A 226,894-nucleotide genomic window follows, 5' to 3' on the forward strand; every position below is an offset into this window, starting at 1 on the left:
GGTCCGAACCGGAGCAGACATCAGTGTCATCGGGGTGGACGACAGCCCGATGTCGGCGATGGCGTATCCGACGTTGACCTCCGTCCACGTTCCTGGCGACGCCGCCGGCTCCGAGGCGGTCGATGCGCTGCTCGCGATCATCGAGGACCGGCAGGTCGAGGACGACGAGCACGTCGTCCTCGACTCCCGGCTGATCGTGCGTAGTTCCACCGGCCCTGCGCGCACCGCCTGACACTGCCCGGCAGGGCCGGAGTTCAGCGACGCTCGGTCGCTACCGTCGAGTCGGTGCGATCCAGCAGCGACGCCGAGGCAGGCTCGAGCAGCAGGACGGCGTTGGGCGATCGGCGCAAAATCGTCGCCGGGCAGTGCGGACCGATCTCCTCGACCAGCGTTGCGCGCACCGCGCCTGCCTTGCGGCTCTCCGGCACGCACACCTGGACCTGATCCGCCGACAGCAGCGCCGGAATCGTCAGCGAGATCGCCTGCTCGGGTACGTCGTCCAGAGACGCGAAATGACCTTCATCGACCTGCTGACGCCTCGACTCCGGCGTCAGTGTGACCACCCGGGCCCACCGCGGGTCGTCGAAGTCGGCGTCGAAGGGCTCGTTGAAGGCCAGGTGACCGTTCTCTCCGATGCCCATGCAGACAAGGTCGAGCGGCGCTGAACGCAGCTCGCGCTCGTAGCGTTCCGCCTCTGCCTGCGGATCGCCGGCGCCACTGAGGTAGTGCACCCGCGCCGGAGAGAACCGCTGCTCGATACGGTTCCGGATCCACAGCTGGAAGCTGGCGGGATGCTGGTCGTCGATCCCGACGTACTCGTCCATGTGAAAGACCTCGACCTCGCCCCAGGGGATCTCCTCATCGGCCAGGGCGTCGGTGAACGCGTACTGCGAGTTCCCGGTCGCGATCACGACGCGAGCCCGCCCGCGTGCCTCCACCGCGGCCCTGAGGACCTGGGCGGCCCGGCCGGCGGCGGCCGCCCCCATCGCGCCTTCGCCGGCATGGATCTCGACCGCCAGGTCCTCGGCCGTGAAGCGGGTGTCGATCGTCATGGGTGCCTCTCCGATTTCTACGAGTAGTCGCAGCAAGCTATTGCAAGCGCATGCAGCATATGCACTAGTGTTGCAGCAATCACTATCACAGGTCGGCAGGATCGATCACCCACTCGAGGAGCAGTTGATGGCTCGCATTGTGTTCATCGGGGCAGGCAGCGTCGTCTTCACCCGCCAGCTCGTCGCAGATCTGCTGAGCTTTCCGGATCTGCCGGAACTGGACCTCGTCCTCCATGACATCAACCCGGCGCGCCTGGACGTGGCCCGCGGTACTGCGGAACAGCTCGCGGCCCGCACCGGTCGCCCGCTCCGGATCACTGCCGCGGCGGACCGCCGTACCGCCCTGGACGGTGCCGACTTCGTGGTGAACATGATCCAGGTGGGCGGCGTCGACGCGAGCCGCGTCGATCTCGAGCTCCCGAACGAGTTCGGGCTGCGCCAGACGATCGGCGACACCACCGGCATCGGTGGCGTGTTCCGCGCCCTGCGAACGTTCCCCGTCCTGTCGGGGATCGCCAGAGACATGCGCGCAGTCTGTCCGGAGGCGTTGTTCCTCAACTACACCAACCCGATGGCGATGAACATCTGGTGGCTGGCGACCGTCTCGCCGGACCTGCGAGCCGCGGGCCTGTGCCATAGCGTGTTCTGGACCGTCCACGATCTCTGCGCGCTGATCGGCGTACCGCTCGAAGGCACTCGGTTCCGGGCGGCAGGCGTCAACCATCAGTCGTGGCTCTACGAGTGGAGCCGGGACGGCGCCGACCTCTACCCGCAACTGCGGGAGAAGATCGCGGCGGACCCGGAGCTCGAGCGCCGGGTGCGGGTGGAGATCTTCCGCCGGATCGGCTACTACCCGACCGAGACGAGCGAGCACAGCGCCGAGTACCTGTCCTGGTTCCTGCGCTCCGACGAGCAGATCGAGCGCTTCCGGCTGCGGCCGATGCAGCATCTCGACACCGACCGGCGCAACCTGGCCGAGTTCCACGCGGCCCAGCAGGCGCTCGCCGAGGGCCGGGACCTGGAGCTCGAGGACGGCGGTGCCGCGGAGTACGCACCGCAGATCATCCACTCCGTTGTCACCGGCAACGAGCGCGAGATCCACGTGAACGTGCCCAACCGCGGCCTCATCTCGAACCTGCCCCAGGGCGCGGTCGTCGAGGTCCCGGCCACGGTGGACGGGTCGGGGATCGCGCCGATCGCTGTCGGTGCGATCCCGGTCCAGGGGGCAGTACACAACCGGACGTACCTGTCCGTGGCGGAGCTGGCCGTGGAAGCGGCCCTGACCGGGTCGCGGGAGCTGGTTCTGCAGGCGATGCTCGTCGATCCGAACGCCAGCTCCACGCTCACACCTGACCGGCTCGCCGCGCTCGTCGACGAGCTGTTCAAGGTCCATCAGGACCTGCTGCCGTCAACGCTGGGCGGCGGCGTGGAGCTCGACCTGTCCGACGTACCGAACCGCAGCTGGGTCACGACGACCCGACCTCGAAGGAGCTTGTTATGAAGCGTCGCATCACCTTTTCCGTCGTCACGGCACTCGTGACGCTTGGTCTGGCCGGGCTGACCGCCTGCGGATCAAGCGGCCAGGGTGCGAGCAGCCTGGATAAGGACGCGAAGGTCTCACTCACCATGTGGACAGGGCAGACCGAGAACTCGGAGAAGATCCTCGAAGGACTGGCCGCCGAGTTCCAGAAGGCCCATCCGAACGTCTCGATCGACGTGTCCTCCGGAGCCTCCAGCACCGACGACCTGCTGCAGAAACTGTCCGCCGGTTTCGTCGGCAACAGCTACCCGGACATCTCCTACGCCTACGGAAGCTGGGCGAGTGAGCTGGAGGCGTCCGGCCGCACCCTCGACATCACCGACCGCGTTGCCGAGCCCGACGTCAAGTGGAACGAGTTCCCCGAAGGCGCCCGTCTCACCGCCCGTCCCACCGGCAAGAAGACGATCGGTTTCCCGGCGATCGTCGACAACCTCACGTTGCTCTACAACAAGACGGTCTTCGACGCGGCCGGCGTGCCCTACCCCACCGACCAATGGACCTGGGACGATCTCCGGGCCGCCGCGAAGAAGCTCACCAACCCCGCGACGAGCACCTACGGCTACGCCTACTCGGTGTCCGGTGCCGAGAACACCGTCTGGAAGATGTGGCCGCAGCTCTGGCAGAACGGCGGTGAGATCCTCAGCCCGGACCAGAAGACCGCCGCGTTCGACTCCGATGCCGGCGTCAAGGCGCTGACCTTCCTGCGGGACATGGCCGTCACCGACAAGTCCGTGTATCTCGATCAGACCGACACCAAGTACGAGCAGCTGTTCCGGAACAACCGGATCGGCATGATGGCCTCCGGACCATGGGTGCTCTACGACCTCAAGACAGCGCGCACGAAGTACGGCGTGACGCTGCTCCCGGGGACGAACGGCGATCACCAGACCGCGTCCGGCCCCGACCTCTGGGCGCTGTTCGACCACCACGACAAGAACCGCGAGTACTGGGCCTACGAGTTCGCCAACTGGCTGACCTCGGCGGCGCAGGACGAGCGCTGGAATGTGGCCGTCGGCAACTTGCCGCTGCGCTCCTCCGAGGTCGGCTCGGCAGCCTTCAAGACCCAGGTCAAGACGTACCCCGGCCTGGACATCATGGCGGCGAACGGCGCCAATGCGAAGAAGGTCCGGCCGACCGTCTCCGGCTATGTGGGGCTGTCGCAGGCAATAGGCGCGGCCATCTCCGAGGTGCTGCAGGGACGGGCCGAGCCGAAGCCGGCGCTGGAGAAGGCCGCCACCAAGGCGAACACCGCGCTCGAGGCCGCGCGATGACCACCACGGAACTGTCGCCCGCCGCCACTGCGCCGTCAGGAGCAGATCAGCCGGATCGCTCCGGACGTCGCCATGACCGGTGGCGGGCTGCTCTCACGGGTTGGCTCTTCGCCGGCCCGGCAACGCTGATCGTGCTCGGGCTCTCGATCTTTCCGGCCGGCTGGGCGTTCGTGCTCTCGCTGGAGAAGTGGAACGGTTTCAGCCCACCCGAGTTCGTGGGCGGCAAGAACTACAGCCGGCTCATCACGGACGCGGAGTTCGCCGACGCCGTACTGCACACGATCATCTACACGGCGATGTTCGTCCCGATGTCGGTCCTCGCCGGGCTGTTCCTGGCGGTAGCGCTCAACCGGAGGATCCGCTTCATCGGGATCTACCGCACCGCGATCTTCGTACCCTTCGTCGCCTCGGCGGCCGCCACCGGCATCCTGTCGACGTACCTGTTCAGTCCGCAGTACGGCCTGGTCAACAACGTGCTGCAGAGGCTCGGGCTGCCCGCTCAGGGCTGGCTCGAGGATCCGGCCCAGGCGATGGTCGTGATCGCGATCATGTCGCTGTGGGGTCAGGCCGCGTTCACCACGGTCATTTACCTGGCTGCACTGCAGGACGTACCGGGCGAGCTCATCGAGGCCGCGCGGGTCGACGGCGCCGGCAGTTGGCAGACGTTCTGGCGGGTGATCTGGCCGCAGCTCCGGCCGGTGACCGTCTTCGTCACCATCTGGCAGACGATCGGCGCTATCCAGCTGTTCGACCTCGTCTACACGACGACGCGTGGCGGTCCGTTGAACGCCACCAGGACGATCGTCTACTTCCTGTGGGACAAGGCCTTCAGGTCTCTCGACTTCGGCTACGGCTCGGCGGCGGCGTACGTGCTGTTCGCGATCACCCTGCTGACCACGATCGGGGTCGTCGTCTACTCCCGGCGGAAGAACATGGAGGCGTTCTAGGTGACCGTCGACACAACCTCAAAGGCCCCGAAGTCACGTCCGTCCGGCTGGCACCTGTTGCTGGCGCCGGTGGCTCTGCTCTTCCTGCTGCCGTTCCTGCAGATGTTCCTCGCGTCGGTGTCGCCGGCGGACGAGCTGCTCAAGTTCCCGCCGCCGATCATCCCGTCACGGATCGACTTCAGCGGGTTCGTGACCTTGTTCACCGAGTCGGATGCGCTGCTGTGGCTGGGCAACACCGTGCTGGTGGCAACGTCGGCGATCGTGTCTCATCTGCTCCTGTGCTCGCTGGCCGGGTACGGATTCGCGCGGCTGGCGTTTCGGGGGCGTACGGTCGGTATCTTCATGATCCTCGCAACGATCATGATTCCCACCCAGCTGCTGATGATCCCGACGTACCTCCTCTTCTCGCGGCTGCGGCTGATCGACAGCCTCGGCGCCGCCATCGTGCCCTGGCTCTCGTCAGCGTTCGGGATCTTCCTGATGCGGCAGTTCTTCCTGTCGCTGCCGAAGGAACTCGAGGAGTCCGGTCTGATCGACGGTGCGAATCGCTGGCAGGTCTTCTCCCGGATCGTGCTCCCGCTGGCGAAGCCCGCGCTCGCGACCCTGGCGATCTTCACGCTGCTCGGCTCGTGGAACGACCTGGTCTGGCCGCTGATCGCGATCAACAACGACCACGCCTTCACCCTGCAGCTCGGCCTGGCGAACTTCCAGGGCACCCGCCGGACCGAGTGGTCCTTGCTCATGGCCGGCAACGTCGTAGCCACGTTGCCCCTCATCCTCTTCTTCCTGATCGCCCAGAAACAGTTCGTCGCCACCATGACCCTCTCCGGCCTCAAGGGCTGACCCGAGCAAGACCGCCGTCGATCACTCGCCGTACGGCGACATGAACTGAGCACTAGGCGCATGCTGCAGTCATGGCTGAACTCGTCTGGGCCACAGTGAGTTGAGCGAATCTTCGAGGGGGAAGCGATGAGCGTCCGGAGTCTGACCCAAGGTGAGGCTGAGGGGCGCTCGAGCCTGCTGACGGTCGAGCGGTACGACGTTGGCGTCGACCTGACCGACCTGCCGACCGGCTCGCGGGTTCGGTGTGAGTCGACGATCACCTTCGGCTGTAGCCGCCCCGGAGCCGAGACCTTCGTCGACTGTGTGGCGGAGGTCGATAGAGCGGTGCTCAACGGGGTCGCGCTGCCGGCGGCCGTCGAGGGCCGGATCGCACTGGCCGGTCTCGGCGAGCGGAACGTCCTCACTGTGGTCACTGTCCCGGACTGCTCGACCGATGAGCAGGGCGTTCACAAGGCCGTCGATCCCGCCGACGGCGAGGTGTATGTGTACACGGACTTCGAGCCCGACTACGCCCGGTATGTATGGGCGTGTTTCGATCAGCCCGACCTGAAGGCGCCGTACGCATTCACGGTGACAGCTCCGCCCGGCTGGCTGGTGTTGACCAACAGCGGCGATCCGCGGATCGAAGATCTCGGCTCCGCGCGGCGCTGGACCTTCCCGCCGACGCCACCGCTGGCGACGTACAACACCGTGATCAACGCCGGCCCGTACTACGAACTGCGCCGGAGCGGCGCGGGTCACGACCTCGGTCTCTTCGCTCGCCGGTCACTGGCTCCGATCCTTGACCGGGACGCCGACGAGCTCTTCACCCTGACCACCCAAGGGCTCGAGTTCTTCGCCGGCAAGTTCGGCATGCCGTTTCCCCAGCACAAGTACGACCAGGTCTTCACGCCCGAGTTCCCTGGCGCGATGGAGAACTTCGGCTGCGTCACCTGGATGGACTGGTTCCTGCGCCGGACCACCCCGACGCGTGCGGAGTGGGACCACTTCTCACGGTACCTGTTGCATGAACTCGCGCACATGTGGTTCGGCAACATCGTCACCATGCGCTGGTGGGACGACCTGTGGCTCAACGAGGCGTTCGCGGAATTCGCGAGCAACTGGGCCGCGGTGTGCGCGACGTCCTACACCGACGCCTGGGTGGCGCATCTGGCCGGCGAGAAGCTCAAGGCCTATTACGTCGATCAGGGACCGACGACGCACCCGATCCGCCAGCTTGTCCGGGACGTCTCCGAGGCCGAAGCAACTTTCGACGCCATCACCTACCCCAAGGGCGCGTCGGTGCTGCAACAGCTGATGACGTACGTCGGTGAGGCAGAGTTCTCCGCGGGGATGACCAGCTACTTCGCCAAGCATGCCTGGGGCAACACCACGCTGCAGGACCTGATCGATGCGGTCGCCGAGTCGAGCGGACGTGACCTGGACCAGTGGCGTGCGGGGTGGCTGGAAACCGCAGGTACCGATCGGCTGACCCTAGATCACGACGGGGATGGTTTCGTCCTTGTCGCGAAGGGCCCCGGTGGGCAGCCGCGGCCGCAGGTGCTTGCCGTCGGCGCCTACCGGGGACAAGGCGACCGCCTCGAGCGGGCGGCACTCGTCGAGGTAGAGGTCGCGGGCGAACGAACTCGGATCGACCTGCCGGCCGGCGCGGACCTCTACCTGGTCAACGACGAAGACCTGACCTTCGCCTCGACAAGACCCGATGCCGCGACCAGAAACGCGTTCTTCGGCAACGCCGCACGCCTGCCCACACCCATCTCGCGGAGCGTCGCGGTCGCCACGGTCGGGGACATGCTGATCAACGGCGAAGCGTCGGCTGCCCAGGCCGTGCAGTGCCTGACCGGGGTGCTCGCGGTCGAGACATCCGCGTCGGTGATCGAGCCGTATGTCGAACTGGCTGTCGAGGCCGCGGGCCTATGGAGCCCGGAGTCGGAGCGGGATGTGCTGATGCGGGCAGTAGCGGCGGCGTGCCGCAGCCTCTCCAGCGTCGGGGCCTACCGCAAGGCGGCACTGCGTGGCTTCGCCAGTACCGCAACCGACCTGGAGCAGGTTGGGTGGCTCCAGGTCGAGGCCGGTGAGGACGTCGATCTCCAGTGGCGAGCGCTGGCCCGCAAGGCTCAGCTCGGCAGCCCTACTGCTACCGAGGCACAGGCCCTGCTCGACCGGGACCCGGATCCCGAGGCGTGGGTCAGCAGGCTTCAGGTCCGTGCGGCGACCCCGGACCCGGCTGAGAAGAAGGCGGTGTGGCGGACGCTGGTGACGGAGCGCGCAGTGCCGCTGGCTTCGGTCTACTCGGTTGCGGCGCTGTTCTGGACCGCCGGCCAGGACGACCTACTGAGGCCCTATGCGGAGGCCTATCTCGAGCTCGTGCCGACCATCCACCGTGGCGGAGGCGTGCCAGCGAGGACCTTCACCAGACACCTCTTCCCGCAGTTCGGTATCGACCTGACCTTCGTGGGACGGGCGGAGGCCCTTGCCGCACAAGCTGTCCCGGTCGTCCGCGCGAACTTGCTGGAGCGTGCCGATCGGGTACGCCGCATGCTGCGCTCCCGCGGCTGAGGTTCTTCCGGAATGGACCCCGCGGTCGGTGTCACGACCCAAGCGGCGCATTGACCCCACCGAGGTACGGATCCCGGCCGACCTGCCCGGCCCTTGGCGGCTGAGCTGCCCGGCTGTCAAGGTGGCGGTGTGTCAGAGCAGCAGCTCGATGGCGGGATCGCGAACGCGGGCCAGGTCGTCCGCGTCGGTCCGCATGTTCTTCGTCCTTCGAGTCCGCACTCGGGTTCGATTCACGCCTTCCTGCGGGCGGTGAAAGACGCCGGATTCGACGGTGCCCCGACACCAGTCGGAATCGACAAGGACGGCCGCGAGCGCCTTGTGTTCATCGACGGCGACGTGCCAGTGGCGCCCTATCCGGACTGGAGCCAGTCCGACACCGCGCTGGCGTCCATCGCCAGGCTGCTGCGCGGGCTGCACGACGCCGCCCGCGAGTTCGACCCTCAGAGTCTCACCTGGAACGACAGTCTGGCTGACCCTGCGGGCGGGACGATCGTGTGCCACAACGACGTGGAGCTCTCGAACGTGGTCTTCCGTGACGGCATTGCCGTTGCTCTCCTCGACTTCGAGTTCGCCGCCCCTGGCCGCCCCGTCTACGACGTGGCCCAGCTCGCCCGCCTCTGTGTACCAATCGAGGACGACTTCGACCAGGACCGGATCGGCTGGCTGCCCGCCGACCGACCAGCGCGGTTACGACTCGTCGCCGACGCCTACGGACTGGACCGGGACGGCCGGGCAGAACTGCTCACCGCCATCAACGATGCCGTCGCCCGCATCGAAGCAGCCGCGAGGCGCACCATCGATGCGGGCGGCCCGAACACCGTCGCGATGCTGAACCGGACGGGAGGCATCGAGAAGTACGACCGCCGGCGCCGCTGGTGGACCGCCCACCATGACCAGTTCGCCAAAGCCCTCCTCTAACGCACCCCTTCGCCCACCCGAGAGGCCACACGGTCGGCGTGTACGGAGGTCCGCCGACTGCGTGCGATACCGGCCGCGGGTCAGGCTGCCTGGGGCCGGGTGCCGCCGTTGCATCGATACCGCAGATGTCACGGCAGGTGCACGTAGCCGAGGTAGGCCGCCCCGGCAGGCCCAGCACGCGACGTTCCGTCCCGGGTCCAGCCATGCCGCTCGTAGAACCGGATCGCGCGAGGGTTCCGCTCCCACACCTCGACCTCGCCAACGGCATCAGCCTGGCGTGCAAGGGAAACGAAGCGAGCCATCAGAGCGCCACCGACACCGATGGACCATCGGTCCGGCTCGACAAAAATACCGACGAGCCGCACACGCTTCTCGTGAGATGCTCTCGTCGGAAACACCTCACCGGCGTCCACAGTGATAACACCGACGATGTCATCATCGATAGCCGCCACCAGGACGGCAATCCGAGGGTCGTCCACCATCTTTCGCCAGGTCTCCCGGTACTCCTCGTCAGGATGCACCGCCACCTCATGGCCGCCGGCACGGTAATACACAGCTCGCGACCGGGCGTGCATCTCCGCCAGCGCATCACCGTCTCCTGGCACGGCGTCACGAATGTGCACCAGCTGACTTGGCTCTGACATGAGACACAAAGGTATGGCTCCTCAGGTCGAGCTGCCACTGCCTTGGCGCCTCTCCGTCTGCCTGTAGCAGGCTCGTGGATGCCGATGGGCCCCTCGTCTCGGATCGGGCAGAAACAGAGGTGCTAGCCCGCTAGGACTGGTCTCGCCGCTGTTCGTTGATGCGCAGGGCTTCGGCGAGTTGGTCTTCCAAGATGATGATCCGACACGCGGCCTCGAGCGCGGTGCCTTGGTCGACGAGTTCACGAGCGCGGGTGGCCAGGCGTAGCTGGTAGCGGGAGTAGCGGCGGTGGCCGCCCTCGGAGCGTTGCGGGGTGATCAGCTTCGCCTCGTCCAGGCTCCGCAGGAACCCTGGCGTGGTGCCCAGCATCTCCGCGGCCCGGCCCATCGTGAACGCCGGGTAGTCGTCATCGTCGAAATTGGCCGTCCCGGCCGGGGTTGAACTCATCAGGGTCTCCGCGTGTGTATCTGGGGTCATCGAGCCTCCATGCCGAAGAGCCCCGGTGCGGAAGCACCGGGGCCCAAGGGGTTGTTGGATTGTCACCATCTACCGGCTGTGAGGCCGGCCTTGCATGTCCGCAGCGCGCCACGTGAAGGCCATCGCTGCGGGGATCGCTGAATGCGTAACCGAAGACCACCTTCCAATCCGATGGAACTACGGCACCCGCCCGGCAAAGTACTGGCACTGGCGGGCGATCCGACGGTGTAATCCCTTCCCTTCTCTCTCGAACCACAACTACCTACTGCTACCTCAACTACAAACAGCAACTACAACTGCGCATTGCTACTGCAACTACGGAACTGCTCACTGCCACTTCGACTTGCAAAACTGCTACTTCGATCCATCAAGTCTGGAACCCCGATCGACCACTGGCTCCACAGACTCTGACCCTGGCGTGAAACCCGAGCCCCTTCACTGATCGGCCCGGCGGAGTCCGCCGTCGTACCTACTTCACAACCTTGGACAGATCGGTAGCTGTCCACGTCAGCTTCGCTGTTCTTCTCTGTCAACAAGAGCAACGCTACACAGTCCAGGCCCCAATGTCTAATCCCGCCACGATAGGTTTTACGCGGATCTCACAACAGCTTCCGCGGCGGCCGGCCCGATCATCAGCTTGCGTTCCAGACGGCTTCTGCCCCGGCGTGACCAGTGGCGATGACGAGCAGCAGGACGGCGACTCCCGCAATCGGTAGCAAGACCATCACCACGGGAACCAGCACAGGCATCCGCGCCTTCTTGTCAGAGCCGCCCGCCAGCGCACTGATATGGGGCAGCACCCACCAAGCGACCGCGGCAACTGCAGCGAGAGCCAAAGCTCCGAGCTCGAGGCGTCCGGCCCACATGTCATGTGTCTCGACCTGAGCGCTGCGCAGGTTTCGATCCCGCCGCAGGTCTTGCCCGGTCAGGCTCGCGACCTGGGTCATCACAACGGCAGCCAGAGCGAACGCCAACGCGGGGTTCCGCAACAGGTATCGCCACTTCGGCACCAGCGCATAGACGATGGCCAGCAGAGCAGCAACTGGAACAAGGAGGACCACCCCGTGGACGAGCAAGGGGTGCAGTGGCAGTCCATCGATCTCCATCGGATTCTCCTTGGCAGGCGGAGCTCGGCGGGCCGGCGACCGAACGGTTGAGGTCTCGAACATGTCTTGATCCGACAGAGATCTCAATCATCACAAGGGATGACGTTGTCGAGGTCGTCTCACCCTCAAGTCCCGGGCCACTACTGGGCAGCGCGTGCCGCGGTGGGAACCGCGAGAACCTTTCCCAGCAGGCGATGTAGCTGTTGCTGTTCGCGGTCACCGAGGGACGTGAACGGAGAACGGACGTAGGCCCCGGCGATCAGGCGCTTCCTGCGGCATTGGCTGGGGCCGAGAGGGTCTCCCCCTCGTCGGCAGCCAGGACGACCTGGGCCGAGGCTCCACTGGCACCGGCCTGAGGGAACTCCCGCTGCAGGACGTCGATGGCTTGCTGGGCTTCGGTGCCGCGGACATCGAGGCCGTTGGTGGGCGTCCCCGACGTCAGCATCGACCCACCGAGGGTGATGCCGAGGGCAAGCAGCCAGCCGACGAGGACAACCCAGCGTTTGCGGAATGCGAAAGTACCGAGTCGATACAGGTACTGAGCCATGGGAAGCGTCTCCTGATCCGAGTCTTGGTCAGCGTGTGGCGGGCAGGAGACGACGGCGGAGCGTGCGCAACGTGTCGAGCGATCGATCTTTGCGCAGCCACGCGGCCGTCAGGGTCAGCACCAGCAAGACGATCGGGATCACCGGGGATCCGTCTTCCACGAATACGAGCTGGGTGACGATCGCCCCGACCATCTGCGCCGCCAGGGCAGCGGCGGCCAGACCGGCCAGCGGGAGCACGAGCAACGCGACACCGCCGAGGATCTCGGTCGTCCCCGTGAAGTAGCGCAGCCATTGACCGGCACCGATCTCCTCGTACGACGCCCGAACTGACTCACCCCCGGCGAGCTTCGAGATACCGAAGTACAGGAACGCCGCGGACAAGAGCCCTTGCAACGACCAGGCGACAGCAGATCGCGACCGGGTCGGCGATGCGGTGAGTGTGGACACGGAGACCTCCGGAGTAGTTGAGTTCCTAAACCATCTACTCCAGCAGTCCAGCAGCAACGGCCACCCGCCTCAATCATCAATGGGGATGACGTAAGCGCCTCCCAGTCCGCCGAGCGAACTACCCCCTTCCCGTGCATCACCCGACAGACTGCTTGAACAACTCAAGGAAATGAACGACGTTCTGAACGGCCCGCTATTGCCCCGGTGAGGTTGTTTGCCATCCCGCAACGATGGCCGGACACCGCTCAGCATGTTTCATTCAATCCGGTGAGTAAAACGGTGAGTTGCGGCGGGCACGAAGCGGCTTGGAAGCGGAGGTGATCGGGCAGACCGGTGGCGCGGAGACGCTGCTCGATCCCATCGGGCTGATCAGGTCCGCCGTCCCTCCCCACAGGTCCACCGGTTCGAGACAACGACGGCGGCTACCTGCAAGGTTCACCTTCGGGGGCATCCTCAAGCGGGTGCCCGGCCGGCCCCTACAGTGGGTCTCCTTGGCCGGTGGCCCGGACCAGACCGGATTCGTAGGCGGCGATCACCAGTTGGGCCCGGTCGCGGGCGTCCAGCTCGGTCAGCAACCGGCTCACGTAGGTCTTCGCGGTCAGCGGACTGATCACCAGTTGTTCGGCGAGTTCGCCGTTGCTCAGCCCGCGGCCGATCAGCGTCAGCACCTCGCGTTCCCGCCTGGTCAGCGCGGCCAGTGCGCCGGGTGCCGGACCGGCCGGATCGGGTTGCCTCAGCACTCTTTCGATCAGTGCCTGGGTCGCGCCGGGCGACAACAGTGCCTCGCCGGCGGCCACGGTGCGGATGGCGGCCAGCAGGTGCGCGGGTTTGGTGTCCTTGACAAGGAATCCGCTCGCTCCCGCACGCAACGCGGTCACCACGTTGTGGTCGCTCTCGAACGTGGTCAGGATCAGCACCCGTACGCCGCTCAGATCCTCGTCGGCCGCTATGGTGGCGGTGGCAGTGATCCCGTCCGTCCCCGGCATCCGGATGTCCATCACGACGACGTCGGCCCGGGTCGACCGGACCAGCTCGACCGCCTCGTCGCCGTCGGCGGCTTCACCGACGACGTCCATGTCCGGTGCGGAGCGGACGAGCATCGCGAAGGCGCTCCGGACCAGCTCCTGGTCGTCGGCCAGCACCACCCTGATCATCGCGCTCCCGGAACAGGTACGGTCGCCGCGACCCGGAATCCGCCGTACCGGGCGTCGCCAGTGACCAGCTGACCACCGACGGATTGCGCCCGCTCGTTCATCCCCGCGATGCCATAGCCGGCTGTGCTGCCGCTGTCGGATCTGCCCCGGCCATCATCAGTGACCTCGAGCCGAACCTCCTCGACGTCGTACTCGAGCTGCACCAGTGCCTGTCGAGCGTGCGCGTGCTTCACCACGTTGGTCAGGGCCTCCTGCGCGATCCGGTAGAGGGTGATCTCGACGGCTGCCGGCAGCGGCCGGCTGCTGCCACTTATTCGCAGCTCGACCTGTACTCCGACTGCTGTGGTGACCGCTACGAGCCGGGCCAGGCCGGCGAGGTCCGGCGTCGGGTGCCGATCCACGTCGACCTCGTTGCCGCGGAGGACGTCGAGGGTGGTTCTCAGCTCGGCCAGTACTGCGCTGCTCGCGTCCGCCACCGTGTGCAGCGACTGCGAGATCGGCGCGAGGGTCGGATCGTCGGTGCGGTCGTCGAGCAGATGAGCGGCCACACCGGCATGCGAGTTGATCACGACGATGTGATGGGCCAGGACGTCGTGCAGGTCGCGCGCGATCCGCAGCCGCTCCTCGGCGACCCGGCGTTCGCTCGTCTCCGTGAGCAAGGCGCGGTGCAGGCGCATCGCCTGGCCACCGACCGCGGCGACTGCGAACCAGCCAAGGGGGCTGATCACTTCCGCGCCGATCGATTCGTCTTGAGGGACGCTCGCGCTCACCAGGACTCCGGCGACGCTGATTCCGACCATCGCCAGCGTTGAGGCGCGGGAGGTGGTCAGGGAGACCGTGTAGATGAGGACTACCGCTACCGGGAGCATGATGTCGTGCGTGTAGTTCAAGGCGTGGTAGGCCATCTGGACGGCTACGCAGAAGAGCAGCGCCTGGATCGGGTAGCGGCGTCTGACGAGAACAGGCATGGTCGCCAAGACGAGCAGGGTGATCCCGAGAGCGTCGGGTTGCCTGTCGTCGAGCCAGTGCCGCGGCAGGGCGAGGACGGCGGCCACCGGCAGGACCAGCAGCGCCGCGGTCAGCAGCAGGTCGACCCTGCCGATCCCCCACCGCCTCGCTCCCACCAGGACCACCGTCCCCATCCCTCAGCTCCGTTCCTGGCCGACCAGCACCGACTCGTCCGGGGCTGCCGCCGGTTGTGGGTTGTCCGCAGGTCGGCTCGGCCACCAGATCCATCGGCGCAGGCCCACCATCATCGGCGCCAGCAACGCAGGCGCTACCAGGAGAGTCTGAAGCAGAACCCCGACGGCGACCACAACACCCATCTCCACCATCGGCACGAACGGCAACGATGCCAGCACCGCGAAGGTTGCCGCCAGCACCAATCCGGCCGACGCGATCACCGGCGCGGTGGCCCGCACCGCCCGCCGGGTGGCGACCGTGGTACCGAGTTCCTTGCGGTCCTCGGCGATCCGAGCGACCAGGAAGATCGCATAGTCGACGCCGAACGCCACCAGGAACACGAACACCAGCACCGGCAGCGTCGGCTCCACGCCGCCGAACCCGAGCACGTGCTCGAACACCAGAGAGCCAAGTCCAAGTGCCGCGAGATACGAGAGCACGACCGCGGCCACGACGAGCAGCGAGGCGACCAAGGATCGGAGCAGCAGGAACAGAACCAGCAACACCACGGTGAGTACGAGGGGAATCACCAGTTTGGTGTCGGCGGCGCTCGCCTCCTGGACGTCGACCCGCTCCGCCCCTTCGCCACCGACCAACGCCGCGGGCGGCAGATCGGCCCGCAGTCGCTTGATCACGGCTGCTTCGCCATCGCTGTCCGGCTGAGCCGCCGGTACGACGTCGACCAGCGACCAGCCGTTGCCCTCCCGCTCGGTTTCCGCTGACACCACCTTGTCCGTCGCACGCGCCACAGCGAGCACCTGTGCCACCTGATCGGTCGGAGTCGCAACGGTGAAGGGCCGGCCGCCCTCGCCCGGGTAGGCCCGATCAAGCGTCGCGAACCCCGTCACCGACTCCGGCGTGTTGGTGAACGAGTCGGCCTCCCGCAGGTCCGTCGAGAGCCCGAGCACCCCGAGTCCCAGCAAGCCGAGCGCCAGCGCCGAAACTCCGGCCGACCGCAACGGCCTGGCGAAGACCCACCGCCACCAGTCGCGGCCGGCGGGCGCAGTACTGGCCAGGGCAGGGACACGCGGCCAGAAGACCTTGCGGCCCAGCGCCGTCAGTACTGCGGGGAACAGCGTCAGCATGGTGACCAGAGTCGCCAGGATGCCCAGCGCACCGATCACCCCGATCCCGGAGATGTCGTTCATGTCGGCCACGAACAGACAGCCCAGGCCGAGGGCGACCGTCGATCCCGACGCGAGGATCGCCGGCCCCACACTCTTCAGCGCGGCGCGCATGGCGGCATGGACGTCGCGGTGGTGGCGCAGTTGCTCGCGGTACCGCGCGACGATCAGCAGCGCGTAGTCGGTCCCGGCGCCGAACACCATCACGATCATGATCGAGGAACTCTGCGTACTCACCGTCAGGTCCAGCGCACCGGCGACGACCCGGACCAGCGCCATCGACAGGTAGGCGGCGGCCCCGACGGTCAGCAGCGGCACCAGCCAGAGGAACGGGCTGCGGTAGGTGATGATCAGCAAGAACGCGACGACGATGACGGTGACGAGCATCAGGGTCGTATCGATCCCCTCGAACACCGCGTCGACGTCCGCGTCGATCGCGGCCGGGCCGGTCACCTCGGCCCGCAGACCACTCGGCCGGTCGGCGGTGACCGCCCGAACCCGCTCGACGAACCTGGCGACACCCGCGTCGTTCCCGCTCGCCGGCTGGCCGACGGCGTACATGAGAGCCGTGCCGTCCTCGGAGGGGACCGGCGGCATGTCGACCTCGAACTCCCGTGCCAGGGTGGCGTGCTGCCGCGCCACCGCCTGCTGGTCCCCGTCGGCGAGACCGCCGTCCCGGTGATAGACAACGATCAGTTCGTCGTCCTCGGAGCCCGGGACGCGATCCTCGGCCTGATGCACGAGCGTCGATTCCGCACCGCCCGGCAGCTGATCGGTGGCGTCGTCGCTCTGCACGTCACCCAGCCCCGCGGCCAACGGAAACACCGCCACCAGCAACAGGACCCAGACCGCGACCGCACCCCACTTACCCCGCCGCCCAGCCTGCAACGTGAACATGAAAACCTCCCCTGTCTATGGACCTCAAACACTGGCCCAGCAGGGTGAGGTGAATCGTCCGCCCACAGTGGACAATCCGCACTACTCCCGTGGTCGACAGCTACTGCGCCCTGCGGCTCTATGTTGCTGTCGGGCCAGGTCGAGCTGATCTACAAGCAGGAGCGGGTCGCATCGGCTCGCGAGTCCGGAAGACAGCACACCGGCCCCGCAGCTCACTCTCCAGCTCGAGGAGGGCCTGGCCGACGAGTTTTGCTCCGGGACGCCGCCGCGAGAACTTGCCATCAAGTACGGCATCTCGCGGGCAACGGTGTACCGGATCGCCTGCGAGCACAAGGTAAAGACCAACTCGCGCCGCGGGTTCGCCCCGACCGGCCACGGCAAATCCCGGACCCCTGGCCAGATCGGCACCGCCCGGCAACTACAGGCCGACGGCATGTCGATCCGACAGATCGCCGACGCTGTTGGGTCAAGCCGGGCGACCGTACACCGCGCTCTCTCCACCGACCTGATCATCTCGGTCGCAGCACAAGGCCAAGTCGGCCAGCGCCGCCTCATTTGCTGTGGCGGTGCCCCGGCAGCCAAACTTGGGCCGCGCGGCCGCGCGAGGAACTCCAGACCTCCTCGTGGTCGACTACCGACCACCAGGACCCGGCCCGGATCGTGAGGACGCGGCACTGCGGCCGGTGCCAGCCGCACACCGCCTACGCCATGGCGTTGCCTGTCCTGCGGCGACGTCGTACGGCGCCGGCTGAATCTGCTGCCGGACCGCCAGCCAGCTGAGCCCGGTCCGGAGCGGGGTGTCGAGGTGACCGCCCCGATGGGGTACGGCGGATCCACGTGTCACCGTCTGCAAACCGGTCGGATGTCAGCGCATACCGCTGGTTTCGATACCCGGCCCGTGGCCTGGCGCTCGGCATGTGGCGGCTGTGCAGAGGCATACCGTCCGCACATGCCGCCAGCCTGCCAGATACTAACCCGGTCATGGCGTCGCTAGGCCTCGCACGCCTCCACGCTAGCCACGCCGTCAGGTTTGCCGCAGCAATCCGATTGCGCCCACCGCGGCGGCCCACACGCCGATCATCGAGCTGACGGGGAACAGCGGGTCGAACAGGTCGGTGAACGCAATGGTCGCCGTTGCCATGGCGAAGGTGAGCCCTCCGACGAGACCGAGGACGAGGGTGATCCGGTTGCCGACCGTGCGGGTGATTCCGCCGGCTGTGGCTAGTGCGGCGATCGCCAGGCCCCAGAGCGGGTTCACGATCGTCTCGTTCCAGGTGTGGAACAGGATCAGTGCAGTCGAGTCACCGTCCTCGATCGCCTTTGCCTCGGTCGCGGCGAAGAGGTGGATCAGCATGGCCAGAGTGGCGACCACCGAGATCGCGGCCACCACACTCACGAGCCGGGCCATGCCGCCGTACAGGTCGCCGCGTCGACGGATCACGACGACCCCGCCCGTGATGAGCGCGATCGCTGCCAGGAACACTGCATGGGAGGGGTACCACAGCGGGTCGACGAGCATGTCGTGGAGCTGCTCGAGCTTGGTGCCGTCCGAGCTGTGGTCCTTGGGATGGAGGGCGCCGCCGGCGAAGAACGCGATGCCGCCGAAGAGGAGGAAGAAGGCTCCGGTGCGGTCGATGCGGCGGGAGCGGATCGGGTTGGTGCCGAGTGCGGTGGTATTGGACATCGGAAGCTCCTGAGTCGGGCCGGTTGGATGACCCCACGCTCCCGCTGTGGAAGGTTGTACGCAGGAGGGCAGCCCCTGCCCTCGTACCAGGGTTAACCCTGGTACGCCGCCGCTGCGGATCTGCCACTATGTCTGCATGTCTGGGCTGCGCTCGGCCGGTGCGGCCGAGCAGTACGACGAGGGTCCGGCGCCCGCGCGTGAGGCGCTGGTAGGAGTCGTTGGGCTCGGCACGGCTCTGCTCGTCGGGTACGGGTTGATGCTGGGTTTCCACCTCGACAACCTGCACAACGGCCTTCTCGGTGCGGCGTTCACGGCCGTCGGCCTCTACGTCCTCCGGGTGCGCCCCGGCCATCGCGAGGCCCGGTTGTTCGTGGCCACCGGCATCGCGTCGGCGATCATGTTCTTCGGCCGGCAGTACGGCCTCCATGATGAACCGCTTCCCGGCGCAGCGTGGCTCGGCTGGATCGGTGTCTGGCCGCTGCCGTTGGTGATTGCATTGGCCGGGGTGACAGTGATGGCGTTCCCCGACGGCCGGTTTCTCTCCCGATGGTGGCGTATTGCGGCGCTCGCGATGGTCGTGGTCGCGGCGGTGCTCGCGGTGCCCTCAGCTCTGTGGCCGGTGGAGTACGACCGAGTGGGCGTGATCGCGCCTCACCCATTCGACGTCCCTGGTGCGGACGTCGCAGAGAGCCTCCTGACGCCGGCCCGCACGGTTTGCTATGGGCTGTTCCAGTTGTTGTTCACGATCGCTGTGGTGGCACGGATGCTGCGTGCCGAGGGCGACGAGGCCCGGCAGTTGCGATGGTTCGTCTTCGCCGTCGGAATGGATCTCGTGGTCCTGCTGGTCGGCGTGCTGGTGCTCAGCACTCCTCTTCCCGGCCTGCTCGGCACGCCGGTGGTCGCCATCGCCGCGGGCGTGGCGATCCTCAAGTACCGCCTCTATGACATCGACCCCGTCATCAACAAAACCCTCGTCGTCGGTGTGATGGCCGCGGTCATCACAACCGGCTACCTCGTGGTTGTGGTTGGTGTCGGTGCACTCGTTCCCTTCCCGGAGGGTGTGATGTCACTGGTTGCGACCGCCCTGGTGGCGCTGGCGTTCGAACCGGCACGGCGACGCGCCCAGCGGCTCGCGGACCGGCTGGTCTACGGTCACCGGGCGACGCCGTACGAAGCGTTGTCCAGCCTCTCGGCACAGCTGATCACTCCCCGCGGCGAGCTGCTGGACGGCCTCGCGGCGGCAGTCGCGAACGCGGTCGGCGCGACCGAGGTCGTCGTGTGGGTCGGTGATGACCGAGCGCTCCAGGCGGTCGCCGCCTGGCCGGATCGGTGCGATCGGCCGCCGGCCTCGCTGGCTCAGCTGGGTGAGGAGCGCCAGATTGTTCGCCAGGTCGTGCACGACCGCGTGATTCGAGGCGCGGTGACTGTCCGCAAGCGTGTGGGGGAGCCCCTGACCGAGCCGGAGGATCGGCTGCTCATCGACCTGGTCGCCCAGGCCGGTCTGGTGATCGACCATCATGCGAAGGTGCAGCAGGTTGCCGACCAGGCCGCCGAACTGCAGGCCGCGGCTCGCCGGATTGTAACCGCCCAGGACGCGGCTCGGCGTCGGATCGAGCGCAATCTGCACGACGGCGCCCAGCAGCGGCTCGTGACTCTCGGCCTCGAGCTCGGCGCGCTCGCGGAACGGGCCGCCGAGTCCGGCGACCCGGACCTCGCGGAGCGTGCGGAGTCCGCACGCCGCCAGCTTCTCGACGCCACTGCGGCACTGCGCGAGATGGCCCGCGGGCTGCACCCGTCGGTGCTCACCCAGGACGGGCTGGGGCCGGCACTGGCCGATCTCGCCGACAGCTCTCCGGTCCCGGTGCAGCTCCGCGTCGACGTCGCTCAGCGGCAGCCGGCCGAGGTGGAAGCGACGGCATACTTCTTCGTGAGCGAGGCGATCACCAACGCTGCCCGGCATTCCGGCGCCGCGGTCGTCGAGGTGGTCGCCCAGGACGACGGAGAGGGGCTGCGGGTTCAGGTGTCCGACGACGGCGCCGGTGGCGCCGATCCCGCGGCCGGCAGTGGACTGCAAGGCCTCGTGGACCGGCTCGCCGCGCTCGGCGCGCGGCTGGAGATCGAGAGCCCACCACGGGCCGGCACCCGCCTTCGCACTCACATCCCAGTCGACTGGCCAACGCCGTCCCGGGAGGGACCGTGAGAGTGGTGCTCGCCGACGACGCGGTGCTTTTCCGCGAGGGAATGGCGCGGATCCTCGCCGAGGCCGGCTTCGATGTCGTAGGTCAGGTGGGTGACGGCGCCGAGCTCGTCGATTTGGTCCGGCGCGACCCGCCCGATGTGGCGGTGATCGACCTGCGGATGCCACCCGGCTACAGCGCAGAGGGGATCGACGCAGCCGCGAAGATCCGTATGGCTGTGCCCGCCGTCGGATTGATGCTGCTGTCGCAATACGTCGAAGTCCACCACGCGATGCGGCTGATGACCGACTTCGACGGAGGAGTTGGTTACCTGCTCAAGGACCGAGTCTCGGACCTTACGACGTTCAGCGTCGACGTACGGCGAGTCGCCCGGGGCGAGGTGGTGATCGACCCCGAGCTGGTCACCAGACTGGTCGGGCGGCGCCGGCAACGTGATCCACTGGCTGAACTTACGGACCGCGAGCGTCAGGTGCTGGGCCTGATGGCGCAGGGCCTCTCCAACACCGCGCTGGCGGACGAAATGCACCTGAGCTTGAAGACCATCGAGGGGCACGTCAACAGCATCTTCACCAAGCTCGACCTCGCTCCCGGCGAACGTGACCACCACAGGCGGGTACTCGCGGTCCTGCGCTTCCTCCGGCAGGAGTGAGCGACGACCCTTGTCGGAGCCGGCCGAACCGGGGCCGAGACGGCGCACATGGTCCCGCACACCACCTCGGCTCGGTGCCGTGCCACCTCTGCGGAGGCGTGGAGGCGGATCGTGGCCCCTATCGGCCGACCTCGGACACTCCTCGTGCGACGAACTTCGCGGCGTCACCGCCGGGCAGTTTCGCGCGGGGTGAACCGCGGGCAGGTGGGGGTCCGGGGAGAGATCCGGTCGACGCGGAAGTGCCGTCCTTCGTTGCGGTCTGGTACCTGCGGCGCACCGAGACCGACCTGCGGCCGTACGGCACCCTTGGGTCGTGGTCCTCGTTCAGAGGGCACGTCCCGGGTTGAGGAGGTTCATTGGATCGAAAGCATGCTTAACTCGTTTCGTCAGGTTGCGTGTGCCAGGGTCGAGTTGCTTGGGGAGGTGTTGTTGCTTCAGTACACCTATCCCGTGCTCGCCGCTGAGGACTCCTCCGAGGCTGAGACCCAGGTCCATGACCTCCTCGAAGGCCGTCTTGGCACGGTGGCGCGCGTGACTGTCCGCCGCGTCGAACACAATGGTCGGATGCATGTTGCCGTCCGCGGCGTGACCGAACGTCGCGATGGTGAGTTCATGTCGTTCAGCGATCTGGCCTACGCCAGCGACAAGGGCGGGCAGTTGGTGCACTGGGACGGCGACGTCGTGTAGAAGAATCGCGCCCTTGCTCTCGAGGGCGGTCAGCGCCACGGCCCGAGCAGCCATGAGCTCGTTGCCTTCGGCAGGGTCGTTGGTTCGGAACACCTCCGACGCTCCGTGGTTGCCTAGCAGGTCGCCTGCTAGTTCAGCGTCAGTGGAGTTTGCTGTCTCTGAGCCGTCGAACCGCAGAAGTAGCACCGCGGCAGCTGTGGTGTTGATACCCATCCTGGTGAACTCGTTCACTGCAGCGATGGTTTGTGAATCCATGATCTCGACCGCTGAAGGAGCCAGTGTCCGGGTGAGAATGTCCACCGCGATGACCGCCTGGCGAAGCGAGCCAAACAGGGCTACGACGGTCGACGTCCCGACAGGCCTTGGATGCAGCCAGACCGTTGCCTCCGTGATCACCGCCAGGGTGCCCTCGGATCCGACGACGAGACTGGTCAGATCCAACCCCGTGACGTTCTTGCGGGTCCGTGAGCCGGTGCGCAGAACCTGACCATCGGAAAGTACGACGGTCAGGGCGGCGACGTGTTCTCTGGTGACGCCGTACTTGACGCAGCACATTCCTCCGGCGTTGGTGGCGATGTTGCCTCCGATGGTCGAGATGTCTCGGCTGCCGGGGTCCGGCAAGTATCCAAGGCCGTGCCCTGACGCGGCCCGATCGAGGTCGCCGTTGATGACGCCGGGCTCGACCCGAGCCAGACGCCCGACGGGGTCGATCTCGACGATTCGATTCATGTCGGCCAAACTGAGCATGATGCATCCGTCAATCGCATTCGCTGCCCCGGTGAGCCCTGTACCTGCACCCCGGGTCACGACGGGTATTTGGAAGCGATGTGCGACCTTGAGCGTCTCCACCACATCCTCCTGCGCCGTTGCGCGGACGAGGTGGGCTGGTACCCCGGCTGTCGTGAGTAGGCACTGGTCGGCAAGATAGGCCGACATCTTCTCCGGATCACCGCTGGTCACCTTGCGGCCGAGGGCCGCTCGGAGGGCGGCGTGAACGGTGTCCGAGGAGATGCGCGGCGGGGTCTGACGAACGATGTGCGTTTCAGTCATGAGCCTGCCTCGCCAGTCGCGGCCGACTTGGTGACCCGCTGAGAGTTCTTGCGGGTCGTCAGGGCGAGCAAGCCGCTGAGCACCAGACAGCCGGCCATTGCCGTGAACGGTTGCTGGTAGCTTCCGCTGAGGTCGCGCAGCCATCCGGTGAAGTAGCCTGCGGCGAAACCCCCGAGACTTCCGATGGTGTTGATCAAGGCCAGGCCGGCGGCCGCCGCGGGGCCCGAGAGTGACCCGCTCGCGATGGTCCAGAAGACCGGGATGGCTGAGTAGATCCCGATCGCGGCGATCGAGACGCCGAGCATGAGAAGTGCGAACGAGTTCCCGGCATGGGCACACAGCAGCACGGCAGCGCCGGCAAGCATGGCCGGAGCCGAGTATCGCCACGGATGCAGGCCGCGAGTCCTGCAGCGCCGACTCCACGTCCACGAGGCGATCGCACCGAGGCTGAACGGGATGAAGGTCACGAGGTTGATCGCGCCTGTCCCAGCACCGGCGATTGCGGTGGTCGCCAGTGGCAGGAAGAAGCTGATGGCGAACATCGGGAAGGTGAGCAGTACGAACGTGACTGCCAGCCTCATCGTTGCGGCGCTGCGCAGTGCGGCGACGAACGAACGGCTCTCCTCAGCCTTCACTGACTCGCGGGCAGCGGCTTGCTCGAGCGCGCCCTGTTCGTCAGCGCTGAGCCACCGCGCCTCGTTGGGTGTCGAGGGTAGAGCTCGGAGGACGACGAGTCCCAGGACCACTGCGGCAAGGCCTTCGACAGCGAACATGAATCGCCAGCCATCGACACCGAACGTGGAGGTTCCGTGGTGGATGAGCCAGTTGGAGACCGGACCGCCGAGTGCGGTCGAGAGTGGTACGGCGACGTAGTAGGTGCCGAGGACCGTGATGCGATGGGGCCCGCTGAACCATCGTGAGATGTAGAACAGAATTCCGGGCAGGAGTCCCGCCTCCGCGATGCCGAGCAGGATGCGCATCGTCGCGAATGAATCTGGGCCGACGATGAGGGCGTGGGCCGCCGCGGCGAGGCCCCAGGTGACGGCGATGCGTGCGAGCCACGTCCGCGCACCGACGCGATAAAGTATGTAGTTGCTGGGCACCTCGAGGAGTACGTAGCCGACGAAGAACAACGCTACGCCGAGTCCGTAGGCAGCCGTCGTCATCCCGAGATCGGCGTTCATGTGAGGTGCCGCGAAGCCAACGTTGACTCGGTCGAGGTAGTTGACGAACAAGAGGGCGATGAGGATAGGAAGCAGGCGCCTCATCGCTTTGCGATTGGCCGACTCCAAGGTCGCGTTCTGCTGTGCTGGGGTGGTGTTCATCGTCCACTCTCAATCAAGGCGCGCGCGCCGGGGTCGGTGGTGAGGTTGATGGTTCTGTCGCGTCCGACGTAAACGAAGTCCTCGATGTGGAAGCCCTGCGTAGGGTTGACCCACCCGAGCTCGATCTCGAGCGTCATCCCCTCGACGAGCGGTTCGTCGTACTCGACGGTGAGCTGCGGTTCCTCATGGAGGACTAGCCCGATGCCGTGGCCGACGATGCTCCAGCGGAACTCTTCGCCACGCTGCTCGTACTCGCGTCGCGCGAGATCCACAAGCTCTCGCGCTACGACGCCTGGACGGGCGGCGTCGACGATGACGTCATGTACGGCGCTGATCCGGTCGAATCGTGTTCGCTGCTCGCGGCTGGCGGTGCCGACGACAGCGGTGCGTGCGATGTCGGAGCAGTAGCCATTTATGCGGACGCCCCAATCGGTGCGGATGAGCATCCCGGTCTCGAGGGCCTTCTGACTGGGCCAGGGGTGCCATTGGCCGGCGCGGCAGCCACCTCCGAATATCGAGTGGGTGAGTTCCTGTGCACCGGCGCGCATGAGTGCGTCCGTGATGCGTGCTGCGACCGCGAGCTCGGTGTCGCCTGCCCGGAGCGTGCTGAGTGCGTCCTCGAGGTGCCGGGCGGTCAGCTGGTTAACCTCGGTCAGGAGCTGCACCTCGGCTGGCGTTTTCACCTGTCGCATCTGGTTGAACAAGGGCCACGCGTCCCCGAATCGTAGACCGGGCATTCGGTGCCGGAGCCCGTCGGAGATCTTGACGGGACAGGCGCGGTATTCCACGCCGATCAGGCCATTTGTCAGGCCGAGATCAGCCAGTGCATCGGCGACCACGTCAACCATGTGTTCGTGCTCGCCGCGGTACCCACGAATGTCGCTGATGTACGGGCGGTCTTCCTCGGGTGCCCAGGTCCCCGAGTCGGTTCCGTTCCAGTTGTCAGCGCGGGCCTTGGGAACGACATAGATCGGCTCCCCGCCGGCGGGCCACACGACGATGTGCAGGCGCTCCCAGGTGAGTCGCATGTCTGGGTGGTAGAAACCTGAAAGATAGTGAGTGTTTTCAGGCCAGGTCGAGACGATCGCGTCGAACTGACTTTCCGCGAGAAGCCTTCGGACCCGTTCCATGTCGGCGTAAGTGTGAGTCGGGATAGTCATAGTGCTGCCTCAGTGCGAGGGGGAGTCGGCTTGCAGGAGAGCTTGGGTGACTGCGGTCTGCATGAGCGTTGCCGCCGCCCGTTGGGCCACCAGGGGCACGCCGTCGTCGCTCAGGGTGGGGCGCGCGTACCAACCGCACACGGCCCCGGACCGGACGGCTGCCCGCAGGAGGTTCTCGACGTAGTCCGGGTCGGCGATCAGGTCAGGCCGCCTGATGAGATAGGCGATCAACGCCGTGACCGCGTACCCGCCCCAGTCGGAGATCGCGGCGCTAAGGACGAGGTCGGTCGCTACAGCGGACGCCATGCCTGCGCCACAGGGGCACCGGCAGACGGAGCCCTGCGGCTGGATGGTTCCAACTTCGGGCACGGAGCCGAATCCGGCCTCGTTTCCTGCGTCGCCGATTCCGCAGGTCAGGATTCCGCGCGACTGCGCGAGCTTGAAGAGAACCGCGCTATCGAAGTGAACGTCGTGCCAGGGGAGCCCGGTAGCGCCGTGGATGATTCCGGCTCGATTTGGTGACAAGAGTTCGATGGCGAGAACCAGCGCTGGCTGGAGCTCATCCAGGATCCGGCCGCTGAATTCGCGGCCGAGATCATCGTCCTCCGGTGAGATGTGCAAGGTGATTGATCCCGGGCGGTGGTCCTCGGGACCGAGCCGGACATTGAGCTCTCCAGCGCGCACCACCTGGGTCAGAGGTTCCATGAAGCGCTCAACCGACGCCAGATGTACCTCAGCCCGCAGGCCGAGCGCGAGAACACGCGCGAGCGCGACTGCACCCAGGAGGCCGTCGATCTCACCAGTAGGAAGAGTGGGAGGACCGCCCGCTCCGCAGAGGATGAGGACCGTGTCGCCGGCCGTGACCCTGTTGACTATCCCTTCCGCCATCGCGGTGCTTAAAGGCGTGCCGGTACGGCGGCGTACGGCGTCGTACAGCTTGTGGGCAACACCCCTTGGCATGTTGCCGAGGGGACGAAGTTCGGTGGTCATGATCTGGTCGACGTACTGTCCGATGATGGCAGGCATAAAGGAGCCCCTTGGTCGTTGGTCAGGCGGCAGGTTCGGCGTAGGTCAGCGCCGCGTGGGAGCGCCGGGCTGGGCAGAGCTGGCGAACTCTGGGCGTCGCCGAAGCATGAGAGCGACACAAGCTCCCATCGCCATGAATGCCGCGACAACGAACATCGCCGGCTTGTAGCTCCCGGTAGCTGTCTCGAGGCCACCAGTCATGTATGGCGCGACGAACCCAGCCACGTTCGCGAGGCCGCCCGCGACTCCGATTCCTGCGGCCGCCGCGGCGCCAGTGAGGAAGCGAGGCGGGAGCTGCCAGAAGACGGGCAGTACCGAGTAGCTCCCGGCCGCGGCAATGGAGATGGCGATCATGACGAGAGTGGTGTTGGGCAAGTACAAGGCGATTGAGACGGCGATGGCGCCGACGAGCAATGGGATGGCCGCGTGGAAGTGCCGTTCCTGGTGGCGGTCTGAGCTGCGACCGACAAGCCACACCGCGGCCGCCGCGGCGACAAAGGGAATAGCGGTGAGGAGTGCGGTATCCCAGATCGAGAAGTCCTGGTCGAACTGTACGGCCAGGTTTGCGACGACCTGCGGCAGAAAGAAGGACAGGGCGTAGCCGCCCATGTTGACCGAGAACCCTATGAACGAGACGGCGTAGATGCGCCAGTCCTTGAGGGTCGAATAGACATCAGACGGACCGTGCTCGGCTGCGCTATCAGCCTCCGATTCAAGAGTTGAGCAGAGCGCGGTGCGCTCATCGTCGGTGAGCCATAAGACGTTCTTTGGGGAGCTCGGCAGTACGAAGAACACGACGATGCCGACAACGACGGCGGGTATCGCCTCGGCGAGGAACATGAAACGCCAGCCTTCGAGCCCGAACAGGCCATGCCCGTGCTCGATGAGCACGGCTGAGAGCGGCGCACCCAGGACGACCGCAAAAGGGATCGCGATGATGAAGAGGGCGACCATCCTGGCCCGAACCTGACTGGGAAACCAGAGTGTCAACAAGTAGATGACTCCTGGCACGAAGCCCGCCTCTGCGATTCCGAGCAGAACCCGGGCCATGTAGAAGCCCAGCTCCGACTGAACGAAGCCCATCACCCCCGAAATCAGGCCCCAGGTAACCATGATTCGGGCAAGCCAGAGTCGTGCGCCCAGCCGGTGAAGGATGACGTTCGAGGGCACCTCGAACAGCACGTACCCGATGAAGAACAGACCGGCGCCGAGGCCGTAGGCGGCGGTCGAGAGTCCGAGGTCGGCGTTCATCTTCGCTGCCGCGAAGCCGATGTTGACCCGGTCCAGGTAACTGATGACATACATCAGCATGACGAGCGGAATGAGCCGCGCCGCCGCCTTGCGCGTCGCCGTCTGCAGGGCCACCGAGACACCGGTTGGACTAGTGGTCATGACGCCTCCTCGTACAGTGTATAGACAATGAATACACCGTAAATGAACTTGAGGGAAGAGCTTAGATTCGCGTACGCCGTAGGTGTCTGGTGTACGGTCGAAACGTGACCTCACAGCCGGACCCCAGTCCCACCCGTGCGCCAGAGACCACGGATCGTTCACCGTTACGGCGAGATGGTTCCTCACGGTCGCACGTCGCCGCAGTGACATCGGATGACGTGGTGTCCACGGCCCTGCGGCAAGCAGGCGAGCGTGGACTGGAGGCACTGTCGATCCGGAGCGTCGCCACCGAACTGGGTATCTCGCCGATGACGATCTACAAGTTCGTGGCGTCGAAGGACGAACTGATCGACGCCATGCTGGTCCTGGCGCTGAACAGGATGGAGATCCCGTACAGCAACGCGCCTGACTGGCAGCAGCGCGTCATCGATGTCATGGTCGCGTGGCGAGAGCTCCTGCTGGATCATCCGAGCGTCGTCCAGTTGCTTGTCGAGCGGCGAGTACCTGCACACTCGGAGGGTCTCGGCCGACTGGCTGAGCACGTCCTGGCCAACCTCGAGGATGGTGGGCTCACCGGACGGGCCGCGGCCCAGACGTTCTGGCAGCTGTTTTCACTGACATTCGGTCACATCGTCTTCGAGCGCCCGCGTCGCAACATCGACGAGGAGGCGCAGCGCGAGGCCGCGCAAGCCATGGCCGCGACGGCTCAGGCACGAGGCTTCGCCCGCGTCGCGAATTTGGCCGAGGATCTGACCAACCTCGCGGTCCGGGGGACACTGGAGACTTCGTTGCGGGTGCTGCTCGACGGACTTCCCTCACGAGGCGAGTCCCAATCTGTCAGCCAGAATGCCGCGGCGAGGGTTCAATTCGGTGAGTAAAACGGTGAGTTGCCGTAGGCCCGAACGAGTCGTCACCCGGCGGCTGAGTTGTCCGGATGTCGCACGCGGCCTTGGCATTGCCACTGGCATCGGCCGTCCGCAGGCCGCCGTACTCGAGGTTAGAGCTCGGCTCTATTGAGTGCGCTGCTGGTCCTGATCCAGGACTTCGCGGGCAAGCCCTCCAGCGCGCCAAGACGTCCGCCGGCGCTCGACTACTTCAGCGAGGCCGGCATCTGGACAGGTGGTTCGTGTCCGGTGAGCGAACGACTTGGTCATGGTCGGTTGCGCAAATGGTTTGGGCCGGGCAGACACTGTCTGTATGGGGGTGGTTCGCGTTAAGGCGGATCTCCGGCTTGCCGGCCGGGCAGGTGAGCTGCAGTTGCTCGCGGACGCATTGGCAGCCGCCGCAGGCGGTGTGCCGTGCGCGGTGGTGGTTCACGGGGAGGCCGGAGTTGGCAAGACTCAGCTGGTCCGGGCGGCATCCGACACGCTGCCACCTGATGTGCAGGTCCTCTGGGGGGCCTGTGTGCATTTTTGTCATGCGTCGGTGCCGTTCGCGCCGGTGACCGGCGCTCTGCAAGGCTGGCTGACGCAGGCTGACGGTGCGGCGCGCGCTGACCTGCTGTTCGGCGCGGACGATCTAGCTGCGCTCCTGCCGAGCTTGGGTCAGTCCCAGGCGAACGAACCGGGACGGCTGCTGCCGTTGATCGATCTAGTGTTCAGCCGGCTCGCCGACAGGGCGTCGACCGTCGTGGTGATTGACGACCTGCACTGGGCGGACCGCTCGTCGCTGGATGTCCTCGCCTACCTGATCACCGGGTTCCGTGATCGCCGCCTTGCCGTACTGGCAACATGCCGTGACGAGCATCTCGGCGAGGGCCATCCCCTGCACACCTGGCTCGCCGATATGCGCCGCATGCCCGGATTCCAGGAAGTCCACCTCGATCGGCTAGACCTAGCGGCGACTGAGACACAAATCGCCGGCTTGCTGGGGCGGCAGGTAGACATCGGGCTCGCAGTACAGGTGCACGAGCGCTCTTGCGGAAACCCGTACCTGACCGAGCTCCTGGTCCGCGGCCTCTCCGGGACTGAACCAAGCCTGCCGTCGGCAGCACCAACAGCGCTGAGGGACGCGTTGCTGGCCAGCTGGCACGGCCTGACCGAGCCGGCCAGGCAGGTCACACGCATCCTCGCCGCCGGAGGCCGACCGATCGATCTCGCAGTCCTGGCCGGAGTGTCGTCAACACATCGTGTCGCCAAATCGCAGCTGTCCGCCTGTCTGACCGAGGCTCGTGATCACGGCGTCCTACGACCCGATGATCGACACCGCCCATGGTTCCGCCATCCACTTCTCGCCGACATCCTGTACAACGAGACGCCGCCCGACGACGCAGCTCGCCTGCATGCAGCTTACGTACGCGTACTCTGTTCCCGGCCCGAGGTCGCTCCTGCCCGCGCAGCAGCAGAGCTGGCAGTACACAGCCACCGAGCCGGAATGACCGACGACGCCTACCGATGGTCCTTGATCGCGGCCGAGAACGCGGCCGAGTTGCACGCCACGGCCGAAGAGGCAATCCACCTAGAACGCGCCTGCTCGTTGTGGGCCCACGTCTCGCCGAACGTCCGAGGAGCACCGGCGGCCCGTGTGGATCTGCTGAGCCGTGCGAGCAGCGCCTGCGGCCGAGGAGGGCTGCTCGACTCTGCGGTTCGCCTTGCGGCGGAAGCGTTGATATTGGTCGACCGCAACGTTGAGCCGTTGCGTGCGAGCACCCTATTGCTCGCCCATTGGAGAGCAATGTATCGGCGCTGGGCGCCCGAGACGACCGTGACCGACGACCTCATCCAGGCGGTCCGGCTCACGGATGCAGCTCCGGACAGCGCTGAGCGCGCCCTAGCTCTGGGAGCGTTGGCTTTTGCCGAGCGCGTGGACAGGCTGCACGACGAAGCAGCGACCCATGCTGAAGACGCCGTGGAGACCGCGCGAAGATCCCGTTCCCAGCTGGCCCTGGCAGCAGCTCTCAGCACCCGCGCTTTCGTTAATTTCGCTGACTTTGCATCGAACCCGTTGTCGGACGCTGAAGAGGCGGAGCGACTTGCCCGATCGTGCGGCTCGACGGAGTGGCTCGAGGCGGCAGCGATCCAGCGGGTCAGGTGTTTGCGGAAACTCGGAAGGGATGGCGAGGCCACAGCTGTAGCCAAAGCAGTGTTCGAAGAAGCACTCGCAGCGGGCTCGGAGTGGTCCTATCACCTCGCCTCATACGCGGCCGACGGGCTGCTGGACGACGGTCGCTGGGACGACTGTCGTGAGCTGCTTCGGCAAGCCTTGGCGGCGCGTTGCGGCGGCATCGCGGGAGCCTCTGTTCGGCTGATCGCGGCTCAACTTGCCACCCGGTGCGGGCGCACCACGGAAGCCGAACAACACCTGGCCCGTGCTCTTGAGCTTATCTCTGCGGACACCGCGAATCATCATGTCGCTTTGACCATCGCCGCCGCAGAAGTCTTCATGGCATCGACTGGACCGCAGAAGTCGCTGCAGTGGCTGCAATCCCGGATCGACGTGGCAGATGCCGCATACATCGAGGGCCTACTCGTCGATTTCGCTCACGCGGCCGCAGAGACCGCGCAGGCCGCCCGCGATGCGGGAGACACACGCGGGGCAGCACAGGCCGCGGCCATGCTGCAAGATCTGCTCGGCAAGTGGCCTCACGAGCCGTTCACGACCTGGAGGCCCGAGGACGCAGACACGACCATGGGTAAGGCCCTGCTCGACGCCGAGATAGCACGCTGCCGAGGCGATTCCGGCCAAGCTGAACTTTGGCGTCAAGCGGCCGACAGATGTCATGCCGCGGGAATGCCATGGCAGGAAGCAGTGTCACGACTTCAGTGCGCCGAAGCCATCCTCGCCACCGGACCACCGACTTCAACGGTCAGCAATCTGCTGAGGCAAGCCCACAAGACTGCCGTCAAACTCGGCGCCAAGCCGCTGCAAACACAGGTCGAGTCGCTCGCACGGATTGCACGCGTCAATCTCAGGCATCCCGTTCCGATCGGAGGCGCAGCTCAAATGCCAAAGCCGCTGGCGGGGCTGACCGAGCGGGAACGGCAGATCCTGGCCTTCTTGGTCGCGGGGCGATCCAACGGCGAGATCGCCCAGGAACTGGTCATTAGCGACAAGACCGTCAGCGTCCATGTCTCCAACATCCTGCGAAAGACTGGCACCTCAAGCCGCGTCGAAGCGGCTGCGCTCGCGGAGCGGCTGGCCGGCCATCACCGCTCTTGACCAGGATGTGCCAGCCGCTCCCTACAGGTGCGCGGGTGGCAGATTCAGCCTACCCGGCCAGGGTATGGCGCCGCCGATACAGCCATACACCACCCAGCATGATGGCCGCGCCACCCAGCGCGGACGCGCCGGCCTGGATGGCCTCCGATATGCGGTCGTCAACCGGGACCTCAATGGTCACCTGAGGCCGCGGGGACTGGGACACGACCCGAACCGGTCCGCTGGGGTCTGGATCAGGAACCCTTGCTGCCGCGTTGCCTGCGGTGAGCCCAAGGGCGCTGAATGCGAGCGCCGATACTGCAATGGCAGAACACCTGTGGTTCACGATTCCTCCCCTCGCGGCGGGGTTGCCGCTTCACCTCCACGGTCGTCCAGAACCCCCGTCACCGGATCCTGCGGACCCCCTCAGATCGAAGGAACGACCTCTTAGATTTCGTGCTCTGGTCGACCAGGCGGATGAGCGCTCGTGTTGAGTGTTCTGACCGAGCTCCTACTCGCTGAATGCGACGACCACGGCCCGCGCCCCCTCAACGCGGCATCAAGGTCGCCAGTTCCGCAGGAGAAATCGCTGCGTCCGTTCGACGCCGACGCCAACGTGAAGCCCGACGCGGCGATCCTCCACCACCTGGCGGCCTGTAACTGGGTCAAGAACGGCCGGCAAGGAGAACGCGGTGTTCCTCGGACCACCCGGTACCGGCAAGACTCACTGTGAGACTTGCATCTGGTGGCTCAAGCCATGAGCGCCACCGGTGCAGGACGGATGATCGTTCGGGCTGACCTCAACCCGACATCGCGAATGGCGCGGTGCGAGAACGCCTCGGGATTGTCGCTGCAGAGGTTGTCGCGTCCGGCCGGTTCGTACGTCCGGCCTCGGCCTGTCTGCCCGCGGTCGCTGGGTGATCGCTGCCAGGTTGGTGCCTGTGATCGCGACTGACCCGAAAGACTCATTGGCCGCCGGTTGCTCGGTGCGCCCTTGCTTTGGATTTGTCGTCGTGATCGCCGGCACCGGCCTGGCCCACCGAATCGCTGGCCTGATCAGAAGCCTGGCCGACCAGATGGTCGTGCCTCATCACAGTCCTGCTGCGCGGTGACCGCATCCAGGCCGGTGCCGACATCTATCGGGCTCCACCGAGGGAGGAACCGCATGTCCATGCTGGCAGGCCAAGTCGACTACGTCATCGGTGTCGATACTCACCGCGACACCAACACCGCAGCCGTGGTCACCGATGCGGGTGCCATTATCGCGCAGCAACAGTGCACAACCGACGCCATGGGCTACCGACGCGTCGTCGCGTTCGCCGACGAGCATGCACCCGGCCGCCGCGTCTGGGCCATCGAGGGCACCGGCAGCTTCGGCTCCGGGCTCACCACCCACCTGTTGGAGCGTGGTGAGTGGGTCGTCGAGATCGACCGGCCGGCCCGACCAGCGCGCCGCGACGGCGCCAAGACCGGCGCGGACCGCGACGAGCGCCTTGTCGAGTCCCGGCCGGGCGCGGGTGGTGCCGGAGTAGGCGCGGTCGAGGTGAATGTGTTCGGGGTCGACGCCGAGGTCGAGCAGGATCTGCCGGTTGGCTTGGAGGTCCTGCTTGTCGGTCGAGCAGCGGGCGTAGCCGATCAGCATTGAGACCATGGACGGGAACTGAAACGGATAGCCCCCGTTCACCGGACAGATCACCGGACACCTTATGTGAGACACCGCGTCAGGCGGCGAACCGGTAGCCGCTGATGGTGCTGATGGGTGTCCGGTGGGGGTTCCCCTAACGGACAACAACCCATCAAGGGGCCTCCTCGACACCCCGCCTAACCTGGCTAATCGTTGTTTCGCGCTGGAAGCTACGGCGAGGCCTACCTTGCGGCTCGGCGCACCCTCGGGAGTTCTGGAGCTCCGCGAACCCCGAACTCTCGTGGGCCTCCGCCACACGTCCGACGCCTGCATCGTGCACGTCATCCACTGGGGTCACGGCGTACCCGACGCGACTCTTCACCTCCGCGACCAACCCGACGGACACCTCACATGCTTCTCGACAGGCGAACCGATCCCCTTCCGCTCCGGGACCGCGGCCCTGCCCGTCGTCCCCGGCCATCGCGTCTACCCGCTCGAATTTCGACGGTCCGGTGCCGATTGAGAACTGCCAGAGCGGCGGCGGTAGGCGCCCGGTGACATGCCGCACAAGCGGTTGAAGGTGGCGTAGAAGCCGCTCTGTGAGCCGAACCCGGCCTCGACGGCGATGGCCGCGGTGGTGGCATTCGTGGTGAGGAGCAGACGTTGCGCCTCGGCGACGCGACACTGCGTCAAGTACGCGCCGAGTGTGGTGCCGGTGACCCGGCGGAACAGGGTCATCGCGTAGTTCGGGTGCAGGTGCGCGGCCGTGGCGACCTCGGCGGCGGTGATCGGATCACGGAACTGGGCCATCGCGTATCTCGCCATGAGAGCGGCGTGGCGAACGCCGTCGTCGGTACCGTCCCACTCCACAGACGGCAGGTCCGTGCCGCGAACGCTGTGCAGCAGCCGCCGGATGTGCGCCTGGATCTCCAGCATCGCGATTCGGCGCCGCTCGACGGATCCAGTGGCGAGATCTTCGGTCCATCGGTCGAAGGCGGACAGGTCCAGCACCCCGGCTGCTTCCATCGGGGCAACCACCGGACGCCCGCCGAGCAGTCGGGCGAGGCCCGCGTCGGGCAGACTCCAGCCGAGCACCGTCCGCACGGGGACGTGAACCCAACCGACGTGGGCACGCAACCTGTCCGCCGCCCCGTCCAGTAGCCGATGCGGCATCGCAGCCCAGAACAGGCCGACCTCGCCGGGACGGATCTCGGCGACCGTTCCGCCGAACAGGTAGCGCAGCGGCGCGTCGGTCACCACGTTGAGCTCGATGTCGTCGTGGAGGTGCGCCTGCCGCATCGTCGGTGCCGGCCCGGTGAGACACCAGAGCTCGGGCGTGTGCAGCACGACCGCGGCCGGATAAGACATCGAGGACCTTAGTTTTCAGGAACTTCGGCGGAATCGTCCGGAGGAACTCTATTCCACTCAGCTCTTAATGTGAAGGCGTTCACCGACGAAGGGACCACGATGGCGAAAATTGCAATCATCGGCGCGGGCGGGTACGTCTTTCCCTTCCGCCTGATCGGCGATCTGCTCAGCTTTCCTGCCCTGCAGAACAGCACGCTCGCCCTGATGGACATCGATGCCGAGCGGCTCGAGCGAACTGCGACAGCGGCCCGTGAGCTGATCGAGCACCACGGGCTACCGGCCGCGGTACTCGAAACCACCGACCGCAAGGAGGCCCTGGATGCCGCTGACTACGTGATCATCACGTTCCAGGTCGGTGGCGTCGATGCGTACCGGCACGACGTCGAGATTCCCCGCAGGTACGGGATCGACCAGACGGTCGGCGACACCGTCGGGCCCGGTGGGGTGTTCCGCTTCCTGCGGTCTGTTCCGGCATACCGGGAACTGGCCTCCGATATCCACGCTCTCTGTCCAGGAGCGCAGGTGATCAACTACGCCAACCCGATGGCGATGGCGACCTGGTACCTGACCAGCCTGGGACTGCGGCCGGTCGGTCTGTGCCACAGCGTCCAGGGCACGACCCGCATGCTCGCCCGGGAGCTCGACATTCCCTACGGCGAGGTGCGCTATCTGTCCGCCGGGATCAACCACCAGGCCTGGATCCTCGAATTCCGCCGCGGCAACCAGGACCTCTACCCCGATCTGCGACGGCGGATGCAACGCCACCTCAACTGGCAGGACACCACCGGGCTCGCCGACGACGACGGTGACCACAGTGGCGTCGACCGGGGCGTGTCCACGTACGAGGGCGGCATCGAACGCGTCCGTACCTCGATCATGGACGCGTTCGGCTACTTCCACACCGAGTCCAGCCACCACGCGTCGGAATATCTGCCGTACTTCCGCAAGAACCCTGAGCTGGTGCGTGACTTCGTGCCGGTGCGCTGGGACTACTACGAGATCTGCCGCGACCACGACGAGGACGAGAAGATCATCACGGCCCTGGCCGAGCTCAAGGACGAACTCGCACCTTCGGTCGAGTACGGCGCCGTCATCGTCAACAGCATGGAGACGAACCGGCCCGGCGTGATCTACGGCAATGTCGAGAACCGCGAAATCATCCCCAATCTTCCCGAGGGATCCTGCGTAGAGGTTCCCTGCCTGGTGGACGGCAACGGCATCCAGCCGATCGCCGTGGGGCCGCTCCCGCCCCAGTGCGCGGCGGTGAACCGCACCAACGTGAACGTGCAGGAACTCGCCGTTCAGGCCGCCCTGACCGGCAACCGCGAACACGTCTACCAAGCCGTCATGTTGGACCCCCTCACCGGCGCCCAGCTCACCCTCCAGCAGATCCGCACCATGGTCGACGAACTGTTCGAGGCTCACGCACCCCTCCTTCCCAGCGAATTGCTGTAACGGACGGAGTCAGCCTGCGCAGTCGCAAACAGTCAGGGGTTAAGCCGACCTGCCGCGCAGCTCAGAGGCAAGCGCCGAACGCGCCGGCCTTGCCTCTGAGTCAGCCTTTCCTGCTGTCCACGCAGCGGGTGCGGTCGGGATCAGGTGGGTTCCGTAGGCGAGGTAGGAGCGGATCGCCAGGATTGCGCCGGCACGGGCCCGCTCGGTGAACTCGAACGGTTCGACGTCGATGGTGACCGGACCGTTGGCCGGGTTGCGGTACTGGCTGATCGCGGCGACGCATCCGGTGCTGCCCAGTTCGGTTACGGCGATGCCGTCGCCGGTGATTACGACCTTGTCGGGGTCGAAGGTGTCGTCGAGTGTCGCGAACAGGATGCCGAGGGATCTTGCCGACAGCAACGACCCGCTCGGGCGCATCGAGTCCAAATGACCCTCGTCCGTCAGAGACCCAATGGCGCGGTGTGCCAGGCTGTCCTTGGATCCCAGGACTTCAGGACCGCGAGGATGCGATCGTCGGTCTCCGCGGAGATCGCCTCCGCCTGGGCCTCTTCGAGGACGTCAGCGATCTGAACTGGCGATCCGGTGGCCGCTGAACGCACCGCGGCCTCGACCATTGCGACGCTCATGAGATTCGATCGCGCCTCTGACTGTGGCGCTTCGCCCGTACGCACGGCTCGGACGAACTCGACCAACGAGCCGGCGATCTGCTCGGGGTCGTCAGCCGCCACCGCCGGCAGCGCCTCACCCGAGGCGAGTTCGGCGACGGGCGAGATGTCCCCGTCCCAGACCGCCGTACCGCCGGATGCGCTGGCCCGCCACCGGCTGTTCCACGACGTTTCCAGGCCCGGGGCGCACCAGCTGCCGGTGAACGTGAAGCGGGTGCCGTCACCGAACCGAAAGATCGCGGACGCGGCCGCGTTGCCGTCGAACCAGCTCCACGACGGGTTGTACGAGTCGCAGTACACCGACACCGGCTCGGACCCGATCAGCTTGCGGGACAGGTCGAACTGGTGGATCGCCATGTCGACCAGCAACGGCTCGGCCATCCGCTCCCGGAAGCCGCCGAAATGCGGCGCCTTGAAGAACTCGCACGACAGCGACCCGATCGGGCCGAGCTCCGCGAGCTGCCGGCCGAAGGCCGCCCCCAGGCGAAGGTATCGGCGCGATTGCGAAACCATGAGCAACCTGCCGGCGGCTTCGGCGGCCGCGATCATCCTCAGGCACTCCCGAACTGTCTCGGCCTGCGGCTTCTCGCAGAGCACTGGCAGGCCGTACGACAGGGCAGAGACGCTGACCTGGGGATGCGCGGCGGGCACGGTGACGTCGATGACCGCATCAGCCTCCGAGCGGTCGACGAGCTCCTCCAAAGACGCGGCGACCGGTACGTCGGCGTACCCGTGCTCGTCGGCCGCGGTCCGGGCCACGTCGACGTCGAGGTCGACGAGCCCCGCGAGGACGACGTCCGGGTTGGCGGCGATGGTGCGCAGCCAGGCGCGCCCCATCCCGCCGGCTCCGACCTGCAGCAGTCGCAAGGGTTCAGGCATCCGCAGGCTCCTCGATGGGTCCGGTGTACCCATGTCCGTTGAAGAAGTCGCCGGTCTCGTAGCGCAACAGCGTCGGCACCGCACGCTCCGGCCGGTCGGAACGGGCCCAGGCGACGCCGTTCGCAATGACCTTACGCACGTCCTTGTGGTGATAAACCGGGTAGTCCTGATCGCCCGGCGAGAAGTAGAAGATCTTCCCGTGCCCGCGACGGAACGTGCAGCCCGAGCGGAACACCTCGCCGCCGGAGAACGACGACACGAAGACCAGTTCGTCCGGGACCGGGATGTCGAAGTACTCGCCGTACATCTCCTGCTGCTCGATCACGATCGGATGCGGCACGCCCTGCGCGATCGGATGCGTCGGAGCGACCGTCCACACCAACTCACGGTCCCGCTCACTGCGCCAACGCAGCGTGCACGTCGTACCCATCAGCTTGCCGAAGATCTTCGACCAGTGCCCCGAATGCAGCACGATCAGGCCCATCCCAGCCAGCACGTGCTGGTACACGCGGTCGACAACCTTGTCCTCGACCTCGCCGTGCGCGGCATGGCCCCACCAGACCAGTACGTCGGTTTCCGCCAGCACCTCCTCGGTCAGACCGTGCTCGGGCTCGTCGAGGGTCGTGGTGGAGACCTTGACGTCGGGCAGGTTCTCCGCGATCCCAGCCGCGATCGTCGAGTGCATGCCGTCGGGATAGATCTCCCGAACGTGCGGCTCCACCTGCTCGTGCCGGTTCTCGCCCCAGACAAGTACACGAATCGTCATAGTGTTCTTCCGTCAGATCGATGTCCGGGCTATGCCCAGAACCAGGTTTCGGGGTCGTAGGCGGCCGGTGTGGGGTGGTGCCAGTCGTTCACCAGCCCGCCATTGCCGGTCTGTTCCTTCGTAGGGACGTTCCGCAGGCCCTCCTTGATGAGCACCACCTGCGGATAGTTCGCGACCGAGCCGATAAAGAACGGACCGTGCTCGAGATGGATCTTCACCATCTGCCAGAGATGGCTGTCCCGCTTCACTGCGTCCGTCTCGACCCGTACCTTCCCGGCGAGATCCCACAGCCGAGCGATCGGCCCACCAGGCTCCGGCTCCGCCCGAGGCGGCTTGCGCTTGTACGGGTCCACATCGAGTTGCTGCTTCTCTGCCGCGGTGCCCCGCAGGGCGTAGAACGCCCCTTGCAGCGGCGCCCAGCGAGTCGGCTCCATCGGCATCAGCCACACCATGTCGGCTGCCATAGTGACCGTGCTCGCTTCCCACGCCGTCTTACAGATCCCCTGGCCCTGCGCCCATCGGTCCTCATAGCTGGCGGCCGGCACCGGGTTCAGCCGGCTAGCGATGCCGATCGCATCCCAGTGCTTCTTCAGCAGGTGATTCTTCTGCAGCGTCTCGCCACCTGGGGCGGTGTCGGCGGGGTAGTCGAGATCGATCACCAGTTTTCCGCCGTCGGGCATCTCGCGCTTGCCGTCGCCGTCCTTGTCGACGATGCCCAACTGGTCGAGCATCTTCTTGGCCAGCTCCGGGTCGTAGCGGACGAAGGAGTCCCGCCACTTCTGGTACGTCGACGGACCCTCCCCGCGGGTGAGCTCCAGCGTCTTCGGGCCGTACCCACCGGTGGTCAGCTCGCCCGAGTCGAAGTAGACAGACTTCCGTACATCAGCACGGTTGAACGCATAGGACAACGCCTGCCGAAACTTCGGCTCACGGATGAGAGCCCGCATCTTCGGCTCGTAGTAATCCTGGTTGAAGAAGAACATCGACCCTGTGCCGGAGCCGCTGTCCCACAGATGCAACTGGTACTTGGTCTTGGCGACGTTGCGTTTCAGCGGCGCCACGTCGGCCAGGGTCATACCGACGAACGGACCGTGCACGTAGTCGTACGAGCCGTTGTGAATCTTCAGCCGACGGGTCTCCGACTGGGCGACCACCTCGAAGGACAAGGTATCGAGGTACGGCAACTGATTGCCCTGCTGGTCGACCACCCAGTAGTAGGGATTGCGCTTCCACGTCGATGAACGACCTTGGTGGTACTCCGCGAGTTGCCACCCGTTCATCGTCGGCGACTTCGGATTGGTCGTGAAGTCGCGCATCTGGTCGAACTTGGTCGTCCAGTCCTTCGCGACATTGCGGTTGTAGCGGGGGTGATAGGCCTTCAGGTAGTGCTTGGGTTCCATCCAGCCGGCACCGAGTCCACGCTTGACCCAGTTGGCCAGCAGCTCTGGCAGCATCGGGCTGGGCGCGTCGAACGTCATCACGATCGTGTAGTCGTCGGGCGCGGTGACCTTCGCGACAGTCCCGGTGCCCGACCGTGCCTCGTCAGGTATGCCTTCGGCGAACTCCTCGTTGAGGACCATGTCCTCCCACCAGAACATGACGTCCTCGGTCGTCCAGGGCTGCCCGTCGGACCACTTCAGCCCCTTGCGGAAATGCAAGGTCCAAACCGTATGGTCCGGGTTCGACTCCCAGCTTTCCACCAGACCGGGCGCGATGTCCTTGCCGTCGTTGATCCAACGTAGCGGCGAATGGCCGTAGAAGTACTCCTTGGTCGCGTACGTCACGTCGTCGGTGCTCGGCAGGTTGAGTTTGCCGCCGTACTTGCCGGACTCCAGCCAGCGGTGCGGAACCACGTAAGGCCGCTCGGGCAGTCGCTGCTTCACCGGTGGCAGCGAGCCGGCCTGCACCAGCTTGGCCAGCTCGGGGGACTCCCCCAGCCCTGCGGGGACGGCGAACGGCTTCGCTTCAGAGCCTTTGCGGGCCAGATCCACCTTCGATCCGTTGCCGCTACCGCTCGAGGTGTTCGGACCAGGCGTGCAGGCCTGTACTGCGAGTACTCCCGCCGCGACGGCGGCACCGCGCAGCAACGTACGGCGGGAGGTTCCTGCCGTACCTACTGCGCTCTCGATCTTGTCCATCAGGTCTCCAAAATGGCTTCACGAATCGTCGATTCGATGGGACTGCAATGACGAGAATGCGCGAGGAGCGCGCTACGAACAGGCCCTCTCGGTCGAGAACCACAGATCCTGCGCCAGGTCGAACGTCGCGAAGGAGTAGTTGCCCATCGGGCTCCAGTAGTCGTATTCCTGGCGTGACTCCCCTTGATAGACGAGCACGATCTGCCAGGTATCGACGTACAACACCCACACCCGTCGCTGACGGACCACGTCGTCGTCCGAGAAGGTGTACAGCCGCTCCAAACGCACCAAGTTGCCCACCGCATCGTCATGCGACTCGAGCACCTCGCAAGAGTTCAGTCGAGCAAGCCCTTCGGCCATGCCAGAACTCAGGAGGTCGAGATCCTCGGCTACGACGGACTCGGGCAATCGGTTCGCCCATGCCGCGAGGTAGGTCTGCGGCGCCGAGGCCTCCGGAGAGAACAGCGCGCCCTCGTGGCCGTCGGGCAACTCGAACGTGTTCCATGTCGACGGGTGGCGGAATGCGAACCGCCCGAGCGGATCCTGGTAGATCGACACTCCCCGGAACCGCGGCGGGCTCTCCCGCCTCTGTTCGATCACGACATCGCCTCCTGAGTACTGTGTGGGGCGACATCGGCAGGCGGCCTCGAATTCCTGCTCGCCGCCGCTCGCACCGCCTCCTCCGCCGAAATCACGGGAACGTCCGGCAGCGGTTCGGCGCCTTTCAGCTCGAGCGAGTCGGCGAGGTGGCAGGCCGCCAACTGACCGCCACCAAGATCTCGCAGCTGCGGCACCTCCGTCCTGCATCGATCCTGCGCGTACTTGCACCGCGGATGGAAGTGACATCCGTGCGGCGGGTTGGCCGGCGAGGGCACGTCGCCGGTGAGCAGCGTCGGCTTGGTCCTCTTGCGCGGGTCCGGTTTTGGCAGCGCCGACAGGAGTGCTTCGGTGTACGGCATCTTCGGGCTGTAGAACAGCTGGTCCGTGGTACCGACCTCGACGACCTTGCCCAGGTACATCACCGCTACTCGATCGGCGATGTGTTCGACCACCGACAGGTCATGCGAAACGAACAGGTATGTCAGATCGAACTGCGCCTGGAGACTCTCCAGCAGATTCAGCACCTGTGCCTGCACGGATACGTCCAGCGCCGACACCGGTTCATCGCAGACGATCAGTTTGGGGTTCAGCGCCAACGCCCGCGCGATGCCGATCCGCTGCCGCTGACCACCTGAGAACGCGTGGGGGTAACGGCTGGCATGCTCGGGCCGCAACCCGACAACGCTCAGCAGTTCGGCAACCCGGTCGCGCAGTTCGCGTCCATGATGAGTCCGGTTGATCACCATCGGCTCGGCGATGATCCGGCCGACCGTCATCCGCGCGTCGAGCGAGGAGAACGGGTCCTGGAAGATGATCTGCATCTCCGGACGCAGCCGCTTCAGCTGCCGGCGGTCCGCAGTCCCGATGTCGACCGGGCCCAGCTCTTCGTGATGATAGACAACCTCGCCACCGGTCGGCTCCTCCAGGCGCAGGACGGTCCGGCCCGTCGTACTCTTGCCGCAGCCACTCTCACCTACGAGTCCGAACGTCTCACCGCGATTGATGGTGAAGTCGACGCCATCGACGGCCTTGACCTGACCGACGACCCGGCGAAGCAGGCCGTTCTTGACCGGGAAGTGCTTCGTCAAGCCGGTGACCTCGAGCAGCGGATCAGACATCGTCATTCCTCCTCTTCACGCTCGGACACCGTGTCGACTGCGACGTCGAGAGGGGTGCACCCTGGATAGAGATGGCAGCGCACACCGTGTCCGTCGACCCCGCCTTCGACCGGCGCCTCGATCGGCACCACCGTGTCGCACAGGCCCTTCATCGCGCTCGGACACCGCGGGTGGAACGGGCAGCCCGGCACGGTCGAATACGGATCCGGGACGCCGCCCTTCATCGTCTCCAGCGGCTGTCCGCGCCCGACACCTATCCGTGGTATCGAACGGAGCAAGGAGATCGTGTACGGGTGCTTCGGGTTGTAGAACAGGTCGTCGACAGGCGCCCGCTCGACGACCCGGCCGAGATACATGACGACCACGTCGTCGCACAGCTGGGCCACGACGCCCATCGAGTGAGTGATGAACATGATCGACATGCCGGACTCGGCCTGCAGGTCACGCATCAGCTGCAGGATCTGCGCTTCGGTCGTCACGTCCAGCGCCGTCGTCGGTTCATCGGCGATCAGCAGTGTCGGCGTACATGACAAGGCCATCGCGATCATCGCGCGCTGACGCATGCCGCCGGACAGCTGGTGCGGGTAGGTTCGCGCCACCTGTTCCGGGTTGGGCATTCCGACTCGGCGCAGCACCTCGACGGCCCGCCGCCGCGCTTCGTCCTTGTCTCGCGTCTGGTGCAGCCGGACTGCTTCCTCGATCTGGTCTCCGATGGGGTAGACCGGGTTGAGCGAGGTCATCGGCTCCTGGAAGATCATCGAGATCTCCTTGCCCCGAATGGACCGCATCTCCCGGCCCTGCGGATCCAGCGAGGTCAGGTCGACAGCCTCCGGCCGCGACCGGAACAGGATTCGACCCTTGCTGATCGTGCCGGCCTTCTCGACGATCTGGAGGATCGCGCGAGCCGTCACGCTCTTGCCGCAACCGCTCTCCCCGACGATGCCGAGGACCTTGCCTTGCGGCACGTCGAAGTTCACGCCGTTGAGTGCGTTCACCTTGCCCAGCGGTGTTTTGAACTCGACGTGCAGGTTCTGCACGCTGACGACAGCGTCGGCCGGTGTCCGCGCGCCGGGGGCGGTCGCGGTGGGTGTCGAGGTCGGCGTCATCCTGTGTACTCCTTGCCTCAGGCTGCTGGTCTGCGTCGTACGAGAGCGGTCGGTTGCCGCTGCGGCTTATCCGTAGGGATCCACGGCGTCCCGGATGCCGTCACCGAGCAGCTGGAAACAGGTGACGGCGACGATGACCGCGAACGCCGGAATCAAGAGCCACGGGTACGACGTCACGACGTTGACGTCCTGTGCGTCCTGCAGCAGCACGCCCCAACTGATCGCCGGATCCTGCATGCCGATGCCGAGGAACGAGAGCGACGTCTCGGCGACGATGCCCATCGGGATCGCCAGCATCGTGACCGCGACGATGTGGCTCAGCGAGTTCGGGATCATGTGGGTGCGAATGATGCGCGCATGGCCACTGCCGGCCGCCCGCGCCGCCTTCACGTAGTCGGCTCCGGCGTACGACATCACCTTCGCGCGCAGCGCCCGGGCCAAGCCGGCCCATCCGACCAGCGACAGGATGACCGACATGAAGAAGTAGCGCTCGGGTACCGACATGTCGCGGGGCAGGATCGCCGCCAGCGTCGCCCAGAGCGGTAGTGTCGGAACCGATGAGACGATCTCGATGACGCGCTGGATCACCGTGTCGGTGATCCCGGCGAAGTAGCCCGAGATCGTGCCGATGATCACCGCCAGGACGGTCGCGATCGCAGTCCCGAGCAGACCGATGCTCAGTGAGACCTGTGCGCCTTTCACCGTACGGGCGAAGACGTCGCGCCCGGAGGAATCGCCGCCCCAGATCAGCACCTTGCCGCTGCCCGGTGTGAACAGGTGGCGGTCGGTCTCGATCAGGCCGAACAGCTTGTAGTTCCAGCCCTTGCCGAACAGGTGCAGCCGATCCGGGTGCTCGCAGTCGGAGGTGTAGACGTACTCGAAGTCCTTGATCTCCTGCCGCAGCGCACACATCGCCGGTCCGCCGCTCCACACGATCCGCGACGGCACCGCGAACTTGGCGCTGGTGTCGACCGCCGCCGGATCGTTCGGCGCCACGAAGGGGGCGAACAATGCGACCAGGTACAGGAACAGCAGGACGATCCCACCGCCGACCGCGAGCTTGCTCTGCCGGAAGCGGCGAATCATCAAGCGGGTTTGAGAGATTTCGGCGACGTCAGCGCCCTTCTCGGCCGGCGCGGTCACGTCCGGATCGGTCGAGATTACTCCGAGGCTTGCCATCACACGCCTTTCAGTCCACCGCGCGAACGCGTGGGTCGAGCCAGCCCAGTGCGAGGTCCGCCAGCAGGTTGCCGACAATCAGCAACCCGGACAGCACCACCAGCAACGACGCCGAGAGATAGAGATCCTGCTCGGTCAGTGATGTGAGGAACAGCGGCCCGATCGTCGGCAGGTTCAATACCACGCTGACGATCGCCTCGCCCCCGATCAGTGCCGGCAGCACGCCCCCGAGGGCCATCACCAACGGATGGAAAGCGTTGCGCACGGCATGCTTCCAGATCACCCGGCGTTCGATCACACCTTTGGCGCGAGCCGTCTGGATGTACTGCTGGTTGAGTACGTCGAGCAGGTTGGCCCGCATCACCCTGGTCAGTCCCGCGGTGCCGCCGGCGGCGATGATCACCATCGGCACCCAGGCATGGCTGAGCAGATCGGTGAACTTGCCGAAACTCCACGGTGCATTCGCGTAGTCGCGCGAGAACAGGCCGCCGACGTCGAGGTTCAGCCATCGTGACGCGATCACCAGGATGATCAAGGCCAGCAAGAACTCGGGGATCGCGACGCCGATGAACTGCACCGAGGTGACGAGATTGTCCGGCAGGCTGTAGCGATGGGTCGCTGAGTAGACCCCCACGGGTATCGCGATCAGCCAGGCGATCATGAGGGCTCCGAAGCTCAGCATGATCGAGTAGCCCAGACGTCCCGAAATCAGGTCGGCGACCTCCTCCTTCTGGCTGAACGAGTAGCCGAGATCGCCCCGGGCAAAGCCGCCGGCCCACTTCCAGTACTGCGTGACGAAGGAATCGTTGAGGCCGTAGCGAGCCTCGAGGGCCGTGATCTGCTCCTGAGGAACAGTGCCTCCGCGCGACTGCAGCTGCTGGATCTCAGCTGTCAACGCATTCCCCGGCGGCGCCTGCACCATGAGGAAGCTGGCGACCGAGATGATGAACAGGGTGATCACCCCGTAGAGCAACCTGCGGATGATGAAACCGATCATGGCGGGTCTCCCGGCAGCAGCTTGAGTCCGTCAGATTTCGAGCGAATCACGTGTCATCGAAGCGCTTCGACGCGTTAACCGTGTCGAGAGATTAGGACTCCCGACTTGCGCGGTCAAGAGTTAGTTCCTCCGGACGATTACGCCGAAGTTCCTGAAAAATAAGGTCCTCGATGTCTTATCCGGCCGCGGTCGTGCTGCACTCGCCCGAGACGACATCGAGCTCAACGTGGTGACCGACGCACCGAGCACTGTCTCTTATGTCCTGACAGGCGCGGACGCTGCGCGCATCCCGAACGAACGTCCTGGCGCTGTCCGAGCCCGCATTGACGAGCGCGACGTACCACGCTGAAGTAGGTCAGTTCATCTATCACCTCAGCCGCGCGGCGCGTAAGCACGTCGAATACTCCGGCGGCATCGGTGAGTTCGGCGATCACGGTCGCCCCGACCAGGAACACCAGCACCGGCGCGACCCGCACCAAACATCCACTCGTCGACCACGGCAACGCGCCGCTGACCAGCGCGACCAGCCCGCCGAGCAGGCTCACCCACTACCGCGGCGGTGATCACGGCTCAGCTACTCGACCGCATTGTCAGGCCGGGCTCACTGTCGGCTCGAGGCGGACCAGTCCCTCGGGCAGTGCGTCGGCCCATTCAGCCATCTCAGCGGTGACCCGGAACATCATCGCCGCGATGAACGGTTGAGCCTGCTCATCCGAGCCGGTGCCGAAGGATTCCAGGCGCCAGTCTCGCCAATTGGCGTGCAGGACGTCGTACACCTCGTCGATCTGAGCGCGGGTGAACCGGCTGGGCACCACGCATAACTGTCGTGGCAGTTTCGGCGACAACTGCCGGATCACCGCGTCCACATCGGTGGCAGCGACGACCAACACTTCCTGCTCCGGGGAGGGACGGAAGATCGCCAGGTGGACGATCGGTCCGGACGACTCGCGGTCGCGGAGGTCAACGTCCAGCTCGACCACGCCGTGCCGCCAGCCACCGGGCGGCGGCGGGCACGGCGGGTCCCTCCGAACTGCACGCGCCTCCCGAGCAGGGATCTCCGCCGACAACACCTCGACCTCGATGCTCTCGTCACGCCAGATCCCAACCACCGAGACGTAGCCCAGACCTCGGTCCGCTGCGATGCCGGCAGCGACCGCCTCGCCATCTGCCCCGATCAACCGAACCGACCGATCCGACTTCCAACCCGGCGCTTTCCACGTCAAATCATGCACACGGGCCAAGTCCAACCAATCACCGTCCGCCCCGGCCACGAACCGCCCCCAAGTCCGAACCCTGTCCCCCACCCCGAACACCAAATCCCTCGCCGCCATAACTACATGCTGCTCCGCCCGAACACTTTCGGCATGCCCTCACAGCCCGCCGTACCGCGGGACCAAGCCTCCAGGCGCTACGAGTTCGGCGTAAGTCCGCGCCGACCGAGATAGTTCCTCGGCGGGCCTGGGCGAGGGCTACACCCACACGACCTCGACAACGGCACCCGCACGACGTACGAACGCGAAGGCCTGATGCCTCGCTATCGACTGCTGCCGTCGCCGACGGCTGAGTGCATCAACCGCCGTTCGAGATCCCGGCCGTTGGCAGTGTGCTGTCCGTTGGCCCAGCCCACGATGCGGGGGTGGACCGAATGCGCGACGGCCGGCTCTCACCGCCAGAGCGGCGAGAGCAGCTTGGCGCCCGCCACCAATCACAACGTCGATGCCGAACGGCGCCACTCGGCCGAGAACGATGATCCCTGTTTGGTCCCGTACTTCGTGACGAAGTGCTTCCCCAACACCTTGCTACCATCAATCTAGCAGTTTCGCCCAATTCTACTCGGCCGGTAGTTGAGGTGAGTATATTGCGGACATGGAGAATGCGTATAGCTGTTCTCGTCGCGATCGGAGTACTCTGCTCGGCCTGCGGTAACCAGGTCCCAACGAGTCATTCGGCCGCGAAGGCGACGGACTGCGTGGTACTGGAACGTTTGAACGCTCCGGCCTACTCCCTCGCGTTCGACAAGGTGAAGGACGCGTTATGGTTCCCGGTCATGGAAATCGGAGGCAAATCGAGCCTCCATCGCTATGATCTCGCGACCGGACAACAGTTTCAGTATCCGCTGCCGGACTCCGGCTACAACGGTCCTGTCACGACCACCGTTATCACCAGCGATGGCGCGGTATGGGTCAATCTGCCGTACGCTGTCGCGCGCTGGGATCCAATCCGAGAAACGATAACCACAACGTCGATCCCTGCGAACGCCGAAGGTCAGCTCCCTGGAGCAGTTGACACGACCCAGCCCCTGGCTGGCACATGGATTTCAACCCTCATTGCGGACGGCGACGGGGTGCTGATCGGCCGCCTCAACGTTCCCTATCTCCAACGGGTGTCCAGCGACGGCACAACGTCGAGAGCCTTTGACTTGCCCAACGGGTACGAGGGCACCAAGAAAATCGCTCGAGCGGGTAGTACGCTGATCGTGGCGCCGGGTTGGTTATCTAACGAGTCGGTGACAGACGCCCTAGCAATTGCGTCGAGCACAACGAAGCACACGGACATTATCCCATTGAACGGTCTCTATGATCTTGGCGGGACCATCGCCGCGCTGACTCAGAACGGTTTGGTAAAGGCCGACACTGGCGAACCCCTGTCGTCGACGCTCGTACCGGATCCCTCCGCGGATGCCTTGTTGGCACAGAACGGTGAAGCCGAGGTCGCGTACAGCCCATCCAGGCACACTCTGGAACGTGCCGTGGGAACCGAGGTCGCGACCCTTCAGTTGAACAGTCGCGAGGCACCTGCCGCTGGAGGAAATGGGACTTCAGTGAAAGCTTGGGAAGGCGTTACGGCGTTGGCACAAGGTCCCGAGGCCACCGTGTTCGCCCTTCGCGCCAATGGGACCGAGCTGTGCGAATGGGCATCCGGGTAACGGCATTCCCGGCCGGTCTACCGACCCGCGAGAGTCCGGCCGAGGAGCACCCTGCGGGACCCGTGCCACTAAACCTCGCTTTGCAGTAGACGATGTGATCGCGGTGGTCGACACGCGGCCTGGATGTAGAGAAAAGCCTTACCTGCGAAGGGATTCTGGACTTGCCTCGAGCTCAGAATGACCCGAGAGGGAAGGCACTTCGCAGGTGAAAGTACAACGAGGCGTCCCGCGGTCATGGTGGCGGCTCATGGGCGGGGTGTCGCCTCGCATGCCGGGTCGCGGCTGCTGGCCGATCTGGCCGAGGTCACCGGTTTGTCCCATGCCTTCAGGGAGGCGTTGAGCGGGCTTCGTCAGCGCGCGGTTCGAGGCATGATCCGCGCCGGGTGGTGGTCGACCTCGCGGCGATGCTGTCCGATGGTGGCGAGGCGATCTCGGATCTGGCGGTGTTGCGTGACCAGCCCGATCTGTTCGGCCCGGTCGCCTCGACCGCCAAACCCTGTCGAGGGCTTGGCCAGTATCGACGAGACCGTCTTGGGTCGGTTGCGCCAAGCGTGTGCGGCGGGGTGCGATACACAGCGTCGCGCCCTGGCCGTCTACCTCGCCCGCATTTGGTCCTGCATACGGCCTAAGCGCCTCGCTAAATGGGTGCTGGCCCCGATGGTCACTGCGGCCGGTGTCGCGCATGGTGGAGGCAGGACGCAACTGGGGCGAACGGTGCATTTCATGTGGTGCCGTTGGCGGCAGCGGCGTCTACTTTCGTTCCCCAGTGTTCGTGAGAGGACGTACCTTCAGTGACCACCGTGGCCCGCTCCGTGAAAATGACCGTGCATGAGGCCCGCCAGCGCCTGCAACACGAACGCAACTCTCGTCTCACCCAACTCAGCGCCATCGAAGACGGTGCCGCCCTTGCGGACGGGGACCTTGCAACGGCGCAGACAGCCGCCATCCGGCGCGTGCTGACCGAGATCACGGCAGCTGAAGACCGCCTGACCGACGGCACCTATGGCACGTGCCAGGGCTGCAGCACCCGCATTCCGGTTGAACGACTGGAGATCCTGCCCTACGTGAGCTACTGCGTCAGCTGTCAGCAGCGCGCCACCTGATCGGCGCCTACCAAAATCGGGCCACGGACCGAGGTGGTGCTGCGCTGCTCCCCCGTGGATGGCCTGTCCAATCTGTTGTCTTCTGACGCCTTGTAAAGGGTGTGAAGTCTTGAGCTACACATTCGCCACTGTTCGCCGGACCGAACTCGGTCCCGAGGACCTGGACGCGCTGCGCGCATGCCTTCATGATGAGCGTCGGTTCCGGCTGGAGCAGTTGGACGGCCTCGGCGAGACCTGGCCGAGGCCCGACGATCTGCCGGCCTGCCAGCACGCGCAAGCGCATGAAGAGGTGCTGACCGCTCTTGCCGCGGCCGCCCAGCTGGTGCTCACCGATGTCGATGCCGCGCTGAGCCGGATGGACGCCGGCCTGTACGGCGGCTGTCACCTCTGCGACCGGCCCATTCCGCTGGCGAGCCTGCGCATCCTGCCGCACGCCCGGTACTGCGGCCCGTGCCACCAACTCAAGGAGTCAGTCTCGTGGCGCCTCAAGAACGCAGTCTCGTGACTCCGGGCTCGCGTACACCGTTTCCGCGTACGGCGGGGCTACGGCGCCGTGGTACGTGGTCGGCCAGCCAGCGGTCGTCCGGCGTGGCGATCGACCTGGGCAGTGCCCGCACCAGGGCCTGGATGCCGGACCCTGGTCTGATCGTCGACGAGCCCACGATCATCTCGCCTGGCGCGGACTGCGGCAGTCGTCCCGTGCACCGCGGCGTCGTCGTCGACGAGGCGGGGGCCGCTTGCATACTCGAGCGCCTCCTCGGCAATCGAGCCGGCCTCGGTCACTACTCGATGGTTGTCTTGACCACTCCGGTCCTGTGCGCTGGTCAGCACCAGAGCGTGGGCCGGGCCGCACTGGAGGTTCTCGATACGCGGGTCGTGCTGACCATTGACAGTGTGAAAGCCGCCGCGCTCGGAGCAGGAGCTGACTTGGCCCGGCCACTGCTGGTGCTGGACATCGGAGCAGGCCTGACCGAAGTGGGTTTGCTAGTGGATGGTGGCGTGACACAGGCCCATCGGTTGGACGTGGGAACCTCCGATCTTGGCGCGACCACGACCGTTGCCGAGCTCGTGCGGTCGATCGTCGCAGTGGTGACCGATCTCCTGAGCCATGACTGCGGTGGACTGGTTGTCGATGCCTTGGACCGTGGGCCGCTACTCACCGGAGGCGGCGCGCTGCGTCCGGAGATCACCTACCGGCTGGCCAAACAGCTGGCGGCGCCGGTGCGGCCTGCTCCCGCCCCCCAGACTGCCGCCGTCCGCGGCGCCGGTCTGGCCATGGTCGCCGCCGACCGCCACCCCACCCTGACCGGCCAGCCTCTGTGATTCCACGGCGCCTATCCGTTTGGCCGCCGGCACCGCCCCACCCGACTGCGTCGCGAAAAGGGCGGATAGTGGGCATAGCAGTCATCGAGAAAGGCCGGCTGGGAATGGCGTTGTTCTGGCGAATCTTCGGACTCAATGCGGTGGTGCTCGGGGCGGCCACGGCGTTGCTGTTGTGGGCGCCGGTGACAGTGTCGGTCCCGGTGGCCCTGGCTGAGGCTGTTGTCCTGATCGGCGGCCTGGGCGTCATGCTCGTAGCCAACGCCGTCCTGCTACACGTCGGCCTGGCACCGCTGGAGCGCGTCACTCGCCGAATGGCCACGGTGGATCTCCTCCGCCCCGGCCAGCGCGTGTCAGTGACCGGCGACGGCGGTGTGCCGGACCTCGTTCGCGCGTTCAACGACATGTTGGACCGGCTCGAGAACGAGCGGGCCACGAGCAGCGCGCGGGCGCTGTCGGCCCAAGAGGGCGAGAGGCGCCGCATCGCGCAGGAACTCCACGACGAGGTCGGGCAGAGCATGACCGCGGTGCTGCTCGAGCTGAAGCGCGCCGCCGACCGCACCCAGGATCCCCTTCTGCGAACCGACCTTCAGCACGCCCAGGAGACCACTCGCGCCAGCCTGGACGACGTACGTCGACTCGCGGGGAGGCTGCGCCCCGGCGTGCTGGAGGATCTCGGTCTCATCAGCGCCTTGACCACCCTGACGACCGATCTGTCCACCCACACAGGGCTGACGGTGCACCGACAGTTCGACGCCGACCTGCCCCAGTTGGACCAGCAAACAGAACTGGTGCTCTACCGAGTCGCCCAGGAAAGTCTCACCAATGTCGCCCGGCACGCTGAGGCCACAGAGGTCACAGTCCGCTTGTACCGCGCTGGTGACGTCGTGCGACTGCTGATCTGTGACGATGGCCGTGGGATCGGCCTCGCGCATGAGGGCGCCGGGATCCGCGGAATGCGCGAGCGTTCCCTGCTGATCGGAGCGACCCTGGACCTCGAAGGCGCTCCTCAGGGCGGCGTTCAAGTGAACCTTTCCGTACCGCTTTCGCACAGAGGCGGATGACGATGCCGGCACAGGCGCCTATTCGCATCCTGCTCGCCGACGACCACGCGCTGGTTCGTCGCGGAGTGCGGCTCATCCTGGACAGCGAACCTGACCTGATGGTCGTCGCTGAGGCCGGCGACGGCGCAGAAGCTGTCGCCGCAGCCCGGCGCCAGCCCGTCGACCTGGCGATTCTCGACGTCGCGATGCCACGGATGACCGGACTGCAGGCAGCTCGGGAGTTGTCCATTCTCCTTCCTGATCTGCGTATCTTGATGCTGTCGATGTACGACGATGTGCAGTACTTCTTCAAAGCACTCAGATCCGGAGCGTCCGGTTACGTCCTGAAATCGGTCGCCGACCGCGACCTGGTGGAGGCCTGCCGGGCCGCGATCCGGGGTGAGCCCTTCCTCTACCCGGGTGCGGTCACCGCCCTGATTCGCGACTACCTGGACCGCGCTCGGCGTGGTGAGGGTGTGCCTGAGCGGGTTCTCACCGTCCGCGAGGAAGAGGTCCTCAAGCTCGTCGCGGAGGGTCACTCCTCCAAGGAGATCGCGGAAGAGCTGTTCATCAGCGTCAAAACGGTCGAACGGCACCGGGCGAACATGCTGCACAAGCTCGGCCTACGCGACCGTCTCGACCTCACCCGCTACGCCATCCGCGCCGGCCTGATCGAACCGTGATGGTGTGACCGGGTGATCGAGTTCGAGGCCCGGTTGCCGATGTTCGGCAAGGAAGAGCGGTCGCCTTGGCCGGACTCGGGCATATCTACCGCGGGCGTGGGGCGGCATTGTGGGCCTGAGCCGGGACAGCAATCCGACAGGTCTCGAGGTTGCTGTGTGTCCAAGTGACCAGCCCGGTTGCCCCGTTGCGATGCAAGGAGGTCCCGTGACCAAGCCCAGATATGCGGTCCCGACTCGCAAGTGCCGCGGCCGGGCGGACGTGGACGTGAATGGTCTCCGCGCGGATCTTGAGCAACTCCGGCGGTTCCGGGTCGAACAGCTCAACGAGCTCACCGCCGACATCGCGATCGGATCCGATGATGCGGAGGACGAGGTCGCGTCCGCGTTGATGACAGCCGCGGCAACGGCCCTGGCCGACATCGATGCCGCGTTGCACCGCATCGATGAGGACCGTTTCGGAATGTGCCAGGGGTGCGGCGACGACATCGCCGTGGACCGCCTGACGGCGCTGCCGATGGCCAGCCTGTGCATGTCCTGCCAGTACGCAACGGAGGCAAGCGGTTCCGGCCGCGAACAGTCTCCACGGCGGCGCAGCGGTCTGCGACCCATCCCCGCACGGTCGGCCCGGAGTGTTCCGCGCCGACAGGCAAACGGCGAACCAGGTCCTCGAGACATTGTCGATGCGTGGGGCTATGACTCGTTTCCAGCCAGCGATCCGCCCGCGAACTGGTGAAGGGCAACAGCAGAAGCGCACTACGAGGACTTGATGGAGGAGCGGCCGTGGTGGTGAATCTGACCCGTATGACCCTGCGTGGCGTCGGAGCAGTTCGATGACCGGCGTCGCGGAACGGGCGACGATGACAAGAGTTGTCACAGCGGCAGGAGGGCGCCGCCCGCTGGGCCGTGCGGTGGTGCGTGTCCTCACCACCACAGATCACAAGTTGATCGGGCAGCTGTACCTGATCACGTCGTTCGCGTTCTTCCTGATCGGCGGTCTGATGGCGCTGCTGATGCGTGCCGAGCTGGCCAAGCCGGGCCTGCAGATCGTGAACGAAGAGGTGTACAACCAGCTGTTCACGATGCACGGCACGATCATGCTGCTGCTGTTCGCGACCCCGCTGTTCGTCGGCTTCGCCAACGTCATCATGCCGATCCAGATCGGTGCCCCCGACGTCGCGTTCCCACGGCTGAACATGTTCAGCTATTGGCTGTTCCTGTTCGGCGGGCTCATCGCCTTCAGTGGATTCTTCACTCCCGGCGGCGCAGCGAGCTTCGGCTGGACCGGCTACGCACCGCTGTCCAACGCGGTCCGCTCCCCGGGCATCGGCGGCGACCTGTGGATCATGGGTCTGTGGATGGCCGGCCTGGGCACCATCCTCGGCGCCGTCAACTTCATCACCACGATCATCACCCTCCGAGCGCCCGGGATGACCATGTTCCGGATGCCGATCTTCACCTGGAACACTCTCATCACGTCGATCATGGTGCTAGTGGCGTTCCCGATCCTGGCGGCGGCGCTGCTGGTGCTGGAGGCGGATCGAACACTCGGGGCCCATGTCTTCGACGCGGCCAACGGCGGGCCGATACTGTGGCAGCACCTGTTCTGGTTCTTCGGCCATCCCGAGGTGTACATCATCGCGTTGCCGTTCTTCGGCATCGTGACCGAGGTCCTGCCGGTGTTCAGCCGTAAACCCGTCTTCGGCTACATGGGGCTTGTCGGCGCGACGCTGGCGATCGCCGCGTTGTCGTTGACGGTGTGGGCACATCACATGTTCGCCACTGGCGCGGTGAGTTTGCCGTTCTTCTCGTTCATGTCGTTCTTGATCGCGGTGCCGACCGGGGTGAAGTTCTTCAACTGGATAGGAACGATCTGGGGCGGCTCAGTGTCGTTCGAGACCCCGATGTTGTGGTCACTCGGGTTCATGACGACGTTTTTGTTCGGCGGTCTGACGGGCGTCATCCTGGCCTCGCCGACCCTGGACTATCAGGTCACGGACACCTATTTCGTGGTGGCGCATTTCCACTACGTGGTCTTCGGCACCGTGGTGTTCGCGATGTTCGCCGGGTTCTACTTCTGGTGGCCGAAGATGACCGGCCGCATGCTCGACGAGCGGCTGGGCAAGCTGCACTTCTGGATGCTGTTCATCGGGTTCCACACCACGTTCCTGGTGCAGCACTGGCTCGGTGTCGAGGGCATGCCGCGGCGCTACGCCGACTACAGCCCGACCGAGGGCTTCACCACGCTGAACCAGATCTCCAGCGTCGGCGCCTTCATCCTCGGCGCCTCGACTTTGCCGTTCCTCTACAACGTCTACAAGACCTACCGCCGAGCACCTTTGGTGGGAGTGGACGACCCGTGGGGCTGGGGCCGTTCCCTGGAGTGGGCGACCAACTGCCCTCCACCGCGGCACAACTTCGAGAAGCTGCCCCGGATCCGATCCGAAAGCCCCGCCTTCGACCGACACCACCCAGAGGTAGCGCTCGCGGAGTACCCGGGCAACCGCGCGCCGGCGGACAATCTGCTGGATGCCAGCGACGACGAGGGACGCGTGGAGAACCTGGAAGAGAACATGCAACAACAACACCCCGACGGGTCAGGCCGAGACGTTGACTCGCCAGAGTGACCCCGGATCCTGCCGTCTTCGACGTACCCCGTTCCGCGCCGCTGCGCGCAACGGGCTCGGCAGCCGTCACCACCTATAGACTCGTTGCATGACCTGATGCCGCGGCGCTTCCTGCGGCCCAGGGTAGGCGCGGAGGTCAGGCTCAAACGCGCTGGCTGTTCAGTCTCGGCCGGGGCCGGGCACGCCCGCCTGGCGTGCGAGATAGGTTCAGCTGCGGCGGGCGTCGCTGCGTCGTCGAGAGACAGGCGGGGAGTCTTTCTCGCGGGTATGGCCGGGTGTCGGCGAGACTGCCGCCAGGTTTGTCAGATTGGCCAGCACGTCTTGGTAGGCCTTGTTGAAGCTGGCGATGCCGTTGTCCTCCAGGGTGCGACCGACGGCGGTCATGTCGATGCCGACGGCTGCCAAGCGCTCCATCAGTTCGGCTGCCTTCGGCACGCCGTTGTCGACGGTGCGAGCCATCGTGCCGTGATCCTCGAAGGCGGCGATGGTTGCTTCGGGCAAGGTCGTGACCGTTTCGCGGCCGATGAGTTCCTCGACATAGCGGGTGTCGCGGTCCTTGGGGTTCTTGGTGGACGTCGAGGCCCACAGTGGACGCTGGACATCTGCGCCCAGGCCGGCGAGCCGGTGCCAACGTTTGGTAGAGAACTGTTCGGTGAACAGCCTGTACGCCAGCTTGGCCTGCGCGACCGCGGCCTGGCCGCGCAAAGCGAGCGCCTCGTCAGTGCCGAGCGCCTCGAGTCGCTGGTCGACCTCGGTGTCGACCCGGCTGACGAAGAACGAGGCGACGCTGCTGACAGTCGAAGGATCGCCGCCGTTCGCGGTGAACGTCTCCAGCCCGGACAAGTAGGCCTCGACGATCTCGGCGTACCGGGACAGCGAGAACAGCAGCGTCACGTTGATGCTGGCCCCCTCGCCGATCAGTGTTTCGACGGCGGTGACACCTTCCGCAGTTGCGGGAATCTTCACGAGCAGATTGGGTTGGGCGATACGACGGCGTAGCCAGCGCGCGGCGGCGATGGTGCCGGACGCGTCGTGAGCCAGCTGGGGAGACACCTCCACCGACACGAAACCATCGACGCAGTCACCCCTGTCGAAGACCGGTCGCAGTACGGTGAGCGCCTGATAGGCGTCAGAGATGACCAGTTCCCAGTACGCCTCGTCCACCGACTTGCCGGCGGCCATCAGTTCCGAGAACTGTTCGTCGTAGTCGTGGGAGCCGATGATGCTCCGGGCGAAGATCGTCGGGTTCGCGGTAACGCCGCGGATCCCGTCGGCGACCATCCGAGCCAGAGTGCCGTCACGCAGATAGGCGCGCGTGAGGTTGTCGAGCCATGGGCTCTGTCCGAAGTGGCCGTAGAGGTGTTCCAGCTTGGTCATGGTGTTCTCGGTTTCCCTGGCATCGGCCAGCTCCGGCTATCGAGGACGGGTTGTTCATTTGTCCGTGTCGTGGAGCAGGTCGTCCCAGTCAATGGAGGCGCGACCTACCGCGCCGTCTCCCAGCACGAACCTGCTGGGGTCTCCGGCTGCTCTGGGTCCGGACGCCAGCCACGCGGCCATGCCGTGCGCGGTGCGGCGCTCGATCTCGTCGAGATACGCCCGGCGCTCGTCCACGATCCGCAACCGCTGCAGCGGCGAGCCGGCTCTTTGCAGAGCCGAGAAGCTGGCCCGCCACGCCACGCAGAGAGCTTCGTCGCTCAGGGCATCCGGCGCGATGTGAGGCTTCGGCGCCTGATCTGGTTCGGTCCCCAAGATGGCTGCCATCGCCGACTTTGACGAGCGGTCGGCACGATCTAAGTGGAGAGGCGGAGGTGCCGAGCCGGCCAGATGGCCGTGTTCGCGGAGCCAGCGAACGCAGTAGCGAATCGCATACGGGGATGCCCCGACGAGGATGGCCAGCAGTAGCACCGCTGTCGGCGCGCCTACCAAGGTGCTCATGCCGATGAACGAAATCGTGCCACCCGCGGTGAGGGCCGTGCTGCGGGCCACAATCCGTCGTCGCTCCCGCGGAGGCCGGCTCGGACCGTCGGGGTCCGCCAAGGCGACCATGGCCACGACTGCACCCGTGAGAGCCGCCAGGACAAGCAGCATGATGACGTTCGTGAGCGACCAGGTGAAGGCCATGGCTGCTCCCGCGGCCCCGAGCACACCACAGAAGAACAACCAGAAGACTCGATAGGCCTTCATGGTGTGTTCTCCTGCGCCGTAGCGGGCGCGGGGAGGCGGGCTGCGACTGATTGGTCCACGACAAACCTCCTGACGCCGGCGGGCGGATCCCGAAGGAGACGGCCCCTGACTCGTCCATGCACACGAGCGACAGCCCGCCGGGGATCCGTGCCTGGGAGCTCCGCGGCCGTGCTCGTGCAGCTACGACTGTGCCTCGGCGGGGCGATGACAGGTATGACCACGATCGGCGAACCTGTGACGGCCTTGATGGCCGACGCCCGGCAACGACGGCCCCTTGGGCAGGGTCGGGTTGGCTAGGCGTGGGCTTCCGCGCCCGATGGAAGGTCTCGGGCGGGCCAGTCGAGGAGTCGTGCGCCGAGGACGGCGATGTGCAGCGTGAACCGTTGTGCCGGGTCGCCCGGGTCGTGTCCGGTCATGGTCTTGACCTTGTCCAGCCGGTAGGTGACGGTGCGGACCGACATGTTCAGGCGCCGGGCTGCCTCGGTTGCGACCTCACCGGTCGCGAAGTATGCCTCGAGAGTCTGCAGCAGCGGCTCTGCGCCGCCGCGGGCCTGGGTCAGCGGGCCGAGCACGGCCTGGATGAGATCGACGATGGCGGCCTGGTCGCGGACCAGTACCCGGTAGACGAGCATGTCGCGGGCATCGACGACGGGCATGTCGAGTTGCAGCCGCTCGGCCAGGGTCAGCGCTTCTCGCGCCTCTTCGTAGGAGCGGGCGATGCCGTACGAGCCGGGGTAGGGCCGGCCCGTTGTGACGCGCCATTCGCGGCCCGACCGGTGACGGATCAACGCGTCGTGGATCAGGGTCCCCACGCCCTGGGTGATGGTGCGGGGTGCCGTGCTGGGGGCGGTCGCCGGGATCAGCACCACGAGAAGGCCTTCTTTGGTGGCGACGAGCACTTCACGGTCCCCGAAACGGTCAAGGATGAAGAGTTCCAGCATGTTCACGCTGGTGTCGCCTTCGGGGAGTCCGTCGGCGGGGCGGGCCAGTACGACCTGGTGCGGCCGGCCGAGGTCGAGTCCGAACGGTTCGGCGCGTTCCACAATTCCGGCGACGTCGGGGTCGCCGCGTAGGAGGTCGTCGACCAGTTCGCGGCGCAGGGATTCCTCCTGCCGGATCAGGTGCTGAGTCGCGATCTGGTAGCTGTCGACGAGGACGGCGATCGCTTCGCCGACAGCGCGAAGGACCGCTTGTGCAGAAGCGCGGACGGTGTCGCGGTCGCGGTACGGCACGACGTCGGGCAGGTCCCGCCACATCCGCCAGGCGGCTGACAGGTAGAGGTCGACGACGCGTCCGGCGGGGATGCCCTGTTCGGCGGCGCGGCGCCCGAGTTCGCGGACGATCGCCAATTCATGTTCACGGGGCCGTCGCCCGGAGATCGCGGCGTCCGCGAGCAGGGTGAGGTATTCGACCAGCAGCTCGAGCGGCGCCTGGGAGTCTCCGGCGGCAGCTTGCGCGATCGCCGTCAGCCATGCTTCATCGGCGCTGTTCGTGTCGGAACCGGGCCACCTCAGCCCCCTGGACTCGCTCATGCCGCTCCCGTCGCAATGGATCTACGCAGGTCTCGGGCCATGTCCCAGTAGAGCATCGTTGCCGGACGTCGGCCATAAGCCTGGTCACAGGTTCGCCGATCGGCGCCCTACCTGCCTGACCGCTGGAGCGGCACAGTCGAAGCCGCTGGGGTACCAAGAGCTGGAGCGGAGCGGCGACATGACCAAGACAACTGCTGTAATGAACCGCGGCCGTCGGCCGGTCCTGGTGGGTGTCGACGGCTCGGTATCCGCGCAGGCCGCGCTCGCCTGGGCGGCCGCCGAGGCGGCGTACCGACGCTGCCCGCTGCACATCGTTCACACCTTCACCTGGCCGATGATCGGCGACCCCTTCGGCCTGGACCTGACCGAACCGATGAACGACAGCCTCCGGGCCGCGGCCGGTTGGATCCTCGCCGAGGCGAAGGACCAGGCCCGCCAGGCTGCGCCCGACATTACGGTCACCGCCGAGTTGTTTGCTGCGGCCGCGGCACCGACGCTGCTGAGCCAGGCACAGGACGCGCAGTTGGTGGTCGTCGGCAGTCGAGGCCTCGGTGGCTTCCGCGGCCTGCTGGTGGGGTCGGTCAGCTCGACCGTGGCCGCGCACGCCCCGTGCCCGGTGATCGTCGTTCACCCGCATCGAGACGGTACGGCGTTCCCCGCGTCGCCGACCGGCCGGGTCGTGATAGGCGTCGACGGGTCGGAGGTCTCGGCCGCGGCGATCCGTTTCGCCTTCCAGGAGGCGGCACGCCGCCGCGTCGGAATCACCGCCGTACATGCCGCGATGCCGACCCGTCAGCACCCGTCACTGCGTGTCCCCGCGGACATCGTCGAGCAGGTCGACCGGCAACTGTTCGCCGAGGCGATGGAAAGCAAGCGGGTACTCATCCCCGGCATCGACGTGAAGACCAAACTCGTCCACAGCCACCCGGTCCAGGCGCTGCTCGACGAGGCTGACGGCGCCGAGCTGATCGTGGTCGGGTCGCGTGGGCGCGGCGGCTTCACCGGCATGCTGCTGGGCTCGATCAGCCTGGCCGTGCTGCACCACGCCGCCTGTCCGGTCGCGGTCGTCCACCCCCACCGAAGCAAGTCCGACAAGCCAATGCCTGCGCAGCAGCCGATCCTCCAGATCGCCGCACCGCATCGTTTCGCGGATCTGAAGGAGCTGTCATGACACCGACACCGCAAGGCCTGCCAGAAAGCCTTGGTTTGCACAGCCAACTGCTCGACCTGGACCCGTCGGAGACTCAGGAGTGGCTGGAGTCGATCGATCAGGTCGTCGACCACGCGGGGCAGAACAGGGCGCGGTACCTGCTGCTCAGCATCCTGCAGCGAGCCCGCGACCGGCGCGTCGGTGTCGCGAATCTCCGCAGTACCGACTACCTGAACACGATCGCTCCTGATGCTGAGCCGGAGTTCCCTGGCGATGAGCACATCGAGCGGCGGATCCGGGCCTACAACCGCTGGAACGCCGCGGTCATGGTCCATCGCGCGCAACGGCCCGGCATCGGCGTCGGCGGGCACATCTCCACCTACGCCTCCGCAGCGGCGCTGTTCGAGGTCGGCTTCAACCACTTCTTCCGCGGCCACGACGCCCCCGGCGGCGGCGACCAGATCTATTTTCAAGGACACGCCTCCCCCGGCGTCTACGCCCGCGCGTTCCTGGAAGGACGACTCACCAGCGACCAACTCGACGGCTTCCGGCAGGAGATCTCCCACGCCGGCGCAGGCGGCGGGTTACCGTCCTACCCGCACCCGCGGCTGATGCCGGACTTCTGGGAGTTTCCAACGGTCTCCATGGGGCTGGGCCCGCTCAACGCGATCTACCAGGCCCGCTTCAACCGGTACCTGCACAACCGCGGTCTCAAGGACACCCGCCAGCAGCGTGTGTGGGCCTTCCTCGGCGACGGTGAGATGGACGAGCCGGAATCCCTCGGCGCGATCGGCGTCGCCGCCCGTGAAGAGCTCGACAACCTGACCTTCGTCGTCAACTGCAACCTGCAGCGCCTCGATGGCCCGGTCCGCGGCAACGGCAAAATCATCCAGGAACTCGAGTCGTACTTCCGCGGCGCCGGCTGGAACGTCATCAAGGTGATCTGGGGCCGCGAATGGGATCCGCTGCTGGCCGCCGACACCGACGGCGCGCTGCTCAACCTGATGAACACCACACCCGACGGCGACTTCCAGACGTACAAGGCCGAGTCCGGCGCGTTCGTGCGCGAACACTTCTTCGGCCGCGACCCGCGCACGGCGGCCATGGTCGAGCATCTGTCCGACAACGAGATCTGGAACCTCAAACGCGGTGGTCACGACTATCGCAAGCTGTACGCCGCGTACCGGGCGGCCACCGAGCACACCGGACAGCCCACGGTGATCCTGGCCAAGACCATCAAGGGATGGACCCTCGGCTCCCACTTCGAGGGCCGCAACTCCACCCACCAGATGAAGAAACTCACCCTCGACGATCTCAAGGGGTTCCGCGACCGGCTGTTCCTCGATATCCCCGACTCGGCGCTCGACGCGGTCAAACCGCCGTACTACCGGCCACCGGAGGACGCGCCAGAACTGCAATACCTGCACGAGCGGCGCCGCGCTCTCGGCGGGTACCTGCCCGCCCGCAGAGTCACCAGCAAACCGCTCACGCTGCCGGGCGAGGCCGCGTACGCAGTCGCACGGCGCGGCTCAGGCCGGCAAGAGGTCGCCACCACGATGGCGTTCGTCCGACTACTCAAGGACCTCATGAAAGACCCGCAGATCGGCCACCGATTTGTGCCGATCATCCCCGACGAGGCCCGCACCTTCGGCCTGGATTCCCTCTTCCCGTCCAAGAAGATCTACTCCCCGCACGGACAGCACTACCTTTCGGTCGATCGCGGGCAGATGCTGAGCTATCAGGAAGACGCCCGAGGTGTCCTTCTGCATGAAGGCATCACCGAGGCCGGCTCCGCCGCGTCCTGGACAGCCGCGGGTACGTCGTACGCCACCCACGGTGAGCCGATGATCCCGCTGTACATTTTCTACTCGATGTTCGGGTTCCAGCGCACCGGCGACCAACTCTGGGCAGCTGCGGACCAGATGACCAGAGGGTTCCTGCTCGGGGCCACCGCAGGTCGAACCACCCTGAACGGTGAAGGCCTCCAGCACCAGGACGGCCATTCGTTGCTACTGGCATCCACCAATCCCGCGTGCATCGCGTACGACGCGGCCTACGCCTTCGAACTCGGCCACATCACCGCCGACGCACTCCGGCGCATGTACGGCGAACCGCGACCAGGCGAAGGCCAGAACGTCTTCTACTACCTCACCCTCTACAACGAACCGATCAGCCAGCCTGCCGAGCCCGACCACGTCGACATCGACGGCATTCTCGCCGGGATGCATTGCTACTCCCTCGCTCCCGATGGCGACGGCCCGAAGGCACAAATCCTTGCCTCCGGCATCGCGATGCCCTGGGCGCTGGAGGCGCAACGCCTACTGCACACCGACTGGGGAGTCCACGCCGCCGTGTGGTCGGTGACGTCCTGGACCCAACTACGCCGTGACGCACTCGCCGCAGAGGAGTGGAATCAGTCCCACCCCGACCAGCGTCCCCGCCTTCCCTACGTCACGAGGCGGCTGGCCGACACCGTCGGTCCAGTCCTCGCGGTCTCGGACTGGATGCGCGCGGTGCCCGACCAGATCGCTCCGTTCGTCCGCAGGCCTTGGACGTCACTGGGCGCCGACGGATTCGGCCACTCCGACACCCGCGCCGCGCTGCGCCGCCACTTCGGGATCGACGCGCAATCAATCGTCGTGCGAACGCTGCAGCAGTTGGCCGAGTGCGGCGAGCTGGACGACTCGGTCCAGCGGTTGGCCAGGTCGACCTACCTGACTGGGCAGGAGCAGGCGGACACGGCGTCCAGGGGCGATGGCACCCCACAGTAGCCCCGCGGCCCCCCACAGGACTGCGTTCCAGGAGGAATCATGCGCGTGTTCGTAGCCGGTGCAACCGGAGTCATCGGCCGCCGGCTGCTGCCCGTACTCACCTCCCAGGGCCATGAGGTGATCGGGTTAGCGCGCTCGTACGGCGCCGCCGTCGAGGTCGAGATGCTGGGAGCTGTGGTCGCCGAAGCCGATGCGCTGGACTCCGACGCGCTGACCCGGGTCGTCACGGACGCTGCACCCGACGCGGTCATCCACCTGCTCACCGCGATCCCGGCCAAGATCAACCCGCGGCGGATGAGCCGCGACTTCGCGCAGACCAACCGGCTCCGCACCGAAGGCACCCGCAACCTGCTGTACGCCGCACAACAGGCCGGCGCCAAACGCATCATCACCCAAGGCCTGGCCTGCATCTACGAACCGAACACGTGGGTCCCGGCCACCGAGGTCACGCCGTTATGGCGGGATCCACCCCGGCAGTTCGCCCCGGTGCTCGCCGCCCTGCGGACGCTTGAACAGCGCACCAGGCAGGCAGATGGGCTGGTACTACGGCTAGGGCAGCTCTACGGCCACGGCACGATCTATGGCAGACACGGATCATTCGTCCGTCAGGTACAGGCCGGGAAGATACCGCTCATCGGCTCCGGCGACGGCACCTTCTCCTTCACCCACGTCGACGACGCCGCCTCAGCCATCGCCGCGGCGCTGCACAGCCACGTCCGCGGCGCGCTCAACATCGTCGACGACGAGCCGGCGCCAGTCCGAGAGTGGCTGCCCATCCTGGCCGAACTGCTAGAGGCTCCCCCACCGAAGCACATACCCCTGGCCCTTGCCAGATTGACCGCCGGAGCCTGGGGAGTCGCCTTCATGACCCAGCTGCGCGGCGCCGACAACACCCTCGCCCGGCGCACCCTCGACTGGGCCCCGCACTACAGCTCATGGCGACAGGGACTCGCAGCGGAACTGACCCACGCCGCGCATCCCTGATCCGAGAGGCGACAACCAGGAGAGACCCGGTGACAACCCACCGCGGCCGGGGAACGTTGGCTCCACCAACCTTCCGATGGGTTCGCGTATTGCCGATCATCGGCAACCACAAAGGGTCCAACTCAGCCGACGAATGGCGGTGCTAGTCCGTGGCCGCCGGACAAGCATGGAAGTACATCGACGCTCTAGAAGGAGCAGATTATGAGTACTGAGGGGCGCACCGCCCGCACACCAAGCCGGGAGACACTGTCCGACCCGGCCTACCAGGCATTCCTGGTCCTGCGAACCGTCTTCACGGTGGCCCCGATCGTGTTCGGCCTGGACAAGTTCGCCAACCTGCTCACCGACTGGCCCGGCTACCTGGCCCCCTGGATCAACGACATCGTTCCCGGCTCCGGCCAAGACGCCATGTACCTCATCGGCGTCATCGAAATCGTCGCCGGCATCGCCGTCGCCCTGATCCCCCGCTACGGCGCACTCCTCGTCGCCGCCTGGCTCGCAGGCATCATCATCAACCTGCTCACCCTCTCAGGCTTCTACGACGTCGCCCTACGCGACTTCGGCCTCCTCGTCGCCGCCCTCGCCCTGGCCCGCCTCGCCACCAAATACGCCCCGGCTCGCCACAGCTCCTAACGAGAACAACGAACAGTTCATGGCCCCGTAGACAAAGGCTCCGCCCACCCGCTGATCTGGTCCTTCGGCGGTGTGATCCGCCGATTCCGGCCGGAACGGGGCAACTAGTTCTTGGCACATGTCCGTCAGTCGTCGAGTGTCTATCGACGAGACCGCGGGCGACGTCCTAACGGAGAAGAAATGATCGTCCTTTATCTACTACTCGCAGCGATGGCAGTGGGCCTCATCGGGTCGGCGGCGTGCGTCCGCGTGGTCAAGCAGTTCGAGCGAGGCGTCGTGTTCCGGTTTGGCCGGGTGCGCCCGACGATCCGGCCGCCTGGTCTTGCCTTGCTGGTGCCGATCGCCGACCGGCTGCAGAAGGTCAACATGCAGATCATCACGATGCCAGTTCCCGCACAGGACGGCATTACCCGCGACAACGTGACGGTCCGCGTCGATGCGGTCGTCTATTTCAACGTAGTCGATCCGGTGCGGGCGGCCGTCGACGTCGAGGACTACATCTCGGCCATCGGCCAGGTCGCGCAGACGTCTCTGCGCTCGATCATCGGCAAGAGTGACCTGGACGACTTGCTGTCCAACCGGGAACGTCTCAACCAGGGGATGGAGCTGATGATCGACAGCCCGGCGTTGGACTGGGGTGTCCATATTGAGCGGGTGGAGATCAAGGACGTAGCGCTGCCGGAGACGATGAAGCGGTCGATGTCGCGCCAGGCCGAGGCGGAGCGGGAGCGGCGGGCCCGCATCATCACCGCGGACGGCGAACTGCAGGCCTCGGAGAAGCTCGGGCAGGCCGCCGAGGTGATGACAGAGCACCCAGCCGCGCTGCAATTGCGTCTGCTGCAGACTGTCGTCGAGGTCGCTGCCGAGAAGAACTCCACGCTGGTGCTGCCCTTCCCGGTCGAGCTGCTCCGGTTTCTAGAGCGATCGACACCGCCGGAGCCCGTCAAGGCAACCGGCGCCGAGCAAGCGACGCCGACTACAGCACCGGTCGCGAGGAACGGCTCGTCGGCGGCTGACATCGCACCGGTCCGCGAGATCGAGCAGGCCCAGCGCACCAGTGGGCCGATCTCATTCGATTCGTTGACGGCATCCCCAGCGGTCATGGCCAAACCGCCGGCCCTGCCTGTCCCCGAAACGGCCGGGTTGGCACAACGTCAGTGGGGTGGACTCCACGCCGGTTGTGCCGACCCGGCGTGGCAACCGTGAGGACGCGCGATCGGCGTGCAGTTGGTGGTCGTCCGGCACGTATCTGCCGGTGAAGGAAAGGAATCGTGACATGGCAACCGTCTCGTTCAAGGGAGCCACCCGGGTGTATCCGGGCTCCGACGCCCCGGCCGTCGACGGGCTGGACCTGGACATCGCCGACGGCGAGTTCATGGTCCTCGTCGGCCCGTCGGGGTGCGGGAAGTCCACCTCGTTGCGGATGCTTGCCGGGCTCGAAGAGGTCAACGAGGGCAAGATCTACATCGGCGACCGCGACGTCACAGACTTTCCGCCCAAAGAGCGTGACATCGCGATGGTGTTCCAGAACTACGCGCTCTACCCACACATGACGGTCGCCGACAACATGGGCTTTGCCCTCAAGATGCAGAGCCTGCCCAAGGACGAGCGGACCAAGCGCGTCACCGAGGCGGCCAAGCTGCTCGGCATCGAGGAATACCTCGACCGCAAGCCGAAGGCGTTGTCCGGCGGTCAGCGTCAACGCGTCGCGATGGGCCGCGCGATCGTGCGGAACCCACAGGTCTTCCTGATGGACGAGCCGCTGTCGAACCTCGACGCCAAGCTGCGGGTCCAGACCCGCACCCAGATCGCCGAACTCCAGCACCGCCTGGACGTCACCACCGTCTATGTAACCCATGACCAGATCGAGGCGATGACGATGGGCGACCGGGTCGCCGTCCTGAAGGACGGCCGGCTGCAGCAGGTCGACACGCCACTGGGCCTCTACGACCGGCCGAAGAACGTGTTCGTCGCGGGCTTCATGGGCTCGCCGGCGATGAACCTGATCGAGGCGGAGATCACCGACGGCGGGGCGAAGATCGGCGACTATGTGGTGCCGATCGAGCGTGCCCTGCTGGCGAAGTCCGGTAACGACAAGACGCTGGTGCTGGGCATCCGGCCGGAGGCGTTCCATCTCGCGGACGAAGGGCTGGCGGTGAAGGTCGGGGTGATCGAGGAGCTCGGCTCGGACGCATTCCTCTACGGCATCGCGGAGCACTCCAGCCTGAACCAGCACATCATCGCCCGGATCAGCACCCGGATGCACAGCGAGACGGGCGCCATCGTGCACCTCGCCCCGCAGCCCGAGAAGCTGCACCTCTTCTCGACCTCTACCGGGCTGCGTCTCAGCGCCTGACCGCTTCGTACTCTGCCGGCGGACCCGGGTCAGCCGTGGACTGTATGTCCGGCCACACCCGCCCAGTGAGCTACGGCCAGGTTCGCCAACAGCACGCTGACCGAAAGCGGAGCGCCGTATCAGAAGCGGGCCCCCGGGCAACGCGGTCCTCGCAACACCTCGATGTGAGGAGTTGCGAGGACCGTGTCGTATTCGAAGGAGTGCGCTGGTCTGCTGCGGTTGGGGATGCTGGGGTATCGGTGCCTGGTGCGGGGCTCTCGGGGGCGGCACGGCAACCAGCTCGAGGCTTCGACGCAGCCTGCTGCGCTGGTTCGGGTGCCTGCTGGTGCGGCTCTCCGTTGAAGGTCGTCCGCCGCGGTCTTGCTGGGTGTCAGTCGCCGGCGGCGTCGGTCTTCGACCCGTTGTCGCGAGACCCCCCGGCATCGCGCTCGGCCCGCGCGGCGAGGAGCCTTACGCTCGCCAGCGAAGCGATCACGGTGACGGTCAGGACCCCGGCGATGACGCTCAACGAGACGCCTGTGCTGATTTCGGGGACATCGACGGGCTGCGCGTCGTTGATGAACGGGAGGTTGTTCTCGTGCAGCGCGTGCAGGATCAGTTTGCCCCCGATGAAAGCCAGGATCGCGGCGAGGCCGTAGGACAGGTAGATGAGACGGTCCAGGAGACCGTCGATGAGGAAATACAGCTGCCGTAGCCCCAGCAGGGAGAACGCGGTGGCGGTGAAAACGATGAAGACACTCTGGGTGAGGCCGAAGATCGCCGGGATGGAGTCCAGCGCGAACAGGACGTCGGTGCCGCCGATGGCCACCATGACCAGCAGCATCGGAGTCATCACCCGACGGCCCTGGTCGATGGTGAACAGTCGGTCGCGGTCGTAGGTTTCAGAGGTCCTCAGGAACCTCTTGGCGACGCGGACGATGACGTTGTTCGCCGATCGGCCGGTCGTGGTCCCGGGTTTGAGCATTTGGCCGGCGGTGACGAGCAAAGTCAGCCCGAAGATGTAGAACACGAAGGCATAGGAGTTGACGAGCGCAGCGCCGAGGAAGATGAAGACGGTGCGCGCGAGGAGAGAGAACACGATGCCGAACAGCAACGCCTTCTGCTGGTCGGCGCGAGGCACTTTGAAGCTGGCCATGATGATGAGGAACACGAAGAGGTTGTCGACCGACAACGCCTTCTCCGTCAGGTAGCTGGCGAAGTATTCGCTGCCCAGCGTCCCGTCGCCCAGGAGCCAGACGCCGACGCCGAACAAGACGGCGATGCCCACGTAGATGGCTGACCAGATTCCAGCCTCGCGGAGCGTCGGAGTATGTGCGGTGCGCACATGGAAGAAGAAGTCGAACAGCAGCAGGGCAAGGATCCCGAGGATCGTCAGGGCCCAGACGAGTGAGGGAACATGCATCAAGCATCGGTCGCTGTCACGGACGCCTCGTGGTGGTAATGCGCAAGGTGTTCAGCGCTGACGCGTTTCAGCTCGGCTGCCGGGAAGGGTGCCAGGAGTTGCCAGCCCACCTCGAGGGTGTCGGTCAGAGTACGGCGGGCTGGTCCTTGGCCGAGATAGGTGCGTTCGAAGGCTGCGGCGAAGGCCAGATAGCGCCGGTCCTCTGTGGGTAGTCCGCTCTCGCCGACGATCGACATCAGCCGTCGGACCTCACGGCCGCGGGCGTAGCAGGCGTACAGCTGGTCGGCGAGGCCGCGGTGATCGTCTCGGGTCTTGCCGACGCCGATGCCTGCGTTCATCAGGCGCGACAGTGACGGCAGTACGTCGATCGGTGGCTGGATGCCTTGCCGGTCGAGGTCACGCGACAGCACGATCTGGCCTTCGGTGATGTAGCCGGTGAGGTCCGGGATCGGATGGGTGATGTCGTCGTCGGGCATGGTGAGGATCATCAGTTGGGTCAGTGATCCGGTGCCGCCGCGGACTCGGCCGGCCCGTTCGTACAGGGAGGCCAGGTCGGTGTACATGTAGCCCGGGTACCCCCGGCGCCCCGGCATCTCCTCCCGCGCGGCGGAGATCTCGCGCAGCGCTTCGCAGTAAGCGGTCATGTCGGTCATCACGACCAGGACGTGCCGGTGCTGTTCGAACGCCAGGTATTCGGCCATGGTGAGCGCGACCCGCGGTGTCAGCAGCCGTTCGATCGTGGGATCGTCGGCCAGGTTCAACAGGAGGACGCTGCGCGCGGCAGCCCCACCGGTGAGGAACTCCGTGCGGAAGAACTCCGCCTCCCGACGAGTAACGCCCATGGCAGCGAAGATGACCACGACCTCGGCATCGTCGCCGGGCACCCGGGCCTGCGCGGCAATCCGGGCGGCAAGGCTGTTCGCAGGAAGCCCGGCGCCGGAGAAGATCGGCAACTTCTGGCCCCGGACCAAGGTGATGAGTCCGTCGATCGCCGACACACCGGTTTCGATGAACTGGTCGGGGTGTGCGCGGGTGATCGGGTTGAGCGGCAGTCCGTTGACGTGGCGGTAGTCGTCCGGGACGGGTTGCGGGCCGCCGTCGCGTGGCCTGCCGGCTCCGTCGAGGACGCGGCCGAAATAGTCGTTGCCGACACCGGTCCTGGCGGCGCGGCCGCGGGTGAGTACGGAGGTTTGACGGCGTCCGATTCCGACGGTTCCACCGAAGACCTGGACGATCGCCGTTGACCCGTCGAGCTCGAGCACCTGGCCTTCCCGGACCGGGCCGTCGCCGGTTTCGACCTCGACCAGTTCGCCGTACCCGACGCCGTCCATCCCGTCCACGACGATGAGGGGCCCGGCCACCCGGGTCACCGTGCGATGCCCGACCGTGAAGGGGGATTGGGCGTCGGTGGTGGTCACAGCGAGCTCATTTCTTCGGCGATCCGCTGGATGAGGCGGCTCGCGGATTCGTGGATGTTGTCGGCGGGCCAGCGACGCATCCGGCCGAGGTCGGCCAGCACACTCGCTGCCGTGATGTCGGTAATGGCGACGCCCTGCTGGAGCGCTGACCTCATCGCGGCGCCGGCCTCGTGGACAACGCGCAGCATCGCCAGCAGTCGCTGCGGTGGACAGGACGCGTCGAGGTCGTCGAACGAGGACTGTTGAAGCAGGTCTTCTCGCAAGGCTTGCCCGATGCGCAGGGTGATCCGTTGTTCGGCAGCCAGCGCTTCGACGCCGAGCAGCGACACCACCTCCTGTAAGACGCCCTCGTCTTGCAACGAGGCGGCCGCCCAGCGACGCAGTGGCGACCAGTCGGCGCTGATCTCCCTGTCGAACCATGCGTCGAGGCCGTACTGCGAGAAGCTGCGCAGCCAGTTCACCGCAGGGAAATGACGTTGCCGGGACAGTGCGGTGTCGAGCGCCCAGAAGCAGCCCGCGAGCCGCAGGCTGTTCTGGGTGATGGGCTCGGAGAAGTCACCGCCGGCCGGTGAAACCGCGCCGACGACCGTCACCGAGCCGGTGCGTTCCGGCGTGCCGAGGCACTGGACCGCGCCGGCCCGTTCGTAGAAGCCGGCCAGCCGGGTCGCCAGGTAGGCGGGGTAGCCGTCCTCGGCGGGCATCTCCTCGAGCCGGCTCGACACCTCACGCAGCGCCTCCCCCCAGCGGCTGGTCGAGTCGGCCATCATGGCGACGTCGTAGCCCTGGTCCCGGTAGTACTCCGCGATCGTGATCCCGCTGTAGATACTGGCTTCCCGGGCCGCGACCGGCATGTTGGAGGTGTTGGCGATCAACACGGTGCGCTCCATCAGGGGCGCGCCCGTGCGCGGATCGGTCAGCTGAGGGAACTCCTCGAGCACCTCGGTCAGTTCGTTGCCGCGTTCGCCGCAGCCGACGTAGATAACGATGTCTGCGGTCGAGAACTTGGCCAGTGCCTGTTCCAGCACGGTTTTGCCGGTCCCGAAGCCGCCCGGGATGATGGCGCTGCCGCCGCGGGCGACCGGGAAGAGCAGGTCGAGGACCCGTTGGCCGGTGATCAGCGGTACGGTCAGCGGCAGCCGGTCCGCGACCGGGCGGGCGCGGCGCAACGGCCAGCGGCGCAGCATCGCGATCGGATGCCCGTCGATGTCGACGACGGGGTCGAGGACGGTGGCTGGGCCGGGATGGATCGCGCTGATGATGCCGGCCGCACCGGCGGGCACCAGGATCCGGTGTTCGATGGCGTGTCCCTCGGGAACCGATCCGAGCAGGTCACCGGGCCCGACGCGGTCACCGACCTCCACGGCGGGCCGGAAATCCCAGTGGCGGTTGCGGTCGAGCCGGTGGGGGTCCGCGCCTCTAGCGATGTACAGGTTGCCGTCCGTGCTCAGATTCTCCAGCGGTCGCTGGGTGCCGTCGAGGATGCCGCCGAGGAGTCCGGGGCCGAGTTCGGCGTACAGCGGTTCACCGGTCGCCTCGACCGGTTCGCCGACCTGGAGTCCCGTGGTGTCTTCGAAGACCTGCATCACCACCAGGTCGCCGTCGAGCTTGATGACCTCGCCCAGCAGTCTCTCGGTCCCGACCCGCACCACGTCGAACAGGCGGGTATGGGGCAGATCGGTCGCGCTGATCACCGGGCCGGAGATCCTGACGACTCGGCCGGTATCGCTGGTCACCGTCCGGGCCAGTCCGGAGCGGCCCAGTGGTGCTGGCTCGGTGTGTGGTCTGGTCGTGGTCATTGCCGGCCTCCGCTGGGGGTGAAGGTGATCTGGTAGCCGATCGCGCGGGCGAGCAGGTCGCGCAGCGCCGCGTCCTTGGCGGCGGAGACCTCGCCATCCTCGTCGGGGAGGCTCAGGATGAGCGGGGAGGCCTGTTTGGTCCAGGTCGCGCGGACCGACGGTCCGACGAGCGACCACAGTGCCCCGTGTACGGCGATCACCGCGGCTCGGCCGTCGGCGATCTCCTGGGCGACCGCGGCGATGGTCTGGTCGGCGCCGGAGGCGGTGATGGTTCGGGCGCCGCCGAGACGGAACCCCGTGGCGGTCGCGGGGGTGGCGATGACCAGCGCGTCGGTCATGGGCTTGTCCCTTCCGGGCGGCGCCGTCGTGTTCATCAGACGAGCAGGTCTCGGACGTCATGAGCGTGAGCCGTGCCGGCGAGAAGGAGCCGGATGGTGCGCGCCTCGCATTCGACGGCCAGCACGTAGCCCACGGGCACGTCGGCTCCGAGGGGGTCGCCGCGTCGCAGGCCGCGCACGGCTTGGCGCCACAGGTCCACATCCAGGTCCCACTCGAGCGCGATGAGGTCCCCGTCGTGGAGGTGTCGTTCAAGGGGTTCTCGCCAGCCAGGGCGAGTGGCCGCTGCGGGTTGCGGATCCCCGCGCCGGGCGGCCAGCAGCGCAGGCACGGGGATCAGGCCTGCGGGCAGGACACGTGGTGTCTGGAGTGCCGGATCGCCCAGTACGGCGAGCAGGTTGGCCCGATCGCATTCGGCCTGGATCAGCTCCAGGATCGGGCGAGCCGCCCGGCCGACCCATTCCAGCCGGTCGGTCCATCCGTCGATCGCGGCTGCCGCGATGGTGGTCTCAAGCTCATCGGGGTCGCCGGTCAGTTCGTAGCGTTCCCAGGCCGGCGGAAGAGCCCGGGCGGTCAGCGGGTCAGGCAGCCGGTGTGCCGCCAGCCGGATGACTGCCGTGGTGCCGTCGGGTGCTGCGGCGATGTCGGCGGCGGAGCGCTGGTCGAGCGCACCGACACCCATCACCGCGGCAAGCCGGTCAGCGGCGGGCTGCCCGGTGCACGCCCCCCGCAGCAGCGCAAGGGTGTCGTGCAGGTCGTGCCGGGCCAGCAGCACCCCGACCGCAGTGCCGGCAATACCGCCGTACAGTCCCCGGACTCCGCGCAGTTGGTCGCGCAGCCGGCGCGCGACAGCGTCGAGGAGCGGGTTACCTGCCTGGTCGCGGCTCAGGTAGGGGCGGTAGATCGACGTGGCCAGCCGTTCGGCGGCTGCGTCGCGGGACAGGCCGGCGAGCTGGTCGTAGTCGAACCGGGCGAGCAGGCCGGGTAGCCGTGCCCGCAGCCGGGTGTTGCCGGCGATGAAGTCGGCTCGGGCTGTCATGAGTCTTGCTCCCAGGAGCGGCTCAGCCCGACGCGGACCTCCGGCCACAGGTTCGCAAGCCTGGTGGGAAAGGTGTTGTCGATGTAGCGGCCCCGGTCGTCCTCGGCGATGGCGCCGCCGGTGCCGAGGTCGGCGACCAGCCTCACCGACGGGTCTGGGCGTAGCGTCGCGGCGTCGGCCGGGTGGACGCGGAGCGTGGTGGCGTGAGGCAGCGCGGCGAGTATTTCGTCCACGCAGGCGACCGCGGCCTTCACGCCGACCTGGCTTCCCGGGAGTGTGAGCAACTGCGCCCGGACCTTGTCGAGGACCTCCTCCAGCGCGTCGTCCCGGGCGGTCCGGACCGCCCGGCGCGCACCCGAGCGCGCTGCGGTCAAAAGGCTCTGTGCCTCCTGCCGGGCTGCGGCCTCGGCTGCCGTCACGGCGTCCGTCTGGAGCCTGGCTCCGCGTTCGCGGGCATCGGCGACAATCTGGGCTGCCTGCCGGCGTCGGTTCTGTTGGGCCTTCTCGTGCTCTGCTGCTCCTTCTTCCTCCAGTGCGGTGAGCAGATCGCGCAGCGCCATCATTTGCCGCCGAGCAGCAAGATGATCATCGCCGAGACCGCGAACCCGAGGATGACCAGCGTTTCCGGGATGGCGACGAGCAGGATCGCGCGGCCGGTCAGTTCAGGTTTCTCCGCCACAGCGCCCATGGCTGCGGCTCCGATGCGGGCCTGGGCGTAGCCGGTGGCCAGTGCGGACAGTCCGACGGCGAGGCCGGCTGCTAGGGCGATCAGTCCGAGTTCCATGATGTTTGTCCTTTCAGACCGGTGACCCGGCCGGGACCGGCTCGGGTGTGGCGCGGACGTGGGATGGGAGGCCAGTGGCGCTGTCCGGCTCGGAGCCGGTGGCAACAGCACCGCCGAGCGGCGCGAAGAGTCGGCCACCGCCCTCGTAGAACTGTCCGAAGAACTCCACATAGTGAAGGCGAAGCGCCTGGATCGTCGGGCTGAACGCCGCGAGGGCGAGATTCAGCGCGTGAAACAAGGTGGCCACCAGGAGTCCGAGCAGCAGCGGTCCCCGGGCGCCGAGCTGGTTGGCGACCTCAGCCAGGTAGGTCGAGGCGAGGCCGACCGCCGCCAGCCGCAGGTAGGACAAGACGTTGCCGAGGGCACCGAGCAGATCGAGCGGGCCCAGCAGCAGCCCGAGCGCGCCCTGGGACACACAGGCCACCACGACACCGACAACGAGAGCGGCGACCGCAGGGGTCAGCACCCCCGCGGGGAATCCCGCGGCGACGACACCGGCCAGGCCGAAAAGCCCGGCCAGCACCAGCAGGGTTCCCGCCTTCGAGGCAATCTGTCGGCGGTGGTTTCCGCGGGCCGCCGTCCATACGCCCAGCAGCAATCCCAAGACGACATGGACCATGCCGATGGCCAGGGCGAACAGCAGCAATGGTTGGAGCGCTGTCGGGCCACCCCGGTAGAACCACAGCGCCGGCATGCCGATGCTGTGGCCCAGGCTGCCGAGCGCTTCGCCGTACAGGAAGCCGAAGAGAATCGTCCAGGCTCCGCCCAAAGCCATCACCCGGCCGACCTGGCCGACTGTGCTGTTCTTGGGCCAGTGCGATCTGAACCACCACGCGCCAGCCAGCAGGAGGCCGCCGTAGACGACGTCGCCGACCATCACGCCGAAGAAGATCGGCAGCACCAGTGCCGTCAGACCCGTGGGGTCCAGGTCGCCGCGCGCCGGCCAGGACAACAGCCCAACCAACTGCTGGAACGGCTGCCAGCCGGGCCGGTTGCGCAGCAGGACCGGCTTGTCCTCGACCGATTCGCTGGTGTCGAGGCGCTCGACGGCGACGGCCGGGCCGAGGCGGTCGGCCAGTGCGCGCTCGACCTGTTCGGTCTGCTTGGTCGGGACCCAGAGCCTCAGGATGAACGTACGCGAGGACAGGTCCGCCTGTGCGGCAGCGACAGCTCGTTCGGCTCGGGCCTGCAGCACGGCGATGGTGGCGTGCAGCGACCCCGCGACGGGGATGACCGTCGCGGCCAGTTCGGCCTGGACGCGGTTGCGTTCGCCGGGCAGCTTGGCGAGCCGTTCGCGCATCGCCTCGACGGTCGCACGCAGCGACTTGCCGGCGTAGGCCGCGGGGACCCCGACCTCGACGATGCGTTCGGTGCCGAGCAGGGCATTGACGTCGGGCAGGTCGGCGCGGCGAAGAACGAGCAGGCAGCCGACCGGTCCGCCGGGCGTCGCCGTCGAGGTGACCATCAGGTGCCCGCGGCCGAGCAGTTCGGCGAGTTGCCGGTTCAGCTCGGGGACGATTCGCAGGTCCGGGTCGTCGAGGACCAGCGCGATGCTGGCCAGGCCCAGGTTCGCCAGTTGCCGATCGTTGAGCCGGCCCAGTTCGGGCACGAGCGGCTGTAGCGCGTCGAGGGCGTCGATGGACCGGGGCAGTGCCTCGGCCTCGCCGCGTAGTTCCTCGTCTTCGGCCAGCAGCTTTGCTACCTGGGGTTCGAGGTGGTCGAGGGTGGTCCGCAGGGCGGTGTCGCTCAGCACGGTGCCGGTCGCGGGCTGGCCGGCGAGCGGCATCATGGCGTCGGTGCGGGCGATGAGGTCCGCCAGGTCGGGCGGGGTCTCGCCGGGATCGACGACGGTCACGACTTCGGCCAGCCGCAGTTCCTGCAGGGCTGTCAGGGCGTCGTCCAGGCGCGGTCTGAGTCCGGCGACCTCGAGTTGGGTGAGTGGGACCATCATGGTCGGCTTACCTCGTCCTGTGATGACCGTGTCTGTTGCGGCAGCACCGCGGCGACGACAGTTGCGATGTCGTGGTCGCGGCGCCGGGCGGCGATCGCAGTCAGATCGGCGGCGTGGCGGTTGCCGGCCTGGGTCAACCGGGCGGCCTCGGCGCGGGCGGCGGACAGGATCGCGGTTGTCCGTTGCCGCGCCACCTCCGCCGCCTGCGCTTCGGCCTCGGCGATGAGGTGATCCGCCTGCACTTGAGCTAGTGCCACCTCATCGCCGGCTTGGTTCGCCGCCGCCAGTCGGGCGGCGATCGAGGTCTCGAGCTCGCGTACCAACTCGTGCGGTGTCGCCTGTGCGACCGTATCGCTGTCGTCGTGCGCGCGGCTCATGCTGCGCTCCGACTGCGGTCACGCCCGTCGCTGGTCGCATCGCGGGAGGCCCGGCGGGCCCGGGCGCGTCTGAGCCGGGCGTGCTCCTCGCGTTCGCGCTCGTCCAGCGTGAGCGCGATCCGGCGCGCCTCGTCGTGCAACTGAGGGAGCACGATGTTGTCCAAGGCATTGACCTGCGTGGTGGTCCGGGCGATCTCCGTGGCCAGCCGTCGTACGCTGAGCTCGACCGCGCACAGGTCCAGGAGCCACTCGAGTTGCTCCTCGTAGGCCAGCGCGACGGTGTCGAGGTGGGCCGAGGCTAGGGCGGGTGCCCAGCCGCGGGTGGCTGTGTTGCGGCGGACGGGGTCATGGCTCAGATCGAAGACGTGGACCCCTGCCACGGTCCGAGACCGCAGCTCCGCGCCGATCCCTGTGGCGGCGGTCAGCGCGCCCGATGCGAGTGCCTCGGGGCCGCACACGGCGGTGGCCTCGTCAAGGCGTTGCCGGGCTTGAACGGCGAGGGTCCGCAGCCGTTCCAATCCGTCCAGCAGTTCGGTCTGGTGGTGCCGGAACTCCCGCACCAGCGCGGTTCGTTTGTCTTTGAGCAGATCGCGGCCTTGAGCGACGAAGACCGCCCGCCGCCGGCGGTCCAGCAGTTCACTTCGGGTAGCAACAAGGGATTGCATGGCACACTCCCGGATGCGTGATCGGGTACCTCTGAGACTGCCGTTGCGGCGCTTCGCCGGGTATTGGCACCTTCGGCGAAGGTCGCATCTCGTTGATTGCCGGGAACCGGCAATGGTGCAGCTGGCCCGAAGGTCGTTCTCAACCGAACGTTTGTGGTGCGGCGCAACGCCTTGGGATGCGGGTTCGACGACCGGGGCGCCCTGCTCACGGCAGGTGGGCGGATGCGAGGCACCGGATCTTGCTGCCGGGCAGGTACGTCACGAGACGGGCGGGAGGTCCCGGAGGGCGAGAGCGGCCTGGATGAGGGCGGCGTGGGTCAGGGCCTGGGGGTAGTTGCCGAGATGTTCGCCGGTCGTGGGGTCCAGTTCCTCGGCGTACAGGCCGAGCGGGCTGGCTCGGTCCAGCAGTTCGGTGAACAGGTCGAGGGCCTCGCGGCGGCGGTCGTCAAGCGCCAGCGCTTCAACCAGCCAGAAGGAACAGGGCAGGAACGCGCCCTCGGTGCCCGGCAGCCCGTCACGCCCCGGTGGGTATCGATACAGCAAGGGACCCTCGGCACTCAGTTGGCTGCGGATGGCGTCCAGTGTCCCGCGGACGCGCAGTGATCCGCGCTCCTCGAGTCCGATCCGGGGCAGGATGAGGAGAGCGGCGTCGAGCTCCTGTGAGCCGTAGCTTCTGGTGTAGCTACCGATGCCGGTGTCGAAACCCAGCTTCTTGACCTCGATGCGGATCGCCTCGCGGGCGGCCTGCCAGCGTTGTCGCCGACGTTCGGAGAGCCGGTGCGTCTCGGCGATCCGCAGGGCTCGGTCGAGCGCCAGCCAGGCCATCAGCTTGGAATGCACGTGATGGACCTGGTCCCCGCGGACCTCCCAGATGCCTGCGTCCGGCTCACTCCACCGTCGCGTCACAAGGTCGGCGAAACCTCGCATCGCGCGCCACGTTTCGGAGTACAACGGATGACCCGCCTGCACGAGAGTCCAGGCGGCGTCGAGCACCCATCCGTAGCCGTCAAGTTGATGTTGCTGGGCCGCACCATTGCCCACCCGGACCGGGACACTGCCGCCGTAGCCCGGCCAGTTTCGCAGGCCACGTTCTGGGGGTGCTTGTCGACCGTCCAAGGTGAGCAGGACCGGTAGCCGGGGACGTTGCACGCGACTGGCGTGCAGCAACCACCACAGGAACCCTCGGGCTTCCTCGACCATGCCGACACCGAGGAACGCCGCGATCCCGATGCTTGCGTCACGGGGCCAGGCAAAGCGGTAGTCCCAGTTCCGCACCCCGCCGAGCTGCTCGGGAAGTGAGGTAGTCGGCGCGGCCACCGACGCACCGGACGGCGAGTACGTCAACAGGCGCAGCGTCAGCAGGCTGCGAAGCACTTCCTCACGAAAGGGCAACCCCTGGTCGACCCGAGCCGTCCAGGCACGCCACCGGCTCTCGTCCTCGGTGAGCAGCGCCCAGGCGGTGGCAGCCTGAACCTGGATCAGCGGTTCCCGATGCGCGATTGTGAGGACGAACGTGACTGGCCGATCAGGGGTAACCGTGAAGGGCGTCGGCATGCCGGGCTCGATGGCCGGCCCGGCATCGCAGCTCAGCGACATCGCCAGCGCGCCCCACTCGCACACGAGATCCTGACCGCGGCGTCGGTTGCGCGGCTGTGTGTGCTCCTCACCGCGGCGCGGGTCGAACTCGACCAGAGCCTCAACGGCGCCGCCCTCTGCGGACAATCGCCGCACGAGGACCGTCGCAGGCAACAGGCGTCCGGCTACCTCGGCCACCATCGCCTCGGTCAGTGTCAGCTTGCCGCGGGGGGTGATCCAGGTGGTCTCCAGGGTCGCGGTGTGGAGGCGGTACTTGCGCTCGACAACAGTGGAGATGGCGGCTGGTCCCAACCGGAATCTGCCTGCGTCAGAACCGCCAACAAGTGCTCCGAAGACCGGGGCGCCGTCGAAGCGCGGCGCGCACAGCCAGTCGAGGGAGCCGTCGCTGGAGACGAGTGCCGCGGTGCGGGTGTCACCCAGCAGCCCATAGTCGGCGATCGGCTTCATCTCAACGGGCCTGGAGCAGCAGGCCGAGCACGGCACCGTAGACAAGGTGGGCGGCGATGGTTACGGCTGGAGTCTGCACGCCATAGTTGAGGGCGAGCAGACCCGGTGGCTCGAGCACGGCCCGGCTCGCGGGTCCGGCGCGGTGTGACGCCATCCGGGGATGCAAACCGGGGAGCACTGGAAGCAGCACCATCAGCGCAACTGCGACATGCAGAAGGCCGAGCAGCCCGCCCAGCCACCAGGTGGCTCGATGCAGCAGGGCGAACACGGTCGCGTAGCCAAGCGCGAACACCTGGCCGACAACGAGGTGGATGAGGAACCCTGCGGCCCGGGCACGGTCGGGGTCCTCTGTTACCAGGGTGCCGAGTACGAGCGGAAGGTCCAGCCGGGTGAGGCCGGCCAGCTGCGCGGTGATCATCACGGCAGTCAGCGCGGAGGTGGCCACCAACCCGAATATCGCCCACCCGAACCAGTCCACGACGTCGCCTCTCAGGCTCGTCGGCTACGGATGAACCGAAGGCGCCGACAGTCGTCCGTAGAGCGGCGGCCGGCCAGGCGAGAAGAAGAGCACAACGGCGATCGCTGGTATGGGCCGCGCACTCCCCCGGTTTCACGAACCAAGGCGCACCTCCTCGCGCATCAGGCGCCTAGAGAGCGACCGCGCAGTTGTATCGTAACACGATATAGTTGGTTTTTGTGGCCGGGTCTCCCGGTGAAACCACTGAGGACGTGATCACATGCAGCCCGACACGATGCACGACGAGCAGGCGGCAGAGCCGTTGACGAAGGCGGATTTCGAGGCGTTGGCTCGTTTCCGCTTCGGCATCCGCCGGTACCTGCGCTTCAGCGAGCAGGCCGTCCGCGGTCATGGCCTGACGCCGCAGCAGTACCAGTTGATGCTGGCGTTGAAGGGGTTTCCCAGCCGTGAGTGGGCGACCTTGACCGAGTTGGCCGACCGTCTCCAGTTGCGTCACCACAGCGTCGTGGAACTCGTGAACCGTGCGCAGGCGCAAGATCTCGTGACCAGGGCGTCAGATCCGACGGACGCCAGAGTTGTCCGGGTGGAGTTGACGCGGCACGGCGAGCGGGCGTTGGCACGGCTGAGTGCACTGCACCGCGATGAGCTTCAACGCTTGGGTACCGCCCTTGCAGTGCCCGACTGGAGCGACACTGCCGACGGTGCAGCATGACACGCCACACTGTCCGGGTCCGCAGGATCTACGATCACCCCGCAGCCGACGACGGCATCAGGGTCTTGGTCGATCGGGTGTGGCCGCGAGGGATCCGCAAGGACGCCGCCGCCATCGACGAATGGGCCAAGGAGGTCGCACCGTCGACGGAGCTCCGCAAGTGGTACGGCCATGTACCGGAGAAGTTCGCGCAGTTCGAGGCACGCTACCGCGACGAGCTGGCAACAGAGGCCGGACGGACCGCGCTGGACCACCTGCGCACGCTGGCGAAACGCGATGCCCTGACCTTGGTGACCGCAACCAGGGACGTGGACCACAGCCAGGCAACGGTCCTGGCACGGCTGCTGAGCGAACCCCGCTGATTCCCTTTGCCAGCCGGACCAATAGACCGCGCTCCGCTGGTGGCACACCTCACTCGCGTGTCGGACAGCTCCGGCCATGCTACTGACCGGGGCGGTTCCTGATTTGCAGGCCAGGACGGCGACGATGAATGGTCAGGTAGGACAGGCCGGTGGTACCGGCGGTGATGTTGCGGGTCGAACCGCGGGGCAACCAGACAACGTTGCCGTCAGCAAGAGTCTGTTCTTCGTCGGGTGTACCGACTCTGCCGTCACCCGCGACGACGACGAGTAGCACGTCGAGATCCGGCTCGCTATGGGTGTCCACGCGCTGCCTGGCAGGCAGATGGATGAGGTTCGCGTCGAGCTGGCGCCCTGGCTCGGTGAGGGTCCACCGGGCACCCGACGGTACGGGCGAGTCATCGACGAGTTCGTGCACGTCGAGCAGGACCCGCACCGTCGGCTGCTCAGGCAGTAGGGCAGCTGGAACAGCCGGCGACTCCTCAGGCATCACTGGGCGACCCGGCCGATCCGTACGCGCCATTCGTCGGGCCCGGCCTGCAGGTAGTCCCAGCTGAAGGCGCCGGCGTGAATGGCTTCGAACTCCCGGCGTAACGGCTTGGGGTCGTGGCTATTGACCAGGATGAACGCCTCTCCCGGAGCCAGCCGGGCGTACCGGGCGAACACGCGTGGATGACGGCCGCCACGAGCGATCCGCCGTACGTCGATGACCGTCGGTCGTTCGACCTGTTCCCCCGCGAGGTAAGCCCGCAGGTCGGCGGCCAGCAACGACGGATCCACGCCAGGCAAGCCGGCCAGCGCGGGGAGCAACACCGACTCCTCGATCTGAAGCTGGGCATCCAAGGCCGCCGTGATCATCATGCCGAGCCTCGCCACATCAACCGGGCCCGCAGCCGCGATTTCGTCGATCTGAGCATTGAGCGCTGCGGCTCCCACTCGGAGAGCCTCGACCAGAAGCCGTGTCTCATCATCCTCGGACGCGGGCGCATAGAGATCCCGATCCGCGGTGACCAGATATCGGCGCACTTCATGGAGGCAGAAGTCCACCAACTCCGCAGACCATGGCCCGGCGCCCTGGGTAACTGGTTGCGCCGTGGTCAGCTCCGCCAGTCCGGACATTAGTCGCTCGTGGGCCTCGTGGACGGCACCGCGAGCGATGACGTCCGGGTCGGTCTCGGTCGCCTGGATGAAGATCTCCGCAGCCGGCATCGTGCACTCTCCTTACATCGCTGTTTTCAATGATTATTACATGTGATATTTGTAGTAATTACAAGCGCTGATGAGGGAGTCGGTTGTGACCTACGTGATTGCGTTGCCGTGTGTCGATCTGAAGGATCGCGCATGCGTCGAGGAGTGCCCGGTCGACTGCATCTACGAGGGCGGGCGCTCCCTGTACATCCATCCCGAGGAGTGCATCGACTGCGGCGCCTGTGAACCCGTCTGCCCGGTCGAGGCGATCTTCTACGAGGACGATCTGCCCGAGCAGTGGAAGGACTACCAGGCCGCAAACGCGGGATTCTTCGACGAGCTCGGTTCTCCAGGCGGGGCCTTCAAGGTGGGCGCTATGCCCCACGACCATCCCCTCATCGCGGCACTACCGCCGCAGGAGCAGGCAAGCTGACCACCATGACCAGGACTGACCAGACGGCCGGCGATCAGCCCCGCCGACAAGCACTGCTCGAAGCCCTGCGCGCCGCCGACGCACCGCAGGGGGTCACCGAACTCGCCGACCAACTCGGCATCCACCCGAACACGGTCCGCTTCCACCTCGACGCCCTCGTGACGCAAGGAGTGGTCGACCGCCAACTCCAGAAACCGGCAGGGCGAGGACGGCCGCGGACTGCGTACACACCACATCCCGGGATGGACCGAGGCGGCCGGCGTCAGTACCACCTACTGGCCAAGATCCTGCTCGGTCAGCTGTCCACCAATCCCGATGCCGGCGCCGCGGCCGAGGCCGCGGGCCGCAACTGGGGCGGCTACCTGGTCGAGCACATCCCCCCGTCCCATCAGATCGGCGTCGCCGAGGCCACCCAGCGGCTGAGCGCGATGATGACCGACCTCGGTTTCGCCCCGGAACCCGACGGCGACGCAGCCGCTCGCATCAGGCTGCGGCACTGCCCGTTCCTGGAACTCGCGGAGGAGTACTCGTCCACCTTGTGCCCGCTGCATCTCGGCCTGATGCGAGGTGCCCTCACCGAGATCCGCGCACCGATCACCGCGACAAGCCTCGAGCCGTTCGCCGAGCCCGATGCCTGCATCGTCCACCTCTCCCCCGCCCGCAGCACCGGCGCCCAGGCGCACAATCGTCGCAACAGGAGCACATGATGTACCTCACCAGGATCGGCACCACGCCCCGGCGCCGCGCGCCAATCCCCGGAGGTCCGACGATGGAAGTACTCGTCGCGGCCGAGACTTCCGACAACATCGCGATGGTCCAGGTATGGATCCCGCCCGGCGGCGGCCTGCCCGAACACGACCACGGACCCTCGGAAATCGTCCTGGTCCACGTCTCGGGCTCGATCGAGCTTCAGCAAGGCGACCAACAGCACAGACTCGGCCCCGGCACCGTCGCACACATCGCCACAGGGGAACGCGTCAGCCTGACCAACCCAGGAACCGAACCCGCCGTCATGATGATCGTCGCCTCACCGCCCGACTTCGTCGCGCGAATCACGCGTTGGCCGGCCGCATAGGGGCCATCGGCAACCACGCCGGGAATCCGCCACGATCCCCCGAGCCCGGATGCAACGACGGATCCAGAAGGAGCAATAGTGAACGCCGCACCAGCCGCCGTAGCCACTGCCGCCGTCTTCATCTGGCTCGGCATGGTGCTCGCCATCTCCTTCCTGGAGACGCCACTCAAGTTCCGCGCCCCAGGCGTTGACATCCCCATCGGGCTCGGCATCGGCCGCATCGTCTTCAGGACGCTCAACCGTATCGAGATCGCATTGGCGCTGGTTGCGCTGGCGACGATCGCCGTGGGACGGCCGACCGGTTCCGTAGCGGCTCTCACAGCGGCGATCCTGGTCATCCTGGCCGGACAACTCATCGCCATCCGGCCCCAACTCAACCGGCGCACCGACCGCGTCCTCACCGGTCAGCACCCGCCTCGGTCGAGCATGCACCTGTACTACGTCGGTCTCGAGGCAGCCAAGGTGCTCACCTTGGCAGCGCTCGGAATCTGCCTCCTCGTGGCGGACTGATTCGCACTTGAGGCGACACCGCCTCCGTGACCTCAGCCCTCGGGCCAATGCGGATCTCACAGCAATACGGTTCTGGGGTTGGGCATCGGTAGCAGCCAACATCGGCATCTTGACCACAGGCGGTCTGGTGCGTCTGACAGGTTCGGGACTCGGCTGCCCAACCTGGCCGCAATGCACCGACGCGTCGTACGTCCCGCACAGCGCGATGGGAATCCACGCAGCGATCGAATTCGGGAACCGGATGGTGACCATCGCGGTGGCCGCGGTCGCGGTCGTGACGTGGCTGGTCGTGATGCTCCATCGGCCGCCGCGGACAGACCTGCGCCGGTTGGCCACGTTCGTCGCGCTCGGTGTGCCTTTGCAGGCTGCAATCGGCGGACCGTGACACTGGCGCGCCGCGCCGGCGCCTCAGCTGATCCGAACATGCCACAGGCGGTGAGGGCACTGGCTGCAACATGCCTGATCACGACCTGGCTGGTGCTTGCACTGGGCGCTGTGGCCACTGGCGCTGGCCCGCACGCCGGCGACCCCGATTCAGGACGCAACGGCTTCGACGAAACGGCGATCAGTCAACTGCACACCGCCGCGGTCTGCGTGTTGTTCGGCGCGACGGTGGCGCTGGTAGTCGTTGCCCGGACGACGCAGACCACCCCACCCGTCCGACGGTTGTCCACCGCGGTGCTGGTGACCGAACTCGCCCAGGGCGCAATCGGTTTCACTCAGTACTTCACCGGCCTCCCGTGGGGGCTGGTGCTGGTACACATGACCCCGGCTGCGGTGCTCACAGCGCTGGTCACTGTCTTGTTCGACCACAGCTCCGCCCGTGACCAGGCCCGAGATGTAGCGGCAGATCTCAACCGTCCGCCGAGGCAAAAGTGTGAGTAAAGGGTGAGTTGGGGCCCGGAAGTTGATCACTTCCGGGTTATATGACCAGGTCGGAGAGCCGGTGAGGGGACTCGAACCCCTAACCCCCGCTTTACAAGAGCGGTGCGCTGCCAGTTGCGCCACACCGGCCGGTGTGCGGATACATACTAGAGGATTGTGTGGGGGGTGCTGCGGGGGTCGGGGGCGTTTCGGAGCCTTTGGGGGGCTCGGGCGGTGTCCTTCTTGGGGGACTCGCTGGGATTGGTGGCGTTGCTGCTTTATGTGCAGGCGTCGACCGGGGCCGCGTTCGCGGTGGCCCTGCTCCTGTTGGCGGGGGACTTTGTGCCGGGGTTGTTCGGGGCGTTCGCGGGGGTGGTGGGCGATCGGTTCGATCTCAAGCGGGTGATGGTGGCGTGCGACCTGGTCCAGGGCGTCCTGACCGTCGCCATGGCCCTCATCCTTCCGCCACTCACACTGCTCTTGGTCATGGTGGCGGTCAGGAGTGTCACGGCGCAGGTGTTTCAGGCGGCTTCGCGGAGTGCGATGCCGGCGTTGGTGCGGGACGACCAACTCGAGGCGGCCAACTCGGCGCTCGGGGCGGGGACGAACGGGCTGGAGGCGGTCGGCCCGATCATCGCGGCGGGGTTGTTCCTGGTCACCGACGTACGTGGGATCCTGCTGATCGACGCCGCGACGTTCTTCATCTCCACGGGCCTGCTCACCAGGCTGCCGAAGATCTCACCGTCCGAACTGAATCAAAACAGTGTGTTCAAAGACGCACGTGACGGGCTGGGATACATCCTCAGAACGGCCCAGATCCGCGTCATCGGGATCGGGTTCTTCGCGACGGTCGTGTTCAACGGGGTGGACGACGTCGCGATGGTGTTCCTCGCGAAGGACGAGTTGCACGGGAGCGATTCGGCGTCGGCGACGTTGTACGCCGGGGTTGGCATCGGGCTGATCGTCGGCTTCGCGATCCTAGCGCGGTACGCGGGCCGCCTGAAGATGCCGGTTCTCATCCTCCTCGGGTTCGCCGTGAGCAGCGTCGGCAATCTGGTCACCGGTCTCGCGTGGGCGATCTGGGCTGCGCTCGCGCTGCAGGTGATCCGCGGGCTCGGGATCGCGGGCGTCGACGTCGGCGTCAACACGCACCTGCAACGCGTCGTACCGCCGCACCTGCGTAGCCGCGTCTTCGGCAATCTGTACGGCGCGATCGGTCTCGCGGCCGGGATCTCGTACGTGTGCGGCGGGCTGCTCCTGCAGCACACAGACGCCCGTACGACGTTTGTCGTCGCCGGCGCCGGTGGGTTGATCGCTACGGTTGCGACTGCGCTCGGAGTTCGGCAATCGGGCGACGAAGAGCGCGAGCCCCCGGTACGGCGATGAGCGCGATCACGGCCATCACGAGGAACGCCGCCAACGGGTGATCGACGAGCAGGCCGACGACGACCGCGACGACCAGGCCGCCGAGGTTGCCGGCCATCCAGATCAGGCCGGCCGCGGTGCCTTCGGCTTCTCCGGTACGGCGCTCGACGAGCTCGAGCACGATCGGCAGCGCCGGGAGGAGGAGCAGGCCGATCACGGTGATCGCGACGAAGCCGGTGACCGCGCCCGGAGCGAGCGCGAGTAGTACGCAGGCGGCTGCCGTGACGGTCAGGCTGACGACGAGGAGGCGAGATTCGGCGCGGCGGCGTACCACGAGGATCGGGATGGTGGCGCTGCCGACGACGCCGGCGATGACCTGCAGCAGGAGGATCGTGCTTGCGGTGCCGCCGCTGACGCCGGCCGGTTCGAGGAGCGCTTGGGCGAAGGTGCTCATGGCAACGAAAACGCCGAACGGGAAGATCGCGAGGACACACAGGCGGCGGATCAAGGGGTCGCCCCAGGCGGCCGCCAACGCACCACGGTCGGAGCGTGGAGCGGAAGAAGTGTGGGATTCGACGGGGCCGCGGATGGCGATGGCGAGGACGATTGCCGCCAGGACGCAGAAGATGGCGCTGACGGTGAGCATGGCGGGGATGGACGAGGACGTCGTGAAGACGGCGGAGAGCAGGAAGGCGATCACCATTCCGGCGAAGATGCTGGCGGTGCCGATGGCGATGCCGGTGGGGCGGTCCTTCTCCTCCAGGTACCGGCCGGTGATGCCGGTGATGGCGTTCAGGACCAGCGGCTGCGCGATCGACGCGAGGATCTGACCCGCGAGCAGCCAGCCGAAGTCGTCGCCGATCAAACGCACCACGGCACCCAGGGCAGTCAGTACGGCGCCCGCGAGCAGCCCGCCCCGGAACCAGCGGTCCAGCGCGAGGCCGCAAGGGATCGCGAGTACGACGTACAGCAGCGGGAAGACCTGGGCGAGCCAGCCGATCGCGCTCTCGGACACGCCGTACCGGGAGGCGGCGACGGTGGTGACGCCCGCGAAGTTCAGCCAGACCAGCTGGGTCGCCGCGCCGACCAGGGAATAGCCGACGATCGCCGACCACCGGCTCCGGATTTGCATGGGCGCACTTTACGGCCTAGGCGTAGAAATGAGGCATGGTTGATTGGGAGGGGCCGCTCACGGAGGCGTACGAGCGGGCGACGGCGTACCTGGACGGGCTTCCGGAACGGCGGGTGGGGCCGCGGGCGAGCGCCAAAGAGCTTCACGAGACGCTCGGTGGACCGCTGCCGAGTGGGCCGACGGATCCGCGGGAAGTGATCGCGCGGCTCGCGGAGGGGGTCGAGGACGGGCTCCTGCCTAGCGGGAGCGGCCGGTTCTTCGGGTTCGTGTTCGGCGGCGCCACGCCGGCGTCGCTCGCGGCGGACTGGCTCACGACGACGTGGGACCAGAATGCCGGCCTGTACGCCGCTTCGCCGGCGGCCGCTGTGGTCGAGGACATCACCGCGGGCTGGCTGGTCGACCTCTTCGGGCTCCCACGCGGTACGTCGGTGGGTTTCGTGACCGGCGCGCAGATGGCGAACTTCACCGGGTTGGCCGCCGCGCGGCACGAGGTACTGCGGCGAGCCGGGTGGGACGTCGAACGGGACGGCCTGATCGGCGCGCCCCCGATCCGCGTGCTTGCCGGGGCGGAGCGGCACGACACGATCGACCGGGCGCTGCGGTTCCTGGGGCTGGGGACGAGCTGCATCGTGCCGATCGCCGTCGACGGCCAAGGCCGGATGCGCCCCGACGCGCTCACCGAGGCGCTGAACGACGACGGTCCACAGATTGTCTGTGCACAGGTCGGAAACGTGAACACCGGAGCGTCCGACCCGGTTCGGGAGATCTGCGACGTCGCGCACGCGCACCAGGCCTGGGTGCACGTCGACGGTGCCTTCGGTCTCTGGGCAACGGTCAGCTCACAGCTGAGCGCGCTCGTCGACGGGATCGAGCTGGCCGACTCGTGGGCGACCGACGCGCACAAGTGGCTCAACGTGCCGTACGACTCCGGCCTCGTCCTGTGCGCTCATCCCGAGGCCCATCGCGCCGCGATGTCGATCCGCGCCGCCTACCTGATCCAGGACGAGAACGGCGAACGCGACTCGCTCGACTTCAACCCGGAGTTCTCGCGACGAGCCCGCGGCATCCCCGTGTACGCCGCGATTCGCGCACTCGGCCACACCGGCATCGCCGAGATCGTCGACCGCTGCCACGCGATGGCGCTGCGGTTCGCCGACATTCTGGCGGCCAACGACGTGCAGGTGCTGAACGACGTGGTCCTCAACCAGGTCCTGGTCCGGTTCGGGGACGACGACACTGTCACCCGGCGCGTGGTCACTGAGGTTCAGGACGAGGGCACCTGCTGGATGTCGGGCACCACCTGGCAGGGCCGGGCCGCGATGCGCATCTCGGTCTCCAACTGGACCACCGGACCGGCCGACATCGACCGCTCGGCGGAAACTGTGCTCGCGGTGTTGCGGAAAGTTTCCTGACGGTCGGTGTCGATTTCCGCGGTGGTCGCCCGACGCAGGGGTGTACGACGACCACCCAGGAGGAAACGATGTCGTTCCAGGCGTACTTGGACAAGATCGAGGAAAAGACCGGAAAGACCCCGCGGGAGCTGGTCGACGAGGCTCATCAGCGGGGGTACGGCGCCGCGGACGTGAAGTCCGGCACGATCCTGGACTGGCTGAAGGCGGACTACGAGCTCGGCCGCGGCCACGGGATGGCGCTGGTGCACGTGATCAAGAACGGCGCGCAGATCAGCGACAAGCACGTCGGCACCACGGGCACGCACTCGGACCCGAGCAACATGCTCTGGCTGGACGGTAAGGCAACGAACCCGGCGCTACGGTAGGCGGGTGGATTCGAAGAAATCGCCCCGCGACAAGTGGATCACCGTCTACGGGCGCAAACCCGTGCTGGAGGCGCTGCACGATCCGAGCCTGTCGGTGGCGAAGGTCGTGCTCGCCGACAACGCGACCGGCAACTCGATGCAGGAGATCCTGCGGGCCGCAGAACGGTACGGAACGCCGGTCGAGCGGGCGACCGCCAGCCGGGTGAAGTGGCTGGCCGGAAACGGCAAGCACGACCAGGGCGTGGTCGCGGACGTGGACGCGCCCCGGATGACGCCGCTGGAGGAGTTCGTGCGGGCCCGCGGAAAACGGCCGACCAACGTTTTCCTGCTCGACGGCGTGACCAATCCCGGAAACGTCGGAATGATTCTGCGGACCGCGACCGGCGCCGGGTTCGACGGCGTGATCCTCCCCCGGGCCGGTACGCCGCACGTCGGGCCGCTCGTCATCAAGGCGTCGGCCGGCGTCGCGTTCCAGGCACCGATCGTGAACACGTCGACGGCGAAGGCGGCGGTCGATGTACTGCGGAACGCCGGGTACCACGTGTACGGGTTGTCGGCGCGTTCGCAGGACTCGCTGTTCAAGACCGAGCTCGCCCCGCGCGCGGTCTACGTGCTCGGCGGTGAGACCAACGGGATCACGGTCGCCACCGACTCCGACCTGCAGATCCCCCTGCACTCCGGCGTCGAGTCGCTGAACGTCGCCGTCGCCGCGGCAGTGGTCGCCTTCGAGGTCACCAACCGCCGAGGCTAGCCTGTGATCTTCTTGGCGAGTGCCTCCGCGGTCTCGCGTGTGTAGCCGCCGGAGATCTGGACCTCGCCGCCGGTGATCGCGGACTGCACGGCTGGTGCCGCAGCCACCTCGCCGTGGACGACGATCGCCAGCAGATTCGCCGGCGGCTCCTGCTTGGCGATGCTGGCAGTCAGCTGGCCGAAGAGCTTGGTGCCCTCCGGGTCGAGGTTGAGGTTCACGTACCACGAGGTGCCCCTGGCCGGGTCGAACCCGGACTTCACCTCGGACACGTTGCTGCCGTCGAGCTCGACCTTGCCCAGCGTGTAGACGTTGCCCTTGTCGTCACACGCCGTACCGGCCAGCGAGGGAGTCGCGCAGTGACCGGGCTTCGAGGTGAGCACGCGGCGGAACTCGACCGCCTTGGGATCGGACGGTTTGGTGCGGGCCGGCGGGGTGGACTCGTGCGCAACCGGTTTGCCGTCGCCGCGGTTCACGAACAGGACGAGGCCGGTGACGATCAGTACGACGAGGAACAGGATGAGCCCGCCGACGATGAGCAGCGGACCTTTCGAACGCTTGGGAGGAACCTGCGCGTACGGCGGTGGTCCGGGTGGATAAGGACCAGGCGGCTGCGTCATGGGACACCATGCTAGGTAATCAGGAAGTCACCTTGAGCAGCCGTGCGGCGAGTTCGGCGTTGCGCCGGGCAAACGGCTGCCACAACGCAGGCGTCGCTGCCACTCGCTCCCGCGCCGTCGCCTCGCCCACCGCGCGCTGCGTCCACGTGCACATCCGCCCGCTCCTCAGCTCGAACCGCACGAGTACGCCGTCCGCCCACCCGTACACGTCCGCGTCCCGCGGCTCCATCCACGCAACCTTCTGCTCAGCACAGATCCACTCGAGCGCTTCGATCTCCCCCTGCACCTTCGCCGCGAACTCGTACCGCAACTCACCCGCCGCCCGGTCACGTCGTCGTACCAGCTCGCTCCGCAACGTCTCGACCGAGGCCGGTTCCTTCAAAAGTACGGCGATCGCCGTCCGCGCCAACGCGTCCCGATCCGCCGGTCCGATCCCGAACAGCCGACCGAACTCCTCCGCCGAACCGTCGCCCGCCACGGTGTATTGCAGCGGCAGCACCCGATGCAGACCCGAGATCGCCCGCCGGATCCGTAACCCACCGAGATACGGCCCGAAGTGTGGCCCGCCACCGCTGATCGTGTGTTCGAAACGCAAACCGGGCTTGGATCCGTCCGCGAGCCGGATGTAGCCGACCACCTCCGCGCCGCCCTCGGTACGGTTCCAGCGCGGCTTGGAATGTTCGAGCAGATTGCGTTCGAGCCAGGCCGCTTCGTGTTCGGAATCGCACCAAACACCTTCCACCCGGGCGATCCGCCGTACCATCCGCTGCAGATGCGGCCGGTCGCCGAGATTCACCCAGTACGACTGCACGCGCCGCCGCAGATTGCGAGCCCGGCCGATATACAGAACCTTCCCGGCGTCGTCACGGAAGCGATAGACACCCGGCCCGGCCGGCAACTCCCGAACGCTGCGGATCATCTGGGTCCTCGCTGGATTACCGGACAGGGCCTTGCCCAGTGTGCACGATCCGACCGGCGGAGTGACCGGCCGGTGGAGTGTTTGAAACGAATGCGGGCCGGGGGTTGCGCCGGTGCTGTGGTGGAGGTCATCCTGGCGCGGTCCGAGTGCCCGCAGGGGGTTGTGAGGGGACGGGTACCGGGCTTCTGACCTGGGGGCTTTGTGAGGATTTCTGCCCGGTGGATGCGCTGTGCGCTGTCCACGTTGTCCGTCGTACTGCTGCTGCCGCTTGTCGTGATCACGCCGGCACGCGCTGCTGTCACACCCACCGGTTTCAGTGAGCAGGTGGCGTTCACCGGACTGAGCAGTCCGACGAACGTCGCGTTCTCGCCGGACGGCCGGGTGTTCGTCGCCGAGAAGAGCGGCCTGATCAAGGTGTTCGACTCGCTCGACGATCCGACGCCCAGCGTTTACGCCGACTTGCGGACGGAGGTCTACAACTACTGGGACCGCGGCCTTCTCGGGCTGGCGCTGCATCCCGATTTCCCTGCAGATCCACGGATCTACGTGCTGTACACGCACGACGGACTGATCGGTGGGCCGACGCCGAAGTGGGGTACGCCGGACACCGACGCCGACCCGTGTCCGTCGCCGCCCGGTCCGACCGGTGACGGATGCCAGGCCAGTGCGCGACTCTCCGTGCTCAACGCGAACGGCGCCGAGCAGGTGCTCGTCGAGGACTGGTGCCAGGTGTTCCCGAGCCACTCGATCGGCTCGATCGAGTTCGGCCCGGACGGGTTCCTGTACGCCGGCGGCGGTGACGGCGGCAGCTTCAACTACATCGACTACGGGCAGGACAGCCTCCCCGCCTCCGATCTGACACCCGACAACCCATGCGGCGACGGGACGGCTCCGGTCGGTGCGACGCTCACTCCGCCGACTGCCGAAGGTGGCGCGCTGCGTGCGCAGGATCTACGGACCGCAGGCGATCCGACCACTCTGGACGGGTCGATCATCCGCATCAACCCCGACACCGGACAGGCCGCGCCGAACAACCCGTTGATCAGCAGCCCCGACCTGAACGCGCGCCGGATCGTCGCGGAAGGTCTGCGCAACCCGATGCGGTTCACGTTCCGGCCGGGGACGAGCGAGCTGTGGATCGGTGACGTCGGGTACGCGAACTGGGAAGAGATCGACCGCGTCGTCGTACCGACCGCGGGTGTCACCAACTTCGGCTGGCCGTGCTACGAAGGTTCGGCCCGCCATCCCGGGTACGACGGCGCGAACGTCAACATCTGCGAGAACCTCTACGCAGCAGGCACGTCCGCGGTCACATCGCCGTACTACGCCTACAAGCACAGCGATCAGGTCGCCGGGACGTGCTCCACCGGCAGTTCGTCCATCTCCGGGCTCACGTTCTACAAGGGCGGCAACTACCCGTCGACGTACGACGGCTCGCTGTTCTTCACGGACTACAGCCGCAAATGCGTGTGGGCGATGATGAAGGGGAGCAACGGCCTGCCGGACCCGGCGAACATCCAGCTTTTCGCCTCCGGGTACGGCGCCACTCGCCTGCAAACAGGTCCCGGTGGCGACCTCTTCACGGTCGACTACGACAACGGCCGGATCCTCCGCTACGTCTTCAACGGCACGAACAATCCGCCGACCGCCGTGATCCAGGCCGACCCGTCGAGTGGGCCGACGCCGTTGACGGTGACGTTCGACGGGACCGCATCCGACGACGCCGACGGCGATCCGCTCACGTACGCGTGGGACCTCGACGGCGACGGGGCGTACGACGACTCGACGGCCTCGGTGGCGCAGCACACGTACACGACCACGGGCACCGTCACCGCGCGATTGCGGGTGTCCGACGGGACGGCGAGCAGTACGACGACCACGCAGATCAACGTTGCGAACACTGCGCCGACCGCGACGATCACGTCCCCCGGTCCGGCGACGACGTGGAAAGTTGGGGACACCATCAACTTCTCGGGTTCGGCGACGGACCCCGAGCAGGGGACGTTGCCGGGGTCCGCGTTGACATGGTCGCTGATCATGCATCACTGCCCGAGTGATTGCCACACGCATACGATCACGACAGTGACCGGGGCGAGCGGCTCGTTCACAGCGCCGGATCACGAATATCCGTCGTACCTCGAGCTGAAGCTGACGGCGCGGGATGCTCAAGGGCTGACGGACTCGAAGAGCGTGCGGCTCGATCCGAAGACGGTCGGTACGACGTTCGCGACCACGCCGACCGGGTTGCCGGTGACGGTTCTCGACAAGAGCGGGGCGAGTCCGCTCAAGGTCACGACGATCGTCGGGTCGAGCGTTTCGGTGGCGGCGGATCCTGTGCCGAATGTGGCGAACCAGCTCTACCGGTTCGGGTTGTGGTCGGACGGTGGTGCGCGTGACCACAACCTGGTTGCGCCTGCGACGGCGACGACGTACACGGCCGCCTTCGCCACGAAGCGGAACCTTGCCCGCGGTCGGCCCGCCGTTGCCTCCAGCACCTACATTGCCGGGCGCGAGGCGTCGAAGGCGGTTGACGGTTCGATGAGCACAGCGTGGTCGAGTGCGCGCACGGATCCGCAGTGGTTCCAGGTCGATCTCGGGTCGGTCCAGGTGGTCAACCGGGTGATGATGAACTGGTTGTCGACGGCGTACGCGAAGTCGTACCAGCTCCAGGTGTCGGGGAGCGGGCGTACGTGGAAGACCGTGTCGTCGACGGTGAGCGGGAACGGCGGGACGGACCTCGTCACGTTCACACCGAACTACGCGCGGTACGTCCGGATGGTCGCGACGCAGCGGGCCGTTGCCGGGAGCTACTACTCGTTCTGGGAGTTCGGGGTGTACCAGGACACCGGGCCGGCCGTCGGGATCGCGGGCCAGTGCATCGACGTCTACCAGGCCTCGACTGTGGACGGTACGCCGACGACGCTCTACACCTGCAAGGGCGCGGTGAACCAGCAGTGGACACCGTCGATGGAGGACGGCACGGTGCGCACGATGGGCAAGTGCCTGTCCGCGCGCGGCACCGCGCTCAAGACACCCGCGGTGCTGTGGACCTGCGACAACTCCCCCGGGCAACGCTGGATCCCCCAACCGAACGGGTCCCTCGTCAACGCCGCCGTACCCCTCTGCCTCGACGCCGCCGGCGCCTCCTCCGCCAACGGCACCAAACTCATCCTCTACACCTGCAACAACGGCCTGAACCAGAAGTGGGTCCTTCCGTAATTCGATCGTCTGCGTGACCGCCTCGGATCTATCGTCTTGCTCATGAATCAGGGTTGGGTGGACGAGGGGTTCGGGGCGGTTGCGGATGCCTTTGCGGAGAACTTCTCGTTGTTCCCGGAGTTGGGAGCAGCGGTCAGCGTGTACGCCGGTGGGCGGCAGGTGGTCTCGCTCTGGGACGGGGATGCGGCGCCTGGGCGTCCGTGGGACCGGGAGACCGTCGTACCGGTGTTCTCGTGTGCCAAAGGGTTGGTGAGTGTCGTCGTACACCTGCTGGCGCAGGAAGGGCGGCTCGATCTGGATGCGCCGATCGGTGCGTACTGGCCGGAGTTCGTTGCTGCGGGCAAGGACACGATCACGTGCCGGATGGTGCTCGGGCACCGGGCCGGGATCCCGGTGCTGGACAAGACGTTGACGTTCGACGAGATCGCGGCGTGGACGCCGGTGATCGCTGCTGTTGAAGAGCAGAAACCTCTGTGGGAGCCGGGGACGGCGTACGAGTATCACGGGCACGTGTTCGGGTTCGTACTCGGTGAAGTGGTACGGCGGATTACGGGGCAACTGCCCGGGGCGTACTTCCGTACTGTCATCGGCGATCCGCTCGGACTGCGGGCGTGGATCGGACTGCCAGCCGCGGAGTTGCCGACGCTCGCGCGGTTGGAGGAGGCGGAGGGGCGGCCGCCGGGGTTGGATCCTGAGCACCTGCTGATGCGTATCGTGACGATGAACGGGGCGCTCGAGTTCCCGGGCCTCGACGTACCGCACGGTTGGAACGACCCTGATCTGCTCGCGATGGAACTGCCTGGGGCGGGCGCGGTCGCGTCTGCGAGCGGTCTGGCCGGGGTGTACGCCGCCGCCATCACCGGGATCGACGGCTCGCCGCGGTTGCTGACATCGGACACGATCGGCGATGCGGTGCGCGAGGTGTCTTCCGGGGCTGGGTTCCTGGGGTTTGATGCTGGCGCTCGCTGGGGGTCCGGGTTTCTGCTGGACTCACCTTTCCGGCCGACGCTCGGCCCACGCAGCTTCGGCAACGACGGCGCCGGCGGCCAGTTCGCCTTCGGCGACGACGAGTACGGCATCGCCTTCGCCTACACCGCCAACCGAATGCTCGGCCACGGCGACCCCCGAGCCGCCCACCTAATCACCGCCCTCCGCACCTGCCTCAACTAACCCCCACCACTAGCGGCTTGTTTCACCCCTAACCCCCTACAACCCGCTACCAGCCAAACAACCCGCCACGAGGGGCGGGGCGCGCTAGGTGGATGGAAGCGGGGTGCCCGGTGGGTGGAAGCGTGGCGTTCGACTCGCGCTGCTCGACTCGGACACGGCCGACCCACCCCGGTCAACTCGGGCGGATATCCCCTGGTGTGGTGGGTTCTCCCCTCGCATACCAGTAGAGAACCCACCACGGCAGGGGATATGCCGTCGCGTGCCGACGGGGTCGCGGTGTGCTGGGGCCGGGTGTGGTGGGCGCGGCCGTCATGCGCGGGACGCGGACGTGTGCGTCGGCGTACGGCGTGGGCGTTGGCGTCAGATGTACGCGTTGGGCGTCATGTGGTTGGGGTGGAAGCAGGACCACTACCCGTTGTTCGGTACGTCGTGAGGGTGCCAGGTGTAGGTGGGGCCGTTGCGTTGGACGTGGCCTAGGCCTGGGAACGGGAGGTGGTAGGCGTGGATCAGGAGGTGTTCGTCGGCGGCGCGGGACAGGAGTTGGCGGCGGGTGGTGATGGAGGCCGGCGTGTCCAGATCCCACGGGGTCGCCCAATCCGGGTTGGTGAGTTGGAGCGGGTCGTAGAAGGTGTCGCCCACACAGAGCAGCCGTTCGCCTTGGGACTGCAGGAGGATGGCGGAGTGGCCGGGTGTGTGACCGGGGGCTGAGAGGGTGTGTACGCCGGGCAGGATCTCCGTGTCGTACTCGAACGGCTGCAGCTTCTCGCCGAACAGCCGGATGGTTTCTCGAGCAGCCTCGAGGTGCGGCTGCGCCGACGGGAGGTCGACAGAGCCTGACCAGAACGCGACCTCCGACGCATGCGCGAACGCGGTCGCCGCAGGGAAGGTCAGCTCACCCGACCAGATCGCGCCGCGCGAATGATCCTGGTGGAGATGCGTGAACACGACCGCAGCCAGCTCCGACCGTGACAGTCCGGCGCTGCTCATTCCGCCGTCCAACTGTCCAACGAGCGGCTCGATGTACTCGCCGTACCCGAGGAAGCTCGCCCCCAGCCCCGTGTCGATCACCGCCGTCCCGTCCGGCGTATTCACGAACAGACAGTTGTACCCACAGGTCAGCGTCGAACGCCCCTGACACGAGTCCCGCAGTACGTCGTCCGGCACACCCGACTCAGGAGTGAAGAAATCCTCCAGCCGCGGCTCGAACGGCGGCCCCGGCTGACCGTCGCTCACCACCACACACTCCAACCGCCCTACCGAGAACCGATAAATCACCTCCCCACCCTCTCACCAGCGGGGAGGTTTGCCGGGGGTTCATGGGGTGGGGTGGTGGTGTTCATTTGGGCGGGTGAGGGTCGCGGGGACTGGTTTGAGGGGAGTTGGAATGGTTCGGCGTGCGTGGGTGGTGGCGGCCTCTGTGGTGGGGGTTGCTGCGTTGGTGGGGAGTTCGGTGCAGGCAGCGTCCGCGGATGAGCGGGAGCCGAGGGTGGTCGGTACGGCGTCGTTGCCGGACGTGTCGCTCGGGAAGTTCTCCAACGGGCTGATCCCCGGGTCGGTGGACGACGATCGGGAGGTCGATCTCGGTGGGATCGGGAGCGACATCTTTCCGGCCGGGAAGAGCGGCGAGTTCTGGACCGTCACGGACCGCGGGCCGAACGGGCAGATCAAGGTCGACGGCAGCAACCGACGGACATTCCCGGTGCCGGGGTTCGACCCGGCGATCGTGAAGGTGAAGGTGGCCGGCAAGAAGCTGAAGGTGATCGATGCGATCCCGATCACGACCCGGCACGGCAAGCCGGTGACCGGACTTCCGAACCAGGAAAGCCGCGACGAACTCCCCTACACGTACGACGCCTCGACGCGTCTCCCCCTCGACCCGAACGGTCTCGACACCGAGGGCATCGTCCGGGCGTACGACGGAACGTTCTGGCTCGTCGACGAGTACAGCCCCTCGCTGGTGCACGTCTCGAGCCGCGGCCAGGTGATCGCGCGGTACGTGCCGAAAGGCCTGAACCTGCAGGGCGCCGACTACCCGGTGATCGAGTCGCTGCCGGCGATGTTCCTGACCCGCAAGATCAACCGCGGCTTCGAGGGCCTCGCGCAACTGCCCGGCGGTGATCTGGTGCTCGCACTGCAGAGCCCGCTGTCGAACCCGAGCAAGAAGGTCGGCGAGGCCTCGCTCAATACGCGACTCCTGAGGTTCTCGCCGCGGGCCGGGAAGGTGACGGCGGAGTACGCGTACCGGTTCGACCCGGTGGGCGTGGTCGATCCGGGCGAGGACGACACGAGTGAGCTGAAGATCTCGTCGATCGTTGCCGCAGGCCCTGAAACGCTGCTGGTCGAGGAGCGGACCGACAACGCCGCGCGGCTGCAGCGCGTCGTACTGCGGCCGTCCGCCAACATCCTCGGCTCCAAGTGGGACGATGCCGCGACCACACCGTCGCACGAGGCATCGACTGACGTACCGGCGCTCCCCAAGACGCTGTTCCTCGACCTGAACACGGTCAAGGGTGCGCCCAAGAAGATCGAGGGTGTTGCGCTGCTGCCGCACAACACCCTCGTCGTGATCAACGACAACGATTTCGGAATGACCGACGGACCGGACGCGTTCGATGCCGACGGCAACCTGGTCGACAGCGGCATCGAGACCACCCTGGTGACGATCCGCCTCCACTAGGCGACGATGGGCGTATGACGATCGAAGAGCAGGTACGCGCGGCTGCGGCCGAGTGGGACCGGATCGTCGTCGGCAACGACGCCGGCGAGGTCGGATCCTTCATGACGGACGACTGGGTGTACGTCGACTCGACTGGCCCGGTCGCCAGGGCCGACATCCTCGGCTGGATCGCGACCGGGCGGCTCGCCCATCACAGCATGAAACTGGAGAGCGAACAGCGGATCGCGCGCACCGGGGACGCCGTCGTACTCACGGCACGCAAGACCAGTACAGGCTCCTGGGAAGGTACGTCGTACTTCGCGGACGAGTGGATCAGCCAGGTCTGGGTCCGGACGCCGGCGGGCTGGCGGTGCGCGTACAGCCACAAGACCGACGCACAGACGAAATAGCCCCGCGTTTTGTGATGTGGCGTTCTTCACGTCACACGGGTCGCTCGGCACGCGTCAGGTGTTTGTTCGATGAGGACAAACGCAAAGGAACGTCATGAGCGCAGTAGTCGAAGGATTCGCTGGAGAAATCGTCGGCCCGGAGGACCCGGAGTACGACGCCGCGAGCCGGACCGTGCTGGTCGGGGGCAGCCCGGCGTACGTCCTCAGGCCCGCAACCGTCGAGGACGTCCAGAAAGCCGTCCGGTACGCCGCCGGCAGCGGGCTGCCGCTCGCCGTGCGCGGCGGTGGACACGCATTCCCAGGATTCGGGACGAACGACGGCGGGGTGGTGATCGATCTGGGCAACCTGGCGGGCATCGAACTCGTCGACAAGGACAAGCACGTCGTCCGGATCGGCGGCGGCGCCACCTGGGGGCAGGTCGCGGTCACGCTGGCGCCGCACGGGCTGGCGATCTCGTCGGGTGACACCAAGAGCGTCGGGGTCGGCGGGTTGACGCTGTCCGGCGGCATCGGGTGGAAGGTCCGCAAGTACGGTCTCGCGCTGGACAGCCTGGTCGCCGCGGAGGTCGTGACCGCCGCAGGTGACGTCGTACGGGCGTCCGCCGACGAGAACCAGGAGCTGTTCTGGGCGATCCGTGGTGGCGGCGGGAACTTCGGGATCGTGACCGCGTTCGACTTCGCGGCGCACCCGACGACCGACATCCACTTCGGCAAGGTGGTGTTCCCGGCGAACGAGATCGCCGAGGTGCTGCCGCGCTGGGCGGAGTACCTGCGCACCGCGCCCGCGGAGCTGAGCTCGATCGCGTCGTTCGCGAACCCGTTCCTCGGCGGTCCCGAGGCGCCGCTGGAGATCCAGGTCGCGTTCGACGGTGACGACGCGGAACTCGCCGCGCAGGCGATCGATCCGATCCGCGCACTCGGCACCGTGATCGCCGACGATGTCACGCTGACGCCGTACGCCGAGGTGCTCGTGGACGGCCTCGTACCGCCGCCCGGCATCCAGTTCGCCACCCGGAGTGCCTTTGTCGACAAGGAATCCGTGCCCGAGGTACTGCGGATCCTCGCCGAGGCCGGCACCTCGCAGGGCTCTCCGGTGATCGCCGTCCGCAGCGTCGGCGGAGCCGTGGCACAGGTCGCCGACGACGCGACGGCGTACGCGCATCGCCAGGCGGAGCTGATGTTCGTCACCATGACGGTCGGTCCGCCGCCGGTGATCGAGGCGACGCGTCCGGCGCGGCAGCAACTGTGGGATCGCCTGAGCCCGCAGGTCAGCGGCGCGTACGCGAACTTCCTTTCCGAGGCCGAGGACGCCGACGTCGCCGCGGTCTACCCGACCACGACGTACGAACGGCTCGCGGCGGTCAAGCGCGAGTACGATCCGGAAAACGTGTTCGCCGGCAACCACAACGTGCGGCCGGCATGAGCAAGGTCTGGTTCGTCACCGGCTCGTCCCGCGGCCTCGGCCGTAGCTTCGTCGAGGCCGCCCTGTCCCGCGGGGACCGGGTGGCCGCGACGGCGCGCACGACCCTCTCCGAGTTGACCGCGACGTACGGCGACGCAGTACTTCCACTCACCCTCGACGTCACCAACAAGGCAGCGGTCTTCGAGGCCGTCGAACAAGCGCACGCGTACTTCGGCCGCCTGGACGTGATCGTCAACAACGCCGGGTACGGCCTGACCGGAGCGGTCGAGGAACTCGACGAGACGCAGTTGCGCGATCAGTTCGAGACGAACTTCTTCGGTCCGCTGTGGGTCGCCCAGGCCGCCGTCCCGTACCTGCGCAAACAGGGCGACGGTCGCATCATCCAGATCTCCTCGGTAGCCGGCCTGACGGGGCTCCCGATGGGCGGCGCCTACTGCGCATCGAAGTGGGCCCTCGAAGGACTGAGCGAAGTGCTCGCCCAAGAGGTCGCCGGCTTCGGGATCAAGGTCACGGTGGTCGCACCCGGCGGCTACGCGACCGAAGGCGTCACCGGCGGAGTCCGCTCCGATCCGAACCCGCTGTACGACGACCTGCGCGACGCACTGTCGGCATACGTGGCGTCGGCCGACTTCGGCGACCCCGCCGCAGCCGGCCGCGCGATCCTCGAGCTCGCCGACACCCCCAACCCACCACTCCGCATCTTCTTCGGAACCCAGGGCTACCCGATGCTGCAACAGGTCTACGCCGACCGCCTGAAGACCTGGGAAGCCTGGCAGGACCTCGCAACCGAAGCTATGTGACCTCGTCGGTCAGCTGGGCCTCGTAGGCCTCGGGGGACCAGCCGGCTGCGGTCTTGGTGACCAGCTTGGCGCCGAGGCGTTCGTAGAAGCGGTAGCCGGCTGTGTTCTCCAGACGCAGACCCCAGCCGATCGCGAGCCGGTCCGGCAGCGCGTGCCGGGCCAGCTCCAGCATGAGTTTCCGTCCGACGCCGGCGTCGCGGAAATGCTCCCGCACATAGAGATCGTCCAACGCCAGTTGATCCCCGCCGACCCACAAGTACGGTCGCCGCAGCGCGGAAACGTACCCCGCCGCGTCGCCGCCGACCTCCGCGATCAGCACGATCACTTCCTCGCGCGCGAGGAACCCTTGCCAGTCCTCGACGCTCGCCGTCATATAAGCGCCCTGGTCCTGGTAGTCGGCCAGCTCACGCAGCATGGTCAGCACGATCTCCGCATCCGCGACCACCGCGCGGCGAATCTCAATGGGCATGCACTTCTCCAGTCGAAGGCTTGAACGCCGGTACGACGACCAGCGCGAGGGCGGCCGCCACCGCAGCAGTGACCGCGGCGAACGTGAACCCACGAGTGAATCCGGTCGACACGGTCCCCGCAAGACTCGCCGCCGCGATGCTCGACACCACTGCGACCCCGAGCGAGGCGCCGAACTCGTGGAACGTGCTGAGAAGCCCGGACGCCAGACCAGCTTCCCGGTAGTCGATCTGCGCGAACGTCGTGGTCGACGACGCCACGAAGGCGGCGCCCAGCCCGATCGTCCCGACGGTCATCCCGATCACGACCAAGGCAGCACCTTCCCAGATCGCAGGGACAGCCACGCCGGCCGCGGTGATCAGGAACCCTGCCATCGCGATCGGCCGCGCGCCGGTCCGGCCGACGAGATGCCCCGCGATCTGGGCGCCGACGATCGCCGCGATCGCTACCGGCAGGAACAACAGTCCGGTGCGCAGAGCGCCGTACTGCTTGAAGTGCTGCAGGTAGAACGAGCCCAGGAAGAACATGGCGATCATCAGCGCGGTCGCGACCAGGATCATGAAGATGCCGGCGGTGACGGGGCGGCGGGTGAAGATCCGCAGGTCCATCAGCGGTGACCGTACGGTGCGCTGGACCCAGGCGAAGACGCCGTACAGAACAAGGGCTCCGGCCAGCGTGCCGAGGGTCGCGAGCGAGAGCCAGCCGCGATCGCCGGCGTTGATCAGCGCGTAGATCGCCGTCCCCGTGCCGGCCGTGACCAGCAGTGCACCCGGTACGTCGAGACGTCCCGGCTGCTCGCTCGGCGTGTCGGCCGGAAGCATCCGGATCAGCAACGCGAACACGACCAGGCCGATCGGCAGGTTGATGTAGAACACCCACTGCCAGCCGGGGCCTGCGGTGAGCAGACCACCGAGCAGTACGCCGATCGCGGAGCCGCCACCGCCCATCGCGGACCAGATGCCCAGCGCCTTGTTGCGCTCGTCCCCGTCGAACGTCTTTGTGACGACGGACAGCGCCGCCGGCGAGAGCATCGCGGCCCCGATGCCTTGCGCGACGCGACCGCCCAGCAAGACCTCAGGCCCGTTGGCGAGGCCGGTGACGAGCGACGCCAGCGTGAACACGAGCAGGCCGGTCAGTACGACGCGGCGGGAGCCGAACAGGTCGGCGGCGCGGCCGCCGAGCAGCATCAGACCGCCGAACATCAGCGTGTACGCACTGACCACCCAGGTCAGCGTCTCGCGCTGGAGGTGCAGGTCGGTCTCGATGTTCGGCAGCGCGATCGCCACCACGGTGACGTCGAGGATCAGCATGAACTGCGCGACGGCGAGCAGCCCCAGCAGCCGCCACCGCCGGGGGTCGGTTTGAGTCATGGTCTCGTCCTTAAGTTGAACAGCTGTGTACGGGTTATATTCGGTACGGTAACTCGTACACTGGTGTTCGACAAGAGGAATTCGTACAGTGGTGTTCGAGATCAGGGAGGTCCGATGGCTGTCACCACCCGGCGCGCGGACGCGCAACGGAACATCGCGGCGATCCTGACCGCGGCGGCCGAGTGCCTGAGCCGTGATCCGGCGGCGAGTACGTCGGAGATCGCGAAGGCGGCCGGGGTCGGGCGAGTCACCCTGTACGGCCACTTCCCGTCCCGGGCCGAGCTGGTCGACGCCGTCTTCGTCCAGGCGATCGCGACCGGTGACGAGACGCTGGGGCAGGTCGATCTGACTGGCGACCCGCGCGACGCGCTGACCCGGCTGATCGAGTCGAGCTGGCACCTGGTCGACCAGTATCGGGCGCTGCTGCTCGCAGCTCAGGACGCGCTGCCGCCCGGACGGATGCGCGAACTGCACGCCGATCCGATGGCGCGCGTGGAGCGGCTGCTCGAACGCGGCCGTTCCGAAAACGTTTTCCGTACGGACCTGCCGACGACGTGGCTGGTCAGCGTCATGCACAACGTGATGCATGGCGCCGCGAGCGAGATCCAGGCCGGCCGCATCACGTCCGCCCAGGCAGCGCCGTACATCACCGCGACCCTGCTGGCCGCGTTCGCTCCCCCGAAGCCGGAGTAGGGCCTAACTACTCCAGCCAGGTGGTTTCGAAGGTTGCGTTGGCGTGGATGTGCACTGCTTCGTAGCCACCCGGGCCGGTGCGGAACTTGTGCGGCGTCTCGGCCGGAACGACCAGGATCTGGCCGGCCTTGCCGACGATCTCCTCGGTGTCCACGGTGAACGTCGCCGAACCGCGCCGGATGATGAATGTCTCGGCGTACGGATGCAGGTGCAACCGCGGCCCGACGCCCTCTTGGGTGGTCGACTCGAGAATCAGCGAGACACCGGCGCCACCCGGCAGCTCGGTGTAGTTCTCGGTCCATTCCTCGCCGTCGTCCCGCCCGTCCGCCCGGCTGATCACCGCGGCCCCGGATTTCGCGATCTCCGTCATGCCACCCTCCTCGATCGATCCAGTCACCGTAACCGTTGCACCTGGTCCTTTCACATCCCTTTCGACGTACGTCGACGGGCCTCGCTCAGCCCGGTTGGCGGCTCGCCTGGGGCTTGGCGGCACGGCCGGCGGCCGGTGCGAGGCCGGCGACGACGACCGCGATGACGGCGACAGCACCCAGGGCGACCGGCAGCGACAACGCGGACGAGACCGCGCCGACCGCCGCTGGGCCGATCAGGAAACCGACGTAGGCGATCGTGGTCACCGTGGAGATCGCTCCCGCGCGCCGCTCGGGCCCCGCCCAGGCGCCCGCCATTCCGATGATGGTCGGCGCGCAGACCGACGTACCGAGGCCGGCGACGCCGATCCCGATCAGTGCCGTCCAGGGATTGTTCGCGGTGGCCGCGACGAGTGAGCCGACGGCGGCGACGGCGCCGCCGACGACCAGGAGCCGCACCGGGCGGACCCGCGCAAGGAGGGCGTTGCCCGCGAAGCGGCCGGTGGCGGCCGCAGCGGCGAAGACCGCGGGAGCACTGGAGGCGAGGCCGGCCGCGGCGTTCAGCGAGGTGTCGAGATGTACTGCGCCCCAGCTCTGCCACGCGTTCTCGACCAGGTAGGCCAGCGCACACAGCACGCCGAACACGAGGAGCACCGGTTCGAGCCTGGCCCTCGGCTTTTCGGTATGCGTCCTCGGCGTCCCGGTGACCTTGGTCGCTCCCGGCGCGAGGGCGGCAGCCGCCGTGATCACGATCAGCGCCGCCGCACCGGCCAGCACCGGCAGTGCTCCCACACCGGCCGCCCGGAGTCCCGCCGTACCGAGGCTCGCCACCACGACCGCGACCGAGAACATGCCGTGGGCAAAGTTCATCACCGGCCGTCCGGTGTCGTGTTCGGCCTGGGATCCGGTCGCGTTGATCGCCACGTCCGTCGCACCGGAAGTTGCTCCGAGCAACAACAGCGCCGCGCTCAGCGTGACGACCGAGCCGGCCAGGGCAGGCAGTACGCCGCAGAGCGCGAACAGCACCGTCACCACGGGAAGCACGACGCCGCCGTACCGGTCGATCAGGTAACCGGTGAACCGCATCGACACCAGCGCTCCGAGCCCGATCATCAGCAACGCCACACCGAGCTCACCGTCGTTCACACCGGCGTCGACCCGGATCGCGGGCAGGACCGCTCCCCAGGCGCCCCAGAACAGACCGAACGCTGCGAACCCGGCGACTGGTTTGAGCATCCGTTCACCCTAGTTGGACTCGGGACATGGCCCCCGCTCGCGCCTAGGCTCACGGCATGGAGCTGACCCGGTCGTTCTCCGACGAGCAGTACGCGCGTGCGCTCGAGTCCTGGACCTTCCTCGAACTCGACGGGTTGGTGCCGGTGTTCACGTCGCCGTTCGGGGACGTGTTCTTCCAGGCGGCGGACGGGTTCTGGTGGCTGGACACGCTCGAGGGGACGCTGGAGCTCACCTGGGCGAGCGCGGACGAGTTGCGGGACGAGCTGAACACGGAGGACGGCCAGGACCAGTACCTGCTGGCCGGCCTGGCCTTCGGGGCCGCGAACCAGGGCGTCGTACCAGGTCCTGATCAGGTCTACTCGTTCACCCATCCGCCGCAGCTCGGCGGCGAGCTCACGCTCGACAACGTCGAGGTCCTGGACTTCGTGGTGTCGCTCAACTTCCTCGGGCAGATCCACAGCCAGATCCGCGACCTGCCGCCCGGTACGCCGATCTCCGGGATCACGATCAGCTGAGCATTAGGGTGTGGCGCATGCCGCTGTACTCGTTCGAAGGTAAGCGTCCGACCGTCCACCCCGACGCGTGGATCGCGCCGACCGCCACGCTGGTCGGCGACGTGGTCGTCGAGGCCGGGGTGTCGATCTGGTACGGCGCGGTGATCCGGGCCGACCTGGGCACGATCACGATCCGCGCCGGGGCGAACATCCAGGACAACACGGTCATCCACGTCGGCCACAACGGCTGCGAGATCGGCCCGAACGCCACCGTCGGTCACCAGTGCCTGGTCCACGACTGCACGATCGGCGAGCAGGCGCTGGTCGGAAACGGAGCGATCGTGCTGGACGGCGCGGTCGTCGGCAAACGCTCGTTGGTCGCCGCGGGCTCCACGGTCACGCCGGGCGCGGTCATCCCGCCGGAGTCGGTCGCGATGGGCAGCCCCGCGAAGAAGATCATCCCGCTCGACGGCACCGCGAAGCTCTTCGTCGACCACAACGCCGCCGTCTACCACGCCCTGGCAGAACGCCACGCCGCAACCGTCGAACTCGTCGAGGACTGACTTTATGATCGACGAATTCGCCAAGGGGTACCTGCACGACAGCCTGCGTTGGGTCCGCGAATCGCTCCTGTCGAAGGTCAAGGGCCTGTCGGAGTACGACGTACGCCGCCCCCTCACCCACACCGGCACCAACCTCCTCGGGCTGCTCAAACACCTCACCATCACCGAGGCCCGCTACCTCGGGGAGATCTTCGACCGCCCGTACGCCGACCCGCTGCCGAACTTCACCGACCCCGGCTACGCGAACCGCGACCATCTGTGGGTCACTGAACACGAGTCGCGCGCGCAGATCCTCACCAACTATCGCCGCGCCTGCGAACACGCCGACGCGACCATCGACGCGCTCCCGATCGACGCCCGCGCCACCGTCCCGTGGTGGCCACGACCCGACGTGATGCTGTTCAACGTGATGGTCCACGTCCTCACCGAATCCAACCGTCACGCCGGCCACGCCGACATCCTCCGCGAACAACTGGACGGCACCACCAACAACGATCCCGACACCGACTGGACCACCCACCGCGCCCAGATAGAACAAGCAGCCCGAGCCGCCGACACATCCCGCTGACCCCACCCCACCCCACCCGCTCCGCACCCCTCAACCCGACGACCCCCCACCATCATTTGATGGGTTAGCCAGCCAAGTGCGGGGTTCGCCACCCTGGTTAAGGGTGTGGAACCCCGCATTTGACTGGCTAACCCATCAAATTCGGTGGCTGACCCAGCAAATGCGGTCGGCCGCGGGCGGCGCCGGGTGGCGTGGGCTGGGTGGCGTGGGGTGGCGTGGGGTGGGGCTAGGTGCGCCAGGTGTAGCGGCGTTCGGGGCGGCCGGTGGTGCCGTAGCGGAGGGACACTTCGGCTTGGCCTTGGGCGGCGAAGAACTCGAGGTAGCGGCGGGCGCTGACGCGGGAGATACCGACTTTTTCGGCGCACTCGGCGGCGGAGATGTTGTCGGTGGTGGCGCGGAGGGCGGCGGTGACGAGGTCGGCGGTTTCCTGGCTGAGGCCTTTGGGGAGCCGGTTGACCAGCTGGCGGGCGGGCGCGAGGACCCGGTCGACGTCGGCTTGGGAGGTGACCTGATCGGGCACGCTGGCGCGGCGGCGGGCGTACTCGCGGAGCCGCGCCCGCAGATCCTCGAAACCGAAGGGTTTCAGCAGGTAGTTCACGACCCCCTGCCGCACAGCCCCGCGGACCGCGTCCGCCTCGCGGGCAGCTGTGATGACCAGGATGTCGACGTCGGGCTGCACGGCGCGCAGGCGGGCGATCAAGTCCAGGCCGAACACGTCGGGGAGGTAGAGGTCCAGAAGAACCAGGTCAGGAGAAAGGTCACCGAGCGCCGCCACGGCCTGGTCGCCGGAGTTCGCCGTACCGACGACCTCGAAGCCGTCCACGCGATCGACGAACCCGCGGTGGATGCGGGCGACCATGAAGTCGTCGTCGACGACCAGGACCGTGATCATCGGGCACCTTCCGGCGTGCGTTGGGTGGACATTCGCGCGACGAAGGCCGCACCGCCCTCGGTGAGGTTGGTGACCGCCACCTCGCCGCCGCGGCGCCGGCAGATCAGGCGGGTCATCGCGAGACCGATCCCGCGTTCGCCCTCGGCCGCAGCCTTGGTGGTGAAGCCGTGCGCGAACACCTCCTGCGCCAGCTCGGGTGCGACGCCCGGTCCGGAATCGCGGACCACGATCTCCACGCTCGTCGCGTCCTGCCGGAGCTCGACCTCGACCCACGCGGGCGACAGCGGCGTACCGGACTGGGCCGCCGCGTCGACGGCGTTGTCGACCAGGTTGCCGAGGACGGTCGCGATGTCGGCGGACAGCTCCGGATCGAGGCGCAGCAGCGTGGTCCGCTCGGACACCCGGAGCTCGACGCGGCGTTCGGCCGCGAGCGACGACTTCGCCATCAGCAGGGCGGCGACCGTGGTGTCGTGGACCCGCCGGGTCACGGTCAGGTCGAGCGATTCACGGTAGCGGTTGAGTGCCCCGACGTACGTGACCACTTCGTCGTACTCACCGATCTGGATCAGCCCCGAGATCGTGTGCAGCTGGTTCGCGAATTCGTGCGTCTGCGCCCGCAGCAGCTCTGCAGACGAACGGAACGACCCGAGTTCGCGCTCCAGCTGCGCGAGCTCGGTCCGGTCCCGCAGCGTGGTGACGGATCCGAGCGACCGCCCGTCCTTGGTCACGCTCATCCGGTTCATCACGAGCACCCGCCCACGCCGTACGACGACCGCGTCGCGCGCCTCGTCCTCGCCGGCCAGCACTTCTCGCAGCCGTCCTTCGACACCCAGCTCCCGCAAGGACTTTCCCACCGCGTCGGAAGGGAGATCGAGGAGTCGCCGGCCGACGTCGTTCACCAGCGTCACGCGCAGATGCGGGTCCAAGGCAACAACTCCCTCGGCAAGCCCGTACAGCATGGCTTCCCGGTGCTCCGCCAGTCCCGCGATCTCCCGTGGTTCGAGCCCGAGCGTCTGCCGTTTGATCCGGCGGGCCAACAACCACGACCCGAGCAGCCCCAGTACACAAGCGATTCCGAGATAGATCGCCAGGTACGACGATGCGCCGCGCAACCGCTGCAGTACGGACGGAGCGCGCTCACCGACCATCACGGTCCCGATGTGGTCGCCGAGGCTCCCGTCCGGGTTGCCGTCCGCGTTCCGGCCCTCGCTCAGCACCGGTACCTGGGCGACCAGCTCCATCCCGCCGTCGCCCCGCAGCTGACCGGACCAGCCGCGACGCTTGTCGCCCGCCTGATCACCGTACGTGAGATCGCTTCCGATCAGCGTCGGATTGGTTGCCGCGATCACCTTTCCTTCGGAGTTGGCGACGGTGATCGAGGTGACGCCCGACTGCGCGAGGCTGGTCTGCAGCGCAGGCGCAAGCATCTCCGCCGGTGCCGGGTTCCGGATCCCGAACCGCAGCGCAGGGCTCGACGACAACTGCTCGGCCAGCAAGGTGACCCGGCGGCCTTCGACCCGGTTGAACGTGGCGGCCGACTGGGCCAGCGAAACCGCGGCGACGGCGACGAGCACGATCACCACGATCGCCAGCTGCAGCACCAGCAGCTGGCCGGCCAGGGTCGGCCTTCGTCCCAGTCGTACCGCCATGTTCACCTCCTCGCACGTCCTGCCGCATGATCACCGCTCCAGCGGCCAAGTGCCACACTTCATCCAGGTTCCGCCCGTGACCACAATGAACTCAACCACCGCTGCGGCCACAACGCAGACGGCCCGACCACAGGAGGTCCACGATCGTCGGCACGTGAACCACTCCCGAAAGGACTCCGCCGATGAGGTCTAGGCCGATGCTCTGGGTCACCACGGCGCTGGTGGCGCTGGTGACCGCGACCGCCTGTGGTGCGACCGCGGAAAAATCCGACACATCGAACGCCGACAGCGGAAAGCCTGCCACCGGACTGCGGCTGATGGTGCCGAACACTGCGGGCGGCGGGTACGACACCACCGCCCGGACCGCCGCGAAGGTGATGGACGACGCGAAGATCGCCACCGGCGTGCAGGTGTTCAACCTGCCCGGCGCCGGCGGCACGGTCGGCCTGCAGCGGATCGTGAACGAGAAGGGCAACGGCAAGCTCGCCATGCAGATGGGGCTCGGCGTGGTCGGCGCGACGTACACGTCGAAGTCGAAGGCGACGCTCACCCAGACCACCCCGATCGCCAAGATGATCGAGGAGGCCGGCGCGATCGTGGTGCCGAAGAACTCGCCGTACAAGACGATCCAGGACCTCGTCACCGCCTGGAAGGCGAACCCGAAGGGGCTGGCCGTCGGCGGCGGCTCGTCACCGGGCGGACCGGACCACCTGCTGCCGATGCAGCTCGCGCAAGCAGTCGGCATCAACCCGAAGGACGTCAACTTCGTCTCGTACGACGGTGGCGGCGAGCTCCTGCCCGCGCTGCTCGGGAGCAAGATCGCGTTCGGGGCCAGCGGATTCGGCGAGTTCCTGGACCAGGTGGACAGCGGTCAGGTCCGCGTCCTCGCGGTGACCAGCGAGAAGCCGATCGACGCGCTCAAGGACGTGCCGACACTGAAGGGCTCCGGGATCGACCTGGTGTTCACGAACTGGCGTGGCATCGTGGCGCCGCCGGAGATCGGCGACGCGGACAAGAAGGTCTGGATCGACGCGCTGACCAAGATGCACGACTCGCCGCAGTGGAAGGCCGAACTGCAGAAGCACGGCTGGACCGACGCGTTCGTGACCGGTGACGAGTTCGGGAAGTTCCTCACCGAACAGGACAAGGCGGTCGCCGACATCCTGACGAAACTGGGCCTGGCGGCATGAGCACCGCCGAGACTCCACGAGAGGCTCGGCGGGACACAGCGCAGTACGGAGTGTGTGGGTTCCTGGCGGTGGTCGGCGCCCTGGTGATCGTCGACGCCGCCCGGATCCAGCACATTGCCAACAGCAACGATCCGATCGGCCCGAAGCCGGTCCCGATCGTGCTCGGCGTACTGCTGCTCGTGGTCGCCGTGCTGTACGCCGTCGATGTCGCCCGCGGCGGCACCGGTGAGGCCGAGGAAGGCGAGGACGTCGACGTCACGTCGGCCATCGACTGGCGCACCGTACTGCTGCTGATCGCCGCATTCGTGGTGAACCTGGTGCTCATCGACCCGCTGGGCTGGGTGATCAGCGGGACCCTGCTGTTCTGGGGTTCGGCGTTCGCGCTCGGCAGCCGGCACCACATCCGGAACGTGTTCATCGCGGTCGCGCTGTCGCTGATCACGTTCTACGCGTTCGCGATCGGGCTCGGGGTCAACCTGCCGGCCGGCGTACTGCAAGGGATTCTCTGATGGACAATCTGACGAACCTGCTGAACGGGTTCGGCGACGTACTGACGCCGATCAACCTGTTGCTAGCACTGCTAGGAGTCACGGTCGGTACGGCGGTCGGCGTACTGCCGGGGATCGGTCCGGCGATGACCGTCGCACTGCTGCTGCCGATCACGTACGGGCTCGAGCCGGTGCAGGCGTTCATCATGTTCGCCGGCATCTTCTACGGAGGCATGTACGGCGGCTCGACCACCTCGATCCTGCTGAACACGCCCGGGGAGTCGTCATCGGTGGTGACGGCGATCGAGGGCAACAAGATGGCACGGGCCGGACGGGCCGCGCAGGCGCTGGCGACGGCCGCGATCGGGTCGTTCGTGGCCGGGACGATCGGGACGCTGTTGCTGGTGCTGGTCGCGCCGCAGGTGGTGAAGTTCGCGATCAGCCTGGGCGCGCCGGACTACCTGGCGATCATGCTGCTCGCGTTCGCCGGTGCCACGTCGGTGCTCGGGTCGTCGCGGATCCGCGGGTTCGCGGCGCTGCTGCTCGGGCTGGTGATCGGGCTGGTCGGGATCGACAAGGTGACCGGCCAGCAGCGGCTGACGCTCGGCATCCCGCAGCTTGCCGACGGCATCGATGTCGTGGTGGTTGCCGTCGGCATCTTCGCGGTCGGCGAGGCGCTCTGGGTCGCGGCGCATCTGCGGCGCAACCCGGGCACGGTGATCCCGGTCGGGCGGCCGTGGATGGGCAAGTCGGACTGGCGTCGCTCGTGGAAGCCGTGGCTGCGCGGTACGGCGTACGGCTTCCCGATCGGTGCGCTGCCCGCCGGAGGCGCGGAAATCCCGACTTTCCTCTCGTACGCGACCGAGAAGAAGCTGTCCAAGCACCCGGAGGAGTTCGGGCACGGCGCGATCGAGGGTGTGGCCGGACCGGAGGCCGCGAACAACGCGTCGGCCGCCGGCACGCTGGTCCCGATGCTCGCGCTCGGTCTGCCCACGAATGCGACCGCAGCGGTGATGCTGGCCGCGTTCACGTCGTACGGCATCCAGCCCGGACCGCTGCTGTTCCAGCGCGAGCCGAAGCTGGTGTGGGCGCTGATCGCGAGCCTGTTCATCGGCAACCTGTTCCTGTTGCTGCTCAACCTGCCGCTCGCGCCGGCCTGGGCGAAGCTGCTGCAGATCCCCCGCCCGTACCTGTACGCCGGGATCATCTTCTTCGCTTCGATGGGCGCGTACGCCGTGAACGCGCAGCCGCTCGACCTACTGCTGCTCCTGGTGCTCGGTCTGCTCGGGTTCGCGATGCGCCGCTTCGGGCTGCCCGTGCTCCCGCTGATCATCGGCGTGATCCTCGGACCGATCGCCGAGCGGCAGGCCCGGATGGCACTGCAACTGTCCAACGGCGACGTCTCGGGCCTGATCGGCGGGCCGGTCGCGTACGTGATCTACGCCGTGATCCTGGTGATGATCGCCTGGCCGCTGATTGCCAAACTCCGCCGGAAAATTATGACGAAAGATGTCGTATATACCGGCTGACACTAGGTACATGAACGATCTGCACAGGGCCTGGCTGGGTGTGGTCTCCGCGGACCACACCCAGCGGGCCGTCGAGGGCGGTTTCATCCAGCTCAACCACGGCAAGCGGTACGGCGTCGCACGGCTCCGCGAAGGTGACGGGTTCGCGATCTACTCCCCTACCGAGCGGTACAGGTCCAAGGAACCGCTCCGGGCGTTCACAGCACTCGGAGTAGTCGCCGACACCGCGCCGTACCAGGCCGAACCGATGGCGATGGGTGACCGCGGCACGATCCAGCCGTGGCGGCGGCGGATCGAGTTCCTGCCCGTCCACCGCGCGACGCTCCGCGAGGTCGACCTGAAGCTGACCCAGGCGCCGAACTGGGGCTACCAGCTCCGCCGCGGCCTGGTCCCGCTCGAACCGGACGATTTCGAGGTCCTTCGGGAGGTCATGTCAATTTCCTGAGGTCGCGTCCGACGTAGGGGTATGACGACGACATTCAGGCGGTTGCTGATCAACACGTTGGTGGCGAACGTGACGACCACGTTCCTGAGCTTCGGCTTCGCCTTCTGGGTGTACCTGGTGACGCACTCGGTGCTCGCGGCGTCGCTCGTCTCCGGCGTCTCGATGCTGATCGGCGCCGCCTCCGGGACCATCTTCGGGGCGGTCGTGGACTCGCACCGCAAGAAGACCGCGATGGCGCTGTCCACCTCGATCACCGGCGTCGCCTTCGCGCTCGCCGGCATCCTGTACGTCGCCGTCGGCCGGCAGCTCACCAACTGGCACGGGCCGTGGTTCTGGGGGTTCACGCTGCTGGTCCTGATCGGCAGCACGGCCGGTCAGCTCCGCAGCATCGCGCTCTCGACCGCGGTGACCCTGCTCGTCCCGGCCGACCGCCGTGACAAGGCGAACGGTCTCGTCGGCACGGTGAACGGTGTCGCGCACCTGATCACCAGCGTCCTCAGCGGCCTGTCGATCGGCTTCGTCGGCATGGGCGGTACGGTCGCGATCGCGGTCGTGTTCACGGCCGCCGTACTCGTGCACCTGCTGCTCGCGATCCACCTCGACGAGCCGCGGCCGGACCACCACGAGCGGACCCGGATCGACATCCGGAGCGCCTGGCAGACGATGCGCGGCGTACCCGGGCTGCTTCCGCTGGTCCTGTTCAGCACGTTCAACAACCTGATCATGGGCGTCTTCATGGCGCTGATGGACCCGTACGGACTGAACCTGTTCTCGGTCCAGTCCTGGGGCATCGTCCTCGGCATCACCAGCATCGGGTTCATCGCCGGCGGCGCCCTGGTCGCCCGCTTCGGGCTCGGCCGTTCGCCGCTGCGGCTGCTGATGCTGGCGAACGTCGGGATCGCGATCGTCGGCATGGGTACGGCGGCGCGCGAATGGCAGTCGCTGCTGGTGCTGGGCATGTTCGGCTTCATGCTGGTGATCCCGATCGCCGAGGCGGCCGAGCAGACGATCCTGCAGCGGATGGTCCCGTTCGAGAAGCAGGGCCGGGTGTTCGGATTCGCGCAGAGCATCGAGACTGCGTCCACCCCGATCGCCGCCTTCGCCATCGGCCCGGCGGCCCAGTTCCTGCTGATCCCCTACATGGACTCGACGGCCGGCCGCACCACGTTCGGCTGGCTCGTCGGCGACGGCCACGCCCGCGGCATCGCTCTCGCCTTCGTCGCCGCCAGTCTCCTGATGCTGATCGTCGTACTGCTGGCCTTCCTAAGCGCCGCCTACCGCCGCCTAACCATCAGCTACGAGTCCCAACTGGTGCCCGCCTAGTCGGTGAGTCGATGCAGATCCCGAGCGATGGCGTCGAGTTCTTCGGGCGAGAGCACCAGCGTCGTCTCGACCGTCCAGGGCCGGTGCCGGAAACCACCACCGTCCTGCAGTTTGATCCAGAGGACGAAGTGGTCCGGGCCCAGCGCCGGTCGGGGGCCACGGACGAGTTCGAGCCGCATCCCGCTGGACAACCCCCAGACTGCGGAGGAGTTGTTCCAGTCACGCCAGGTCGCGACAGCCTGGTCGAAGAACTGAACCAAGCCGGCGTAGTCCTGGTGGAGGTCGAGCCTGCTGGTTGCGGTGAGTTTCCGGATCCGAAGCTCGGCCTGCAGGTACCGGCGCTTCTCTCGAGGCACGTGCTCCGGGGCTCCGTCCGACGGCCACCGAACGGCGGTCAGCCGGAGGTACTCGTCTGGCTTTCCGATCGTGATGGACTGCATGAGCCCAGTGTCCCGCTATGTTCGAAGTATGGCGGCCGTTGGAGATGAGGTCTCGGGGGCTGAGGCGCGGCGGATTGCGTTGGGTGCGCAGGGGTTTGGGGAGCCGCGGGCGCGCGGTGATGTACGGCGCGTGCGGAAGGCGATCCAGCGGGCGGGCGTACTGCAGCTGGACTCGGTGAACGTGTTGTGCCGGTCGCATTATCTGCCGGTGTTCTCGCGGGTGGGGAAGTACTCGCGGGCAGGTCTGGACAAGATGAGTTGGGGCGCGGACCGGGAGTTGTTCGAGTACTTCTGGGGCCACAAGGCCGCGCTGCTCCCGTCCTCGACGTACCCGTTGATGCGGTGGCGAATGCGGGCGGCCGAGCGGCAGGTGTGGGACGAGGAGCTGAGCCCGGACGTGACCGCGCCGTGGTCGGTCGTCGCGGGAATGCGCCGGCTGACGGCGGAGCGGCCCGGGTACGTCGACGAAGTCCTGCAGCTCGTGACGGACCAGGGGCCACTGACCGCGGGCGAGGCGAGTCCGGACGGCGTACGGCGGAAGCGCTCCGACCCGGATCCGGATCCGACGACCGGCAAGATGTGGAACTGGCAGGACGCGAAGATCGCGATCGAGTACCTGTTCTGCACGGGCCAGGTGACGATCGCGAGCCGGCGGCACTTCGAACGGGTCTACGACCTGACCGAGCGCGTGCTGCCCGCCGACGTACTCAACGCCCCGGAGCCGACCGCCGACGAGGCCCGTCGTGAGTTGGTCCGGATCGCGGCGCGCGGTCTGGGGGTCGCGACGCTGAAGGAGCTCTGCGGCGGCAGTGGCCAGGCGCACTTTCCGTTGCCCGCAGCAACTGGTCGCGAGGTGATCGGTGAGCTGGTCGAGGCGGGCGACCTGGTCCCGGTCCGCGTCGAGGGTGTGAAGCAGCAGGCGTACCGCTGGCACGAGGCGAAGGACCGCCCGATCGACGCGCAGGCGCTGCTCTCCCCCTTCGACCCACTGATCTGGAACCGCGACCGCACCCATCACCTGTTCGACTTCTTCTACCGGATCAGCATCTACACCCCCGCCCCACAACGCATCCACGGCTACTACGTCCTGCCGTTCCTCCTGGGCGACCAACTGGTAGCCCGAGTAGACCTCAAAGCCGACCGCCAAACCTCAACCCTCGTCATCCCCACCCTCACCCCCGAACCAGACGCCCCCGATTTCGTCACGCAGTTGGCGGCCGAGCTCCACCTGATGGCGGACTGGCTGGACCTCGAGCACATCGCCGTACCCGCCAGTGGACGTACCGCCCGCACCTTGACCCAGGCCCTCGGCCCGGAGGCGACCTGAAGCCGATCACGCCCGCGGGCCGAGTAGGAGCCAGGCGGGCGTCGGGCCCTTCCCCTTCAGGTCGATCAGGCCGCGCTGTTCGAAGCGGTACCGATCAGACAGGCGGTCGTAGACCCGTGACGAGACCTGGATCGAGCCGGGCACACCATGGCTCTCCAGCCGGCTCGCGGTGTTGACTGTGTCGCCCCACAGGTCGTAGCTGAACTTGCGCTGCCCGATGACGCCGGCCACGACCGGACCGGTGTCCATGCCGATCCGCAACCTCACGGTGTTGAGGCCGGTCAGCCTTCCGCACTCCTGCAACATGGCGAGCGCCATCTCGGCGACAGCCTCGCAATGATCGTCCCGCGGCGTCGGAACGCCACCCGCGACCATGTAGGCGTCACCGATGGTCTTGATCTTCTCCAGACGGTGGTCGTCGGCGAGCCGATCGAAAGCGGTGAAGACCTCGTCGAGCAGCTTGACCACGTCCTCCGGCGGCAACCCGACCGCAAGCGGCGTGAAGTCGACGATGTCGGCGAAGAGCACGGTCGCCTCGGAGAAGCGGTCGGCGATGACCCCTTCATGCTGCTTGAGACGGGCCGCGACCGCGGCCGGCAGGACGTTCAGGAGCAGACGTTCCGACCGCTGATGCTCCCGATCTCGCTCGCGAACGAAGTACTGCAGCAGCAAGTAGGCGACCAGCGACGGCCCTGTCAGGTTCGCGACGAAGAATGCGGTCTGCACGGCATCGGGAATCGCGGCCGGTTCGAGGACGGGCTCGATCGCAGCAGAGATGGCCAACAGGGCAAGGTATCCGGCGAACCAGGCCACCGCCCCGCGGGCTCCCACGAACAAGACCGCGCCGAGCGCCGGCCAGAGACCCCAGAGCGACACGGCGCTCGAGGCGACGAACCCGCCGAGCGACCACTGGAGGGCGAAGGGGAGCAGGAGCATGAGCGTCAACTGGAACGTCCGGAACGGGACGTATCGCCGCGTCCGCGCGAACCAGACTAGCGAAGGGATCGTGACGACGAGGTAGCCCAGAGGGATCGACATCGGGATCGGCAGACCGAGGGCGAGGTAGGTGACGACCCAGAGTGGCGTGAGGACGCAGATCAGGGAGGTCGACAGCACGAGCGTCGACCGTCGGAGGCGCTCGTCCTCCGCATCGCCGTCGACGGCGCCGACCGCTGCGAGCCGCTGGATCAGCGGCGATCGCTCCCGGTGGATCCTCATGGTCCGGTCACGCCTCATCGTGACAGGAGCGAGCGGCTACCGCCTAGCTGACTGAACGGATTCGGGTGACCAGTACGCCGGCTAGGAGGGTTACTGCGGAGGCCAGGAGGTAGAGGACCGGGTAGCCGCCTAGGTGTTTGACGATGGGGGCGGCGATGGCTGGGGCCAGGACCTGGGGGAGGGAGTTTGCGATGTTGATGACGCCGAGGTCTTTGCCGCGGCTGCGGGCGCTTGGCAGGACCTGGGTGAGCAGCGCGAAGTCGACGGACAGGTAGATACCGAAGCCGGCGCCGAGGATGATTGCGCCGAGGATTGCGCCTGGCCAGGTCGGCCATAGTGCGAGTACGACGCCGGCTGCCGCCATGACCCACCCGGACGCGGTGACGAACACCTTGCGCCGTGCGGATCGATCCGACCACCGGCCGAAGCTGATCGCCGTCACCAGGACGCACACGCTGTAGATCGCCGTCAGGACCAGTACGCCGGTATCCGGGTCAGCGACACCGACCTCGTCCTGCAGGTAGTAGAAGAGGTACAACGTCCCCAACGCATTGCCCACGTTGAACAGGAACCGCGTCAGCCACGCCCACCCGAAGTCCGGGTAGCGCCGCGGGCTGATCCAGAAGCTCTTCACGAATTCGCCGAACACGAAGGCCGGCCGCTCCGTCAACGTCGCATCGCCGCTCCGGAGCAGGTACGGCACAACCGACAACAGCAGGAAGACGGCGCAGGCGACGTACCCGAGGGTCAAACTGTTGAACGCCGCCGCGAGCGCCGTCCCGACCAATGCGCCCAGGACCTGGGAGATAGCGACCCACCCGCCGACGGTGCCGCGCTGCGCGACAGGCACACGATCGGGTACGACGGCGGTGGCCGCGGCGAGCAATGCGTTGCCGAACAGCTGCATCAAGCACCAGCCGATCAGCATCAACGCGATCACATGCGCACCCGACAAGATGCCGAGCCCGATCGCACCACCCACCGCACCGGCAACCACCCACGGGACCCGGCGCCCGTAGCGGGACGTGGTCCGGTCGGAGATCGCGCCGAAGGCCGGGTTCGCGACCACCGAAACCGCCGCACCGACGCCGGTCACCAACCCGAAAACAAATTCCTTGTTGCCTGGAGCAACAGCCTCGGACTGCTTCGCCAGCAAGACCTGGATCGGCCCGAGCCAGGCCGCGAACACTCCGACGTTGGCCAGTACGACGGCAGCGGTCCAGCCACCTCGCACCCGGACAGTCGGTTCCGCCAACGCGGACGGCACGACGCCCGGCTCGGGAATCATCGGCGGCTCTGGGCTATCAGGTCACGCAACCAGTGGTACGACGCTTTCGGCGTCCGCTCCAACGTCTCGAAGTCCACGTGTACGAGTCCGAACCGCTGCGAGTACCCGGCCGCCCACTCGAAGTTGTCCATCAGCGACCACTGGAAGTACCCGCGAACGTCGATCCCGTCGTTCATCGCGGCCTTCAACGACCGCAGATACCCGTCCAGGTAGTCGATCCGCCGCTGATCGGACACCACCCCGTCGACGGGCTCGTCGTTGATCGCGCACCCGTTCTCGGTGATGTAGATCGGCGGCAGCTTGTCGCCGTACCGCGCCTTGAAGATCCGCAGGATCTCGCCGAACGCGTCCGGCACGATCGGCCAGCCGAAGTCCGTGGTCGGGTACCCGGGCAGCGTTCGCGGCTCGAAGGGCAGGCCCGGCGGAAGCAGCACGCCGTCGGTGGCCGCGGTGTCGGCCTGCCCCGTGGCGACGCCGACCGAGACCGGCGCGTAGTGGTTGATGCCGAAGAAGTCGAGCGGCGTCGAGATGACCGCGAGGTCGTCGGCGACCGGGCCGGGCATCGCGTCACCCATGCCGGACGGGTACTCCCCGAGCAGGATCGGATCGGCGAACAACCAGTTGATCAGGTTGTCGTACAGCGCGGCGGCTTCCTTGTCCTCCGCGCTGTCGCTCGCGGGCCAGGTCGGCGCGTGGTTGGACGCGATTCCGATGCTCGAGGCGCCGGCCGCCCGCAGCGCCTGCACCGCGCGGCCGTGGGCGAGCAGCTGATGATGCGCGACCGGGAGCGCGTCGAACAGCAGCTCCTTGCCGGGGGCATGCGCGCCGAGCGAGTAGCCCATCAGCGTCAGCACCATCGGCTCGTTGATGGTGATCCACATCGGCACCCGGTCCGCGAAGTGCGCGGCCAGAATTCCGGCGTAATCCGCGAACCGGTCGGTGATGTCGCGGGACAGCCAGCCGCCCGCATCCTCGAGCGGCTGCGGGGTGTCCCAGTGGTACAGCGTCGGCGCCGGGTGGATTCCGGCGCCGAGCAGCGTGTCGATCAGCCGGTCGTAGAAGTCCAGGCCGGCCGCGTTCCCCGGCCCGCTCCCCGACGGCTGGATCCGCGGCCAGGAGAACGAGAACCGGTAGGTGTCCACCCCCAGCTCACGCATCAGCGCGACGTCCTCGGCGTACCGGTGATAGTGGTCGCATGCGACCGCGCCGGTGTCGCCGTTGAGGATCCGGCCAGGCTCGGCGCAGAACGTGTCCCAGGTCGAGGGACCGCGGCCGTCCTCGGCCACGGCACCCTCGATCTGGTACGCCGACGTCGAGACCCCCCACCGGAAATCCGCTGGAAACGTCAGGTCAGCTGTCATTCGCATCGTCCTCGTCGGGAGTCGTGTCGGTCGGCCGCGGCGGCTCGATCCTCCGGACGACCACCGCCGTACCGTAGGCGGCCACCTCGCTCATGGTCTGCGCGATCTCGTTGCAGTCGAACCGCATCGCGAGGATCGCGTTGGCGCCCATCTGCTGCGCCATCTGGCACATCCGCATCACGGCGACGTGCCGCGACTCGGCCAGCATCTGGGTGTACTCCGGCACCTCGCCACCGCCCAGCGACCGGAAGCTCGCGGTGAAGTTCGACCCGATGTTGCGGCTCCGCACGGTCAGCCCGAAGACCTCGCCGAACACGTTTTCCGCGATGTACCCGGGCAGGTCGTTCATGGTCGAGACCAGCACCGGGTACGGCGACCCCTGCGGAGCGACATGCGGGACGTTGGACGAACCCTGCTGATAGCCGCCCTGCTGGCCGTAGCCCTGCTGGTCGTAGCCCTGCTGCTGCGGAGGACCCTGCTGGTACCCCTGCGGCGACCCCTGCTGATACCCGGGCGGCGGCCCCTGCTGGTAACCAGGCTGCTGCGGCGGATACGGCTGGTTCGGGGGAAAGTTCTGGTTCATCTGAGGTGTTGCTGGGAATCCCGTCCTCAAAGGCGGGAGGACCCGCAACTAACTCCCTTCACGTGAAAACCGTCGGTGCCGTCTGATGGGGTATATATCGTGTCCCGCTACCGTCTCGCGCCGACCCTAGCCCAGGTGTCTGGGTTGGTGGAGCACTGCCGGCATGCGCGGTATATGTGGAATCTGGGGCTGGAGCAACGGCTGATGTGGCGGCCGGGCCGCCCCGCGGCCCCTGGGTACGCGGCGCAGTGTGAGCAACTCACCGACGCTCGCGCGGCCGAGCCGTGGCTGAAAGCCGGGTCGCAGACCGTGCAGCAGCAGGCGCTGCGGAACCTCGACCAGGCGTGGCGGAACTTCTACGCAGGACCTCACGGCCGCCCAACCTGGCGCCGCGAAGGTGTGCATGAGGGTTTCCGGATCGTCGGGGCTGCGGCGCAGCGGGTCGAGAAGCTCAACCGGAAGTGGGGCCGAGTGCTGGTCCCGAAGGTCGGCTGGGTGAAACTCCGGCTGTCGCGGAAGCTGCCGGACGCGAAGTCGTACCGCGTCACGCGGGACCGGGCCGGGCGTTGGCACCTCGCGTTCGCGGTCATCCCCGAACCCATCCAGGCACCCGGAAACGGCGACGTGGTGGGTGTGGATCGTGGAGTCACCGTGTCCGCCGCGCTGTCGACCGGGGAACTGCTGTCCTGCCCCAGCCCGTCGGGTCGGGAGCAGCAGCGTTTCAAGCATCTGCAACGCAAGCTCGCCAGAGCCAAGCGGGGCAGTAACCGGCGCGGAAAGATCAGGGCCGCGATCGCGCGGTTCAAGGCACGCGAGAGCGACCGGCGGAAGAACTGGGTCGAGCACACGACCACCGACCTGGCCCGGCGGTTCGACATCATTGCGCTTGAGGACCTGCGTATCCGCAACATGACGAAGTCGGCGCGAGGCACCATCGAAGCGCCGGGCCGCAACGTCCGGCGGAAGGCAGGACTCAACCGGGGCATTCTCGCCCAGGGTTGGGGCCTGCTCGTTCAGCGTTTGGAGCAGAAGGCACCGGGCCGGGTCGAGAAGGTCAATCCTGCGTACACGTCGCAGACCTGCAGTGCCTGTGGGCACGTCGCATCGGAGAACCGCGAGAACCAAGCGGTGTTCCGATGCGTCGCCTGCCGGCACAAGGCCAACGCGGACGTGAACGCGGCCATCAACATCGAACGCATCTCCGCGGCCGGACGGGCCGTGGACGCACGCCGAGAGACCGCAGTACTGGTCTCTGAGAAGCGTGAACCTCAACACGCACCCCCAGCGGTCGCGTAGCTGGAATCCCCCGCCTTCAGGTGGGGGAGGACGTCAACATCTGAAGACTTGCAGCTCGTACAGTGAATACCCGTACGACGTCGCACGCTGCGTCCCCGTCACCCGCACATACCGGGCCGGTACGGCGCCGAACCGCACCACATCCACCCCGCCGTCACCGGCCGTCGTCGCGTACACCTGCTGCCAGGTCGACCCGTCCCGCGACACCTCCACGCGGTAGCTCTTCGCGTACGCCGCCTCCCATCGCAGCACCACCCGGCTGACCGTCTGCTCGTTGCCGAGGTCAACCTTCAACCACTGCGGATCGGACCAGTCACTCGCCCACCGGGTGTCCAACTTCCCGTCGACCGCCTGTGCCGGTGGGGAGTTGTACCAGCCCTTCTCGTAGCTGCTAGCGGTCGCCGTCTTCCCGGCCGCCAGGTTGCTGACGTCGTCACCCCGCTTCGCCGGGAACTCGACCACCTGCTGGTACGTCGGCCGGTTCACCCACGCGATCCGGTCCTGGGTGATGCCGCCCATCGGGTTGTGCGCGATCTGGTCGGCGCAGAACTGGTCGCCCGCCGCGCAGTCCGCGCTCGCCGGGTACGTCGTCGACGCCGGCACCTTGGTTGCCGCGAGCAAAGTCTCGGTGAGGACCGACCGGCACGCGGCCAGCGCGCCGCCACCGCAGTACGTCACCGGCTGGGACGCCTGCACCGGGTCGCCGAGCACCTTCCGGAGATCCCGCTGGACGAAGCCCCACCAGCCGCTCTGGAACGCGGATCCCTGCGCGCTCGGCCGCTCGTCGATCTTCAGGTTCGCGACCAGGGCGCCGTACAGGTCGGGGCCGAGGTCCTTGAACTCGGCCGGGACGAGCAGCGGCCACCAGGCGTCGAGGATTCTGATCGCGTCGGCGTTGTCGTACGTCTTCGAGGACGCGTTCGGCGACTTCCGATGGGCGCCGGCCTGTTCCCACGCGCTCAGCTTGGCTACCGCGTCCGCGACGGCCGGATCGGTGATCGGTGCTGACTTGAGGACTCTCAGGAGATAGGGCAGGACCTGGTCGCCGCGGAGGTCGACCGTGGCCGCGTCCTCCATCGCCTCGACCAGCTTCCCGCGGGTGAACTTCTGGCCGTTGTCGATGACCGCCTTGATCCGGTCGTCGAGCGGCTGACTCCGGTAGACCGCGTTGTAGCCCCACTGCCCGTCCGAAGCAGAGAACCCAGGCGCCTGCTTGTTGTTCCAGCTCGTCAGGTAGTCCTGGTTCACCACCTGCGGATGCTGGGCCGGCGGTGTGTAGGTCGCACGGTTCGTGGCCGGGTTCCAGCCCTGCCACTCGTACGAGCTCCAGGTCGGCAGGTTCGGGTCGGCATCGGCCGCGCGGACCGGGTTGTCGCCGGAGTTGAAGTACGCGATCGAGTTCTTGTCGGTGTAGAACCAGTTGAACGTGTACCCGATGTTCGTCGCGGCCTTCTGGAAGTCGGCGGCCGAGTGGATCTTGTCGGGGTCGTTGAACTGCATGAACCCGAGCGCCGAGCCCGCCTCGTTGCCGTACGTCGACCGGTTCTTCGTGAACAGCACCGGCTTTCCGCCGACCGTTCCGCGGTGCGTGACGATGCCGTACTTGGTGCGCAGGGCAACCAATGTGTACGACCCGGCGGGCTCCGACGAGCCGAGGCTGGAGTACCACGCGTTGTGCCGTTCGAGCCGCTCGATCGGCACGCACTGGCCGCGGAAAACGTAGTACTGCGAGGTCTTGGTCGGCGTCCCGCCGTTCGGCTCACACAGCGGTACGGCGAACGTGTCGGTGATGTCCTGCCCCGCGGACGTGGCGCTCCACGAGTAGTCCGGGCCGCGGCCGATCAACGTGTAGAAGTTCAGGCCGGCGAACGCGATCCCGCGCGAGCTGACCCCGGGACCCTGCAGTTCCTGGCGGAGCAGCAGTTGCGGGGCGAAGTACCCGGTCTGCGGGCCGTAGACGGCGATCGGGTTGCCCGACTGGGTGTGCGCGCCGGAAACCAGCAAGGCATTCGACATGCCCTTCTTTCCGAAACCTTCCGGAAAGAGTCCGCCGTCGAAGAGTCCGCGCAGGCTTTCCGCGCCCTTCGGCGCCGGCTTCGCGATCGCCGTCTTGTTGGCCGTCTGGTCGATCACCTCGGGCTCCGGGGTGACCGAGCCGCGGTCCGGCAGCGCGCGGCCGGCCGGGTTCGGCACGGTGGTGCCGTACGGGAAGGTCGCGCCGTTGTGCACCGTCGTACTTGCTTCCGGGTCGTTCTGGGAACGGAACGACTCCCACACCTTGGTGCCCTGGGCGACGCCGTACTTCGCCTGCGCCTCGAGGAGCGCGAGCGCGGACGTGACCTCGGCGCCGCCGCCGGTGCCGAAGATGCCCGCGACCACGGCCGCGGTGGCGACCACGTCGGTCACCTTCCAGTGCGGCGTCGGCCAGTCGAGACCGAGGGCGACGTACTCACCGGGGTACGCGATGCCGACCGTGTCGATGTAGTGGTTCACACCGTCGACCCAGGCCTGGATGTCCTGCTGCATCTTCACGCCGTCGGCGCCGTACAACTCGTCCGCGTCGTCGAACTGTCGCTGCAGATCGGCCTCGGTGTACGGCGCGGTCCGCCAGAACTCCCGCTCGAACTCGCGGTTGGCCGCCGCACCACCCGCGAAGGGGGTCAACTGACCACGCCCGAGATGCCGGAACACGTCCATCACGAACAGCCGGTCCTGCGCGCCGGCGTACCCGGCGCCGAACATCGTGCCCAACCGCGTGGTGCCGGTGATGTGCGGGAGACCTCGCGACTTGTCCCGGACGATCGTGACATCGCTGCGCGGCTTGACGGTACTTGCCACGTCATCCGGTTTCACCCCGAACGACGAGTCGTCGTAGTACGGCGCGAGGCCGGCGTCGGTGATGCCCTGCGAGTTCCAGACCAGATCCTGGTACGGCTTCACCGTGTCGCTGAAGTGGGCCGGCCGAACCCCTAACGCCTTGAAAGCAAGGAGATCCGTGAACGTCGCGTTACCGTTCTGACCCGGCGGCAGGATGTCGCGACATTGCTCCAGGCAATAGTCGCCGGGGCTCGCGGCAACGGCTTGCGACGCCGCTTGCGGTGCCGCTTGGGTCGGCGCGGGCAGGGCCGCAAGGACAGCGGTGACAGCTGCCACGGCGAGCGTCGTACGAAGGCGGGTTCGGGGTGCGGGGCGGGGCACGGTTCCCTCCTCAGGTCGGTAAAAGTGAGAATGACTCACGAGTAGCTTCGGGTCAAGATCTTGACTGCTCTCAGACTCTCGCCAATTGCAGTCCGTCACCACTACGCTCAGCAACACCATGAGCATCCACGATCGTTATCGGTTGAGTGTGGTGATCAACGCCAAGGGGACGTACACCCCGCTGGGGGTGTCGAGGAGCTCCGACGGGGTGGCGGCGGCCGTCGCACAGGCACTGCCTGAGTTCTTCGTGATGGACGAGCTCGGCGACCGCGCCAGCGAAGCCATCGCACAAGTGACCGGCGCCCAGGCGGGCGCCGTCGTGCACTGCACCGCGGCCGGAATCACGCTCGCCGTCGCGGCCACCATGACCGGCGGCGACCCCCGACGTACGGCGGCGTTGCCGGACGCAACGGACATGCACAACCGCGTCGTCCTGCCGGCCTGCCACGTGGTCGACTACGGGCATTCCAACCTGCAGGGCATCCGGCTGGCCGGTGCACAGGTGGACCTGGCCGGCGACGAGGACCGTTGCACGATCGCCGATCTGGAGGCCGAGCTCGACGGGCCCGACATCGCCTGCCTGATGCTGGTCTCGTCGCGGTTGACGGCGGGCGAGCCGATCGACCTGGTGGCCGCGATACGGGCCGCGCACCGTCGCGGCGTACCGGCGATCATCGACGGGGCGGCGCAGTTCCCGCGGATCGCGGACCTGCTCGCGACCGGCGCGGATCTAGTGCTGGTGAGCGGGCAGAAGTACCTCGGCTCGCCGACCGCTGGGATGGCGGCCGGGAGCTGGGCGCTGGTGCAGGCGCTGCGGGCGCAGGAGAAGGGCATCGGGCGGGTGATGAAGCCGACGAAGGAGGCGATCGTCGGCGTCCTCGCGGCGCTCGAGGAGTGGCAGGCCTTCGACCGGGTGAAGTGGGAGGCGGACGAGCTCGCCAAGGTGGATGCGTTCGTCGCCGCGGTCGCGCGGATCCCCGGCGTCACGGCCGAGGTGGTCCCGGACCCGACCGGCCTGCAGGTGTCGCGGGTCCTGCTGAAGGTCGGCGACGCCAAACGGGTCGCCACCGAACTCGAAGCCGGCACACCACCCATCTACGTGATGACCGACCGCATGGCCGAGAACGAGCTGATGCTGGAGCTGATCCCGCTCGACTCCGACGAGATCGCGACCGTCCTCGCCCGACTGTGGGCTGTCCTGACATGAGTAGGCCCTGATCCCCCTTGTTTTGCAGGGGAATCAGGGCCTGTCAACTCAGTGCTGGTAGGACTTTCCGTCGGTACGACGGCCGCCGTTGCCACTGCGACGCGGGCCGTTGCCGCCCCGGCTGTCGTGGCCGCGACCCGGACGGGTGCTGCCGAAGCGCTTGCCACCGCCCTTGTTGAAGCGCTGCGGCTTCGGGGCCGGAAGCTTCACCGGGTAGCCGGACGGCTTGGTGCCGCCGGTCAGCTCGGTGACCAGCTCGTCGCCCGGACGGGCCCGAACCGGATCGGCCTTGACGCCGGCGGACTCGGCCATCCGGATCATCCCGCGGCGCTGGTGCGGCAGAAGCAGGGTGACGACGGCGCCCTTGCCACCGGCACGCGCCGTACGACCGGCGCGGTGCAGGTAGTCCTTGTGCTCGGCCGGCGGGTCAGCCTGGACGACCAGGCCGACGTCGTCGACGTGAATGCCGCGAGCCGCGACATCCGTTGCCACGAGCACCGGAACCGAACCGTCCTTGAACTGGTCCAGCGTCCGGTTCCGCATGCCCTGGGTGAGGCCGCCGTGCAGAGCCGCGGCCATCACGCCACGGTCCCGCAGCTGCGTCGCGATGCGGTCGGCACCCAGCTTGGTGCGGACGAACACGATGGTCCGGCCGTCCCGGCTGGCCAGCTCGGCCGTCAGCGACTGCTTGTGCGCCGGCTCGATCACCAGCAGGTGGTGCTCCATCGTGCTGACCGAGGCCTGTCCCGACTCGGTCGAGTGCTGCACCGGGTCCTTCAGGTAGGTACGGACGATCTTGTCGACGTCGTTGTCCAGCGTCGCCGAGAACAGCAGGCGCTGACCTTCCGGCGGCGTCATGTCGAGCAGCGTGGTGACGGCCGGCATGAAGCCCATGTCGCACATGTGGTCGGCCTCGTCCAGCACCGCAACCTCCACGGCGCCGAGGTCGGCCGCACCCTGCTCGCACAGGTCGATCAGGCGGCCAGGAGTCGCGATCAGCAGGTCGACGCCACGACGGAGCGCGTCGATCTGCTTCGGGTACGGGAGACCGCCGGCGATCAGCTTCAGCGACACGTTCATCACGTGCGCGAGCGGCTCGAGGGCGTCGTGCACCTGCATCGCGAGCTCACGGGTCGGCACCAGGATCATGCCGCGCGGGCGGCGCGACTCGGTGTGACCGCCGGACAACCGCATCAGCGTCGGGAGACCGAAGCCGAGCGTCTTGCCGGAGCCGGTCTGACCGCGGCCGAGCACGTCCTTGCCGGCCAGCGCGTCCGGGATGGTCGCGGCCTGGATCGGGAACGGCGCGGTGATGCCGTCCCGGGCCAGCCGCTGCACGAGCCGCGGCGCGAGGCCGAGCGCGGCAAACTGGTTGTCTTCAGCAACAGTACCGAGATCCACCGGCTGTTCCGCCTGCTCACTCCGCCGGTTGTCCCGGTTGTTCACCCGTTCGTCCCTCCGAAAACTCTTGTCGTCCCGCTCGAACCGCGGGCGGTCATTGGTGTACTGCGGACGCTCGTCGCGGTTGAACCGCGGTCGCTCGTCCCGGTTGTACTGCGGCCGGTCGTCGCGGTTGAACCGCGGCCGCTCGGTCCGCTCGCCCTGCGAACGGTCGTCACGCCGGTACGACGAACGGTCGTCCCGGTTGTACGACGGACGCTCGTCGCGGTTGCCCTGCGGACGGTCGTCCCGGTTGAAACGCGACCGGTCGTCACGGTTGTAGGACGGACGCTCGTCGCGGTTGTACGACGGGCGGTCGCCACGGTTGTTCGACGAACGGTCGTCGCGATTGCCCTGCGTGCGGTCGTCCCGGTTGAAACGCGACCGGTCGTCGCGGTTGTACGACGGGCGGTCGCCACGGTTGTTCGACGAACGATCGTCGCGGTTGTACTGCGGACGGTCGTCGCGGTTGTAGCTCGGGCGGTTGTCCCGGGCGCGGTCGTCGCGGTTGTTGCGCGCGGCGGGCCGGTCGTCGCGGTTGTACGACCGGTCGTTCCGCTCGTCGCGGTTACGGTCGGTCGAGCGCTGGCCGCGGTCGGAGCGCGCCTGCTCGGAGCGGTACCCCTTGACCGGCGTGCTGTCCGTACGAGGTGCGACATAGGTCGGGTCCGCCGCGAGGCGTTCACCGTACGACTGGTTCTGGTGTTTCTTGTGCCGTGGCTTCTTGATCCGCCCGTCGGCGGACTCGGGGTCGTGCTGGTGGTGCTGGGTCACGCAAACTCTCTCTCGGATTCACGGACGAATTGCCGGATCGCAGCCGCACGGGAGCGCCGGTCACGAACATGACCGGACAACAACGTGCTCAGCAGGAGACGGGCATCGACCTGCGGGTGCTATCGCGTTGCACCCATGTCGCCGGACTTTCAGCGGATGCCGAAACCGACGGGTCGGAGCGCCTGGAACATCTCTGGTGACGCGACGCGCGCACCGACACCCCAAAAGTATAACCGATCGTGACCGTTCCCCCGACCACGCACCCGACCCTGCACCCGACCGCCAGACCACCCACCCGACTGGTCTTTCCCCGCACTTCAAGCATGGTTGAGTTTTTGGGACGGGGTTCTAGGGTGGCGGGTATGGGTGAGGAGAACGTCCCCAGCAAGGAGCATTGGCTCTCGATCGGGGAGATCGCGCATCGGTCCGGGGTGGCGGCCTCGGCGTTGCGCTTCTACGAGGACCAGGGCCTGATCGCGTCCCGGCGTACGGCCGGTAATCAGCGGCAGTACCAGCGCAGCACGCTGCGGCGGATCGCGTTCGTGCAGGCGGCGCAGCGGGTCGGTCTCGCGCTCGCGGAGATCAAGCAGGCGCTGGACTCGCTTCCTGAGGACCGTACGCCGACGCGCGCCGACTGGAGCAAGCTGTCGAAGACCTGGCGCAGCCGCCTCGACGAGCGCATCGAGGAGCTCGAACGCCTCCGCGACGACCTCGACTCCTGCATCGGCTGCGGCTGCCTCAGCCTCCAGCGCTGCAACCTCTACAACAAGGAGGACCGCCTCTCCGACCGAGGTCCCGGCGCCCGCCTCCTCAACGTAGGCATCCCCGGCGAGGCATAGGCGCTAGGAAAGTAGGCCGCGCTCCACCACTTCGACGAGGAGCTCGGCCGCCACAGCGGCGTCGTACGCCGGATCGGCGAGCGACTCCGCCACGATCGCGTCGATGCCGCCACCGATCAGCAACGCAGCGGACCGCGCATCCACCTCACCCGTCAACCCACGGGCAACGCGCGCCGCGGACACCAGCTCCGCGACCACCGACCACCGCTCCTTCGAGTCGGTCAGCGACGCACCCGAGGTGATCGCCTCGATGAGCATCCGCACATGCCGCGGCCGCTCCAGAAGGTGCCCAACCATCGACCGGATGTACGCCGCCGGACCGCTGGCCGGCCCCGCCGCTTCAACGGCCGCGGCGACCGTCGCCACCACCCCGGACAGGACGTGCTCGTGCGCGGCCTCGACCAGCGCCTGCTTCGACGGGAAGTGATACAGCACTCCCGCCTTCGTGATCCCGGCACTCTCCGCGATCCGCCCGAGTGACGCCGCGGCGTACCCACGCTCAGCAACCAGCTCGATCGTGACGTCGACCAACTGCGCCCGGCGAGCCTCCTCGGTGAACGTCAGGTTCCGGCCACGCGCTGAAGGCATGCCCTCAACCTACCGTATGGTTAGATCACCTACCAATCGGTTAGGAGAGTTCGATGCCCGACAATCTCGGTCGCTGGAACAGCACGGCCGGCTACGAGAACTACCGCTCCAAGTACGACGCCGCGATGCAGGACCTGCCCACCCCGACCGCGGCCCACGACATCCAGACGGACTACGGCGTCGTCCGCGTCTACCAGTACGCCGGCGCCCAGGGCGGCCTGCATCCACTCGTACTACTGCCCGGCACCTCGTCCGGAACGCCGGTCTGGGCCGACAACCTGAAGTCGTTGCTCGCGATCACCGACGTCTATGCGATCGACCTGCTCGGCGAGCCCGGGATGAGCATCCAGAGCAAACCGATCACCTCCGACGAGGACAAGGCGGCCTGGCTCGACCAGACCCTGGCGGCTCTACCGGAGCAGCGGTTCAACCTGCTCGGACTCTCGATCGGCGGCTGGAGCGCGATGAATCTAGCCGTACGCCGGCCGGACCGGATTGCCACGGTCACCACCTTGGACGCGCCCTTCGTGTACGACGGCCTGCCGCTGAAGACCGTCGTTCGGTCGATCTCGGCCACGATCAAGTGGCTGCCGCGGTCCTGGCGGGACAGCTTCAACTCCTACACCGCAGGCGGCGCCCCGGTGGAGCACGTCCCGGTCGCCGACATGATCGAGGCCGGCATGAAGAACTACACGATCAAGCAGCCACCTCCGCACCGCATCACCGAGTCACAGCTGGCCGCGCTGCCGATGCCGGTCCTCGCGATCATCGCCGGGCGCTCGGTGATGCACGATCCGGCGAAGGCCCGCAGTACGGCGGAACGCGCGCTCCGGACGGAGACCATCGTGCTCTATCCGGACGCGTCGCACGCGGTCAACGGCGAGTACCCCGACCGGATCGCCGATGATCTGCGGACGTTCCTCGCGGCGCACGACCGCTGAACCCATAACCCGGTCGCTATGTCCGGCATAGAACGGGCCGCGGGATTCGCGGGTTAACCCGAGGGTTTTGCGGGAAGCGATGCGGAAGATCGGGAGTCTTGGGAGCATCCGATGGTGGCGATCGGTAATCCGCCCGTCGCTATCCGCCACCGATTCGGAGTGAGGCCCTCCATGTCGCATCGCCGTATCCTCTCCAGCCTCGCGGGGCTCGCCGCCGCCGCGCTGGCCGTACCCGCGCTGGCAGCGTCCCCCTCGACTGCCGCGCCCGCCGTCGACTCGCCCGTCTCCACCGCCGCCACCCGCGCGGGGTACGTCGGCTCGCCGCAGGACGAGGCCGCCACGAAGGCGTTCTACGACGCCGTGATGAAGTCCGCCCGCGCCAAGATGGCCAAGCAGGCCAAGGCCGGCCAGAAGGTCACCGCGGTCACCGTCACGTACGCCGTCGACGCACCGACGTTCGCGTCCCAGATCTCGTCCAGCACGCAGATCTGGAACTCGTCGGTCAGCAACGTGAAGCTCGTCGAGGGCAGCAGCTACGACTTCTACTACACCGAGGGCAACGACTCGCGTGGCTCGTACGCGTCGACCGACGGGCACGGGAGCGGCTACATCTTCATCGACTACGCCCAGTCGGAGCAGTACGACAAGACCCGGATCGTCGCGCACGAGACCGGTCACGTCCTCGGCCTGCCCGACCACTACTCCGGCCCGTGCTCCGAGCTGATGTCCGGCGGCGGGCCCGGCCCGTCCTGCACGAACGCGTACCCGGACTCGACCGAACGCTCCAAGGTCAACCAGCTCTGGGCCAACGGATTCAGCGCACTCCCCGGCGCAGCGTTCCACACCGCTCGCTGACCCGACCTCCGGCTCGGCTCCTCCGGCAGGGGTCGAGCCGAGCCGGAGCCAACCCTCAGGTGTTCGTTCTGACCGGGCCGGTCGAGCCACGTACGACGAGTTCCGGGCGGAACAGGAACTCGGTGTGCGGGGTGGCGTGACCGCGTACCTCTTCGAGGAGGGACTGGACCGCGGCCAGGCCCATCGCATGTACGGGCTGGCGGATCGTCGTCATCGGCGGGTCGGTGAACTCCATCATCGGCGCGTCGTCGTACCCGACCACCGAGAAGTCACCGGGAACCGAGAGCCCTCGCTGACGAGCAGCGCGGATGACGCCGAGCGCCATCATGTCCGAGCCGCAGACGACCCCGGTGACCTCGGCCTCCAGCAACTGCCGGCCGGCCGCCTCGCCGCCCTCGACACCGAACATGCTCAAGGCAACCATCGGATCGAGGTCCACGTCGGACAGTCCGAGCTGCGCCTTCATCGAGGTCCGGTACCCGGCCAGCTTCCGCTGGACGACGATGAACCGCTCGGGCCCGGACGCGAAACCGATCCGTCGGTGCCCGAGGGCTACCAGATGAGTGACGGCCTGCTCCATCGCGGCGTACTCGTCCGACGACACGAACGGCGCCTCGACAGACGGCAGCCATCCGTTCACGAAAACCACCGGCAGCCGGCGCTCGACCAGCGCCTGGTAGCGCTCGTGGTCCGCGCCGGTGTCCGCGTGCAGGCCGGAGACGAAGATGATCCCGGAGACGCCGCGCTCGAGCAGCATCTCGACGTACTCCTCCTCGGTCGCGCCGGACGGCGACTGCGTACACAGCACCGGGGTGAATCCGCGCTGCGACAACGCCGACTCGATCACCTGCGCGAACGCCGGGAAGATCGGGTTGATCAGCTCCGGCATCACCAGCCCGATCAACCCCGCGGACCGGCGCCGCAACCGCGACGGCCGTTCGAACCCGAGTACGTCGAGGGCAGTCAGCACCGACTGTTTCGTGTCCTCGGCGACCCCCGGCTTCCCGTTCAGCACCCGCGAGACCGTCGCCTCACTGACCCCCGCCTTGGCCGCGATGTCCGCCAGCCGTGCTCTGCTGCTCACGCCCGGCACTGTACCGAGGCACCGCTGACTTTTCAGCAAGATCCTGCAAGAACTTGCAGACTGCGCACGGGTGTCCACAACGTGAACAGAACGGACACGTCACACGCCGTACACCTTGTCAGGACGAGCAGTGCCGGGCGAGGATAGGCGGACTCCCCCGCTCGGGGGGAACCTTTACTCGGATCGTCCGGCACGTTCCTGCCGGTGAAGGGAAAGATCAGTCATGGCTACTGTGTCGTTCAAGGCGGCAACCCGGATCTACCCCGGTGGTGACACCCCCGCCGTCGACAAGCTCAACCTCGAGATCGAGGACGGCGAGTTCATGGTGCTCGTCGGCCCGTCGGGTTGCGGCAAGTCCACCTCGCTCCGGATGCTCGCCGGCCTCGAAGAGGTCAACGAGGGTTCCATCTACATCGGCGACCGCGACGTCACGCACCGTCCGCCGAAGGAGCGGGACATCGCGATGGTGTTCCAGAACTACGCGCTGTACCCGCACATGTCGGTCGCGGACAACATGGGCTTCGCGCTGAAGATGCAGGGTGTCTCCAAGGAGGACCGGGCGAAGCGCGTCGGCGAGGCCGCCAAGCTGCTCGGCCTGGAGGAGTACCTGGACCGCAAGCCGAAGGCACTGTCCGGTGGTCAGCGCCAGCGCGTCGCGATGGGCCGCGCCATCGTCCGTAACCCGCAGGTCTTCCTGATGGACGAGCCGCTGTCGAACCTCGACGCCAAGCTGCGTGTCCAGACCCGCACCCAGATCGCCGAGCTGCAGCAGCGCCTCGGTGTCACGACCGTCTACGTCACCCACGACCAGGTCGAGGCCATGACAATGGGCGACCGGGTCGCGGTCCTCAAGGACGGTCTGCTCCAGCAGGTCGACACCCCGCTGAACCTGTACGACGGCCCGAAGAACAAGTTCGTCGCCGGCTTCATCGGTTCGCCGGCAATGAACCTGCTCGAGGCGGACATCACCGAGACCGGAGCCAAGGTCGGCGACTACGTGATCCCGCTGCAGCGCAGCCTGCTGGCCAAGGCCGGCAGCGACAAGACCCTGACCGTGGGCGTTCGCCCGGAGGCCTTCAAGGTCGCCGACGAGGGCCTGCCGGTGAAGGTCGCCGTGGTCGAGGAGCTCGGCGCGGACGCGTACCTGTACGGCACGTCCGAGCACAACGGCGAGCACCAGCAGATCGTGGCCCGGATCGACGCCCGGATGACGGTCGAGAAGGGTTCGACCGTCCGCCTGGCGGCCGTCCCGGACAAGCTGCACCTGTTCTCGACGTCCACCGAGGAGCGGCTCACCGCCTGATCCTCAGCAGTCGCTGTTACCGGCCCCGGGTGGTTCCTCCACCTGGGGCCGGTCGCTTTTCCATCCGGTCCGCGGGGTCCATGTTGGTCTGCTTGAGCAGGTAGTGCGGGCGTTTCTTGGTCTCGTAGTAGATCCGGCCGATGTACTCGCCGATGACGCCGAGCATCACCATCTGCAGTCCGCCGAGCCCGGTGATCGCGGCGATCAGCGTGACGTACCCGGGCATCTCGACCCCGTGCACGATCGCGGCCACGATCACCCAGACGGCGTACCCGGCGGCCACCGCGGTCAGCAGCAGGCCGACGTAGATGGCCATCCGCAGCGGCTTGTTGTTGAAGGACAGCAGCCCGTCCAGCCCGTACTCCAGCAGCCGCCGGAACGTCCACCGGCTCTTCCGGTCCACCGGCGGTTTCACGTTGTCGTACTCGAACAGGAGCGACTCGAACCCGATCCAGGCGAACAGCCCCTTCGAGAACCGGTTGTACTCGTTCAGCTCGAGCAGCCCGTCGACCGCGCGCCGCGACAGCAGCCGGAAGTCGCCGACCCCGTCCATCAGCTCGACGTCGGCCCATTTGTTGATCAGCCAGTAGTACGCCCGCGCGAACAGCGTCCGGGTCCCCGGGTCCCCGGTCCGGTTGCGGCGCGCGATCACCTGGTCGAACCCGCGCTCGTACTCCTGCAGCATCCGGCCGATCAGCTCCGGCGGGTGCTGCAGGTCCGCGTCCATGATCACCACGGCGTCGCCGGTCGCGTACCGCAGGCCGGCCAGCATCGCGGATTCCTTGCCGAAGTTCCGGCTGAACGACAGATACCGGACCGATTCGTCGGTCGCTGCCAACTCGACCAGGGCCTCGAGCGTCCCATCAGCACTACCGTCGTCGACGTACACGATCTCGTACGGCCGCCCGGTCTCCTCGAGCTCGTGGCTGAGCGCCTGATGGAACCGCGAGATCACCTCGACCTCGTTGTAACACGGCACCACCAGACTCAACCGCATCGCTGTCCCCATCCGCCCCGTACGTCGACCATGATGCGATTCTTGTCCAGACCAGAACTACCCGCTAGCTTTGGCGACCGGGTGAGCGGAACGAAGGGGCGGCCAATGGTTTCCGAGGACAGTGCCGAAGGAGGCGCTGAGGGAGGCGCTGACGGAAGGCCTGTGCGACGGCGCTCGGCACTACTGCCGGCTGCCGTCGCTGCTGTCGTGGTGGCGGCTGTGTTCGCCGCCTCCGGAATCATCCGCGGTACCTTTCCCTTCGGTTCGCTGTCCCGCAGTACCAACGATCTTGGCACTCAGTACATCCCCTTCTTCGCCCATCTCTGGGACGTCCTGCACGGCCAGGCCCAGGGCGACCTGCTGTTCAACTGGCAGAGCGCCTTCGGCGTCGGCTTCCTCGCGGACGTCGGGGTCGATCTCGGCAGCCCATTGTCCCTGCTGGTGGGTCTGTTCCCCCGCGACCAGATCGACCTCGCCGTCTACGTCGTCACCACGCTCAAGCTGAGCCTGGCCGCGGCCGCGATGGCCGCCGTACTTCTCAAGATGCATCCCGGCCCCCGTTGGGTTGCAGCAACCTTGGGCGTGTCGTACGGCGTCTGCGGCTGGGCACTCGACGACGGAGCCTACGTGCCGATGTGGCTGGACGGCCTGATCGCCCTGCCGATGTTCTTCCTGGTCGCCGAGTGGTCACTACGCCGGACCAACCGGGTGCTGAGTGTGCTGGTGGTCGCCGTCTTCTGGCTGTCCAACTTCTACACCGCCTACATGGCAACGATCGCGGGTGGGATCTACCTGCTCGCCCGGCTGCTCAGCAGCGACCTGAGCTGGGCGCTGCGCCTCCGGTCGGTCGTCCGGCACGGCGTCTCGTTCGTGCTCGGCATCGCCTTGGTCGCGCCCATCCTGCTACCGATCGTCACCACCAACCGCGCCGCAACGCCGTCCCCGTCCGGGATCTTCCACGCCTCGGCGATGGACCTGTTCCTCTCCAGGCTGCTGCCGCTGTCCGAGGGCGTCGGCCGGACCGCCAGCCTGTACGTCGGAACGATCGCCCTCCTGCTCGCGCTGACGATGCCGTTCAACAAGTTCGTCCCCTGGCGGCCGAAAGCGGTCTGGGTGATCACGACCGCCCTGATGGCGCTGTCGTTCCGCTGGGCGCCGACGCAGGAGTTCTGGCACGCGTTCGACACCCCCAACGGCAGCCAGTACCGCGAGGCGTTCGTGCTCTGCGGTGTGCTCGTCGTGGTCGCGTGGATCTCGGTCGCCCACAAGCTGCCCGGGCCGATCGCCCTGCTGGGCGGTGCGGTCCTGCTGGCGCTGATCGCCGTACTGTCCGACGGCAGTCCGCTGCTGACCGAGCACTGGATGGAGGTGCTGATCGCGTCCGGTGCGGTGACCTTGGTTGCGTTCGGCACCATCTGGACGTTGCGCCGGTTCCCGAGGACACGCCGGGTGAAGTGGCCGGTCGCCGCTGCGTTCGCCGTACTGCTGGTGGTCGTGGCAGCGGAGACCACTTGGACCGCAGTCATTACCGACGAGCAGCGCTCGAAGGTTCTCAGCACCTCGAATGCCCCGTGGGACGACAAGCAGACCACGCGGTACGACGCGCTGCGGGAGGCCGACGGCTGGCCGGAGTACCGGACCGACCCGGGGACCTCCGTCACGCCGAACGACCCGATTCTGCTCGGCGGACAGGGCGCCGGCCTGTACAGCAGCCTGTTGCCGCACTCGCTGAACGAGATGATGACATCGCTCGGCTTCGGCTGGTCCGGGTACGGTCGCGCGGCGCGCACGCTCGACAACCCGGTGACCGACACGATCTTCTCGGTGGGCGCCCGGATGCACCTCGTCGACGGCAACCCGAAGATCACCCGAGCAACGGTTCCACCGCTGGTCACAGTACGGCGCCGGCTCGATGAGGCGGTCCCTTTCGATATCAACGCGCCGAACGCGTACGCCGCCCAGGAGCGCTTGCTCGGGACCAAGGTGTACGACGTCCCGGAGTACAAGGGCACCCGGTTCGCGACCGGTGACGTCAAACTGGTCGCGGCCTGCAAGCCGGGTAGCTCGGCGTACCTGTTCATGCCGCGGGTCGGCGGCCGCGCCCGGCTGGCCGACGGCGAGTGGCACGAGCTGAGCTCGACGCGCCGGCCCGGGATCAACACCAGCAGCGCGATGATCGGGCTCGGCACCGTGCCGGCGAGCGGGGTTGTGCTGGTCGAGGTCAACTTCGGCGACGCTCCGCAGGGCATTCCGCCGCGGAACGCCCTCGGCTGCCTCGACCAGCAAGCCTTGCGCAGCGCGGTCAAGAAGCTGCGGGCGAGTGGGGCGACGGACGTGGAGACGAGCGGTCATTCCCTCCACGCGACGCTGCCCGCGGGTAGCAAGGGCTGGGCGGTGGTCGGCGTACCGAAGATCGACGGCTGGACCTGCAAGGTCGCCGGCGGCAAGCCGCAGACCCCGCGGAACTTCGGCGGCCTGATCGCTGTCCCGCTGACCGGTACGGCGGACCGGGTGGACTGCACGTTCGTGCCGCCGGGGCTCCGCCGCGGGCTGGCGATCGGTGCGGCCGCCGCCGTTGCCACGCTCGGGATCGCGTTGATCGGCGCAGTATGGCGACGGCGGCGGCGCTCCGCTAGTTGACGTCGCGGCGGTGGAAGACCCAGCCGCCGAGCAGGACCACGACCACGGTGAAGATCGCCAGGTACCAGGCGCCGTGCTCGAACGAAAGCGTTTTCTGCACGTAGTCGCAGGCGTAGCTGCCGTCACTACCGGACTTGCATTCCGTCACGTAGTACTGCGCGTCGTGCCTGACGAAGGCGTCGAAGTTGAGTTTCACCAACCATGGCTGAGCTTTCTCCAGGAACGCGGCGAACACGCCCTCGGCGAGGACCAGGTACGCCATCACGACACCGATCGCGGCAGCGGTGTGCCGGAGCAGTAGGCCGACGACGCTGCCGAGCGCGGCCGCCAGTGCGGTCGTCACTACGGCGCGACCGCCGATCGCGGACAGGTCACCCCAGACCTTCCCCGTCGTACTCGCGGTGTCACCCAGCCTGTCGACGATGAGGAAGGTGCCGATCAGTATGACGGCCAGTACTACCGCGGCGATCGGCACGAACCCTGTCGCGGCCGCGAGCAGCTTGCTGCCGTAGACCCGGAGCCGACGCGGCTCGAACGTCAACCAGTTGCCGATTGCACCGGAACTGAACTCGGCGCCGAGGAAACTGGCGCCGATCAGGAACGCCGCGAACGCCAGGAAGTACGACGAACCGTGCAGCAGGTCCGGCATGATCTGGGCGAACACGGTCGGCGGCTTGCCGAAGTCCCCCGGCTTGGGCTCGGAGTACGAGCACATCTCCTCGAGCTTCGGTTTCGGGTTGGGCTGCGTCTTCCAGTCCGCCTCGCATTGCGTGCGCATCTCTTCCGCGTGCTCGACCCAGTCCTTGTGCGCCATCTCGTACTGCTGCTGGGCCTGCCGCTCCTCGGCGGCGGACAACGGCTGGGAGTCGAACCAGGTGGCGACCAGCAACAGGATCGTGATCAGGAACAGGCCTGCGAGACCGACCGCCGTCAAACGGCGCGCCATCAGCCGGCGGAGCTCGACCTTGGTCAGGCGGATCATCACAGCCCCTCGCCTTCGGTGAGCTCGAGGAAGACCGACTCGAGGTCGGCGCGGACCGGGGCCAGCTCGGACACATACAGCTCCTGGTGGGCGAGGCGCCGTGTCACGTCGGCAGGATCCGGCGCGCCTTCGACGAGCAGATAGTTGCCGTCCGCACGAACCGTCATACCGGCGGCGGTCAGGATGCGGGTCGCGGCCTCGTGGTTGTTGACGGCCACCTTGACGGTCGGCGCCGTACCGCCGCCGATCACCTCCGCGACCGTGCCGGACGCGAGCAGGCGGCCGTGACCGATGATCGACACGGTGTCGGCTACCTGCTCGACCTCGGCCAGGATGTGGCTGCTGACGAGGACCGTCTTGCCCTGCTCACCGAGTGCGCGCATGGTCTCGCGGATCTCCCGGATACCGGCCGGGTCGAGGCCGTTGGTCGGCTCGTCGAAGATCAGCAGGTCGGGCTCCTTGAGCAGCGTGGCCGCGATCGCCAGCCGCTGCTTCATGCCCAGCGAGTAGGCCCGGAACCGGTCCTTGCCCCGTTCGCCGAGTGAGGTCCGCTCCAGCACCTCACCGACCCGGGCGCGCGGGGCGCCGATCGCCTCGGCGAGCAACTCCAGGTTCTTCTGCCCGGTGAACGCCGGGAAGAACTTCGGCGACTCGACGATCGCGCCGATCCGCCCGACCACCTCCGGCAACTGCGCCGGCACCGGCCGTCCGAACACCGTCATCGTTCCCGCGTCGGCGCGCACCAGCCCGAGCAGCATCCGGATCGACGTGGTCTTCCCCGACCCGTTCGGCCCGAGGAACCCATGCACCCCACCGGACGGAACCTCCAGATCCAGCCCCTGCACCGCCACCACCTTGCGCCCCCGCCGGGTCCGGTACGTCTTGCGCAACCCGCGCGTACTGATGGCCACGTCGGACATCCCCACCCCTCTCGTCGTTGAGCAGACGCACAGCGTGACAGGTTTGTTCACCCCCCGCACCCAAGCCCCGCAACCGGCCCAGTGCACCCCAACCGGCGCCACTGCACAGGCAATAACCTGCGCCACCCCACCAGCCCCTGTCCAAGCCCCTTCAGATACCCCTGGCCGGTATTGGCGGAGGACTTGCGTTCTATACCCGTAGGGGGTAACTTCTTGGGCGTGGAGATACCCCGGAGGGGTAGCTGAGGCGAGAAGAGGGCGCGAGATGACCACCGATGAGGGACATGTGCACGGATACACCGCTGAGAAGAGCAGTCATCTGAAGCGGTTGCGGCGGATCGAGGGGCAGGTTCGCGGTCTGCAGCGGATGGTCGAGGAGGACAAGTACTGCATCGACATCCTGACCCAGGTGTCGGCGGCCACGAAGGCGTTGCAGTCGTTCTCGCTGGAGCTGCTCGACGAGCACCTCTCGCACTGCGTGGTCGAGGCCGCGCAGAAGGGTGGCCCCGAGGCCGACGAGAAGGTCCGCGAGGCCTCCGACGCCATCGCCCGCCTCGTCCGAAGCTGAACCACCTTCGTCCAGCTGAACCACATCTCCAACAATCACCCCATTTCGAGCAAGGAGCCTTGATATGAGCACCACTACGACCTACTCCGTCTCCGGTATGACCTGCGGCCACTGCACTTCGGCTGTCACCGAGGAGCTCAGCAAGCTTGTCGGTGTCCAGGACGTGAAGATCGACCTCGTCGCGGGCGGCACCTCCGCGGTGCACGTGACGAGTGAGTCCGCTCTCGACGCGGCCGCCGTACGCGACGCCGTCGACGAGGCGGGCTACGAACTGGCAGCGTCGTGAGCCGGGCCGTCGCGCTCCGGCTCGGCGCGTTCGCCGGTGCGGTGGTGCTGGCCTTCGGGGCGGCGTACGGCATCGGCTCCGCGATCGATCCGATCGCGGCGGCCGACGACACCTCCGCGGCACCGGCCCACGGAGAGGAGATGGGTGGCATGGAGCAGACTGCAGGCACCTCGGAACACGGTGGACACGAGTCGGCCGGGCAACTGCCCGGACTGGCGGTGTCGGACGCGGGCTACACGTTCGCGCCGGCGAAGACGTCCTTCACCAGCGGTACGCAGACCGAGTTGCGCTTCACGATCCAAGGACCGGACGGCAAGCCGGTCACGAAGTACACGAAGACCCACGAGAAGGACCTGCACCTGATCGTGGTACGCCGGGACCTGTCCGGGTTCCACCACGTGCACCCCACGCTGGCGGCGGACGGGACGTGGAGCATCCCGTTCACGTTCACCGCCGGCGGAACCTGGCGGCTGTACGCCGACTTCAAGCCGGCCGGCCACGACAGCACGATCACCCTCGGCACGGATGTGAACGTCACCGGTCTATACGTCCCGGTCCCGGTCGCCGAGCCGGCGAGCATCTACAGCTTCGACGGGTACGACGTGACGCTGCAGGGCACCCCGGTCGCCGGTAACGAGTCCGAGCTGACGTTCACGATCAGCCGGGGCGGCAAGCCCGTCAAGGATCTGCAGCCGTACCTGGGCGCCTTCGGGCACCTGGTCTCGTTGCGCGGCGGAGACCTCGCCTACCTCCACACCCATCCGGCGCAGGAAGCGACGGCGGGGATGAAGGGCGGACCGGGGATCACGTTCGCCACGACCTTCCCGACTGCCGGCACGTACAGCCTGTTCCTGGACTTCCAGCACGCGGGCAAGGTCCACACCGCCGAGTTCACCGTGAAGGTGGGCTCCACCGGGACCGCGATCGTCCCGCCAACCGCCGTACCGACTGCAAGCAAGACCCCTGGGCACGCCGAAACGCCCCACGGCCACTGAGAGGAGGCACATCATCATGACCAGCACCGAGCCCGGTCAGTCCGTCGAACTCATCATCGGTGGTATGACGTGCGCCTCGTGCGCCGCCCGGGTGGAGAAGAAGCTGAACCGGATGGACGGTGTCACCGCGACCGTCAACTACGCCACCGAGAAGGCGAAGGTGACGTACCCGGACGGCATCTCCACCGACGACCTGGTCGCCACGGTCGAGAAGACCGGGTACACCGCGAGCCTGCCGACGCCGGCCGTCGAAGCCTCGGCCGACGAACCGGACGAACTGAAACCCCTGCGGGAGCGGCTGATCGCGAGCATCGCGCTCGCGGTCCCGGTGATCGCCTTCGGGATGATCCCGGCGCTGCAGTTCGAGTCGTGGCAATGGGCGTCGCTGACGCTGGCGTTCCCGGTGGTGACGTGGGCGGCCTGGCCGTTCCACAAGGCCGCCTGGACCAACCTGCGCCACGGCGCCGCCACCATGGACACGCTGATCTCGCTTGGCGTGGTGAGCGCGTTCCTGTGGTCGCTGTACGCGCTGTTCCTCGGCTCGGCGGGCGAGCCCGGGATGAAGATGCCGTTCACGTTGATCCCGTCCCGCGGGAATGGGGCGGAGGAGATCTACCTCGAGGTCGCGGCCGGTGTCACGACGTTCATCCTGGCCGGCCGGTACTTCGAGGCGCGGGCGAAGCGCCGCTCGGGGGCCGCGTTGCGGGCCCTGCTCGAACTCGGCGCGAAGGACGTCGCCGTCCTGCGGAACGGGACCGAGACCCGGATCCCGGCCGACCAACTCGTCGTGGGTGACGAGTTCGTCGTCCGGCCGGGCGAGAAGATCGCCACCGACGGCGTGGTCGTCACCGGCAGCAGCGCGGTCGACGCGTCGATGCTGACCGGCGAGTCCGTGCCGGTCGAGGTCGGCGAGGGTGACGCGGTAGTTGGCGCGACGGTCAACGCCGGTGGCCGGCTGGTGGTGCGGGCGACTCGGGTCGGTTCGGACACGCAGCTGGCGCAGATGGCGCGGCTGGTCGAGGACGCCCAGAACGGGAAGGCCGCCGTACAGCGGCTGGCCGACAGGGTGTCCGGGATCTTCGTGCCGATCGTGATCGGGCTGGCGCTAGCGACGCTAGGTTTCTGGCTGGGCAACGGTTCGCCGTTGGAGGTCGCGTTCACGGCCGCGGTCGCCGTACTGATCATCGCCTGCCCGTGTGCGTTGGGTCTGGCCACGCCGACCGCGTTGATGGTCGGGACGGGTCGGGGCGCGCAGCTGGGCATCTTGATCAAGGGTCCGGAGGTGCTCGAGTCCACGCGGCGGGTCGACACCGTCGTACTGGACAAGACGGGAACTGTCACCACGGGCCGGATGGAGCTGGTCGACGTACTGCTGGCTCCGGATCAGGATCGGGCCGAGGTACTGCGGTTGGCTGGGGCGCTCGAGCACTCGAGCGAGCACCCAATCGCGCAGGCCGTGGCACGGGCCGCTCTGGAGGCGGGGAAGCTGCCGGAGGTCGAAGACTTCGGGAACGTCGAAGGCCTTGGTGTGCAGGGGATTGTCGATGGGCACGCGGTGCTCGTCGGGCGGACGCGGTTGCTGGAGGAGTGGAGCCAGTACCTGCCGGAGGAGCTCGCGCATGCGAAGGAGCACGCCGAGGCTGAGGGCAGTACGGCGGTCGCGGTCGGTTGGGACGGGCAGGCACGGGCTGTGCTGGTCGTCGCGGACACCGTCAAACCGACGTCTGTGCAGGCGATCAAGGACCTCAAGGCGCTTGGACTGCGGCCGGTGCTGCTGACTGGTGACAACGAAGCGGTAGCAATGAAGGTGGCCGGTGAGGTCGGGATCGACGAGGTGATCGCCGAGGTTCTGCCGGCCGGCAAGGTCGACGCGGTGAAGAAGCTGCAGGACGAGGGTCGCGTGGTCGCGATGGTCGGTGACGGCGTCAACGACGCGGCCGCCCTCGCTCAGGCCGATCTCGGTCTGAGCATGGGCACGGGCACCGATGTGGCGATCGAGGCGAGCGACCTGACCCTGGTGCGCGGCGATCTGCGCGCGGCTGCGGACGCCATCCGGCTCTCCCGCAGCACGCTCCGCACGATCAAGGGCAACCTGTTCTGGGCCTTCGCCTACAACGTAGCCGCCCTTCCGCTGGCCGCGGCCGGGTTACTGAACCCCATGCTCGCGGGCGCCGCGATGGCCTTCAGCTCAGTGTTTGTGGTGTCGAACAGCCTGCGCCTACGGAGATTCCGTCCGCTCAGCTGATTCGCAAGGTTTGTGGTCGTACGGCAACATTCCGAGATGTGGCCGTACGACCACAACCACAGCTGGCGGTATGGGGTTCTAACCCACCGAATCGACGGGCTCAGGTGCGCCGGCCCGCTCTGAATCAGCCTGTCTGACTCCCCACTCGGCCCGGATCGGGTCCGAGGTTGCGTCTTTGAGAACCCACCGACCATGATCTGGGCCCGGGAATGGTCGGTGGCTTCTCAAAGATGCCGCACAGCGACGCGAGTGTTCGGTGTTCGGCAATCGGCGAACACCGAACACTCCGCGATCAGCTGATCCAGGCGGTGGTGTGTGGTGGGAGGGCGCCGTTGTCCAGGGGGACGCTGGTCAGCAGGACCTCCTCGTGGGGTGGGAGGGGTACGGCGGTGTGGCTCAGGTTGGTGATGCAGGTGAGGGTCTCGCGGCGGAACGTGAGGACGTCCCGCGGGGAGTCGAGCCAGGTGAGTGCGCCGTCGCCTAGGAGATTGCGGCGGAGGTGGAGGCCGGTGCGGTAGAGGGTGAGCATTGAGTTCTGGTCGTCGTACTGGGACTCGACGGTGAGGTTCTTCCAGTCACGTGGTTGCGGGAGCCACGGCGTACCGGTGCCGAAGCCGAACGGCGGCTCCTTGCCGGACCACGGTAGGGGCACGCGGCAACCATCTCGGCCGCGGTCGGCGCCCTTCGAGCGCCTGAAGATGGGGTCCTGCAGCAGTTCGTCGGGCAGATCCTCCACCTCGGGCAGCCCGAGTTCCTCGCCCTGATACACGTACAACCCACCAGGCAGCGCCATCGCCAACAGCGCCGCGGCTCGCGCACGACGTTCGCCGAGCACGAGATCGGTTCGCATGCCGTGCTTGCGGTCCTGGTGTGAGAAGGATGTGTCCGCGCGCCCGTACTTTGTGACCGGTCTCGTGACGTCGTGGTTCGACAGGACCCAGGTCGGCGGTGCGCCGATCGGGACATGGGTGGAGAGCGTGAGGTCGATCGACGCCTTCAGTTCCGCGGCTTCCCAGGGGCGGGACAGGAAGTCGAAGTTGAACGCGGTCTGCATCTCGTCCGGCCGCAGGTACAGCGCGAAACGTTCCTGGTCCGGCATCCACATCTCACCGACGAAGAACCGGCCGTCGTAGGAGTCGGAGATCCGCCGCCAGCCGCGGTACACCTCGTGCACCTCGTCGTGATCGGTGTACGACTCCTCGGCACTGTCCAGGTCCTTGAACAGTACGGCGGCACTGTCGATCCGGATGCCATCGACACCGCGGTCCAGCCAGAACCGGAGGATGTCGTGGAACTCCTCGACGACCTCGGGGTTCCGCCAGTTGAAGTCGGGCTGCTCCGGGGCGAACAGGTGCAGGTACCACTCGCCGTCCTCGACCTGGGACCAGGCGGGTCCGTTGAAGATCGACTGCCAGTCGTTGGGCGGTCCATCACCACGGCCCGGCCGGAAGAGGAACCGCTCACGCTCGGGTGATCCCGGACCGGCCCGCAGCGCCTGCACGAACCAGTCCTGTTGGTCGGACCCATGATTCGGCACGATATCGATGATCGTCCGGATGTTCAGGGCGTGCGCCTCCGCGATGTACGCCTCCGCCTCGGCGAGGGTGCCGAACGCCGGGTCGATCGCGCGGTAGTCGGCGACGTCGTACCCGCCGTCGGCCATCGGCGACGGGTACCACGGGTTCAGCCAGATCGCGTCGATCCCGAGCTCCGCCAGATACGGCAGCTTCGCGCGCAGTCCGGCCAGGTCGCCGATGCCGTCGTCGTTGCCGTCCGCGAAACTCCGCAGGTACACCTGGTAGATCGCAGCTCCACGCCACCATTCGTCGGCCATCGAATCTCCTCAACCTTTCAGGCTTCCGGCGGTCAGGCCCGCCATGATGCTGCGCTGGAACACGAAGAAGACAAGGATCGTGGGCAGGCTGGCGATCACCAGCGAGGCGATCAGGACGTTCTGCGGCATCTGGGCGGACAGCGACGCGATGCCGACGCTGATCGACATCTTGTCCGTCTCCGGCAGCACCAGCAGCGGCCAGACGAAGTCCTTCCACACCGTGACCACGGACAGGATCGACACCACGCCGATGATCGGCCGCGACACCGGCAGGACGATCGACCAGAGGATCCGCAGCGGTGACGCACCGTCGATCTCGGCCGCCTCCAGCAGTTCCTTCGGGATCGAGTCGAAGAACCGCTTGAGCAGGAACACGAAGAACCCGTTCGCTGCCGCCGGCAACCAGATCGCCCACGGCGTGTTCAGCAGGTCCAGGTGCAGGATCGGCAGGTCCTTCGCCACCAAGTACGTCGGCAGCAGCAGGACCATCGGCGGGATCATCAACGTCGCCAGCATCGCACCGAGCACGAGCTTCCCGAGGACGGGCCGCAGCTTCGACAGCGCGTACGCCGCGGACACGTCGACCGCCAGCGTGAACAGCCACGCGCCACCGGCGTACACGGCAGTGTTCTTGAGGAACACGCCCAACTGGAGCTGGTCCCACGCCTCTTTGTAGACGCTGAAGTCGACCGACTTCGGGAAGAAGCTGGGTGGGATCTGCGCGAGCTCGTCGGGCGACTTGAGCGCGCCGCTCACCATCCAGTAGAAGGGGAAGACGAACGCGCCGGTGAAGCCGACGACCGTGAACATCAGGATCGTCCAGTAGATGATCCGGCCGCGCGGGGTGCGAAGCGCGAGAGGTGATACCAGGGTTCTCATCGCTCGGCCTCCTCGCGAGACACGCGCAGGTAGATCGTGGAGAAGACCAGCAGGACGATCATCAGCATCAGACCGAGAGCGGAGCCGCCGCCGAAGTCACCGAAGTTGAACGCGTACTGGTACATCAGGTACGCGACGGTGACGGTCGCGTTCTCCGGGCCACCGCCGGTCAGCAGGTACGGCTCGATGAAGACCTGCATCGTGGCGACGACCTGCAGGAGCAGCATCACCAGCAGGATCAGCTTGGTCTGCGGGATCGTCACGTGCCAGACCCGCTTGAACAGGCCGGCTCCGTCGAGCTCCGCCGACTCGTACAGGTCGCCAGGAATGCTCTGCAGCGCGGCGAGGTAGATCAGCGTGCCGGTGCCGAGGTTCATCCAGGTCGACACGATCACCAGGCTGACGAGCGCCGTACTCGTCGAGTCCAGCCAGCTCAACGGCGGGAGGTGCGCCGCGTCGAGCGCCTGGTTGAACAGGCCGGCTCCGGGGTCGTAGAACCACTTGAACAGCAGTACGGCGACCGCGGGCGGGAGCATCACGGGCAGGTAGACGACGAAGCGCAGGTACGCCTTCGCGTGCTTGAGTTCGTTGAGCACCACGGCCAGCACGAACGGCACGGCGTACCCGATCACCAGTGCCAGCCCGCTGAACGCCGCGGTGTTCAGCCACGCGGCCCGGAACGCCGGGTCCGCGATCACCGTGCGGAAGTTGTCGAACCCGACCCACTCCCCCGGATCGACGAAGTTGTTCTGCTGGAAGCTCAGCACGATCTCCCGGATCATCGGATACCAGGAGAACAGCGCGAAACAGATCAGGGCGGCGCACAGGAACCCGTACGCCGTGAGGTTTCGCCCCACCGCCCTCCGCAGGGCGCCGTGGTCGTCTGGGGATCGCGGGTCCGTCGCCCCCGGCTGGGGACGACGGACCCGCTCCTCGGTCACCGTCATTACGTGTTCTTCGCGAGGATCTTGTTGGCCTTGCTCTCGGCGTCATTCAGCAGCTTGTCGATGTCGGCGTCCTTGCGGGTCAGCACCGCGGACATCGCCACGTCGAGGACGGCGTACAGCTCCTGCGCCTTCGGGGGTTCGAGCTTGTTGGTGATGTTCCCCTGGGCAGCGACGTACGGCGTGAAGTTGTCGACCGGGACCGTCGCGTACTGCTTGCGCAGCGAGTTGATCTCGTTGCCCGGGGCACTGTTCCCGTACAGGTCCGGGATCGGCAGACCGACCGGCCGGCCCTGCTCCTTCGACCGCGCGTAGTTGAACTGGCCCTGGCCCGGCGTCAGCTCGTGGAACTCGAGCCACAGCAGTCCCGCCTTGATCTTCTCCGGCGACGCCTTCGGGTTGAACATGTACCCGTCGCCACCACTCAGCGACGACTTCCCGTCCGACTCCGGTACGGCGGTGACGCCGTAGTCGTCGAACCTGCCCTTGAAGTCGTTGTTCACCGACTGCACGACGTCCGGCGCACCGATCATCATGCCGAGCTTGCCGCCGCCCATCATGCGCATCAGGTCCTCCCACTGCAGCAGCTGCTTGCTGCCCATGGAGTTGTCGTCCCAGCGCGTCCTCTTCAGGTTCTCGAGGACGGCCTTGCCCTCGTCGCTCTTGAACGCGGCGGTCTTCCCGTCGTCGCTGACCATCGACCCGCCGCGCGCGTACAGCTCCGCGGCGAAGTGCCAGCCGCCGGTGTTGCCGGCCGAGTACTCACCGAAGCCGACGTACCCCGGACCGAGCGCGGCGATCTTCTTCGCGGCCGCGCGGACCTCGTCCCACGTCTTCGGCGGGTTGGCCGGGTCGAGACCGGCCTGGGTGAACAGCTTCCGGTTGTAGACCAGGCCCATGTTGTAGTTGTTCCGCGGCAGGCCGTACGTCTGGTCGCCGTCCTTGAAGACGCTCATCACGTCTTTGCGCAGGTCGTTCACCGGCTTCACGCTGCCGACGTACTGGCTGATGTCGGCGGCCTGCTTCTTCTCGATGATCTTCCGGACGTCGGTGTAGTAGACGTAGAAGACGTCCTCCTGCGTGCCGCCGGCCAGCTTCGCCTGGAAGGTGTCCGGGTTGATACAGGGGAACGCGTCCTTGCCCTCGACCGTGATGTTCGGGTGCGCCTTCTGGAACGCGGCGACATCGGCCTCCCAGGCCTCGCGTTCCTTCGGGTTGCTCTTCGGCGGCTCGCAGCCGACCGTGATCGTCACCGGACCGTCGGCCGCCCCCGCCGATTTCTTCTCGTCCGATCCGCAGGACGCGGCCACCAGCCCGAGTCCCATCACCAGCAGCAGGCTGAGCCCGCGGCGCGTTGTGGTCATCTCCACCCTCTCCCTTGACTCGTGCCGACACCGTAGGGAACTGGACGCGCGAACGCAATACTTCGATCTAGCATTGCAAAAAGATGACTTCATGTGGGAGATTGCCTGCCGAAGGGCAAACGACAGCAGCCGCCGACCTCATCGGTCAGCGGCTGCTTGGTGTTGCGCCAGCTAGATGCGGGCTCGCGCGGTGGAGGCGCGGACGACGAGCTCGGGCTCGAAGAGGAGTTCGTCGGCGGGGACGACGGCATGTTCGATCAGGGCGACCAGCATGTCGACCGCAGCGCGACCCATCGCGTCGATCGGCTGCCGGACGGTGGTCAGCGGCGGGTCGGTGCAGTTCATCATCGCGGAGTCGTCGTACCCGATCACCGAGACCTCGTCGGGGACGCTCAGGCCGGCCCGGCGTACGGCGCGGATGGCACCGAGGGCGAGGATGTCGCTGGCGCAGACGATGCCGGTGACACCGGCGTTCACCAGCTTGGTCGCGGCCGCGTGCCCGCCCTCGAGCGAGAACATCGTGTGCTCGACCAGCCCCGGATCCGCCTCCTCCGCAGCCAGGAACGCTTCCAGTTTCCGCCGCGACGGAATGTGGTCGCGCGGGCCGAGGACCATCCCGATCCGCCGGTGGCCAAGGGCCCGCAGGTGGCCGATGGCCATCTCCGCGGCGACGTAGTCGTCCGACGAGACCTGCGGGAAGCCGAGGTGATCGACGGCCGCGTTGACCAGTACGGTCGGCAGCTTGCGCTCCTGGATCAGCTCGTAGTGCCCGTGCGGCGCGTCCGCCTGCGCATAGAACCCACCGGCGAACACGACCCCAGACACCTGCTGCTGGAGGAGCAGATCCACGTAGTCGGCCTCGGACACGCCGCCGAGCGTCCGGGTGCAGAGCAACGACGTGAAACCTTGCTGCGCGAGCGCCCCGCCGACGACCTCGGCGAACGCCGGGAAGATCGGATTCTGCAACTCCGGCAGGACCAGCCCGACCAGCCGGGCGCGATCCCCCCGGAGCTGCGTCGGCCGCTCGTACCCGAGCACGTCGAGCGCGGTCAGGACAGCTTCCCGGGTCGCCTCGGATACGCCGGGCTTCCCGTTCAGGACCCGGCTCACGGTAGCTTCACTGACGCCGACCTTCTTGGCCACCTCTGCAAGTCGTCGTGTCATGACGCAAACTCTACGCCTATTCACGCAAGAATTTGCAAGCACTTGCGTACCTCGCTGAACTCTCAGACACCCTCTTGGGATTCCTGACACACTGGGAGCCGTGCCTCGATTCGTCGCCACCCGCCCGGACACCGGTCTGCTGTCGCTCCCGTGGGATGTCCCGCTGGAGGACTGGCCCGAAGAGCAGTTGGTCGCGCTGCCGCGCGGTATCTCGCGGCACGTGGTCCGCTTCGTCCGGGTCAACGGCAGCGTGTACGCGATCAAGGAGGTCCTCGAGCACCTGGCGATGCACGAGTACCGCCTGCTCCGCGACCTCGAACGGCTGGAGGCGCCGTCCGTCGAGCCCGTCGGCGTGATCACCGACCGGGTCGACCGCGACGGTGAGCCGATCGACTCGATCCTGATCACCCGGCACCTGCAGTTCTCACTGCCGTACCGCGCGCTGTTCTCCAGCACGCTGCGTCCTGACACCGTCAACCGGCTGATCGACGCCCTGGTCGCGCTGATCGTCCGGCTGCACCTGCTCGGCTTCTTCTGGGGCGACTGCTCGCTGTCGAACACCCTCTTCCGGCGCGACGCCGGCGCGTTCGCGGCGTACCTGGTGGATGCCGAGACCGGTGAACTCCACCAGGACATTTCCGACGGACAGCGGGCGCACGACCTCTACACCGCGGAGATCAACCTGTTCGGTGAGCTCCTCGACCTGCAGGAAGGCGGTCTGCTCGACGAGGCGATCGACCCGCAGGAGACGGTCGAGTCGATCCAGAAGCGGTACGAGGCGCTGTGGGCCGAGCTGACCGCTCCGGAGGAGTTCGGAGGAGACGAGATGCACCGGCTGGACTCGCGGATCCGCCGGCTGAACGAACTCGGCTTCGACGTCGCCGAGATCGACATCATCACCGACTGGGACGGCAGCCAGGTCCGGATCCAGCCGAAGGTCGTCGACGCCGGGCACCACTCCCGGCGGCTGCTGCGGCTGACCGGGCTGGACGTCGAGGAGAACCAGGCCCGCCGGTTGCTGAACGACCTGGACTCGTTCGCCGCCTCGACCGACCAGCAGAACGAGGACGAGGAGATCGTCGCCCACCAGTGGCTGACCGAGGTCTTCGAACCTGTCGTCCGCTCGGTCCCCCGCGACCTGAAGCGCAAACTCGAGCCCGCCGAGGTCTTCCACGAGGTCCTCGAACACCGCTGGTTCCTGTCCGAACAGGCCGGCCACGAGGTCGACACGATGGAGGCGGCCCGCTCGTACGTCGACGACGTACTGGCCGCGAAGCCGGACGAGAAGCTGGCACTGCCGACGCCGACGCTTCCCGAACCTGACTAGGTCCTGTCTGGATCACCAGACAGGACCTAAATCCCTGCAACGTTCCGGGGCTCACCGGCGTGATGTGGGTGGGAGGTGCCGGATGGAGACGCCGGAGTTCGACGAGTGGGTGGCGCAGCGGGGGGCCGCGCTGTTGCGGTTCGCCTACCTGCTCACCCGCGACCACGTGCGCGCCGAGGAGGCCGTGCAGGACGCGCTGATCGCTGCGTACTCACGGTGGAGCAGGATCTGCCGCGGTCAGGATCCCGAGGCGTACGTCCGCCGGTCGATCGTGAACGCCGACATCTCCCGCTGGCGCCGGTTCCTCCGGCACGAGACGCCGACCGCGGATCCGGTGCAGACATCGTCCCGGCCGGATCATGCCGACGCGCAGGCGGAGCAGGACGCGATCTGGACGCTGTGCGCGACCTTGCCGACCAAGCAACGAGCCGCCGTCATCCTGCGGTACTACGAGGACCTGCCCGACGCCGAGATCGCCGCGATCCTCGACTGCTCGCCCGCCACCGTCCGCTCGCAGGTCCATCGGGCGCTGGCCACTCTGCGGACCACGCTGACCACGGTCGAGGAGGCCACCTGATATGAACGCCACCGAAGACCTGATCGCGGACAGCCTGTCGAAGCACGCAGCGGATGCGCCGTCGGACGAGCACCTGCTGTCGACCATCCATCACCGCCTGCGCCGCCGCCGGACTGGTCGCACCATCGGAGCCGCTGTGCTGGCCTGCACCGCCGTCGCGACCGCGATCACCGCGAGCCACTCGCTCACGGGCGAACTCCGGACCGACCCGCAGGTCGCCCGCCCAGGCACACCCGCGTCCGGCTGGCACTGGGAGTCGTACAAGACCGCGCAGGTACAGGTCCCGGACTCGTGGACGCAGTACATCTCCGGACCAGCGCCTTGTACGACGTTCGGCAACACGGCGCTCCCCACGATCGGACGGTTCAACGACTGGCTCGGGAAGAGCGCCTATACGTGTGAGGACGCCGTACTCCCACTGGGCCGGCGGTCGCCGTACCTGTGGTTCAACGACGTCCAGGCGCCCGGAATCAAGCAGTACGACGCAGGCTGGACCGAAGAGACCCGCCTGGTCGCCGGCACGAAGATCAGTGTGCTGACGAAGGACGACGCGCTCCGCCGCCGCATCCTCGACTCGGCCCGCCCGATCACCGGCACGGACTACTACGGCTGCCCGCCGACCGACGTCGGACCGGAGGGCACGGGCCTGAATGCGAAGGACCCGATCACCTCGGCCAGCATCTGTGAGTACTGGCAGGGCTCGCTGATCTCTGCATCCCAGCTCGCCGCCAAGTCCGCCGCCGCGTTCGCGCAGCGAGTCAACGCCTCACCGGAAGGTTCACAGCGAGCCCGCTTCGAGGGGTGCAGACAGCCCGATCAACGGACCTACGTCGTCACGCTCCACGGCCGCGAGAAGTCCTACCCGGTCCGGCTCATCGCCGACTACTGCACGGTGGACCATTCGTTCCCGACCGACGACGGCAGCACCGTACGCCGCGCCGACGCCACCACCCTCGACCTGATCAAGCAAGGCGTCCACCACCCCAACCAACCCAGCGACCTCTTCGACCCGGCCGGTCCCCTCACTCCCTCACCGCGCTGAGTAGACGCGGACGTAGTCGACGTCGAACGAGTTGGGGAATGGCGTCGTGGCGTCTGGCGGGCCGCCGCGGTCGGGGTTGGCCCAGGTGCCGCTGTTGAGGACGACGTACATGGGTTTGTCGGGGACCTGGGCGCCGGTGATGTTCGAGGTTGGCTTGCCGTCGACGGTGAAGGTGATGTGGCCGGGTGACCACAGCACGCCGTACTTGTGCCAACCAGTCGTGGGGTTGAGTCCGGTCGCCCAATGGCTGTCCCAGCGGACGTTGGGCCAGGTGCCGGATGCCAGGCCGCTGTGCATGCTCTCGATGCTCCCGAACCATTCGGCGACATCGATCTCCGGTGGCCAGCTGCGGTCCTGCGGAATCAGCCAGAACGCCGGCCACAACCCCTTGCCTGCCGGGAACTTCGCGCAGATCTCCCAGTACCCGTAGGTCTGGAAGAACTTGTCGTGCGAGGAGATGAACCCCTCGGTGTACTGATACGTCCCGGCCGGATCCGTGCCGACCACCGGCTTGTTGTCGGTCACCAGCCGCAACTTCCCATCGGACAGCACGACGTTCTCGTCGACGGCGTAACTCCCGTACGAGGTGTTGTGGTAATGCCCACCCGCCCGTCCGGGAAAGTCCATCACCGTGCTCCACGAGCGCTGGTCCAACGCCTGCCCGCCGAACTCGTCGTGCCAACTCAACCGCATCCCAGCAGGTTGCTGCGGCGCGGACGTACACGTGGGACTCGTCGCCTGTGCCTGGGCGGTGGGGACGTTCGTGAGGCTTGCCGCGAGCAACAGCGCGGCAGCGCCGAAGATTCGTAGTCTCATCATTTGATCCCTGACGTCGAGAAGCCGCTGACGAAGCGGCGTTGCATGAACAGGAAGAGGATCAGGACGGGGAGGACGTACATCACCGCGCCGGCGGCGACCAGGTTGTTCATCGGGAGGCCCTTGTCGTTCACGTAGCCGGTTGCCATCGCCACGGCCAGGGTCGTGCTGTCCTGGCTGAGGAACATGGCCGGGCCGACGAAGTCGCCCCAGGCGTGGGTGAAGGAGAGGATCACGCTGGCCGCGATCACCGGCCAGGACTGCGGCAGGAAGATCCGCCAGAAGATCCCGACGTACCCGCAGCCGTCGATGATCGCGGCCTCCTCCATCTCTCGCGGAATGCCGGCGAAGAACTGCCGGAACAGGAAGATCAGGAACGCGCTACCACCCAGCCCCCACGCGACCCACGGCCAGTACGTGTTGACCATGTGCAGCTTCGCGAAGATCAGGTACGTCGGGACCAGCGTGACGATCCCCGGCAGCATCATCGTCGCGAGCAGCACGACGAACAGCTGCTTCTTGCCAGGCGCGGTCAGCCGGGCGAACCCGAATCCGACCCACGCCGAGCTCAGCGTGGTCAACGTCGTACTGATGAACGCGATGGTCAGCGAGTTCTGCGCGGCGCCGAGGAAGTTCACGCTGGTGATCGCCTCGGTGTAGTTCGCGAACCGCGGCTGCGACGGCCACCAGGTCGGCGGGAACGACGCCATGTCGGCCGACGATTTCAGCGAGCTCGACACCAGCCACAGGATCGGGCTGATCATCACCAGGACGACCGCCAGCAGTACAAGGGAGAGCGCCCACCGGTAGGTCCGAGTCATTTCGAGGCCCCTTCCGGTTCGACGGTGTAGAAGACGGTCCGGGCGCTCACCTTGATGATCAGCAGGGTGACGAGCAGGATCACCGCGAACAGCAGCCACAACATCGCCGACGCGTAGCCGAAGCGGGACGCGCTGAAGTACTGCGCGAACACGTGGATCATGTACAGGTAGTTGCCCTGAGGCACCGCTCCGGCGCCGCTCAGCGAGCCCGACGACAACAGCAAGGGGGCGAACGACTGCAGCGAGCCGATCATGCCGGTGATCACCTGGAAGAGGATCACCGGCGACAGCAGCGGGATGGTGATCCTGGTGAACGACTGCCAGTACGACGCCCCGTCGACCTGCGCGGCCTCGAGCAGCTCCCGCGGAATGTCCTGCAACCCCGCCAGCGAGATGATCATCGATCCGCCGCAGCCCCACAGCACCAGGGCATACAGGACATAGCGGGCGTTCGGATCCACCAGCCAAGTGATCGGGTTCGCGCCGAGGGTGCTCAGGATGCCGTTCGCCGCGCCGGCGTCGCGGTCGAAGATCAACCGGAACGTCAGCGCCGCTCCGACCGGCGGGACGACGGCCGGCAGATAGATCAGCGCCCGGTACAACCCCCGCGCCCGGACGGGCTGGTTCACCATCACCGCCAGCAGCAGCCCGGCCAGGATCGACAACGGCACGGTGACCAGCGCGAACATGCCGGTCTTGGCGAGGGAGCTCAGGGTCAGCGGGTCATGGAAGATGTCGACGTAGTTCTGGAAGCCGACGAAGTGCGTCCTGGGCGACAGGCCGTCGGAGTCCGTCAGGCTGAGCCAGAACGCGTACCCGAGCGGGAACACCGTCAGGCCGATGAACCCGAGGACCCACGGCGCGACGAACAGGTAGAAGGTGCGCGCCTTGCGCAGCGTCGGCGGCTTCTTCTTCCGGTCCGGGCGTTCCACCGCGGTCTCCGCGACGGTGGAACGCCGTACCTCGGTCAGTGCGGAGCTCACCGCAACCGCTTCTTTCCGTCCGCGAGCTGCGGGTTGATCTGCGAGTTCAGCGTGTCGGCGAACTGGCCGGCCGTCATCGTGCCCTTGATTGCCTTGGGCAACTCACGGGTGATGATCGCGTTGATCGCGTCCTGCCGGACGTACGGCGTGGAGGACGTGACCGAGAAGTGCTGCTGCTCCGCCATCTGCACCTCGTAGGCCTGCTTCTGGTACGGCAGCTTCTGCGGCATCAGCTTCTGCAGCGACTTGAGCGGTGGGATGCCCCAGCCGCCGGTCGCCCGCGCCTTCGCGGGATCGCCGGCCAGGAACCACTCCATCACCGCCCAGGCGGCGTCCTTGTTCTTGCTCGCCTTGGGCATCCACAGGCCGGTCGCGCCGAAGCACGGGCTGATCCGCCGGCCGGTGTCGAACTGCGGCGCCGGCGCGAAGCCCGCGACCTTGGCGGACTTGGGGTCGCCGGCGAACAGGCCACCGAGCCAGTAGCCGCTGAGCGTGGTCGCCATCCGGCCGGCCTGGAAGGTCGGTCCGTCCCAGCCGTTCGGGTCGGGGTTGAGCACGGTCGGCCCGATCCCCGCCTTCGCGTAGTCCAGGTACCAGGTGAGCGCACGCTGGGCCTCCGAGCTGCTGAAGTCGACTGAGGCCAGGTCGTCCGAGGTCAGTTTTCCTCCGGCCAGGTCGGTCAGCCAGCTCAGCTGCGTGAACAGGCCCAGCCCGTTCGGGTTCAGGCCGTAGACACTGACCTTGGCGCCCTGCCGCTTCACCAGCCGCTTGCCCTCGTCGAGCAGTTCGTCGAGCAGCAGTGGCGTCGTCGCACTCGGATGGGTCACCTTCGCCGCGTCGTACAGCGCGCTGTTGAACCAGATCGTGCAGTCCTGCGAGTAGTCCTTCGCGAAGCCGTACCGCGGACCGCTGCCCTGCTTCTCACCGTCGTACCGCCAGAGGTCGTTGACCGGGTCGATGTCGTCCGCCTTGATCAACGTGCTCTTCGCGAAGTACGGATCCAGGTTCTCCGCCACCTGCCTGGCCACCAGGTACGGCGTGTCCGTCGCACCCATGCCCCGGACCACGTCCGGCGGGTTGCCGCTGGCGAGCATCGCGGTCAGCTTGGTCAGGTCGTACTCGACGGTCTTCACGGTGAGTCCGAGCGCCTGCCCGGCCGCCTTGGCCTCCTTCGGGCCGAACTCGCCCGACTGCGACATGACGGTCACAGTCCCCTTGGCGGCCGAGCCCGTGCCAGGGGCGGCGGCCGGGGTGTTCGTGGAGGACGCGGGTGAGCAGCCCACCGCCAGCGCACCGCCGGCGGCCGCGCTGCCGAGCGCCAGGAACCGGCGGCGGGAGAGCCCTGCGTTCGTTGTGGTCATGGCCAGCCTCTCAATCGGATGTTTCGGGGTCGAACAGCCGGCAGACCGGGCCGGAGGAGGGGCCGGCCCGGTCTGCCAGGGCTTCGCTGTCGTCTTCAGGTCGGTAGCCCAGCTCGTGCCGGGCGGAGGTGGTGTCCCAGTAGTTACGGGTGTTCGCGGACACGCCGAAGTGCACGCCGTACCGCTCCCGTGCCTGCAGGGCGGCGAGGATCAGCCGACCGGCGTCGTCGTCGGACAGCCACTGCCCGAGGTAGCGGCGTTCGGTCGGCGGCCAACCGGTCAGGCCGAGACGCAGGCAGGTGACCGACGTACCGGTGCGCTCGGCATGTGTCCGGCCGAGCGCCTCCAGGACGACCTTGCCCAGTCCGTACGGACAGCACGGGCGCGGGTCGAGCCGTGGATCGACAGGCCAGTACTGCGGCCGGTTGTACTCACCCAGCGCGTGCAGCGAACTGGCCAGCACCAGCTTCGGTACGGCGTGCGCCGCGGCAGCCTCGAGTACGACCTGGGTCGTCCACACGTTGGCGGCGTACACGCTGTCCCAGGTCTGCCAGGGGCTGCTGTTCCCCGCCAAGTGCAGGACTGCATCCGCTCCGGCCAAGGCGTCGCGGGTCTCTTCGGGATCGCCCAGGTCGGCCTGCACCAGCCCGGCGGTTCGCCGCGCCGGGACCGCGCTGTCGACCAGCCGCACGCGGTAGTGCTTGCGCAGCCACGGCAACACCACCGTGGCGACGCGCCCCAGTCCGCCGGTCACCACCACCAGCGGCGCGTTGTCCAGCTCAGCGTCCATGTCGTTCGTCCGGTCGCCGGGCCCGGGGTGGTCCCCGGGCTGTGGCAGGAATTGTTCGAGCACTTCGCGGTTTGTGTCAAGAGTGTGAACGCAGTTTGTCAGTTTTGTTGACGGCGGTTCGGAGTTCGTCAATACTTTTCGTCGTGGCTGCCAAGGACACCGGATCTCTGCGAGCGCTGCGGCGCACCAACTCCGAACGGATGCTGTCCGCGCTGATGGAGCACGGAGCGCTGCACCGGGCGGAGCTGGCGCGGATCTGCGGTGTGTCCCGGACGACGGTCTCGACGATCGTGGCCGACCTGATCACCGGCGGCGTCGTGATCGAAGTGGTCGGCGACCAGGTCGCCCGGGCCGGGATCGACGCGTCCGAGGTCGACGGCCGGGCCCGCGGCTTCCTGCGGGCCAATCCGGCGGCCGGCGCGGCCGCCGGCCTCGACTTCACCCTCGAACGCGTCTGGTGCCACCTCACCGACCTGTCCGGAGAGACCCTGGCCAGCGACGGCGTCCGCGTGGGTCGGGACACCCCGTGGCAGGAGCGGCTCGCGGCCGGGATCGAGCTGCTCGACGGCCTGCTGGAGCAGACCGGTCGCGGTCGCGACAACGTGGTCGGCGTCGCGATCGGAGTGCCCGGTCCGCTCGACCTGCTGACCGGTGTGGTCGGTCCGTCGCTGCCGGGGCAGGCCTGGGCCGGGGTGAATGTCGCGGCGGAGTTCGGCCGGCGTATCGACGTACCGGTGCTGGTGGAGAACAACACGCGGCTGGAGGCGGTGGCCGAGTTCACCTGGGGCGCGGGGCGGGACGTCCGCGACGTGCTGTATCTCGGGTTGTCGACCGGGATCGGGTCCGGACTGCTTGTCGACGGCAACCTTCATCACGGTGGCGCGCGCGGTGGCGGCGGCGAGATCGGCCACCTGTCCGCGGACTCGAACGGTGCGCTCTGTCCGTGCGGGAATCGCGGCTGCCTGGTGCAGTACGCATCAGTTCAGGCGGTGCTCGCGGCGCTCGCACCGCTGCTCGGTGAGGACGCCGGCCTCGACGAACTGCTCGCAGCCGCCGCCGACGGTCAGCCGGAAACCCTGCAGGTACTGCGTGAAGCCGGTGAGCTGACCGGTCGGGTGCTCGCGAACATCTGCAACCTGCTGAACCCGGAGCGGATCATCGTCGGTGGCGAGCTCGCGCGAGCGGGCGACCTGATCCTGGATCCGATCCGCGCCACCCTGCGCCGTACGGCGATGTCACTCACTCGCGACGTCGACGTCGTCGCGGCCGAGCTCGACCTCGGCGCCCGCGCCGGTGCGTCCGGCGCCGCCGCCCTGGTGCTCCGCCAGACCGACCAGCTGGTCGCCGCGCTCCTGTCCGCTCCCGACCGGCAACCGAATGAGGCAGTGTGAAGATCGTCGGATACGAGACGTTCCTGGTGGCGCCGCGGTGGCAGTTCCTGCGGATCGACACCGACGAAGGGATCAGCGGGTGGGGTGAGCCGATCGTCGAGGGACGTGCCGAGGCCGTGCAGGGCGCGGTCGCGGCCCTGATGGAGTACCTGGTCGGCGCGGATCCGCTGCGGATCGAGGAGCACTGGCAGGTGATGGCGAAGGGCGGCTTCTACCGCGGCGGTCCGGTGCTGTCGAGTGCGCTGGCCGGGATCGATCAGGCGCTCTGGGACATCAAGGGGCGCTACCACGAGGTTCCCGTGCACGAGCTGCTCGGAGGACCGGTCCGGGAGCGGGCGCGCGTCTACACCTGGGTGCACGGCCGCGACAACGCGCAGCTCGTCGACGAGGCCAAAGCCAAGGTGGAGAAGGGATTCACAGCCCTCAAGCTCAACCTGTCCGAGGCGCTGCCGCCGATCCCGTCACCTGCTCAGCTCCGGGCCGCGGTGAGCCGCGTCGAGGCACTGCGCGACGCGCTCGGCGACGGCATCGACATCGCACTTGATTTCCACGGCCGGTTCAGTACGGCGGCGACGCGACAGATCCTGCCCTTGCTCGAGCCGCTGCTGCCGATGTTCGTCGAGGAGCCGGTGCTGCCCGAGTTCGCTCGGGACCTGCGCCGGATCACCGAATCGACCAGCATCCCGATCGCGACCGGCGAGCGGCTGTTCTCCCGCTGGGACTTCCGCGACGTGCTCACCACCGGCATCGCGGTCGCCCAACCGGACATCTCGCACGCCGGTGGCATCTCCGAAGTACGCCGGATCGCCGCCATGGCCGAGGCGTACGACGTGAGCGTGGCCCCGCACTGCCCGCTCGGCCCGATCACACTGGCCGCGAGCCTGCAACTCGACTTCGCGATCCCGAACTTCCTGATCCAGGAGCAGAGCCTCGGCATCGAGTACGGCGGCGGCAACGCGCTGCTCGACTACTTGGTGGACCCGAACGTCTTCGCGTTCACCGATGGGCATGTGCAACGTCCGACCGGTCCGGGCCTGGGCATCCAGGTCAACGAGGACGTCGTACGGGCCGCAGCCGCGGAGCCGCACCGCTGGCGGTCACCCGTGCTGCGGCACGACGACGGATCCTTCGCGGAATGGTGAGCGCCGCGACCCCGCCGATGGGGTGGAACAGCTGGGACTGCTTCGGCACGACGGTCACCGAGGCCGAGGTCCTCGCGAACGCGCAGGTGATGCACGACCAGTTGCTGCCGTTCGGGTGGGACACGGTCGTCGTGGACATCGCCTGGTACGACCCGACCGCCCGGTCGCACGGCTACAACGAGAACGCGCCGGTCGTTCTGGACGACTACGGCCGCCAACTGCCGGCGCCGCTTCGGTTCCCCTCAGCCGCGAGCGGCGCCGGCTTCGGGCCGTTGGCCGCGAAGGTGCACGAGCTCGGGCTGAAGTTCGGGCTGCACATCATGCGCGGCATCCCGCGGCGGGCGGTCGAGCTCGACCTGCCGGTGTACGGGACGCAGTGGACGGCGCGGGAGGTCGCGGACCCCGATCACGTCTGCGCGTGGAACCCGGACAACCTCGGACTGAACCACGACCATCCCGGCGCGCAGGCGTACTACGACGCCCAGGTCGCGCAGTTCGCCGAGTGGGGTGTGGACTTCGTGAAGGCGGACGACATGCTCGCGCCGTACCACGATCGCGAGATCGCGGCGTACGCGCAGGCGATCGCGCGGAGCGGGCGGGACATCGTGCTGTCCTTGTCGCCCGGGACGCGGTTGTCGACGCATCATGTCGAGCATCTGCGCGCCAATGCGCAGCTGTGGCGGATCTCCGACGACCTGTGGGACCGGTGGGAGGACGTACACGCGCAGTTCGCGCGGCTGGCCCGGTGGGCCCCGTTCCAGCAGACCGGCGGCTGGGCGGACGCGGACATGCTGCCACTCGGCCACATCGGCATCCGCGCCGAACGCGGCGACGACCGCGACAGCCGCCTCACCGTCGACGAACAGAAGACCCTGCTCACCCTCTGGGTGATGGCCCGCTCCCCGCTGATGATGGGCGGCGACCTCCCGACCACCGCACCGGAAACCCTTGCGCTGTTGGCGAATCCGGCGCTCGCCGAAGTGCTGCGGTCGTCGTACGACGGCCGGGAGATCATCCGCGAGCCTGTGGACGACGGCGAGCTGATCGTCTGGACCGCCCAAGGCGAGGACTGGTCTTACGCAGCGCTGTTCTGGACCGGGGCCACATCTCGAGAGGTTCCGCTCCCTGCGGAACTCCCCACTCCGGCGCAAGATCTCTGGGCCGGCACACCCACCACCGAGCGCGTGCACATCGTCCCTGCACATGGCGTTTGCTGGCTCAAGGTCAGCTCAGCGCTCTGAGGATCGATCTACTTGTAGACGACCCATAGCTCGTAGTCGTCCCCCGGGAAGGCCGAGCCGTCGACGCACTTGTACTTCGTCCACTTGGTGCCGGCGGCACCGGCTGCGTGGCAGTCCGACTGCCAGAAGAAGTCACCGACGTACTCCCAGTTGTCGGCGGCAACAACTTCCGAGGACGCGGTGGCCGTCGCGGCCACCGGAGCCTCGATCGCCTGGGCCGCCGGTACGGCGAGGTCACCCGCCGCGATCGCTCCGCCGGCCAGAACACTGTAGAAAACCCTGCGAATGTTCATGATCCGTACCTTTCGTGGTTGGGTCGAACACTTCGAGAGTGCCGGTCGAACCACGACGGCCGCACCCCCTTTCGGGCCATCCCGAAAGGAGGTGGACCTGTTCAGCGAGGTGGCATGCGGAGGGCGCCGTCGAGGCGGATGACCTCGCCGTTCAGCAACTGGTTGTCGAGGATGTGGCGGACCAGGGCGGCGTACTCGGACGGCTCGCCGAGGCGGGACGGGTGGGGAACCTGCTGCTCGAGGATCGTGCGGGTCTCCTCGGGGAGGCCGGCGAGCATCGGGGTCTCCATCGTGCCCGGTGCGATCGTGACGACCCGGATCCCCTTGTCGGCGAGGTCGCGGGCGGCGGTCAGGGTCAGTGCGACGATGCCGCCCTTGCTGGACGCGTACGCCGCCTGCCCGACCTGGCCGTCGTACGCCGCGATCGATGCGGTCATGACCACGACGCCGCGGTCGCCGTCCGCGGCCGGGTCGGAGGCGATCATCCGCTCGGCGGCCAGCCGGAGCACGTTGAAGGTGCCGATCAGGTTGATCTCGATCACCTGCCGGAACGTTGCCAGCGGCAACGGGCCCTTCCGTCCGACGACCCGGCCGGGCGTCGCGATGCCGGCGCAGTTCACCACCACCCGCAGCGTGCCCAGCGCCTCCGCCGCGTCGAGCGCCGCGGTCACCGCGGTCTCGTCGGTGACGTCGGTCGGCGCGAACACCACCCGATCACCCAGCTCGTCCGCGACCGCCTTGCCCGCGGACGACGGCAGGTCGACGATCACGACGCCCAGTCCGTCTGCGGCCAACCGCCGTACGGTCGCCTCTCCGAGCCCGGAACCACCACCGGTGACCAGAGCGACATCGGACGGACCAAGAATCATGGAGCACTCCTGAGCAGGTCGCGGCTGATCACGAGCCGCTGGATCTGGTTCGTACCTTCGAAGATCTGGGTCACCTTGGCCTCGCGCATGTACCGCTCGGCCGGGAACTCCCGGGTGTAACCGTACCCACCGAGCACCTGCACGGCGTCGGTGGTGACCTTCATCGCCGCGTCCGTGCAGACCAGCTTCGCGATCGCGGCCTCCCGGATGAACGTCCGGCCCAGGTCGCGGCGGCGCGCGGCGTGCAGGTACGTCGCCCGCCCGGACTCGACCGCGGCGGCCATGTCGGCGAGCAGGAACTGGATGCCCTGGAAGTCGGCGATCGACTGCCCGAACTGCTGCCGCTCCTTCGCGTACGTCGTGGCGAGGTCGAGCGCCGCCTGCGCCAGGCCGACCGCGCAGGCCGCGATCCCGAGCCGGCCGGAGTCGAGAGCGGACAACGCGATCCGCATCCCGTCACCCTCGGCGCCGATCAGGTTGGCGGCCGGGACCCGTACGTCGTCGTAGTTGACCAGCGTGGTCGTCGACCCGGTGAGGCCCATCTTCCGCTCGGGCGCACCGAAGCTCAGGCCCGCGACGGACGCCGGGACGTGGAACGCGGAGATGCCGTGCTTCGGGTCGTCCGAGGTCCGGGCGAAGGTGGTGAAGAAGTCGGCGTGCGGACCGTGACTGATCCACGCCTTCGTACCGTTCAGGACATAGAAGTCGCCGTCCCGGACGGCCCGCGTGGTCATCGAGCTGATGTCGGAGCCGGCCTGCGGCTCGGACAGCGCGTACGCACCGAGCTGCTCGCCGCCGATCATGTCCGGCAGCAGCCGGTCGAGCTGATCGTCGGTCCCGAACGTCGCCATCGCGTAGCTGGTCATCGTGTGCACCGAGACGCCGACGCCGACCGACATCCAGGCGGCGGCGATCTCCTCGAGCATCTGCAGGTACACCTCGTACGGCTGCTCGGCGCCGCCGTACTGCTCCGGATAGGGCAGGCCGAGCAGACCGGCCTTACCGAGGGTCCGGAAGGCGTCCCGCGGGAAGGTCTCGCTCTCCTCCGCCTGTGCGGCGTGGGGCGCGAGCTCGTGCTCGCACAGGTCACGGACCAGGGCGAGCAGATCAATGGATTCGTCAGTAGGCAGGAGACGATCGACAGCCATCAGGCACCTCTCTCAACAGCTGACGAAATGATACTCGTAACGATACTGAAGCACGCAACTCAGTATCGTTCTATGCTGTCTCGATATGACAACAGTCGTTCCGGGGCGGCGGACCCGCCGGCAGTCCGAGCTGCTCGACCGACTCCTGTCCCTGTTCCTCGAGCAGGGGTTCAGCCGGTTCACCCTGGACGACCTGGCCGCCGAGCTGCGCTGCAGCAAGACGACCCTCTACGCGCTGGCGCCGAGCAAGGAGCAGCTCGCCGTCGAGGTTGTGAAGCACTACTTCAAGAACGCCACCGCCCAGGTGGAGTCCGCGGTGGCCCGGCAGACCCGGCACGACCGGCGGATCGCGGCGTACCTGAACGCGGTCGCGGACGCGCTGCGGCCGGCCAGCCGGACCTTCCTCGACGACGTGGCGACGTTCGCGCCGGCCCGGTCGGTGTACGAGCGGAACACCCGGATCGCCGCCGAACGGGTCCGGACGCTGATCGAGGACGGCATCAACAACAAGATGTTCCGGCAGGTCGACATCGCGTTCGCGGCCGAGATGATCGCGCACACCATGCAGGCGATCCAGCGCGGTGACATCGCCCGGCGTACCGGCCTGAACGACGCCGAGGCGTACCGCGAACTGGCCTCGTTCGTGCTGCACTCCCTGCGCCTCGACTGAACCGCCCGGCCCTTTAGGGTGGGGAAACCGTCCTCTTGCTGCCACACCGCGCATCAGAGCCGTACGCCCCGGAAGGCTGATGGATATGAAAACTCTCCGACGAACTGCGGCCATGGTGGCGGCTGCCGCTCTCGCCCTGACTGCCGCCGTGCCGGCCGGGGCCGATCCGGTGAAGCCGCCCCGTCTCTCCGCCAAGGCGATCACCAAGACGTTGAACGACCAGATCCACACTCCTGGTACGGCGTGGATGACGCAGCCGGACGGCACCGTGCTGGTGTCGTACGACCCCACGGTCACCGGTACGAAGCTGAGCAAGCTGACCGGACTGACGAAGCAGCTCGGGTCGAACGTCAAGCTCGAGAAGCTGCCCGGCAAGCTGCAGAAGTACATCAGCGGCGGCATGGCGACGTACGGCGGCGACTACAAGTGCAGCGTCGGCTTCAATGTGCAGCGACGCGGCAAGTACTACTTCCTCACTGCCGGTCACTGCGGTGTCGACGCGGCCCGCTGGTACCAGGACCCGGCCCACAAGGTGTTCACGGGCGCGGTGCACCACGCCAGCTACCCGTGGAACGACTACGCGTTGGTTGTCTACCGCACCGACATCCCGCTGAAGGTCCCGGGCGGCAGTGTGTACCTCTACAACGGGCACTCGCAGGACATCACCCGGGCGGCCAATCCGGGCCTCAACCAGCTGGTCTACCGGTCGGGCGCCACCAGCGGCCTGCACAGCGGCCGGGTGACCGGGCTGAACTCGGTCGTGAACTACGGTGACGGCCGCGTGGCCAACCTGATCCGCACCAGCGTGTGCGCGGAGCCGGGCGACTCGGGCGGTCCGCTGTTCTACCGGCAGTGGGCGTTCGGCCTGACCTCCGGTGGTTCGGGCGACTGCACCTCGGGCGGCGTGACCTACTTCCAGCCGGTCGTGGAGGCCCTCAACGCGTACGGGGTCTACATCTACTAAGCGGAGGTTTCCCCTACGCTCCGAATTTGTCTGAATACTCAGGGAGAGAGTGGGTAGGACTGCTCACGGTTAAGTCAAGGACGCCCCGCCCCGACGGCGTCCTCATCGTGAGGAGGCTTTAACCATGAATCTGTCCCCGCTCCGCCGTACCACCGCACTCCTGGCCGCGGCCGGGCTTGCTGCCGCCGGACTTCTGGCAACGCAGGCCTCGGCCGCACCGGTCAATCCGGGCACCCTGTCCGCCGCCGCGATCACGTCCACGCTCGTCAAGGACGCGACGATCCCGGGTACGGCGTGGCAGACCGACCCCGACGGCCGGATCATCGTGTCCTACGACGAAACCGTCACCGGCGCGAAAATGTCGAAACTCACCAGCGTCACCAAGCAGTTCGGCGACCGGATCAAGCTCGAGAAGATGTCCGGCAAGCTGACGAAGTACATCGCCGGCGGCGACGCCATCTACGGCGGGCAGTACCGCTGCTCGCTGGGCTTCAACGTACGCAGCGGCACCACGTACTACTTCCTGACCGCAGGACACTGCGGGAACATCGCATCCAGCTGGTACTCGAACTCCGGCAAGACCACGCTGCTCGGCACGACGTACGGGTCGAGCTTCCCGGGTAACGACTACGCGATCGTGAAGTACAGCACGTCGTACACGAACCACCCCGGGACCGTGGACCTCTACAACGGTTCATCGCAGGACATCACGTCCGCCGGCAACGCCTCGGTGGGGCAGGCGGTCAAGCGCAGTGGTAGCACGACCGGTGTGCACAGCGGCTCCGTCACCGCGACGAACGCCACGGTGAACTACGCCGAGGGCTCCGTCTCCGGCCTGATCCGCACCACGGTGTGCGCTGAAGGCGGCGACTCCGGCGGCGCACTGTTCGCCGGCTCGGTGGCCCTCGGCCTCACCTCCGGCGGCTCCGGCAACTGCTCCTCCGGCGGCACCACCTACTTCCAGCCCGTCACCGAAGTTCTCTCCCGCTACGGCGTGAGCGTCTACTGATCCAGACATGACTGTGGGGCCGGGGAGCGTTCCCCGGCCCCACACTCGTGTTCAGCTCGCGCGGCGGCGGGAGATTTCGTAGAGGGTGACGCCGGCGGCGATGCCGGCGTTGAGGGACTCGGTGGCGCTGGTCATCGGGATCGAGACGATCAGGTCGCAGTTCTCCCGGACCAGGCGGGCCAGGCCCTTACCCTCGGACCCGATCACCAGGACGATCGGCTCGGTGGCGGCTTCGAAGGACGGGAGGTCCACGGCGCCGTCCATGTCGAGGCCGATGACCAGGAGGCCGGCTTCCTTGTAGGACTTGAGGGCCCGGTTGAGGTTGCCCGCGCGGGCGACCGGGATCCGGGCCGCGGCGCCGGCCGAGGTCTTCCAGGCCGAGGCCGACATCGACGCCGTACGGCGTTCCGGTACGACGACACCGTGCGCCCCGAAGGCCGCGGCGGATCGCGTGATCGCGCCGAGGTTGCGGGGATCGGTCACGCCGTCGAGCGCGACGATCAGCGGCACCTCACCGGCGGCGTGCGCCCGGTCGAGCAGGTCGTCCGGGTGCGCGTACTCGTACGGCGGGATCTGCAGCGCGACGCCCTGGTGCGAGCCGCCCGCGGTGACCCGGTCGAGCTCCGCGCGCGGCACCTCGAGCACCGATACCCCGGTCTCGACGGCGACCAGCAACGCCTCGCGCAGCCGGGCGTCCCGTTCCGTGCCCTCGGCAACGTGCAGCGCCGCGGCCGGTACGCCGGCCCGCAGCGCCTCGACCACCGGGTTCCGCCCGTACACCCACTCGACCGCGGACTCGTTGTCCTTGCGCGCCTGGCGGCGAGGGCGCTCGCGTTCCTTGGCGCGCTCGGCCGCCTTCGCCCGCTTGTGCGCCGGGTGCTTGACCCGGTCCACGGCCTTCGGCGTCGGCCCCTTGCCCTCGAGTCCGCGGCGGACCCGGCCGCCGGACCCGGCCGTCGGGTTCCCCCGCGGCTTCTTCCGGATGGCGCCCTTACGCTGGCTGTTGCCTGGCACGTCAGTTTCCTTCGTCGGTGGTAGTGGTCGCGAGAGACCAGCGTGGTCCCTGCGGGGTGTCCTCGACGACGACGCCGAGCGCCTTCAACCGGTCGCGGACAGCGTCCGCGGCGGCGTAATCCTTGCGTGCACGTGCTGCCTGCCGCTGATCGAGCAGGGCCTTCACGAGGCCGTCGACCACCTCGGTGAGCTCGTCGCTACCGCCGGCCCGCGACACCCACGGCTCAGCGAGCGGGTCCAGCCCGAGCACGCCGAGCATCCCGCGCACCGACGCCAGCACCTCGCGCAGCGCCTCCGAGTCGCCGTCGGCAACCAGCTTGTTGCCGTCGCGCACGGTGTTGTGCAGTACGGCGATCGCGGCCGGCGTACCCAGGTCGTCGTCCATCGCGGCCACGAAGTCACCCGGCAGCTCGGCGTCCGGCTCGACGCCACCGGTCACCTCGACGGCCCGGGTCACGAAGCCCTCGATCCGCTGGAAGCTCTTCGCGGCCTCGTCGAGCGCCTCGAACGAGAACTCGACGACCGAGCGGTAGTGCGACTGCACCAGGTAGTACCGCAGCTCGATCGGGCGCACGCGCTCGACCACGTTCCGCACGACGGCGCTGTTGCCCATCGACTTCGACATCTTCTCGCCGGCCGTGGTGACGAGCGCGTTGTGCATCCAGAACCGGGCGAACTTCTGCCCGACCGCGGTCGACTGGGCCAGCTCGTTCTCGTGGTGCGGGAACCGCAGGTCCAGACCGCCGCCGTGGATGTCGAACTCGTCGCCGAGGTACTTGCCGGCCATCGCCGAGCACTCGATGTGCCAGCCCGGGCGGCCACGACCCCACGGGGCCGGCCAGGAGGCGGTCCGCGGCGCGGCGTCGGTCCAGCCCTTCCAGAGCGCGAAGTCGCGCGGGTCCCGCTTGCCGCGCGGGTCCGCGTCCTCGGCGGCCTCCATGTCGTCGATCCGCTGGTGCGACAGAGCGCCGTACGCCGGCCAGGACTTCACATCGAAGTAGACGTCGCCGGACCCGTCCGGCGCGACGTACGCGTGGCCGCGCTCGATCAGGTCGGCGATCATCTCGAGCATCTCCGGGATGTGCCCGGTGGCGCGCGGCTCGTACGTCGGCGGGCGGCAGCCGAGGACGTCGTACGCCCAGTGCAGCTCGCGCTCGAACTCGTAGGCGTGCGCCCACCACGGGACGCCGCGCTCGGCCGACTTCGCGAGGATCTTGTCCTCGATGTCGGTCACGTTCGCGATCACGGTCACCTCGTAGCCGGACCGCTCCAGCCAGCGCCGCAGGACGTCGAAGACCACTTCCTTGTAGATGTGCCCGACATGCGGGGCACCCTGCACCGTCAGCCCACAGTGGTAGATCCCGACCTTGCCCGGATGGACCGGCTCGAAATCACGCACTGCTGCTGTTGCGGTGTCGTACAAGCGAAGTGTCACCGGTCAAGGGTAACGGGAGGTGACGCCGGTAAATAATCACCGAACAAATCGCTGTAAGGGTTGGTTCTTGCCGGATCCGGGTAAGACCATCGCCGAGCGCTCTGTCCGCCCCTCATCGCTCTGGAGGAAACCGTGAAGTCCGCCCTTTTCACGGGTGCCGCCGTCGCTCTTGGCCTGATCCTGGCCTCGACCGGCTCCGCCCAAGCAAGCTCCACCCCCCAGCCCACCGCACAGGCCCGCCAGCACGGCATCACCAAGGCCGGCGACGCCTACATGGGCTGGACGCAGAACACCACCACCAGCAGCAGTGCCGCCGCGCCCACCGACATGGGGATCACGGCGACCGTCGAAGGCATCGACGTGTCCAGTCACCAGGGCAACGTCGACTGGGCCTACTGGTGGGGTCAAGGCAAACGGTTCGCGTACGTGAAGGCGACCGAAGGCACGTCGTACAAGAACCCGTACTTCGCCCAGCAGTACAACGGGTCCTACAACGTCGGCATGATCCGCGGCGCGTACCACTTCGCGCTGCCGAACAACTCCAGCGGCGCGACGCAGGCGAACTACTTCGCCAGCAGCGGCGGCGGCTGGTCCCGGGACGGCAAGACGCTGCCGGGTGCGCTCGACATCGAGTACAACCCGTACGGCGCGACCTGCTACGGACTGAGCCAGTCCGCGATGGTCAGCTGGATCCGGGACTTCGTCAACACCTACAAGTCCCGCACCGGACGCGACGCGGTGATCTACACCAACTACAACTGGTGGAGCACCTGCACGGGTAACAGCACCGCGTTCAACTCGACCAACCCGCTCTGGGTCGCGCGCTACTCCTCCACCGTGGGGACGCTGCCCGGCGCCTGGCCGTTCTACACGTTCTGGCAGTTCACCTCGTCGCCGATCGACCAGAGTCACTTCAACGGCGACATGTCCCGGCTGACGGCGCTGGCGAACGGCTAGGGTGTGTCTCCCGCTCACACGCCCTAAATTGGTTGCCGCGGTCGCATAGTCTCGATCGGTGAGCTATTCGCTGCCGATCGAGACTGACCGCCTGACCCTTCGACGCTACGTCGAGAACGACTACGACGACCTGCTGAAACTGCAGTCGAACCCTGACGTCACACGTTTTCTGCTGTACGACGTGCGGACGCCGGAGCAGGTCAAGGAGGCCCTCACCGGCCGGTTGGCCGATGTCCCGATGGACAGCGACGGTCAAGCGCTCACCGTCGCGGTGGTCCTGCGGGACACCGGTCAGCACCTGGGTGAGGTGACGCTGTTCATGAACAGCGTCGAGCAGCGCACCGGCGAGATCGGGTACGTCTTCCACCCGGAGTCGCACGGCCACGGGTACGCCGCAGAGGCGACAGTCGAACTGCTGCGGCTTGGCTTCGAGGAGCTCGGCCTGCACCGGATCATCGCGCGGCTGGACCACCGCAACACCGGCTCGGTGAAACTGCTGGAGCGGCTCGGTCTGCGGCAAGAGGCGCACTTCGTGCAGAACGAGCACCTCAAGGGCGAATGGACCGACGAACTGGTTTTCGCCATGCTCTACAGCGAATGGGACAAACGCTCGTAAGTTTCTGTCCACGGCACGCCGTCTTGATGACAGCGACTGCCGCCCGGTCTACCGTCTGAGTATGACTTCCGCCCGTTCTGTCACCGCGCTGATTCTCGGTGTGGTTGTGCTCAGCGCCGGCAGCTTGCCGAGCGAAGCCGTGAAGGTCGCACCGGCACGGCAGATCGCCTATCGCACGTGGACATCGAACACCGACTTCCTGGCCGGACAGCAGTTCGGCACCACGGTCACCGACGGCGCCCTCACGTTCGGTACGGCGACCGGCTCCACGTCGTACGTCGACCCGTTCGGCGACGGCACCGCCAAGTCCTATGACCAGACCAGTTGGGTCTCGCCGCATGTCAGCACCGGCTTCGGGCTGACCGAGCTGGTCGCCTCCTGGAACGCGACCACCCCACCGGGCACCTGGGTCGAGGTGTCGATGGCAGGTACGACGAACCTCGGCACCGCCACCAAGTGGTACGTGCTCGGCCGGTGGTCCGGAGGCGACGACACCGCGGCCGGCGACATCCACCGGACCTCGGTGCCCAGCCAGGGCGACACCAACGGATCCGTTGCCGTCGACACCTTCCAGTCCGCCACAGGTCAGTGGCTCGACCGCTGGCAGCTCAAGGTCACCCTGTACCGCCTGAGCGGTACGACGCAGTCGCCCGTGGTCCGGTCCGTCGGAGCGATGGCCTCCCGGCTGCCGTCCGACAAGAAGGTTGCCGTCAGCCCCCTCGGCGGCGCGGAGGGCATCGTCCTCAACGTACCGACGTACTCGCAGGAGACGCATATCGGGCAGTACCCGCAGTGGGACGGCGGCGGCGAGGCGTGGTGCTCGGCGACGTCGACCGCGATGGTGCTCGACTACTGGGGCGCCGGACCGACCGCGGCAGAGACCGCGTGGGTGGATCCGTCCTACTCCGATCCGCAGGTGGACCACTCGGCACGGTCCGTCTTCGACTACGCGTACGACGGCGCGGGCAACTGGCCGTTCAACACGGCGTATGCCGGGACACGCGGGCTGGATGCCTTCGTCACGCGGTTGCGGTCGCTGACCGAGGCCGAACAGTTCATCAAGGCCGGCATCCCACTGGTCGCGTCGCTGTCGTTCAAGAAGAGCGAACTACCCGGTGCGGGCTACGGGACCAACGGGCACCTGATGGTGATCGTCGGGTTCGACCAGAACGGCAACGTGGTCGTCAACGACCCTGCGTCCCACCTGATCGCGAGTAACGACCAGGTGCGCACGACGTACGACCGGGAGGCGTTCGAGAACGCGTGGGTGCCGCACTCCGGTGGGCTCGTCTACGTGATCCACCCCGAAGGCACGCCGTTGCCCACGCCGTCGGACCCGCAGCACAACTGGTAACAGACGACAGGGCCCGCCACGCCGGGGCGGCGTGGCGGGCCCCGTTCTGTAAGACCTCAGCTCTGTAAACCTCAGCTCTGTAAGACCTCAGCGGGCGAAGAGTGCGCCCGTCAGGTTGGTGGTGAGGTTGCGGAGCGAGTCCGGCAGGTATTGCAGGTGCCAGCCGCTCGGGCCGCGGTACCAGGTGAAGCCGTCGTCCGCTTCGTCCGGCGTGGAGTCGGTCGCGACCAGTGCGTCGATCCAGCGCTCCGAGCCGCCCAGTACGACGGCGTACGGCAGAGCGCGGGAGCAGAGCTCGGCGTGCTGATCGGTCGGCAGCTCGCTGACGTCCATCTCCAGCAGCTCACCGCGGATCGCCGCGACCTGGCCGAGCACGCGGCCGGCGGCCGGGGCCTTGGCCGGCATGTAACGGCCGACCACGAGCAGACCGACACCGACCAGCGTGATCGCGAGGCCGAGGAGGCCCCAGGTCGACAGCAGCGCCAGCAGGACGGTCGCGATGACACCGACCACGGTGGTCACGATGCCGATCGTTGCCCACAGCGACCGAGTGCGGTCCGGGCGCTCGGTGAACCAGCCGCGCTTGACGACACCGTCGTACAGGGCGTCCTGGACCTGGGCGAGGTTCGCCCGGACCTGCTTGCCGAGCTCGGAGACGAGCACCGAGTCGGCGTCGCCGAAGATCGCGCGGACCAGGACGTTCTCGTACCGCTGCAGTTCCTCCGCCGGTGCGTTGGAGACCCGGCGCAGTTCCCAGTCCGGCCGCGCGAACTCGGTGCTGTGCTCGAGCTCGACGATCTGGAGGTGACCGCGGACGGCCAGGTCGATGATCGTCGCGGTCACGTCGACCGGGTCGATCCGCTCGTCGATCAGCGTGCCGACCTCACCGGGCCGCAGGTCGGACGGCGGCGTGAAGTCGATCCGCGTGTCGGCGCCGAGGCTGAACAGCGAGGCCGGTACGACGCGCCGCGGGTCGACCTGGTCCCGGCCGCGGAGCCGGTACAGCACGAACAGCGCGATCGCGCCGAGCAGCAGCACTGCCAGCGCGGTGATCAGCTGAGCCGCGTCGGTGGAGAAGGCGCGCTTGAAGGTGTGCCGGTACTCAATGATCGAGTTGTCCGCGATCTGGCCCTTCGGGAAACCGACCGCCATCATGACCGTGTTGCCCGGGGGCAGCGCGGTCTGCTGGAAGGTTGGGCCGGAGGTCTCGCCGATCTGTGCGAGCGTGCACGGGATGTTGCTGTCGATCGGGCCGGCGAAGCAGGCGACGTGCGAGACCTCGGGGACGCTGAAGACGATGTTCGCGGTCTGGATCGGGAGGTTGATCCCGGTCAGCGGCGCGAACCGCACCTCGGTGCCGTCCAGGGTCTTCGCGACCGCGCCCTTCACGGTGTACGTGACGTTGAGCTCCGTCGTAGCGCCACTGATGTCCGGTACGGCGATCGACGTGACATCGCCCTCGGTCTTCAGCTCGGCCTTCTTGTCCTGGCCGCCGGCCTTGACCTGCAGGTCGCCGATCTCCTGGACGTGGTCGATGTCGTCCGGCAGGTGGTCCCGCGTGACGACGAACCGGGTGAAGGTCCCGGTCACGTTGCTGAGCTTCCAGGTCTCGGCGACCCGGAGCAGGCCGTCACGTTCGACACGGACCTGACTGTCGTAGTTGGTCACCACCGGGTCGGCGGCGGCGCTGGTTGCGTCCGCGCCGGCCGCTCCGGCTGGGACAGTGGACAGGCCGAGCAGGCCGAGGGCACACAGGGATAGCCCGAGGAGACGTAGACGCATCGCCCAATCACACCGTAAAGAGAGGGTCAGGTTGACAGGGGGCACGATAGCGTCTGGGGAGTGTCAGGCAACCAATGGGGACCGGGACCCGGACAATTCGGCCCGCCTCCGCAGTACTCCGTGCCGCCGCAGTACTACGCTCCTCCGCCGCAGTCCGGCCCGCAGTACGGGTGGGGTCCGTTGCCGCCTCAGCAGCCGCGGAAGAGGTCCGGCGGTACGGCGCTGCTGGTCGTCGCAGTGCTGGCGGTGGTCGCGGCCGGCGGCGTGTTCCTTGCCGTGAAGCTCACACAGGGCGGCGGCGACGGACCTGCCACGGCCGCACCGGTCGCCACGGAGTCAACGACCCCTGGGCCGACCATGGCTCCCAGTAGCGCCCCTCCTCCTCCGACCACTGCTGCTCCGCGGCCGACGCGGACGACCACGACCACCACGAAGGTCACTCCGCCGAAGCCGGTGCAGACCGTGAGCCCGGCGACGTACAACGCGACCCACCGGCTGTACAAGACCGGCGTGATGCGGACCGTGAACTGCAAGCAGGCCAGGACCGGCCTCGGCAACGGCTCGCAGGCGCTGGCGTACTTCAAGACGATCAAGGCCTGCCTGGACCGGGCCTGGCCGAAGCAGGTCGCCGCGTCCGGCGGCCGGTTCCGGTCACCCGGTCTGGTCGTCTGGGGCGGTTCGGTGACCACACCTTGCGGTGGCGGCGTCGGGCGCTCGTTCTACTGCCCGACGACGCACACCATTTATATGGAGTCGCCGTCGATCATCTCGTTCTACAAGCAGAACCCGACGTTCGGCCGGATGGTCGGCACGTTCACCATGGCCCACGAGTACGCGCACTCGGTGCAGTGGATGACCGGACTCGGTGTGGCCTACACGGAGCTCCGGTACGACGCTTCTGCGGCCGGGGCGTTGCAGCTGAGTCGCCGGCTCGAGCTGCAGGCCTCCTGTCTGGGCAACGTGTTCCTAGGTGCCAACCGCAACAGCTACGGCATCACCGGGTACGCGTACCAGATGTGGCTGTACGACGTGAACAACAGCGGCGACCGTCCGCCGTACCCGCGGGACCACGGCAGCACCACCAACCACGGAGCCTGGAGCCGCGCGGCCTTCCAGAGCCGTAATCCGGCCAGCTGCAACACCTGGTCGGCGTCGCCTGCCCGGGTAAGTTGAGCCCTGGCTCCGGTAGCGTCCCGGGTGTGTCAGGCAACCAATGGGGTCCTCCTCCCGGGCAGCAGTACCCGCCGCAGCAGCCACCTCCGCCCTGGCAGCAGGGGCCGGGGTACGGCGGCCAACCACCTCCTGGTCGCCCGCCTGGCCCGCCGCAGGGCCCACCCACCGGACCGCCTTCCGGACCGCCGTTTCAGGGGCCTCCGTTCCCGGGGCCTGGGCAGCCTTTCCACGGGCACTCGTTCCAGGGCCAGCCGATGCCGGGGCCTGGGCAGCCGCAGTTCGGATGGGGCGCTCCACCTGGTGGACCGAAGCCGCCGAAGAAGCGGCGCGGCGGTCTGATCGCCGCGTTGGTGCTGCTCGGTGTGCTCGTGGTCGGCGTCACCGCGCTGAAGATCGTCTCGGCGGCGCTGAAGGGTGACGGGGACCCGACGTACGCGCGGCCGACGACCACCACGTCGTACAGCCCGACGAACCAGCCGACCAAGGAACCGTCCGGCCAGCCGACGAACAACGTGCCGACGGCCAAGCCGACCGCCCGGCCGACCACGCAGGCGCCGCGGCCGACAGCGACCCGGTCGACCGCAACCGCCAAGCCGACGACCAAACCAGGTCCGACCGACAGCGACCTGGTGCTGCGGAACCGGCTCTACAAGGCCGGTGGGATGGCGTCGGTGAGCTGCAAGGAGTCCAAGGCGCGGCAGAGCACGGTGGCCGGCGCGCGGGCCAACTACAAGAACCTGTGGGGCTGCCTGAACAGGGCGTGGGCGCCGCTGGTGACCAAGGCCGGTGGGCGGTTCCGGGCACCGACCGTGAAGATCTTCAGCGGCACGATCACGACGCCGTGCGGGACCCACAGCGATTCCGGGCCGCCGTTCTTCTGCGGGACCACCGACACCATCTACATGAACCTCACCGAGGACATCGGCAACTACAACCGCTACCCGCAGGCCTACCAGAAGGTGTGGGCGCGGATGTGGATGCTGCACCAGTTCGCGCACGAGTACGGGCACCACATCCAGAACAACATGGGAATCCTGCAGGCGTACTCGCGGATCCGGTACGAGCGGCCGAACTACGCGATGGAGCTGCAGGACAGCCGGCGGCTGGAGCTGCAGGCGTCCTGCTTCTCGGACATCTTCATCGGCGCGAACCGGCGTACCTATCCGATCACCGGGCAGTCGCTGTTCCAGTGGCGCTGGCTGATCGGGCATGTGACCGACAACGCGAACGACCACGGCGACGCGAACAACCACCAGTACTGGGCCACCCGCGGGTACAACTCCCGCAACCCGGGCGTCTGCAACACGTTCGCCGCGTCTGCCGCCAAGGTGCAGTGAGGGCCGTCACTGGTCTACTTCGAAACGACTGGCCGGGGTAGCTAGCCTGGTGGGTCCGTATCGCGCAAAGTATGTCGCGGAGGATATGTAGGGGGAGGCGGCTTCGGCGCCCCACCAACGAGCTGCAGAGCAATACCCAGCAAGGTCGTGAGGAGCATCGATGTCGGACAACAGGAACCAGCCCCCGGGGAGCGACCCGGCTGACGATCAGCCGGACCGCCCGCAGGAGCCCGTTCCCGGCCAGCCGCCCGCAGGCCAAGGACCCGGTAGTGGTGGATGGTTCGGATCCCGGGACAACGAGGCCGGCCCTCGTGGCGGGGGTCCTGGGGAGCAGAGCCCTGGGGAGGGTCAGCCGGCCACGTGGTGGACCGGCGCCTCCGACGCCAAGCGGGAGTTCAGCAACCCGGCCCAGTCCGAACAGCCCGCCAGCAGCTGGTTCGACGGCGGCTGGGACCCGAACCGCCGGGAACACCCCGACCAGCCTGCCCCCGGCCAGCCCCAGCCCGGCCGCCCGCAGCAGGGCCCAAACCGGCCCGGTCCCTCACAGCCGGGTCCGAACCAGCCCGGCCCTGGTCGACCAGGCCCGAACCAGCCAGGTCCGTCGCAATCCGGCCCGGCCCAGCCGCGTCCGAACCAGCCCGGCCCGAACCAACCCGGTCCGAACCAGCCTGGTCCGGCACAGCGCGGCCCCGGCCAGTCACGTCCGAACCAGCCCGGCCCGAACCAGCCTGGTTCCTGGCAGTCCGCCCCACCGGCACCCCAGCCCGGCGCCACCACGCCCAGCCCGTGGCAGTCGGGGCCCCAGCAGCCCGGTCCGCAGCAACCTGGCCCTCAGTCGGGGGCGAGCCCGGCCGGGCCTTCCCAGCCCAACCGGTCCCAGCCGAACGCTCCTCAGTCGGGTGAGTCGTGGGGGACTCAGTCGTGGCCGCTGTCGGCGACCGGGCAGTCCGAGTCGAGTGCCTGGCAGTCGTCGCCTTCGCAGCAGCAGCCCCGCCAGCAGACCGGTCCGAGCTCGGAAGGCTCGTACTTGTGGGGCCCGCAAGGCGGACAGGACCAGCAGCAGGGTCAGCAGCAGGCCTCCCCGTGGAGCAACGCGCTCCCGCCGCAGCAACAGCAGACCGGCGCCCGGCATGCCGCACCCCAGGGCGGCCACGGCGGGCAGATCGGCCCGATGGGTCAGCCTGTCCAGCAAGCACCCACCTGGCAGTACCCGCCGATCCCGATCCCGCAGCCACCCGGCGGCCGCCGCCGGCGCAAGAAGAAGATCTCCCGCACTCTCCTGATCGGTCTGGTGGTGCTGGCCGTCCTCGTGGTCGGCTCCGGCGTCACGTTGCTGATCCGCGGCCTGAGCGGCGGCGAGCCCGAGGCGAAGACGACTCCGACGACCGCAACCTCGGAGTCCTCGTCCCCGTCGGAGAGCCCGTCCACCTCACCGTCGCCGTCCACGCCGCGTGGCCCGACGGCCGACGAGGTCGTGAAGGGCAGTCGGCTCTACACGATCGGCACGCTCGCCGCGTCGAAGTGCGCGGAGCCGCCGTTCGCACCGGTCACCGTCCCGGCGGCGCAGCAGTACTACAACCGCCTGCTCCCCTGCCTGAACCGCACCTGGTGGCTCGCGATGAAGAAGGCGAACCTGCCGTTCCGCAACCCGAAGGCCGTCGTGTACGTCGGCAAGGTCCCCTCGCCCTGCGGCATGCAGCGCAGCGCGCGGGCGGCGTACTGCGGTGCGAACGAGACGATCTACCTGCCGTTCACCGTCGACAACCGCTACTACAAGTCCAACCCGGTCTACACCCGCGCGATCATGCTGAACACGTTCGCGCACGAGTACGGCCACCACATCCAGAAGCTGAGCGGGATCCTCGCCTCGTCGATGTCCCGGCAGAAGAGCATGACGCCGAACCAGAAGCTGACCGAGAGCCGCCGGCGCGAGCTGCAGGCGACCTGTCTCGGCGCGGTCTACCTCGGCGCGAACGCGACGTACCTCCCGATGAACGGCGTACTGCTGAACAACTGGAAGTTCCTGATCTCGCACTCGGGTGACGACTACGCCCGGCCGCGGGTCCACGACCACGGCAACCGGATCAGCAACTACCAGTGGTCGATCACCGGCTACAACAACAAGAAGCCCGACTCCTGCAACACCTTCACCGCAGCCGACGTCCGAGTGAACTAGACCGCGGTGAAGGCGACGACCACCGCCCTCAGCCGAAGAGGCGGCGGGCGGTGGTTAGGGTGCCGCCGAACGAGGTGACGAAGTTGCTGAGGGATTCGCCGATGTCGGACAGGTGCCAGTTCTCCGGACCGGAGTACCAGCCGATGCCGGCGTCGGGGTCGTCGTCGTCATCGGTGGCGGCGATCTCCAGCGCCCACTTCTCGGTCAGACCGAGCACAGCGGCGTACGGCAGGCAGCGGGATGCGAACTCGAGCCGGTGGCTCTGCGGCAGGTCGGACGAGGTCTCGTTGGCCAGGTAGTGCTGCAGACCGGCAACGCGGCCCAGTACGGCGGCACCGCGCGCAGTGCGGGCCGGTGCGGCCTGCCCGACGAGTGCGAGCACCAGCCCGGCCGCCATCACAGCGAAACCGACCAGCGCGAACTTGCTGACGATCGCGAGCACGATGGTCAGTACGACGCCCGCACCGAGCAGCACCACGCCGGCGGTGGTCCACCGGTTCCGGACCGCGTCCGGGCGGTTGTTGAACCAGCCCTGCGTCACGACGTCGGCGTACAACTGCTCGCGGACCAGGTTGAGCCGCGGCCGCAGCGACGGACCGAGCGCGGAGACGAGTACCGAGTCGCCGTCAGCGAACACCGCGTCCAGCAGGGCCTTCTCGTAGGCCAGCAGCTCCGGACCGCCCGCGTGCAGCCGCTGCAGCTCCCAGTCCAGCTTGCCGAAGTGCGACTCGCGAGGCTGCTCGACGATCGTCAGGTAGTTGCGCACGGCAAGATCCAGCAGGGTCGCGGTGATGTCGACGACGTCGGCCGTCTCGTCCACCACGGTGCCGACCTGGCCGGGCCGGATGCCGTCCGGAGCAGCGAACTGCGGGCCGTCGGCACCATCCAGTACCGGACGCTCCGGCGCGCCCGCACCGACCTTCGCGGCGTCCCGGCCGCGGAAGAACCACAGGCCGACCGCACCGAGCAGTCCGAGCCCGAACACGATCACTGCCAGCCCGACGGTGGTCTTGTCGACCGTGAACGCCCTCCCGAGCGTCCAGCGGGTGGAGTACTGCGCGTTCGCCTGCACGGTCGCCTGGTCGCTCAGCCCGGTCAGGAACGTCACCCGGCCGCCGGCGGGTACGCCGTTCTGCTCGATCTCCAGCGCAGCCGACTCGCCCAGCTGGGACGACGTACACGGAAGGCTCGAGCCGGTGCGGCCGGCGAAGCAGGTCACCCAGGTCGCGAACGGGACGCCGATGCTCAGGGTCGCCTTCGGGATCGACGTGGCGAAGCCCTGCACGATCGGCCAGCTCACCTGGCGGCCCTCGGTCGAGTCGGCGACCACGTTGTCCACGGTGTAGCTGTAGACGATCTTCGACTGCCCGGACACGTTCAGCGTCAGCTTGCGGCCGTCGTCGGTGCTGTCGTTCTGGAAGCCCTGGGCGGGCTGTCCGTTCACCGTCGCGGACACGTCTTTCAGCTCGTACGTGCGGTCCCGCTCGGCGTCCGACCGGACCCGGGTGGCCAGCGTGCGGCTGAACGTCGTACCGCCGGCGGTCACGTCGACCGTCTCCTTGACCTGCAGCTCACCGTCCTTGGTCAGCGTCGCGTCCGCGGAGTACGCGGTGATCTGGTCCCCTGCCATCGGGGCCACCGCCTCGGCAGCCATAGTGCTCAGGGCAACGAACAGCGGGGCGGTCAGGGACATCAGCAGGGCAGCCGGGAGGAGGCGGCGCTTCGGTGACATGGGTCGAGAGTAGTCTCGTGCCGGTTCGTGCAGCGAACTCGACCGACTCGTGACCCGACCACATGGAGGCCAGACCTTGAGCAGCCCGTACGGGTACGGCGGCCCACCGCAGGGTGCACCGCAGGGCCGGCCACTCGGCCCGCCGCCTGGTGTGCTGCCACCACCGCAGGCCGCGCCGTGGCCGCCGCAGCAGGGTCAGTATCCACAGGGTCCGACGCAAGGTACGCCGTACCCGGGCCAGCAGTACCCCGGTCAGCAGTACCAAGGCCAGCAGTACCAGGGCCAGCAGTTCCCAGGTCAGTTCCAGCCGTACTACGGCAGTCCGGGCCAGTTCAACGGGTTCCAGCCGCCGCGGAAGCGTGGCGGAGCGCTGCGCCTGGTCCTGGTGAGCTTCATCTTCCTCACCTTCATCGGCGTATCGGTGGCCGTGCTGGCCGCCCTGCTGGGCTCCGACAGCACCACGGACACGGCCGAGCCCAAGGTGACCGGTCCGTCGATCGTGCCGACGCCGACGACCACCCCCGAGAAGGGCACCGCCGAGGACTTCCTGCTGAACGCCGACGTCTACCGCACCGGTGCGCTGCCGCAGCAGAACTGCCCGGCGGCCAATCTCGGCAGCGGCAGCCTGGCGTCGCAGAAGGTGTACTACCAGCGGCTCTTCAAGTGCCTGAACGACGCGTGGCGCCCGATCTTCAAGGAGCTCGGCGAGGAGAAGCCGGACCCGGGCCTGGTCGTGTTCGACAAGCCGGTGACGACCGCGTGCGGCAACTTCCAGCCGCTGTCCGGACGGGTACTGGCGTTCTACTGCTACGGCAACCAGGTGATGTACGTCGACGTGAAGCAGATGAACCGTGCCTTCGGCCCGCAGCAGGACCTGGCGTACCTGATGACGATCGCGCACGAGTACGGCCACCACGTCCAAGGCGTCACGGGGCTGTTCTACGCCCGTGCCGTCTATCTGCAGGACCATCCGGAGCAGAAGCTGGAGAGCTCACGCCGCAACGAGTTGCAGGCCTCCTGCTTCGCCGGTGTGTTCAGCAAGGCCGTCGCGAAGACGTACCCGCTGACCGACCGGCTGCAGGAGTTCAAGGAGCAGTCCAGCAACAGCTTCGGTGAGTCGGCCGACACGCCGGAGGACGAGCGGACGCACGGTCTGGCGACCAGCCAGGGCTTCTGGATCCAGAACGGCTTCAACATCGGTGAGAACAAGGCCTGTGACACCTTCGCGGTATCGGCGGACCTGGTGAAGTGACGGCCCGGCTGATCGGGGGCCGCTACCTGTTGGGGGAACCGCTCGGCTCGGGCGGTATGGGCTCGGTCTGGCGTGCCCACGACCAGCAACTGGACCGGGTGGTCGCGCTGAAACGCGCGCATCCCGGTGTGGACGACCTGGACGGACGCCGGCTGCGTCGCGAGGCGCGGACCGGTGCCCGGCTGCACGACCCGCATGTGGTGACGATCTTCGACGTGGTGACGGACGGGGACGAGCACTGGCTGGTCCTGGAGTACCTGCCGTCGCGGAGCCTGGACGAGCTGGGCAAGCTGCCACCCGACCAGGTCGCGCGGATCGGCGTACAGATCGCGTCCGCGCTGCAGGCCGTGCACGCTGCGGGCATCATCCACCGGGACCTCAAGCCGGCCAACATCCTGGTCACTGCGGACGGTACTGCGAAGCTCGCGGACTTCGGCATCTCGCGGCGACTGTGGGCCGAGGCGACCCTGACGGACAGCTCGACGGTCGGTACGCCGGCTCACCTCGCACCGGAAGTGGCCAACGGCAACGAACCGACGACCGCCTCCGACGTGTTCTCCTTGGGCGCGGTGCTCTACACCGCGCTGGAAGGTCACTCGCCGTTCGGCGACGACCCGAACCCGCTGGCTGTACTGCGTCGCGCCGCACGCGGTGAACTAGAGCCGTTGCGACGCGGTGGCGAGCTGACGCCGCTGATCACACGGATGCTCGCTGTAGAACCAGGTGGCCGCCCGTCGGTCGCCGAGGTCGTGAACGAGCTCGGCGGTACCGCGGCCGCGCCCGTAAGCAGGCGACGGAGGCGATGGGCGATCCCCGCGGCGGCTGGTGGCGTTGCCGTGGTCGCCGTAGTGGCTGTGCTGATCGGACGGGCGGTGTCGGGACCGTCCGAGCCGTCGGCCGCGCCCACGACGGCTGTCGCCGGTCCGGTGGGTGATCCGTTGACGGTGGATCCGTGTGCGCTGATCGACGAGGCGTCGTTGAGCAAGTTCGGGGAGGCGACGCTGGAAACGGCGTACGGGAACTTCGACCGGTGTGACGTGGTGGTGAACGGCGTCAGCGATCAGCAGGTCGACGTACGGGCGGAATTCGATCAGGCGGACAACGAACTGCCTCAGGGTGCGGTGGAGAAGTTCACCGGCAACGTGAGGGAGGTCGTGCGCGCGCGGGCCGAGGACGGCGACTGTGCGCGCGTACTCGTGCTGTCGGACGGTACGCACGTAGTGGTCGAGGCCCGGCACACCGACGGGTCCGGGATGGACGTGTGCGCGATGGCGGAAGCCGTGACGCAGAAGGCCATCGGCGTACTGAAGGCCGGGCCGATCCCCCGTCGTACACAGCCGCTGCCGGCCGCGTCACTGGCGCATCTCGACGCCTGCACGTTGCTCGATAACCACGCGCTGGAGCTGATCCCGGCTGTGGACGCGACGAATCCGGACACGTCGTTCGGCGGCTGGTCGTGCGGTTGGGAGAGTACGACCAGCGATCTGTCCGTGGACGTGCGGTTCGACCGGGACCAGCCGCTGGACGCGTCGGACGGGCGTCCGGTGACGATGTCCGGCCGGTCCGCGTTCATGTCGAGCGAGGACGACGGTCCGGGGACCTGTGCGGCGCTGATCGTGTTCCGGAAGTACGCCGATACGGTCGAACTGGTGAGGGTGATCGCGAGAGGTCCCGGTACGCAGACCTCACTGTGCGGACTGGCCACGAAGCTCGGTCAGGCAGTCGCTACGAAGCTGCCGAGGGCCTGAGATGGAGCGACTCCCCCCGAACCACACCAGCCTGTCACGCGGCGTACCTGACGCGCGCCCTGGCACCATCTTCGTGCTGAGCGTCGCAGGTGGCGTCAGCGTCGACGCCGGACCGCAGGGGACGATCCTGTTCGGACGGAACCGTCCGGAGGTGCATGTCTGCATCGGCGAGGACGATCCGCGCGTCAGCCGGAGGCACGGCTCGATCAGCCACCGCGGCGGCCAGTGGTACGTCGCAGTGACCGGGCGGCTGCCCGTGCGGTTCCCACGTCAGCGGACACTGTTCGCCGGCGAGGACCCGATACCTCTCGCGGCCGGTTACACACCGCTCTTCGTACAGGGCTCGAGCGGACGCGAGCACCTCCTGGAGGTGTACGTGGTGGGCGACAGCGGCACTCGCCCCGTACCGCGGCCACGTGAGTCAACGCACCCGCCGCGCATCTGGCGGCTGTCTCCGGCGGAGAAGCTCGCGTTGATCGTGGTCGGCCAGCGGTACCTGCTGCACGACCTGCACCCGCTGCCGCTGTCATGGCGACAGGCCGCGGACCAGTTGGCCGAGCTACAGCCGACAGAGAGCTGGACTGCCAAGCGGGTCGAGCACCTGGTCTCGAACGTCCGCAGTCGGCTGTCGCGGGACGGCGTACCCGGGCTGACGCGTGAAGAGGTCGGCGAGCCGGTCGGCAACGCGCTGAACGACAACATGTTCCGGGAGCTGCTGCTGAGCACCACGCTGGTCCCGGCGGACCTCGACGTGCTGGATTGAGCTCGGGAGGGGTCCCCGGCGACCGGACTTACCGTCGCCGACATGAACAAGCCGCCCCGAACCGCGACCCGCGACAACTCCATCAACGTTCCCGTGTGACGATCTCCTGGGTGTGAACAAGCGGTTGATGGACGCACCCACGTGTTTGCTTCGAGTTATCCAAGCCGTAACTGAGCGGCGTAGTATCCGCCCGTGACGTTGCGACGCGGGGACCTGGCGACGGCACCTCGGACGTTGGTGGATGTGCTCGAGGAAACGGCCGCCAAATACGCCGACGAACCCGCACTCGACGACGGCAGCGTCAGCCTGAGTTATCGCGAACTACTGGTGCAGACCACCAAGTTCGCCGGGCGATTGACCGCGGCGGGTATCGGCCCCGGCGACCGCGTCGGGATCCGGATCTCATCGGGACACAACGACCTGTACGTCGCGATTCTCGGCACCCTCCAAGCGGGCGCGGCGTACGTCCCGGTCGACGCCGACGACCCGGAGGAGCGTGCCGAACTCGTCTTCGGTGAGGCAGCCGTCGCGGCCACGGTCGGCGACGAACTCGAGCTCACGATCACCCGCCCGCAGCAGGCGCCGATGGCCGACAACGACGCGGCCAATGGCGCCTTCGACTACCCGTACTCAGCCCGCATGGACGCCACGAGTACGACGAACTCGCCGCGCGGCAGCACCGGCCCGGAGCCGACCGACGACGCGTGGATCATCTTCACCTCGGGCTCGACCGGCGTACCGAAAGGTGTCGCCGTCACGCACCGTTCGGCGGCCGCGTTCATCGACGCCGAGGCCCGCCTGTTCCTGCAGGACGAGCCGATCGGGCCCGACGACCGGGTCCTGGCCGGCCTGTCCGTCGCGTTCGACGCGTCCTGCGAGGAGATGTGGCTGGCCTGGCGGTACGGCGCCTGTCTGGTGCCTGCACCGCGTTCACTGGTTCGCACCGGTATGGACCTCGGCCCGTGGTTGGTTGCCCAGGGCATCACTATCGTCTCGACCGTGCCCACGCTGGCCGCACTCTGGCCGCCGGACGCCCTCGACCAGGTCCGGCTGCTGATCTTCGGCGGTGAGGCGTGCCCGCCGGAACTGGCCGAGCGTCTCGCAATCGAAGGCCGTGAGGTCTGGAACACCTACGGGCCGACTGAGGCCACGGTGGTCGCGTGCGCTGCCCAGCTCACCGGCGAAGGCCCGGTCCGGATCGGTCTCCCGCTGGACGGCTGGGACCTCGCCGTTGTAGATGCCGAAGGCAACGAAGTCGCCGACGGCGAGATCGGTGAGCTGATCATCGGCGGCGTCGGCCTGGCCCGGTACCTCGACCCGGCCAAGGACGCCGAGAAGTTCGCTCCGACGCCGGCGCTCGGCTGGGACCGCGCATACCGCAGCGGCGACCTGGTGCGGTCCGACCCGTTGGGCCTGCTGTTCCAGGGCCGCGCGGACGAGCAGGTCAAGCTCGGCGGCCGCCGGATCGAGCTCGGCGAGGTCGACGCCGCCTTGCAGGCCCTCCCGGGTGTCTCCGGCGCCGCGGCCGCCGTACGCAACAGCGCTGCAGGCAATCAGCTCCTCGTCGGGTACGTCGTACCGGACGAGGCCGCCACCTTCGACAATGCCAAGGCCACCGAGCGACTCCGCGAGGCGTTGCCCGCGGCGCTCGTGCCGCTGCTGGCGATCGTCGACACGCTGCCGACCCGGACCTCCGGGAAGGTCGATCGGAACGCGCTCCCCTGGCCGCTGCCCGGTATGGACAGCGACGGTCCGCCCGCCGAACTGGACGGGACCGCCGGCTGGCTGGCCGAACGCTGGACGAAGATCCTCGGCGCCAAGGTCACCGGACCCGACAACGACTTCTTCCTGCACGGCGGCGGAAGCCTCGCCGCGGCGCAGTTGGTCTCCGCGCTCCGCGAGCGGTTCCCGGACGTCACGGTCGGCGACATCTACGAGTACCCGCGGCTCGGCGCGCTCGCCGAGCGGCTCGACGACTTCAAGCCCGCAGCGCTCGAGCCGGTCGAGCTGCGTGAGATCCGGCCGACTCCGAAGAGCACGCAGCTCCTGCAGACCGCGCTGACCCTGCTCCTGCAGACCGTCGTCGGCGTCCGCTGGCTGGTCTACGTGTTCACGCTGAACAATCTCCTCGCCACTCTGATCGAGCCGCTCCCGTGGGCGCGGACCGTGTCCTGGTGGTGGATCCTGGCCGGCTGGCTGATCCTGATCAGCCCGGCAGGCCGGATGGGCATCGCTGTCGTCGGCGCCCGCATCCTGTTGCGCGGCCTGAAACCGGGCACGTACCCGCGCGGCGGCAGCGTCCACGTCCGGTTGTGGGCCGCGGAGAACCTCGCCGATGCGGCCGGCGCCGCCAACCTGGCCGGCGCACCTTGGATCGCGTACTACGCCCGCGCGCTCGGCGCGAAGGTAGGACGCGGCGTCGACCTGCACACGCTGCCGCCGGTGACCGGCATGCTCACCATGGGCCGCGGTGCCTCGATCGAGCCGGAGGTCGATCTGGCCGGCTACTGGATCGACGGCGACCGGCTGCACGTCGGACATATCACCGTCGGCCCCGATGCGGTCGTCGGCTCCCGCAGCACGCTGCTCCCGGGCGCGGAGATCGGCCGGAGCGCCGAGATCATGGCCGGCTCGGCCGTCTCCGGCAAGGTCCCCGAGAACGAGCGCTGGTCCGGCTCCCCCGCAGCAAGGCTCGGCCGCGCGCGGCACCCGTGGCCGGATCATCGTCCCGCGCGCGCTCCGTGGTGGGTTGCGGCGTACGGCGCCCAGTCCGCGCTAATGTCCCTCATTCCAGTCGCCGGGGCCGCCGCGGCGTTCGTCGTCCTCGGGTACGCGCTGCGTGGCACCCAGACGCTGCCGGACGCTGCGCTCCACGCGCTGGCCGCGATCCCGTTGATGACGCTGGTCGGGTTCGCCACGATCGCGGTACTCACGCTGATCGGCGTACGGCTCCTCGGCATCGGGATCAAGCCCGGCCACTACCCGGTCCGCAGCCGGATCGGGTGGCAGGTCTGGGCGACCGAGCGGCTCCTCGATTCCGCGCGCACGCTGCTCTTCCCGCTGTACGCGAGCCTGCTGACCCCGTGGTGGCTGCGCGCGCTGGGCGCGAAGATCGGCCGCGACGTCGAGGCGTCGACGGTCCTGCTGCTGCCGAAGATGACCACGGTCGGCGAGGGCGCGTTCCTGGCCGACGACACGATGATCGCGTCGTACGAGCTGGGCGGCGGCTGGCTGCACGTGGCCGGCGCGAAGGTCGGCAAGCGCGCATTCCTGGGCAACTCCGGGATGACCGCGCCCGGGCGGAGCGTCCCGAAGAACGGCCTGGTCGCCGTGCTGTCCGCCGCGCCGAAGAAGTCCAAGGCCGGTACGTCGTGGCTCGGTTCGCCACCCGTGAAGCTCCGCCGTCAGGCCGTCTCGGGTGACCAGAGCCGCACGTTCAACCCGCCGTACAAGCTCAAGGTCGCCCGCGCGCTGGTCGAGCTGTGCCGGTTCGTCCCGATGATGTGCACCGTGCTGATCGCCCTCGGCGTGCTGTTCGCGCTGCAGGCGCTCGACCTCTGGCTGGGTCCGTGGTGGACGATGCTGCTGGCCGGCGCGGTCATCCTCGCCGCCGGCGCGGTCGCGGGCGGGATGGCGACAGTCGCCAAATGGGTCATCGTCGGCCGCACGAGAGCCGTCGAGTATCCGCTGTGGAGCTCGTTCGTCTGGCGCAACGAGGTGGTCGACAGCTTCGTCGAGCTGGTCGCCGCGCCGTGGTTCGCGAACGCCGCCGCCGGTACGCCGGTCCTCACGCTGTGGCTGCGGTCACTCGGAGCGAAGATCGGCAAGGGCGTCTGGTGCGAGACGTACTGGTTGCCGGAGGCCGATCTGGTCACCCTGGGCGACGGTGCCACGGTGAATCGCGGTTGTGTGCTGCAAACGCACCTATTTCATGATCGAGTTCTCTCCATGAACACAGTCACCTTCGGGGCCGGGGCAACCCTCGGCCCGCACGGCATCGTCCTCCCGGCGGCCGCGGTAGGGGCAGGAGCTACCATCGGGCCGGTGTCTCTCGTGATGCGTGGTGAAGGTGTGCCGGCGGGTACGCGCTGGGCCGGGAACCCGATCGGTCCCTGGCAGGGCTGATGGTTGACCCCTATGTGCCCAGCCACGGAAGCACCGACTACAAGGTCGAGTCGTACGAGCTGGACCTGGACTACCGCGTCAGCAGCAACCGGCTGACCGGCAAGGCGACGATCACGGCGTTCGCCACCCAGGCGCTCTCGCGCCTCAGCCTCGACCTGTCCGGGCTCCGGGTGTCGAAGGTGTCGGTGAACGGCCGCCGGCCGCAGCGGTACGTCCATCGCGGCGGCAAGCTGAACATCACCCCGGCGACGACGATCCCGGACGGCGCCGAGTTCTCCGTCGACGTCCAGTACAACGGGAACCCGAGGCCCGAGGACAGCCCGTGGGGCGAGCTCGGCTGGGAAGAGCTCACCGAGGGCGTGATCGTCGCCAGCCAGCCGAGCGGCGCGGCCACCTGGTTCCCGTGCAACGACCACCCCGGCGACAAGGCGCACTACCGGATCTCGATCACCACGGACTCGCCGTACCAGGTCGTCGCGAACGGGCGGCTGGTGTCGCGCCGGGTGAAGGCGAGCCGTACGACGTGGGTGTTCGACCAGGCTGCGCCAATGGCGACGTACCTCGCGACCGTGCAGATCGGGCGGTACGACGAAGTGGACCTGGCCGCCTCGCCCGTGTCGATCCGCGGCGTGCTGCCGGCCGGGCGGAGCCGCGAGTTCCGGCACGACTTCGGGCGGCAGCAGGACATGATGAAGCTGTTCTGCAAGCAGTTCGGACCGTACCCGTTCGGCGGGTACACGGTCGTGGTCACCGACGACCCGCTGGAGATCCCGCTCGAGGCGCAGGGCATCTCGGTGTTCGGCAGCAACCACGTCGACGGCCGGAACGGGTCGGAGCGGCTCGTCGCGCACGAGCTGGCACACCAGTGGTTCGGGAACAGCCTGACCCCGGCGAACTGGCAGCACATCTGGCTGAACGAGGGCTTCGCCTGCTACGCCGAGTGGCTGTGGTCGGAGGAGTCACGCGGACTCTCCGCCGACCAGCAGGCGGCCAAGGCGCACACGCGGTTGAAGGGCCTGCCACAGGACCTGATGCTGTCGGACCCCGGGCCGGACCTGATGTTCGACGACCGCCTCTACAAACGCGGCGCGATCACCCTGCACGTACTGCGCAAGCACCTCGGCGACGACGCGTTCTTCGAACTCCTCCGTGCCTGGACCAAGACGCACCGGCACGGATCGGTCACCACGGCCGAGTTCATCGCCCTGGCCACCACCTTCAGTCCGGACGAGGAGGCGCTACGCCACCTGTTCGCCGCCTGGCTGGACTCCTACGAGCTCCCACCACTCCCCAGACGACGCTGATCAGCTGGCGCGTGCCACTTCGGCGGCAGCCTTCACGAAGCGTTCGGTCAGCGGGGTTCTGGTGGCCCAGGCAGTGCCGGTCCACCACGTGGCCGCGCGGCCGGGGAGCGGGACCAGGCGGACCTCGGGCGGCGCGATCCGTTCGGCGGTCTGCGGTACTACGGCCGGCCCGACACCGGCTGCGGTCAGGGCGAGGACTGTCTGCAGGTCCCCGGCCTCCTGGAGTATTTGCGGGTGGCAACCAAGTTCGGCGTACAGCGTGTTGATCTGCGCGGTAAGCCCCGGCCCGCGGCCCGGTGTCAGGCGGACCAGCGGGCGGGCGTCGATCCAGCGGGCCAGATCACGCGGCAACTGCTGATCGGCCGGTACGGCGAGGGTGAGGCGATCCCGTCGTAACCGGAGGTGCTCGAGGCCGGCCGGCACCGGCAACCGTACGAACCCGATCTGCAGGCTCCCGGCCAGCAGGCGCTCGCACTGCACCGCCGACGACATGTCCTCGAGCGAGATCGTCACTCCCGGCCACCGGCTCCGGAACAGCGCGACCGCCCGCGGCGCCAGCTCGATCCCCGACAACCCGAACCCGATCGCCAGGGATCCCTCGGTCCCGGACGCCACCTGAACAGCCCGCCGCTCGAAGGCCTCTGACCGCTCCAGCAACTCCAGAGCGTCAGCAAGCAACAGTTCCCCGGCCGGGGTCAGCCGCGCGCCGTGCCTGCCGCGGCTGAACAGCACCGAGCCGACCCGGCGCTCCAGCACCTGGATCTGCTTGGTCAGCGCGGGCTGACTCGTCGACAACTCCGCGGCCGCGGCCCCAAAGTTCCGCAGCCTGGCCACCGCGACGAACGCCCGCAGCAAACGGAGATCCATAACCCCAGGATATGGAATCGCCACGAACCGCTATTGGACGTCATAGGTGCCTCGGCGTTTCGATGGTCGTATGACGTCCTTCCGCGCCGCCGTGGTCCAGTTCGAGCCGACCCCTGACCAGCCCTCGACCAACCTGGCCACCGTCGAGCGACTCGCCCGCGCGGCGGTTGCCGACGGCGCTCGGCTCGTGGTGTTCCCGGAGATGTGCCTGCTCGGCTACTGGCATCTCCGGCGACACACCTCCGCGCGGTTGCACGAGCTCGCCCAGCCGGCCGATGGACCGCTGGTCAGCCGAGTCGTTGCTCTCGCCAAGGAACTTGAGGTGGGGATCGGGGTCGGGTTCCTCGAGGATGCCGACGGCACACTGTTCAACGCGTACGCCGTTTGCCTGCCGGACGGGACCGTCCACGTGCACCGGAAGCTGCATGCGTTCGAGCACGAGGAGATCGCGAGCGGATCGTCGTACACGGTGTTCGATACGCCGTGGGGATTCCGGGCCGGGGTGCTGATCTGCTGGGACAACAACCTGGTGGAGAACGTCCGGATCACGGCGTTGCTCGGTGCAACGGTCCTGATCGCGCCGCACCAGACCGGCGGGACCAACTCGCGCAGCCCGCACGGCATGAAGCCGATCCCGCTCGAGGTGTGGACGAGCGGGGACCGCGCGGCGATCGAGGAGGCCTTCAACGGGCCGAGTGGGCGGGGATGGTTGATGCGGTGGCTGCCGGCGCGGGCGCACGACAACGGGATGTTCGTCCTGTTCAGCAACGGCGTCGGCCGGGACGACGACGAGCTCCGCACCGGAAACGCGATGATCCTCGACCCATACGGCCGCATCGTCGCGGAGACCCCGATCCCCGCCGAAGCCGTGGTGCTCGGCGACCTCGACCTCGATCTGGTGCCCCTGGCAACCGGCCGCCGCTGGCTCCGCGGCCGCCGCCCCGAGCTCTACGGCCTCCTCACCCAGCTCATGGGCAACGAACTAGACCCCCGCGCCGCCCGCTTCTCTCCTGATCCTGTTCAGTAGATCAGTGCAGTGGCGATGGCGGTGATGCCTTCGCCGCGGCCGGGGAAGCCGAGGCCGTCGGTTGTTGCCGCGCTCACCGAAACCTCGGCGTCGCAGGCTGCGGAGAGGACCTTCTCTGCTTCCTCGCGGCGAGTGCCGATCCGTGGGCGATTGCAGACGATCTGCACAGCGACGTTCCCGATCTCGAACCCGGCCGCCCGCACCCGGCGCGCGGCCTCCGCCACCAGCACAACCCCGGCCGCACCGGCCCACTCGGGCTCGGCGGTACCGAAGTTCGAACCCAGGTCACCTAGTTTCGCGGCGGTGAGCAACGCCGTACAGATGGCATGTGCAGCCGCGTCGCCGTCCGAATGACCTGACAGCCCAGCGGGTTCCTCCGGCCAGTGCAGCCCGGCCAGCCACATCGGGCGGCCTTCCTCCAGCGGGTGTACGTCGATGCCGTTGCCGACCCGTGGAACCTTCACGAGATCCTCCGCTCCGCCAGCAGCGCCTCGGCGAGCAGCAGGTCCTGCGGCCGGGTCACCTTGAACGCGTCCGGCGAACCTTCGACCGTCCGCACCGTCACCCCGATCCGCTCACACATCATCGCGTCATCGGTCACGCCCGCGTCGGCACCGGCCGCATGCGCGCGCCGCAGTACGTCAGGAGCGAATCCTTGCGGCGTCTGTACGGCGACCAGCGTCGACCGATCGGGCGTGTCGACTACATCACCGGTCGGCCCGACCCGCTTGATCGTGTCCGTCACCGGCACCACCGGTACGACGGCTTCGGCGCCGGCTCGCACCGCCGCGACGACCCGCTCGATCGCATCGGCCGGGACGAACGCCCGCGCCGCGTCATGGACCAGGATGCAATCGATCCCGTCGACCGGCACCACGTCCAGCGCCGCCCGCACCGAGGCAGGCCGCTCCGCGCCGCCGGCCACCACGATCAGCTGTGCGTCCCCGACGTACGGCGTGAGTTCCTTGCCGACCGTCTCCTCGGAGCCGGGCGGCACGGCGACCACGAAACAGACGAGGTCGGCGGCGGTCGCTGCCTTCAGTCCACGCACCGCGTGGACCAGCAGCGAGTCGCCACCGACCTCTCGAAATGCCTTCGGGGTCTCACCACCGAGTCGCAGCCCTAGCCCGGCCGCGGGAATCACGACCGCGCTACTCATGCTGGCTACTTCAGGAAGCGAGGACCTCGTCGAGGATGGCTTCCGCCTTGTCCTCGTTGGTGTGCTCGGCCAGGGCCAGCTCGGAGACCAGGATCTGGCGAGCCTTCGCCAGCATCCGCTTCTCACCGGCGGACAGACCGCGGTCACGCTCACGGCGCCACAGGTCGCGGACGACCTCTGCCACCTTCAGCACGTCACCGGAGTGCAGTTTCTCCAGGTTCGCCTTGTAGCGTCGCGACCAGTTGGTCGGCTCCTCCGTGTGCGGTGCACGCAGCACGTCGAAGACGCGCTCCAAGCCAGCCTGATCCACGACGTCACGCACGCCGACGAGATCGAGGTTGCACGCGGGGACCCGGACGACCAGGTCGTTCTGTGCGACGATCCTCAAGACCAGATAGGCCTTGTCCTCACCTTTGATCTTGCGGGTCTCGATGTCCTCGATGACGGCCGCACCATGATTGGGGTAAACAACCGTCTCGCCGACTGTGAAAGTCATATGTCACGTGCCCCTTTCCGAGATCTATCCTACCACGCAGTCGGTGGTCCGGTCGGGGCGTTTGCGCTGGTCAGGGCCCATTTCCCGCCTTGACAAACGCTCAATCGCATGCCTCGTACGCGCGCGCACCGTTGCTCTGAACATCGCTCCGGCGGCATCCCGGCGTCTGCCTCGCCGGACCCGAGGGCTACGCTGTGGGGCGCCGGAGGCCGCTGCCTGACGGTGTCCACAGTTGCCACACAAAGGTGCGGCGACAGGTCGAAACAGCTTGCACGAGAGGGATTCCAGTGCCGATCACGTTGTCCTCGCGGTTCGCCCGGCGTACCGCGCTGGCGAGTGCCGCCGCCACTCTCAGTATCGCGCTGGCGGCGTGCAGCGCGAGCTTCTCCGCGCCGACCCTCCAGCCGTACCAGGCCGCCGAGGGCACCAACATCGAGTCCGGCCAGCTGAAGGTCCGCAACATGCTGGTGCTGGCCGATGCCGACGGCAAGGGTGAACTGCACAGCGTGATCGTCAACGACGGCGACACCCCGGAGACCCTGGTCAGCATCCTGCAGGCCGCACCCGGGACGGCCGACGGCCAGGCCGGCTCCGACCAGCCGGGCGAGGTCAAGTTCACCGGGCTCACCAAGCCGCTGGAACTGGAGCCGCACACCGCGCTCGTCCTGCCGGGCACCGGCACCGAGGCTCCGGCCGCCGAGACCACCCCGAGCACGACGCCGTCGGAGACTCCGACCGAGACCCCGACGGCCCCGACCCCGGGCGCCGAGGAGGCCGGCCCGGCGATCATCGTGACCGGCGCGAAGCCCGGCCAGATGGTCAACGTGACCATCACCTTCGGCACCGCGGCACCGGTCTCCGCCTACGTCCCGGTCCTCACCGACGACCACTACTCGCCGTCCCCGGCCGCCGCCGAGTAGACCTCCAGAACGACAGAACGGGCCGCCCGGCGCGGGACGGCCCGTTCTGCTTGGTACGGCGAGCCAGTGGCCGTGGCTCGGCGTACCGGCTCTCAGTTCTTGCTGGCCGAGGCGGCCTTCGAGAGGCCTGGGAGCACCTTGTCGAGCACCCACGGGACGCTCAGCACGCTCACCGCGCTCATGCCTGAGATCACCTGCTGGTCCTGCATCGCATACACACCGCCGCTCTTGACCGCCTTCAGCGACGAGTAGACCGGGTCGGCCAGGAACTTCTGGGTCCCGATCCCGTCGACGTAGGCGACCAGCACGTCGGCGTCGACGTCGGCGACCTTCTCCTTGCTGATCGTCAGCGAGAACTCCTTCTTGGTGTTGGTCTTCTCCAGCGCCTCCACCCCCGGCGCGTTCTTGAAGCCCATCTCGTTCAGGATCTGCACCCGCGGGTCACCCGGCATGTAGACGTAGTTCTCGGCGCCGAACGAGCCGACCGTGATGGTCTTGTCCTTGAACTCCGGATGCTCGGCCGCGACCTGCTTGATCTTGTCCTGGATCCCGGTGATCAGCTTCTCTGCGTCGGCCTTCTTGCCGAGCGCCTCGCCGACCAGCAGGGTCTGGTCCTGCCAGGTGGTCTGCCACGGCGCCCCCGGGTACGCGACGGTCGGCGCGATCCCGCTCAGGGTCTTGTACGTCGCCTCGTCGAAACCCTCGTACGGGGCCAGGATGACGTCCGGCTTCAGCGCCGCGATCTTCTCGAACGGGTACTTGTCGCCGGTGTCCAGCAACGTCGTCTTCGACTTGTCGAACTTGTCCGCGTCCCACGCGGTGACGCCGTCGGCGGTCGGGCCGTAGGTGACCTTCGGCATCCCGACCGGGGTCTCGCCGAGCGCGTAGACCACGTCCTGGGCGTTCCAGCCGAGCGTGACGATCCGCTCCGGCTTCTTGGTGATGGTCGTGTCGCCGAACGTGTTCTTCAGCGTGACCGGGAACCCGGACGACGCCGTACCGGCCGAACTCTCGGCCTGCTTGTCGCCGTCACTGCCGCAGGCGGCCAGCGTGGTCGTGGCGAGCAGTACGGCGGTGACCGCACTGACGACCTTGGTACGGGACCAGGACATGAGTGACTCTCCTTAGATTGCCTCAACTAAGGAGAGCCTAAGCTAACCCCACAGGCCGTCGCGACCTGCGGGGGTGTGACTCAGGACTCGAACTTGTAGCCGAGACCACGCACCGTGACCAGATGGGCAGGATTCGACGGGTCCTTCTCGAGCTTCGAGCGCAGCCGCTTCACGTGCACGTCCAGGGTCTTGGTGTCCCCTACATAGTCGGCGCCCCAGATCCGGTCGATCAGCTGACCGCGGGTGAGCACCCGTCCGGTGTTCCGCAGCAGCATCTCGAGCAGCTCGAACTCCTTCAGCGGGAGCCGGATCTCGGTCCCCGATACCGTCACCACGTGCCGCTCGACGTCCATCCGGACCGGGCCGGCCTCGAGGGTGTCCGGCAGCAGTTCGACGTCCTGACCGCGACGCAGTACGGCGCGAACACGGGCCAGCAGCTCCCGCGGGCTGTACGGCTTGGTCACGTAGTCGTCCGCGCCGAGCTCGAGCCCGACGACCTTGTCGACCTCGGTGTCCTTGGCGCTGACGATGATCACCGGGACGTTGCCCCGGCTGCGGAGCGCCCGGCAGACCTCCGTGCCGGACAGGCCCGGCAGCATCAGGTCGAGCAGGACGATGTCCGCACCGGCGCGGTCGTACTCGTCCAGCGCGTCCGGCCCGGTCTCCGCGACGGCGACCTCGAACCCTTCCTTGCGCAGTACGTACGACAGCGCGTCGCTGTAGCTCTCTTCGTCTTCGACGACCAGCACTCGGGTCACGAAGCTGTCTCCTTTGTCTTCTGACCTGACGGGGTAGGCGTCAGGGGAACGGCCGGCTCCTCCTGGCTGGACGAGTCGGTCTGACCCGGTGCGGGTTCGAGCCGCAACGGGAGTCTCACGGTGAAGGTGGAACCTTGGCCCTCGACACTCCAGACCCGCACGTCGCCGCCGTGGATCGAGGCGATGTGCTTGACGATCGAGAGGCCGAGACCGGTGCCGCCGGTCTCCCGGCTGCGGGCCCGGTCGACCCGGTAGAAGCGCTCGAAGACGCGTTCCAGGTCGCTGCTCGGGATCCCCACGCCCTGGTCGGACACGGTGACCTCGACCAGGTCCCCGATCGGGTGCGCGGCGACCGCGACCCGGGTGCCGTCCGGGCTGTAGTTGATGGCGTTCTCGACCAGGTTGCCGATCGCCATCGCCAGCTGGTCCTCGCTGCCGAGCACCTCGAGCTCGGGCTCGGTCTTCACCACAATCTTGATGTCCCGGTCCTCGGCGTCGATCCGGCAGCGGTCCACCGCGGTCTCGATGACCCCGTTGATGTCGACCGGGCCGGGGTTCTCCAGCGGGTCGTCGCCCTGCAGCCGGGACAGCTCGATGATCTCCTTGACCAGCCGACTCAGCCGAGATGCCTCGACCCGCATCCGGTCCGAGAACCGCTGCACCACCTCCGGGTCGTCGGAGGCCTCCGAGACCGCGTCGGCGAGCAGGATCAGCGCGCCGACCGGGGTCTTCAGCTCGTGGCTGATGTTGACGGTGAAGTCCCGCCGGATCGCGTCCAGGCGACGCTCGCGGGTCCGGTCCTCGACCAGCACCAGCACGAGCTGACTGCCCAGTGGCGCCACCCGGGCACTGACGTACTGCGTGGCGCCCAGCCGGCCCCGGACGATCTCCAGGTCCTGCTGGCGGATCTCGCCGTCGCGGCGGACCTGGCGGACCATGGTCAGGATGTCGTCGACCACGAGCCGCTCACCGCGGACGATGCCGAGCACGTGCGCCGGGGCGCTGGCCTGCAGCACCTGGTCCTCGGGCCCCATCACGACCGCCGAGGAACGTAGTACGGAAAGGACTGTGGCGACACCAGACGGTACGGCGGGCTCCGGGGACTCCGGGATCTTGCGCTGGGCCCGCTCGGAAAGCATCATCGCACCGAGCGAAAGCAGGGCCAGGGCCGCGCCGATGACGCCGCCCAGCACCGCAGCCAGCGTGGGGTCCACGGCAACGATGCTACGCGGGCGACCAGCAGGGAAAGACCGAATGAGCACCGGATGACCGGGACACGACCTAACTGTTCATCGGTCGTTCACCACTCGTCGCCGTCCGGCAACCTCGACGCCGTACGGTCACCGATGGGCGGGGTACCGTGCTGGTCCCCTCCGCGGCAACGGACACCACAGATCGGAATCGAACACCATGCGTGACACGTACCACGAGCAGCTCGACGACATCCTCGCCGAGCTGGAGCGGATGACGCGGACGGTGTCCACCGCCGTACGCCGGTCCACGTCGGCCCTGCTGGAGGCGAACATCCGCAAGGCCGAAGAGGTCATCGCGGCCGACATCCAGCTCGATGCCGCCGGTGAGGGTGTCGAGGAGAAGGTCTTCGAGCTGATGGCGCGGCAGTCGCCGGTCGCCAACGAGCTGCGGATGCTGGTCGCCGCGCTGCGGATGGTCGCCGACCTGGAGCGGATGGGCGACCTGGCCGCGCACGTGTCGAAGATCGCCCGGATGCGGTACCCGGCGCCGGCGATCCCGGCCGAACTGCACGACGTGATCGAGTCGATGGGGTCCGTGGCCGGCAAGATGGTCGACGCCGCCGGCGACGTGATCGCGACCCGCGACGTCGAGGCCGCCGGACGGCTCGAGGCCAGCGACGACGAGATGGACAAGCTGCGCTCCAACCAGTTCCGCCTGATGATGGACGAGGACTGGCCGCACGGCGTCGAGGTCGCCGTCGACATGGCGCTCCTCAGCCGCTACTACGAGCGCATCTCCGACCACGCGGTCGCGATGGCCCGCCGCGTCGTCTACCTCGTCACCGGCGAACTCCCAGTAGCCATCGGAGGCACCGCCGCCGGCTCCGGAGCCGGCGCCTCCACCCCCAACCCCAACGGCAACTGACCTTCCACAACACAAGGCGCCCCCGGCTAGTTGCCGGGGGCGCCTTTTTGGATGCAGGCAGATCTCGATCTGATCACGTCCTACGCTCGATGTAACGCCGAGTAGTCGCGGCGCGATGGGACGGGAAGTGACCTGAATCTCGGGAGTTGACCGAGACCGCTCTTGGAAGAGGATCGCCATGAGACTGCAGCGCCTTGCGCTCGCGACCGCCGGCCTCGGCCTGATCGCCGCGTCCGTCGTTTCCATCCCGGCCACCGCCGGGCCGTCCGACCCGAAGCCTTGGTCCGACCTGACCAAGCAGTCGAACTCCGCGAAGGCAGCCACCGAGGCCTGCGGCATCTCGGTCGGCTACCCGACCGCGGCCGGCTCGATGGAAGCAGCCGACGTGATCGCCGGACGGCCGCCCCAGGGAGCGCCGTACGAGCCGTTCAAGTTCGTCGGCACCCGTGCCAACGCGACCTGGTACATGGCCGCCAACGCCGCGGGCACCCAGTTCTACTACTACGGCCTGCTGCTGCAGGGCGGGAACCTGTACCGGCACACCACCTACGTGTACGCGTACCGCCCGCCGGTCGCCACCTTCAAGAAGGTCGGCAGCGGCTGGACGAGCTTCAAGACCATCGCCACGTCGAACGACAGCATCGACGGCCCGAGCCACGCCTACCTCTACGGCCTGAACAGCAACGGCAGCCTGTACCGGTACTCGATCGTCCGCGGCGCCATCAAGTCCCTCGGCTCGTTCCCGGGCTTCAAGGGCTTCAAGACGATGACGGTCATCAGCGAGACCATGACGTACGACACCCTGTTGATGACCACGACCGCCGGTGCCCTGTGGACCGTGCGGATCCCGGTCGCCGCCTCCACCAAGCCGGTCCTCAAGCGGATCCGGTCCGGCGGCTGGCAGAACTTCGAGTCGCTGGTCGTGGAGAACTGCGGCACCCGCGGCGGCGTGCTGATCGTGGGCGTCGACAACAACACCCAGACCGGCACGCTCTACGCGATGAGCAAGGCGAACGGCGCAGCCACCGCCCTCACCGGCTACGGCAAGATCCCCGGCGTCGTCTTCAACGGCGTCAACTCCGTACGCCTCGGCTACCACTTCGACCCGATGCGCGGCGAGTAACCACCACTTCTGTCGGGCGCGTATCTTCACCCCATGCCCGACGAATCCCTGACCGACCGGCTGGTGAACACCGACGTGTCAGCGCTGAACGGTGCCGAGTTGCGCGCGCATCTCGAGGCCGTGGACCAGCATCTGAAGCATTTGCAGCGGTCCGAGCTCGAACTGCTCGAAGGCAGTCCGGAGGTAGTCGCCCAGAATCCCCAACTGCGGGACAGGCTCGACTACCTCCGGACGCTCGACCTCGGGGAGGTCAGCGGCCCTGGTTCTTGACGGCTTCGATGGCTTCCTTGGCGGCGGTGGGGTCGAGGTACTCGCCGCCCGGCGTGACGGGGTGGAAGTCCTCGTCGAGCTCGTAGTAGAGCGGGATGCCGGTGGGGATGTTCAGGCCCACGATGGTCTGCTCGTCGAGGTTGTCGAGGTGCTTGACCAGGGCGCGGAGCGAGTTGCCGTGGGCGGTGACCAGGACGGTCTTCCCGGCGCGCAGGTCCGGCACGATCGCGTCGTACCAATAGGGCAGCATCCGCTCGACGACGTCCTTCAGGCACTCGGTCGAGGGCAGCAGCTCCGGCGGCAGGGCGGCGTACCGCGCGTCGCCGGCCTGGTCGTACTCGGAGCCGCGCTCGATCGCCGGCGGCGGCGTGTCGTACGAGCGGCGGAAGAGCATGAACTGCTCCTCGCCGAGCTCTTCCAGGGTCTGCTTCTTGTCCTTGCCCTGCAGGCCGCCGTAGTGCCGCTCGTTCAGCCGCCAGGAGCGCCGTACGTCGATCCACTGGCGCCCGGCCTCCTCGAGCGCGATGTTCGCGGTCCGGATGGCGCGACGCAGCACAGAGGTGTGCAGTACTTCTGGCAGCAGCCCGCGCTCGAGCAGCAACTGGCCACCGCGGACCGCCTCCTCGACGCCCTGAGCGTTCAGGTCGACGTCGACCCAGCCGGTGAAGAGGTTCTTGGCGTTCCAGTCGCTGTGGCCGTGGCGGAGCAGGATCAGGCGATAGGTCATACCCGCATGCTATCGAGGCTCCAGCCAACCCTTGAACGCGTCCAGGTTTCGAGTGGATTCGCCCCGCGACACTCGCCATTCGTACTCGCGCCGGATCGAGGACGCGAACCCCATTTCGAGGATCGTGTTGAACGACGAGTCGGCGTACTCCAGCACCGCACCGAGCAACCGGTCGACCTCACCAGGTGTGATCGCGTGCAGCGGGACCCGCCCGTCCAGGTGAATGTCGCCCAGGTGGTCGACGGCGAACGCGACGCCGTACATCTTCAGGTTCCGCTCCAGCAGCCACCGGTACACGGCCGCGTGGTTCTCGTCCGGGTGCCGCGCGACGAATGCGTGCACCTGGACCGCCTGCGCGCCGACCGTCAGCGAGACCGTGGTCTTCAGCTTCCGCTCCCCCGGCAGGTCCGCGCTGAAGACGCCCGGCTCACTCTCGGTGAACTCGAGCTCGTTCTCGGTCAGCACCTGGCGGATCACGTCCGCCGCAGAAACTCTCACCCGGCTACCTCCGCGGCGATCTCCGTCGCCATGGTCTCCGCGGCGGTCCGGTACGCCGCCAGCGTCTTCCGCGCGGTCAGCTCCCAGCCGAACCCCCGTGCGTGCCCGACCGCCGCGTGGCTCATGCTCTCGCGGACGGCCGGATCCGTCGCGATCCGCGCCAGCGCGTCGGCGAAGTCGTCCACCGCGTGCCCGCGCACCAGGAACCCGGTCCGCCCGTCCAGCACCGCCGTACTCAGGCCGCCGACGGCCGCCGCGACCACCGGCGTACCGCAGGCCTGGGCTTCGAGCGCGACCAGCCCGAAGGACTCCGAGTACGACGGAACGCACACAACGGACGCCGCCCGGTACCAGTCGGCGAGCCGCGCGCGCTCCATGGGCTTCACGAACCGGGTCACGTCGTCGATCCCGAGCGCCCGCGCCAGCTCGGCGTGCGACTCCGGGTGCTCCATCCCGTTGCCCGACGGCCCGCCGATGATCGCGACCACCAGCCGCGAGCGCAGCGACGGGTCCCGCTCGAGCATCCGCGCCGCCGCCCGGATCAGCAGATCGGGCGCCTTCAGCGGCTGGATCCGGCCGACGAACGCCAGTACGACGGCATCGGCCGGCAACCCCACGGCCTGTAGAGCAGCCATCCGCGAGCCCGGGCTGAACAGCTCCAGGTCGACGCCTGGATTCACCACGCCGACCTTCGCCGGCTGGGCGCCGTACAGGTCGATCAGTTCGCGGGCCTCGTCGCCGGTGTTGGCCAGCAGGCGATCGGCGGCCTCGACGACCTGCTCCTCACCGATCAGCCGCGCGGGCGGCTCGGGTACGTCGTCGTCCGCGAGGCTGGCGTTCTTCACCTTGGCCATCGTGTGCATGGTGTGGACCAGTGGGACCGCCCAACGATCGCGGGCGAGCAGGCCGACCTGGCCGGACAACCAGTAGTGCGAGTGGATCACGTCGTACCAGCCGGGCTCGTGGATCGCCTCGGCGCGCAGAACGGCGCGGGCGAACGTGCACAGCTGGGCCGGGAGCTCGTTCTTCGTCAGGCCCTCGTACGGCCCGGCGGCGACGTTGCGGACCATCACGCCGGGCATCAGCTCGACCCGGGCCGGCAGCACGGACGCTGTGGCCCGGGTGAAGACGTCGACCTCGATCCCCAGGCCGGCCAGCTGCTTGGACAGCTCCACGACGTACACGTTCATCCCGCCGGCGTCCCCGGTCCCCGGCTGGTCGAGCGGTGACGTGTGCAGGCTGATCATCGCAACCCGCCGGAGTGGACGGTCGGGGATATCGGTCACCCGGTCAGGGTAACTCCGGGGCTTCGGCCGGGAATTGGGACATCTCCCTATCCGCCGCCGTCCAGCTGGCCAGCAGCCGCAGATTCTGCTCGGACGGCGACCCCGGCTCCACGGTGTAGGTGACCAACAGCTGATCCGGCTCGCCGGGAGGCTGCAGCGTCTCGTACCCCACGGTGATGTCGCCCACCAGTGAATGGTGCTGCGTCTTCGTCCCGAAGGTCTTGTCCTTCACGTCGTGCCGGGCCCAGTGCACGCGGAACTCGGGGCTCCGGATGGACAGTTCCCCGATCAGCTCGGCGAGCTCCGGGTCGTCCGGGTAGCGCCCGGCGTACATCCGCAGGTAGCCGACGGTCTCTTCCGCGACCGCATCCCAGTCCAGGTAGAAATCGCGCGATGCCGGATCGAGGAAGACCATCCGCGGGATGTTGCGGTCCTTGACGTCCATGCTGTCGAAGTCCGCGATCAGGGCCGCGGCGAGCCGGTTCCACCCCAGGACGTCCATCCGGCGGCCGAGGACGAACGCCGGTACGTCGGTCATCGAGTCGAGCAGTCGTTGCAGGCCGGGTCGCATCCGCTGCGTCGTACGCCGTTTGGCCCGCCGACGAGCCGGTTTCGCCAACAGAGCAAGGTGTTTCCGCTCGTCCTCGGTCAGCTCGAGTACGTCGGCGACGGCGTCCAGGATCTCCTGCGAGACGTTGTCGGCACGGCCTTGTTCGAGGCGGACGTAGTAGTCGGCGCTGACGCCGGCCGCCTGGGCGAGCTCCTCGCGGCGCAGGCCGGGGACGCGGCGTCGCCCGCCGTACACCTTGATGCCGAGGTCCTCGGGCCGCACCCGTCCCCGGCGCGAGGTGAGGAACTCGGTCAGCTCCGCGCGACGATCCATGCCCTCCAGTATCCAGGCCGGCCCGGACCGCAACCTGGTCCTGGCAGAACCAGGCTCAGCAGACCACTGGGTAAGTCTCCGCGACCGCTCCAGGATCGGTGACATGACTGATCTACAGATTCGCAATGCAGTAGTGACCGGCGCCGCGAGCGGTATCGGGGCCGCGATCGCCACCCAACTGGCCGAGGCCGGCGCCGCTGTCGCGCTGGTCGCGCGGCGGCAGGACCGCCTCGACGACCTGGCCGGCAAGCTCGGACCGCGGACCTTCGGCGTCGGCCTGGATGTCACGTCGCAGGACTCGGTGGACGCCGGAGTCGCACGGATCCACGAGCGGCTCGGCACGGTCGACCTGGTCGTGAACGCCGCGGGCGTGATGCTGGCCGCGCCGGTCGCCGATGGGCGGCTCGACGACTGGACCCGGATGATCGACACCAACCTGACCGGCGTACTGCGACTGGTCCAGGCCTTCACGCCCGACCTGATCGCAGCGGCCGCGGCGGGACGGACCGCCGACCTGGTGAACATCTCGTCGATCGGGGCGCACGTCGTCTTCCCCGGGTACGCCGTCTATGGCGCGACGAAGGCGGCGCTGACCCATCTGTCCGCATCGCTGCGCGCCGACCTCTCGCCGTACGACGTCCGCGTGACGAACCTCGAGCCCGGACTGACGGACACCGAACTGGCGACGCACCTGGACAGCTCGGGACAGGACCTGATCGCCTCGATGAACGAACAGATCGGGGCGCTGCACGCGGAGGACATCGCCGACGTCGTCACGTTCGCGGTCAGCCGGCGGCGGGAGTTGAACCTGCGTCAGATCATCGCGCTGCCGACCCGCCAGGCCTGACCATTGGTGGGCCTACCTCCACCCCCATTGGCGGACTCGGCCCACTGTGGTCGAGGCCGTCCGCCGAAAGCATTGAGGACATGCGTACAGTCCTCGAAGAAGTCAGGTCCTGGCATCGCCCGCTGATGCTGATGGTGCTCGCCATGTCCGGTCTCGTCCTGACCGCCGGCGTCGGTCTCGCGGTCGACGGCCGCGAGATCCTCAACGAGTCCGTGTGGCTCAAGCCGTTCAAGTTCGGCCTGTCGTTCGTCCTGTACGGCGCGACGCTCGCGTGGCTGCTTTCCAAGCTGCGTAAGGCGAAACGCTTCGGCTGGTGGACCGGGACCGTGTTCGCGATCACCGGGATCGTCGACGTCGGGTTCATCGCCGTACAGGCCGCGCGGGGGACGTTCAGCCACTTCAACGACAACTCCGACACGTTCAACCAGGTCGGGCAGAAGGTCTTCATGTCGGGAGTCATGGGGCTGTTCGGCGCGAGTCTGGTGGTCGCGATCATGCTGCTGTTCCAGCGGATCGGCGACGCCCCGCTGAACCGGGCGATCCGGGTCGGCCTCGGGCTGGCCGTCGCGGGTATGGCGCTCGCGTTCTACCTGGTCGGCTCGCAGGGACAGCGCCAGGAGGTCACGGACGCGTACGGTCACCCGGTCACGCTGGCCGGCAGCCACGGCATCGGCGTCGAGGCGGGCGGTCCGGGCATGCCGTTGACCAACTGGAGCACCGTCGGCGGCGACCTGCGGATCCCGCACTTCGTCGGGCTGCACGCGATCCACTTCCTGCTGCTGACGGTCCTCGCTCTGAGCATCCTGGCCGCACGGGTCGAGTGGCTGCGGCCGGAGCGCGTCCGCCACCGCCTGGTCGGCGTTGCGGCTTTCGGGTACACCGGCGTAATGATCACGGTGACGGTCCAGGCGTTCCGCGGGCAGGCTTTGATCCACCCCGACGTACAGACTCTTGGTCTGCTGGGTGGGTTCCTGGCGGTGAGTCTGGCTGCGCTCTTCGGGGTGGTCGCGGCCGCTCGGCGGCAGGCGGACGTGAGACGGCCCGCCGAGCGTGCCGAGGGCTTTGAGAAACTTGGGGTATGACTTCGAGCGATCGTCCTCTGGCCGTGGTGACGGGTGCTAGCAGTGGGATCGGGGCCGCGTCGGCGCGGTACCTCGCCCGCGAGGGGTTCGAGGTGATCTGCGCCGCGCGGCGGCTGGACCGGATCGAGGCGCTGGCCAAGGAGATCGACGGCCGCGCGGTGCAGTGCGACGTCACGTCGGCCGAAGACGTCGCCGCACTGACCGCGGCGGTCGGGGACGAGCTGCAGGTGCTGGTGAACAACGCCGGCGGGGCGTTCGGGCTGGAGCCGGTGGCCGACGCGGACCTGGACGCCTGGCGGCGGATGTTCGAGGTGAACGTGATCGCGGTCGCCGCGGTCACGAAGTCGTTGCTTCCGGCACTGATCGCCGGGCGCGGCACGATCATCGTGATGGGGTCGACGGCCGGCCAGGTCGCGTACGAGGGCGGCGGCGGGTACGTCGCCGCGAAGCACGGCGCCAAGGCCGTCGTCGACACGCTCCGCCTGGAGCTGTACGACCAGCCGGTCCGGGTCAGCGAGATCGCCCCCGGCATGGTCCAGAGCGAAGGCTTCGCCCTGACACGCTTCAACGGCGACCAGTCCAAGGCCGACGCCGTGTACGCCGGCGTACGGGAACCCCTCACCGCCGAGGACGTCGCCGACATCGTCGCCTGGATCGCCACCCGCCCCGCCCACGTCAACATCGACCGCATCACCGTCCGCCCCCGAGCCCAGGCCGCCCAGCACAAGGTCCACCGCGAGTCCTGATCCAGTAGGCCGGCACGCGAGTGAGGCGGCTCACGGGGTGGGTGCTTGCAATTGCAAGCAGCTTGCTAGCACACTGGTGGCATGGCCAAGTTGAGTGATCGCGCAGCTGGGGCGGTGGGCTCCGTCGGGGAGTACCTCGCCGAGCAGCGTCGGCACGCGCAGCTGTCGTTGCGGCAGTTGTCGGACCTGGCCGGAGTGTCGAACCCGTACCTGAGCCAGATCGAGCGCGGCCTGCGGAAGCCGTCGGCCGACGTACTGCAGCAGCTCGCGAAGGCGTTGCGGATCTCCGCGGAGACCCTCTATGTACGGGCCGGCATTCTCGATCCGGACGACGACGCCGATGGCGGGCGGCAGGGCACGGGCGTGGTCGACGCCGTCCTGCTCGACCCCGCACTGACCGAGCGCCAGAAGCGCGTCCTGCTGGACGTCTACACGTCGTTCGTCCGCGAGAACGCCCCTGAAGAGCCGCCAGCGAAGAAGTCCACGGCTCGCAAGCGCAGCACCGACTGAACGAACCTGCTGAAAACACCCCGAGGAGAAGCCTGATGGCTACCCGTACGCCTGTTACCCCGTTCTACGCGATCGCCGGCGCCGGCGACCTCGCGGTCGAGAAGGTCCGCGCCGTCGGCGAGGACGTGACCGCCCGGTTCGCGAAGATCGACCAGAAGAACCTGCAGACCGAGCTCACCAAGGAGCTGACCAAGGCGCAGGTCGAGCTGACCAAGCGCTTCGAGGCGATCGTCGCCGACGCGCGCACCGCCCCGGCCAAGCTGCGTGAGCTCCCGAAGACCGCCCAGGCCGGTTTCACCACCGTTCTCGGTCAGGCCGAGGAGACCTACGAGGACCTGGCCGGCCGCGGCAAGGACCTGGTCGAGCGGATCCGCCACCAGCAGGCGACCGAGGACCTGGTCAGCACCGCCAAGACCACGGTGAGCAAGGCCAAGGCCACCCGCACCACCGCGAAGAAGACCGCCACGAGCGCGACCCGCAACGTCAAGGCGACCGCGACCAGCGCCCGCAAGACCGCGAAGTCCGCCGCCAAGGCCGCCGGGTCCGCGGCCGACAAGGTCGGCGACTGAATCACGACAGACAGTAACGACTCACCCACCTCCGGGTGAATCCTGCGATCGGGCGGTCCACAGCTGCGACTGAGCAGAGGTGGGCCGCCCGGTCTGTCGGTTAGGCTCGTAGCATGATCACCTTCCGGAGCCTGATCCCCGGGTTCGACGATCCGCTAGCGGTCATCTGGTGGGTGCTGCTTGCGATCAAACTCGTCGCGCTCGCCGATGCGGTCTTTCGGCCGCGGGCGGTGTTCATCGCCGCCGACAAGCTCACCAAGCCCGGCTGGGTGCTGATCCTGGTCGTGTTCACGCTGAGCCAGGTGTTCCAGGGCTGGCTGAGCTTCTTCGGCCTGATCGGCATCGTCGCCTCCGCCGTGTACCTCGTGGACGCCCGCCCCGCTCTCCGCGCCGCCACCGGCCGTGGCCGCGGTGGCTGGGGGGCCATCCGCCGTCGCAGAGGCCCCCGCCCGCTGTAACTACGAGCGGTAGACGACGACCTTGTCGCCGACATGGATCTCGTCGAAGAGAACCTTGATCTTGGCCAGGTCGCGGACGTTCACGCAGCCGTGGGACGCGCCGTTGTAGCCGCGGGCCGCGAAGTCCGACGAGTAGTGCACCGCCTGGCCGCCGCTGAAGAACATCGCGTACGGCATCTTCGAGTCGTACAGCTTCGAGACGTGGTTCCGGCTCTTCCAGCCGACCGTGAAGCTGCCCTCCCGGGTCGCGGTCTTCACCGCGCCGAACCGGACGTCCAGCTGCATCTTCACCACACCGTCGACGACGTACCGCAGCTTGCGGGTGCTCTTGTCGATGCACAGCGCCACACCGGTCGCGCAGCGCGCGTCGAGCTTCTTGCCGTTCACCACCGGCACCGGCGGGTACAGCTCGGTCTGGGTCGGTTCGTGGGTGACCTTGGCCAGCTGGTCCCAGGTGTTCTGGTCGACGTACCCGAGCTGAGGAATGCCCTTCGACTTCTGGAACTTCTTCACCGCGGACCGGGTCATGGTCCCGAACTCGTTGTCCAGGTAGCGCTTCTCGAGCAGCTTCAGCTGCACCAGCCGCGCCTCGACCTTGCGGACGTTCGTCCCGCTGGAGCCGTTCTTCCACAGTGCCTTGGGGTAGATCGGCAGCTCACCGCTCACCTCGAACGGCACCGTCTTCAGGTCCTGCGGAGTCGCGGTCGCCGTCGTTCCGGAACTCAGGAGTGCAGCAATCGCACCCCCGGCAACCAGCCCGCTCAGCACCTTGCGAATCAACAGCCCGCGCATCGGACACCCCTTTTGGTAGCCCCGTCCCTACACTTCTAGGACGCCCTCACACCCCATTCGGTTGGCTCAGCGTACCGGAGGAACACTCCATGCTCAGCTCCGTGGACATCGACACCCGGATCGCCTATCGCGAGGCGGGCAGCGGCCGTCCGGTCGTGTTCCTGCACGGCAATCCCACGTCGTCGTACCTGTGGCGTGACGTCCTCGGCCCGGTCTCGGCGATCGCGCGCTGCATCGCACCGGATCTGGCCGGGATGGGCGAATCGGGTCCGTCGACCACCGGCACCTACCGCTTCGCCGACCACAGCCGGTACGTCGACACATTCTTCGAGGCGCTCGGGCTGACCAGCGACGTGATCCTCGTCGGTCACGACTGGGGTGGGGTTCTGGCGACGGACTGGGCCCGTCGGCATCCCGATGCCGTCAGCGGGATCGCCTACCTGGAGACGCTCGTCGCTCCGGTCACCTGGGACAGTCCGAACGCACCAGCTCCTGAGCTGTTCCGTCGGCTCCGCAGCCCGGAAGGAGAGCACCTCGTACTGGAGGAAAACGTGTTCATCGAGCTGGTCCTCCCGAGCGGCACGATGCGCAAGCTGACCGACGACGAGCTCGCGGCGTACCGGGCGCCGTTCGCGGAGCCCGGGGAAAGCCGGCGTCCGATGCTGACCTGGGCGCGCGAGATCCCGATCGACGGGACGCCGGCGGACGTGCACGACATCGTCGCGGCCAACGCTGCGTGGATGGCGCAGTCGCAGGTACCGAAGCTGTTCATCAACGGAGATCCGGGTGCGCTGCTGACCGGACCGCTGCGCGAGCTGTGCCGACGCTGGCCGAACCAGCGGGAGGTCACCGTTCCCGGACTGCATTTCCTGCCCGAGGACTCGGCCCCCGCGATCGCCGCCGCGCTCCTCGACTGGATCCCGGCCTGCTGAAGGAGGACGCCATCGAGATCGTACTGAGCACGGCGGACATCACCACGGTGCCTGCGGACGCGATCGTGAACGCCGCTCATCACGCCTTGCGCGGCGGTGGTGGTGTCGACGGGGCGATCCACCGGGCGGGCGGCCGCGAGATCCTCGCGGAGCTCATCGAGCGGTACCCGAACGGCACTCCCACGGGTACGGCGGTGTGGACCACAGCCGGCGCGCTACCGGCGACGTACGTGATCCACGTGGTCGGGCCGAACTACACCGCCGGGCAACGGGATCCGGCGCTGCTCGAGTCCTGCTACCGCAACGCGTTGCGGATCGCGGACGAGCTCGGCGTACAGACGATGACGCTGCCGGCGGTCTCGGCCGGCATCTACGGGTGGCCCGCACAGTCCGCGGCGGACATCGCCGTCCGGACGTTGCGCCGTACGTCGACCAATGTTGCCGAGGGCACCTTCTGCCTGGTGGAACCGCGGCTGTACCAGGCGTTCCGGAACGCGACAGCGGCCGGGGAGTAGCTCCCCGGCCGCTGTCGATGAGTCAGCTCACTTGCTGTAGACGACGACCTTGTCGCCGGTCTTCACCCGGGCGAACACCCAGGCGATCTTCTTCTTGTCGCGGACGTTCACGCAGCCGTGCGAGGCGCCGTTGTAGCCGCGGGCCTTGAAGTCCGACGAGTAGTGGACGGCCTGGCCGCCGCTGAAGAACATCGCGTACGGCATCTTCGAGTGGTACAGCGAAGAGACGTGGTTCTTCGACTTGCGGTAGACCTTGAAGACGCCGCTGCGGGTCGGCGTCTTCATCGCGCCGAACCGGACGTCCATGACCTGGATCGGCTTGCCGTTCACGACGTACACCAGCTTGCGGGTCTTCTTGTTGATGCAGAGGACCCGGCCCTTGGTCAGGCACCGCCGGTCGATCCTGTACTTGGCGATGAGCTTGCTGTTGGACGTGGCCGTGGTCTTGGCCGCCGCCTTCGGCGGCAGACCCACCGGAGCCGGAGCCGTCGTCGACTTCTGCGCCGACGCAGCGACCTGAGGCGCGGCCTCGGCCGAAGTGGTCGCCGACAGAGCGCCGACGCCCACGAACGCGGCGGCCGTCAGGGTAGCGCCGAACTTACGCAGAATCCCCATGTTTCCCTTGTCCTTCCCCCAAAGAGTGCTTCCACAAGAACAGACGTCGCTACTTCACGTCTGGTTGGTAACGAATCAAAACTTTCTTCCCCCAACCACTGCCCCACCAGTGGCCGAGAAATGGTGTATCACACCGACGGAGCCCAGGGCACGCTCCGTCAGTCACCGTTTCCAGTTCGTGCCCTACGACGTCAGCGCGCGCAGCCGGCGCAGGACCTCGGGAGCTCCGAGCGCCTGCGCGGTCGCGTGCAGATCCGGGCTCCGGGTGGCGCCGGTGATCGCGACGCGCACGAGCTGCGAGGCCTCGCGGATCGAGCCGACGTACGCGTCCGGATCCTTCTTGTACTCCTTGGCGTTCGGCGCGAACCGGTGCTTGCCGGCGAGAGTACGGATCTGGTCGAACCACTCCTGCGGGTCGTCGAGATGCTCGTAGTTCGCCACGAGATCCGCCGCGAACGCGGTGACGACGTCGGCCGCGACACCGAGCGGAACCAGCCGCTCGTCGGCCGGTCCGTCCACCGGGACGAACAGCTCGGTGAAGAAGAAGCCGTACGCCGGCCGGAAGTCCGACCACTTGCGCAGGTCCTTGCGCGGGTTCTCGACGCCGTCACGCTCGACCGCGAGTGCACGCAACGCCAGATCCTTCTCGTTGTCGAGCACGGGAACGAGTTCCGCGTCGTACTCCACGGCCCAGGCGCGCACCGCGTCGAGGATCTGCTGTCCGCTCAGCGTCGCGATGTGGTCGGCGCTGATGTCCTCCAGCTTCACCAGGTCGACCAACGGACCGGCGACCCCGCACAGGCTCAGGTCGATCGGCGTCGTCAGCGCCTCGGCCAGCGGCAGCTCCGCGAGCCGTCCGTTGGCCAGGCCGCGCAGGTAGTACAGGACCGCGTCGGCCGAGTAGCCCGCGCCGATGTAGAAGTCGACGCCCGCCTCGGGATCCTTGCGCTTCGACAGCTTGCGCTTGCCGCCGGGGATCTGCTTCATCAGCGGCGCGATGTGCGCGTAGGCGATCGGCTCGAACTCCAGCGCCGCGAACAGCTGCTGGTGCAGCGGCACCGACGAGATCCACTCGTCGGCGCGGATCACCAGGTTCACCCGCATCAGGTGGTCGTCGACCGCATGCGCGAAGTGGTACGTCGGAAGTCGCGGCGACTGGTCCGAGGACTTCAGGATCACCGTGTCGTTGCGGTTCGCCTCGTGCTCGAGCCGGCCGCGGATCGCGTCGACGAAACTGGTCCGCTGCCCGTCGGCGTCATCAGGCGCCCGGAAGCGCACGACGTACGGCGTACCCTCGGCGAGCTTCTCGGCGACGGCCGACGGATCGGCGTCGCGCCAGATCGCCCACTTGCCGTAATACCCGGTCGGGACCTTCGACGCCTGCTGGCGGGAGGTGATGTCGGCGAGCTCGTCCTTCGTCGCGAAGCACAGGTACGCCTTGCCCTGCCGGAGCAGGTGGCGCACGTAGGTCAGGTAGATCTGCTCGCGCTCGGACTGCAGGTACGGTCCGTACGAACCGTGGTCCGTGTCCTCGTCGGAGCTGATGCCGAAGTACTCGAACGCGCGCGCGAACTGCTCGAGCGCGCCCTCGACCTCCCGCGACTGGTCGGTGTCCTCGACCCGGACCAGATACACCCCGCCGGTGTTCGACGAGATGTCGCGGTCGATCATCCCGACGTAGATGCCGCCGATGTGGATGAACCCGGTCGGCGACGGGCCGAGCCGCGTGACCTTCGCTCCCTCCGGCAGCTCCCGCGCCGGATACCGCTCTTCCCAGTGCTCCGGCTCCGGGAGATCCGCCGGGAAGAGCCCGTCTACCACCGTCCGGTCGACCATCAGCTCTTCGACTTGCGGCCGAGCTTGGCGCGCTCGATCTGGGTGAGGGCGACCTTGCGCATCCGGATCGCGTCCGGCGTGACCTCGACGCACTCGTCCTCGCGGCAGAACTCCAGCGACTGCTCCAGCGACAGCTTGCGGGCCGGCACCAGCTTCTCGAACTCGTCCGCGTTCGAGCGGACGTTGGTCATCTTCTTTTCCTTGGTGATGTTGACGTCCATGTCGTCGGAGCGCGAGTTCTCGCCGACGATCATGCCCTCGTACACCTCGGTGGCCGGCTCCACGAACATGGTGCCGCGCTCCTGCAGGTTGATCATCGCGTACGACGTGGCCGCGCCGGCCCGGTCGGACACGAGCGAGCCGGACGGCCGCGTGCGCAGCTCGCCGAACCACGGCTCGTACCCCTCGAAGACGTGGTGCGCGATACCGGTACCGCGGGTGTCGGTGAGGAACTCGGTGCGGAACCCGATCAGCCCACGGGCCGGGACCAGGAACTCCATCCGGACCCAGCCGGTGCCGTGGTTGGTCATCTGCTCCATCCGGCCCTTCCGGACCGCGAGCAGCTGGGTGACCGTGCCGAGGTACTCCTCCGGGCAGTCGATCGTCAGCCGCTCGACCGGCTCGTGCCGCTTGCCGTCGATCTCGCGGGTGACCACCTGCGGCTTGCCGACGGTCAGCTCGTAGCCCTCGCGGCGCATCTGCTCGACCAGGATGGCCAGCGCCAGCTCACCACGGCCCTGCACCTCCCACGCGTCCGGGCGCTCGGTCGGCAGCACCTTCAGCGAGACGTTGCCGACCAGCTCGCGGTCGAGCCGGTCCTTGACCAGGCGGGCGGTCACCTTGGTGCCCTTGGTCCGGCCGGCCAGCGGCGAGGTGTTGGTGCCGATCGTCATCGAGATGGCCGGCTCGTCCACGGTGATCAGCGGCAGCGGCTTGGGGTTCTCCGGGTCGGTCAGGGTGTCGCCGATCATGATCTCCGGAATGCCCGCGATCGCGACGATGTCACCCGGGCCGGCCGAGTCGCCGGGGACGCGCTCGAGCGCCTCGGTGACCAGCATTTCGGTGATCTTGACCTTCTGGATCGAGCCGTCGTGCCGGCACCAGGCGACCTGCGCGCCCTTCTTCAGGGTGCCTTCGTGCACGCGGACCAGCGCGAGCCGGCCGAGGAACGGCGAGGCGTCCAGGTTGGTGACGTGCGCCTGCAGCGGCGCGCCCTCGGTGTACTCCGGGGCCGGGACGTTCTTCAGGATCGTCTCGAACAGCGGCTCGAGGTCCTCGGAGTCCGGCATACCGCCGTCGGCAGGCTGGTTCAGCGAGGCGCGACCGGCCCGGGCCGAGGCGTAGACGACCGGGAAGTCCAGCGCGGACTGGTCGGCGTCGTGGTCGAGCAGGTCGAGGAACAGCTCGTACGTCTCGTCGACGACCTCGGAGATCCGGGCGTCCGGGCGGTCGACCTTGTTGACCACCAGGATCACCGGCATCTGCCGCGCCAGCGCCTTGCGGAGCACGAACCGGGTCTGCGGCAGCGGGCCCTCGGAGGCGTCCACCAGCAGCACGATCGCGTCCACCATCGACAGACCGCGCTCGACCTCGCCGCCGAAGTCGGCGTGACCGGGGGTGTCGATGATGTTGAGCGTCATCTGCTCGCCGTTGGCCATCTTGTGCCGTACGGCGGTGTTCTTGGCGAGGATCGTGATGCCCTTCTCACGTTCCAGGTCGCCGGAGTCCATCGCCCGCTCATCCACGTGCTGATGGGCTCCGAAGGCGCCGGACTGCCACAGCATCGCGTCGACGAGGGTGGTCTTCCCGTGGTCGACGTGGGCCACGATCGCGACGTTGCGCAGGTCGTTACGGACAGGCATGAGGAAGCGCTCCAAGCAATGAGAGGGATCTGGCGGTGGCTACGGCGGTTTCACGTGCCACTCGACACAGGGCGCAGCCCTTTCATTCTACCCGTCACCGCGCGTGTCCAGAAAACGGGACGGTCCTTGACGTTTGTTGACTGGACGTCCAGTCTATAAACGGCGCCTGGGGAGGGGCCGTAACACGGGGGGTCAGCCCGAGGCGCCGGGCACGAGGATGTGGGGGTTGCCCGGCGCTTCAGGCTTCGACCGGAGAGGAATCAGTGCCGCGATCGGCGACTGTCAACCAGGAACTGCGGGAGCGCTCACGCGAACGCATCCTGGCCGCGGCGCTGGAGACCTTCGCCGCGAAGGGCTACGAGGCCGCGTCGATCTCCGACATCACCGCCGCCGCGGGCGTCTCCCGCGGCCTGGTCTCGTACTACTTCGCCACCAAGGAGCAACTGGCCGCCGAGCTCCTGGACCGCTGGCTGGACGGCATCGCGGGGATCCTGAACATCCAGGGAACTCCGGACGAACGGCTGGCCGGCATCATCGACGGCGCCCTGATGGCGGCCGCGACCACGCTCCCGATCCAGCGGCTCGCGATCACGCTGATGATGCAGCCGACCACCCACGACGTGTTCGCCCGCGTCGAGCAGGCCAAGTCCGGCCGGTTGTCGCTGGTCGAGGACGCGATCCGCGACGTGTTCGCGGCCCGCGGCGCCACCGACCCGGCCGTCGAGGAGATGTTGCTCAGAGCAACCTTGGAGGGCGTGACCGTCAAACTCGCGATCTACCGCGAGACCTTCCCCCTGGAAGCGATCCGCACCCGCCTGTACGCCGGCTACGACCTGCCCGCGCCGACCGCCCCGCTCCCGGTCCTGTCACCCGCGGTCGACCGCCTGCGCGCCAAATGACCCGGGCGGAGTCCAGTCGAAGATCCGCGTACCGTTCCTGAGCGCGGCCCGCGGCGGGGTGATCCGCAGCATCGCGTTCCGCAACCACTGCCCACGCACCCCGACCTCTGCCCCGGTCCGCCCCATCCACGCCGACCGGCTGACAATCCTCTGCGTACGCCGGTACCGCTGCGCCTCGTACTCCCGCAGCCCAACCGCCAGCTCGCCCCCGGCCGGGATCACCAGCCCGAGCGTCACCGCGTCCTCGAGCGCCGAGTTCGCACCCTGCCCGAGCGTCGGCAGCATCGGATGCGCCGCATCCCCGATCAACACGGTCCGCCCGATCGTGTACCGCGGCAGCGGCCGGTCCAGCACCCACACGTCGTGCCGGATCACCTCGTCCGTCGTCTCGGTCAGCGCCCGTACGTCGGGGGCCCACGCAGCGAAGTACTCGCGGACCGCTCGCACCTCGTCCCCGATCGGCCGGCCGCTCGGCATCGCGACGTACCCGTACCAATAGACCTCGTCGGCGCTGATCCGCAGCGCCCCGAACTCGGCGTTCGGCCCCCACGTCATCGCGAACCGATCGTCGACCGTGGTGTCCGGTGTCGCCGCACGCCAGCAACTGAAGCCGCTGTAGCGCAAACCCGCGGAAAACAAGGCGTTCCTGGTCGTACTGCGGATCCCGTCCGCGCCGACCACCAGATCGGCCCGCGCACTGTGCGTCCCGTCCGCCGACTCCCACGTCACCCGGGCCCGCTCACCACCCACGGCCCCCGGTTCGACCGCACTGACCCGAGCACCCGTCACCAGGTCGGCGTCCTGCGCGTCGACCAGCGCCTGATGCAGCCGCCGCCGGTGGATCCCGATCATCCCGGTGTCACCACCATCAGGTGCCTTGAGCAACCATTTCCCGTCCCACCGCCGGGTCCCGGCCGCGCGTACGTCGTACCCACTCCGCCGGATCCGCTCCGCCGCCCCGAGCTCCTCGGCCGCCCGCTGCCCGTTGATGGTCACGACAAGCCCCGCGCCGACCTCCCCCAGCTCCGGCGCACTCTCCAACACCCGAACCCGCCACCCGGCCCGCCCCAACGCCCCGGCAGCGGCCACCCCACCAATCCCGGCCCCGACCACGATCGCCTCATCCACCCACCCACCATAGAAAACCCCGCCTCTCCGGAAACAAATAGTCGCCAGGCGACCAAGAAGTTCCGGAAAGACGGGGCTGGGGTCAGGCGAAGGTCGGGGTGTGCGGGCGGACTGCGCCGACCACGTTGTCTCCGCCGGTGAGGTCGAAGTGGAGGTGGTTCTCGATCGTGTCGTTCGTGATGCCGAGACGCTGGAGGGTCGCCGCCATCACGACCTTGCGGGCGCGCGGCGTACCGTCCTCGAGCTTCAGCGCGATACCGGTGCCGTCCGCGAGACCGACGGCGTACACGCCCTCGGCGCCGGCCTTGCAGAACAAGCCGTTGACGGCTCGCATCAGCTCGGCCTCGTCGCGCGTACTCCCGCTGGCGTACTCGGGGTACGCGCGGAACGCCTGGGCGACCTGACCCTCCTGGGTGTCCGTGGCCGCAGCCGCGAACAGGCCGAACGAGCGGGCCAGGCCGGAGAGCGTGAGCGCGAAGATCGGCGCGCCGCAGCCGTCGATCGCGACGTACGAGACTTTCTCGCCCGCCGCGTCCTCGATCGCGGTGCGGATCTCCTTCTGCAGCGGGTGATCCGGCGTGCGGTAGGTCTCGAGGTCCCAGTCGTTGAGCGTGCTGGTCAGCAGCATCGCGGCGTGCTTGCCGGAGCAGTTCATCACGATCCGCTCCTTGCCGTGGCCGGCCTTGACCCAGGCGTCCCGGGTGTCGTCGTCCAGCGGGTACGCGACCGGCGTCTGCAGCGCAGTCTCGTCGAGGCCTGCCGTCGCGAGGATCTGCCGTACGCCGTCCACGTGGAACTGCTCGCCCGAGTGCGACGCACCCGCGAGCGCGAGGAGCTTGTCGGTCAGGGGGAGGCCGTTGCGGAGCATGCCGAGGGCCTGCATGGGCTTGTTGGACGAGCGCGGGAACATCGGCTGGTCCACGATGCCCGCCGCCCAGTCGACGGTGCCGTCGGGGTTGGTCACCACGACGGAGCCACGGTGGTGGCCTTCGACGAAGTCGCTACGGACGACGTCGGCCAGGATCACAGGTTCGGTCACGGCTGAACTGTACAGGTGCAAAACGCCTGGTTGCGAATGATTCGCCTCACAGGCCCGCGCACCGCACCGGAAGCATCGCCGCCGCAGCGGTCACGGTTTGGCATTTCGAGGACCTAGGTCTTGCCAAGGGTTATTCCAATGATTAGTTTAACCGGCACCCAAACCCTCAGGGATCAACACAAATCCCCAGGGTTCAACACGCACGGGAAGGTCAGCGCGATGGCGATGGACAAGGCGCAGGTTTCGCGTCGGGGATTTCTCGGGATGAGTCTGGCCGCGGGTGTCATCACGCTCACCGCCTGCGGTTCGGACAGCGACGACAAGGGCAGTACGTCGGGCAACGCCACCGCCGCCAACCTGGTGATGGCGGTGTGGGGCGGAGACGCCGACAAGACGGCGTACCAGAAGCGGATCGACCTGCTGGTCAAGAAGTTCCCCGAGCTGAAGGTGACGCTCCAGCTGATCCCGGGTGACGGCTACGCGCAGAAGGTCCAGACGATGATTGCCGGCGGCAAGGGCCCCGACATCATGCAGGTGGCCGAGAGCGTCAACGTCTACTCGAGCAAGAACCAGCTCCTGCCGCTCGACGACCTGGCGTCGAAGGCCGGGATCGACCTGGAGAAGCGGTTCGGCTCGATCGGCAAGCTGTACTCCTACCAGGACAAGGTCTACGCGATCCCGGACCGTTCCGGCGCGATGATCGTGTACTACAACAAGACGCTCTTCGACGCCAAGGGCATCAAGGCGCCGACCGCGGACTGGACCTGGGACGACGCGCTCAGCGCGTTCAAGGAACTGACTGTGCCGGGCAAGCAGTGGGGCTACTCCGGCGGCGGCTGGTGGGCCCAGTGGTGGAGCTTCGTGTACCAGAACGGCGGCAAGATCATCGACGACAGCGGCAAGCCCGCGGTCGCCACCGACGAGGTGATCGAGGCGTTGCAGTGGACCGGCGACCTGGTGTTCAAGCACGGCGTCGTCCCGACCCCGAAGCAGTACGCCGACATGGGCGCCGACGTCGGCGGTGACGCGGCGTTCGCCAACGGCAAGGTCGCGGTGAACACCACCGGCTTCTGGGCGATCGGCGGTCTGGCCAAGAGCAAGATCGAGTGGGACATCGCGCCGCTGTGGAAGGGCAAGCAGCAGGCAGTGACCGCGTTCGGCAGCGGCCTGGCGGTCTCCCGGACGGCGAAGAACCCGGATGCCGCCCTCAAGGCGATCGACTTCTTCACCTCGCCGGAGGCGCAGCAGCAGATCATCGCCACCGGCCAGGACGTTCCGGCCAACATCGAGGTGCAGAAGAGCCAGGCGTTCCTGAAACCGGCCTGGATGACCAAGCCGGTGAACATGAACGTGTTCGGCGAGTCCAGCGACTTCGTCTACCGGGCGCCGTTCATCCCGGCCTGGAACGAGATGCAGAAGGCGTTCGACGACGGGCTGGCCGACTTCTGGCTGGGCAAGCAGGACGCGCGGACCGCGCTGACGGCGGTGCAGAAGCGACTCGAGTCCATCGTCAAGCCGGCCTGATGTCGAAGCTACGCCGCCGCGAGGCGTTGTGGTTCTACCTGTTCGCGTCGCCGTGGATCATCGGGTTCGTCGTGTTCCTGCTCGGGCCGATGATCGCGTCGATCTACATCTCGCTGACCGACTGGGACTCCTTCACCCCGCCGAAGTTCGTCGGGCTGGAGAACTACACCCGGCTACTGACCGAGGATCCGGTGTTCTGGAAGGCGTTGTGGAACACGTTCTTCTACGCCGCGATCTCGGTGCCGCTCGGCCTCGGGATCGGCCTGTGGCTGGCGAACCTGCTGAACAAGCAGGTTCGCCTCCGCAAGGTGTTCCGGACGCTGATCTACCTGCCGACGCTGGTGCCGCTGGTCGCGACGGCGATGATCTTCAAGATGGTGCTGGCCCCGTCCGGTCCGCTGAACGACGTGCTCGGGGTGTTCAGCATCCCGGGCCCGTCGTGGCTGCTGGAATCGATCTGGGTGAAACCCGCGCTGATCCTGCTGTCCGTGTGGGGCGCCGGCGGCGCGACCGTCCTGTTGCTCGCGGCCATGAAGGGCATCCCGCGGGAGCTCTACGAAGCGGCCGAGGTCGACGGTGCGGGACCGTTCCGGCAGTTCTGGAGTATCACCTTCCCGCAACTGACCCCGATCATCTTCTTCAACCTGATCATGGGGCTGATCGGGGCGTTCCAGGTCTTCTCCCAGGTCTACATCCTGACCAAGGGCGGGCCGGACAACGCCAGCCAGATGATGGTTCCGCTGCTGTTCAACGAGGCGTTCTCCTTCTACCACATGGGTTACGCGTCGGCGCTCTCGTGGTTGTTGTTCGCCGTCATCCTGGTGTTCACGCTGCTCGCCTTCCGCACCGCCCGGCGCTGGGTGTTCTACGAGACCGAGGTGAAGTGATGGCCACCGTTATCTCCGCTGCCGCACCACCGCAGCAGGAACCGGAGCCGGGACCGGAGCGGACTCCGAGCCGCGATCGGGTCATGGGCGTGTTCCGGGCGACGCCGTTCACCTATGCCACGTTGATCATCGTGTCGGCGGTGCTGTGCGTACCGCTGGTGTTCGTGGTGTCGATCGCGCTGTCCAGCGACCAGACCGTCAACGCGAACACCTTCACGATCCTTCCCCGCGAGTTCCACTGGGACAACTTCACCCGGGTGTTCAGCACCGACCTTCCGATGCAGCGGTTCCTGCTGAACTCGGTGATCATCTCGACCGGCGCGGTGATCGGGCAGGTGCTGTCCAGCGGGCTGGTCGGTTACGCGTTCGCACGGTTGCGGGCGCCGGGCAAGAACGCGCTGTTCATCATCGTGCTGGCGACCATGATGATCCCGGCGCAGATCACGATGATCCCGCAGTTCATCCTGTTCAAGGAACTCGGCTGGGTGAACACCTTCCTGCCGCTGATCGTGCCGAACTTCTTCTCCAACGCGTTCAACGTCTTCCTGGTCCGGCAGTTCGTGTCCCGGCTGCCGAGCGAGATCGACGAGGCCGCGATGGTGGACGGCCTCGGCTTCTTCGGCATCTACCGCCGGATCATGCTGCCGATGCTCAGCCCGGTGCTGATCGCGATCGGGATCTTCACCCTGACCGCGACCTGGGGCGACTTCATGGGCCCGTTGATCTACCTCAACGACGAGACCAAGATGCCGCTCGCGCTGGGCGTGCAGTACATCACCAGTACGTCGCAAGCACTGCAGGCACCACCCTGGAACCTGGTGATGGTCGGGTCGATCCTGCTCACCTTGCCGATGATCCTGGTGTACTACCTGGGACAGCGGTACCTGTACGAGATGGACATCAGCGGCGGGAGTGCGGGGGTCAAGTGACGGTCGAAATGGACGCGCGAGGGATCCGGATCGATGGTGAACCGCGAGTGCTGTTGTGCGCGTCGCTGTTCTACTTCCGGTTGCCGGCGGAGCAGTGGCGGGCGCGGCTCGAGCAGGTTCGCCGGTCCGGGTACACGTGTGTCGACGTGTACCTGCCGTGGAACTTCCACGAGCTCTCCCCCGGCCGCTGGTCGTTCGAGGGACGTCGTGACGTCGCCGCGTTCCTGGATCTCGCGTTCGAACTCGGGCTGCACGTCATCGCCCGGCCCGGTCCGTACATCTGCTCGGAGTGGGACGGCGGTGCGCTGCCGGCGTGGCTGGGGCTGGACCCCGCGCTGCGCGTCCGGCAGAACGAGCCGCGGTTCCTCGCTCAGGTGACGGACTGGTTCGATCAGGTACTGCCGATCCTGGCTGCGCGTCAGTACGGCGCGGGTGGTGCCGTCATCATGGTCCAGTTGGAGAACGAGCTCGACTTCTTCGACTGCGACGACCGGCCCGGGTACCTCAGCGCCTTGCGTCAACAGGCTCTGAAGCACGGTCTCGACGTACCGCTGGTTGCTTGCTCCGGGCAAGGAGATCTCTTCGGCGCCACCGGCGACGTGGAGGGCGTCGTACCGGCGTGCAACTTCTACCCTGACGACGACTCGCCGTTCATCGAGGAAGAGGTACGGCGGTATGCGCGGCTGCTCGCCGATCGGGGGCTGCCGCTGCTGATCACCGAGACGAACCGGCGGCACCGGACGCTGCGGCGGCTGCTGGCCAGTGGCGCGTCGCTGATCGCGCCGTACCTGCAGTCGTCGGGATGGAACTTCGGTTACACCCCGTCGAGCGGCAACTGGGGCCGGCCCGGGAACTTCATGAGCCACGGCTACGACTTCGGTGGATACGTGTCGTCCACAGGAGTGGAGCGGCCGGAGTTCGCGCAGGCGCAGGCGCTGGCCTGGGTGCTGGAGGCGCTCGGACCACGGCTGGCGTCAGCGACGCTGGGTGAGCCGATCAAGGTGACCACCGACTTTCCGACCAGCTCGTCGCACTCGGTGCTGGAGCTGGAGGGCGGTGGCCGACTGGTCGCCGTACCGAACCTCGGCGCCGAGGACGGGCAGGCGATCGTCGAAGGGATCCCGGTCGCGGTGGCAGCGGACTCGTGCCCACTGATGGTGCTCGACCTGCCGCTCGGCGACATCACGCTCCGGCTGGCATCGGCTGACCTGGTGGATACGAAGCAGGGCCTGCTGTTCTGCTCCTCCGTGCCGGTGACTGTTGCCATCGGCAACACCACCGAGGAGATCCCGGTCGGGTCGTCGCGGATCGTCGAAGGTGTCGTGGTCACCGTGGAGCCGCCACCGGAGGTCGACGCCCCCGAGGTCTCCGACGCAGGATCGGTGATCGTCCGGCGACGTACGTCGGCCGCACCCTCGACGCCGGCGGGAACTCACGAGCTCCCGCCGACGCTGGAATCTCTCGGCGTCTACCGGGGGCGCGGAACCTACACGACGACCATCGACGAGACCGGCGAGCTGTTGCTCGTGGGCGCCGCCGACATCGTGGAGCTGTCGATCGGCGGTCGCGTCCACACGCTGGCGGCCTTCGGTGCGACGGAACGCATCGACGTCGGCGGGGTCACCGGACAGATCCAGGCATCCGTCGAGATCTGGGGCCACGCGAACTTCGACGACACCCGGCTGCCGTCCCTGCGGCTCGGCGCGCTGCGCGGTCTCGGGTCGCTGTGGAACGTCATCGAGACGCGCGACATCTCCGCGCTCTGGACGGTCCACGGGCACTGGGCCGGCGACCCGGCTCCGCTGCGGAGCCTGACCGGCTGGAGCAGCACCCGCGTCGGTACGCCGATCACCTACACGCGCCACCTCGACACCGAAACGCCGGCGGCCCTGCATCTGGAAGGCGTTCGCGAGCCCGTCTCCGTGACTGTGGACGACGGCCGGCCACTCACCGTCCACTCCGAGGACCCGTGGGTGGTTCTGCCCGCGGGGACCAAGCAGATCTCCGTCACTCTTCCGCACAATCCGAGCGGCGGCGGTCTCCGCGCCGAACTGCTCACGTTGGCCCCGATCCTCGACTGGACCTGCGCCGTACAGGACGACGAGCTGCTGACCGCGTTCGCGCTCCGCCGCGAGTCCGGACCCGAGATCGAGCTCCCGCTGACCCTCGAGCCGGGCGAGGAGGCCTGGCTCGACGTGGAGCTTCCAACGTTGGAGAATGGGCTGCTGGTGCGGCCGGAAGGGACTCAGATCCGGATCACCGGCTGGGCCGCCGGGGAGTGTCTCGGACGCGTCTGGCTCGGTGACCGGCCGGCGTTCTCCGGCGGCGATCCCGACGTACTGTGGATCCCGCCGGGATGGTCCGGGCTGACGCTGCTGGTGCGGGGCGTCGACGGACCGGCCAGGCCGGAGCTTCGTACAGTACGGATCGAGAGCACCTAGGGGATGAACGTGCCGCGGCAGACGTCTCGTGACCTGCGCAACGAGAGCCGGTTCGAGGTGCTGCACGCCCTGTTCGCCCTGGGGCCGTCGACCAGGCAGGAGATCTCCCGGCATACCGGGCTGAGTCCGGCGACCGTCGCCACCCTCGTCACGCAGTTCCTCGCCGAGGGCGTGCTGCGGATCGCGACGGTCGAGCAGAACACGGTCGGCCGCCCGTACGAGCGCCTGACGATCGACCCCGACCGCGGCCGCATCCTCGGCATCGACGTGGCCGAGACGTACGTCGACGCGACGGTGTACGACGTCACTCTCCAGCCGCTCGCGCAGAGCCAGGTCGCGCTCGACGAGCACGAGAGCGGTCCGGCGTACGTCGTCGACGGCATCGTCCGTGCTGTCGACGCAGCGATCGGGGACGCCGGCATCGGGCGCGATCAGATCATCGGGGCCGGCGTGAGCATGCCCGGCCAGGTTCGGCCGGACGCCGGGGTTTCGGTCTTCGCGCCGAACTGGGACTGGCACGACGTGACGATCGAGGCGTTGCTCGCGGAGCGACTCGGCCTGCCGGTCTACGTCGACAACCCGCTCAAGGCGATCGCGTTGTCGGAACTGTGGTTCGGCGTCGGCCGGGTGACCAAGAGCATGGCGGTGGTCAATCTCGGCACCGGGGTCGGTGCCGGCATCGTGATCGACAGGTCCTTGCTCCGCGGCGAGGCGAACAACGCGGGCGAGTGGGGACATACGTTGCTCCAGCTGGACGGCCGGCCCTGCCGGTGCGGCCGGCTCGGCTGCGTCGAGGCGTACCTGGGCGTGCACGGACTACAGACCACGCTGTCGGAGATCGACCAGGATCATTCCGCGCTGCGGGAGCCCCAGCAGCGCGGGTTCGTGGACGCCGTGGCCGCCGGGCTGGCGCGTGGTGACAGTTCGCTGGACGAGCTTGCCCGCCGTACCTCTCACTACCTGGCGGCGTCGCTCGGCGACCTGGTGAACCTGCTGAACATCGCGCACATCACGCTGACCGGGTGGACCACTGCGGCCTTGGGTGACTGGCTGATCCCCGCGGTCCGCTCAGAGCTGCCGGATCACGTCCTGCCGGGATCTCTGCCCAACCTCACCGTCGAGGCTTCCCGTGTTCCCGGCAATCCGGTCGCCCTGGGCATGGCCGCGTTCAGCCTCGAGCGGTTCCTGTGCACTCTGGGCCTGGCCAGCCCCGCCAGCATCCCGGCTCCCGGCCGCCGCCTGCGCTCGCCCGTCTAGCTCTGCGGGCTTACAGTCGGGCGCGGACGTGCAGGCCGGCCTCGGGGTCGACCAGGAGGTCCTGCGTGGCGGTCACCGTGGGCTGATCTTCGGCCACGATTTCCAGCACGGCGGTGGGGTCGACGTTGCGCTTGACCAGGGCTAGGGCGATCGGGCCGAGCTCGTGGTGGCGGGCCGCGGAGCCGATGACGCCGACCTGCTTTTCCCCTGCGCGGACGGCGTACCCGTGCGCCGGCAGGTGGTCGACCGAACCGTCGAGGAGCAGGCGGACGATGCGGCGCGGCGGGCGGCCGAGGTTGTGGACCCGCGCGACGGTCTCCTGACCGCGGTAGCAGCCCTTGTCGAGATGTACGCCGACGCCGAGCCAGCCGAGCTCGTTCGGGATCGCGCGCTCGTCCGTGTCGAGCCCGAACCGCGGCGCACCTGCCTCGATCCGGAGCGCCTCGTACGCCCAGATGCCGGCCGCGGGGCCTTCCAGCCCAGCCAGCTCAGCACGCGGCAGGAACACCTCGTGCCCACCCAGCGAGTCATCGCCGCTACGGGTCAGATGCTCACCCGAAGGAGCTCCAGGGCGCCAGATGATCGCGTAGTCGTCGGTCACGTCCGCGATCTCGACACGGGACATGAACACCATCTTCTGCAGCCACTCCACCAATGCGGCGGCCGCGCCCGGCTCGGTGTGCAGCCAGAACGTCTCGCCGTCGTCGACGCCGTACATCACGTGCTCGACATGCCCGGTCGGAGACAGCAGCAGCGCGGTCGTCGACGTACCGGGTTTGAGGCCTTCGAAGAACTGCGTGGTCAGCGCATGCAGCCAGGTCAACCGGTCCGGGCCGGTGATCGTGACCACGTCGCGGTGCGACAGATCGACGAACGCCTCACCCGCGACCATGGCCCGCTGCTCGCGCAGGTCCGAGCCGTAGTGCGCCGCGACGCCGGCGTCGAGTCCGTCGGCCTCGACCGCGCCGGGCCGGTCGAGCAGGGGGCTGCGCATGCGTGACATGTCACCAGAGTACGTCGGTCGGCGTACGGCGAACGCCTCCCCTCGTGGGATGTGGACAGACCCCCGCTGCGGCGAGTCTGAAGTCATCAAACGACGGAGGGAGCAGGGCGATGAACGCGAGGCAGTTCCGGTTCGGTGTGGCGGGAAGTCCGACGACCGGTGTGGAGTGGGTGAAGACGGTCCGGCAGGCGGCGGATCTCGGGTTCCAGACCGTGCTGATGCCGGACGGGCTCCAGCTCCCTGCGCCGTTCTCCTCGCTGGCGATGGCGGCCGCGGTCGCCGACATCCGGGTCGGTACCTTCGTGGCAGCCGCGCCGCTGCGGACGCCGCGACAGGCCGCCTGGGAGGCGCACACCCTGACCGTGCTCACCGATGGGCGGTTCGAGTTCGGCATCGGCACCGGCCGTCCGGTCGCGGAGCAGCAGACGGCCGAGGTCGGTCTGCGGTGGGGAACGGCCCGGGAGCGCCGGGAGCAGGTCATCGAGACCCTCGACCTGCTGCGCGAGCTCGACGGCGAGCGCCGTACGCCGATCATGCTGGCCGCCGGCGGACCGAAGGCGCTTGCGCTCGCGGCCGAGCGGGCCGACATCGTCTCGCTGGCCAAGGACGCGACCACTCCTCGCTCGAAGGTTGCGGCCGTCGCGCGCGAGTTGCGCGAGCTGGCCGGGTCCCGCGCCGACGACATCGAGCTTGCGATGAACCTGCTCGCCGCCGGCACTCGTCCGCTGCCGCCCTGGACCAAGCGTGCCTCTGGGGTCGACCCGGACGAGCTCGAGGCGATGGACTCGTTGATGCTGCTCCGCGGTACCCCGCAGGAGATGGCCGACGAACTGCTGCGGCGCCGCGACCAGATCGGCGCGAGCTACATCAGCGTCAACTCGGGCTACCTCGAGGACTTCGCACCCGTCATCGAACTACTGGACGGCCGCTGATTCCTTCCTTCCCTTCAAAGCACTGCCCGCCGGTCTGTGGCCCGGCGGGCAGCGCTTGGGAGGGGCGGGGATGGTCTAGCTGTCGGATTGGCGAGCTTCGACGGCAGCCGGGACGTCGCCGGCGTGGGTGTCACCGGCGGCGAAGGCGACCTCGTCGAACGGGTCGTTGCCGGCGAACACCTGCTCGGCCTGGTTCTTGTCGAACTCGCCGACCCAGTGCCCGACCAGGACGGTCGCGACCGCGTTGCCGGCGAAGTTCGTCAGCGCACGGGCCTCGGACATGAACCGGTCGATACCGACGATCAGACCGACGCCGTCGACCAGCTCCGGCCGGTGCGACTGCAGGCCGCCGGCCAAGGTCGCCAGGCCCGCACCGGTGACACCGGCGGCACCCTTCGACGCGACGATCATGAACAGCAGCAGGGAGATCTGCTGGCCGAGCGAGAACGGCGTGTCCATCGCCTCCGCGATGAACAGCGACGCCATCGTCAGATAGATCGCCGTACCGTCGAGGTTGAACGAGTACCCGGTCGGGACGGTGATACCGACGACGGACTTGTCGACGCCGAGATGCTCCATCTTGCCGATCAGCCGGGGCAGGGCGGTCTCCGACGACGAGCTGGACACGATCAGCAGGAACTCGCGACCGAGGTAGCGCAGCAGCTGGAAGATCGAGATCCCGGTGACCATCCGCAGGATGGTGCCCAGGACGACGATCACGAACAGCAGACAGGTGATGTAGAAGGCCAGCATGATCTTCAGCAGGCTGAGCAGCGCGGTGGAGCCGGCCGCACCGACGACCGCCGCGATGGCGCCGAACGCGCCGATCGGCGCCGTCCACATGATCATCGACAGGATCTTGAACACCAGGCGCTGGATGTGGCCGATTCCGATCAGGACCGGTTGACCCTTGGATCCCATCGCCTGCAGCGCGAAGCCGACGAGCAGCGCGACCAGCACGGTCTGCAGGACCTCGCCCTCGGTCAGCGAGGACAGCAGCGACTTCGGGATGATGCCGAGGATGAAGTCCGTCGTACTCTCGTGCGCGCCGGCGGCCTGCTTCTGGCCGGCCTCGCGGAGCTTGTCGGTCAGGTTCAGGCCCGAGCCCGGCTGCACGATGTTGCCGACCACCAGGCCGATGGCGAGCGCGACCGTCGACATCACCAGGAAGTAGACGAGCGCGAGACCGCCGACCTTGCCGACGCTGGCGGCCTGCCGGACCGAGCCGATGCCGAGCACCAGGGTGCAGAAGATGATCGGGCTGATCAGCATCTTGATCAGGTTCACGAAGCCGGTGCCGAGCGGTTTCAGCTCGACCGCGAAATCGGGGAACAGGAACCCGACACCGATGCCGAGCAGGACGGCGACGATGACGGCGATGTAGAGGAAATGGGTCCGGTCGTTGCGGACCGGAGTCGGGCGGGGTTCGGTCGGGCTCGACATTGGTGGGACTCCCTGTATCGGCCTTGGCGGAGGGGTTGTGGGTAACTGTGACGTGACGCACAGGAGAAGTGCGCATTTCGTTCATATCGTTCGCAGTGCGGATCAGGGGCGGATTAGGGGCAAACTGTCCGCATGCGACACCGTCCGTGGGAGCTGCGCCGCCAGGTGCTCTGGATACAGACGGTCACGGTCCTGGTCCTGATCGCGATGGCATGGGTCGTGATGATCAGCCGATCGCGGGCACAGGCACTCCGGGACGCGGCGGCGAGCGGCCTGGCCGCACCGACGTGGTGGGAGCTGGTCCGGCTGGACGTGCGCTCGATGCTCGGTATCGCCAGCCTGATGCTCGGGGTCGCGATCGCCGGCAACGCACTCGTCACCTGGCGGGTACGCCGGGCCACGCGCGGGGTAGGAACGCAGTCACTGGCCCGGATGCTCGACTTCTACGAAGGCGTGCTGCACGCGGCG

General features: G+C 67.6%; 208 protein-coding genes, 1 tRNA gene and 3 pseudogenes (2 of these 212 only partly in view). 108 read left to right on the forward strand and 104 right to left on the reverse strand.

The features are described from left to right. Positions 1-232 carry the 3' end of a LacI family DNA-binding transcriptional regulator gene (locus EV649_RS11325; protein WP_130383152.1) on the forward strand. The gene continues 758 nt to the left of window position 1, outside the view, so the window shows 232 of its 990 coding nt (coding positions 759-990); the start codon falls outside the window, past its left edge; the stop codon is at positions 230-232. Between the two features lie 22 nt (positions 233-254). Here the strand turns inward: EV649_RS11325 and EV649_RS11330 are convergent, their stop codons facing one another. After that, positions 255-1,052 carry a 6-phosphogluconolactonase gene (locus tag EV649_RS11330; RefSeq protein ID WP_130383154.1) on the reverse strand — a complete coding sequence of 266 codons (798 nt, stop codon included), beginning with the start codon at positions 1,050-1,052 and terminating at the stop codon, positions 255-257. Between the two features lie 127 nt (positions 1,053-1,179). Here EV649_RS11330 and melA (EV649_RS11335) point away from each other — a divergent pair, with 127 nt between their 5' ends. The 6 genes from melA (EV649_RS11335) (at position 1,180) to EV649_RS11360 (ending at position 9,130) form a co-directional block, all read left to right on the forward strand. Beyond that, on the forward strand, positions 1,180-2,553 hold the full coding sequence (gene melA, locus EV649_RS11335; RefSeq protein ID WP_130383156.1) for an alpha-galactosidase: 1,374 nt from the start codon (positions 1,180-1,182) through the stop codon (positions 2,551-2,553). After that, a complete protein-coding gene (locus EV649_RS11340; protein ID WP_130383158.1) occupies positions 2,550-3,863 on the forward strand; it encodes an extracellular solute-binding protein in 1,314 nt (437 codons plus the stop codon). Before melA (EV649_RS11335) ends, EV649_RS11340 begins: the two co-directional genes overlap by 4 nt. Further along, positions 3,860-4,810 carry a sugar ABC transporter permease gene (locus tag EV649_RS11345; protein ID WP_130383160.1) on the forward strand — a complete coding sequence of 317 codons (951 nt, stop codon included), beginning with the start codon at positions 3,860-3,862 and terminating at the stop codon, positions 4,808-4,810. The genes EV649_RS11340 and EV649_RS11345 overlap by 4 nt, the downstream gene beginning before the upstream one ends. Then, positions 4,811-5,653: a carbohydrate ABC transporter permease gene (locus tag EV649_RS11350; protein WP_241997981.1), complete on the forward strand. Its 843-nt coding sequence runs from the start codon at positions 4,811-4,813 to the stop codon at positions 5,651-5,653. A gap of 126 nt (positions 5,654-5,779) precedes the next feature. Continuing rightward, positions 5,780-8,212 (forward strand): aminopeptidase N, encoded by a 2,433-nt coding sequence (gene pepN, locus EV649_RS11355; protein WP_130383161.1) that lies wholly within the window; start codon positions 5,780-5,782, stop codon positions 8,210-8,212. A gap of 129 nt (positions 8,213-8,341) precedes the next feature. Next, positions 8,342-9,130: a phosphotransferase gene (locus tag EV649_RS11360; protein WP_130383162.1), complete on the forward strand. Its 789-nt coding sequence runs from the start codon at positions 8,342-8,344 to the stop codon at positions 9,128-9,130. A gap of 128 nt (positions 9,131-9,258) precedes the next feature. On the opposite strand, the gene EV649_RS11365 is transcribed toward EV649_RS11360, so the two are convergent. The 9 genes from EV649_RS11365 to EV649_RS11410 all read right to left on the reverse strand — a co-directional run bounded on the left by EV649_RS11365 (position 9,259) and on the right by EV649_RS11410 (position 18,391). Then, positions 9,259-9,774 carry a GNAT family N-acetyltransferase gene (locus EV649_RS11365; RefSeq protein ID WP_130383163.1) on the reverse strand — a complete coding sequence of 172 codons (516 nt, stop codon included), beginning with the start codon at positions 9,772-9,774 and terminating at the stop codon, positions 9,259-9,261. A gap of 130 nt (positions 9,775-9,904) precedes the next feature. Next, positions 9,905-10,219, reverse strand: coding sequence for a MerR family transcriptional regulator (locus EV649_RS11370; RefSeq protein WP_130383164.1), 315 nt, complete (start codon positions 10,217-10,219; stop codon positions 9,905-9,907). Between the two features lie 662 nt (positions 10,220-10,881). Then, the gene (locus EV649_RS11375; protein WP_130383165.1) at positions 10,882-11,355 is read right to left on the reverse strand and encodes a DUF2231 domain-containing protein; all 474 of its coding nucleotides are present in this window, start codon (positions 11,353-11,355) and stop codon (positions 10,882-10,884) included. Positions 11,356-11,614: 259 nt separating this feature from the next. Continuing rightward, positions 11,615-11,902, reverse strand: a complete 288-nt coding sequence (locus EV649_RS11380) for a hypothetical protein (protein WP_130383166.1) — start codon at positions 11,900-11,902, stop codon at positions 11,615-11,617. Positions 11,903-11,930: 28 nt separating this feature from the next. After that, positions 11,931-12,350 (reverse strand): DoxX family protein, encoded by a 420-nt coding sequence (locus EV649_RS11385; RefSeq protein ID WP_157996223.1) that lies wholly within the window; start codon positions 12,348-12,350, stop codon positions 11,931-11,933. Between the two features lie 476 nt (positions 12,351-12,826). Then, positions 12,827-13,504, reverse strand: a complete 678-nt coding sequence (locus EV649_RS11390; protein ID WP_130383168.1) for a response regulator transcription factor — start codon at positions 13,502-13,504, stop codon at positions 12,827-12,829. Beyond that, complete coding sequence (locus tag EV649_RS11395) at positions 13,501-14,646, reverse strand: sensor histidine kinase (protein WP_130383169.1); 1,146 nt, start codon at positions 14,644-14,646, stop codon at positions 13,501-13,503. The genes EV649_RS11390 and EV649_RS11395 overlap by 4 nt, the downstream gene beginning before the upstream one ends. A 3-nt stretch (positions 14,647-14,649) precedes the next feature. After that, a complete protein-coding gene (locus tag EV649_RS11400; RefSeq protein WP_130383170.1) occupies positions 14,650-16,707 on the reverse strand; it encodes an MMPL family transporter in 2,058 nt (685 codons plus the stop codon). Between the two features lie 1,024 nt (positions 16,708-17,731). Beyond that, complete coding sequence (locus EV649_RS11410) at positions 17,732-18,391, reverse strand: hypothetical protein (RefSeq protein ID WP_130383171.1); 660 nt, start codon at positions 18,389-18,391, stop codon at positions 17,732-17,734. Positions 18,392-18,527: 136 nt separating this feature from the next. Here EV649_RS11410 and EV649_RS11415 point away from each other — a divergent pair, with 136 nt between their 5' ends. Both EV649_RS11415 and EV649_RS11420 read left to right on the forward strand, forming a co-directional pair. After that, on the forward strand, positions 18,528-20,591 hold the full coding sequence (locus EV649_RS11415; protein ID WP_130383172.1) for a histidine kinase: 2,064 nt from the start codon (positions 18,528-18,530) through the stop codon (positions 20,589-20,591). Continuing rightward, positions 20,588-21,238: a response regulator transcription factor gene (locus EV649_RS11420; protein ID WP_130383173.1), complete on the forward strand. Its 651-nt coding sequence runs from the start codon at positions 20,588-20,590 to the stop codon at positions 21,236-21,238. The genes EV649_RS11415 and EV649_RS11420 overlap by 4 nt, the downstream gene beginning before the upstream one ends. A gap of 324 nt (positions 21,239-21,562) precedes the next feature. Here EV649_RS11420 and EV649_RS11430 read toward each other — a convergent pair whose 3' ends face one another. Genes EV649_RS11430 through EV649_RS11450 form a run of 5 tightly spaced genes read right to left on the reverse strand, consistent with a single transcriptional unit; the run spans position 21,563 to position 27,878 of the window. Further along, positions 21,563-22,975 (reverse strand): FAD-linked oxidase C-terminal domain-containing protein, encoded by a 1,413-nt coding sequence (locus EV649_RS11430; RefSeq protein ID WP_130383174.1) that lies wholly within the window; start codon positions 22,973-22,975, stop codon positions 21,563-21,565. Continuing rightward, the gene (locus EV649_RS11435; protein ID WP_130383175.1) at positions 22,972-24,300 is read right to left on the reverse strand and encodes an MFS transporter; all 1,329 of its coding nucleotides are present in this window, start codon (positions 24,298-24,300) and stop codon (positions 22,972-22,974) included. The genes EV649_RS11430 and EV649_RS11435 overlap by 4 nt, the downstream gene beginning before the upstream one ends. Then, positions 24,297-25,430: a Xaa-Pro peptidase family protein gene (locus EV649_RS11440; RefSeq protein WP_198682397.1), complete on the reverse strand. Its 1,134-nt coding sequence runs from the start codon at positions 25,428-25,430 to the stop codon at positions 24,297-24,299. Before EV649_RS11440 ends, EV649_RS11435 begins: the two co-directional genes overlap by 4 nt. A 39-nt stretch (positions 25,431-25,469) precedes the next feature. Beyond that, the gene (locus EV649_RS11445; protein ID WP_130383177.1) at positions 25,470-26,486 is read right to left on the reverse strand and encodes a glutamate cyclase domain-containing protein; all 1,017 of its coding nucleotides are present in this window, start codon (positions 26,484-26,486) and stop codon (positions 25,470-25,472) included. Positions 26,487-26,531: 45 nt separating this feature from the next. Next, positions 26,532-27,878, reverse strand: a complete 1,347-nt coding sequence (locus EV649_RS11450) for an MFS transporter (RefSeq protein ID WP_130383178.1) — start codon at positions 27,876-27,878, stop codon at positions 26,532-26,534. Between the two features lie 221 nt (positions 27,879-28,099). Here EV649_RS11450 and EV649_RS11455 point away from each other — a divergent pair, with 221 nt between their 5' ends. From EV649_RS11455 to EV649_RS42130, 3 genes and pseudogenes are all read left to right on the forward strand, one after another. Beyond that, positions 28,100-28,756 carry a TetR/AcrR family transcriptional regulator gene (locus EV649_RS11455; protein ID WP_130383179.1) on the forward strand — a complete coding sequence of 219 codons (657 nt, stop codon included), beginning with the start codon at positions 28,100-28,102 and terminating at the stop codon, positions 28,754-28,756. 319 nt (positions 28,757-29,075) lie between these two features. Continuing rightward, positions 29,076-32,036 (forward strand): LuxR family transcriptional regulator, encoded by a 2,961-nt coding sequence (locus tag EV649_RS42000; RefSeq protein ID WP_198682398.1) that lies wholly within the window; start codon positions 29,076-29,078, stop codon positions 32,034-32,036. A gap of 1,150 nt (positions 32,037-33,186) precedes the next feature. Then, a pseudogene (locus EV649_RS42130) lies at positions 33,187-33,468 on the forward strand (transposase); the annotation flags it as partial. Positions 33,469-33,537: 69 nt separating this feature from the next. Here EV649_RS42130 and EV649_RS42135 read toward each other — a convergent pair. Further along, positions 33,538-33,984, reverse strand: a pseudogene (locus EV649_RS42135) (hypothetical protein); the annotation flags it as partial. 141 nt (positions 33,985-34,125) lie between these two features. Further along, positions 34,126-35,007, reverse strand: a complete 882-nt coding sequence (locus tag EV649_RS11470; protein WP_130383181.1) for a helix-turn-helix domain-containing protein — start codon at positions 35,005-35,007, stop codon at positions 34,126-34,128. 99 nt (positions 35,008-35,106) lie between these two features. On the opposite strand from EV649_RS11470, the gene melA (EV649_RS11475) reads away from it, so the two are divergent. After that, on the forward strand, positions 35,107-36,462 hold the full coding sequence (gene melA / locus EV649_RS11475) for an alpha-galactosidase (RefSeq protein ID WP_130383182.1): 1,356 nt from the start codon (positions 35,107-35,109) through the stop codon (positions 36,460-36,462). A gap of 39 nt (positions 36,463-36,501) precedes the next feature. Here melA (EV649_RS11475) and EV649_RS11480 read toward each other — a convergent pair whose 3' ends face one another. The 11 genes from EV649_RS11480 to EV649_RS11530 form a co-directional block, all read right to left on the reverse strand. Continuing rightward, positions 36,502-36,879, reverse strand: coding sequence for a hypothetical protein (locus EV649_RS11480; protein ID WP_130383183.1), 378 nt, complete (start codon positions 36,877-36,879; stop codon positions 36,502-36,504). Positions 36,880-36,902: 23 nt separating this feature from the next. Continuing rightward, positions 36,903-38,006: a Gfo/Idh/MocA family oxidoreductase gene (locus EV649_RS11485; RefSeq protein WP_130383184.1), complete on the reverse strand. Its 1,104-nt coding sequence runs from the start codon at positions 38,004-38,006 to the stop codon at positions 36,903-36,905. Then, complete coding sequence (locus EV649_RS11490) at positions 37,999-38,772, reverse strand: ThuA domain-containing protein (RefSeq protein WP_130383185.1); 774 nt, start codon at positions 38,770-38,772, stop codon at positions 37,999-38,001. The genes EV649_RS11485 and EV649_RS11490 overlap by 8 nt, the downstream gene beginning before the upstream one ends. A gap of 29 nt (positions 38,773-38,801) precedes the next feature. Then, the gene (locus EV649_RS11495) at positions 38,802-40,910 is read right to left on the reverse strand and encodes an ABC transporter substrate-binding protein (RefSeq protein WP_130383186.1); all 2,109 of its coding nucleotides are present in this window, start codon (positions 40,908-40,910) and stop codon (positions 38,802-38,804) included. 72 nt (positions 40,911-40,982) lie between these two features. After that, positions 40,983-41,510 (reverse strand): hypothetical protein, encoded by a 528-nt coding sequence (locus EV649_RS11500; RefSeq protein ID WP_130383187.1) that lies wholly within the window; start codon positions 41,508-41,510, stop codon positions 40,983-40,985. Further along, complete coding sequence (locus EV649_RS11505) at positions 41,507-42,628, reverse strand: dipeptide ABC transporter ATP-binding protein (RefSeq protein WP_130383188.1); 1,122 nt, start codon at positions 42,626-42,628, stop codon at positions 41,507-41,509. The genes EV649_RS11500 and EV649_RS11505 overlap by 4 nt, the downstream gene beginning before the upstream one ends. A 2-nt stretch (positions 42,629-42,630) precedes the next feature. Next, positions 42,631-43,734, reverse strand: a complete 1,104-nt coding sequence (locus tag EV649_RS11510) for an ABC transporter ATP-binding protein (RefSeq protein ID WP_130383189.1) — start codon at positions 43,732-43,734, stop codon at positions 42,631-42,633. Between the two features lie 66 nt (positions 43,735-43,800). Next, positions 43,801-44,913 (reverse strand): ABC transporter permease, encoded by a 1,113-nt coding sequence (locus tag EV649_RS11515; RefSeq protein ID WP_130383190.1) that lies wholly within the window; start codon positions 44,911-44,913, stop codon positions 43,801-43,803. A gap of 10 nt (positions 44,914-44,923) precedes the next feature. Beyond that, entirely contained in the window at positions 44,924-45,910 is a 987-nt protein-coding gene (locus EV649_RS11520; RefSeq protein WP_130383191.1) for an ABC transporter permease, read from the reverse strand. A gap of 221 nt (positions 45,911-46,131) precedes the next feature. After that, complete coding sequence (locus EV649_RS11525; protein ID WP_130383192.1) at positions 46,132-46,455, reverse strand: hypothetical protein; 324 nt, start codon at positions 46,453-46,455, stop codon at positions 46,132-46,134. A 45-nt stretch (positions 46,456-46,500) separates the two neighbouring features. Then, positions 46,501-47,088, reverse strand: coding sequence for a hypothetical protein (locus tag EV649_RS11530; RefSeq protein ID WP_130383193.1), 588 nt, complete (start codon positions 47,086-47,088; stop codon positions 46,501-46,503). 791 nt (positions 47,089-47,879) lie between these two features. Here EV649_RS11530 and EV649_RS11540 point away from each other — a divergent pair. The 9 genes and pseudogenes from EV649_RS11540 (at position 47,880) to ctaD (ending at position 55,609) form a co-directional block, all read left to right on the forward strand. Beyond that, positions 47,880-48,836 (forward strand): hypothetical protein, encoded by a 957-nt coding sequence (locus tag EV649_RS11540; protein ID WP_130383194.1) that lies wholly within the window; start codon positions 47,880-47,882, stop codon positions 48,834-48,836. A gap of 177 nt (positions 48,837-49,013) precedes the next feature. Then, positions 49,014-49,321: pseudogene (locus tag EV649_RS41575) on the forward strand (transposase); the annotation flags it as partial. 306 nt (positions 49,322-49,627) lie between these two features. Next, entirely contained in the window at positions 49,628-49,939 is a 312-nt protein-coding gene (locus EV649_RS11545) for a TraR/DksA C4-type zinc finger protein (protein WP_130383195.1), read from the forward strand. A 109-nt stretch (positions 49,940-50,048) separates the two neighbouring features. Beyond that, positions 50,049-50,444, forward strand: coding sequence for a TraR/DksA C4-type zinc finger protein (locus tag EV649_RS11550; RefSeq protein WP_130383196.1), 396 nt, complete (start codon positions 50,049-50,051; stop codon positions 50,442-50,444). A gap of 83 nt (positions 50,445-50,527) precedes the next feature. Further along, on the forward strand, positions 50,528-51,262 hold the full coding sequence (locus EV649_RS11555) for a rod shape-determining protein (RefSeq protein WP_198682400.1): 735 nt from the start codon (positions 50,528-50,530) through the stop codon (positions 51,260-51,262). Positions 51,263-51,330: 68 nt separating this feature from the next. Then, positions 51,331-52,323, forward strand: a complete 993-nt coding sequence (locus EV649_RS11560) for a HAMP domain-containing sensor histidine kinase (RefSeq protein ID WP_241997985.1) — start codon at positions 51,331-51,333, stop codon at positions 52,321-52,323. A gap of 2 nt (positions 52,324-52,325) precedes the next feature. Beyond that, complete coding sequence (locus tag EV649_RS11565; protein ID WP_130383197.1) at positions 52,326-52,985, forward strand: response regulator transcription factor; 660 nt, start codon at positions 52,326-52,328, stop codon at positions 52,983-52,985. A gap of 205 nt (positions 52,986-53,190) precedes the next feature. Beyond that, a complete protein-coding gene (locus tag EV649_RS11570; protein WP_198682402.1) occupies positions 53,191-53,718 on the forward strand; it encodes a TraR/DksA C4-type zinc finger protein in 528 nt (175 codons plus the stop codon). A gap of 124 nt (positions 53,719-53,842) precedes the next feature. Then, positions 53,843-55,609, forward strand: a complete 1,767-nt coding sequence (gene ctaD / locus EV649_RS11575; RefSeq protein ID WP_241998112.1) for a cytochrome c oxidase subunit I — start codon at positions 53,843-53,845, stop codon at positions 55,607-55,609. Positions 55,610-55,816: 207 nt separating this feature from the next. On the opposite strand, the gene tal is transcribed toward ctaD, so the two are convergent. The 3 genes from tal to EV649_RS11590 form a co-directional block, all read right to left on the reverse strand. Then, a complete protein-coding gene (gene tal, locus EV649_RS11580; protein ID WP_130383199.1) occupies positions 55,817-56,986 on the reverse strand; it encodes a transaldolase in 1,170 nt (389 codons plus the stop codon). Between the two features lie 54 nt (positions 56,987-57,040). After that, positions 57,041-57,793 (reverse strand): hypothetical protein, encoded by a 753-nt coding sequence (locus EV649_RS11585; protein ID WP_130383200.1) that lies wholly within the window; start codon positions 57,791-57,793, stop codon positions 57,041-57,043. A 293-nt stretch (positions 57,794-58,086) separates the two neighbouring features. Continuing rightward, complete coding sequence (locus tag EV649_RS11590; RefSeq protein ID WP_130383201.1) at positions 58,087-59,325, reverse strand: helix-turn-helix domain-containing protein; 1,239 nt, start codon at positions 59,323-59,325, stop codon at positions 58,087-58,089. 178 nt (positions 59,326-59,503) lie between these two features. Between EV649_RS11590 and EV649_RS11595 the strand changes: the two genes are divergently transcribed. The 6 genes from EV649_RS11595 (at position 59,504) to ugpC (EV649_RS11620) (ending at position 67,219) form a co-directional block, all read left to right on the forward strand. Next, the gene (locus EV649_RS11595; protein ID WP_198682403.1) at positions 59,504-60,496 is read left to right on the forward strand and encodes a universal stress protein; all 993 of its coding nucleotides are present in this window, start codon (positions 59,504-59,506) and stop codon (positions 60,494-60,496) included. Beyond that, on the forward strand, positions 60,493-63,246 hold the full coding sequence (gene aceE, locus EV649_RS11600) for a pyruvate dehydrogenase (acetyl-transferring), homodimeric type (protein WP_130383203.1): 2,754 nt from the start codon (positions 60,493-60,495) through the stop codon (positions 63,244-63,246). Before EV649_RS11595 ends, aceE begins: the two co-directional genes overlap by 4 nt. Before the next feature lie 39 nt (positions 63,247-63,285). After that, complete coding sequence (locus EV649_RS11605) at positions 63,286-64,230, forward strand: NAD(P)-dependent oxidoreductase (protein ID WP_130383204.1); 945 nt, start codon at positions 63,286-63,288, stop codon at positions 64,228-64,230. A gap of 201 nt (positions 64,231-64,431) precedes the next feature. After that, on the forward strand, positions 64,432-64,863 hold the full coding sequence (locus EV649_RS11610) for a DoxX family membrane protein (RefSeq protein WP_130383205.1): 432 nt from the start codon (positions 64,432-64,434) through the stop codon (positions 64,861-64,863). A gap of 210 nt (positions 64,864-65,073) precedes the next feature. After that, the gene (locus tag EV649_RS11615) at positions 65,074-66,069 is read left to right on the forward strand and encodes a slipin family protein (RefSeq protein WP_241998113.1); all 996 of its coding nucleotides are present in this window, start codon (positions 65,074-65,076) and stop codon (positions 66,067-66,069) included. A gap of 70 nt (positions 66,070-66,139) precedes the next feature. Further along, a complete protein-coding gene (ugpC, locus tag EV649_RS11620) occupies positions 66,140-67,219 on the forward strand; it encodes a sn-glycerol-3-phosphate ABC transporter ATP-binding protein UgpC (RefSeq protein WP_130383206.1) in 1,080 nt (359 codons plus the stop codon). Between the two features lie 370 nt (positions 67,220-67,589). Here ugpC (EV649_RS11620) and EV649_RS11625 read toward each other — a convergent pair whose 3' ends face one another. From EV649_RS11625 to EV649_RS11680, 12 genes are all read right to left on the reverse strand, one after another. Then, positions 67,590-68,621 (reverse strand): TerC/Alx family metal homeostasis membrane protein, encoded by a 1,032-nt coding sequence (locus tag EV649_RS11625; RefSeq protein WP_130383207.1) that lies wholly within the window; start codon positions 68,619-68,621, stop codon positions 67,590-67,592. Beyond that, on the reverse strand, positions 68,621-70,039 hold the full coding sequence (locus EV649_RS11630) for a V-type ATP synthase subunit B (RefSeq protein WP_130383208.1): 1,419 nt from the start codon (positions 70,037-70,039) through the stop codon (positions 68,621-68,623). The genes EV649_RS11625 and EV649_RS11630 overlap by 1 nt, the downstream gene beginning before the upstream one ends. Next, entirely contained in the window at positions 70,036-71,835 is a 1,800-nt protein-coding gene (locus EV649_RS11635; RefSeq protein WP_130383209.1) for a V-type ATP synthase subunit A, read from the reverse strand. Before EV649_RS11635 ends, EV649_RS11630 begins: the two co-directional genes overlap by 4 nt. Beyond that, entirely contained in the window at positions 71,832-72,173 is a 342-nt protein-coding gene (locus tag EV649_RS11640) for a V-type ATP synthase subunit F (protein WP_157996226.1), read from the reverse strand. Before EV649_RS11640 ends, EV649_RS11635 begins: the two co-directional genes overlap by 4 nt. 35 nt (positions 72,174-72,208) lie before the next feature. Further along, complete coding sequence (locus tag EV649_RS11645) at positions 72,209-73,210, reverse strand: V-type ATPase subunit (protein WP_130383211.1); 1,002 nt, start codon at positions 73,208-73,210, stop codon at positions 72,209-72,211. Next, positions 73,207-73,770, reverse strand: coding sequence for a V-type ATP synthase subunit E (locus tag EV649_RS11650; protein ID WP_130383212.1), 564 nt, complete (start codon positions 73,768-73,770; stop codon positions 73,207-73,209). The genes EV649_RS11645 and EV649_RS11650 overlap by 4 nt, the downstream gene beginning before the upstream one ends. Next, positions 73,770-73,994, reverse strand: coding sequence for an ATPase (locus tag EV649_RS11655; protein WP_130383213.1), 225 nt, complete (start codon positions 73,992-73,994; stop codon positions 73,770-73,772). Before EV649_RS11655 ends, EV649_RS11650 begins: the two co-directional genes overlap by 1 nt. Before the next feature lie 13 nt (positions 73,995-74,007). Further along, entirely contained in the window at positions 74,008-75,945 is a 1,938-nt protein-coding gene (locus EV649_RS11660) for a V-type ATPase 116kDa subunit family protein (protein ID WP_130383214.1), read from the reverse strand. Continuing rightward, the gene (locus EV649_RS11665; RefSeq protein ID WP_130383215.1) at positions 75,942-76,322 is read right to left on the reverse strand and encodes a hypothetical protein; all 381 of its coding nucleotides are present in this window, start codon (positions 76,320-76,322) and stop codon (positions 75,942-75,944) included. The genes EV649_RS11660 and EV649_RS11665 overlap by 4 nt, the downstream gene beginning before the upstream one ends. After that, on the reverse strand, positions 76,319-76,987 hold the full coding sequence (locus EV649_RS11670; RefSeq protein WP_130383216.1) for a V-type ATP synthase subunit D: 669 nt from the start codon (positions 76,985-76,987) through the stop codon (positions 76,319-76,321). The genes EV649_RS11665 and EV649_RS11670 overlap by 4 nt, the downstream gene beginning before the upstream one ends. A gap of 258 nt (positions 76,988-77,245) precedes the next feature. Next, complete coding sequence (locus EV649_RS11675; RefSeq protein WP_130383217.1) at positions 77,246-79,030, reverse strand: glycoside hydrolase family 15 protein; 1,785 nt, start codon at positions 79,028-79,030, stop codon at positions 77,246-77,248. Between the two features lies 1 nt (position 79,031). Beyond that, a complete protein-coding gene (locus tag EV649_RS11680) occupies positions 79,032-79,508 on the reverse strand; it encodes a hypothetical protein (protein ID WP_130383218.1) in 477 nt (158 codons plus the stop codon). A gap of 259 nt (positions 79,509-79,767) precedes the next feature. On the opposite strand from EV649_RS11680, the gene EV649_RS11685 reads away from it, so the two are divergent. Both EV649_RS11685 and EV649_RS11690 read left to right on the forward strand, forming a co-directional pair. Beyond that, positions 79,768-80,220, forward strand: a complete 453-nt coding sequence (locus EV649_RS11685; protein ID WP_198682405.1) for a MarR family winged helix-turn-helix transcriptional regulator — start codon at positions 79,768-79,770, stop codon at positions 80,218-80,220. Beyond that, positions 80,217-80,582 (forward strand): DUF488 family protein, encoded by a 366-nt coding sequence (locus tag EV649_RS11690; protein ID WP_130383219.1) that lies wholly within the window; start codon positions 80,217-80,219, stop codon positions 80,580-80,582. Before EV649_RS11685 ends, EV649_RS11690 begins: the two co-directional genes overlap by 4 nt. A gap of 79 nt (positions 80,583-80,661) precedes the next feature. Here EV649_RS11690 and EV649_RS11695 read toward each other — a convergent pair whose 3' ends face one another. Beyond that, complete coding sequence (locus EV649_RS11695) at positions 80,662-81,015, reverse strand: hypothetical protein (protein WP_198682406.1); 354 nt, start codon at positions 81,013-81,015, stop codon at positions 80,662-80,664. 53 nt (positions 81,016-81,068) lie between these two features. After that, on the reverse strand, positions 81,069-81,788 hold the full coding sequence (locus tag EV649_RS41580) for a DUF2249 domain-containing protein (RefSeq protein ID WP_130383221.1): 720 nt from the start codon (positions 81,786-81,788) through the stop codon (positions 81,069-81,071). A gap of 85 nt (positions 81,789-81,873) precedes the next feature. On the opposite strand from EV649_RS41580, the gene fdxA reads away from it, so the two are divergent. The 6 genes from fdxA (at position 81,874) to EV649_RS41590 (ending at position 84,670) form a co-directional block, all read left to right on the forward strand. Next, positions 81,874-82,200, forward strand: coding sequence for a ferredoxin (gene fdxA, locus EV649_RS11705; RefSeq protein ID WP_130383222.1), 327 nt, complete (start codon positions 81,874-81,876; stop codon positions 82,198-82,200). Between the two features lie 5 nt (positions 82,201-82,205). Next, complete coding sequence (locus EV649_RS11710) at positions 82,206-82,907, forward strand: helix-turn-helix domain-containing protein (protein WP_130383223.1); 702 nt, start codon at positions 82,206-82,208, stop codon at positions 82,905-82,907. A gap of 62 nt (positions 82,908-82,969) precedes the next feature. After that, the gene (locus tag EV649_RS11715; protein WP_198682407.1) at positions 82,970-83,275 is read left to right on the forward strand and encodes a cupin domain-containing protein; all 306 of its coding nucleotides are present in this window, start codon (positions 82,970-82,972) and stop codon (positions 83,273-83,275) included. A gap of 78 nt (positions 83,276-83,353) precedes the next feature. Then, a complete protein-coding gene (locus tag EV649_RS11720) occupies positions 83,354-83,785 on the forward strand; it encodes a hypothetical protein (protein ID WP_130383225.1) in 432 nt (143 codons plus the stop codon). A gap of 127 nt (positions 83,786-83,912) precedes the next feature. Next, positions 83,913-84,170: a COX15/CtaA family protein gene (locus EV649_RS41585; RefSeq protein WP_241997987.1), complete on the forward strand. Its 258-nt coding sequence runs from the start codon at positions 83,913-83,915 to the stop codon at positions 84,168-84,170. After that, a complete protein-coding gene (locus EV649_RS41590; protein ID WP_241997989.1) occupies positions 84,167-84,670 on the forward strand; it encodes a hypothetical protein in 504 nt (167 codons plus the stop codon). The genes EV649_RS41585 and EV649_RS41590 overlap by 4 nt, the downstream gene beginning before the upstream one ends. A gap of 56 nt (positions 84,671-84,726) precedes the next feature. Here EV649_RS41590 and EV649_RS11730 read toward each other — a convergent pair. Then, a tRNA-Thr gene (locus EV649_RS11730) sits at positions 84,727-84,799 on the reverse strand. 36 nt (positions 84,800-84,835) lie between these two features. Between EV649_RS11730 and EV649_RS11735 the strand changes: the two genes are divergently transcribed. Further along, complete coding sequence (locus EV649_RS11735) at positions 84,836-86,035, forward strand: MFS transporter (RefSeq protein WP_347233125.1); 1,200 nt, start codon at positions 84,836-84,838, stop codon at positions 86,033-86,035. On the opposite strand, the gene EV649_RS11740 is transcribed toward EV649_RS11735, so the two are convergent. Further along, positions 85,965-87,146, reverse strand: a complete 1,182-nt coding sequence (locus tag EV649_RS11740) for an MFS transporter (protein WP_130383226.1) — start codon at positions 87,144-87,146, stop codon at positions 85,965-85,967. The two genes, EV649_RS11735 and EV649_RS11740, sit on opposite strands and share 71 nt — an antisense overlap. Positions 87,147-87,181: 35 nt before the next feature. Here EV649_RS11740 and EV649_RS11745 point away from each other — a divergent pair, with 35 nt between their 5' ends. From EV649_RS11745 to EV649_RS11755, 3 genes are all read left to right on the forward strand, one after another. After that, complete coding sequence (locus tag EV649_RS11745) at positions 87,182-88,558, forward strand: aminotransferase class V-fold PLP-dependent enzyme (RefSeq protein WP_130383227.1); 1,377 nt, start codon at positions 87,182-87,184, stop codon at positions 88,556-88,558. Between the two features lie 68 nt (positions 88,559-88,626). Then, positions 88,627-88,923 (forward strand): DUF4287 domain-containing protein, encoded by a 297-nt coding sequence (locus tag EV649_RS11750; RefSeq protein WP_130383228.1) that lies wholly within the window; start codon positions 88,627-88,629, stop codon positions 88,921-88,923. Positions 88,924-88,927: 4 nt separating this feature from the next. Next, positions 88,928-89,674 (forward strand): RNA methyltransferase, encoded by a 747-nt coding sequence (locus tag EV649_RS11755; RefSeq protein WP_130383229.1) that lies wholly within the window; start codon positions 88,928-88,930, stop codon positions 89,672-89,674. Here EV649_RS11755 and EV649_RS11760 read toward each other — a convergent pair. Continuing rightward, the gene (locus EV649_RS11760) at positions 89,671-90,291 is read right to left on the reverse strand and encodes a hypothetical protein (RefSeq protein WP_130383230.1); all 621 of its coding nucleotides are present in this window, start codon (positions 90,289-90,291) and stop codon (positions 89,671-89,673) included. The genes EV649_RS11755 and EV649_RS11760 overlap by 4 nt on opposite strands. Positions 90,292-90,310: 19 nt before the next feature. Then, positions 90,311-91,210 carry a GIY-YIG nuclease family protein gene (locus EV649_RS11765; RefSeq protein ID WP_130383231.1) on the reverse strand — a complete coding sequence of 300 codons (900 nt, stop codon included), beginning with the start codon at positions 91,208-91,210 and terminating at the stop codon, positions 90,311-90,313. 201 nt (positions 91,211-91,411) lie between these two features. On the opposite strand from EV649_RS11765, the gene EV649_RS11770 reads away from it, so the two are divergent. Together EV649_RS11770 and EV649_RS11775 are read left to right on the forward strand one after the other, a co-directional pair. Next, positions 91,412-94,429, forward strand: coding sequence for a PQQ-dependent sugar dehydrogenase (locus EV649_RS11770; RefSeq protein WP_130383232.1), 3,018 nt, complete (start codon positions 91,412-91,414; stop codon positions 94,427-94,429). Positions 94,430-94,471: 42 nt separating this feature from the next. Continuing rightward, complete coding sequence (locus EV649_RS11775; protein ID WP_130383233.1) at positions 94,472-95,599, forward strand: serine hydrolase domain-containing protein; 1,128 nt, start codon at positions 94,472-94,474, stop codon at positions 95,597-95,599. 408 nt (positions 95,600-96,007) lie between these two features. Here EV649_RS11775 and EV649_RS11780 read toward each other — a convergent pair whose 3' ends face one another. Beyond that, the gene (locus EV649_RS11780; protein ID WP_157996227.1) at positions 96,008-96,832 is read right to left on the reverse strand and encodes an MBL fold metallo-hydrolase; all 825 of its coding nucleotides are present in this window, start codon (positions 96,830-96,832) and stop codon (positions 96,008-96,010) included. A gap of 151 nt (positions 96,833-96,983) precedes the next feature. Between EV649_RS11780 and EV649_RS11790 the strand changes: the two genes are divergently transcribed. The 4 genes from EV649_RS11790 (at position 96,984) to EV649_RS11805 (ending at position 100,888) form a co-directional block, all read left to right on the forward strand. Further along, positions 96,984-98,276, forward strand: a complete 1,293-nt coding sequence (locus EV649_RS11790) for an esterase-like activity of phytase family protein (RefSeq protein ID WP_130383235.1) — start codon at positions 96,984-96,986, stop codon at positions 98,274-98,276. 14 nt (positions 98,277-98,290) lie between these two features. Beyond that, the gene (locus EV649_RS11795) at positions 98,291-98,665 is read left to right on the forward strand and encodes a nuclear transport factor 2 family protein (RefSeq protein ID WP_130383236.1); all 375 of its coding nucleotides are present in this window, start codon (positions 98,291-98,293) and stop codon (positions 98,663-98,665) included. 94 nt (positions 98,666-98,759) lie between these two features. Next, positions 98,760-100,088 carry an FAD-binding oxidoreductase gene (locus tag EV649_RS11800; protein ID WP_130383237.1) on the forward strand — a complete coding sequence of 443 codons (1,329 nt, stop codon included), beginning with the start codon at positions 98,760-98,762 and terminating at the stop codon, positions 100,086-100,088. Next, entirely contained in the window at positions 100,085-100,888 is an 804-nt protein-coding gene (locus EV649_RS11805; RefSeq protein WP_130383238.1) for an SDR family NAD(P)-dependent oxidoreductase, read from the forward strand. Before EV649_RS11800 ends, EV649_RS11805 begins: the two co-directional genes overlap by 4 nt. On the opposite strand, the gene EV649_RS11810 is transcribed toward EV649_RS11805, so the two are convergent. Both EV649_RS11810 and EV649_RS11815 read right to left on the reverse strand, forming a co-directional pair. Then, a complete protein-coding gene (locus EV649_RS11810; protein ID WP_130383239.1) occupies positions 100,881-101,357 on the reverse strand; it encodes a GNAT family N-acetyltransferase in 477 nt (158 codons plus the stop codon). The two genes, EV649_RS11805 and EV649_RS11810, sit on opposite strands and share 8 nt — an antisense overlap. Continuing rightward, complete coding sequence (locus EV649_RS11815) at positions 101,347-102,726, reverse strand: MFS transporter (RefSeq protein WP_130383240.1); 1,380 nt, start codon at positions 102,724-102,726, stop codon at positions 101,347-101,349. Before EV649_RS11815 ends, EV649_RS11810 begins: the two co-directional genes overlap by 11 nt. Positions 102,727-102,840: 114 nt before the next feature. On the opposite strand from EV649_RS11815, the gene EV649_RS11820 reads away from it, so the two are divergent. Beyond that, a complete protein-coding gene (locus EV649_RS11820; protein WP_130383241.1) occupies positions 102,841-103,419 on the forward strand; it encodes a TetR/AcrR family transcriptional regulator in 579 nt (192 codons plus the stop codon). Positions 103,420-103,426: 7 nt separating this feature from the next. Here the strand turns inward: EV649_RS11820 and EV649_RS11825 are convergent, their stop codons facing one another. Next, positions 103,427-103,789, reverse strand: a complete 363-nt coding sequence (locus EV649_RS11825) for a cupin domain-containing protein (protein ID WP_130383242.1) — start codon at positions 103,787-103,789, stop codon at positions 103,427-103,429. Positions 103,790-103,874: 85 nt separating this feature from the next. Continuing rightward, positions 103,875-105,023 (reverse strand): MFS transporter, encoded by a 1,149-nt coding sequence (locus tag EV649_RS11830; protein ID WP_130383243.1) that lies wholly within the window; start codon positions 105,021-105,023, stop codon positions 103,875-103,877. Between the two features lie 56 nt (positions 105,024-105,079). Between EV649_RS11830 and EV649_RS11835 the strand changes: the two genes are divergently transcribed. Genes EV649_RS11835 through EV649_RS11845 form a run of 3 tightly spaced genes read left to right on the forward strand, consistent with a single transcriptional unit; the run spans position 105,080 to position 106,648 of the window. After that, positions 105,080-105,538 carry a T6SS immunity protein Tdi1 domain-containing protein gene (locus tag EV649_RS11835; protein WP_130383244.1) on the forward strand — a complete coding sequence of 153 codons (459 nt, stop codon included), beginning with the start codon at positions 105,080-105,082 and terminating at the stop codon, positions 105,536-105,538. Positions 105,539-105,555: 17 nt separating this feature from the next. Then, the gene (locus EV649_RS11840) at positions 105,556-106,080 is read left to right on the forward strand and encodes a gamma carbonic anhydrase family protein (protein WP_130383245.1); all 525 of its coding nucleotides are present in this window, start codon (positions 105,556-105,558) and stop codon (positions 106,078-106,080) included. A 4-nt stretch (positions 106,081-106,084) separates the two neighbouring features. Further along, the gene (locus EV649_RS11845; protein WP_130383246.1) at positions 106,085-106,648 is read left to right on the forward strand and encodes a DinB family protein; all 564 of its coding nucleotides are present in this window, start codon (positions 106,085-106,087) and stop codon (positions 106,646-106,648) included. Between the two features lie 226 nt (positions 106,649-106,874). On the opposite strand, the gene EV649_RS11850 is transcribed toward EV649_RS11845, so the two are convergent. Both EV649_RS11850 and EV649_RS11855 read right to left on the reverse strand, forming a co-directional pair. Next, entirely contained in the window at positions 106,875-107,540 is a 666-nt protein-coding gene (locus tag EV649_RS11850) for a response regulator (protein WP_130383247.1), read from the reverse strand. Then, on the reverse strand, positions 107,537-109,189 hold the full coding sequence (locus tag EV649_RS11855) for an ATP-binding protein (RefSeq protein ID WP_130383248.1): 1,653 nt from the start codon (positions 109,187-109,189) through the stop codon (positions 107,537-107,539). Before EV649_RS11855 ends, EV649_RS11850 begins: the two co-directional genes overlap by 4 nt. A 182-nt stretch (positions 109,190-109,371) precedes the next feature. Here EV649_RS11855 and EV649_RS11860 point away from each other — a divergent pair, with 182 nt between their 5' ends. The 5 genes from EV649_RS11860 to EV649_RS11880 are packed head-to-tail and all read left to right on the forward strand — an operon-like array spanning position 109,372 to position 114,164. Beyond that, positions 109,372-110,379: a tripartite tricarboxylate transporter substrate binding protein gene (locus EV649_RS11860; RefSeq protein ID WP_130383249.1), complete on the forward strand. Its 1,008-nt coding sequence runs from the start codon at positions 109,372-109,374 to the stop codon at positions 110,377-110,379. After that, positions 110,376-110,888, forward strand: coding sequence for a tripartite tricarboxylate transporter TctB family protein (locus EV649_RS11865; RefSeq protein ID WP_130383250.1), 513 nt, complete (start codon positions 110,376-110,378; stop codon positions 110,886-110,888). The genes EV649_RS11860 and EV649_RS11865 overlap by 4 nt, the downstream gene beginning before the upstream one ends. Next, complete coding sequence (locus tag EV649_RS11870) at positions 110,888-112,396, forward strand: tripartite tricarboxylate transporter permease (protein ID WP_130383251.1); 1,509 nt, start codon at positions 110,888-110,890, stop codon at positions 112,394-112,396. The genes EV649_RS11865 and EV649_RS11870 overlap by 1 nt, the downstream gene beginning before the upstream one ends. Before the next feature lie 10 nt (positions 112,397-112,406). Beyond that, positions 112,407-112,841, forward strand: coding sequence for an EVE domain-containing protein (locus tag EV649_RS11875; protein WP_130383252.1), 435 nt, complete (start codon positions 112,407-112,409; stop codon positions 112,839-112,841). Between the two features lie 21 nt (positions 112,842-112,862). After that, the gene (locus EV649_RS11880) at positions 112,863-114,164 is read left to right on the forward strand and encodes an MFS transporter (protein WP_130383253.1); all 1,302 of its coding nucleotides are present in this window, start codon (positions 112,863-112,865) and stop codon (positions 114,162-114,164) included. Here EV649_RS11880 and EV649_RS11885 read toward each other — a convergent pair. After that, a complete protein-coding gene (locus EV649_RS11885) occupies positions 114,161-114,604 on the reverse strand; it encodes a hypothetical protein (RefSeq protein WP_130383254.1) in 444 nt (147 codons plus the stop codon). The genes EV649_RS11880 and EV649_RS11885 overlap by 4 nt on opposite strands. 28 nt (positions 114,605-114,632) lie before the next feature. Between EV649_RS11885 and EV649_RS11890 the strand changes: the two genes are divergently transcribed. After that, complete coding sequence (locus tag EV649_RS11890) at positions 114,633-115,931, forward strand: crosslink repair DNA glycosylase YcaQ family protein (protein ID WP_130383255.1); 1,299 nt, start codon at positions 114,633-114,635, stop codon at positions 115,929-115,931. A gap of 6 nt (positions 115,932-115,937) precedes the next feature. On the opposite strand, the gene EV649_RS11895 is transcribed toward EV649_RS11890, so the two are convergent. The 4 genes from EV649_RS11895 to EV649_RS11910 are packed head-to-tail and all read right to left on the reverse strand — an operon-like array spanning position 115,938 to position 120,381. Continuing rightward, positions 115,938-117,149 (reverse strand): adenylate/guanylate cyclase domain-containing protein, encoded by a 1,212-nt coding sequence (locus tag EV649_RS11895; RefSeq protein WP_157996228.1) that lies wholly within the window; start codon positions 117,147-117,149, stop codon positions 115,938-115,940. Positions 117,150-117,192: 43 nt separating this feature from the next. Further along, positions 117,193-118,437 (reverse strand): MFS transporter, encoded by a 1,245-nt coding sequence (locus EV649_RS11900; protein WP_130383257.1) that lies wholly within the window; start codon positions 118,435-118,437, stop codon positions 117,193-117,195. After that, positions 118,434-119,798, reverse strand: coding sequence for a GH1 family beta-glucosidase (locus tag EV649_RS11905; RefSeq protein ID WP_130383258.1), 1,365 nt, complete (start codon positions 119,796-119,798; stop codon positions 118,434-118,436). Before EV649_RS11905 ends, EV649_RS11900 begins: the two co-directional genes overlap by 4 nt. Then, the gene (locus EV649_RS11910) at positions 119,788-120,381 is read right to left on the reverse strand and encodes a YbjQ family protein (protein WP_130383259.1); all 594 of its coding nucleotides are present in this window, start codon (positions 120,379-120,381) and stop codon (positions 119,788-119,790) included. Before EV649_RS11910 ends, EV649_RS11905 begins: the two co-directional genes overlap by 11 nt. Positions 120,382-120,480: 99 nt before the next feature. On the opposite strand from EV649_RS11910, the gene EV649_RS11915 reads away from it, so the two are divergent. Beyond that, entirely contained in the window at positions 120,481-121,677 is a 1,197-nt protein-coding gene (locus EV649_RS11915) for an RNA-guided endonuclease TnpB family protein (protein ID WP_130383260.1), read from the forward strand. 33 nt (positions 121,678-121,710) lie between these two features. On the opposite strand, the gene EV649_RS11920 is transcribed toward EV649_RS11915, so the two are convergent. Further along, positions 121,711-124,875, reverse strand: a complete 3,165-nt coding sequence (locus EV649_RS11920) for a penicillin acylase family protein (RefSeq protein WP_241997994.1) — start codon at positions 124,873-124,875, stop codon at positions 121,711-121,713. 118 nt (positions 124,876-124,993) lie between these two features. Here EV649_RS11920 and EV649_RS11925 point away from each other — a divergent pair, with 118 nt between their 5' ends. Beyond that, complete coding sequence (locus EV649_RS11925; RefSeq protein WP_130383262.1) at positions 124,994-126,082, forward strand: aminotransferase class V-fold PLP-dependent enzyme; 1,089 nt, start codon at positions 124,994-124,996, stop codon at positions 126,080-126,082. Positions 126,083-126,130: 48 nt separating this feature from the next. Here the strand turns inward: EV649_RS11925 and EV649_RS11930 are convergent, their stop codons facing one another. Further along, positions 126,131-128,296 carry a DEAD/DEAH box helicase gene (locus EV649_RS11930; protein ID WP_130383263.1) on the reverse strand — a complete coding sequence of 722 codons (2,166 nt, stop codon included), beginning with the start codon at positions 128,294-128,296 and terminating at the stop codon, positions 126,131-126,133. 362 nt (positions 128,297-128,658) lie between these two features. Here EV649_RS11930 and soxR point away from each other — a divergent pair, with 362 nt between their 5' ends. Continuing rightward, positions 128,659-129,135, forward strand: coding sequence for a redox-sensitive transcriptional activator SoxR (soxR, locus tag EV649_RS11935; protein ID WP_130383264.1), 477 nt, complete (start codon positions 128,659-128,661; stop codon positions 129,133-129,135). 3 nt (positions 129,136-129,138) lie between these two features. On the opposite strand, the gene EV649_RS11940 is transcribed toward soxR, so the two are convergent. Further along, positions 129,139-129,723, reverse strand: a complete 585-nt coding sequence (locus EV649_RS11940) for a TetR/AcrR family transcriptional regulator (protein ID WP_130383265.1) — start codon at positions 129,721-129,723, stop codon at positions 129,139-129,141. 53 nt (positions 129,724-129,776) lie between these two features. On the opposite strand from EV649_RS11940, the gene EV649_RS11945 reads away from it, so the two are divergent. Together EV649_RS11945 and snpA are read left to right on the forward strand one after the other, a co-directional pair. Next, positions 129,777-130,664 (forward strand): alpha/beta hydrolase, encoded by an 888-nt coding sequence (locus EV649_RS11945; protein WP_130383266.1) that lies wholly within the window; start codon positions 129,777-129,779, stop codon positions 130,662-130,664. Positions 130,665-130,835: 171 nt separating this feature from the next. Beyond that, complete coding sequence (gene snpA / locus EV649_RS11950; protein ID WP_130383267.1) at positions 130,836-131,519, forward strand: snapalysin; 684 nt, start codon at positions 130,836-130,838, stop codon at positions 131,517-131,519. Between the two features lie 55 nt (positions 131,520-131,574). Here snpA and EV649_RS11955 read toward each other — a convergent pair whose 3' ends face one another. Then, the gene (locus tag EV649_RS11955) at positions 131,575-132,603 is read right to left on the reverse strand and encodes a LacI family DNA-binding transcriptional regulator (RefSeq protein WP_130383268.1); all 1,029 of its coding nucleotides are present in this window, start codon (positions 132,601-132,603) and stop codon (positions 131,575-131,577) included. A 223-nt stretch (positions 132,604-132,826) separates the two neighbouring features. On the opposite strand from EV649_RS11955, the gene ugpC (EV649_RS11960) reads away from it, so the two are divergent. Further along, entirely contained in the window at positions 132,827-133,906 is a 1,080-nt protein-coding gene (gene ugpC / locus EV649_RS11960) for a sn-glycerol-3-phosphate ABC transporter ATP-binding protein UgpC (RefSeq protein WP_130383269.1), read from the forward strand. A 16-nt stretch (positions 133,907-133,922) separates the two neighbouring features. On the opposite strand, the gene EV649_RS11965 is transcribed toward ugpC (EV649_RS11960), so the two are convergent. Then, positions 133,923-134,903 (reverse strand): glycosyltransferase family 2 protein, encoded by a 981-nt coding sequence (locus EV649_RS11965; RefSeq protein ID WP_130383270.1) that lies wholly within the window; start codon positions 134,901-134,903, stop codon positions 133,923-133,925. 162 nt (positions 134,904-135,065) lie between these two features. Between EV649_RS11965 and EV649_RS11970 the strand changes: the two genes are divergently transcribed. Then, positions 135,066-137,543, forward strand: a complete 2,478-nt coding sequence (locus EV649_RS11970; protein WP_198682408.1) for a YfhO family protein — start codon at positions 135,066-135,068, stop codon at positions 137,541-137,543. Here the strand turns inward: EV649_RS11970 and EV649_RS11975 are convergent. Beyond that, positions 137,536-138,525 (reverse strand): ABC transporter permease subunit, encoded by a 990-nt coding sequence (locus EV649_RS11975; RefSeq protein ID WP_130383272.1) that lies wholly within the window; start codon positions 138,523-138,525, stop codon positions 137,536-137,538. The genes EV649_RS11970 and EV649_RS11975 overlap by 8 nt on opposite strands. Beyond that, positions 138,525-139,445, reverse strand: coding sequence for an ATP-binding cassette domain-containing protein (locus EV649_RS11980; protein WP_130383273.1), 921 nt, complete (start codon positions 139,443-139,445; stop codon positions 138,525-138,527). The genes EV649_RS11975 and EV649_RS11980 overlap by 1 nt, the downstream gene beginning before the upstream one ends. A 286-nt stretch (positions 139,446-139,731) precedes the next feature. Here EV649_RS11980 and EV649_RS11985 point away from each other — a divergent pair, with 286 nt between their 5' ends. From EV649_RS11985 to EV649_RS12000, 4 genes are all read left to right on the forward strand, one after another. After that, positions 139,732-140,013: a metal-sensitive transcriptional regulator gene (locus EV649_RS11985; protein ID WP_130383668.1), complete on the forward strand. Its 282-nt coding sequence runs from the start codon at positions 139,732-139,734 to the stop codon at positions 140,011-140,013. A 64-nt stretch (positions 140,014-140,077) separates the two neighbouring features. Continuing rightward, complete coding sequence (locus EV649_RS11990; RefSeq protein ID WP_130383274.1) at positions 140,078-140,299, forward strand: heavy-metal-associated domain-containing protein; 222 nt, start codon at positions 140,078-140,080, stop codon at positions 140,297-140,299. Beyond that, on the forward strand, positions 140,296-141,294 hold the full coding sequence (locus EV649_RS11995) for a hypothetical protein (RefSeq protein WP_130383275.1): 999 nt from the start codon (positions 140,296-140,298) through the stop codon (positions 141,292-141,294). The genes EV649_RS11990 and EV649_RS11995 overlap by 4 nt, the downstream gene beginning before the upstream one ends. A gap of 16 nt (positions 141,295-141,310) precedes the next feature. Then, positions 141,311-143,539, forward strand: a complete 2,229-nt coding sequence (locus EV649_RS12000) for a heavy metal translocating P-type ATPase (RefSeq protein ID WP_130383276.1) — start codon at positions 141,311-141,313, stop codon at positions 143,537-143,539. Positions 143,540-143,831: 292 nt separating this feature from the next. On the opposite strand, the gene EV649_RS12005 is transcribed toward EV649_RS12000, so the two are convergent. From EV649_RS12005 to EV649_RS12025, 5 genes are all read right to left on the reverse strand, one after another. Then, on the reverse strand, positions 143,832-145,373 hold the full coding sequence (locus EV649_RS12005; RefSeq protein WP_130383277.1) for a glycoside hydrolase family 13 protein: 1,542 nt from the start codon (positions 145,371-145,373) through the stop codon (positions 143,832-143,834). A gap of 9 nt (positions 145,374-145,382) precedes the next feature. Next, positions 145,383-146,252 carry a carbohydrate ABC transporter permease gene (locus EV649_RS12010; RefSeq protein WP_130383278.1) on the reverse strand — a complete coding sequence of 290 codons (870 nt, stop codon included), beginning with the start codon at positions 146,250-146,252 and terminating at the stop codon, positions 145,383-145,385. Further along, positions 146,249-147,109 (reverse strand): sugar ABC transporter permease, encoded by an 861-nt coding sequence (locus EV649_RS12015; protein WP_241997996.1) that lies wholly within the window; start codon positions 147,107-147,109, stop codon positions 146,249-146,251. Before EV649_RS12015 ends, EV649_RS12010 begins: the two co-directional genes overlap by 4 nt. A gap of 89 nt (positions 147,110-147,198) precedes the next feature. Then, the gene (locus EV649_RS12020) at positions 147,199-148,560 is read right to left on the reverse strand and encodes an extracellular solute-binding protein (protein WP_130383280.1); all 1,362 of its coding nucleotides are present in this window, start codon (positions 148,558-148,560) and stop codon (positions 147,199-147,201) included. Positions 148,561-148,731: 171 nt separating this feature from the next. Further along, the gene (locus EV649_RS12025) at positions 148,732-149,724 is read right to left on the reverse strand and encodes a LacI family DNA-binding transcriptional regulator (RefSeq protein ID WP_130383281.1); all 993 of its coding nucleotides are present in this window, start codon (positions 149,722-149,724) and stop codon (positions 148,732-148,734) included. Between the two features lie 100 nt (positions 149,725-149,824). Between EV649_RS12025 and EV649_RS12030 the strand changes: the two genes are divergently transcribed. From EV649_RS12030 to EV649_RS12040, 3 genes are all read left to right on the forward strand, one after another. Further along, positions 149,825-151,051, forward strand: coding sequence for a DUF4032 domain-containing protein (locus EV649_RS12030; RefSeq protein WP_130383282.1), 1,227 nt, complete (start codon positions 149,825-149,827; stop codon positions 151,049-151,051). Between the two features lie 82 nt (positions 151,052-151,133). Beyond that, positions 151,134-151,628, forward strand: a complete 495-nt coding sequence (locus EV649_RS12035) for a SigE family RNA polymerase sigma factor (protein WP_130383283.1) — start codon at positions 151,134-151,136, stop codon at positions 151,626-151,628. A gap of 1 nt (position 151,629) precedes the next feature. After that, entirely contained in the window at positions 151,630-152,670 is a 1,041-nt protein-coding gene (locus tag EV649_RS12040) for a hypothetical protein (RefSeq protein WP_130383284.1), read from the forward strand. Here the strand turns inward: EV649_RS12040 and EV649_RS12045 are convergent. Genes EV649_RS12045 through EV649_RS12065 form a run of 5 tightly spaced genes read right to left on the reverse strand, consistent with a single transcriptional unit; the run spans position 152,659 to position 157,441 of the window. Then, entirely contained in the window at positions 152,659-153,486 is an 828-nt protein-coding gene (locus EV649_RS12045; protein WP_157996229.1) for a glycoside hydrolase family 16 protein, read from the reverse strand. The genes EV649_RS12040 and EV649_RS12045 overlap by 12 nt on opposite strands. Further along, entirely contained in the window at positions 153,486-154,307 is an 822-nt protein-coding gene (locus tag EV649_RS12050) for a carbohydrate ABC transporter permease (RefSeq protein WP_130383286.1), read from the reverse strand. The genes EV649_RS12045 and EV649_RS12050 overlap by 1 nt, the downstream gene beginning before the upstream one ends. After that, on the reverse strand, positions 154,304-155,290 hold the full coding sequence (locus EV649_RS12055; protein WP_198682410.1) for a sugar ABC transporter permease: 987 nt from the start codon (positions 155,288-155,290) through the stop codon (positions 154,304-154,306). Before EV649_RS12055 ends, EV649_RS12050 begins: the two co-directional genes overlap by 4 nt. Beyond that, a complete protein-coding gene (locus EV649_RS12060; RefSeq protein WP_130383287.1) occupies positions 155,287-156,651 on the reverse strand; it encodes an extracellular solute-binding protein in 1,365 nt (454 codons plus the stop codon). The genes EV649_RS12055 and EV649_RS12060 overlap by 4 nt, the downstream gene beginning before the upstream one ends. Before the next feature lie 10 nt (positions 156,652-156,661). Further along, positions 156,662-157,441, reverse strand: a complete 780-nt coding sequence (locus tag EV649_RS12065; protein WP_130383288.1) for an NAD(P)-dependent oxidoreductase — start codon at positions 157,439-157,441, stop codon at positions 156,662-156,664. Positions 157,442-157,584: 143 nt separating this feature from the next. Between EV649_RS12065 and EV649_RS12070 the strand changes: the two genes are divergently transcribed. Genes EV649_RS12070 through EV649_RS12080 form a run of 3 tightly spaced genes read left to right on the forward strand, consistent with a single transcriptional unit; the run spans position 157,585 to position 161,215 of the window. Continuing rightward, positions 157,585-158,832, forward strand: a complete 1,248-nt coding sequence (locus EV649_RS12070; RefSeq protein WP_130383289.1) for an ROK family transcriptional regulator — start codon at positions 157,585-157,587, stop codon at positions 158,830-158,832. Further along, positions 158,829-159,974: a galactonate dehydratase gene (gene dgoD, locus EV649_RS12075; RefSeq protein WP_130383290.1), complete on the forward strand. Its 1,146-nt coding sequence runs from the start codon at positions 158,829-158,831 to the stop codon at positions 159,972-159,974. Before EV649_RS12070 ends, dgoD begins: the two co-directional genes overlap by 4 nt. Further along, the gene (locus tag EV649_RS12080; protein ID WP_198682411.1) at positions 159,968-161,215 is read left to right on the forward strand and encodes a glycoside hydrolase family 27 protein; all 1,248 of its coding nucleotides are present in this window, start codon (positions 159,968-159,970) and stop codon (positions 161,213-161,215) included. Before dgoD ends, EV649_RS12080 begins: the two co-directional genes overlap by 7 nt. Before the next feature lie 8 nt (positions 161,216-161,223). On the opposite strand, the gene EV649_RS12085 is transcribed toward EV649_RS12080, so the two are convergent. The 3 genes from EV649_RS12085 to EV649_RS12095 form a co-directional block, all read right to left on the reverse strand. Beyond that, positions 161,224-161,508, reverse strand: coding sequence for a hypothetical protein (locus tag EV649_RS12085; protein ID WP_130383291.1), 285 nt, complete (start codon positions 161,506-161,508; stop codon positions 161,224-161,226). Between the two features lie 101 nt (positions 161,509-161,609). After that, the gene (locus EV649_RS12090; protein WP_130383292.1) at positions 161,610-162,377 is read right to left on the reverse strand and encodes a 3-hydroxyacyl-CoA dehydrogenase; all 768 of its coding nucleotides are present in this window, start codon (positions 162,375-162,377) and stop codon (positions 161,610-161,612) included. Beyond that, positions 162,374-163,525, reverse strand: coding sequence for an acyl-CoA dehydrogenase family protein (locus EV649_RS12095; RefSeq protein ID WP_130383293.1), 1,152 nt, complete (start codon positions 163,523-163,525; stop codon positions 162,374-162,376). The genes EV649_RS12090 and EV649_RS12095 overlap by 4 nt, the downstream gene beginning before the upstream one ends. Positions 163,526-163,610: 85 nt before the next feature. On the opposite strand from EV649_RS12095, the gene EV649_RS12100 reads away from it, so the two are divergent. The 3 genes from EV649_RS12100 (at position 163,611) to EV649_RS12110 (ending at position 166,168) form a co-directional block, all read left to right on the forward strand. Continuing rightward, positions 163,611-164,195 (forward strand): TetR/AcrR family transcriptional regulator, encoded by a 585-nt coding sequence (locus tag EV649_RS12100; protein ID WP_130383294.1) that lies wholly within the window; start codon positions 163,611-163,613, stop codon positions 164,193-164,195. Positions 164,196-164,280: 85 nt separating this feature from the next. Continuing rightward, entirely contained in the window at positions 164,281-165,159 is an 879-nt protein-coding gene (locus tag EV649_RS12105) for a S1 family peptidase (protein ID WP_241997998.1), read from the forward strand. 124 nt (positions 165,160-165,283) lie between these two features. After that, positions 165,284-166,168, forward strand: a complete 885-nt coding sequence (locus EV649_RS12110; RefSeq protein ID WP_130383296.1) for a S1 family peptidase — start codon at positions 165,284-165,286, stop codon at positions 166,166-166,168. A 51-nt stretch (positions 166,169-166,219) separates the two neighbouring features. On the opposite strand, the gene rlmB is transcribed toward EV649_RS12110, so the two are convergent. Then, positions 166,220-167,182 carry a 23S rRNA (guanosine(2251)-2'-O)-methyltransferase RlmB gene (gene rlmB, locus EV649_RS12115; RefSeq protein ID WP_130383297.1) on the reverse strand — a complete coding sequence of 321 codons (963 nt, stop codon included), beginning with the start codon at positions 167,180-167,182 and terminating at the stop codon, positions 166,220-166,222. 1 nt (position 167,183) lies between these two features. Further along, the gene (cysS, locus tag EV649_RS12120) at positions 167,184-168,617 is read right to left on the reverse strand and encodes a cysteine--tRNA ligase (protein WP_130383298.1); all 1,434 of its coding nucleotides are present in this window, start codon (positions 168,615-168,617) and stop codon (positions 167,184-167,186) included. Between the two features lie 327 nt (positions 168,618-168,944). Between cysS and EV649_RS12125 the strand changes: the two genes are divergently transcribed. The 3 genes from EV649_RS12125 to EV649_RS12135 all read left to right on the forward strand — a co-directional run bounded on the left by EV649_RS12125 (position 168,945) and on the right by EV649_RS12135 (position 171,544). Then, the gene (locus EV649_RS12125) at positions 168,945-169,574 is read left to right on the forward strand and encodes a lysozyme (protein WP_347233132.1); all 630 of its coding nucleotides are present in this window, start codon (positions 168,945-168,947) and stop codon (positions 169,572-169,574) included. Positions 169,575-169,632: 58 nt separating this feature from the next. Further along, positions 169,633-170,190, forward strand: a complete 558-nt coding sequence (locus tag EV649_RS12130; protein WP_130383299.1) for a GNAT family N-acetyltransferase — start codon at positions 169,633-169,635, stop codon at positions 170,188-170,190. Between the two features lie 61 nt (positions 170,191-170,251). Then, the gene (locus EV649_RS12135; protein ID WP_130383300.1) at positions 170,252-171,544 is read left to right on the forward strand and encodes a peptidase C39 family protein; all 1,293 of its coding nucleotides are present in this window, start codon (positions 170,252-170,254) and stop codon (positions 171,542-171,544) included. A gap of 87 nt (positions 171,545-171,631) precedes the next feature. Here the strand turns inward: EV649_RS12135 and EV649_RS12140 are convergent, their stop codons facing one another. Then, positions 171,632-173,326, reverse strand: a complete 1,695-nt coding sequence (locus EV649_RS12140) for a DUF2207 domain-containing protein (RefSeq protein WP_130383301.1) — start codon at positions 173,324-173,326, stop codon at positions 171,632-171,634. Positions 173,327-173,386: 60 nt separating this feature from the next. On the opposite strand from EV649_RS12140, the gene EV649_RS12145 reads away from it, so the two are divergent. From EV649_RS12145 to EV649_RS41375, 3 genes are all read left to right on the forward strand, one after another. Next, on the forward strand, positions 173,387-174,499 hold the full coding sequence (locus EV649_RS12145; RefSeq protein WP_130383302.1) for a neutral zinc metallopeptidase: 1,113 nt from the start codon (positions 173,387-173,389) through the stop codon (positions 174,497-174,499). A 254-nt stretch (positions 174,500-174,753) separates the two neighbouring features. Further along, positions 174,754-175,836: a neutral zinc metallopeptidase gene (locus EV649_RS12150; protein ID WP_130383303.1), complete on the forward strand. Its 1,083-nt coding sequence runs from the start codon at positions 174,754-174,756 to the stop codon at positions 175,834-175,836. 1,027 nt (positions 175,837-176,863) lie between these two features. Beyond that, complete coding sequence (locus tag EV649_RS41375) at positions 176,864-178,012, forward strand: neutral zinc metallopeptidase (RefSeq protein ID WP_130383304.1); 1,149 nt, start codon at positions 176,864-176,866, stop codon at positions 178,010-178,012. A 28-nt stretch (positions 178,013-178,040) separates the two neighbouring features. On the opposite strand, the gene EV649_RS12160 is transcribed toward EV649_RS41375, so the two are convergent. Then, a complete protein-coding gene (locus EV649_RS12160) occupies positions 178,041-179,744 on the reverse strand; it encodes a DUF2207 domain-containing protein (RefSeq protein WP_130383305.1) in 1,704 nt (567 codons plus the stop codon). A gap of 76 nt (positions 179,745-179,820) precedes the next feature. On the opposite strand from EV649_RS12160, the gene EV649_RS12165 reads away from it, so the two are divergent. The 5 genes from EV649_RS12165 (at position 179,821) to EV649_RS12185 (ending at position 188,936) form a co-directional block, all read left to right on the forward strand. Beyond that, a complete protein-coding gene (locus EV649_RS12165; RefSeq protein WP_241998003.1) occupies positions 179,821-180,996 on the forward strand; it encodes a neutral zinc metallopeptidase in 1,176 nt (391 codons plus the stop codon). Next, entirely contained in the window at positions 180,993-182,744 is a 1,752-nt protein-coding gene (locus tag EV649_RS12170; protein ID WP_130383307.1) for a serine/threonine-protein kinase, read from the forward strand. The genes EV649_RS12165 and EV649_RS12170 overlap by 4 nt, the downstream gene beginning before the upstream one ends. Before the next feature lies 1 nt (position 182,745). Further along, on the forward strand, positions 182,746-183,507 hold the full coding sequence (locus tag EV649_RS12175) for an FHA domain-containing protein (RefSeq protein WP_130383308.1): 762 nt from the start codon (positions 182,746-182,748) through the stop codon (positions 183,505-183,507). 192 nt (positions 183,508-183,699) lie between these two features. Beyond that, entirely contained in the window at positions 183,700-187,632 is a 3,933-nt protein-coding gene (locus EV649_RS12180; protein WP_130383309.1) for a Pls/PosA family non-ribosomal peptide synthetase, read from the forward strand. Beyond that, positions 187,632-188,936 carry a M1 family metallopeptidase gene (locus EV649_RS12185; protein WP_130383310.1) on the forward strand — a complete coding sequence of 435 codons (1,305 nt, stop codon included), beginning with the start codon at positions 187,632-187,634 and terminating at the stop codon, positions 188,934-188,936. The genes EV649_RS12180 and EV649_RS12185 overlap by 1 nt, the downstream gene beginning before the upstream one ends. Here the strand turns inward: EV649_RS12185 and EV649_RS12190 are convergent, their stop codons facing one another. Beyond that, positions 188,937-189,803 carry a LysR family transcriptional regulator gene (locus EV649_RS12190; RefSeq protein WP_130383311.1) on the reverse strand — a complete coding sequence of 289 codons (867 nt, stop codon included), beginning with the start codon at positions 189,801-189,803 and terminating at the stop codon, positions 188,937-188,939. Between the two features lie 70 nt (positions 189,804-189,873). On the opposite strand from EV649_RS12190, the gene EV649_RS12195 reads away from it, so the two are divergent. Next, a complete protein-coding gene (locus EV649_RS12195; RefSeq protein WP_130383312.1) occupies positions 189,874-190,830 on the forward strand; it encodes a nitrilase family protein in 957 nt (318 codons plus the stop codon). Here the strand turns inward: EV649_RS12195 and ispF are convergent. Genes ispF through EV649_RS12210 form a run of 3 tightly spaced genes read right to left on the reverse strand, consistent with a single transcriptional unit; the run spans position 190,824 to position 192,485 of the window. Beyond that, positions 190,824-191,294 (reverse strand): 2-C-methyl-D-erythritol 2,4-cyclodiphosphate synthase, encoded by a 471-nt coding sequence (gene ispF, locus EV649_RS12200; protein WP_130383313.1) that lies wholly within the window; start codon positions 191,292-191,294, stop codon positions 190,824-190,826. The two genes, EV649_RS12195 and ispF, sit on opposite strands and share 7 nt — an antisense overlap. Beyond that, positions 191,291-191,989, reverse strand: a complete 699-nt coding sequence (gene ispD / locus EV649_RS12205) for a 2-C-methyl-D-erythritol 4-phosphate cytidylyltransferase (protein ID WP_130383314.1) — start codon at positions 191,987-191,989, stop codon at positions 191,291-191,293. Before ispD ends, ispF begins: the two co-directional genes overlap by 4 nt. Positions 191,990-191,999: 10 nt before the next feature. Next, the gene (locus EV649_RS12210) at positions 192,000-192,485 is read right to left on the reverse strand and encodes a CarD family transcriptional regulator (RefSeq protein ID WP_130383315.1); all 486 of its coding nucleotides are present in this window, start codon (positions 192,483-192,485) and stop codon (positions 192,000-192,002) included. A 287-nt stretch (positions 192,486-192,772) separates the two neighbouring features. On the opposite strand from EV649_RS12210, the gene EV649_RS12215 reads away from it, so the two are divergent. Beyond that, the gene (locus EV649_RS12215; protein WP_130383316.1) at positions 192,773-193,405 is read left to right on the forward strand and encodes a hypothetical protein; all 633 of its coding nucleotides are present in this window, start codon (positions 192,773-192,775) and stop codon (positions 193,403-193,405) included. 92 nt (positions 193,406-193,497) lie between these two features. Here the strand turns inward: EV649_RS12215 and EV649_RS12220 are convergent, their stop codons facing one another. The 3 genes from EV649_RS12220 to EV649_RS12230 form a co-directional block, all read right to left on the reverse strand. Further along, positions 193,498-194,517 carry an iron-siderophore ABC transporter substrate-binding protein gene (locus EV649_RS12220; RefSeq protein WP_130383317.1) on the reverse strand — a complete coding sequence of 340 codons (1,020 nt, stop codon included), beginning with the start codon at positions 194,515-194,517 and terminating at the stop codon, positions 193,498-193,500. Positions 194,518-194,597: 80 nt separating this feature from the next. Then, on the reverse strand, positions 194,598-195,275 hold the full coding sequence (locus EV649_RS12225; protein WP_130383318.1) for a response regulator transcription factor: 678 nt from the start codon (positions 195,273-195,275) through the stop codon (positions 194,598-194,600). Continuing rightward, positions 195,272-196,489, reverse strand: coding sequence for an ATP-binding protein (locus EV649_RS12230; RefSeq protein WP_130383319.1), 1,218 nt, complete (start codon positions 196,487-196,489; stop codon positions 195,272-195,274). Before EV649_RS12230 ends, EV649_RS12225 begins: the two co-directional genes overlap by 4 nt. Before the next feature lie 196 nt (positions 196,490-196,685). On the opposite strand from EV649_RS12230, the gene phoU reads away from it, so the two are divergent. The 3 genes from phoU to EV649_RS12245 all read left to right on the forward strand — a co-directional run bounded on the left by phoU (position 196,686) and on the right by EV649_RS12245 (position 198,786). Next, entirely contained in the window at positions 196,686-197,393 is a 708-nt protein-coding gene (gene phoU, locus EV649_RS12235) for a phosphate signaling complex protein PhoU (protein WP_130383320.1), read from the forward strand. A gap of 178 nt (positions 197,394-197,571) precedes the next feature. Then, entirely contained in the window at positions 197,572-198,516 is a 945-nt protein-coding gene (locus EV649_RS12240; RefSeq protein ID WP_130383321.1) for a hypothetical protein, read from the forward strand. 33 nt (positions 198,517-198,549) lie between these two features. Then, the gene (locus tag EV649_RS12245) at positions 198,550-198,786 is read left to right on the forward strand and encodes a hypothetical protein (protein ID WP_130383322.1); all 237 of its coding nucleotides are present in this window, start codon (positions 198,550-198,552) and stop codon (positions 198,784-198,786) included. Here the strand turns inward: EV649_RS12245 and EV649_RS12250 are convergent. The 4 genes from EV649_RS12250 to EV649_RS12265 are packed head-to-tail and all read right to left on the reverse strand — an operon-like array spanning position 198,767 to position 202,180. After that, positions 198,767-199,513 carry a phosphoglyceromutase gene (locus EV649_RS12250; RefSeq protein ID WP_130383323.1) on the reverse strand — a complete coding sequence of 249 codons (747 nt, stop codon included), beginning with the start codon at positions 199,511-199,513 and terminating at the stop codon, positions 198,767-198,769. The two genes, EV649_RS12245 and EV649_RS12250, sit on opposite strands and share 20 nt — an antisense overlap. Positions 199,514-199,522: 9 nt before the next feature. Continuing rightward, entirely contained in the window at positions 199,523-200,011 is a 489-nt protein-coding gene (locus EV649_RS12255) for a YbjN domain-containing protein (protein ID WP_130383324.1), read from the reverse strand. Further along, the gene (gene mshA, locus EV649_RS12260; RefSeq protein ID WP_241998005.1) at positions 200,008-201,297 is read right to left on the reverse strand and encodes a D-inositol-3-phosphate glycosyltransferase; all 1,290 of its coding nucleotides are present in this window, start codon (positions 201,295-201,297) and stop codon (positions 200,008-200,010) included. Before mshA ends, EV649_RS12255 begins: the two co-directional genes overlap by 4 nt. Positions 201,298-201,301: 4 nt before the next feature. Beyond that, complete coding sequence (locus EV649_RS12265; RefSeq protein WP_130383325.1) at positions 201,302-202,180, reverse strand: helix-turn-helix transcriptional regulator; 879 nt, start codon at positions 202,178-202,180, stop codon at positions 201,302-201,304. Between the two features lie 103 nt (positions 202,181-202,283). On the opposite strand from EV649_RS12265, the gene EV649_RS12270 reads away from it, so the two are divergent. The 6 genes from EV649_RS12270 (at position 202,284) to EV649_RS12295 (ending at position 206,392) form a co-directional block, all read left to right on the forward strand. Beyond that, entirely contained in the window at positions 202,284-203,027 is a 744-nt protein-coding gene (locus EV649_RS12270; protein ID WP_130383326.1) for an SDR family oxidoreductase, read from the forward strand. Positions 203,028-203,107: 80 nt separating this feature from the next. Continuing rightward, positions 203,108-204,109: a hypothetical protein gene (locus tag EV649_RS12275; protein ID WP_130383327.1), complete on the forward strand. Its 1,002-nt coding sequence runs from the start codon at positions 203,108-203,110 to the stop codon at positions 204,107-204,109. Continuing rightward, entirely contained in the window at positions 204,106-204,855 is a 750-nt protein-coding gene (locus EV649_RS12280) for an SDR family NAD(P)-dependent oxidoreductase (protein WP_130383328.1), read from the forward strand. The genes EV649_RS12275 and EV649_RS12280 overlap by 4 nt, the downstream gene beginning before the upstream one ends. A gap of 81 nt (positions 204,856-204,936) precedes the next feature. Further along, the gene (locus tag EV649_RS12285; protein WP_130383329.1) at positions 204,937-205,365 is read left to right on the forward strand and encodes a helix-turn-helix transcriptional regulator; all 429 of its coding nucleotides are present in this window, start codon (positions 204,937-204,939) and stop codon (positions 205,363-205,365) included. A gap of 35 nt (positions 205,366-205,400) precedes the next feature. Then, positions 205,401-205,934 carry a hypothetical protein gene (locus tag EV649_RS12290; RefSeq protein ID WP_130383330.1) on the forward strand — a complete coding sequence of 178 codons (534 nt, stop codon included), beginning with the start codon at positions 205,401-205,403 and terminating at the stop codon, positions 205,932-205,934. A 113-nt stretch (positions 205,935-206,047) separates the two neighbouring features. Further along, entirely contained in the window at positions 206,048-206,392 is a 345-nt protein-coding gene (locus EV649_RS12295) for a DUF2516 family protein (protein ID WP_130383331.1), read from the forward strand. On the opposite strand, the gene EV649_RS12300 is transcribed toward EV649_RS12295, so the two are convergent. Next, positions 206,393-207,184 carry a L,D-transpeptidase family protein gene (locus tag EV649_RS12300; RefSeq protein ID WP_130383332.1) on the reverse strand — a complete coding sequence of 264 codons (792 nt, stop codon included), beginning with the start codon at positions 207,182-207,184 and terminating at the stop codon, positions 206,393-206,395. An 89-nt stretch (positions 207,185-207,273) separates the two neighbouring features. Here EV649_RS12300 and EV649_RS12305 point away from each other — a divergent pair, with 89 nt between their 5' ends. Beyond that, positions 207,274-208,116, forward strand: a complete 843-nt coding sequence (locus tag EV649_RS12305; protein ID WP_130383333.1) for a haloalkane dehalogenase — start codon at positions 207,274-207,276, stop codon at positions 208,114-208,116. A gap of 47 nt (positions 208,117-208,163) precedes the next feature. Next, on the forward strand, positions 208,164-208,631 hold the full coding sequence (locus EV649_RS12310; RefSeq protein WP_241998013.1) for a macro domain-containing protein: 468 nt from the start codon (positions 208,164-208,166) through the stop codon (positions 208,629-208,631). A gap of 27 nt (positions 208,632-208,658) precedes the next feature. Here the strand turns inward: EV649_RS12310 and EV649_RS12315 are convergent, their stop codons facing one another. The 3 genes from EV649_RS12315 to typA all read right to left on the reverse strand — a co-directional run bounded on the left by EV649_RS12315 (position 208,659) and on the right by typA (position 212,944). Next, the gene (locus tag EV649_RS12315; protein ID WP_130383334.1) at positions 208,659-209,246 is read right to left on the reverse strand and encodes a L,D-transpeptidase; all 588 of its coding nucleotides are present in this window, start codon (positions 209,244-209,246) and stop codon (positions 208,659-208,661) included. A gap of 183 nt (positions 209,247-209,429) precedes the next feature. After that, the gene (locus EV649_RS12320; protein WP_130383335.1) at positions 209,430-211,082 is read right to left on the reverse strand and encodes a glutamate--tRNA ligase family protein; all 1,653 of its coding nucleotides are present in this window, start codon (positions 211,080-211,082) and stop codon (positions 209,430-209,432) included. Next, the gene (gene typA / locus EV649_RS12325; protein WP_130383336.1) at positions 211,082-212,944 is read right to left on the reverse strand and encodes a translational GTPase TypA; all 1,863 of its coding nucleotides are present in this window, start codon (positions 212,942-212,944) and stop codon (positions 211,082-211,084) included. The genes EV649_RS12320 and typA overlap by 1 nt, the downstream gene beginning before the upstream one ends. A 263-nt stretch (positions 212,945-213,207) precedes the next feature. On the opposite strand from typA, the gene EV649_RS12330 reads away from it, so the two are divergent. Then, a complete protein-coding gene (locus EV649_RS12330) occupies positions 213,208-213,843 on the forward strand; it encodes a TetR/AcrR family transcriptional regulator (protein ID WP_130383337.1) in 636 nt (211 codons plus the stop codon). Here EV649_RS12330 and EV649_RS12335 read toward each other — a convergent pair. Together EV649_RS12335 and EV649_RS12340 are read right to left on the reverse strand one after the other, a co-directional pair. Then, positions 213,811-214,971 carry an FAD-dependent monooxygenase gene (locus tag EV649_RS12335; RefSeq protein ID WP_157996230.1) on the reverse strand — a complete coding sequence of 387 codons (1,161 nt, stop codon included), beginning with the start codon at positions 214,969-214,971 and terminating at the stop codon, positions 213,811-213,813. The two genes, EV649_RS12330 and EV649_RS12335, sit on opposite strands and share 33 nt — an antisense overlap. A gap of 82 nt (positions 214,972-215,053) precedes the next feature. Continuing rightward, positions 215,054-216,010, reverse strand: a complete 957-nt coding sequence (locus EV649_RS12340) for an asparaginase (protein ID WP_130383339.1) — start codon at positions 216,008-216,010, stop codon at positions 215,054-215,056. Positions 216,011-216,274: 264 nt separating this feature from the next. On the opposite strand from EV649_RS12340, the gene EV649_RS12345 reads away from it, so the two are divergent. The 5 genes from EV649_RS12345 to EV649_RS12365 are packed head-to-tail and all read left to right on the forward strand — an operon-like array spanning position 216,275 to position 223,048. Beyond that, positions 216,275-217,534, forward strand: coding sequence for a sugar ABC transporter substrate-binding protein (locus EV649_RS12345; protein ID WP_241998015.1), 1,260 nt, complete (start codon positions 216,275-216,277; stop codon positions 217,532-217,534). Then, positions 217,534-218,421: a sugar ABC transporter permease gene (locus tag EV649_RS12350; RefSeq protein WP_130383341.1), complete on the forward strand. Its 888-nt coding sequence runs from the start codon at positions 217,534-217,536 to the stop codon at positions 218,419-218,421. The genes EV649_RS12345 and EV649_RS12350 overlap by 1 nt, the downstream gene beginning before the upstream one ends. Further along, entirely contained in the window at positions 218,421-219,350 is a 930-nt protein-coding gene (locus EV649_RS12355; RefSeq protein WP_130383342.1) for a carbohydrate ABC transporter permease, read from the forward strand. Before EV649_RS12350 ends, EV649_RS12355 begins: the two co-directional genes overlap by 1 nt. Continuing rightward, entirely contained in the window at positions 219,347-221,791 is a 2,445-nt protein-coding gene (locus tag EV649_RS12360; protein WP_241998016.1) for a beta-galactosidase, read from the forward strand. Before EV649_RS12355 ends, EV649_RS12360 begins: the two co-directional genes overlap by 4 nt. A 3-nt stretch (positions 221,792-221,794) precedes the next feature. Beyond that, positions 221,795-223,048 (forward strand): ROK family transcriptional regulator, encoded by a 1,254-nt coding sequence (locus EV649_RS12365; RefSeq protein WP_130383343.1) that lies wholly within the window; start codon positions 221,795-221,797, stop codon positions 223,046-223,048. 10 nt (positions 223,049-223,058) lie between these two features. On the opposite strand, the gene EV649_RS12370 is transcribed toward EV649_RS12365, so the two are convergent. Then, positions 223,059-224,051 (reverse strand): glycine cleavage T C-terminal barrel domain-containing protein, encoded by a 993-nt coding sequence (locus tag EV649_RS12370; protein ID WP_130383344.1) that lies wholly within the window; start codon positions 224,049-224,051, stop codon positions 223,059-223,061. 110 nt (positions 224,052-224,161) lie between these two features. On the opposite strand from EV649_RS12370, the gene EV649_RS12375 reads away from it, so the two are divergent. Beyond that, a complete protein-coding gene (locus tag EV649_RS12375; RefSeq protein WP_130383345.1) occupies positions 224,162-224,983 on the forward strand; it encodes an LLM class flavin-dependent oxidoreductase in 822 nt (273 codons plus the stop codon). A 75-nt stretch (positions 224,984-225,058) separates the two neighbouring features. Here the strand turns inward: EV649_RS12375 and EV649_RS12380 are convergent, their stop codons facing one another. After that, positions 225,059-226,426: a cation:dicarboxylase symporter family transporter gene (locus EV649_RS12380; RefSeq protein WP_130383346.1), complete on the reverse strand. Its 1,368-nt coding sequence runs from the start codon at positions 226,424-226,426 to the stop codon at positions 225,059-225,061. 132 nt (positions 226,427-226,558) lie between these two features. On the opposite strand from EV649_RS12380, the gene EV649_RS12385 reads away from it, so the two are divergent. Beyond that, positions 226,559-226,894, forward strand: the beginning of a protein-coding gene (locus EV649_RS12385; protein WP_130383347.1) for an ATP-binding protein. It continues 921 nt past the right edge of the window; only the first 336 of its 1,257 coding nucleotides appear in the window; it begins with the start codon at positions 226,559-226,561; its stop codon lies beyond the right edge, outside the window.

Source organism: Kribbella sp. VKM Ac-2569 (assembly GCF_004216905.1).
Taxonomy (GTDB): domain Bacteria; phylum Actinomycetota; class Actinomycetes; order Propionibacteriales; family Kribbellaceae; genus Kribbella.

What these genes read in the sequence shown, in the direction of transcription:
- EV649_RS11330 (WP_130383154.1), bottom strand. Translation starts at nt 1,052, where the DNA reads ATGACGATCGACACCCGCTTCACGGCCGAGGACCTGGCGGTCGAGATC.
- melA (WP_130383156.1), top strand. Translation starts at nt 1,180, where the DNA reads ATGGCTCGCATTGTGTTCATCGGGGCAGGCAGCGTCGTCTTCACCCGC.
- EV649_RS11340 (WP_130383158.1), top strand. Translation starts at nt 2,550, where the DNA reads ATGAAGCGTCGCATCACCTTTTCCGTCGTCACGGCACTCGTGACGCTT.
- EV649_RS11345 (WP_130383160.1), top strand. Translation starts at nt 3,860, where the DNA reads ATGACCACCACGGAACTGTCGCCCGCCGCCACTGCGCCGTCAGGAGCA.
- pepN (WP_130383161.1), top strand. Translation starts at nt 5,780, where the DNA reads ATGAGCGTCCGGAGTCTGACCCAAGGTGAGGCTGAGGGGCGCTCGAGC.
- EV649_RS11365 (WP_130383163.1), bottom strand. Translation starts at nt 9,774, where the DNA reads ATGTCAGAGCCAAGTCAGCTGGTGCACATTCGTGACGCCGTGCCAGGA.
- EV649_RS11370 (WP_130383164.1), bottom strand. Translation starts at nt 10,219, where the DNA reads ATGAGTTCAACCCCGGCCGGGACGGCCAATTTCGACGATGACGACTAC.
- EV649_RS11375 (WP_130383165.1), bottom strand. Translation starts at nt 11,355, where the DNA reads ATGGAGATCGATGGACTGCCACTGCACCCCTTGCTCGTCCACGGGGTG.
- EV649_RS11380 (WP_130383166.1), bottom strand. Translation starts at nt 11,902, where the DNA reads ATGGCTCAGTACCTGTATCGACTCGGTACTTTCGCATTCCGCAAACGC.
- EV649_RS11390 (WP_130383168.1), bottom strand. Translation starts at nt 13,504, where the DNA reads ATGATCAGGGTGGTGCTGGCCGACGACCAGGAGCTGGTCCGGAGCGCC.
- EV649_RS11395 (WP_130383169.1), bottom strand. Translation starts at nt 14,646, where the DNA reads ATGGGGACGGTGGTCCTGGTGGGAGCGAGGCGGTGGGGGATCGGCAGG.
- EV649_RS11400 (WP_130383170.1), bottom strand. Translation starts at nt 16,707, where the DNA reads ATGTTCACGTTGCAGGCTGGGCGGCGGGGTAAGTGGGGTGCGGTCGCG.
- EV649_RS11410 (WP_130383171.1), bottom strand. Translation starts at nt 18,391, where the DNA reads ATGTCCAATACCACCGCACTCGGCACCAACCCGATCCGCTCCCGCCGC.
- EV649_RS11415 (WP_130383172.1), top strand. Translation starts at nt 18,528, where the DNA reads ATGTCTGGGCTGCGCTCGGCCGGTGCGGCCGAGCAGTACGACGAGGGT.
- EV649_RS11430 (WP_130383174.1), bottom strand. Translation starts at nt 22,975, where the DNA reads ATGACTGAAACGCACATCGTTCGTCAGACCCCGCCGCGCATCTCCTCG.
- EV649_RS11435 (WP_130383175.1), bottom strand. Translation starts at nt 24,300, where the DNA reads ATGAACACCACCCCAGCACAGCAGAACGCGACCTTGGAGTCGGCCAAT.
- EV649_RS11440 (WP_198682397.1), bottom strand. Translation starts at nt 25,430, where the DNA reads ATGGAACGGGTCCGAAGGCTTCTCGCGGAAAGTCAGTTCGACGCGATC.
- EV649_RS11445 (WP_130383177.1), bottom strand. Translation starts at nt 26,486, where the DNA reads ATGCCTGCCATCATCGGACAGTACGTCGACCAGATCATGACCACCGAA.
- EV649_RS11450 (WP_130383178.1), bottom strand. Translation starts at nt 27,878, where the DNA reads ATGACCACTAGTCCAACCGGTGTCTCGGTGGCCCTGCAGACGGCGACG.
- EV649_RS42000 (WP_198682398.1), top strand. Translation starts at nt 29,076, where the DNA reads ATGGGGGTGGTTCGCGTTAAGGCGGATCTCCGGCTTGCCGGCCGGGCA.
- EV649_RS11470 (WP_130383181.1), bottom strand. Translation starts at nt 35,007, where the DNA reads ATGTCTTATCCGGCCGCGGTCGTGCTGCACACGCCCGAGCTCTGGTGT.
- melA (WP_130383182.1), top strand. Translation starts at nt 35,107, where the DNA reads ATGGCGAAAATTGCAATCATCGGCGCGGGCGGGTACGTCTTTCCCTTC.
- EV649_RS11480 (WP_130383183.1), bottom strand. Translation starts at nt 36,879, where the DNA reads ATGCGCCCGAGCGGGTCGTTGCTGTCGGCAAGATCCCTCGGCATCCTG.
- EV649_RS11485 (WP_130383184.1), bottom strand. Translation starts at nt 38,006, where the DNA reads ATGCCTGAACCCTTGCGACTGCTGCAGGTCGGAGCCGGCGGGATGGGG.
- EV649_RS11490 (WP_130383185.1), bottom strand. Translation starts at nt 38,772, where the DNA reads ATGACGATTCGTGTACTTGTCTGGGGCGAGAACCGGCACGAGCAGGTG.
- EV649_RS11495 (WP_130383186.1), bottom strand. Translation starts at nt 40,910, where the DNA reads ATGGACAAGATCGAGAGCGCAGTAGGTACGGCAGGAACCTCCCGCCGT.
- EV649_RS11505 (WP_130383188.1), bottom strand. Translation starts at nt 42,628, where the DNA reads ATGTCTGATCCGCTGCTCGAGGTCACCGGCTTGACGAAGCACTTCCCG.
- EV649_RS11510 (WP_130383189.1), bottom strand. Translation starts at nt 43,734, where the DNA reads ATGACGCCGACCTCGACACCCACCGCGACCGCCCCCGGCGCGCGGACA.
- EV649_RS11515 (WP_130383190.1), bottom strand. Translation starts at nt 44,913, where the DNA reads ATGGCAAGCCTCGGAGTAATCTCGACCGATCCGGACGTGACCGCGCCG.
- EV649_RS11520 (WP_130383191.1), bottom strand. Translation starts at nt 45,910, where the DNA reads ATGATCGGTTTCATCATCCGCAGGTTGCTCTACGGGGTGATCACCCTG.
- EV649_RS11565 (WP_130383197.1), top strand. Translation starts at nt 52,326, where the DNA reads ATGCCGGCACAGGCGCCTATTCGCATCCTGCTCGCCGACGACCACGCG.
- ctaD (WP_241998112.1), top strand. Translation starts at nt 53,843, where the DNA reads ATGACAAGAGTTGTCACAGCGGCAGGAGGGCGCCGCCCGCTGGGCCGT.
- tal (WP_130383199.1), bottom strand. Translation starts at nt 56,986, where the DNA reads ATGACCAAGCTGGAACACCTCTACGGCCACTTCGGACAGAGCCCATGG.
- EV649_RS11585 (WP_130383200.1), bottom strand. Translation starts at nt 57,793, where the DNA reads ATGAAGGCCTATCGAGTCTTCTGGTTGTTCTTCTGTGGTGTGCTCGGG.
- EV649_RS11590 (WP_130383201.1), bottom strand. Translation starts at nt 59,325, where the DNA reads ATGAGCGAGTCCAGGGGGCTGAGGTGGCCCGGTTCCGACACGAACAGC.
- EV649_RS11595 (WP_198682403.1), top strand. Translation starts at nt 59,504, where the DNA reads ATGACCAAGACAACTGCTGTAATGAACCGCGGCCGTCGGCCGGTCCTG.
- aceE (WP_130383203.1), top strand. Translation starts at nt 60,493, where the DNA reads ATGACACCGACACCGCAAGGCCTGCCAGAAAGCCTTGGTTTGCACAGC.
- EV649_RS11605 (WP_130383204.1), top strand. Translation starts at nt 63,286, where the DNA reads ATGCGCGTGTTCGTAGCCGGTGCAACCGGAGTCATCGGCCGCCGGCTG.
- EV649_RS11610 (WP_130383205.1), top strand. Translation starts at nt 64,432, where the DNA reads ATGAGTACTGAGGGGCGCACCGCCCGCACACCAAGCCGGGAGACACTG.
- EV649_RS11615 (WP_241998113.1), top strand. Translation starts at nt 65,074, where the DNA reads ATGGCAGTGGGCCTCATCGGGTCGGCGGCGTGCGTCCGCGTGGTCAAG.
- ugpC (WP_130383206.1), top strand. Translation starts at nt 66,140, where the DNA reads ATGGCAACCGTCTCGTTCAAGGGAGCCACCCGGGTGTATCCGGGCTCC.
- EV649_RS11625 (WP_130383207.1), bottom strand. Translation starts at nt 68,621, where the DNA reads ATGCATGTTCCCTCACTCGTCTGGGCCCTGACGATCCTCGGGATCCTT.
- EV649_RS11635 (WP_130383209.1), bottom strand. Translation starts at nt 71,835, where the DNA reads ATGACCACGACCAGACCACACACCGAGCCAGCACCACTGGGCCGCTCC.
- EV649_RS11640 (WP_157996226.1), bottom strand. Translation starts at nt 72,173, where the DNA reads ATGACCGACGCGCTGGTCATCGCCACCCCCGCGACCGCCACGGGGTTC.
- EV649_RS11645 (WP_130383211.1), bottom strand. Translation starts at nt 73,210, where the DNA reads ATGACAGCCCGAGCCGACTTCATCGCCGGCAACACCCGGCTGCGGGCA.
- EV649_RS11650 (WP_130383212.1), bottom strand. Translation starts at nt 73,770, where the DNA reads ATGGCGCTGCGCGATCTGCTCACCGCACTGGAGGAAGAAGGAGCAGCA.
- EV649_RS11655 (WP_130383213.1), bottom strand. Translation starts at nt 73,994, where the DNA reads ATGGAACTCGGACTGATCGCCCTAGCAGCCGGCCTCGCCGTCGGACTG.
- EV649_RS11660 (WP_130383214.1), bottom strand. Translation starts at nt 75,945, where the DNA reads ATGATGGTCCCACTCACCCAACTCGAGGTCGCCGGACTCAGACCGCGC.
- EV649_RS11665 (WP_130383215.1), bottom strand. Translation starts at nt 76,322, where the DNA reads ATGAGCCGCGCGCACGACGACAGCGATACGGTCGCACAGGCGACACCG.
- EV649_RS11670 (WP_130383216.1), bottom strand. Translation starts at nt 76,987, where the DNA reads ATGCAATCCCTTGTTGCTACCCGAAGTGAACTGCTGGACCGCCGGCGG.
- EV649_RS11675 (WP_130383217.1), bottom strand. Translation starts at nt 79,030, where the DNA reads ATGAAGCCGATCGCCGACTATGGGCTGCTGGGTGACACCCGCACCGCG.
- EV649_RS11685 (WP_198682405.1), top strand. Translation starts at nt 79,768, where the DNA reads ATGCAGCCCGACACGATGCACGACGAGCAGGCGGCAGAGCCGTTGACG.
- EV649_RS11690 (WP_130383219.1), top strand. Translation starts at nt 80,217, where the DNA reads ATGACACGCCACACTGTCCGGGTCCGCAGGATCTACGATCACCCCGCA.
- EV649_RS41580 (WP_130383221.1), bottom strand. Translation starts at nt 81,788, where the DNA reads ATGCCGGCTGCGGAGATCTTCATCCAGGCGACCGAGACCGACCCGGAC.
- EV649_RS11710 (WP_130383223.1), top strand. Translation starts at nt 82,206, where the DNA reads ATGACCAGGACTGACCAGACGGCCGGCGATCAGCCCCGCCGACAAGCA.
- EV649_RS11715 (WP_198682407.1), top strand. Translation starts at nt 82,970, where the DNA reads ATGGAAGTACTCGTCGCGGCCGAGACTTCCGACAACATCGCGATGGTC.
- EV649_RS11740 (WP_130383226.1), bottom strand. Translation starts at nt 87,146, where the DNA reads ATGCAAATCCGGAGCCGGTGGTCGGCGATCGTCGGCTATTCCCTGGTC.
- EV649_RS11745 (WP_130383227.1), top strand. Translation starts at nt 87,182, where the DNA reads ATGGTTGATTGGGAGGGGCCGCTCACGGAGGCGTACGAGCGGGCGACG.
- EV649_RS11750 (WP_130383228.1), top strand. Translation starts at nt 88,627, where the DNA reads ATGTCGTTCCAGGCGTACTTGGACAAGATCGAGGAAAAGACCGGAAAG.
- EV649_RS11760 (WP_130383230.1), bottom strand. Translation starts at nt 90,291, where the DNA reads ATGACGCAGCCGCCTGGTCCTTATCCACCCGGACCACCGCCGTACGCG.
- EV649_RS11765 (WP_130383231.1), bottom strand. Translation starts at nt 91,210, where the DNA reads ATGATCCGCAGCGTTCGGGAGTTGCCGGCCGGGCCGGGTGTCTATCGC.
- EV649_RS11775 (WP_130383233.1), top strand. Translation starts at nt 94,472, where the DNA reads ATGAATCAGGGTTGGGTGGACGAGGGGTTCGGGGCGGTTGCGGATGCC.
- EV649_RS11790 (WP_130383235.1), top strand. Translation starts at nt 96,984, where the DNA reads ATGGTTCGGCGTGCGTGGGTGGTGGCGGCCTCTGTGGTGGGGGTTGCT.
- EV649_RS11795 (WP_130383236.1), top strand. Translation starts at nt 98,291, where the DNA reads ATGACGATCGAAGAGCAGGTACGCGCGGCTGCGGCCGAGTGGGACCGG.
- EV649_RS11800 (WP_130383237.1), top strand. Translation starts at nt 98,760, where the DNA reads ATGAGCGCAGTAGTCGAAGGATTCGCTGGAGAAATCGTCGGCCCGGAG.
- EV649_RS11805 (WP_130383238.1), top strand. Translation starts at nt 100,085, where the DNA reads ATGAGCAAGGTCTGGTTCGTCACCGGCTCGTCCCGCGGCCTCGGCCGT.
- EV649_RS11810 (WP_130383239.1), bottom strand. Translation starts at nt 101,357, where the DNA reads ATGCCCATTGAGATTCGCCGCGCGGTGGTCGCGGATGCGGAGATCGTG.
- EV649_RS11815 (WP_130383240.1), bottom strand. Translation starts at nt 102,726, where the DNA reads ATGACTCAAACCGACCCCCGGCGGTGGCGGCTGCTGGGGCTGCTCGCC.
- EV649_RS11820 (WP_130383241.1), top strand. Translation starts at nt 102,841, where the DNA reads ATGGCTGTCACCACCCGGCGCGCGGACGCGCAACGGAACATCGCGGCG.
- EV649_RS11825 (WP_130383242.1), bottom strand. Translation starts at nt 103,789, where the DNA reads ATGACGGAGATCGCGAAATCCGGGGCCGCGGTGATCAGCCGGGCGGAC.
- EV649_RS11830 (WP_130383243.1), bottom strand. Translation starts at nt 105,023, where the DNA reads ATGCTCAAACCAGTCGCCGGGTTCGCAGCGTTCGGTCTGTTCTGGGGC.
- EV649_RS11835 (WP_130383244.1), top strand. Translation starts at nt 105,080, where the DNA reads ATGGAGCTGACCCGGTCGTTCTCCGACGAGCAGTACGCGCGTGCGCTC.
- EV649_RS11840 (WP_130383245.1), top strand. Translation starts at nt 105,556, where the DNA reads ATGCCGCTGTACTCGTTCGAAGGTAAGCGTCCGACCGTCCACCCCGAC.
- EV649_RS11845 (WP_130383246.1), top strand. Translation starts at nt 106,085, where the DNA reads ATGATCGACGAATTCGCCAAGGGGTACCTGCACGACAGCCTGCGTTGG.
- EV649_RS11850 (WP_130383247.1), bottom strand. Translation starts at nt 107,540, where the DNA reads ATGATCACGGTCCTGGTCGTCGACGACGACTTCATGGTCGCCCGCATC.
- EV649_RS11855 (WP_130383248.1), bottom strand. Translation starts at nt 109,189, where the DNA reads ATGGCGGTACGACTGGGACGAAGGCCGACCCTGGCCGGCCAGCTGCTG.
- EV649_RS11860 (WP_130383249.1), top strand. Translation starts at nt 109,372, where the DNA reads ATGAGGTCTAGGCCGATGCTCTGGGTCACCACGGCGCTGGTGGCGCTG.
- EV649_RS11865 (WP_130383250.1), top strand. Translation starts at nt 110,376, where the DNA reads ATGAGCACCGCCGAGACTCCACGAGAGGCTCGGCGGGACACAGCGCAG.
- EV649_RS11870 (WP_130383251.1), top strand. Translation starts at nt 110,888, where the DNA reads ATGGACAATCTGACGAACCTGCTGAACGGGTTCGGCGACGTACTGACG.
- EV649_RS11875 (WP_130383252.1), top strand. Translation starts at nt 112,407, where the DNA reads ATGAACGATCTGCACAGGGCCTGGCTGGGTGTGGTCTCCGCGGACCAC.
- EV649_RS11880 (WP_130383253.1), top strand. Translation starts at nt 112,863, where the DNA reads ATGACGACGACATTCAGGCGGTTGCTGATCAACACGTTGGTGGCGAAC.
- EV649_RS11885 (WP_130383254.1), bottom strand. Translation starts at nt 114,604, where the DNA reads ATGCAGTCCATCACGATCGGAAAGCCAGACGAGTACCTCCGGCTGACC.
- EV649_RS11890 (WP_130383255.1), top strand. Translation starts at nt 114,633, where the DNA reads ATGGCGGCCGTTGGAGATGAGGTCTCGGGGGCTGAGGCGCGGCGGATT.
- EV649_RS11895 (WP_157996228.1), bottom strand. Translation starts at nt 117,149, where the DNA reads ATGAGGATCCACCGGGAGCGATCGCCGCTGATCCAGCGGCTCGCAGCG.
- EV649_RS11900 (WP_130383257.1), bottom strand. Translation starts at nt 118,437, where the DNA reads ATGATTCCCGAGCCGGGCGTCGTGCCGTCCGCGTTGGCGGAACCGACT.
- EV649_RS11905 (WP_130383258.1), bottom strand. Translation starts at nt 119,798, where the DNA reads ATGACAGCTGACCTGACGTTTCCAGCGGATTTCCGGTGGGGGGTCTCG.
- EV649_RS11910 (WP_130383259.1), bottom strand. Translation starts at nt 120,381, where the DNA reads ATGAACCAGAACTTTCCCCCGAACCAGCCGTATCCGCCGCAGCAGCCT.
- EV649_RS11925 (WP_130383262.1), top strand. Translation starts at nt 124,994, where the DNA reads ATGAGCATCCACGATCGTTATCGGTTGAGTGTGGTGATCAACGCCAAG.
- soxR (WP_130383264.1), top strand. Translation starts at nt 128,659, where the DNA reads ATGGGTGAGGAGAACGTCCCCAGCAAGGAGCATTGGCTCTCGATCGGG.
- EV649_RS11940 (WP_130383265.1), bottom strand. Translation starts at nt 129,723, where the DNA reads ATGCCTTCAGCGCGTGGCCGGAACCTGACGTTCACCGAGGAGGCTCGC.
- EV649_RS11945 (WP_130383266.1), top strand. Translation starts at nt 129,777, where the DNA reads ATGCCCGACAATCTCGGTCGCTGGAACAGCACGGCCGGCTACGAGAAC.
- snpA (WP_130383267.1), top strand. Translation starts at nt 130,836, where the DNA reads ATGTCGCATCGCCGTATCCTCTCCAGCCTCGCGGGGCTCGCCGCCGCC.
- ugpC (WP_130383269.1), top strand. Translation starts at nt 132,827, where the DNA reads ATGGCTACTGTGTCGTTCAAGGCGGCAACCCGGATCTACCCCGGTGGT.
- EV649_RS11965 (WP_130383270.1), bottom strand. Translation starts at nt 134,903, where the DNA reads ATGCGGTTGAGTCTGGTGGTGCCGTGTTACAACGAGGTCGAGGTGATC.
- EV649_RS11975 (WP_130383272.1), bottom strand. Translation starts at nt 138,525, where the DNA reads ATGATCCGCCTGACCAAGGTCGAGCTCCGCCGGCTGATGGCGCGCCGT.
- EV649_RS11980 (WP_130383273.1), bottom strand. Translation starts at nt 139,445, where the DNA reads ATGTCCGACGTGGCCATCAGTACGCGCGGGTTGCGCAAGACGTACCGG.
- EV649_RS11990 (WP_130383274.1), top strand. Translation starts at nt 140,078, where the DNA reads ATGAGCACCACTACGACCTACTCCGTCTCCGGTATGACCTGCGGCCAC.
- EV649_RS12000 (WP_130383276.1), top strand. Translation starts at nt 141,311, where the DNA reads ATGACCAGCACCGAGCCCGGTCAGTCCGTCGAACTCATCATCGGTGGT.
- EV649_RS12005 (WP_130383277.1), bottom strand. Translation starts at nt 145,373, where the DNA reads ATGGCCGACGAATGGTGGCGTGGAGCTGCGATCTACCAGGTGTACCTG.
- EV649_RS12010 (WP_130383278.1), bottom strand. Translation starts at nt 146,252, where the DNA reads ATGAGAACCCTGGTATCACCTCTCGCGCTTCGCACCCCGCGCGGCCGG.
- EV649_RS12020 (WP_130383280.1), bottom strand. Translation starts at nt 148,560, where the DNA reads ATGACCACAACGCGCCGCGGGCTCAGCCTGCTGCTGGTGATGGGACTC.
- EV649_RS12025 (WP_130383281.1), bottom strand. Translation starts at nt 149,724, where the DNA reads ATGACACGACGACTTGCAGAGGTGGCCAAGAAGGTCGGCGTCAGTGAA.
- EV649_RS12035 (WP_130383283.1), top strand. Translation starts at nt 151,134, where the DNA reads ATGGAGACGCCGGAGTTCGACGAGTGGGTGGCGCAGCGGGGGGCCGCG.
- EV649_RS12040 (WP_130383284.1), top strand. Translation starts at nt 151,630, where the DNA reads ATGAACGCCACCGAAGACCTGATCGCGGACAGCCTGTCGAAGCACGCA.
- EV649_RS12045 (WP_157996229.1), bottom strand. Translation starts at nt 153,486, where the DNA reads ATGAGACTACGAATCTTCGGCGCTGCCGCGCTGTTGCTCGCGGCAAGC.
- EV649_RS12050 (WP_130383286.1), bottom strand. Translation starts at nt 154,307, where the DNA reads ATGACTCGGACCTACCGGTGGGCGCTCTCCCTTGTACTGCTGGCGGTC.
- EV649_RS12060 (WP_130383287.1), bottom strand. Translation starts at nt 156,651, where the DNA reads ATGACCACAACGAACGCAGGGCTCTCCCGCCGCCGGTTCCTGGCGCTC.
- EV649_RS12065 (WP_130383288.1), bottom strand. Translation starts at nt 157,441, where the DNA reads ATGGACGCTGAGCTGGACAACGCGCCGCTGGTGGTGGTGACCGGCGGA.
- EV649_RS12080 (WP_198682411.1), top strand. Translation starts at nt 159,968, where the DNA reads ATGGTGAGCGCCGCGACCCCGCCGATGGGGTGGAACAGCTGGGACTGC.
- EV649_RS12085 (WP_130383291.1), bottom strand. Translation starts at nt 161,508, where the DNA reads ATGAACATTCGCAGGGTTTTCTACAGTGTTCTGGCCGGCGGAGCGATC.
- EV649_RS12090 (WP_130383292.1), bottom strand. Translation starts at nt 162,377, where the DNA reads ATGATTCTTGGTCCGTCCGATGTCGCTCTGGTCACCGGTGGTGGTTCC.
- EV649_RS12095 (WP_130383293.1), bottom strand. Translation starts at nt 163,525, where the DNA reads ATGGCTGTCGATCGTCTCCTGCCTACTGACGAATCCATTGATCTGCTC.
- EV649_RS12100 (WP_130383294.1), top strand. Translation starts at nt 163,611, where the DNA reads ATGACAACAGTCGTTCCGGGGCGGCGGACCCGCCGGCAGTCCGAGCTG.
- EV649_RS12105 (WP_241997998.1), top strand. Translation starts at nt 164,281, where the DNA reads ATGAAAACTCTCCGACGAACTGCGGCCATGGTGGCGGCTGCCGCTCTC.
- EV649_RS12110 (WP_130383296.1), top strand. Translation starts at nt 165,284, where the DNA reads ATGAATCTGTCCCCGCTCCGCCGTACCACCGCACTCCTGGCCGCGGCC.
- EV649_RS12125 (WP_347233132.1), top strand. Translation starts at nt 168,945, where the DNA reads ATGGGGATCACGGCGACCGTCGAAGGCATCGACGTGTCCAGTCACCAG.
- EV649_RS12135 (WP_130383300.1), top strand. Translation starts at nt 170,252, where the DNA reads ATGACTTCCGCCCGTTCTGTCACCGCGCTGATTCTCGGTGTGGTTGTG.
- EV649_RS12140 (WP_130383301.1), bottom strand. Translation starts at nt 173,326, where the DNA reads ATGCGTCTACGTCTCCTCGGGCTATCCCTGTGTGCCCTCGGCCTGCTC.
- EV649_RS12150 (WP_130383303.1), top strand. Translation starts at nt 174,754, where the DNA reads ATGCCGGGGCCTGGGCAGCCGCAGTTCGGATGGGGCGCTCCACCTGGT.
- EV649_RS12160 (WP_130383305.1), bottom strand. Translation starts at nt 179,744, where the DNA reads ATGTCACCGAAGCGCCGCCTCCTCCCGGCTGCCCTGCTGATGTCCCTG.
- EV649_RS12175 (WP_130383308.1), top strand. Translation starts at nt 182,746, where the DNA reads ATGGAGCGACTCCCCCCGAACCACACCAGCCTGTCACGCGGCGTACCT.
- EV649_RS12185 (WP_130383310.1), top strand. Translation starts at nt 187,632, where the DNA reads ATGGTTGACCCCTATGTGCCCAGCCACGGAAGCACCGACTACAAGGTC.
- EV649_RS12190 (WP_130383311.1), bottom strand. Translation starts at nt 189,803, where the DNA reads ATGGATCTCCGTTTGCTGCGGGCGTTCGTCGCGGTGGCCAGGCTGCGG.
- EV649_RS12195 (WP_130383312.1), top strand. Translation starts at nt 189,874, where the DNA reads ATGACGTCCTTCCGCGCCGCCGTGGTCCAGTTCGAGCCGACCCCTGAC.
- ispD (WP_130383314.1), bottom strand. Translation starts at nt 191,989, where the DNA reads ATGAGTAGCGCGGTCGTGATTCCCGCGGCCGGGCTAGGGCTGCGACTC.
- EV649_RS12210 (WP_130383315.1), bottom strand. Translation starts at nt 192,485, where the DNA reads ATGACTTTCACAGTCGGCGAGACGGTTGTTTACCCCAATCATGGTGCG.
- EV649_RS12220 (WP_130383317.1), bottom strand. Translation starts at nt 194,517, where the DNA reads ATGTCCTGGTCCCGTACCAAGGTCGTCAGTGCGGTCACCGCCGTACTG.
- phoU (WP_130383320.1), top strand. Translation starts at nt 196,686, where the DNA reads ATGCGTGACACGTACCACGAGCAGCTCGACGACATCCTCGCCGAGCTG.
- EV649_RS12240 (WP_130383321.1), top strand. Translation starts at nt 197,572, where the DNA reads ATGAGACTGCAGCGCCTTGCGCTCGCGACCGCCGGCCTCGGCCTGATC.
- EV649_RS12245 (WP_130383322.1), top strand. Translation starts at nt 198,550, where the DNA reads ATGCCCGACGAATCCCTGACCGACCGGCTGGTGAACACCGACGTGTCA.
- EV649_RS12250 (WP_130383323.1), bottom strand. Translation starts at nt 199,513, where the DNA reads ATGACCTATCGCCTGATCCTGCTCCGCCACGGCCACAGCGACTGGAAC.
- EV649_RS12265 (WP_130383325.1), bottom strand. Translation starts at nt 202,180, where the DNA reads ATGGATCGTCGCGCGGAGCTGACCGAGTTCCTCACCTCGCGCCGGGGA.
- EV649_RS12270 (WP_130383326.1), top strand. Translation starts at nt 202,284, where the DNA reads ATGACTGATCTACAGATTCGCAATGCAGTAGTGACCGGCGCCGCGAGC.
- EV649_RS12275 (WP_130383327.1), top strand. Translation starts at nt 203,108, where the DNA reads ATGCGTACAGTCCTCGAAGAAGTCAGGTCCTGGCATCGCCCGCTGATG.
- EV649_RS12280 (WP_130383328.1), top strand. Translation starts at nt 204,106, where the DNA reads ATGACTTCGAGCGATCGTCCTCTGGCCGTGGTGACGGGTGCTAGCAGT.
- EV649_RS12285 (WP_130383329.1), top strand. Translation starts at nt 204,937, where the DNA reads ATGGCCAAGTTGAGTGATCGCGCAGCTGGGGCGGTGGGCTCCGTCGGG.
- EV649_RS12290 (WP_130383330.1), top strand. Translation starts at nt 205,401, where the DNA reads ATGGCTACCCGTACGCCTGTTACCCCGTTCTACGCGATCGCCGGCGCC.
- EV649_RS12295 (WP_130383331.1), top strand. Translation starts at nt 206,048, where the DNA reads ATGATCACCTTCCGGAGCCTGATCCCCGGGTTCGACGATCCGCTAGCG.
- EV649_RS12300 (WP_130383332.1), bottom strand. Translation starts at nt 207,184, where the DNA reads ATGCGCGGGCTGTTGATTCGCAAGGTGCTGAGCGGGCTGGTTGCCGGG.
- EV649_RS12305 (WP_130383333.1), top strand. Translation starts at nt 207,274, where the DNA reads ATGCTCAGCTCCGTGGACATCGACACCCGGATCGCCTATCGCGAGGCG.
- EV649_RS12315 (WP_130383334.1), bottom strand. Translation starts at nt 209,246, where the DNA reads ATGGGGATTCTGCGTAAGTTCGGCGCTACCCTGACGGCCGCCGCGTTC.
- EV649_RS12320 (WP_130383335.1), bottom strand. Translation starts at nt 211,082, where the DNA reads ATGGTCGACCGGACGGTGGTAGACGGGCTCTTCCCGGCGGATCTCCCG.
- typA (WP_130383336.1), bottom strand. Translation starts at nt 212,944, where the DNA reads ATGCCTGTCCGTAACGACCTGCGCAACGTCGCGATCGTGGCCCACGTC.
- EV649_RS12345 (WP_241998015.1), top strand. Translation starts at nt 216,275, where the DNA reads ATGAGTCTGGCCGCGGGTGTCATCACGCTCACCGCCTGCGGTTCGGAC.
- EV649_RS12350 (WP_130383341.1), top strand. Translation starts at nt 217,534, where the DNA reads ATGTCGAAGCTACGCCGCCGCGAGGCGTTGTGGTTCTACCTGTTCGCG.
- EV649_RS12355 (WP_130383342.1), top strand. Translation starts at nt 218,421, where the DNA reads ATGGCCACCGTTATCTCCGCTGCCGCACCACCGCAGCAGGAACCGGAG.
- EV649_RS12365 (WP_130383343.1), top strand. Translation starts at nt 221,795, where the DNA reads ATGAACGTGCCGCGGCAGACGTCTCGTGACCTGCGCAACGAGAGCCGG.
- EV649_RS12370 (WP_130383344.1), bottom strand. Translation starts at nt 224,051, where the DNA reads ATGTCACGCATGCGCAGCCCCCTGCTCGACCGGCCCGGCGCGGTCGAG.
- EV649_RS12375 (WP_130383345.1), top strand. Translation starts at nt 224,162, where the DNA reads ATGAACGCGAGGCAGTTCCGGTTCGGTGTGGCGGGAAGTCCGACGACC.
- EV649_RS12380 (WP_130383346.1), bottom strand. Translation starts at nt 226,426, where the DNA reads ATGTCGAGCCCGACCGAACCCCGCCCGACTCCGGTCCGCAACGACCGG.